This window comes from Tessaracoccus sp. MC1627, from assembly GCF_014164725.1.
Taxonomy (GTDB): Bacteria; Actinomycetota; Actinomycetes; order Propionibacteriales; family Propionibacteriaceae; genus Arachnia.
Genome location: NZ_JACJGA010000004.1, coordinates 1 through 230686 on the forward strand (window position 1 = coordinate 1; position 230686 = coordinate 230686).

Below are 230686 nucleotides of genomic sequence, written 5' to 3' on the forward strand. Positions count from 1 at the left end.
TGTGTTTTCCTCGGCGGCGATCAACCACCGACAGGTCGGCGTCGTCCAACCAGCAGAAGCGTTCCAAGTCCTCCGCCGATACCTCTTCGGGGAATCTGCCGAACCCTGCGGCCTGTTCATCACTTAGCCTCGATCTTTCATGACGGGCCTGTGTGGGGCTGGTCGGCGCCGGTGGCGTCGAGGTTGTGGTGATTCTTGCAGGTGGGTGTGACAAGGCCCCGCGTGACGTCTGCGGTGCGGGTTTCCAGGCCGAGAGCTTCTGATATTCGGTGGGACGTGTGGAGGCCTGGGGGTCAGGTCGCGGGTGCCGGGAGGCCTCGTAGTCGTTGGAGACCGTTGATGATCAGCCCACTCCAGGGGGACTGTTCGGTGAGGTGGACGACGACGCGGCGGGCTCTTCGGGCCAGCGTCGCGGGGATGGTGTAGAGCCGGTAGCGGAGCCGTTTCGGTTCCCAACGGCGGGCTTCATGACCGGCCAGCGCGAGCATCCCGCTCCAGGCCTGCAACTCGGAGGCGAGTGCGACGATCTGGCACCAGATCCGATTCTGGTCGAACCCCTGCAACGGGAGGTTGGCCAGGCCGGTGTCTTTCGCGATCCGGATGCGGTCTTCGCAGCGGGCGCGGCGACGATGCCGCAGTTCCAGCTGTTGGAGGGTGCCGAGGGTGGTGTTGGTGGCGAAGGCGGTGAGGCGGTAGCCGTCGACGTCATCGAAGCGCAGCTGAGCGCCGGGGTGGGGCCGTTCGCGGCGGACGATGACCCGCATCCCGGTAGGCCAGCCGTCGAGGTTGAGCAGTCCGGTGAAGTCGGCCAGGTCGGCCCCTTCCCGCGGCTGGTTGTCGGCGTTGAGGGCGGGGACCCAGACCCAGTCGGGGACCTGCTGGTAGAGGGCGGGGGTGTCGAGTGGGAGCGTGAATCCCACCGAATAGGCGACGCGGTGCTGGGCGAGCCAGGCGGTGAAGTCCTTCGTGCCGCCGGCGCCGTCCGCGCGGACCAGGACCCTGCGCCCCGGGCGAGGGTCGCGGCCGGGAAGCTGCGCCAACGCCTGCTTGGTGACGGTGATGTGATCGGCGGCGGTGTTCGAGCCGGCGTTCCCGGGCCGTAGGTGGACCACCAACGCTTCACCGGTGCCCTCGGGGCCGTGGTCGGCGAACGCCATCAACGGGTGGAACCCGAACCCTCGCTTGAACGTCGGCGCCGCCTGCTGCTTCTCCGAATGTGCGGTGATCAGCGACGCGTCGAGATCGATCACCACAGGATCCCCGGCAGTGGCTGCGTGGTCGGGGGCATGCTCACCGGCCAGCGACCAGGCCCTGGCGCGGGCCTGCTGCCTGGCTCCGGCGATCGCCTTGATGGCCTTGTCCGCGTCCTCGGCCAGGGCGGCGATCAGGCGGGACACGGTCGGGTCCGATGCCACCGGGCCGTAGACCCCTGGTTCGGCGCGGAGGGTGGCGAGGTCGCTCAACGCTTCACCGCCGAGGACCAGCGACAGGGCCAGATCACAGATGATCTTGCCCGGGTCGTGGATCGCCAACGGTTTCCGCCACCGGGAGAGCGCCTCCGACAGGGCCCGGTCGAGGCCGGCCGCCCGGATGGTCTCGGTCAGCAGGATCCCGCCGGCCTGGCCGACCGCGGTGACCTTGGCGGTATCGACATGAACCCTGGGATAAGAGCCGGTACTCTTCACCTCGAAGGTGCTCCTCGCTTGTTGAATGATTGTGCTTCGCAAAACACATCATCCCAAGTCAGGGGCACTTTCACCATCTCAGGCCGCTACAGTCCACCCACCGTCATGAAAGCACGAGGTTAGAAAATCGACCGCCATGCCATCCATCCAACAGGCAGCTGACTCCCTAGCGTGAATTTCCGTACCGATCTTCCTCGGACCCCAATGTCCTGCATCGTGCGCAGCAACTCACGGGCCAGGACGCCTCGCCCGTTCCGTGCCACCCGGAGCATCGCAGCGTCGAAGCCAAGGCCTGCCTGCACAGCGATGCTCATTTGATCCAGAGTGTCGGCCAACTCAAGGTCGACCTGCTCACGGCGCTTTTGATAGGAGTTCGTGAGGAGAAGATCCGGCAGGAAGAAGACTCCGACAGTGACTGCGACACCCAGCAGGAGTATCAGCGGTGACCTGTTACTCAGCCACAACAGCAGCCAGAGCGTTCCCACGAGAACAGTCCCGAGAACCTTGATGGACAGTAGTTGATCCACTGTCCAGCCTCCCGGGAATCCGGCCCTTGCCAAGGCGCGCTCCAACCTGGATCTGCGTTCGGGGGAATCGCTCGTCACCAAGGAGGGCGAGGTGGTGGACGAGTTCCTCGTCACCGGCCCCTCTTCCAGCACCCAGCGCGGCGGGCTCACCGTCAAGGCCAAGCCCGGCAAGGACACCTCCATCCGCATCAAGGGTCGTCAGGGCAAGGAAGCCTTCACTGCGATACTCGCGGACGGTGAACACCTCAAGCTCCCTGACGGCACAACCCTGCGGTACACCACGGAGCGCTCGCGGATGCTGGAGATGATCAACGCCACCGGTCCCGAGGCGCCACAAGGCTGACGGGGCCGTGTCCGAGTCCCTGCACAGGGTCCAGGGAGTTTCGACGCAGCTGCGGGCGCTTCGCGCCGCGGCTGGCTCAACCAGCGGTGGGAGGCGGCTCAACCAGCGGGGAAGGGGCTCAACCAGCGGGCAAGGGGGTGGAGCCGGCCGACACCGCGACGCTGCTGGGTCCTAAGATGGGGCGAGCCGCCGCCGCGGCACCCGTCGACCTGAAGGAGCACCGTGGGTATCACCGCCGACGACGTGGCCCGGCTGGGCGCGCTGGCCCGCATCCAGCTCACCCCCCAGGAGTGCCAGGACCTGGCGCCCGAGCTCAACGTCATCCTCGAGTCCGTCCGCAGCGTCTCCGAAGTCGCCGGCCCGGACGTGCCCATGGCCACCCACGCCATGCCGCTCACCAACGTGTTCCGCGACGACGTGACCACCCCGTCGCTCACCCAGGCCCAGGCGCTCTCCGGCGCCCCCGACAGCGAGGACGGCCGCTTCCGCGTCCCACAGATCCTGGGGGAGGAGTGAGCATGAACCCGATCCTCGCCAAGCCCGCCCACGAGCTCGCCGCGCTCCTCGCCGACGGCGCCCTCACCTCCGAGGCCCTCACCCAGGCCTGCCTGGAGCGCATCGACGAGCTCAACGGCACCCTCAACGTCTTCCTCTCCGTCGACGCTGACTCCGCCCTGGAGCAGGCCAAAGCCATCGACGCCCGCCGCGCCGCCGGCGAGAAGCTCGGCCCGCTCGCTGGCATCCCCATCGGCGTCAAGGACAACTTCTGCACCACCGACCACCCCACCACCTGCGGCTCCCACATGCTGGAGGGCTGGGTCCCGCCCTACGACGCCACCGTCGTCACGCGCCTCCGCGAGGCCGGGCTGGTCATCGTCGGCAAGACCAACATGGACGAGTTCGCCATGGGCTCCTCGACGGAGACCTCCTACTTCGGCCCCACCCGCAACCCGTGGGACACCGAGCGCATCCCCGGCGGCTCCGGCGGCGGCTCGGCCGCGGCCGTGGCGTCGTTCATGGTGCCGCTCGCGGTGGGCTCGGACACCGGCGGCTCCATCCGCCAGCCCGGCTCCGTCACCGGCACCGTCGGCGTGAAGCCCACCTACGGGGGAGTGTCGCGCTACGGCCTGGTGGCGATGGCCTCCAGCCTGGACCAGCCCGGCCCCTGCGCCCGCACCGCCCTCGACGCGGCGATGCTGCAGCAAGTCATCGGCGGCTACGACCCGCACGACTCGGCCTCCATCGATCAGCCCGTCGGCGACCTCGCCGGCGCCGCCGTCGCCCCTGACCTCACGGGCGTCCGCGTCGGCGTGGTGAAGGAACTCGGCGGCGAGGGCTACGAGCAGGGCGTCCTGGACCGGTTCACCGAGGCCGTCGACCTCCTGCGCGAGGCCGGCGCCGAGGTGGTCGAGGTGTCCTGCCCCGCGTTCAGCTACGCGCTGCCCGCCTACTACCTCATCCAGCCCGCCGAGCTCTCCAGCAACCTCGCCCGGTTCGACGGCATGCGCTACGGCCTCCGCGTCGGCGACGACGGCACCCGCGGCGCCGAGGAGGTCATGAACATCTCCCGCGACGCTGGCTTCGGCAAGGAGGCCAAGCGCCGCATCATCATCGGCACCTACGCCCTCTCGGCCGGCTACTACGACGCCTACTACGGCTCCGCGCAGCGCGTCCGCACCCTCATCCAACAGGACTTCGACAAGGCCTTCGAGGCCTGCGACGTCCTCGTCTCGCCCACCACGCCCACCGTCGCGTTCAAGATCGGCGAGCGCATGGCGGACCCCATGAGCATGTACATGGCGGACCTGTGCACCATCCCGTCAAACATGGCCGGCAACGCGTCGGCGTCATTCCCGATCGGGCTCAGCGACGACGGGCTCCCGGTGGGCCTGCAGGTGATGGCCCCGCCCATGGAGGACCCCCGGCTGTACCGGGTGGGCGGCGTCGTCGAACGGGCACTCGAGGCCCAATGGGGCGCGCCCCTGCTCAGCACAATGTCCGACGGCGAGAAGGCGGTGTCCGCATGAGCGAGACGGTGGACTACGACGACCTCCTCACCCGCTATGAGCCCGTCCTCGGGCTCGAGGTGCACGTGGAGCTCAACACCAACTCCAAGATGTTCTGCGGCTGCACCGTGGAGTTCGGAGGCGAGCCCAACACCCAGGTGTGCCCGGTGTGCCTCGGCCTGCCCGGCTCCCTGCCCGTGATCAACGGCAAGGCGGTGGAATCCGCCATCCGGATCGGGCTGGCGCTCAACTGCGAGATCGCCCAGTGGTGCCGGATGGCCCGGAAGAACTACTTCTACCCCGACATGACCAAGAACTTCCAGACCTCCCAGTACGACGAGCCCATCGCGTTCGACGGCTACGTGGACCTGGAGCTGGACGGCACAACCTACCGGGTGGAGATCGAGCGCGCCCACATGGAGGAGGACGCCGGCAAGGCCCTCCACATGGGCGGGGCCACCGGCCGCATCCACGGCGCCAGCCACTCGCTCATCGACTACAACCGCGCCGGCGTGCCGCTGATCGAGATCGTCACCCGTCCCGTCCGCGGGGCGGGGGAGAAGGCGCCGGAGGTGGCGAAGGCCTACGTGGCCCACCTGCGCGAACTGCTGCGCTCCCTGGGCGTCTCCGACGTGCGGATGGAGCAGGGGTCGCTGCGCTGCGACGCCAACATCTCGCTCATGCCCATCGGCGCCGAGGTGCTCGGCACCCGAACCGAGACCAAGAACGTCAACTCTCTGCGCTCGGTCGAGCGCGCCATCCGCTACGAGATGACGCGCCAGGCCGCCATCCTCGACGGCGGGGGCCGCGTCAAGCAGGAGACCCGCCACTTCCACGAGGCCACCGGCACCACCTCGCCGGGGCGCTCGAAGGAGGAGGCGGAGGACTACCGCTACTTCGCCGAACCGGACCTGATGCCCATCGCCCCCTCCCGCGAGTGGGTCGAGGAGCTGCGCGCCACGCTGCCCGAGCCGCCCGCCGAACACCGGGCGCGCCTGCAGCAACAGTGGGGGTTCAGCGACGTGGACTTCGGCAACATCGAGGCCGCCGGAGCGCTCGCCCTCGTGGAGGCGACGGTGGAGGCGGGCGCCTCCCCGGGCGCGGCCAGGAAGTGGTGGGTCACCGAGCTGGCGCGTCGGGCCAATGAGGCCGGCGTCGAGCTGGAGGAGCTGGCCATCACGCCCGCCCAGGTGGCGGCGGTGCAGGGGCTCGTCGACGCGGGCAAGGTCAACGACAAGCTGGCCCGCCAGGTCATCGAGGGCGTGCTCGCCGGTGAGGGCGAACCCGACGAGGTCGTCGCTGCCCGCGGGCTCGCGGTGGTCTCCGACGAGGGCGCCCTGAGCGCCGCCGTCGACGAGGTGATCGCGGCGAACCCGGATGTCGCGGCGAAGATCCGCGACGGGAAGGTGGCTGCTGCGGGCGCCCTCATCGGCCAGGTGATGAAGGCGATGCGCGGCCAGGCCGACGCCGGGATGGTCCGCGAACTGATCCTGTCGAAGCTGTCCTGAGGAGGACTGATGTACCTGTTTCATGCTTACGTGACTGTCGCGGCGGGGTCTGAGGACGAGTTCGCCGAGGCGTGCGTCGTCAACAGCCGCGCGTCGCTGCAGGAACCGGGTTGCCTCACCTTCGACGTGCTCCAGCAGGCCGACGACCCCACCCGCTTCGTGCTGGTGGAGGCGTATCGGTCGGAGGACGACCTGGCGGCGCACAAGACGACCGACCACTACAAGGCGTGGGCCGAGGTGGCGAATCGGTTGCAGGTGGAGCCGAGGTCGAAGACGGTCTACGTCCCGCTGATCACCGGCTGACGTTACCGGCCCCTGAGGAGGTCGACGTCGCGGAGCGACCGTCGGCCGTCTCGAAGGGTTGTGACGCAACCTCGGAGCGAGACTGCTTGTCAGGTTACGATTCGACCCTTCGAGACGCCCACGCGCCTTCGGCGGTGGGGCTCCTCAGGGATCGAAGATCAGCCCAGGGCGGCCCACGTCTGCGGGCCCACGACGCCGTCGGCCGACAGCCCGTTGCTGCGCTGGAAACTTCGCACCTGGGACTCGGTTCCCGGGCCGAACTGGCCGTCCGCGGTGAGCCAATAGCCGTGGTCGGACAGCCGCTGCTGCAGGTACTTCACGTGCTCACCAGTGGACCCGCGACGCAGCGTCGGCCGGGTCTGGGTCTGAGTACCGCCGCCCTGGTTGCCTGAGCCGCCGGACGGATCGCTCCACCCACCGTTCCAGCCGCCCGAGTTGCCGCTGCCCGAGTTGCCGCTGCCGCCGCCGGAGTTGCCGCCACTGGGCTCCTCCCAACCGCCCGAGCCTCCTGATCCGCCGCCCGAGCCGCCCTCAAGGGCCGCCCACGTGGCCGGGCCGACCACCCCGTCGACCGTCAAGCCGTGCGAGCTCTGGAAGCCGCGCACCGCATTGGCCGTGGCCGGGCCGAACTGGCCGTCCACGCTCAGCCAGGCGCCCCCGTCGACCAGCTTCTGCTGCAGGTAGCGCACGTCCTCCCCGCTGTCGCCCTGGCGCAGCGTCCGCCGCGACGTCCCCGTCTCGGGCTCGCCCCAGCCGCCCGGATCCACCGGCACCGAGGCCGCCGGGGCGGTGAGGGTGAACGGCCGCTGCGCCTGGAACGCCGCCGACACCGTGCCCACGGTGTAGAAGTTGGGCGTCTGATCCATCGGCATCCTGCGCACGATCGCCGAGTGGAACGAGCGGTAATCGCCCGAGAACGACGCATTGGCCCACACCCGCAGCACTGTCTCGGTGAAGAGGCCGTTGACGTCCCCGTCGCTGGACAGCTGGTTGTCCTGGCAGCCGGAGATGAGGATCAGCTCCGCGGCGATGTCCGTGCTCCGCGTGCTCCCCGCGACAGTCTTGGCCACGGCGTACAGCCCCCGGCGGCGTGCCGAGTCGGCCGCCGCGACACTCGGTGCCATCATGCGCGGCTGCAGCTTCGGCACGTGCACATCCGTGGGCCAGTACTCCTCGCCCAGCGGGTTGCGCAGCAGCGCTTCGCGGGTGGCGATGGCCAGGATGCTGCGCGCCACGGTGCCCGAGTGGCAGGAGTCGGACAGCACCACGATCCGCACCCCGGAGCGGAACTGGGACCACTTGAGGTACAGCTCGTCGTCGAGGACCTGCCTGTCGTACAGGCACCAGGTTTCGTCGAGCCCGTCGTCCTCGTCGCCGGTGTTGTCGCGGATCTGGCCGCCGTGGCCCGAGAAGCTGACGAACGCGATGTCCCCGTCGACGGCGGTGTTGGCCAAGCTGTCCAGGGCGCTGAGCAGCGCTGTGGAGGTGGCCTGCGCATCGAGCAGCTTCCGGGTGCGGAACCCCTCCCCGGAGGCAAGGGCCTCCATGTCGTTGGCGTCGTTGACGCACCCCGCGAGCACGGTGGGCGCCGGGATGTAGCTGGAGGTGTCTACCACGTTGAGTCCGACGTGGAGCGAGTAACCGGTCATGGAAGTGTCCTTTCGGATGGTGCGTGGTTCACTGCGGAACGGGGGTGGAGAGGGGGATGAGCACGCCACGGGTGCGCACCGGCCAGTCGACAGGCGGCGCCGCGGTGCGGGTGCCGTCGGTGCCCACCGCGGTGACGGTGAACCTCACGGCGGGATCGGTGGCATAGGTGGTCAGCGGGAGGACGAACTGACGCTCTGCCTGGCGCTGGGTGTGGGTGAGGGTCACCGGGTCCGCGGCGGCGCCCAGCAACGTGGCCGCCACCTCCAACCCCGCGACACCCGTTAGGTCCCCGGTGGCCACGAACGTGACGCCCAGGTGGAGGTCCTCGATGTAGCTGCGGGTCTCGTCGAGGCTCTCGGTGCCGGGCTCGACGGTGTGGTCCAGCGCAAGCAGACCCACCGTTCCCGGCGGCAGGGGCACTGTGGTCTGCTGCCCGGCGGTGAGGAGCAGCGACGGCGTGGCCACGACGGCGCCGTCGGCCACCACCCGGTTGACCGCCACGCGCCGGTCCAGCCGGTTGGTCAGCCGCACCGCGTCCCCGGTCCGCTCCGCGGTGACCGGCCCCCCGGCCGGTCCGACGACGCGGCTCAGGTCCAGCCGCAGGGTGCTCACCGCGCTGTCGCCGCCGGGAATGGCGTAGCGGGCGGAGCCCACGAGCCCGCCGCGCTGCAGCAGGGTCTTCAGCGTGAGCAGGCCGGGAATGTCGGTGGTCAGCATGAAGGTGAAGCCGGTGTCGATGGGCACGCAGTCCGCGCGGTCCGAGCCCGGCACCGCCCAACTCACCTCGGGTGCCACCCCCGCCTGCCACGGGCCGACGAGCTCGACCGGTCGGCCGAGCCGCTGGCGGAGCTCACCGGCGAGGAGAGCGAAGTCTGCCGCGTCCGGCTCGGGCTCCAGCGCTGCCGCCAGCACGCAGCGGATGTTGGCCGGGTTGTCCACGTCGATGGTGGAGGTGAGCAGCAGCGTGGGCTCATAGGCCCGGTCAGGGTCCTCGGCCGGGTAGCGACCCACGGCGTAGTTCTCGGGGATGACCAGGAACCTGCCCGGCTGGGTCAACGAACGGAAGACCCTGACACCGGCGACCGTGACGGATTCCGACTGCCACGGCCGGTACTGCGTCTCGCCCAGGCGGAGAGCAGGCCGGCAGCCGACGGCCTCCCATCCGTCGCCGGCGCGCTGCCGGTACAGCTGCGGGTGGTCGGCGCACGGCAGAAGGGCAGGGAGCCTGGTGGTGGCGGTGGCGCTCACCTTCACGTGCCTGACTACGCCCAGCTGTGCCAGGTCGAACTTCTCGAGGGCGATCGCCGGCGTCAGGCGGATCTCCGCCTTGGCCATGGCAAGCAGCTGCGAGGCCGCGATCGGGCGGGTGGCGTCGTCGCGGCGCCGCAGCGCCATCAGCTTCGGCGCGGTGAGACGGTCCACGGTGAGCCTCGACGGCGTCCGCTCCGCCCGCCAGCCGCTGTGCGCCAGGCCCACCTCGACGACGGCGGGCTCCGCCTGGAACCCCGGCGTCGACAGCGCACCGTAGGCGAGGCGGGCCCAGTTGTTCTGCAGCACGAAGGTGGCGGTGATTCTCGAGCCGACCTCGCCGAGCACCCCGCTCACCACCGCCGAGTTCGCGGTGACCAGCTCGGTGCGGGCGGCGCCGTCGTCGTCCCGGAAGGGCAGGTGCAGCCCCACCTGCGGCACGCACGGCACAGGCTTCAGCGGAGGCCGTCCCGCGCTCTCCCAGGGTGCGAGTGTCGCGGCGGAGGGGCGGGCGAGCAGGGTCACCACCACGGTGGCCTCCAGCGCGGGGGAGCCGTCGGCCTGATGCCCGACCTGCGCCAGATCGAACCGGAAGGGAGAGGAGTCCGGGTCCTGTCCCGGGGCGGGGACGTCGAGCACGATCTCGGGCAGGTACCAGCGGTCCTCACCCCGCCGGTCCGCCAACAAAGGCCTGCCGTCCAGCACCGGCCCGGTCTCCTGGGGCGCCAGGGGCGTGGACAACACCAGATTCTCGGCTAGGAGCGGCCGGATCACGGCGGGTTGCGGGCGGATGACCTGCATCAGGGGGACCGCCTCGTTCCGGCGCAGCATCAGCAGCTCACGGCCGGGGCCTCTGGTCCTGGTGCTGCGTGCGGGAAAGACGTCCCCCACGACGCCGCCCTCGGCGGTGACCAGGTGCACGACCTGCTCGGGGGCGGCCCCGAGCAGGGGAACGATGAGGTCGGCCACCGGCCGCCGCCACTGCCCGGACATGCCGTCGGTGCGCCGGACCCGGATCACCAGGTCCGGGCCCCCGCCGCCGCCTGCCAGCGCCGCGAGGAGCCCGCGGGCATCGTCGCCGGCGAAGGTGGCGGCCAGCGCCGCCGCCCCGAACGGACCCCGCGACTCGGTGCGCACCGGCTCGGCCACCTGCAGCGTGAACTCCACCCAGGCGAGGTCATCCAGCGTGCAGCGGAGGTCCAGGGCAAGCGTCGCCGTCATCACCAGGCCCGCTATGGGCTCGTGGGGCGCCGGTCTCCGGCTGAGGAGGAACGTGACCGAGCACGCCGGCGCGCCGGAGGGGTCGCGCCGGATCTCGGCGATGCTGGCCATGGCCAGACCTCACAACGGGTAGGACAGGAACGAGGTGGGCGTGCCTCCGGCCGACCGCCTCACCGGCTCGGCCTCCGTCTCGTGGGCCTCCGGGGAGTAGCCCTCCGCGGCGTACTCCTCGGCGTCGTACCCGACGGCGGTGGTAGCTGCGGCAGCGACCACCTCGCGGGTCGACGGGGCGGCAAGCTCGCGCAGGCGGCGGACCCGGTCGTCGGACAGGGAACGCGTCACCACGCCGTCGGCGTCCGGGGCAGGCACCTCGACGATCAGCGGGCCGTTGCCGTTGGCCGTGACCCATGGCCCGGTCCACGTCTGCCCCTTGCGGAACAGGGTGCCCTTGACGGTGGCCGTGACCTGGTAGCGGTAGTAGGGAAGCAACTGCGGGTCGCCGGAGAAGATCGTCCAGCTGCGGTCCTCGTCCACGTCCTCGAAGCCCCACCGGAAGCGCACGGGCGCCAGCCCGATCGGCTTGTAGTCCGCGTCCGTGGCCTCCATCACCACCTCGACGGTCTGCGAGCGGTCCTCCAGCATCACGCCCAGGCCGATGGGGCCCACCGCCACCCGGCCCGCGTTGTCGGCGCGGACCTCGAGCGTGGTGTCGTTGAGCAGGGTGCCGTTGGGCTCCGGGTCCAGGTCGATCACGTTGCGCTCGATCTGCACCCGGTGGTACGGATCCAGTGCCTCGCTGGGCGGCTCGGCCAGGTGGACCTTGCGCTTGACGTAGGTGAGGTCCGGCGTCCAGCCCGAGGGCGGGTTGTTGACGTCGCCGGCCACCTTCTTGGCGGTCTGGAACTTCCAGGTGGGGTCGTTGCCGTCCGCGCCGGAGAAGCTGTGTCCCTGCCAGTTGAGCTCGCCCCCGGTGTTGGGATAGCCGATCTGCACCGACATGAACTGCACCGTCTTGTCCTCCCAGCTCGCCACGGGGCGAACCACGCGCGCCAGCCGCTGCGGCCAGTCGTCCAGGTAGACGGTGAGGAAGTACTTGCGCTCGGCCTCGGGATCGCCCTTGATCTCGTCGCCCATGCCTGCCAGCGAGCTGGAGATCGTGTGGTCCTGCAGGTAGGCGAACTGCCGGGTCTCCTCGTAGTGGAGGTCCAGGTGGCTCTCGTCGCGGCGGTACTTCAGCGACAGCCCAACCCCCCACGGCGACCAGAACGAGCCGCCCGAGGACGCCTGCGCGGCGTCAACCTTGGGCTGCGGCTGCTCGAAGATGGTCTTCTGCGCCATCTCCATGAACTTGTTGAACACCAGATCCGAGCGCTCGTCCATCTTCCGCGCGATCTCGTCGGCGCCCGGCAGCGTCGTGTCCACCTTCACGTCGACCTTGATGGCCCCGGACTTGCGCATGTTGTTGAACTCGGCCTGCGCGTCCACCTTGGCCCACAGATAGCGGCCCGACGCCGCGGCCGAGAAGTGAGTGAACACCGAGTCCCAGTTGCCGTCGATCTTGATGGTGCACACCGGAGACCAGACCTTCAGCTTGTAGTTCTGGATCACGATCAGCGGGCTGGCCGTGCCGTGGAACGCCGCCCACGCGATGTTGGCCGGGTAGACCCCCAGCAGGCCCGAGAAGGCGTGCGTGCCGGTGGGGTCGATGGAGCCGCTGCCCTGGCCCTGCATCATGCAGTACCACGGGTCAAGGTTGTTGTCCCTGGACGGGGTGGCGCCGGGCTCCGGGTCCCGGGTCAGCGCCCGGTTGCCGGGCATGCCGACGGTGCGGAACCCCCGGGTGCGGCCGCCGCGGGTGGGCTGGTCCGCCGTCGGGAACCCGGTGGGGGTGGGCGACATGTTGGACACCGACGTGATGGTCTGCGCGATCACCGCGGGCCGGAACATCGGAGGCTTGCGGGCGTTCTTGATGCCCCAGAACGCGTCAGTGCTGGTGCTCATCTTGGCCGTGATGTCCGCCTCGGCCTGCCGCCTGGTCTGCTCGGGGAGCGCGCCCGTCACCGAGAACGTCATGATGCCGCCGGCCACGTCCCCGCCGCCGCCGATCACGCCCTCGCCGCCGGTGCCGGAGAAGCGCACCAGGTTGAACAGGTAGTCGCCCTTGTCCGGGCCGTCCTTGCGGGCCATCCGGATCCGGTTGGGCACGTAGTAGAAGACCGGGGCCTCGCCCTGGGCGATCAGCTCGTGGTTGTTGACGTCGGGCAGGTAGAGCACGTCGTACCCGTCCTTGGTGATGGGTTGGGTGCCGCCGGCGTAGGTGGGACCCATTGCCTGGACCATGGTTGCGCCTTCCTCGTCGAGTCTCCGATGCGCACTGCACCGTCACAGACACAGGAGCCCGCGGGCGGCCCGGTGATACGTCAGACGGTGGCGCGCCACGGAGCGCCGAAGCACACGAAGGCGCCGGCGCTCGCGTCGCCGACGGTGGCGCGGGCCAGCGCAGTGGCGGCGTCGACGCCGCCGCAGAGCTCGGCGTGGTAGGAAGCCATCACGGCGGCGGCCAGCTGGTCCCCGATCGGCGCGACGGGGGCCACCACGCAGGAGGCTCCGGCCGACAGCAGTGTCGCGGTGAGACCGAGCGGCTGATCGCCGGGCCGATGGGTGGCGCGCCCCACCTCGCAGGCGGACAGCACCACATGGCTGGCCCGCACCTCCAGGCCCTCCAGCTCGTGCGCGAACACAGGACCACCGGCCAGCAGGAGGCTGGAGAACTGAGGGTTGTCGCCGCGATGCTCGCCGTGCGCGGCCACGTGGACCAGGTCGTCGCCCGCCAGCGCGTCGCTGAGGTTGGTCGTCTGCACCAACGGCCAGCACCCCGCGACGGACTGCCGCTCCTCCGCCGCGAACGGCAATCCGGGGCCGGTCAGCACGCTGACCCGCGGCCGGTGCGCCACCCGGCCCGAGCTCGCCCAACTCGACGCGGTGGGTGCCACCGTGACGGCGCGGCCGCGCAACTGGGGCAGGGCCAGCCACGGCACCCCTGACAGGACGCGGGTGGGCACCACCACGAGCTGCCCGGGAAGGCCAGCCAGCGGCGCCGCCACCAGGTCCCCCAGCGCGGCCAGGCGCGCCGCCAGCGACGCCGCGACAGCCCCGGCCAGCGGGTGCGCGGGATGCATGTTGGCGCGCGCCGTGAGGTCCGCCCTGGCGGCCTCCACCAGCTCGGCGGCCAGCTCCGCCGACCCCAGGCTGATCGTGCGGTCCGGTCCTTCGCCCAACACGATGGCCCTCAACTCGTCGCCCCGGCGCAGCGTCACCACCACGCTGCATCCCTGCTGCTCGGCGGCGCTGCGCAGCGTGGCCGCACGGAGGACGACGGCGGTGGGCGGCAGCTGCGTCGCGGCCCCCCAGGTGAGCGCCCGGAGCTCCCGCTCAGCGACGACGATGGCGCGCCCAACGTCCTCGGCGTCGACGGCTCCGGGGTCGAATGCGGCCCGCAGGCGGCGCAGCTCGGAGGCGGCCTCCTGCACCCGCGGGTCCGGGCCCGCCCTCAGCCGCGGCGTGGGCCGGGCGGCCGCGCGCCACCGCTCGGCCGCCTCGACCACGGCCGAGGGGCCCTTCGAGGCGGCCAGGTCAAGGTCCAGCGCCGCGGCCGCCTCGCCGTGCAGGGCGGTCGCGGTGCGCAGGTCCAGGCTGGCCAGGCCGAGCTGGGCGTGTACCAGGGTGGAGTTGGCCCGTCTCAGCACCCGCCTCGCCTCTTCGTCGTCGCCCCGCCGGGAGGCGGCGGTGGCCAGCGCCACCAACCCGGCCAGCCGCAGCGAGACCACCGGCGACCGCGACAGCCACACCGCGTCCGGCATCAGGTCCGCGACCTCCGCAGGCCGCCCGGAGGCAGCGCGGAGGCCGGCTGCCGCGGCCTGGGCTGCCACGAAGCGGTCGCCGTCGGCGCTCGCGGTCTCCCACAGCGCCCGGGCCGCGGACAGGCGCGGCCGCGACATCAGCTGGCACAGCACGGCGCGGCGGTGCCAGCCCGGCTCGCCCCGCCGTCGGAACACCTGGGCCGCTGAACGGCTGCGGGTCAGCGCCTCGTCTGGGTGGCCGAGCAGCAGGGCGCACCGGGCCAGGTCCAGGTCCACCTCGGCCGCCTGCTGCGCCCCGGGCTGGCCTGCGCGGGCCACCAGTAGGAGGTCGTAGGCCTCGGACACCAGTCCCGCCTCCATCAGCGCGCGTGCGCGGTCCTGGCGGGCGACGGAGCGGTCGAGGGTGACGCTCAGGGCGTCCGCGTCGTGCATGTGGCGGAGCGCGGCGGGCAGGTCCCCGCGCAGGAACTGGATCCAGCCCAGGTTGTGCCGGGCCATGAACGACACCGGCGCCACGTCAAGCTCGTCCGCCAGCGCCGCCGCGGCCGTCAGGTCTGCGGCGGCATCCTCGAAGCGCCGCAGCTCTGAGGCGATGGTGCCGCGGTTGAGGAGCAGCCGCATCCGATCCGGCGGCGGGAGGCAGTCCTCGTCCAGGGCTGCGAGGGTGCGCCAGGCCGCCGGGCGATCTCCGGCCCGGGCCAGGAGGGTTCCGGCCTGGACGTCCGCGGCGCAGGCGATCTGGGGGAGTCCACCGGCGCGGGCCTCGTCGGCCGCGGTGCGCAGCTCCTCCAGCGCCGGCGAGGTGCCCCGCTCCTCGAACGTCACCCAGGCTGACGAGATCCGGATCCGCAGCGCCAACTCGACCTCCGAGACATCGCAGGCGGCCGCCGCCCGCGCCAGCAGCGCAGCCCCCTCGGCCGTGCGGTGCTCTGCAAGCGTCGCACGGGCCGAGTCGTAGAGCTGCTGCGCGGACCGGGTCACCTACACCTCGATGGTGGGGGTGACGACGGGCCGCTGGTCGGGTCGGCCGGGACGGATGAGGAAGCGCAGCGGGCCGTGCGGCACCCGCGCCCAGGTGAGCCGCCCCGTGGCGTCCGAGACCTGCAGGTCGATCGAGTCGGCCGTCCTGGCCTCCACGCTCACCCCGCCGCCGGTGACCCAGCCGTCCACCCGGACGCCGCCGTCGGTCTCGCTCATCACCACCATCAGGCTCAGGCTGGAGGCGGTGAACGTGAGCGTGTCCGTCACCGTGGGGTCCAGCCCCCTGGTGCCCGCCCGCTCCTGCTGGCTCAGTGAGGCGAGCTCGGCGTCCATCAGCTCCAGCGACACCGCGAACGAGATCCGCTCCACCAGGCCGATCGGCGGCGGATCGAACCGGGCCTGGGCGGCGGCGACGGCGGCGAGCAGGTGATCGTCGTCGGCGTCGAGCGGCCGGAGGGCGTCGTCGTGAGGGGTCATGCAGGGCTCCAGGCGGGATCGGAGGCCAGCGAGCGGCGCAGCGTGGCCAGGCATCGCCCCCGGGTGGGGCCGATGGAGCCGACGGGCATGCCGAGCGCGGCGGAAATGGTGGCGTAGTCGGGTCTGGTGGAGTAGGCGATGACGCGCAGCAGGGCCTGGCAGCGCGGGCTCAGCGCGTGGATGTGGGTCCACAGCCGCCGGTTGAGGTCGTCGGACTCGGCGATGACCTCGGGTGTGGGTTCGGGGGCGACGGTGGACTCGGGCAGCTCCACCTCCGGCGGGATGCGGGCCAGGCGCCACGCCTCCCTGCGGGTGGTGGTGAGCAGCCACGCGAACACCGCCTGCGGCTCGGCGATGGATCCGGCGCTTCGCACCAGCGCGAGCCAGGAGGACTGGACCACGTCCTCTGCCTGGGAGTGGCTGAGCCCTGACGAGCGCGCCACGGCCCACAGCGGTGGGGTGAGCAGCTCCACCAGGTCCGCAAGGCGCGAGGAGTCGCCCTCGCGGTAGCCGCGGAAGGCCTCGGCAGCCCGGCTGGACAGCGACTCCGCCGAGGTCATGGCGCCCGACCGGCCGAAGGGGCCGTCGTCACCATCAGCCGAGGGGCCCCCGTCCGCGCCGAGCCGTGGAACGGCATCGGCACGTAGTAGGGCATCGGGACGTAGTAGGGCAGCGGCACGTAGTACGGCTGGGGCGCGTAGGACGCGCGCTGGCGGGGGGATGGCGGGGCGTCGAGGATGCAGGGCTGTGACGGTGACACTGGTACTCCTCCGGGGACGGTTGAAACGGACGTCACCGGACAAGAGCCGACGGCCGCCCTCCTGATACCTCAGTGTCTCCGCTGAGGGCCCACAGTGGAAGGACGGGCTTCCTCAGAGGCCGGAGAGCGCCTCCCGCCAGGCCTCCAGCGCGGCGGGTTCGCCGCCGACAGTGACGTCCGCCTCACGCCCGCTGAGCAGCAGAACCAGCTCCGACGGAAGCCCGGAGACATGGATCGGGCGATTGCCCGTGCCCATGGCGATTTGTTGCGCGGTGTCGGTCCGGGTGAGAAGAACGCGCCCCCGGTAGCCCGCCTGCGCCTTGTGGGCCAGCATCCGCGCCACCGGCCACAGCTCCTGCTGCTCCGCCGGGGTGAGCACCTGCGAGCCGCCGTTGGCGCGCAGCACGTCCTCGTGGTGGATGAACAGCTCGGAGGTGTTGACGAGCTTGTCGATCGGCCGCATGAACCAGGCCGGCTGTTCCAGTGCATCCAGCAGGGCCGGATAGCCGAGGCTGTGCAGCGATTCCCGCTGGATGCGTTCGGTCAGCGGCGCGAAGCGCGGAATGCCGATGCCCGGCAGTGCGGCCGGCCGGTGTTCACGGACGTAGAGGTGGGCGGCGAGGTCCTGCGTCTGCCAGCCGCCGCACTTGGTGGGGGCGAACGGGCCGAGGCCGCGGAGGAGGGAGACGAGGGCGGAGCGCTGCCGCTGGGCGAAGGTCATAGGCTCAAGCTTAGGCAGGGCACAATGTGCTGCATGACTGGCACCATCGTGTACAACCAGGACGGACTGATCCCCGCCGTCGCCCAGGACGCCGACACCGGCGAGGTCCTCATGCTGGCCTGGATGAACGAGGAGTCGCTGCGCCTCACGCTGGCCACGGGCCGTGCCACGTACTGGTCCCGCTCGCGGCAGGAACTGTGGGAGAAGGGCCTCACCTCAGGGCACACCCAGCAGGTGGTGTCCGTCGCGCTGGACTGCGACGGCGACGCACTCCTGCTGCGCGTCCACCAGAGTGGCGCCGCCTGTCACACCGGCAACCGGACCTGCTTCTTCACCCCCCTGACGGCGGAGGACCTGTGATGCGGATCGCGCCCACCATCTCGGAGTTCACCAGGCTCGCCGAGGACCGGCGGGTGATCAGCGTCCACGCCAAGCTCCTGGCCGACGACCTGACCCCCGTGGCCGTCTACCAGGCCCTGTGCGGGGCGCGCGAGGGCACCTTCCTGTTCGAGTCCGCGGAGGCCGGCGTCTGGTCGCGCTACTCGTTCGTCGGTGTCAGGACGGCCGCCACCCTCACCGAGCTGGACGGCAAGGCGCACTGGGTGGGGCACCCGCTGGCCGGCATCGGCGACGGCGACCCCCTGACCGCGCTGCGCACCACCCTGCAGCAGCTGGCCACCCCCGTCGTCGAGGGTCTGCCCCCATTCCACGCCGGCATGGTGGGCTACCTCGGCTACGACGTGGTGCGCCGGCTGGAGCGCCTGCCCGACACCACCGTCGACGACCTCGAGCTGCCCGAGCTGGTGATGATGCTCACCAGCGAGCTGGCCGTGTTCGACCACCACCGCGGTGAGCTGTGGCTGATCGCCAACGCCATCAACTTCGACGGCACAGACGAAGGGGTGGAGCGGGCCTACTACGGGGCCGTCGCAGCGGTGGAGGCCATGGCCGAAGCGGTGCGCGCGCCCCGCCCGTCGTTCGCGGCGCAGGAGGGGGAGCCGGCCACGCTGGCGATCACGCGCCAGCGCACCTCCGAGGAGTACATGGCCATGGTAGAGGAGGCCAAGGAGGAGATCCGCGCCGGCGAGGCGTTCCAGATCGTGGTGTCCCAGCGCTTCGACATCCCCATCAGCGCCGACGCGTTGGAGGTCTACCGGGCGCTGCGGCTCACCAACCCCAGCCCCTACCTCTACCTGCTGCGCCTGCCCGGCTTCGACGTCGTGGGCTCCAGCCCCGAGGCGCTGGTCACCGTCCAGGACTCCGTGGTCACCACCCGTCCCATCGCCGGCTCCAGGCCGCGCGGCGCCACCCCGGAGGAGGATCGCAGGCTGGGCGAGGAGCTCCTCGCGGACCCCAAGGAGAGGGCCGAGCACCTCATGCTGGTGGACCTGGGCCGCAACGACCTCGGCCGCATCTGCAAGCCCGGCAGCGTCACCGTGCACGAGTTCATGAACATCCATCGCTACAGCCACATCATGCATCTGGAGGCCGCGGTCTCCGGGCGCCTGGCCTACGGGCGCAGCGCCCTCGACGCGGTCCTGGCCTGCTTCCCCGCCGGCACCCTGTCCGGGGCGCCGAAGGTGCGCGCCATGGAGATCATCGACAGGCTGGAGGTGTCGCGGCGGGGGCTCTACGGCGGCGTGGTGGGCTACTTCGACTTCGCCGGCAACTCGGACGTGGCCATCGCCATCCGCACCGCTGTCCTGTCCGACGGCGTGGCCCACGTGCAGGCGGGGGCGGGCATCGTCGCCGATTCGGTCCCGGAGACCGAGGACGCCGAGTGCCGCCACAAGGCGCAGGCCGTCATCACGGCGCTCGCGCGGGCAGAGGCGATGGGCACGGCGTGACCGGACGGTGGGCCGTCACGCTGCTGGCGCTGGCCGGCGCGCTGACCGCGGGGTTCTCGGCGCAGGCCGCTGGCAGCGGGGTTGCCTCCCTCGGATGGGCGCTGGCGGCGGGCCTCGGACTCTCGCTGATGCTGCGCGGGCTCCAGCTGCGGTTCCTGGGCGTGGCCCTCACCGCCCTGGCGGTCGCGGCCGCCGGGTGGGCGGGTCAGGCCGGGCAGTGGGTGTCGCTGGCCGGATTCGCGGCCTCCGCCATCGCCCTGCTCGGCATGGTGTGGTGGGGGCCGGGCTGGGTGACCCGCCGCCGCGCCGACGGCGCGCACCCCGTCGACCTGTGGGCCGCGATGGATTCCGGGGCCGATCCCACCGACGAGTAGGACGTGCACCGCGCTGGGGACGCACGGTAGTCTCGGCGCATACCTGAAGCGACGAAAGGCTCACGGCAATGGCGCGCACTCCGCAGTACTACCACCACGGCAAGAGCCCCATGGCCTGGGCCGCCTCGGGCATCGCCGCCCTCGGCTTCATCATCGCGGCCGCGGGATCCCTCATGGGCCCGCACTGGGCGCTCGTGATTACGGGCGGGGTCATCGTGGCCATCGCCGCCGTGCTCGCCCTGGTCATGAAGGCCATGGGCTACGGGCAGCCGTGACCGTCCTGGACGACATCATCGCCGGAGTCCGGCTAGACCTCGAGCAGCGCAGGGCGCGAACCCCCCTGGTTGACGTTATGCGCGCGGCCGAGCAGGCCGCGCCCGCTCTGGACCCCATGCCCCGGTTCCGTGCGCCCGGGCTGGCCGTGATCGCTGAGGTCAAGCGAAAGTCTCCGTCGAAGGGTGACCTCGCGGATATCGCGGACCCGGCAGCGCTGGCCGCCTCGTACGAGGCGGGCGGCGCCGCGGCCATCTCGGTCCTCACCGAGCAGCGGCGGTTCGGCGGCAGCCTGGCAGACCTCGACGCGGTCCGAGCCGCCGTCGGCATCCCCGTGCTCCGCAAGGACTTCATGGTGGAGGAGTACCAGTTCCACGAGGCCCGCGCCCACGGGGCGGACCTGGTGCTGCTGATCGTCGCGGCGCTCACCGATGAGGAGCTCGCCAGATTCGGCGCCCTCACCCACGAGCTCGGCATGACGGCGCTCGTCGAGACCCACACCGTCGACGAGGTGGACCGGGCGCTCACGCTCGGCTTTCAGCTGATCGGCGTCAACAACCGCAACCTCAAGACCCTGGAGGTGGACCTGTCCACCTTCGGCGCGTTGGCGGAGCGGATCGGCGGCACGGCTGTCAGGGTCGCGGAATCCGGCATCCTCACCACCGACGACGTGGCCGCCGTCGCGGCGGCCGGCGCAGACGTGATCCTCGTGGGGGAGGCGCTCGTCAAGCACGGCGACCCCTCCCGGGCCATCGCGGACTTCAGGTCCGCAGCAGAAAGGCAGGACGCATGAGCGTGCCAGATGACAGGGGCCACTTCGGACGCTTCGGCGGCCGATTCGTGCCCGAGGCGCTGCAGGCGGCGCTGACCGAGCTCACCGTCGCGTTCGACGCGGCGCAGGCGGATCCCGCCTACCACGCCGAACTCGCCCGGCTCCAGCGCGACTACTCGGGGCGCCCCACCCCCATCTCGGAGGCGGAGAACTTCTCGAAGCTGTGCGGCAACGCCCGCATCCTGCTCAAGCGCGAGGACCTCAACCACACCGGCGCGCACAAGATCAACAACGTGCTCGGTCAGGCGCTGCTCACCAAGCGGATGGGCAAGACCCGCGTGATCGCCGAGACCGGCGCCGGCCAGCACGGCGTGGCCACCGCCACCGCGGCCGCGCTGCTGGGGCTGGAGTGTCGCGTCTACATGGGCGAGGTGGACACCAAGCGCCAGGCCCTCAACGTGGCGCGCATGCAGCTGCTCGGCGCCGAGGTGTACGCCGTGGCGTCAGGCTCGCGGACGCTGAAGGACGCCATGAACGAGGCGATGCGGGACTGGGTCACCACCGTCGAGTCCACGCACTACCTGATCGGCACCGTCGGCGGACCGCACCCGTTCCCGTACATGGTGCGCGAGCTGCAGCGGATCATCTCCACCGAGGCGCGCCAGCAGATGTTGGACGACCACGGCGCCCTGCCCGACTATGTCGCGGCGTGTGTGGGCGGGGGCTCCAACGCCATCGGCATGTTCTTCGACTTCATCCCCGACGAGAGCGTCAAGCTCTACGGCTTCGAGGCCGAGGGGGAGGGGATCGCGACGGGCAGGCACGCGGCCACCATCGTCGCGGGCACCCCGGGCGTGCTGCACGGCGCCCGCACCTACGTCCTGCAGGACGAGGACGGGCAGACCATCGAGTCGCACTCCATCTCCGCCGGGCTGGACTACCCAGGAGTCGGGCCGGAGCACGCCTGGCTAGCCGACACCGGGCGCGCGGTCTACGAGGGCATCACCGACGACGAGGCCATGGACGCCTTCCGGCTGCTGAGCCGCACCGAGGGCATCATCCCGGCCATCGAGTCCGCCCACGCCCTGGCGGGAGCCCGACGGCTGGGCCTGAGGATCGCGGAGGAGGACCCGTCGGCCCGCCCCACCATCCTGGTGAACCTGTCGGGTCGCGGGGACAAGGACGTGGCCACGGCGTTCGAGTACTTCGGGTTGTCGGGCCAGCCGGACCAGACCGTCGGGGGCATGGAATGAGCCAGTTCACCGACGCTGACCGGCTTGGGATCTCCGGCCAGGTCGTCGCCCGCGCACTGGACGCGGGACGCCCGGCGCTGGTGGGGTACCTGCCGGTGGGGTACCCGAGTGTCGCGGATTCGATCACCGCGGTGAAGGCCATCACCGAGGGCGTCGAGGGTCGCGGGGTGGACATCGTCGAGATCGGCATGCCCTACTCAGACCCGCTGATGGACGGTCTGGTCATCCAGCACGCCACCGCCAAGGCCCGCGCCAGGGGCGTGCGCACCCGCGACGCGTTCCTCGCCGTCGAAGCCGTGGCGCAGACCACCGCCACGCCCATGGTGATGACGTACTGGAACCTCATCGAGGCCTACGGCCCTGACGCGTTCGCCCGCGACCTCGCCGCCGCCGGCGGGGCAGGTGTGATCACCCCGGACCTGCCGCCCGACGACTGCCCGGAATGGCATGAGGCCACGGACAACTACGGCCTGGACCGGGTGTTCCTGATCGCGCCGTCGTCGACGGAGGAGCGGATCGCGCTCACCATGGCGTCGTGTCGCGGCTGGGTCTACGCCTCCAGCGTGATGGGCGTCACCGGCACCCGCACCGCCACCTCGGACGCGGCCCCCATCATCACGGCCCGGGCCCGGGCCGTGGACCAGGGGCTCCCCATCGGCATCGGCCTGGGCGTCTCGAACGGCGACCAGGCTGCCGAGGTGGGCCGCTACGCGGACCTGGTCATCGTGGGATCGGCCCTCCTCAAGTGCCTGGACTCCGACGGGCTGGACCTGCAGACAGACCTCGGCCGCCTCCGCAGGCTCGCAGACGAGCTCGCCGGTGGCGTCGAGAGGGCCCGCCGGTGATCTCTCGGCGCGGACTCCTCTGCGTCGGCGCGGTGGGGCTCCTGGCCGGCTGCACCCCCGACGAGGGGCCCGTGGCCAGCGTCAACATGGGCCAGAGTGAGTGGCACGGAACCATGCTGGCCGACGGCGGCAACCCGCTTCCTGACGTGACGCTGACCGACCAGTTCGGGCAGCCTTACAACCTGGCCACGGGGCCCACCACCAGCGCGGTGGCGCTGTTCTTCGGCTACACCAACTGCCCCGACGTGTGCCCGGGGATCATGGCGGACATGGCCACCGCCAAGCGTCGCCTCCCCGAGGACCTCATCGACGACATCACCCTCATCGTGGTCACCACGGACCCCGCCCGCGACACCCCCGAGGTGCTCCGGGAGTACCTGGCGCGCGTGGATGACTCGTTTGTTGGCCTCAGCGGCCCGCTGGAGGACATCATGCCCGCCGCGATGAGCCTCGGCATCGACATCGCCGAGGGCAAGCAGCTGCCCTCCGGCGGCTACGAGGTGGACCACGGCACCTACGTGCTGGGCTTCGGCGAGGACCGCCTGATGCGAGTGGTGTGGAACGGGCTGTCGGCCGGCGAGATGAAGGACGACTTCGAGCGCCTGATCGCCGCCTGACGGGCGCCGGGAGTAGCCTGGGGCAGAGCCGACGAGGAGGACCCCGCATGGGCCTGATGGAGCACGCGATCTGGTGGCAGGTCTATCCCCTGGGAGCGACGGGGGCGCCGATCCGAAACGAGCATGGCGATCCCGCGCACCGGCTGACCCGGCTGGAGGGATGGCTGGACTACCTCGTCGAGCTCGGCTGCAACGGGCTCCTGCTCGGTCCTGTGTTCGCGTCGGTCTCCCACGGTTACGACACGCTGGACCACTTCCGCATCGATTCCCGGCTGGGCGACGACGCAGACTTCGACCGCTTGATCGCCGGAACCCGCGCCCGCGGGATCAACGTCATGCTCGACGGGGTGTTCAACCATGTTGCCCGTGAACACCCGCTGGTGGCCGAGCGCCCGGAGCTGATCCGTCAGGAGAACGGCCACCCCAAGGGCTGGGAGGGGCACGACTCCCTCGTGGAGCTCAATCACGACAATCCGGCGGTCCTGGACCTGGTCGCCGACGCCATGCTCCACTGGCTCCGACGCGGCATCGCCGGATGGCGCCTGGACGTGGCCTACGCCGTCCCCACCCGATTCTGGCGCGACGTCGCCGAGCGCGTCCGGGCCGAGTTCCCTGACGCCGTCCTCCTCGGCGAGGTCATCCACGGCGACTACTCCGCCTTCGTCCGCGAATCGACGCTGGACTCACTGACCCAGTACGAGCTGTGGAAGGCAATCTGGAGCTCGCTCAAGGACGAGAACCTCTGGGAGCTGGCTCACGCGTTTGAGCGTCACGCCGCGTTCTGCGCCGAGTTCCTGCCCCAGACCTTCGTCGGCAACCACGACGTCACCCGCATCGCCACCACCGTGGGCGCCCAACGGGCCGGCCTCGCGGCGACCATCCTGATGACGCTGCCCGGCATGCCCAGCGTCTACTACGGCGACGAGCAGGGATTCACCGGCACGAAGACCGAGGCCTGGCACGGCGACGACGAGGTCCGCCCGCCGCTGCCCGCTACGCCAGACGAGCTGTCCGCGCTGGGTGAGCCCCTCCACCGCCGCTATCAGGCCGCGATCGCGTTCCGCCGTCGTCACCCCTGGCTGGCCACGGCCTCACTGGAGGTTCTCCACCGAAGCAACACCGAGCTGGTCTACCGCTGCTCCTCCGCCGAGGGCGCGGCCGAGTTCCGCGTGGACCTCGGGGCGGGGATCGTCGCCGTGCGCTCAGGCCACGACTCGCTCATTCTGGACTGATGTTTCGGCCAGGTAACAATTGCCTTACGCTCTGCCACCGGGCATGGATTCAGTTGCTCGGCGCAGGCCGCCCGCATACTGTTTCCTCGCTGTGGCCCGGCCGCAGCATGTCCTGAATGACTTCGAGGAGGACCAGTAGATGGCTCAGAGCGTGTTCCCGCACCGCGAAAAGGTGGGTCTCTACGACCCGTCCTACGAGCACGACGCCTGCGGTGTCGCCTTCGTGGCCCAACTCGACGGCGTGCCCCGGCACCGGATCGTGGCCCAGGGACTCGAGGCTCTGCGCAATCTGGACCACCGCGGCGCCACCGGCGCCGACGAGGCAGCCGGTGACGGCGCCGGCATCCTGATCCAGGTCCCGGACCGGTTCCTGCGTGCCGTGGCGGGGGTCCACCTGCCGGAGGCCGGCGAGTACGCCGTCGGCCTGGCCTTCCTGCCCACCGACGACGCGCGACGCGCCGAGGTCAAGGCCGCCGTCGAGGCGATCGCCGGGGAGCTGGAGCTCGACGTGCTCGCCTGGCGTGAGGTGCCCGTGGAGACCTCGACGCTCTCGCCCATCTCGATCGGCGCGATGCCACGCTTCGAGCACCTGATCGTGGCAGGCCGCGAGGGGCAGACGGGGATCGACCTGGACCGGGTGGCCTACGTCCTTCGCCGCCGCGCCCAGCACGAGACAGGCCTCTACTTCGCCTCGCTGTCGGCGCGGACACTGGTCTACAAGGGCATGCTCACCACCGCGCAGCTGGAGGAGGTGTTCCCGGAGCTTCACGACGAGCGGATCGAGTCAGCGCTTGCCCTGGTCCACTCACGCTTCTCCACCAACACGTTCCCGGCCTGGGAGCTGGCGCACCCTTACCGCATGATCGCCCACAACGGCGAGATCAATACCGTGCGCGGCAACCGCAACTGGATGCGCGCCAGGGAGGCGCTGCTCACGTCGGACAAGTTCCCCGGAACCCTGGAGAAGCTGTTCCCGATCTGCACCCCCGACGGCTCGGATTCGGCCTCGTTCGACGAGGTGCTCGAGCTGCTGCACCTCGGCGGGCGCTCCCTGCCGCACGCCGTCCTCATGATGATCCCCGAGGCGTGGGAGGGCCACGCCGAGATGGACCCGCAGCGCCGCGCGTTCTACGAGTACCACTCGATGATCATGGAGCCCTGGGACGGGCCCGCCTGCATGACGTTCACCGACGGCACCATCATCGGTGGCTGCCTGGACCGCAACGGCCTGCGCCCGGGACGCTTCTGGGAGACCGCCGACGGACTCGTGGTGTTCGCCTCGGAGGCCGGCGTGCTGCCCATCGAGGCCGGAGACGTGGTCCGCAAGGGGCGCCTCCAGCCGGGCCGCATGCTCCTGGTGGACCTGGAGAAGCATTCCATTCTCTCCGACGACGAGGTGAAGGGTTCGCTCGCAGCTGAGCACCCCTACGAGAAGTGGGTGGCGGAGAACAAGATCGAGCTCGACGCCCTTCCGGGCCGTGCGCACATCGTGCACTCCCACGCCTCCGTGATCCGCCGCCAGCAGGTGTTCGGCTACACCGAAGAGGAACTCCGCCTCATCATCGCCCCCATGGCCAACACCGGCACCGAGCCGATCGGCTCCATGGGCACGGACTCGCCGATCGCGGTGCTGAGCAGCCGGCCGCGACTGATCTTCGACTACTTCAAGCAGCTGTTCGCGCAGGTGACCAACCCGCCGCTCGACGCGATCCGCGAGGAGCTCGTCACCTCGCTGACCACCAAGATCGGACCCGAGCGCAACCTGCTGGAGCCCACCCCGGAGGCGGCCCGGCAGCTCACCATGAACCGGCCGGTCCTGGATTCCGAGCAGCTCGCCAAGATCGTGCGCCTCAACAAGGACGGCGAACTGCCCGGGTACGGCACCCACGTGGTGCACGGCCTGTACAAGGTGGCCGGCGGCGGCAGGGCGCTGGAGAAGAAGATCGAGGAGATCTGCCACGAGGTGTCCGCGGCCATCCGCGGCGGAGCCCGCGCGATCGTCCTGTCGGACCGGCACGCCACCGCCCAGCTGGCGCCCATCCCGTCGCTGCTGCTCACCGCGGCCGTGCACCATCACCTGGTGCGGGAGAAGACCCGCACCCAGGTGGGCCTCGTGGTGGAGGCCGGCGACGTGCGCGAGGTTCACCACATGGCGCTCCTGATCGGCTTCGGAGCCGCCGCCATCAACCCGTACCTGGTGTTCGAGTCCGCGGAGGACCTGGCCCGCCGGGAGATGTACGTCGAGGTGAGCGCCGAGAAGGCCATCGCCAACGTCGCCAAGGCGCTGTCCAAGGGCGTGCTGAAGGTGATGAGCAAGATGGGCGTCTCCACCATCGCCTCGTACACCGGCGCGCAGATCTTCGAGTGCGTCGGCCTCAGCCAGGACGTGGTGGACCGCTATTTCACCGGCACCACGAGCCGGCTCGGAGGCCTCGGCCTGGGCCAGCTGGCAGACGAGATCCAGGCCCGGCACACGACCGCCTACCCCACGGATGGCATCCCGCTCGCGCACCGCAACCTCCTGGTGGGCGGCGAGTACCAGTGGCGCCGCGAGGGTGAGCCGCACCTGTTCGACCCGGAGACGGTCTTCCGCCTCCAGCACGCCACCTCCACCGGCGACTACACGATGTTCCAGCGCTACACCTCGCTGGTCAACGACAACTCCTCGCGGATCATGACGCTGCGCTCTCTGATGGACTTCAAGCCCACAGAGCCGATCAGCATCGACGAGGTGGAGCCCGTCGAGAGCATCGTCAAGCGGTTCTCCACCGGCGCCATGAGCTACGGCTCCATCTCCATGGAGGCCCACCAGACCCTCGCCGTCGCGATGAACCGCATCGGCGGCAAGTCCAATACCGGCGAAGGCGGCGAGGACCCGGAGCGGCTCCACGACCCGGCCCGCCGCTCCGCCATCAAGCAGGTGGCCTCCGGCCGCTTCGGCGTGACCTCGGAGTACCTCACCTACGCCGACGACATCCAGATCAAGATGGCCCAAGGCGCCAAGCCCGGCGAGGGCGGCCAGCTGCCCGGCCCGAAGGTCTACCCGTGGGTGGCCAAGACGCGTCACTCGACGCCCGGCGTGGGCCTCATCTCCCCGCCGCCGCACCACGACATCTACTCCATCGAGGACCTCAAGCAGCTGATCCACGACCTCAAGTGCGCCAACCCCTCGGCGCGGGTGCACGTCAAGCTCGTCTCCGAGATCGGCGTCGGCACGGTCGCGGCGGGCGTCAGCAAGGCCAAGGCGGACGTGGTGCTGATCTCCGGCCACGACGGCGGCACCGGCGCGGCGCCCCTGACCTCGCTCAAGCACGCCGGCGCCCCGTGGGAGCTCGGCCTGGCCGAGACGCAGCAGACGCTGCTGCTCAACGGGCTGCGTGACCGCATCGTCGTCCAGTGCGACGGCCAGCTCAAGACCGGCCGGGACGTGCTCATCGCAGCGCTGCTCGGCGCCGAGGAGTTCGGGTTCGCGACGGCGCCCCTCGTGGTGGCCGGCTGCATCATGATGCGCGTCTGCCACAAAGACACCTGCCCGGTGGGTGTGGCCACGCAGAACCCGTTCCTCCGGGGCAAGTTCCACGGGGACCCGGACCACGTGGTCAACTTCTTCATGTTCATGGCGCGCGAGGTGCGCGAGCTGCTCGCCTCCCTCGGGCTGCGCTCCCTCGAAGAGGCCGTCGGACGGGCGGACCTGCTGGACGTCGGCAAGGCGGTTGGCCACTGGAAGACCCACGGCCTCAACCTCTCGCCCATCCTCACGCAGATCGACGTCCCCGAGGGCACGCAGCGCCACTGCACCACGGTCCAGGACCACGGCCTGGACTCGAAGCTGGATGTCGAGCTGATCCGGCTGTCGGAGCCCGCGCTCGCCCGCGGCGAGCAGGTGCGCCAATCGTTGCCGGTGCGCAACGTGGACCGCACCGTCGGCACCATGCTGGGCCACGAGGTGACCAAGGCCACCGAGGGCAAGGGCCTGGAGCCAGGCACCATCGAGTTCACGCTCACCGGCACCGGCGGCCAGAGCTTCGGCGCCTTCCTGCCCCGCGGCATCACGCTGCGGCTCATCGGTGACTCCAACGACTACTTCGGCAAGGGACTCTCGGGCGGACGCCTCGTCGTCACCCCGCCGCAGGGGGTGCGCTTCGACCCCGCCGAGCAGATCGTCGCAGGCAACGTCATCGGCTACGGCGCCACCTCAGGGGCTATGTTCCTGCGCGGCCTGGTGGGCGAGCGCTTCTGCGTGCGCAACTCCGGGGCCACCGCCGTCGTCGAGGGCGTGGGGGACCACGGCTGCGAGTACATGACCGGCGGCGAGGTCCTCGTCATCGGGCCCACCGGCCGCAACTTCGCCGCCGGCATGTCCGGTGGCGTGGCCTGGGTGCTGGATCTGAACCCGCTGCGCCTCAACACCGAGTTGGCGGACCCCGTCGACCCGGAGCCTGAGGACGTGGCACGGATCCGGGAGCTGATGGACGAGCACCGCGCCGAGACAGGCTCCCTGGTCGCCGACGAGCTGCTCCAGCTCAGCGACGAGGACCTGCGCCTCCGCTTCACGAAGGTGCAACCGCGCGACTTCGCCCGCATCATGGCCGTCAAGGCCCAGTCCGTCTCCGACGGGCTGTCCGACGAGGACACCACCACACTGATGATGGAGGCCGCTCATGGCTGATCCCAAGGGTTTCATGACCACGCCACGGCAGGTGGCCGAGCGTCGCCCCGTGGAGGAGCGCGTACACGACTGGAAGGAGGTCTACCCGGGCACCCCGGGCAAGGCCCTCCTGCCGATCATCTCCCAGCAGGCCGGCCGCTGCATGGACTGTGGCATCCCGTTCTGCCACAACGGCTGCCCGCTGGGCAACCTCATTCCTGAGTGGAACGACCTGGTCTGGCGCGACGAGTGGCAGGCCGCGCTGGACCGGCTGCACGCCACCAACAACTTCCCGGAGTTCACCGGCCGCCTCTGCCCGGCGCCCTGCGAGACGGCCTGCGTGGTGGCGATCAACATGGACGCGGTGACCATCAAGAACGTCGAGGTGGCCATCATCGACAAGGCGTGGGAGGACTCCCGCGTCTTCCCGCAACAGCCTGAGTGGCACACCGCCAAGACGGTGGCCGTCGTCGGCTCCGGGCCGGCCGGCCTCGCCGCGGCGCAGCAGCTGACCCGCGCCGGGCACACCGTCGTTGTCTACGAGCGTGCCGACGCCATCGGCGGCCTGCTGCGGTACGGCATCCCCGAGTTCAAGATGGAGAAGGCCGTCCTCAACCGCCGCCTCAAGCAGATGGTGCTGGAAGGGACCCAGTTCAAGACCGGCGTCAACGTGGGCGTCGACATCACGGGCAAGGAACTCCTGGACCGCTACGAGGCCGTGGTGCTCGCCATCGGCTCCACCGTTCCCCGCGACCTGCCCGTCCCCGGGCGCGAGCTCGCAGGCATCCATCAGGCCATGGAGTTCCTGCCCCAGGCCAACCGCGCCGCGCTCGGCGAAGAGGTGGCGGACCAGATCACCGCCGAGGGCAAGGACGTGGTGATCATCGGCGGCGGCGACACCGGCGCCGACTGCCTCGGCACCTCCACCCGGCAGGGCGCACGATCCATCACCCAGCTTGAGATCCTGCCCATGCCCCCGGGGGACCGCCCCGCGGGCCAGCCGTGGCCCACCTACCCGATGACGTTCAAGATCACCTCGGCGCACGAGGAGGCCGGGGACCGGGTGTACTCCGTGTCCACCAACCGGTTCGTCGGCGACGACCAGGGCCGGGTCGCCGGCCTGGACATCGTCGAGGTCCGCTTCGACGCCGGCCGCTTCGTGCCGGTCGAGGGCACCGAGCGGCACATCCCGGCCCAGTTGGTGCTGCTGGCGATGGGATTCACCGGACCCCAGCAGACCGGCCTGGTCGAGGAGCTCGGGGTGGAGCTCGATCCCCGCGGCAACATCGTGCGCGATGACAAGTACCGCACCAGCGTGGAGCACGTGTTCGTGTGCGGCGACGCGGGCCGCGGGCAGTCGCTGATCGTCTGGGCGATCGCGGAGGGTCGGTCCTGCGCGCAGGGCGTCGACGAGCACCTCAGCGGCTCGTCGAAGCTCCCACGGCCGATCGGGCCTCAGGAGCGCCAGCTGCTGGTCTAGGGGTCAACTTCGCTCATCCGTCGCTCCCTGAGGAGGGCCGCCCGCGGAGCGGCGTGGCCTGTCCCCATCGCTCCCTGAGGAGGCGCGCCGCCGAAGGCGCGGGTGCCGTCTCGAAGGGTCGTGACTACCACCTTCACGCGCTCCCCGCACTTGGTCCTCCTGTGGCGTTGTCTGCTCCGGGTGTGGGCCGGCAGGGCGGCGTTGGGGTTGGGTCTGCTTGGGCGGGATGCCGGTTGGGTGATCGTTGGGTTGGGCACCGCTGCGCAGTGCCGCCCTGCCGTCCCCCACCCTTGCGCTCGGGAGCGGGACCCTTTGGACCTGAACCCCCGACAAGCCAGCGGAGACGACCATTGGTGTCCTGCGTCAGGCCGATGGGGCTGTCTCGCACCGGGAGGGTCCCACAGGGATAGGCTCGGCAGATGAAGACACTGTTCGCCGAGTTCACCGCGCTGCCCGGACACGAGGATCGGGTCGCCGAGTTGATGGCCGGCCTCACCGCGAAGGTCCGCCAGGAGCCCGGCAACGTGGTGTTCCTCCCGTTCACCCGGGAGGACCACCCGCGACGATGGTTCGTCTTCGAGCAGTACCGCGACGACGACGCCTTCCTGGCGCACATCACGGCCGAGTACGGCGCTGAGTTCAACGCGGAGCTGGTCCACCACATCGTGGAGGACGGCTCGCACCTCACCTGGTTGAACGAGCCCTGAGCCGCCCGCGTTTCGTGAAGCGCTAGCCTGCTGACTGCCCGGACGAGTGAACGGGCGGGGGAGGAGTCACCGTGCTGGGCCTGCTCGCGTCGTCGCCCCTGCTGACCATCATGCTGGTCGTGGCGTTGGGCGCCGCGTTCGGCATGATTCCCTTCGGGCCCCTCAAGCTCGGCGCCGCGGGGGCCTTGTTCGTCGGCCTCGCCGTGGGCGCGCTGGACCCCGCGCTCGGCGACGGACTGGCCCTGATCTCCACACTCGGGCTCGCCCTGTTTGTCTACACCGTGGGCATCGCGGCGGGGGAGACCTTCTTCTCAGACCTCCGGCGCCAACTCCCGCTGATGATCCTCGCGGTGGCGGCCATTGCCGCCGTGACGGCCCTGGCCTCTCTGATCGGCTCCTGGCTGGGCCTCGGCACCGGCATGGTGGCCGGGCTCATCGCGGGCGCGCTCACCTCGACTCCGGCACTCGCCGCCGCCACCGCCGCCACCGGCAGCCCCGACGCCGCCGTCGGCTACGCCCTCGGCTACCCGGTGGGCGTGATCCTGGCCATCGTCGTGGTGGCGCTCGTGGTGGGACGGAAGTGGCCCGGCCGGAACGACCCGGCGCCCGCCTCGGCCGACGCCATCGTGGCCGAGTCCGTGCACGTCAAGAGGCCCACCTCCCAGCGGGGCGTGCCCGGCTGGGCGGACGAGAGCATCAAGATGAGCTACCTCGTCCGCGACGCCCGCACCCGGGTCCTGGCCCCCGGTGAGGACCTGCAGGCCGGGGACGAGGTGCTCGTGGTGGGCGCACCGGCCGCCGTTGAGGAGGCGATAGCCTACCTCGGGCACCGGCTGTCCCGGGAGCTGACCGACGACCGCGCCTTCGTGGACTTCACGCGGTTCGTGGTGTCCTCGCCGTCGGTGGCGGGGCGTACCGTGGCGCAGCTCAACCTCCCGGGGCGCTTCGGGGCGGTGATCACCCGGGTGCGCCGCGGCGACTCGGATCTCCTCGCCCGTGACGACCTCGTCCTGCAGCTCGGCGACCGGGTCCTGGCGGTGGCACCCCAGGAGGAGTTGGACGACCTGTCGACGTTCCTGGGGGACTCCGAGCGACGAGTCGCAGAGGTGGATGCCCTCGCGCTCGGCCTGGGGCTGGTGGCCGGCCTGCTGATCGGCACGATCGCGGTCCCCATGCCCGGAGAGGCCGTGTTCTCCCTCGGCTCCGCAGCCGGACCTCTCCTGGTGGGCATGGTGCTGGGCGCCACCCACCGCACCGGCCCGCTGATCTGGGCCATGCCGCTCACCGTCAACCTCACCATCCGGCAACTGGGCCTGCTGCTGTTCCTCGCCAGCGTCGGCCTGGCCTCGGGGCCGCTGTTCGCCGACCAGGCGCTCACCGCCACCGGGCTCCGGGCCGGGCTCCTGGCGGCCATCATCGTCGCGTTCTCCGCCGTCGTCTTCCTCGCGGGCGCCAGGTTCCTGGGGCTCAGCGCCCCCCGCGCCGCCGGGGGCTTCGCGGGTTACATCGGCCAGCCGGCCATCCTGTCGTTCGCCACCTCACGGGTCAGCGACGGGCGTGTCGACGCGGGCTACGCCGCCCTGTTCGCGTTGGGGATCATCGCCAAGATCGTCGCCGTGCAGGTGCTGGGGGCGGTGGCGTGACCCACCGGCCGCGCCACAGGGCCGGCGCGGCCAGGGGCGAGTATGGTGGGGTCCCGTCGCCCGCTGACGGATGGAGGAGATGACAGATGGCCGATACCTTCGTTCACCTCCACAACCACTCCGAGTTCTCCATGCTCGACGGCGCTGCCCGCGTCAAGGACATGTTCAAGCAGGCCGAGAAGCTCGGCATGACGGCGCTGGCCATCACGGACCACGGCAATCTGTTCGGCGCCTACGAGTTCTACAAGGCTTCGAAGGAATTCGCCGTCAAGCCCATCATCGGGCTCGAGGCCTACCTCACTCCCCGCACCCACCGCTCCGAGCGCAAGCGGGTCCAGTTCGGGGACGGCACCGGCGACGACGTGGCCTCCAAGGGCGCCTACACCCATATGACGATGTGGGCCTCCAACCAGGAGGGCATGCACAACCTCTTCCGGCTCAGCACACGCAGCTCGCTGGAGGGGTTCTTCTACAAGCCGCGCGCGGACCGGGAACTGCTCAACCTGTACGGGAGGGGCCTCATCGGCACCACCGGCTGCCCCTCAGGGGAGGTGCAGACGTTCCTGCGGCTCGGCCAGTACGACAACGCGCTCGCCACCGCCGCCGAGTTCCGCGACATCTTCGGCGAGGGCAACTTCTTCGTCGAGCTGATGGATCACGGGCTGGAGATCGAGACCCGGGTCCGGCACGACCTGCTCAGGCTCGCCAAGGACCTGCGGCTGCCGCTGGTGGCCACCAACGACTCGCACTACGTCCACGCCGACGACGCCGACGCCCACGACACGCTGCTGTGCGTCTCCGCGGGCTCCCGCAAGGCGCAGACGGACAGGTTCAAGTTCGACGGCAACGGCTACTACATGAAGTCGCCCGCGGAGATGCGCGCCCTCTTCCACGAACTGCCCGAGGCTTGCGACAACACGCTGGCCATCGCCGAACGCATCGAGACCACCTTCGACGAGGGCTCCGGCACCTACATGCCGAAGTTCCCCTGCCCCGAGGGGGAGACCGAGGACACCTGGTTCCTCAAGGAGGTCCAGCGCGGGCTCGCCGCGCGCTATCCCGGGGGAGTGTCCGCCGAGGTCGCGGACCGGGCGCACTTCGAGATGGGCATCATCACGCAGATGGGCTTCACCGGCTACTTCCTGGTGGTGGCGGACTTCATCAACTGGGCGAAGAAGAACGGGGTCCGTGTCGGCCCCGGCCGAGGCTCGGGCGCAGGCTCCATGGTGGCCTACGCGATGCGCATCACAGACCTGGACCCCATCGAGCACGGTCTTCTGTTCGAGCGCTTCCTCAACCCCGAGCGCGTCTCCATGCCGGACTTTGACATCGACTTCGACGACCGCCGCCGCGGCGAGGTGATCGCCTACGTCACCGAGAAGTACGGCTCGGACAAGGTGGCGCAGATCGTCACCTACGGCTCCATCAAGGCCAAGGCCGCCGTCAAGGACGCCGCGCGCGTGCTGGACATGCCCTTCGCCATCGGCGAGCAGATCACCAAGGCCATGCCAGCCGACGTGATGGGCAAGGGGGTCCCGCTGGCGGACCTGTTCAACGAGAACCACAAGCGCTACAACGAGGGCAGCGAGTTCCGCGAGCTGTACCAGGGCTCCCCGGACGTGCGCACCGTCGTGGACACAGCCATGGGGCTGGAGGGGCTGAAACGCCAGTGGGGCGTGCACGCCGCCGGTGTCATCATGTCCGCCTCCCCGCTGATCGACATCATCCCGCTCATGAAGCGGGAGGCCGACGGGGCCATCATCACCCAGTTCGACTACCCCGGCTGCGAGTCCCTCGGGCTGATCAAGATGGACTTCCTGGGCCTGCGCAACCTCACGGTGCTCGACGACGCGGTGCGCAACGTCAAGCTCAACAAGGGCATCGACGTGGACCTCGACACCCTCACCCTCGACGACCCGGCCACCTACGCGCTGCTCCAGGCCGGAGACACGCTGGGGGTGTTCCAGCTCGACGGCGGACCCATGCGGGCCCTGCTGCGCCAGATGCAGCCGGACTGCTTCGAGGACATCTCCGCCGTGGGCGCCCTGTACCGACCCGGCCCCATGGGCGCCGACTCGCACAACAAGTACGCGCGCCGCAAGACCGGCCGCGAGCCGGTGGAGCCCATCCATCCGGAGCTCGCCGAGGCGCTGGAGCCCATCCTGGGGGAGACCTACGGCCTGATCGTGTATCAGGAGCAGGTGATGGCCATCGCCCAGCAGCTGGCCGGATACTCGCTCGGCAGCGCGGACATGCTGCGCCGCGCCATGGGCAAGAAGAAGAAGTCCGAACTGGACGCCCAGTACGAGATCTTCTCCGGCGGGATGCAGGAGCGGGGCTACTCGCAGGACGCAGTGCGCACCGTGTGGGACATTCTGCTGCCGTTCTCGGACTACGCGTTCAACAAGGCACACTCCGCCGCCTACGGCCTGGTCTCCTACTGGACGGCGTGGCTGAAGGCCAACCACCCCGTCGAGTACATGGCCGCCCTGCTGCAGTCCGTCCGCGACGACAAGGACAAGTCCGGCCTCTACCTCGCCGAGTGCCGCCGGATGGGCATCCAGGTCCTGCCGCCGGACGTCAACTCCTCCGAGTCCGCGTTCACCCCCGTGGGTGACCACATCCGCTTCGGCCTCGGCGCGGTCCGCAACGTGGGCGACAAGGTTGTCAGCGCCTGGATCGTCGAGCGCCAGCGGAAGGGCCCGGCCACGGACTTCCACGACTTCCTGGACAAGTCCCCGCTGCTGATGTGCAACAAGCGCACCATCGAGTCGCTGATCAAGGCGGGGGCCTTTGACGAGCTCGGCCACGCTCGGCGCGCGCTGATGGGCATCTTCGAGACCGCCGTCGACTCCATCATCGACGTCAAGCGCAACGCCGAGAACGGCCAGGACGGCTTCGACTTCGGACTGAGCCTCCCCGACGATTCGTCCGGCCCCGCCCTGCACGCCCAGGTGCCGCAGGTCGATGAATGGGACCGTCGCACCAGGCTCGCCTTCGAGCGGGAGATGCTGGGCCTCTACGTCTCGGACCACCCCCTCAACGGCCTCGAACACGTGCTGCAGGCCAACAGTGACCGCCCCATCGCGTCAGCGGCCGCAGGCGAGGGCTTCCGCGGGCAGACCAAGCTGTGCGGCCTCATCACCTCGGTGAACCGTCGGGTGAACAAGGCCGGCAACATCTGGGCGCAGGTGGTGCTGGAGGATCTGACCAGCTCCATCGAGGTGACGGTCTTCCCCCGCGTCTACGACCAGGTGGCCGCCCACCTCGCGCCGGACACGATTGTCGCGGTGGAGGGCACGGTGGAATCCGGCGAGGACCGCGGCCGGATGCGCGCCCAGCACCTCGTCTCGCCCCACGTCAGCGCGGAGGGCAACGTCGGGCCGCTGGCCCTGACGCTCCCGGCCGTGCGCTGCACCCCCGGCGTGGTGGCCCGGATCAAGGAGATCCTCGCCCAGTACCCGGGGGCCGCGGAGGTGCACCTGCAGCTGCGCACCGGAGACCAGGTCAAAACCTTCAGGTTGGGCGACGGTTTCCGGGTGGAGCTCACCTCGGCGCTGTTCGCGGACCTGAAGGCGGTCCTCGGGCCCAGCTGCGTCGGCGTCGGAAGGCAGGACTGATGGCCGAGGATGTGCTGGTCATCTCCCGCCGGGGCAGGTTGTCGGAGCTGTGGGACAGCACCGCCTGGCGCGTCGCGGCCTACCTCGCCGCGGCGGTGGCGCTGGGCGTGATCGCAGGCCTGCTGTGGTCCTCGCTGTCCCCGCTGCCCGCCTTCACCATCAACAACGACATGACGGCCTCGATCAACGAGCGCAGCCAGACGGCGATGGTGGCTGCGGACGTCACGTTCACGGTGCTCACCGGCGTTGTCGGGCTTGTCCTGGGGGCCGTCGGCTGGGTGATTCTGCACCCCAAGGGCTGGGTGGTGATCGCTGTCCCGCTGATCGCGGCGCTGGCGGCAGCCCTCACGGCGTGGCAGACAGGGCTGCTCGTGGGCGAATCCGGTTTCGTTGACCGGCTCGCCGCCGCCCAGGCCGGCGACGTGGTACGCGTGGACCTGGCGTTGCGGTCGATGTCGGCGCTGCTGGTGGCGCCCTTCGCGGCTATCACGCCCATCATGCTGATGGCCGCCTTCTGGCCGGAGCCCCGCGTGGACCGGCCCACGGAGGAGCCCGTCGGCACGGTCTAGACTTGGGCAGCGTGCTGCGAGTTCTTGACCTGACCGGCGTCAACGACGCCTACCGTGACCACCTTCCGCGTGGCCAATTCGACGTGGAGGCCGCGGTCTCCGTCGTGGCTCCCATCGTCGAGGCCGTGGCCCATCGCGGTGAGGACGCGCTGCGCGAGTTCTCCCAGCGCTTCGACGGGGTGGACCCCACCCACCTCAGGGTGCCGGCGGAGGCGCTGGCCAGGGCGGCCGAGGAGCTGGACCCGGAGCTGGCCGCCGCGTTCGCCGAGGCCATCCGGCGCCGCCGCCACGTGGCCGAGGCGCTGGAACTCGACGGCAACCCGGCCCCTGCGCTGCTGGCCGCGGGCGCCCGGGTGGGGTTGCGCAACATCCCCGTCGATCGGGTGGGGCTCTACGTGCCCGGAGGTCTCGCGCCCCTGTCCTCCAGCGTCATCATGAACGTGGTGCCGGCCCAGGTGGCGGGCGTCGCGTCGATCGCGGTTGCCTCCCCGCCGCAGAAGGACTTCGGCGGCCTCCCGCACCCCAACATCCTCGCCCTGTGTCACATCCTCGGCGTGGAGGAGGTCTACGCCGTGGGCGGGGCGCAGGCCATCGCCATGTTCGCGCACGGCGTCCCCGGGCTCTGCGAGCCCGTCTCCCTCATCACCGGCCCCGGCAACATCTACGTGGTGGCCGCCAAGCGCCTGGTGCGCGGGCTCGTGGGCATCGACTCCGAGGCCGGCCCCACCGAGATCGCCATCATCGCCGACCACACCGCCACCCCGGCGTTCGTGGCCGCGGACCTCATCTCGCAGGCCGAGCACGACCCCATCGCGGCGTCGGTCCTCATCACGGACTCGGCGGAGCTTGCGCAGCGGGTGCAGGAGGAGCTGGCGGTGCAGGTGGCCGCCACCAGGCACGTGGAGCGGGTCCGCACCGCTCTCGGCGGCCAGCAGTCGGCGGTCGTGATGGTCCGCGACATCGATCAGGCCGTCGCCGTGGCGGACGCCTACGCCGCCGAGCACCTCGAGATCCAGACCGAGAACGCGGAGGCCGTGGCCAACAGGATCCGCAACGCGGGCGCGATCTTCGTCGGCGACTACGCGCCGGTGTCGCTGGGCGACTACTCGGCCGGCTCCACCCACGTGCTGCCGACTGCGGGCTGCGCCTGCCACTCGTCGGGGCTGACCGTGCGGTCGTTCATCAAGACGGTCCACGTCATCGGCTACACGGCCGAGGCGCTGCTGGCGATCGCCGACGGGGTGGAGCGCTTCGCGCTGGCCGAGGACCTGCCCGGGCACGCCAACGCCATCACCGTGCGGAGGCCGCAGTGATCACGCTGGAGGATCTGCCATTGCGGGCGGACCTGGTGGGCCAGGAGCCTTACGGTGCCCCGCAGCTGGACGTCCCCGTGGTGCTCAACGTCAACGAGAACCCGTACCCGCCCTCCCCGCTGATCCGCCACGAGATGGCCGCGGCCATCGTCACCGCGGCCGGCACCCTCAACCGGTACCCGGACCGTGAGGCGCTCGCGCTGCGCGAGGATCTCGCGGCCTACCTCGGGCACGGGCTGACGGCGGAGCGGATCTGGGCCGCCAACGGGTCCAACGAGATCATGGCGCACCTGCTCACCGCCTTCGGCGGACCGGGGCGCCGCGTGCTGGCGTTCACCCCCACCTACTCGATGTACCCCGAGTACGCCCGCAACACCTGCACCGAGTACGTCACCGTGCCCCGGCACCCGGACTTCACGCTCACCGCGGACCTCGTCCTCGACGCTGTCCGCGAGACGGAGCCCACCGTCGTGATCATCGCCACCCCCAACAACCCCACCGGCACCGTGGTGCCGGTGGAGGTGATCGACGAGATCTGCTCGGGCACCGAGGCCATCGTGGTGATCGACGAGGCCTACCAGGAGTTCTCGGCCAAGCCGTCGGCGCTGGAGCTGCTGGACAGGCATCCCCGGATGGTGGTGTCGCGGACCATGTCGAAGGCCTTCGCCCTGGCCGGCGGGCGCGTGGGGTACCTGGCTGCGGCGTCGGCCATCGTCGACGCGTGCCGGATCGTCCGGCTGCCCTACCACCTGAGCGCGCAGACGCAGGCGGTGGCCAGGGTGGCGCTGGCCCACGCAGACGAGCTACTGGCCCAGGTGCGTCAGCTGGCCGCGGAGGCCCGCGGCTTCGAGGCCTGGGCGAGGGGCCGCGGCTACGCGGTGATCGACTCCGAGGCCAACTTCACCCTCGTCGGGCGGTTCGCGGACCGGCACCGGGTCTGGCAGGACCTGCTGGACCGTGGCATCCTGATCCGCGAGACCGGACCCGCCGGCTTCCTACGCGTCTCGGCGGGCACGCCGACCGAGATGGCCATCCTCCGCGACGCGCTGGAGGACCTGAATCCACCCATCGAAGGGACCACGCTGTGACCCGCACCGCCACCGTCGAACGCTCCACCAGCGAATCGAGGATCACGGTCACCGTGGACCTGGACGGCACAGGAGCCTCCAGCATCAGCACCGGCGTGGGGTTCTACGACCACATGCTGACCGCCCTGTCCAAGCACTCCCTCATCGACCTCACCGTCGAGGCCACGGGAGACCTGCACATCGACGGGCACCACACCATCGAGGACACCGCCATCTGCCTCGGCCAGGCGCTGAAGCAGGCGCTGGGGGACAAGTCCGGCATCCGTCGCTTCGGGCACGCCGTGGTGCCCCTCGACGAGGCGGTGGCGGACTGCGTCGTCGACGTGGCCGGCCGCCCGTACGTGGTGTGCTCCGGAGAGCCGGACGGACAGGTGTACGCACAGATCGGCGGCTCGGGAGTGCCCTACGCCGGCTCCATGACCTACCACGTGGTGGAGGCGCTGGCCCTCAACGCAGGCCTCTGCGTCCACCTGCGGCTGCTGTCCGGCCGTGACCCCCACCACATCGTCGAGGCCCAGTTCAAGGCCCTGGCCCGCGCCCTGCGCGACGCCGTGGAGCTGGACCCTCGGGTCCAGGGCATTCCCAGCACCAAGGGCGCGCTCTGAGCCGCCGGGTGGGTCTGCTCGACTACGGCTCGGGCAACCTGCATTCGGCCGCCCGCGCGTTCGCCAACGCGGGCGCGGACCTCGTCGTGACCTCGGACCTGTCAGAGCTGCGCCGCCAGGACGCGCTCGTCGTGCCCGGTGTGGGCGCCTTCGCGGCCTGCATGGCGGGGCTGCGGGCCGCCGGGGGCGTCGAGCTCATCTCCGGGTGGGTGGAGGCCGGACGGCCACTGTTCGGCATCTGCGTGGGTCACCAGGTCCTGTTCGACGGCGGCACCGAGCACGGGGTCGACACGCCAGGGCTTGGGCTGTTCCACGGACGGGTCGTGGAACTGGACGCCCACCGGCTGCCGCACATGGGCTGGAACACCGTGACCCCGCCGGAGGGCAGCGTGCTCTTCGACGGGTTGGCGGCGGAGCGCTTCTACTTCGTGCACAGCTACGCGGCGATCGCACCGCCCCCGGACGCGCTGGTGACGCTCTCCCGCCACGAGGACGCCACGTTCGTGGCCGCCGTCGAGCAGGGGCCGGTGAGCTCCACCCAGTTCCATCCTGAGAAGTCCGGGGCCGCCGGTGCGCGGCTCATCGCGAACTGGCTCGGGTCCTGGTAGCCCCGTTTCAGCTAGGGTTGGGCGTCGTGGAGAAGTTGCAGCTGTTGCCAGCCGTCGACGTGCAGGACGGCCAGGCCGTCCAGCTCGTGCAGGGGATCGCGGGGTCACAGAAGGAGTTCGGCGACCCGCTCGCCGCTGCCCTCAGATGGCAGCACGGGGGAGCCGAATGGCTGCACCTCGTGGACCTGGACGCCGCCTTCGGCCGCGGCAGCAACGCTGAGCTGCTGCGCTCCATCGTCGGCAGCCTCGAGATGAACGTCGAGCTGTCCGGCGGGATCCGCGACGACGAGTCCCTTGAGCGGGCGCTGTCCACCGGCGCCAGGCGGGTCAACATCGGCACCGCTGCCCTGGAGAACCCCCAATGGTGCGAGCGGATCATCGGCCAGTACGGGGACCGGGTCGCCATCGGCCTCGACGTGCGCGGCGAGAACCTCGCCGCCCGCGGCTGGACCACAGAGGGGGGCCCCTGGCCCGAGACTCTGGACCGGCTCGTCGCCGCCGGATGTGAGCGGTTCGTCGTCACCGACGTCAACTCCGACGGCATGCTCACCGGCCCCAACATCGAACTGCTCACCGCCGTCGCGCAGCGCAGCGGCCAGAAGGTGATCGCCTCCGGCGGGATCGCCACGCTGGAGAACCTCCGGGCTCTGCGCGGCCTCGTGGACCGCGGGATCGAGGGCGCCATCATCGGCACGGCCCTCTACCTCGGCCGGTTCACCATCGAGGAGGCACTCGCCGTGGCCGAAGGAGACCTCTGATGCCCAAGCCACCCGCGAGTACGTTCGGCGAGGTCAACTCGGCCCGCGTGCACGTCCCGCCGCTGCTGAACGGCCGGATCGCGGACCTGCTCGCCGGCAAGAAGATCGTGATGACCGGCGTCACCGGGTTCATCGGCGAGCAGCTCCTGTGGAAGGTGCTCACCGAATGCCCGGACACCACCACCGCCGTCCTGGTGCGCCGGAAAGGCTCGGTCACGGCCGAGCAGCGCGTCGTCGGCCTCCTGGGCAAGAAGATCTTCAAGCCCATCGTCGAGGCTGCCGGCGGCGTCGAGAAGCTGATGGCAGAGCGGGTCTCCGTCATCGAGGGTGACCTGCCCAACGTGCCGGACCTCCCGCGCGACCTCGACGTGCTCCTGCACTGCGCGGGCGACGTGTCCTTCGATCCGCCCATCGACCAGGCCTTCATGACCAACGTCATCGGCACCAAGGCCCTCCTGACGAAGCTGCGCGAGGCCTGCTCGGACGAAGACGGCACGCTGGTCAAGGTGCCCCACTACGTGCACGTCTCCACCGCCTACACCGCGGGTCGTCGGCGCGGCGCCATCCCCGAGGCAGCGCACGTCCACGACGTGGACTACGAGGCTGAGACTGTCGCGGCGATGGCGATGAAGGAGCACATCGAGGCCCGCTCCCGCGAGGCGGGGCAGCTGACGAAACTCCGCAGGGAGGCCGAGGCGCTCCACGCGAAGGCCGGCTACCTGACCACCTCCCGCGACACCGAGCGGCGCCGCCAGGAGTGGGTCAAGACCGAGCTGGTCCAGGCCGGCACCGAGCGAGCCCGTTCCCTGGGCTGGACCGACGTCTACACCTTCGCCAAGGCGCTGGGGGAGCGGGTGGTGGCGGACCTGGGGCAGGATTTCCGGATCTCCATCTACCGTCCCGCCATCGTTGAGTCCTCCCTGAAGCACCCCTATCCGGGCTGGATCGAGGGGTTCAAGATGGCGGAGCCGTTGATCCTGGCCTACGGCCGGGGTCAGCTGCCTGAGTTCCCGGCCTCCCCGGATGCGGTCATCGACATCATCCCCTGCGATTTCATCGTCAACGGCATCGTCGCGGTTTGCGCCACCACCCCAGAGGTGGGCCGGCCGGAGTACTACCACGGCAGCTCCGGGGCCAGGAACCCGCTCACCTTCCGCGGGGTCTACGAGCACGTCCGCAGCTACTTCGAGGCTCACCCCTACACGTTCGGCCAGGGCTCGACGCCGCTGGCCACCTGGACCTTCCCCGGCGCCGAACCCATCGAGAAGTTCATGTGGGTCGCGGGCAAGGGCGTGACGGCGGCCAACAAGCTGCTCAGCTTCGCGCCGCGCGGAAAGTCAACCCGGGCCTGGGCCACCCAGCTGGACAAGTCCGCCAAGCAGCTGGACTTCCTCAGCAAGTACCTCACCCTGTACGGCGAGTACCTGCAGTCCGAGCTGCACTTCGTCGACGACGCCGCCCTTGCGCTGCACAACTCCCTGCACCCTCAGGACTTGGACATCTTCGGGTTCGACTCGGCCTCCTACACCTGGACGCACTACATGGAGGAGGTGCACATCCCGGCCATCACGGACCCTGTGCGCCGACTCGAGGCGGCCCGGAAGCGCCGGCAGGCCCGATCGGCCACCTTCAGGGAGCTGAAGCCGGCGGAGCCGGGCACCGTGGTGGCGGCCTTCGACCTGGACGGCACCGTCATGGCCACCAACGTCGTCGAGACCTATCTGTGGGCGCGCCTGCCCGAGCTCTCCCCGATGAGACGGGCGCTGGAGGTGGCCCGGGTCACCGCCCAGCTGCCCGTCTACCTGGGCGCTGAGCGACGTGACCGGGGCGTCTTCCTGCGTTCCATCTACCGCCGCTACGCCGGGGCGGACCTGGCGGCGCTGGAGCAGTTCGTCGACGAGAAGCTGGCGCCCCTCATCCTCGACCGGATGTCCCCGGACGCCATCCGGCGCATCCGCGAGCACCGCGACGCCGGCCACACCACCATCCTGATGACCGGCGTGATCCGGCCCCTCACCCGCCCGTTCGAGGGCCTGTTCGACACCATCGTGGCGGCCGAACTGGCCACTGACGAGAACGGCCGCTGCACCGGGTTCCTCAGCGGACCGCCCATGGTGGGCGAGTCCCGCTCGGCCTGGCTCACGCACTACGCGTCGCTGCACGACATCGATCTCACGCAGTGCTACGGATACGCAGACAGCCACGTGGACCTCCCCATGCTCACCACCGTGGGCAACCCGGTGGCGGTCAGCCCCGATATCGGCCTCATGCGAGCGGCAAAGGCCAAGGGCTGGTCCATCGTCGAGTGGCCTGCCATGTCTCCGCTGCCCCGCTGGAGGATGTCGTGAACGGAAAGGAAGACTGATGTCTCGACCAGGATTTGTCCTCGAGGTGGACGACCAGACCCCGCCGCTGCTCACCATGGCCGGCGCTGATCTGCGCCTGGAGCGCCTGGGGCTGGGCACCAGGGTGATCTACCCCGCCGACGCCGCGCCCTCCACGGACCCGGTGGCGCTGGTGGATTCGGCCCTGGCCGCTCCGCTCGGCGCCGACCCGCTGGCCTCGCAGCTCAAGCCTGACACCCGCCTGACCATCGTCGTGGTGGACTCCGACAGCCCGCTGCCCCGCCCCGAGTTCGAGGTCCGCCGCACCCTCGTCGAGCGCGTCCTCGAGACGGCCGCCCGGGTGGGGGTCGACGACGTGGAGCTGGTGATCGCCACCGGCCTCAAGCAGAAGTGGAATGCGGCCGCCGTCACCGAGGTGCTGGGCGACCGCGTGGCCACCTCCTTCCTGCCGGACGGGCTGGTCAGCAGCCACGACGTCACCTCGCCGGACCTGGTGCACCTCGGCGACGTGGACGGGGTCCCGGTGAAGTTCAATCGCCGGGTCGCCTCCTCGGACCTCGTGGTGCTGGTCTCAGCCCGGGCGGACTCGGGGGAGCGGTGCCCGTTCGTCTCTGGTCTGGTGGACGTGGAGACCGTCAACCGGCTCGCAGGGGCGCAGAGCGAGGATCGGTACTGCGCCGGCGTCGAGTCGCTGGTGCACGGGAAGATCCGCACCTTCGCCGTGGTCGCGGTGCTCGGGCAGCCCCTGCTGGGCCGGTCACTGCGCTTCGCCTCCCGCCGCGAATGGGAATGGAACCTGGCCGACAAGCTGTCGCTGGCCAGCGCCCGCCAGATCGTCGCGGCCCTGCCGCGACAGGGCGCCCAACTGCTACACGGCAACCCGCGAGCCGATTACGCCATCGTCGACGTCCTCAGCGGTGACTACCAGCGCGTGATGGCGGACTCACGCCTGGTGTGGAAGGCGGCCAACGCTGTCGAGGTGAAGGGGCAGGCGGATGTCCTGGTCACATCGGTCTGGGGCGCCTCCTTCGATGAGGGCGACCCGGTGGGTTCCCCGCTCGGCGCGGCGCACCACGCCCTGGTGACCCGGGCGGGAACCCACCTGGGCACCCCCTACGCCCGCGAGGGAGGGGCGCTGATCGCGTTCCATCCGCTGCGGAGGCGGTTCTCGAACCGCCGTCAGTCCGCGGCCGCCGACTTCTTCGCGACGGTGCTGCCGCAGACCACGGACCCGGCCGAGATCGCCGCCACCTACGAGGCGCGCGCCATCGACGACGAGTGGTACCTGGACCTGTACCGCAAGCAGTTCGCCGAGCACCCGCTGCACGTGTTCCACCGCTGGTACGCCACCGCCCGGGCGGCTGAGCGGTTCTCCGACGTGATCTGGGTGGGCGGGGACCGGCGCAGCGCCGCGATCCTCGGGCACCGCAGCGCGACCACCTACGCTGACGCCCTCGAGATCGCGTCGAACACCGTGGGACGCGCCCCTTCCATCACGGTGCTGCGCAGTCCCGGGCTCGCGCTGGGCGATGTGCGATGAGCCGCCTGCTCCCGTCCTGGGCGCAGAGCGGGCGCGGACGCCAGCGGCCCAAGCTGACCTGGCCCCGTGACCTGAGGCAGATCGCGTCCGGGATGCTGCACACCGGCACACCCGCGGGCGCGCCCCCGCGGCCCCCCGTGGCCCGCGACAGACTCAGCCTCCGCGCCGCCCTGTCTGGGCGACACCTGATGCTGAGGCTGCTGAACCTTCGCCTCGACATCGAGCTGGTCTCAGCCGACAGCGTCGCCGGCCTTCAGCCGCCAGTCGTGTTCGCCGCCAACGAGCAGGGTGCGATGGACTACCACCTGCTCCGCTTCGCCCTCCCGTCAAGGGTGCGGCCGACGATGATCGCCCCGTCTCGGGCGATCGCGGGCGGGCGCAACGTGGTGGTGTTCGCCGACGAGCCCGTCAAGCGCCGCCTTGTCGGCGAGTTCTCAACCGTCCCCGCGGCACTGGCCAACCAGCACAACGTGCCCATCGTGCCGGTCGGCATCGTCGGCACGTTCAAGCTTCAGGACATCCTGAAGCTGGCGCTCCGCAGCCGGCCGAAGGTCTCCATCCGCTTCGGCGCCCCCCTCTACACCCGGGGACGCTCCCTCGCCGAGGCCACGGCCGAGGTGCAGGCCCGCGTCGAGGAGCTCGTCCACGAGGGCGATCTGTCGTGGTGGACGGTGCAGCGCCGCCGCGGCGGAGCCAGCTCGGGCACCACCCTGTCCGCGCCGCGTTGGCGCAGGCTCTGGGACCAGGCCGCACCCAAGCCCGCCCCCGAGCACAGGATCTGGCGGTAGCGCGGGGAATGGACGTCTATGTGGAGCCGCACCTCGCGTGGCGACTCCTCGGCCCGGACGACGCTGCCGATCTCGATCACTTCCGCAGCCAGCTCGACGCCTTGGAAGATTCGGTGCTGTCCGGCGTGGCGGCATCGATCACGCAGCGCAACCTGCAGGTGGCGCACGCCGTCGGCGGCTACGACGCCTACCAGTCCCTCTCGGCCTACGCGGTGGCCTACATCGCCGAGACGGACCCGCTGCGCATGTACCTCATGGGTGGAGTTCACCCCACCCACCGGCACCTGCACATCGGCACCGCGCTGCTGCACTGGCAGGTCACCCACGCCGCCGCGTGGCGGGACGAGTTCCGGCCCGGTCAGCCGCTGTGGCTGGGCTGCTACGCGGAGCTCGGGCGCCCCGGCCTCGAGCGCGTGGCCCACAGCCTCGGCTTCACGATCGAGCGCTACTACTACGATCTCCACCGCGACCTCACCCGGCCCGTTGCGTCACCGGCAGTCGAGGACGTGCAGCTGGAGGCGTTCACCCCCATGCACTCCGAGGGGGTACGGCAGTTGCACAACCTGTGCTTCAACGGCATGGGCCATGAGGTCACCACGGACGTGTGGGCGGCGCGTCTCCACGATCCGGACTTCCGCCCGGACTGGTCGTTCCTGGCCAGCGTCGACGGCCAGGTGGTGGGGTACGCCATGAGCGGCGTGGCGGACACGGACGACGATGGGGCGCCTGTGGGCTGGATCGAGCGTTTCGGGGTCCACCCGGAGCACCGCGGCCACAAGATCTCCCTGGCCCTGATGGGTCGCTGCCTGCAGGCGATGCGGGAAGCCGGCTGCCACGAGGCCGGCATCGGCATCGACACCCCGGACGGGGTGGGCGTGCAGCGGCTCTCCGCGGAGCTCAGCTGGACGACACGCGACGCGGTGGCACTCCTCACGAAGGTGGTTCCCTGAGCCCGCGATAAGCTGTCGGCCAGTACAGACGACGGAGCGCAAGAAGGTGGGACAAGGATGAGCGGCCATTCCAAGTGGGCGACGACCAAGCACAAGAAGGCGGTCATTGACGCCAAGCGGGGCAAGCTGTTCGCCAAGCTGATCAAGAACATCGAGGTCGCGGCCCGGCTGGGCGGCGGTGACCTCGCCGGTAACCCCACCCTCTACGACGCGGTCCAGAAGGCCAAGAAGTCGTCGGTGCCCAACGACAACATCGACCGCGCCGTCAAGCGCGGCTCCGGCGCCGAGTCCGGCGGTGCGGACTACGAGACCATCATGTACGAGGCCTACGGCCCGGCAGGCGTGGCGATCCTCATCGAATGCCTCACCGACAACCGCAACCGCTCGGCCTCGGACGTCCGCGTGGCGGTCACCCGCAACGGCGGCACCATGGCAGACGTCGGCTCGGTCCAGCGCCTGTTCGCCCGGAAGGGCGTGGTGACCGTTCCCAAGCAGCAGGGCGGAAGGGACATCTCGGAGGACGACCTGCTCGAGGCGGCACTGGAGGCCGGAGTCGAGGAGGTCGACGACGACGGCGACGTGTGGGAGGCGGTCTGCGACCCCAACGACACCGTCGAGGTCCGCAAGGCCATCGAGGCGGCGGGGCTGGACTACGACTCCTCCGAGGTGCAGTTCGTGCCGTCCTTCGACCAGGAGGTCGACTCCCTCGACGTGGCGCAGAAGGTGTTCCGCATCATGGACGCCCTCGACGACTCCGACGACGTGCAGAACGTCTTCACCAACCTCGACGTGACCCCCGAGGTCGCCGAGGCCCTCGAGGCCGAGGACTGATCCGCCGGGCATGCGCATCATCGGCATCGACCCCGGCCTCACCCGCTGCGGCATAGGGATCGTCGACGGCACAGTCGGGAAACCGCCGCGGCTGGTGGCCGTGGGGGTGGTGCGCACTCCTGTCGGGCTGGACATCGCGCAGCGCCTGCTGGCGCTCGAGGCAGGCCTGGCGGGCTGGTTCGACGACTACGCGCCGGAGGCGGTGGCCATCGAGCGCGTCTTCTCCCAGCACAACGTCAACTCCGCCATGGATACGGCGCAGGCCGCCGGTGTCGCGGCGCTCAACGGCGCCCGGCGCGGCCTCCCCGTAACCTTCCACACGCCCTCGGAGGTGAAGGCCGCCGTCACCGGCTCCGGCTCCGCCGACAAGGCGCAGGTGGCCCTCATGATCACCCGCATCCTGAGGCTCACCGAGCCGCCCAGGCCGGCCGACGCAGCGGATGCCCTGGCGGTGGCGGTGTGCCACGCCTGGCGCGGGGGCGCCACCAACCGTTACGCCGCGGCAGTCGCGGCAGCCAAGGGGACCCGATGATCGCCCTCCTCACCGGCACCGTCCTGTCGGCCGGCGCCACCTTCGGCGTCCTCGACGTCGGCGGCGTCGGCTACCGGGTGCTCACCACCCCTCAGACCGCCGCCGGGCTCCGCGTGGGGGAGCGCGCCACCCTGCACACCACGCTCGTGGTGCGGGAAGACTCCATGACGCTCTTCGCCTTCGGAGAGGAGGGGGAGCGCGAAGCCTTCGAGCTGGCCCAGACGGCCACCGGCGTCGGCCCGAAGCTGGCCCTGGCAATCGTGTCGGTGCTCACGCCGGGCGAGCTGCGGCGCGCCGTGCTGACGGAGGACGTCAAGCGCCTGTGCGCGGTGCCCGGCATCGGGCTCAAGGGCGCGCAGAAACTGGTCATCGAGCTGAAGGACAGGGTGATGGTCCTGGCGGACACGCCCGCCGGCGACGCCTCCGGCCCGGCGGACACAGACGCGTGGCGCGCGCAGGTCAGCGAGGGCCTCCAGGGCCTCGGATGGTCGTCGCGGGACGCCGAGGCGGCTTGTGACAACGTCGCCCACCTCGTCGAGTCAGATCCCGGGATCGGGGTGGCGAAGCTGTTGCGCGCCGCCCTCAACTCGCTGGCGAGGCGGTGATGGACCACACGGAGGTGGACCCGACGGCAGACTTCGAGGACCGCGACTACGAGGCGGCCCTGCGCCCCAAGCGGCTGGCGGAGTTCGAAGGCCAACCGCGGGTGCGGGAGCAGCTGGCGCTGGTCCTGGACGCCGCGCGCCACCGCGGCAGCGCCCCGGACCACGTCCTGCTGTCCGGCCCCCCCGGCCTGGGGAAGACCACCCTGGCCATGATCATCGCGGCCGAGCTCGGTACCGGGCTGCGGATCTCCTCAGGCCCAGCCATCCAGCACGCGGGCGACCTCGCCGCGATCCTGTCCGGTCTGGACGAGGGTGAGGTGCTCTTCCTCGACGAGATCCACCGGCTGTCCCGCCCCGCCGAGGAACTGCTGTACCTGGCCATGGAGGACTTCCGCGTGGACGTGATCGTCGGCAAAGGGCCCGGCGCCACGGCCATCCCCATCGAGCTGCCGCCGTTCACCCTCGTGGGCGCCACCACCCGGGCTGGGCTTCTTCCCGGGCCTCTCCGGGATCGGTTCGGGTTCACCGCGCAGCTGGACTTCTACGCCTCAGAAGACCTGGAGGGAATCGTCGCGGGCTCGGCAGGGAAGCTCGGGGTGCGGATCGACGACGCCGCGCGCCGGGAGATCGCGACCCGCTCCCGCGGCACGCCGCGGATCTCCAACCGTCTGCTGAGGCGGGTGCGGGACTTCGCGCAGGTCAAGGGTCACCCGGACGTGGACCGCTCCGTCGCGCGGGCTGCGCTGGAACTCTATGAGGTGGACGAGCGCGGCCTGGACCGGCTGGACCGCTCGGTCCTCGTGGCGTTGTGCCGCCTGTTCGACGGCGGCCCCGTCGGGCTCTCCACGCTGGCGCTCAGCGTGGGGGAGGAGATCGAGACCATCGCGGAGGTGGCCGAGCCGTTCCTCATCCGGGAAGGACTCATGGTGCGCACCCCCCGCGGCCGCGTCGCCACCCGGGCTGCCTACGCCCACCTCGGCATGTCGGTGCCCTCGGCCAACCCCGCCCTGTTCGACTAGCGGTCCTCTCCGTTGGTGCAGCACGGGGCGAGGGACGTTGGGCGGGCTGGGCCTTCGGGGCCATCCCGGCGACCTGCTCACCAGCGCAGGGCAGCCGTCTCGATGGGCCAGGAGTGCTTGTCAGCTGACGTTACAACCCTTCGAGACGGTCCACGCCGCTACGCGGGCGGCCCTCCTCAGGGAGCGGTGGGGGACGGTCCACGCCGCTCCGCGGACGGCGCTCCTCAGAGGGCGAAAGTTCGGTCCCTGAGGGTCCCGCGTCGCGAAGCGACCGTGGGACGTCTCGAAGGGTCGAGAGCCCGCACCTCAGCACAGGGGTGGGGGACGGCAGGGCGGCACTGCGTAGCGGTGCCCAACCCGACGATCACCCAACCGGCATCCCGCCCAAGCGGACCCGACCCCGACGCCGCCCTGCCGGCCCGCACCGGGACAAGTCAACGCCACAGGGGGAACGAGTGCGGGGAGACGGGAGACGATGCCCGGGCGGCCTCCACAACGCGACCACCGACCGGACCAGCACCCGGCAGCAAGACGTTTGACAACGGCCGCCCGGGCATCGACTCACGGCTCCCCGCACCCGACAACGAGATTGGCGTGAAGGTGGTAGTCACGACCCTTCGAGACGGGCCACGCCGCTTCGCGGGCGGCCCTCCTCAGGGAGCGGTGGGGACGGGCCACGCCGCTTCGCGGGCGGCCCTCCTCAGGGAGCGGTGGGGACGGGCCACGCCGCTTCGCGGGCGGCCCTCCTCAGGGAGCGGTGGGGACGGTCCACGCCGCTTCGCGGGCGGCCCTCCTCAGGGAGCGGTGGGGATGGTCCACGCCGCTTCGCGGGCGGCCCTCCTCAGGGAGCGGGAGGGACGGGCCACGCCGTGCCGCGGCCACGGACCGGTAGCCTGTCAGCCATGCGGACGCGTGCGGACATCAAGGCCTGGCTCACGGACATGGATGGCGTGCTGGTGCACGACAACCGGGCGCTGCCGGGCGCGCAGGAACTCATCGACCACTGGGTGTCATCGGGGACCCCGTTCCTGGTACTCACCAACAACGCCACCTACACGCCGCGGGACCTCTCCGCGCGCCTCAGGGATTCGGGCCTCAACGTGCCGGAGGAGAGGATCTGGACCTCGGCCATGGCCACCGCCAAGTTCCTCGCCGAGCAGAAGCCCGGCGGGACCTGCTTCATGGTGGGGGAGGCAGGCCTGTCGACCGCCCTCCACGACGCCGGCATGGTCCTCTCCGACCGGGCCCCGGACTTCGTCGTCATCGGCGACACCCGCACCTACTCGTTCGAGGCCATCACCACCGCCATCCGGCTCATCGACGGCGGGGCGCGGTTCATCGCCACCAACCCCGACGCGACGGGGCCGACGCCCTCGGGGGTGGTCCCGGCCACCGGCGCGGTGGCGGCGCTGATCACCAAGGCCACCGGCCGCGAGCCCTACGTGGTGGGCAAGCCCAATCCGATGATGTTCCGCTCCGCGTTGAACAAGATCGGTGCCCACTCCGAGGAGACGGGCATGATCGGGGACCGGATGGACACTGATATCGTCGCGGGCATGGAGGCGGGCCTGCACACGGTGCTGGTGCTCACCGGCATCTCCACCACCTCCTCGATGACACAGTTCCCCTATCGCCCGGTGGAGATCCTCGACGGCGTCCACCAGATGCTGGCTGGGGCCACGCCGACCGACGATGGGGCCTGACGCGCCTCGGCGCGGTTATCCTTGCAGGCACCGCTATCCTGATCGATGGCTTACCCACGTACGGAGTGAAACGAACTATGGACCCCCTTATCCCCATGATGATCGCGCTGTTCGCGGTCATGTACTTCCTCATGATCCGCCCGCAGCAGAAGCGCGCCAAGCAGCACCAGGAGATGCAGTCAGGGCTCAGCGTCGGTGACCGCGTCCTCCTCACCTCGGGCATGTTCGGCACCGTCTCATATATCGGCGAGCGGCAGCTGATCGTCGAGCTCGCCCCCGGGGTCGAGGTCACGGTGCTGAAGGGCAACGTGGCGCGCAAGGTCCTGCCCGAGGACGAGGAGTTCGAATTCACCGATGAGGCCGCCGAGGGCGACGACGTCATCGGCGACGACGCGGACCTCACCCCGGCCCTGGCCGAGACACCCTCCGACGACGCGGCCACCCCCGTCGACAACGGTGCTTCAGCCGATGACACGTTCTTCCAGGATCGCACCGCGGAGCCGCGTGCGGAGGACACCAAGTAACGGTGGCCACCTCAGCGAAGAGGGGGCGCCCCGGCGTCGTCCTCACTGTCTTCCTGCTCATCATCGCGGGTCTCTACACCATCATGGCGGCCACCAACACGTGGACCCCGAAGCTCGGCCTTGACCTCAAGGGCGGGCAGACGATCACCCTGACGGCCACGAACGACGCAGTGCCCATGGAGTCGCTCGAGTTGGCCCGCGACATCATGCAGCAGCGCGTCGACGGCCTCGGTGTCGGTGAGGCCTCAGTGGTCATCCAGGGCGAGCGCAACATCGTTGTCTCGGCGCCCAACGTCGAGCGCGACGATCTGGTCCAGCTCGTGGGAGCCACCGCCCAGCTCGAGTTCCGCCCCGTGCTCCAGGTGGCCGCGGGTACCGGCACGGACCCGTCGGCCTCTCCGGACCCGTCCGAGTCGCCGCTGCCAGGTCTCCCCGAACCCGCCCCCAGCCCCACGCCCTCCCCGTCGCCCGGCCCGGACGGCGAGCCGGTGGATCAGCTGCCCATCGCCGAGGTGCTCGCTTTTGAGCCTACGGAGGCCGAGTACCAGGCGTTCCTGGAATTCACGTGCGGCGACGAGGTGGCCGACGATCCGTTGACCTCGCAGGTCGCCTGTGACACCGACGGCCTCCGAAAGTTCCTCCTCGCCCCCGTCGCGGTGCGTGGTCAGGACCTGTCCACCGCCTCGTTCGGGATTCCGCAAGGCGAGTTGCAGTACGCGGTGACGCTCAGCTTCGACGCCGAGGGCACCGCCAGCATGTCTGAGCTGACGGGCGCCCTGGTGGGTGCAGCCGAACCGCGCAACATGTTCGCGATCGTCCTCGACGGCAAGGTCGAGTCGGCGGCCACGGCCGAGAGCCGGATCACCAACGGTGACGCGATCATCCGCGGCGGGTTCACCGCAGAGTCGGCTGCCGGCCTGGCCAACGTGCTGAAGTACGGCTCCCTCCCGCTGTCCTTCGAGCCGTCCCAGGTGGAGACCGTCTCGGCCACGCTGGGCGGCGAGCAGCTCCGGGTCGGCATCATCGCCGGCATGATCGGGCTCCTCGTGGTCATGCTCTACAGCTTCCTCTACTACCGGGGCATGGGCATCGTCGTCGTGCTCTCCCTCGCGGTGGCCGCGTCGGCCACCTACGCGATGATGGTGCTGCTGGGGTCGGTGATGGGCTTCGCGCTCAATCTCCCGGGCATCGCGGGTGCCATCGTCGGCATCGCCGTCACCGCAGACTCGTTCATCATCTACTTCGAGCGCATCCGCGACGAGATCCGGGAGGGGCGCAGCCTCAAGTCCGCCCTCTCGGCCGGCTGGGCGAAGGCGCGCGGCACCATCGTCATTTCCGACGCGGTCTCGCTCCTCTCCGCAGTGGTGCTGTTCGTCCTGGCCGTCGGCGCGGTGAAGGGCTTCGCGTTCACGCTCGCTCTCACCACGCTCATCGACCTGGCCGTGGTGTTCTTCTTCACCAAGCCAGTGGTCGAGCTGCTCAGCCGCACGAAGTTCTTCGGTGAGGGTCACAGGTGGTCCGGGCTCGACGCCCACCGCATGGGCGTCACCCGGGACTCCCTGCTCGGCCGCCGCAGCAAGCGCGCCACGGCCGCCAGCTCAACCGTCCCGCAGGAGGCCTGATGTCCACCAGGAAGCTCGGGATCGCCGAGCGGCTCTACACGGGCCAGACCAGTTACGACTTCATCAAGCACCGCCGCCTGTGGTTCATCGTGTCGGCGGTTGTCATCGGCGTCTCGCTGCTGCTGCTGGTGTGGCGCGGTCTCACCCTGGGCATCGAGTTCAGCGGGGGCACGGACTTCCAGGCCCCGATGCGCGTTCAACAGGGCACCGTCGACGAGGTCCGTGCGCAGATGGCCGACGTGGCCGTCGAGGACCTGGCCCCGCAGGTCTTCGCCCTCGGCGAGGACGCGATCCGCGTGCAGACCCGGGCACTCAGCCCAGACGAGACCAACACCGTTCGCGCAGAGGTTGCCCGCATCGCCGGCTCGACGGTCGACGACGTCACCTACAACGCCATCAGCGGCTCCTGGGGAGAGCAGATCACCCGCCAGGGCACCATCGCTCTGGTGGTGTTCATCGTGCTGGTGATGGCGCTGATCGCCGCCTACTTCCGGGACTGGAAGATGTCCGTGGCCGCGGTCGTAGCCGTCTTCCACGACCTGCTCGTCACCGTGGGCGTCTACGCGGCGGTGGGCTTCACCGTCACCCCGTCGACCGTGATCGGCGTACTGACCATCCTCGCGTACTCGCTGTACGACACCGTCGTGGTGTTCGACAAGATCCGCGAGAACGTCAAGGGCATCGAGCACACGAGCCACACGTACTCGGAGCAGGCGAACCTGGCCGTGAACCAGGTCCTGGTGCGCTCGCTCAACACCACCGTCATCGGCGTGCTGCCCGTCCTGGCCCTGTTCATCGCCGGCGCCACGCTGCAGAGCGGGCCCCTGGCTGATCTCGGCCTGGCGCTGCTCATCGGCATGATCGCCGGCGCCTACTCGTCGCTGTTCATCGCCATGCCCGTGCTGGCGTGGCTGCGGGAGCGCGAGCCGGCCATGGTCGAGCACCGTGAGCAGCTGGCCCGTCGCAAGGCCCGCGCCGCACAGCGCGCCGGCGCACACAAGCAGCCGCTGGACGCCGCGGCCGAACCGATGGCCCTCGTCGACGGCGAGGCATTCCTGGCCTCCGGCGTGCGTCAGCAGAGGCGCACCGGCGGGTCCCGTGCGGAGAGGAAGGGCAAGCGATGATCGTCAACGAGTCCGCCAAACGCCGCGAGCTGGTGGGCGGACTGATCTCCGACGTGCCGGACTTCCCGCGCCCCGGTGTGGTGTTCAAGGACATCACCCCGCTGCTCGCGTCCCCGCAGGGGTTCCAGGCGGCGGTGACCGAGCTCGTCACGACGGCCCCGCGCGGCATCGACGTGGTGGTGGGCATGGAAGCGCGAGGTTTCATCTTCGCCGCACCCGTCGCGCTGGCGCTGGGCGCCGGCTTCGTGCCCGTGCGGAAGCCCGGGAAGCTGCCCGGTGAGACGATCTCGGAGTCCTTCGAGCTGGAATACGGGTTCGAGACCCTCTCGATGCACCGCGACGCCATCCGGCAGGGGGCGCGGGTGCTGGTGGTCGACGACGTCCTCGCCACCGGCGGCACCGTGGGGGCCACGGCCGCCCTGGTGAAGCAGATGGGGGCCGACCTGGTGCACGTCAGCGTCCTGATGGAGCTGAGCTTCCTGGGGGGTCGCCAACGGCTCGCGGAGCTGGGGATCGACAATCTCACCGCAGTCCTGACAGTCTGAGCCATGGCCAAGTTGGAGCCCGGCGGACGGGGCGGGGTGCTGTCGCTGGTCAGCCTGCCGCGGATCACCTCCTCGCCGTTCAAGGAGCTCGCACGGCGGGCACTGCTGGCGCTGCTGCTCCTGATGGTCAGCACGATGATCGTGTGGCTGGACCGCGACAGCTACGCCGACAACACCGCTGCCGACGGCGTGTCCCTGCTGGACGCGCTGTACTACTCCACTGTCACGCTGACAACCACGGGCTACGGTGACATCACGCCGTTCGCTGCGCATGCCCGCCTGATCAACGTGCTCGTGGTCACCCCGCTGCGCATCGGCTTCCTCGTCCTCCTCGTCGGCACCACCATCGAGGTGCTGACGAAGGAGGGGAGCCGGAGCATCAAAGACACGTTCTGGAGGAGGAAGATGCGCAACCACGTCGTCGTGATCGGTTACGGCACCAAGGGCCGCAGCGCCGTCAACACGCTGCGCCGCCACGGTGAGGCCGCGGACAAGATTCTGGTCATCGACGCGCACGCCAGCGCTGTGGCTGACGCCAACTTCGACGGGCTCGCCGCGTTCCAGGGCGACGCCACCCGCCGTGAGCTGCTGCGCCGTGCCGAGATCAGCAAGGCCAAGCAGGTCATCATATCCCTGGACCGCGACGACACAGCCATCCTGGCCACGCTCACCGTCCGGCAACTCAACCCCACCGCAGGCGTGGTCGTCGCGGTGCGCGAGCACGAGAACGTCCCGCTGGTGCGGCAGTCAGGTGCGTCGTCGGTGGTGACCAGCTCCGAGACCGTCGGCCGGCTCCTCGGGCTCTCGGCCATCGGACCAGAGCTGGGCACCATCATGCAGGACATGCTCACCGGGGCCGAGGGTCTCGAAGTTCACCAGAGGCTGGCCGAGCCGCAGGAGGCCGGGCAGCCGCCGTCGGCCGTGCAGGGTGAACGCGTCATCGGCATCATCCGCAACGGAACCCTGCGCCGCTTCTACGATCAGACGGCCACCAAGATCGAGATCGGGGACGAGCTGATCGTCGTGCGTCGCGCGCAGCCGCCGGCCAAGGATTCACACGGGCTGCTGTCGCGCCCCTACGACGAGTAGGCGGCTACGATTGGGCTTTAGCGGCGCGAAGGGAGGCGACCATGTCAGAGGATTCGCTGACCGGCGTGTCGCGGCTGGTGACCGGCCCCGAGCAGCCGCGGTTGCGGATGCGGCACAGGCTGGCCCGTCTCGGCGCGGTGCGTTCCAAGTCCGCCGTGCTGGACCCGCTGTTCAGGATCGTGAAGTCCAACCATCCCAAGGCGGATCTCGACGTGATCGAGCGCGCCTACCGGGTGGCCGATCAGTGCCACGAGGGGCAGAAGCGGAAGTCGGGGGATCCCTACATCACGCACCCGCTGGCCGTCGCCACCATCCTGGCCGAGCTCGGGATGACCGAACCGGTGCTGGTGGCCGCGCTCCTGCACGACACCGTCGAGGACACGCCCTATTCGCTGGAGCAGCTGCGGCTGGACTTCTCAGACGAGGTCGCGCGAATGGTCGACGGTGTCACGAAGCTGGACAAGCTGACCTACGGGGAGACGGCCAAGGCGGAGACGATCCGCAAGATGATCATGGCCACCTCCGAGGAGGTGCGGGTCCTGGTGATCAAGCTGGCGGACCGGCTGCACAACATGCGCACCATCGGTTTCCTGAGGCCGGACAAGCAGGTCCGGATCGCCACCGAGACCCTCAACATCTTCGCCCCGCTGGCCCACCGGCTGGGCATGAACACCATCAAGTGGGAGCTGGAGGACCTCTCGTTCTCCGTCATCGAGCCCAAGGTCTATTCGGAGATCGTGGACATGGTGGCCCAGCAGGCCCCCTACCGGGAGCGGTACCTGAGGGAACTGATCGCCGAGTTCCAGAACCTGCTCAGCGAGGCGAAGATCACCGCCACCGTCTACGGCCGCCCCAAGCACTACTACTCCATCTATCAGAAGATGATGGTCCGCGGCCGTGACTTCAAGGAGATCTACGATCTCATCGGGCTGCGCGTCCTCGTCCAGGACACCGCCACCTGCTACGCGGTGCTGGGGGTGGCGCATGCCGCGTGGAAGCCCATCCCCGGCCGGTTCAAGGACTACATCGCCGGGCCGAAGTTCAACCTCTACCAGTCGCTCCACACCACCGTGCTGGGCGCCAACAACGAGCCCGTCGAGCTGCAGATCCGCACCCACGAGATGCACCGTCGCGCCGAGTACGGCGTCGCGGCGCACTGGAAGTACAAGGCGGACCTCCGCGAGGGCGTCACGCCCGAGGATGCCGGCCTGCGCGCCATGCACCAGCTTGGCGTGATGTCGAAGGAGACGGAGGACCCCAGCGAGTTCCTGGACTCGGTGATGTTCGAGATCAACTCCGACGAGATCTACGTCTTCACGCCCAAGGGCGAGGTGATCGCGCTGCCGCTGGGTGCCACGCCCGTGGACTTCGCGTTCGCCGTCCACACCGAAGTGGGCTACCGCTGCATCGGCGCCCGCGTCAACGGCCGGCTGGTCGCGCTCAGCACCCGGCTGGCCCAGGGCGACAAGGTGGAGATCCTCACCTCGAAGGCCGAGGGGGCGGGTCCCAGCCGTGACTGGCTGGGCTTCGTCGTCTCCAGCCGCGCCCGGCAGAAGATCAAGGCGCACTTCTCGCGCGAGCGCCGCGACGTCGCCATCGAGCAGGGCAAGGATGCGCTGGCCAAGGACCTGCGCCGCACCGGAATCCCGATGCAGCGCCTCCTGACGCTGGAGAACCTGACGGCCGTGGCCAACGAGCTGGGCCTGAAGGACGTTCCCAACCTGTACGCCGCCATCGGGGAGGGGCACCTCGGCTCCCAGGGCGTGGTGGAGAAGCTCATCGTGCTGCACGGTGGCGAGGAGGAGACCGTAGACACGGTCACCGAGGACGTCGTGGTGAGGCAGCGCAGGCGCCCGGTGCGCGACGGCGCCCACATCCTCGTCGACGGCGACAGCTCGGTGGCCGCGAAGTTCGCGAAGTGCTGCTATCCGTTGCCGGGGGACGAGATCATCGGATTCGTCACCCGCAGCGAGGGGGTGTCCGTGCATCGCGCGGACTGCTCCAACGTGCCGGCGCTGATGAAGGAGCCGGAGCGCATCGTCGACGTGGCGTGGTCCGGCCACGAGCAGGGCGCGAGCTTCCTGGTCACGATCCAGATCGAGGGAATCGACAGGGCACGTCTGCTGTCGGACGTCTCATCGGTGCTGTCCGAGCAGCACGTCGACATCCTCTCGGTCAACATCACCACCAATAAGCAGCGCCAGTTCAGCGGCCGGATGACGTTCGAATCGGCAGATCCGACGCACCTGCAGCATGTGATCCGTCAGGTGCGCCGGATCCCTGGGGTCTACGACGTGTATCGGGTGGCGGGTTAGCCCGTGAAGTCCGCGAGGGTCTCGCGGGCCTGCTCCAGCCAGCTCTGATACGTCTCGATGGACTGCTTGGCGTCCTTGGCCCGCTTCGCGTCACCCTTGGCCTCGGCCGCTGCCAGGTCCTTCTCGAGCTTGGCGATCTGGGCCTCGAACATGGCGACGGTGTCCTGGGCTCGCTTGCGCGCCTCCGGATCCGTCCGGCGCCACTCGTCGGCCTCCATCGTGGCCATCTTGTCCCCGAGCGCGCGCACGCGGGCGTCCAGGTCCCGCATCGCGGTCCGCGGCACGTGACCGAGCTGGTTGAGCTTGCCCAGGAAGTCGCGGTGGATGGTCTTGGCGGCCTCCACATCCGTGACGCCTTCCAGGTCCTTCTCCGCCTGCTCGACCAACGCCAACCGGGCAGCGAGATTCTCCGCCTGCTCGCCGTCGACGGCGCTCTGTGCCGCGGTGCGTGCGTCGAAGAAGGCGTCCTGGATGGCGCGGAACTTCGCCCAGAGGGCGTCATCCTCGGCGCGGCGCGCGCTCCCGGCCGCCTTCCAGCGCTGCATCAGGTCACGGAACGCGGCCGACGTGGCGCCCCAGTCCGTTGAGGTGGCCAGCGGCTCGGCCTCGGCGATGATGGCCTCCTTGGCTTCCTTCGCCCCGTCCCGGCGCTGGTTCAGCTCACCGAAGTGGGTCTTGCGTCGGCGCGTGTACTGCGTGCGGGCCGAGGAGAAGCGGTGCCACAGCTCGTTGTCCGTGGCGCGGTCCACCCGGGGGAGCGCCTTCCACTCCTCGAGAAGCACGCGGAACCTGTCCACGCCGCCGCGCCAGTCGTCACCCTCAGCGAGCTTCTCGGCCTCCTCGACCATGGCCTCCTTGGCGGCGACAGTGACGGAGTTCTGTTCCGCCCGCTGCGCCTTCCTGGCCTCGATCTGGGCCGGGAGCACCTCAAGCAGGGCGTCCAGTCGGCGGGTCAGGGCCTCCAGGTTCCCGACGGCGTTGGCCCCGGTCACGTTCGTGCGTGCGGTGCCGATCGCGGAGCGTGCCTCCTCCGGCGACATGGCCTGGGCGGCCACCCGTGACTCGAGGAGGCCCACCTCCGCAGCCAGATTCTGGAAGCGCCGAACGTAGAACGCCATGGCTTCATCAGGGGTGGAGTCGGGGATCTGCCCGACACTTCGTTCGGTGTCACCCACGCGGACATAGACCGTGCCGTCGGCATCGACGCGGCCAAAATCAGAGGGCGCTTGCGATTCGCTCATGGGCCCAATCTAGCCGTATAGGGTGTCGTCGTGCTCATCCAGCCAATCCAGGTATCGCCCTGGCAGTCCAACTGCTATCTCGTCTCACCGCACGAGGACACCGCCGAGTGCATCATCGTCGATCCGGGCATCACGGCGGCCGAGGCGGTGCTGGCCGCAGTGGCCGAGCGTGGGCTGCATCCGGTGGCGCTGATCGCCACCCACGGCCACCTGGACCACGTGGGAGACGCGCATCTCCTGGCGGCCCACTGGAACATCCCCCTGTACCTGGCGAAGGCCGATCAGCACCTGTTGGTCCGGCCCGGCGACGGGCTCGGCCCCCAGGGAGGTCAGCTGATGCGTCAGCTCACCGGCTCGGACACGCTGCCGCCCGTGGCGGACGTGCGTGACCTCGAGGATCCGATCACGCTGGCGAGGATCCAGGTGACTCCGTTCCCGGCCCCCGGCCACACCTCGGGATCCACCCTCCTGGAGTTCACCTCCGCGCGCACCTCCGTGGTATTCACCGGCGACGTGCTGTTCGCAGGCACGATCGGGCGCACCGACCTGCCCGGCGGTAGCATGGCCGAGATGCGCGAGTCGCTGCGGCGCATCGCCACGCACTTCCCGGCCGAGACGCCGCTGCTGCCCGGCCACGGCCAGCCCACCAGCATCGGCCAGGAGCTCGACTCGAACCCCTTCCTGCAGCCGAACCCCTTGTGAGGAACCCTGTGTCCCGCCCCAAGCCGCTCAGCGGTTACCCCGAGTTCCTTCCGTCCGGACGGATCATCGAGAACCGCGTCCTCGACGTCGTCACCGGCACTTTCGAGGTGCACGGCTTCGCACCCATCGAGACCCGTGCCGTCGAACCGCTGGCGCAGCTGGCCCGCAAGGGAGAGATCGAGAAGGAGATCTACGTGGTGCGCCGGCTGCACGCCGAGGCCGGCGATGTCGACGAGTTGGGCCTTCACTTCGACCTCACCGTCCCCTTCGCGCGCTACGTGCTGGAGAACGCCGGCCACCTGGCGTTCCCGTTCCGCCGCTACCAGGTGCAGAAGGTGTGGCGCGGCGAGCGCCCGCAGGAGGGCCGGTACCGCGAGTTCACGCAGGCGGACATCGACATCGTGGGGCAGGACTCGCTCGCCGCTCACCACGACGTGGAGATTCCGCTGGTGGCCGTCGACGTGTTCGAGAAGCTGCACCGCGACCTCGGCCTCCCGCCGGTTTCACTCCACGTCAACAACCGGAAGCTCTCCGAGGGCTTCTACCTTGGCCTGGGGATCGAGGACACCGCTGCGGTGCTGCAGCGGGTCGACAAGTACGACAAGATCGGGCCCGGGGCCGTGGCGGAGCTGCTGACGGCCGAGGTGGGGCTCTCCGAAGCACAGGCCCGCGCCTGCGTCGCCCTGGCGGGTATCTCCGCAAGCGATGAGTCCTTCGTCGACGAGGTGCGCGCCCTCGGTGTCACGCACGAGCTTCTGGACACCGGCCTGGAGGAACTCGCCGCACTGGTCAGGGTGGCGCGTCGCTCCGTGCCCGACCGCGTCGTCGCGGACCTCAAAATCGCCCGCGGTCTGGATTATTACACCGGCACCGTCTACGAGACGTTCCTCGTGGGCTCCGAGAAGCTCGGCTCCGTCGCCTCCGGCGGCCGCTACGACTCGCTGGCCAGCGACGGCAAGGTGACCTTCCCCGGAGTCGGCTACTCCTTCGGCATCACCCGCATCCTCGTCCCCCTGATCGGCAAGGGACGTCTCGTCTCCTCGCGCAGCGTCCCGAGCGCGGTACTGGTGGCCGTCGACGACGAGGAGTCGCGTGAGCGGGCCATCGAGGTCGCGGCACAGCTGAGGTCGCGGGGGATCGCGGTGGAGGTTGCCCCGAAGGCCGACAAGTTCGGCAAGCAGATCCGCTTCGCGGAGCGCAGGGGCATCCCGTTCGTGTGGTTCGGCGCCGGCTACGAGGACTCCGTCAAGGACATCCGCACCGGCGAGCAGGTGGCCGCCTCGCCGGCCACGTGGCAGCCACCACTGGCGGACCTGCGGCCCACCGTCGGCGCACCGGAGGCCTGAGCCGCACCTCACGAGGTACCGCGCCCGGGCGGCAAGCCGTTACGATGTCGGGGCCAGCTGCACTGTCTATGCAGCGCAACGAGAGGAATACCGTGATCCGCACCCACGACGCCGGGGCGCTCCGCGCCGGGCACGCAGGAAACCAGGTCGTACTCGCCGGATGGGTGGCCAAGCGCCGCGACCACGGCGGTCTGGCCTTCATCGACCTGCGCGACGCCTCCGGGCGCGTCCAGGTGGTCATCCGCGACGAACTCCTCGAGGCCACCGGCGCCCATGACCTGCGCAACGAGTACTGCATCAAGGTCACCGGCGTCGTCGAGATCCGCCCCGAGGGCAACAACAACCCGGACCTCCCCACCGGCGAGATCGAGGTGGCCATCACCGAGCTCGAGGTCCTCAACACGTCGGCTCCGCTGCCGTTCCAGATCGACGAGCGGGTCACCGTCGGCGAGGAGGCCAGGCTGAAGTACCGCTACCTGGACCTCCGCCGTCCGGCCCCGGGTGCGGCCATCCGGCTGCGCTCCGAGGTCAACAAGGCCGCGCGGCGCGTTCTGGGGGATCGCGACTTCGTCGAGATCGAAACCCCCACCCTCACCCGCTCCACCCCCGAGGGCGCCCGCGACTTCATCGTCCCCGCCCGCCTGGCGCCCGGATCCTGGTACGCGCTCCCGCAGTCCCCCCAGCTCTTCAAGCAGTTGCTCATGGTGGCGGGCATGGAGCGCTACTACCAGATCGCGCGCTGCTACCGCGACGAGGACTTCCGCGCCGACCGCCAGCCGGAGTTCACCCAGCTCGACGTCGAGATGAGCTTCGTGGACCAGGACGACGTGATCGAGCTGGGCGAGGCCCTCATCAAGGAGATCTGGGCGCTGATCGGGACGGAGCTGGAGACTCCGTTCCCGCGGATCACCTACCTGGACTCCATGGACCGGTACGGCTCCGACAAGCCGGACCTCCGCTTCGACCTCGAGCTCACGGAGCTCACCCAGTACTTCGCCGACACCACCTTCCGCGTGTTCCAGGCCCCCTACGTGGGCGCCATCGTGATGCCCGGCGGCGGCTCGCAGCCCCGCCGCACCTTCGACGCCTGGCAGGAATGGGCCAAGCAGCGCGGCGCCAAGGGCCTGGCCTACGTCACCCTCGACGAGAACGGCGAGCTGGGCGGCCCCGTCGCGAAGAACCTCTCCGACGCGGAGCGCGCCGGGCTCGCGGAGAAGACCGGCGCCAAGCCGGGGGACTGCATCTTCTTCGCCGCCGGCGCCCGGGCCGCATCCCAGGCGCTGCTCGGTGCAGCCCGCAACGAGATCGGTGAGCGCTGCGGACTCATCGACGCGGATGCCTGGAGCTTCCTGTGGGTGGTTGACGCGCCGCTGTTCAAGCCAACCTCCGATGCGAAGGCAGAGGGTGATGTCGCGGTGGGTGAGGGCGCCTGGACGGCGGTCCACCACGCCTTCACCTCCCCCAAGCCGGAGCACCTGGACACGTTCGACACGGCCCCCGGCGAGGCGTTGGCCTACGCCTACGACATCGTGTGCAACGGCAACGAGATCGGCGGAGGGTCGATCCGTATCCATCGCCGGGACGTGCAGGAGCGCGTGTTCAAGGTGATGGGCATCGGGGCCGAGGAGGCCCAGGAGAAGTTCGGCTTCCTCCTCGACGCCTTCCAGTTCGGTGCGCCGCCGCACGGTGGAATCGCGTTCGGCTGGGACCGGATCGTCGCCCTGCTGAGCAGGTCCGACTCGATCCGTGACGTCATCGCCTTCCCCAAGAGCGGCGGCGGCTTCGACCCGCTGACCCAGGCACCGGCCCCGATCTCCGCGCAGCAGCGCAAGGAAGCGGGAGTCGACGCGAAGCCCGAGGTGAAGGGCGTCACTGCCTGACAGCGACGCTCCGGTGCGCGGACCGCGAGTCGATGCCCGGGCGGCCGCGGTCGACGCAGCGCCCCTGGGGTCTTTGACCACCCAAACCGTCTCGGGCTCGGTCTTTCGATGCGCGGAGTCGAAAGCCGATGCCCGGGCGGCCGCGATCGACGGATCTTGCTGCTGCTCTGGCCTCGCGGGGCTCGGGTGGTTGAGGCCGCCCGGGCATCGGCTTGCGCCTCCCCGCACTGGTTCGGCGGTGGCGCGGCCCGGTCCGGGTGCGCCTCGTCAGGGCGGCCCTGGCGCAAGTTCGTCCAAGCGGGACGCCAGTTGGGCGATCGTCGGGCTGGGCATCACTGCGCCGAGCCGCCCCCACGAGTCGCGCCCTCATCTGCGGCTCTCCCGCGGGTTGAGCCGGGCCGAGCCGCGAAGCGGCGCAGCCCGCGTCGACTTGGGTTGAGCCGGGCCGAGCCGCGAAGCGGCGCAGCCCGCGTCGACGCGAGGGTGTAGCAGGACCCAGTTGAGTTTCAGGACCGGCGTGACCCGACAGGAATTCGGTCAGCCGCCGAGGATGTTGGGGACGCTGCGCGGGCGAAGGACGAGCCACAGCGCGGAGGTGGCCAGCAGCGCGCAGATCAGGATCCCCATGCCCATCGGCACGGCGCTGGTCATCGCGAACAGCCCGATCAGCGGGCCCACCGTCGACCCGACCACCTGAGTGACGGCACCCATCAGGGAGGCCGCAGTCCCGGAGTGCTGGCGATGGTGGTGCAGCAGGAGGATCTGCCCACAGGGCGCGGACAGGCCGAACCCGAACGTCAGGATCCACAGCGCGGGCACCAGGGGCACGAAGCCGACGTTCGCGGCGTCAACCACCAGCACCGCGACACCCGACGTCACCATCAACGACGTGGCCAGGACCAACACCCACTGCGGGCCCCAGCGCTGGGCGAGCCGGCTGCCGAGCTGGACGCCGACGAAGACGCCGAACGAGCAGATCGCGAAGACCGTGCCGAAGCCCCTGGGGGAGAGGCCATAGACCTCCTGCAGAAGCACCGACGAGCTGGCCACGTAGGAGAACAGCGCGCCGAATGCGAAGGCCGCCACGAGGATGGCCCCCAGCGCCATCCGGTCCGCGAGCACCGCCCGGAAGGCCATGCCGACCGGCTTCAGGCCTCCGCGGGTCCGCTCCGACGGCGGCCGAGTCTCCACCGTCATCACGACGATCAGCACGATCACGACGGAGCCGTAGGCCGCCAGGCCCCAGAACACGCCCCGCCAGTCGGTGAAGCTGACCATCCAGGAGCCGACGATGGGCGCCACGATCGGCGCAAGACCCGAGATCAGGGCAAGCCTGGACAGCATCACCACGAGCGGGCGCCCGCTGAACAGGTCGCGCGCCATCGCCATCGCCACCACCGCACCGCCCGCCGAACCAACGCCCTGAAACAGGCGCATGGCGGTGAGGAACTCGATGCTGGGGGCCACCGCCACCAGGACGGAGGACACCACGTGCAGGATCGAGCAGAGGATGAGCGGAAGCCGCCGGCCCAGTCGGTCACTGAGGGGGCCGACCAGCAGCTGCCCCGTGGCGAACCCCAGGGTGGTGGCCGACAGGGTCAGCTGAACCTGCGCGTCGGAGATCCCGAGGTCGGTCTTGAGCGCCGGGAAGGCGGGGAGATAGAGGTCGATGGTGAACGGGCCGAGGCCCGTCAGCATGCCGAGGGTGACGATGATCGCTATGCGACGACGTCGCGAGAATGTGTTGCCGAGGTGGGAAGCCACGAGGGACCATCCTAGGATGGTTTGGGATTCAAACAAACTCGGCCGGGCTAGAGTGGCGGGCGATGAGCTTCGACCTTTTCGGCAACCCGGACCCTACCCCGCCCGCCCGTGGCGGCTCGCTGAGCGACGCCACCAACCCGCAGGCGCCGCTCGCCGTGCGGCTGCGGCCGCGGACCCTGGACGAGATCGTCGGGCAGCAGCAGCTCCTCGCGGCGGGCTCACCCCTGAGGCGGTTGGCCGACGGTCAACCGATGTCGGTGTTCCTCTGGGGACCCCCCGGGGTGGGGAAGACGACCATCGCCTCCGTGGTCTCGCAGGCCACGAACCGCCGCTTCGTCGAGCTGTCCGCCGTCACCGCCGGCGTCAAGGAGGTCCGCGCCGAGCTGGAGACCGCCCGCCGGGAACTGGCCCGTGGGCACGCCACGGTGCTGTTCGTCGACGAGGTGCACCGCTTCTCCAAGGCGCAACAGGACGTGCTGCTGCCGGCGGTGGAGAACCGGCTGGTCACCCTGATCGCCGCCACCACTGAGAACCCCTCGTTCTCGGTCATCTCGCCGCTGCTGTCGCGTTCGCTGCTGCTGCGGCTCCAGCCACTCACCGCCGCAGACCTGGGCGCGTTGCTCGATCGGGCGTTGACCGACGAGCGCGGGCTCCGTCGCGCCTCGGGGGAGCCGTTCGTGTTGACCGGCGAGGGCAGGGACCTCATCCTCCGGCTCTCCGGCGGTGACGCGCGGCGCGCGTTGACCTACCTGGAGGAGTCCGCCGCGGCCGCTGTCGCCCTGGGACGAGAGGAGATCGACGAGGCCGCCGTCGAGTCCTCCGCGGACAGGGCGGCCGTGCGCTACGACCGCGACGGGGACCAGCACTACGACATCATCTCGGCGTTCATCAAGTCCATCAGGGGCTCGGACGTCGACGCGGCGCTGCACTACCTGGCCCGCATGCTGGAGGCCGGCGAGGACCCCCGCTTCATCGCGAGGCGGCTGATGATCTCCGCCTCGGAGGACATCGGCATGGCCGCCTCGGGGGTGCTGCAGACGTGTGTGGCGGCCGCCCAGTCCGTGCAGCTGCTGGGGATGCCGGAGGCTCGGATCACCCTGGCGCACGCCACGGTCGCGGCGGCCACCGCGCCGAAGTCCAACGCGGCCTATCTCGCTCTCGACGAGGCCATCGCAGACGTCAGGCGCGGCAAGGGCGGGCTCGTCCCCGCCCACCTCCGCGACGCCCACTACGCCGGTGCGGAGAAGCTGGGCCACGGCCAGGGCTACCGCTACCCGCACGACTTCCCGCACGGCGTCGTCGCCCAGGCCTACCTGCCCGAGGACCTTGAGGGCACCGAGTACTACTGGCCCACGGCCCACGGCCAGGAGGCCGCCATCGCTGAGCGCGTCTCGCTGCTGCGCGGGCTGCTGGCGGGAGAGCCGTCGGCTAGAGTTACGCCGTCCGTAGATCCAAGGAGGACAGGACCATGACCGTTGGAGACATCGCCGCTCTGATCGCCGCGATCGCGCTGTGCGTGCTGGTGGCACTGTTGGCCGTGCCGCTGCTCAAGCTGAGCCGCGTGCTGGACGAGGCGCGCCTGACGGTGCGCGACGTCGGCCACAACTCGGTGCCCATCCTGCAGGAGCTCAAGGGCACCGTCGTGGCCACCAACGAGGAGCTCGCCAAGCTCAGCCTGGTGACCGACGACGTGAGCAAGGCCTCCGGTCACGCCACGGTGGTCACCGAGAACGCCGCCCAGATGTCCACCCTGTTCGCGGCCACCCTCGGCGGCCCGCTCGTCAAGACAGCTGCCTTCAGCTACGGCATCCGCAAGGCCTTCCAGGGACGGAAGAAGAAATGAGCCGCCTGTTCTGGATCATCGTCGGCGCCGGGCTGGCCGTCTTCCTGATGCTCCGCGGCAAAGAACTGCTCCATCGGCTGACCCCCAAGGGCGTCCAGGAGCAGGTCGTCGAAAAGGGTCACGAAGCCGCAGCAAGCTTCGGTGACTTCATGGGGACATTCCGCACCGCCATGTCCCAGCGCGAGGCCGAGCTCCGCCACGAGCTCAACATCCCCGCCACCACCCACTGACCACTCAAGGGACCCCTCAATGAAGACCTCCGAGATCCGGAGCCGTTTCGTCGACTTCTTCGCCGCGAACGGCCACACGGTGGTGCCCAGCGCGTCGCTGCTCTACAACGACCCCACGCTGCTGTTCGTCAACGCAGGCATGGTTCCCTTCAAGCCGTACTTCCTCGGGGACGAGCCTGCACCGTTCAAGCGGGCCGTGTCGTCGCAGAAGTGCGTCCGGACGCTGGACATCGACGAGGTGGGCAAGACCACCCGACACGGCACGTTCTTCCAGATGCTGGGCAACTTCGCGTTCGGCGACTACTTCAAGGAAGGCGCCATCAACTACGCCTGGCAGCTGGTCACCGGTTCCGAGGCCGACGGCTGCTGGGGCTTCGACCCGGACAAGGTGTGGGTGACCGCGCTCTACGGCGATCAGGAGACCATCGACCTCTGGCAGCAGGTGGGCGTGCCCCGCGAGCACATCCAGGAGCGTGGCCTGAAGGACAACTACTGGCACATGGGCGTCCCCGGCCCCGGTGGGCCCTGCTCCGAGATCTACATCGATCGCGGACCGGCCTTCGGCGCCGACGGCGGGCCCGAGGCGGACGAGGACCGCTTCCTCGAGATCTGGAATCTCGTCTTCCAGCAGGAGGAGCTCTCCGCGGTGCGCAAGAAGGACGACTTCGACGTCCTCCGGCCCCTGCCCAGCCAGAACATCGACACCGGCTCCGGCCTTGAGCGCGTCGCCCTCCTCAAGCAGGGGGTGGCCAACATGTACGAGATCGACGAGGTGTTCCCGGTCATCGCCAAGGCCGCCGAGCTCTCCGGGCGCGCTTACGGCGCGGACCCGGCAGACGACGTGCGCTTCCGCGTGGTGGCGGACCACGTGCGGTCCTCCCTCATGTTGATGACCGACGGCGTCACCCCCGGCAACGAGGCGCGCGGCTACGTGCTTCGCCGCCTGCTGCGCCGGGTGATCCGCTCCATGCGCCTCCTCGGCGTCGGCGATCCAGTGTTGGGTGAGCTGCTGCCGGTGTCGCGGGATCTCATGCGCGTCTCCTACCCCGAAATCGACGAGAACTGGACCCGCGTGTCCCAGGCCGCGGCAGCGGAGGAGGAGTCCTTCCGCCGCACCCTCCAAGCCGGCACGGTCATGTTCGACACGGCGGTCGCCGAGGCCAAGGGACGCGCGGCGTCGTCGCTGGCCGGGCCCCAGGCGTTCCAGCTGCACGACACCTACGGCTTCCCGATCGATCTGACCATGGAGATGGCCTCCGAACAGGGCCTGAGCGTGGACCGGGCGAAGTTCGACGAGCTCATGAAGGAGCAGAAGGAGCGCGCTCGGGCCGACGCGAAGGCCAAGAAGGGCGCGGCCACCTCCATGGACGCGTACCGGGCGCAGCGCGACCGCGGCGAGGTACCGTTCCTCGGCTACACAGACCTCGACGTCTCCACCCGCATCCGCGGCATCATCGCGGGCGGGACCGCAGCTGACAGAGCCCTCGACGGCACCACCGTCGAGATCGTGCTAGAGGAGACCCCCTTCTACGCTGAGGCCGGAGGCCAGGACGCGGACCGCGGCACCATCGTCGGGGAGGGCTTCACACTGGAGGTCCTCGACGTCCAGAAGCCCGTGCCCGGGTTGACGGTGCACCGCGTGGAGGTCTTCGGGGAACTCACCCTCGGCTCCGCCGCGGACGCGCGGGTCGACGCCGCAGCCAGGCACGGCGCCAGCCAGGCCCACACGGCCACCCACATCGTGCACGCGGCGCTGCGGGAGCTGGTCGGCCCCACCGCCACCCAGGCCGGGTCCTACAACAAGCCCGGCTACATGCGCTTCGACTTCTCCTCGGCCAAGGGGCTCTCCGAGCAGCTGAAGTCCGAGGTGGAGGCCCGCGCCAACCAGGCCATCGCGGACAACTTCGCCGTCACAGCGCAGCAGATGCCGCTGGAGCAGGCCAAGGCGCTGGGCGCCATGGCCATGTTCGGCGAGAAGTACCCCCCGATGGTGCGCATGGTGGAGCTCTCCGGCCCATGGTCGCGTGAGCTGTGCGGCGGCACCCACGTGGCCACCACAGCCGAGATCGGCGTGCTCAACCTCCTCACCGAGTCCTCGATCGGCTCGGGTGTCCGGCGGGTGGAGGCCCTGGTGGCCCACGACGCGTTCGCGAAGTTCGCGGCCGAGCGGGCGCTGGTCTCGCAGCTGACCGACACCCTGCGGGTTCAGCCTGACCAGCTCGTCGGGAGGGTGGAGCGCCTCGTCGCCCAGCTGAAGGAGGCGGAGAAGCACATCGCCGCTCTCAACTCGGAGCGCCTGCTTGCCACCGCGTCGTCGCTGGCCGAGCGCGTGCAGGACGTCGCCGGCGTGCGGTTCCTCGGACTCGAGGTGCCCGGTGTCGCGGGCGCGGACCTGCGCACCCTGACGCTGGACCTGCGCGAACGCCTGGGTTCGGCCGCCGCGGTGGTGGCGCTCGTGGGCGGGACTGACAAGCCGAGCGCCATCGTCGCCACCAACGACGCGGCGCGCGGACTCGGGCTGCGGGCCGGCCAGCTGATCGGAGTCGCGTGCGCGGCGCTGGGCGGTAAGGGCGGCGGCAAGGACGACCTCGCCCAGGGCGGCGGCACGAACCCGTCGGCGGCCCCCGAGGCGATCGCCGCTGTGCGGCGAGCCCTGGAGACGCGTGCCTGAGGGCGCCAGGCTGGGCATCGACTGGGGCAAGGCACGGATCGGTGTGGCGGCCAGCAACCGGCGCACCTCCTTCGCCTATCCCGTCGAGACGGTCGTCGCCGGTCCCGACGAGTTGCGCAGGCTCGCGGCCCTGATCGCTGAGCACGACGCCGACGTTGTCTACATCGGGCTTCCGCTGACGCTCGCCGGGACTCACGCCCTGGCCGCCGAGTACGTCTCGGCGAAGGCAGCAGCCTTGGCCGCGGCTGTCTCTCCCATCCCGGTGCTGCTCGTCGACGAGCGGATGAGCACGGTGTCGGCATCACGTAGTCTGGGGAGCGCGGGCCGCCGGGCCAAGCACCAGCGCAGCGTGATCGATCAGGCCGCGGCCGTCGAGATCCTCCAGAGGGCCATCGACGCCGAGGAGCGCCAGGGGGCACCGGTCGGGGAGCCCGCGCTGAAGGAGGAATCGTGAGCCCACGTTTGGTCGACAACGACAGCGCGCTGAACTGGCGCAAGATCGGTTACTACGGCCGCAGCGCGTTCGCCGTGCTGCTGTCGCTCGCGGTCCTGGTGGGCGGCGGCTGGTTCGTCTACGACAAGGTCAACGACGCCTACATCGCCTGGCGCACCGAGGACGACTACCTCGGCGAGGGCCTGGAGCCGGTGCAGGTCGTCATCCCCAGCGGTGCCACCATCACCCAGATCGGCGACCTCCTGGTGGAGGCGGACGTGGTGAAGTCCACCCGCACCTTCCGGCAGGTGGCCCAGCGCAGCGGCGAGTCGAACCAGCTGCAGGCAGGCCGCTTCAACCTGAAGACGCAGCTGCCTGCCCAGACCGCGTTCGACATGCTGCTGGATCCAGCCAACCAGCAGCGCCTGATGGTGACGCTGCCGGAGGGAACCACGACCCTCGAACAGATCTCCTACATCACCGAGAAGACGGGGCTCACCGCGGAAGAGCTCACCGCGGCGGCCACGGACACCAGCGCCTTCCCGCTCCCTGCCTATGCCGCTGGAAGGCTGGAGGGTTTCCTCTTCCCCTCGACCTACGCGGTGCAGGAGCCACCTCAGGCGGCGGCCATCCTCGCCAGTCAGGTGAAGCAGTTCAACGTCATCGCCGAGGCGATCAGCCTGGAGGGACGCGCTGCCGAGATGGCGGTGGAACCCCTCAGCGTGGTGACCATCGCCTCGATCATCGCCAGCGAGGTCAACCAGGCTGAGGATCAGCCGAAGGTGGCGGCCGTCATCTACAACCGCCTGGAGCAGGGAATGCCGCTTCAGATGGACTCCACCGTCCATTACGCGGTGGGGAAGTCCGGCCGGGTCACCACCACGGCCGAGGACCGGGCCACCGAGTCGCCCTACAACACCTACCTCAACACCGGCCTCCCGCCGGGACCGATCAGCAACCCTGGCCAGACGGCTTTGGAGGCGGCGCTGGCCCCGGCAGACATCGCCTCCCTGTTCTTCGTGACGGTGGACCTGGACACGGGCGAGACCCGCTTCGCGGACACGCTCGAGGAGCACAACGCCAACGTCGCGCTCTTCCAGGCGTGGTGTCAGGCCAACACGGGCCGATGCTGAGGAGACGCTGCGGGGTGATCGGGGATCCGGCCGGGCACTCGCTCTCGCCGGCCATCCACCGCGCCGGCTATGAAGCGAACTCACTGGTGTGGGCCTACGAGGCCTACAGCGTTCCCCCCGCGGAGCTTGACGGCTTCGTCCGGGCGCGGATCCAGGATCCGGTCTGGGCGGGCCTGAGCGTGACCGCCCCGCACAAGGAGGCCATCCTCGCCTTCGGGGAGGCCGACGAGCCCACCCGGCTGCTGGGCGCGGGCAACACGATCGTTTTCGGCGGCGAGGGTGCGCGGGTGTTCAACACCGACGTGCCCGGCTTCGTCCGCGCGTGGCGTGCGCATGGGCTGGACTCGCCCACCACGGCAGCCATCCTCGGCAACGGCGCCACCGCCCGCTCGATCCTCCTGGCGCTGGCCGGGCTCGGCATCCGGGAGGTGCGGATCCTGGCCAGACGCCCGGAGCGCGCCGCCGGGATCCTGGAACTGGCTGCCACCCTGGGGGTCTTCGCCGAGGTACACGGCCTGGACGAGGCCCCCGTCGATGTGGATCTGCTCGCCAACACCATCCCCGCCGCCGCCACGAGGCCGCACGCCCCCGCCCTGGCCGGGGCGGCGAAGGTGATTTTCGACGCTGTCTACGACCCATGGCCGACGCCCCTGGGTGAGGCGGCCGCCACGGCAGGACGCGTCGCGTTGAACGGTCTGGACCTGTTGGCGGGTCAGGCGGTGGACCAGTTCTTCCTCCTGACCGGCGCCCGCGTGAGCTTCGAGGCGTGCCGGTCCGCCGCCGAGCAGGAACTGAGGCGCCGCGCCGGTCTCTGACACAATGGCGCGCATGCTTCGTTACCTCACCGCCGGCGAGTCCCACGGCCAAGCGCTCATCGCGACCATGGAGGGCATCCCCGCCCACGTGCGCGTGGGCGTCGACGAGATCTCCACGAACCTGGCCCGCCGCCGGCTCGGAGTGGGCCGGGGTGCCCGGATGAAGTTCGAGGCGGACGAGGTGACCCTCCTGGGAGGCTTCCGCCACGGGGAGACGATGGGCTCACCGATCGCCATCATGGTCGGCAACACCGAGTGGCCCAAGTGGCAGCAGGTGATGGCCCCCGGTGAGGTGGACGCCGACGAACTCGCGGCCCTGGCCCGCAACGCCCCGCTCACCCGGCCCCGCCCCGGGCACGCGGACCTCGCGGGCATGCAGAAGTACGACTTCGACGAGGCCCGGCCCATCCTCGAACGCGCCTCCGCCCGGGAGACTGCGGCGCGGGTGGCGCTCGGCACCGTCGCCCAGGCCTTCCTGCGCCAGGCGCTGGGCATCGAGGTGCTGAGCCACGTCGTCGAACTCGGCCCCGTCCGGGCCACCCGTGCCGACCTGCCCACCGCATCGGATCTGGCCGCGATCGACGCGGACCCCACGCGCTGCTTCGACCCGGAGGCCGCCCAGGCGATGCTGGCGGAGGTGGAGGCGTGCCACCGCGACGGCGACACCCTCGGCGGCGTGGTGGAGGTGGTGGCCTGGGGGCTGCCCCCAGGCCTGGGCTCGCACTCCCAGGGAGACCGCCGCCTCGACGCGCGCCTCGCCGGCGCGCTGATGGGCATCCAGGCCATCAAGGGAGTCGAGCTGGGAGACGGCTTCGGCCTGGCGCGCCGCCGGGGCTCGGCCGCCCACGACGAGATCCTGCCGCGCGCGGACGGAATCCAGCGAGCCACCCACCACTCCGGCGGCACGGAGGGCGGCATGTCCACCGGCGAGGTGCTGCGGGTGCGGGCCGCCATGAAGCCCATCGCCACCGTGCCCAGGGCCCTGCGCACCATCGACACCTCCACCGGCGAGGCCGCCGCCGCGCACCACCAGCGCTCCGACGTCTGCGCCGTCCCCGCGGCGGGGGTGGTCGCCGAGGCGATGGTGGCACTGGTCCTCGCCGAGGCGGTGCTGGAGAAGTTCGGCGGAGACTCGGTGGGTGAGACCCGCCGCAACGCCGACGGCTACCTGGCCGATGTCGCGGCGCGCGGGCTCAGGATCGACCGATGACCATCGTGCTCATCGGCGCACCCGGCGCCGGCAAGTCCACGGTTGGTCGACGCCTGGCCAAGAAGCTCGGGAAGACCTTCGTCGACGTGGACCAGCGCATCGAGGAGGTCGTGGGCAAGCCCGTGGCGGAGATCTTCGCCGACGAGGGCGAGGCGCACTTCCGTGCGCTCGAGCAGGACGCCACCCTTGAGCTGCTCCAGACCTACGACGTGATCGCGCTGGGCGGGGGAGCGGTGATGAACCCGGCCATCCGCCAGGCACTCGACGGGCACGACGTGATCTGGCTCAAGGTCTCCATCGGCCAGGCCACCAGGCGCGTGGGCATGAACACGGTCCGGCCGCTCCTTCTCGGCAACGTGCGCGGCAGGTTGATCGAGCTGCTGCGCGAGCGCACCCCCGTCTACGAGGCGCTCGCCACCCAGATCCTCGACACCGACGGCCGCGGAAGCTCCGAGCTGGCAGACACCCTGGCCGCGGAGCGGGGTGCCCCGTGAGCGTCCGCGTCGATTCCGCGCTGGGCCCCTACGACGTGCACATCGAACGCGGCGCCGTCGACCGGCTGCCAGGCCTGCTACGCGACGCGGACCGCGTGGCTCTGATCCACGCACCGTCCGTCTCCGCCACCGCCCGGGACATCGCGCTCCGCCTCGAGGTTCCGGTCACCCTGATCGAGGTCCCGGACGCGGAGCGGGCCAAGACACCCGAAGTACTGGCCAGATGCTGGGACGCGGTGGCTGCGGCCGGACTCACCCGCAACGACCTCATCGTCGGAGTGGGCGGCGGCACCACCACGGACCTGGCGGGATTCGTCGCCGCCACCTGGCTGCGCGGCGTGGCCTACGTGAGCGTGCCGACGACCGTGCTGGCGATGGTGGACGCCGCCGTCGGCGGGAAGACCGGGATCAACCTCGGTGCGGGTAAGAACCTTGTGGGGTCCTTCTACGAGCCGCGCGCCGTTCTGTGCGACCTGGCCCTGCTGGACACCCTCCCCTCCCGCGACGTCCGGGCCGGCCTCGCCGAAGTGGTCAAGTGTGGCTTCATCGCCGATGCCCGCATCCTGGAGCTCGCCTCCGAGGACCTGGCCGACAGCGCCGACGTCGCCGGCGCGCGCTTCGCCGAGCTGGTGGAGCGCGCGGTCGCGGTGAAGGCCACCGTCGTGGCCGTCGACTTCCGCGAGGCCACCTCGACGGGGGCCCGCGTCGGCCGGGAGGCGCTCAACTACGGCCACACCCTCGGGCACGCCATCGAGGCGCACGCGCACTTCTCCTGGCGGCACGGCGACGCGATCAGCGTGGGCATGGCGTGGGTGGGGCGGGTGTCGCGGGAGATCCTCGGCCTGCCCGCGGAGGCCGTGGGCCTGCACGACGAGCTGCTCGGCGGCCTCGGCCTCCCGCTGCGCTACCAGCCCGACGCCTACCCGAGGCTGCGCGAGCTGATGAGCCTCGACAAGAAGGCCCGGGGCTCGCGGCTCCGCCTGGTGGGCCTGGAGGCGCTGGGCAGTCCCAGGATCATCGACGACCCGCCCGAGGACGTGCTCAGCGCCGCCTACCGCGAGCTCGGCTGAACCCATGGTCGACGTCCTGGATGCCCTGACCGCGGCGCTCACGCTGAGCCCGGCCGGCCTCGCCGGGGCCGGCGCATGGGCCGCGATCGGAGTCGCGGCATTGGCGGGCCTGTCGACGATGCTGGGCTACAGCGCGGTCCTGACGCTCAACCGCATCGGCGGCCTCCGGCTGCTGTCCACCCTCCTGCTCAACGCCACCGTGCTGGCGACGCTGCGGCTCCTGCAGGTCTCCATCACCTGGGTCGTCGCCAGCCTGGTCCTGGGCCGCCCGCTGCCGTTCGTGCCCCTGGTCATCGTCGGGCTGCTGTCCCTGGCCCCACAGGTGTTCGCCGTGGTCACGGCGCTCCCGCACGTCGGGCTGTTCATCGGCCGCGCGCTGGAGGCGTGGGGCTACCTGGTGCTGGTCGTCGGGGTGAGCGCCGCCTTCGACATCAGGCTGCCGCTGGCGCTGGGAGTGAGCCTGGCGGGGTGGATCATCATGCAGATGGCGTCTCGGTTGCTCAAGGCGCCGGTGAGCTGGCTGGGGTCGAAGCTCTGGACGCTCGCCACCGGGCGACCCACCATGGTGACCTCCCGCGACATCCTGGCCGGCACCCCGCTGATGCCGATCGAAGCCGACGGGGGCAGGCCGTGATCGAGTGGGTGGTCGGGATCCTGCTGATCGCACTCGTGGTGCTCGCCCTGCTGTCGCCGCTCGAGTCCGCGCGGTGGTGGGCCGACAGGGGCGAGGCGGAGCTGAGGCGCACGTTCGAGGAGTTGCCCCGCGAGATCGTGCCCGCCGAGGACGGGGCGCGTGCGCATCTTGTCTACCTGTCGGGGATCGGCGATGTGGGCGGCAACCGGCTCCTGGATCGCGAAAGCTCCTGGCTGGTCACCCTGGACGAGGCGCTCCCCGAAGTCACCGTGGTCTCGGACGTCTTCCCCTATTCCGTGGACAACCGGGGCCTGCTGCAGCGCACCACGGTGCGGCTTTGGTCTTGGCTGGACCACGGGCGCCGCGCGCGTCGGATCAGGATCCTCCACTTCCTGATCAACCTGCGCAACGTGCTGTACGTGCTGATCTCCGCGGACCCGCGCTACGGCCCAGCACACAACATCGGGCTTGCGCAGGAGATCTGGCGGTCGTTGCAACGCCACGGCTACCGGCCAGGCAGCGGTCGGCCGGTGGTCCTTGTCGGCTACTCCGGCGGCGCCCAGATGTCGCTCGGGGCGGCCTGGTTCCTCAGCCGAGCCGGGGTCCCCGTGTCGGTGATCTCGATCGGAGGTGTCTTCGGCGACGAACCCGGCCTGGACCGGATCGAGCACCTGTGGCACCTCATCGGCGCCCAGGACCGCGTGCAGTTGATCGGTTCGGTCGCCTTCTCCGGGCGGTGGCCCACTGCCCCGTTGTCCTCGTGGGGACGGGCGAAGCGCGAGGGACGGGTGACGTTGCGCACCATCGGCGACATGCGCCACGACGGCGGGGAGGCCTACTTCGGGCGGCGGGCGATGGGGGCCGACGGCCGGACCCACGCCGAGACCACCCGCGACGAGGTGGTGGCCATCCTCTCGACCCTCGGGCACGATGGGGAACATCCCAGCGGCGTCGGGTAGACTTCCGCGTTGGCCTGACAGCCCCCGAAGAACCCGCGAAGGAGACCCCTGCATGGCGTCAACCAACGACCTGAAGAACGGAACGGTGCTCGACCTCGACGGTCAGCTGTGGCAGGTGCTGTGGTTCCAGCACCACAAGCCGGGCAAGGGCAACACGGTGGTGCGTTCGAAGCTCAAGCACGTGATGACCGGCAAGATCATCGACCGGACGTTCAACTCCGACACCAAGGTCGACACCGCCACCGTGGACCGCCGCGAGATGCAGTACCTGTATCTGGACGGTGATGACTACGTCTTCATGGACAACACCTCATTCGAGCAGTTCCACGTCTCCGTGGAGACGCTGGGCGAGGCCAAGGACTACCTGCTGGAGAACCAGACGGCCGTCGTCGCCACCCACGAGGGCACCCCCCTGTTCGTGGAGCTGCCGGCCGCCGTCGAGCTCGAGGTCACCTACACCGAGCCCGGCCTGCAGGGGGACCGCTCCACCGGTGGCACCAAGCCCGCCACGCTGGAGACCGGCAAGGTCATCCAGGTGCCGCTGTTCATCACCACCGGCGAGCGCATCAAGGTTGACACCCGAGACGGCTCCTACCAGGGCCGCGTCAGCTCCTAGTGGTCACGGCGCCCCACTACACGGCCCAGACGAAGGCCCGCAAGGCTGCCCTGGACATCCTGTTCCAGGCGGAGCTGCGCGGGGACTCGCTGGCCGAAACGTTCACCGAACAGCGGTCACTCTCCGGCGGGGTGACGCGCGAGCTCACCACCCGGATCGTCCTGGGCGTCGCCGAACACCTGCGTGACATCGACCGGAGGATCTCGCAGTGCACCTCCGACGGATGGCCTCTTGAACGGATGCCGGCCGTGGACCGTAACCTGGCCCGGATCGCCATCTACGAACTCGACTACTCGGACGTCCCGCCGGCGGCGGTCATCTCGGAGGCCGTCCGCCTCGCGGGGGACCTGTCCACCGACGAATCACCGGCCTTCCTCAACGGCCTGCTCTCCACGGCCCTGGCGGCCAAGCCGACCACGAACTGACTAACAAGCGAGGTGCGCATGAGTTCCCTTCCTGCGATTCTGGTATTGGAGGATGGGCGCGTGTTTCGTGGCCGGTCCTTCGGCGCCACTGGTGAGACCTTCGGCGAGCTGGTCTTCTCGACCGGCATGTCCGGCTACCAGGAGACCCTGACCGATCCCAGCTACCGGGGACAGGTGGTGCTCGCCACCGCCCCCCACATCGGCAACACCGGGTGGAACGACGAGGACGACGAGTCGGGCCGCATCTGGGTGGCCGGATACATCGTGCGCGACCCGTCGCCGCGTCCCTCCAACTGGCGGTCGCGGCGCAGCCTCGACGCTGAGCTCGACGCCCAGCGGGTCGTCGGCATCAGTGACATCGACACCCGTGCGCTGACCCGCCACATCCGCGACCGCGGCGCCATGCGCGTGGGCATCTCCACCCTGACGGCCGACGCCGGCGAGCTGCTCGCCCGGGTGGTGCAGCAGCCGCAGATGGCGGGCCGCGACCTCACCGCGGACGTCACCACGGCTGAGCCCTACCTGGTCCCCGCGGTGGGGCAGCGCCGGTTCACCGTCGTGGCGGTTGACCTGGGCATCAAGTCCATGACGCCGGTGCAGCTCGCGGCCCGGGGTCTGGACGTCCACGTCGTGCCGGCACACACCACCTTCGAGCAGATCCGCGCCCTCAACCCCGATGGCGTCTTCTTCTCCAACGGCCCAGGCGATCCCGCCACCGCTGACGGGCCGGTCTCCGTGCTGCGGCAGGTTCTCGACGCCGGCATCCCGTACTTCGGCATCTGCTTCGGTAATCAGCTGTTCGGGCGCGCCCTCGGGCTGGGCACCTACAAGCTGAAGTTCGGCCACCGCGGCATCAACCAGCCCGTGATGGACCGCACCACGGGGAAGGTCGAGGTCACGGCGCACAACCACGGCTTCGCCGTCGACGCGCCCCTGGAGGGGGCTGCGGAAACGCCCTACGGCCAGGCCACGGTCAGCCACGTGTGCCTCAACGACGATGTGGTGGAGGGCCTTGAGCTGCACCGCGACGGCCGCCTGACGGCCTTCTCCGTGCAGTACCACCCCGAGGCCGCCGCCGGCCCGCACGACGCCAACTACCTCTTCGACCGTTTCGTCGACGTCATGAAAGCAAAGGACGCCTGATGCCCCGTCGCACCGACATCTCCTCGATCCTCGTCATCGGCTCCGGCCCGATCGTCATCGGGCAGGCCTGTGAGTTCGACTATTCCGGCACGCAGGCCTGCCGGGTACTGCGCGAGGAGGGGTTCCGCGTCATCCTGGTCAACTCCAACCCGGCCACCATCATGACTGACCCGGACTTCGCCGACGCCACCTACGTCGAGCCCATCACGCCGGAGTTCGTCGAGAGGGTCATCGCCAAGGAGCGCCCGGACGCGGTGCTGGCCACTCTAGGCGGCCAGACCGCGCTCAACACCGCCGTGTCGCTGCACGACAACGGGGTGCTGGCCAGGTACGGCGTGGAGCTGATCGGCGCCTCGATCGACGCCATCCAGAAGGGCGAGGACAGGGAGCGGTTCAAGGAGATCGTCGTCTCGATGACCGACATCCCCGGCGGTGTGCCGGAGGTGGCCAAGTCGCAGATCTGCCACTCGATGGACGAGGTGCTGGCCGCCGCCGAGGTGCTCGGCTACCCGGTCGTGGTGCGGCCCAGCTTCACCATGGGCGGCGTCGGCTCGGGCTTCGCCCACGACGAGTCGGAGCTGCGCCAGATCGCCGGCGCAGGCCTGTCCGCCTCGCCGGTGACGGAGGTCCTCATCGAGGAATCCATCCTCGGGTGGAAGGAGTACGAGCTGGAGGTGATGCGCGACAAGGCCGACAACGTCGTCATCATCTGCTCCATCGAGAACTTCGACCCGATGGGCGTCCACACCGGCGACTCCATCACCGTGGCGCCGGCGATGACGCTGACGGACCGCGAGTACCAGCGCATGCGCGACGTGGCCATCGGCGTGATCCGCGCCGTCGGGGTGGACACGGGCGGCTGCAACATCCAGTTCGCCGTCAACCCCGACGACGGACGCATGATCGTGATCGAGATGAACCCTCGGGTGTCGCGCTCCTCGGCCTTGGCGTCGAAGGCCACCGGCTTCCCGATCGCCAAGATCGCGGCCAAGGTCGCGGTGGGTTACACCCTCGACGAGATCCCCAACGACATCACCCTCGAAACGCCCGCCAGCTTCGAGCCCAGCCTGGACTACGTCATCGTCAAGATGCCCCGGTTCGCGTTCGAGAAGTTCCCGGCGGCAGACCCCATCCTCACTACCCACATGAAGTCCGTGGGCGAGGCGATGGGCATCGGCCGCAACTTCACCGAGGCGCTGGGCAAGGCCCTGCGGTCCCTGGAGGACCCCACGGCGCCGTTCGACTTCACCGCCCCCCTGCGGGACGTCGACGAGCTGCTCGCGCTCGCATCGAAGCCCACCGACGGCCGCATCCAGCTCGTCATGCAGGCGCTCCGCGCCGGTGCCAGCGTGGAGCAGGTGTTCACGGCCACGAAGATCGACCCATGGTTCCTGGACCAGATGGCCCTCATCCTGGACGTGGCCCGCGAGGTGCAGGCGGCGCCCGAGCTCACCCCGGAGGTGCTGCGCTACGCCAAGCGCCACGGCCTCTCCGATCCCCAAGTGGCCTCGCTGCGCAACCTCAGCACCGAGGTGGTGCGCGGTGTGCGCTGGGCGTTGGGTATCCGGCCCGTCTACAAATCGGTGGACACCTGCGCGGCCGAGTTCGCGGCCTCGACCCCCTACATGTACTCCTCCTACGACGAGGAGACGGAGGTGCCGCCCCGCACCAAGGAGGCGGTGCTCATCCTGGGCTCCGGCCCCAACCGCATCGGCCAGGGCATCGAGTTCGACTACTCGTGCGTGCACGCCACCATGGCGCTCCGCGAGGCCGGCTACGAGACGGTGATGGTCAACTGCAACCCGGAGACGGTCTCGACCGACTACGACACCTCGGACCGCCTCTACTTCGAGCCGCTGACCGCCGAGGACGTGCTGGAGATCTACCACGCGGAGCTGAAGGCCGGCCCGGTGGCGGGCGTCATCTGCCAGCTCGGCGGGCAGACGCCGCTCAAGCTGGCCCAGACCCTCAAGGACGCCGGGGTGCCGATCGTGGGCACCTCCCCGGAGGCCATCCACCTGGCTGAGGAGCGGGGCGCGTTCGGGCGGGTGCTGGCGCGGGCCGGGCTCGCCGCCCCGAAGCACGGCATGGCCACCACTGCTGAGGAGGCCAAGGCCATCGCCGGCGAGATCGGCTACCCGGTTCTGGTGCGGCCCAGCTACGTGCTGGGCGGCCGTGGCATGCAGATCGTCTACTCCGACGACGCGCTTGAGAGCTACATCGACAAGGCCACCGACGTCAACGAGAACCAGCCGGTCCTGGTGGACCGCTTCCTGGACGACGCCGTGGAGATCGACGTCGACGCACTCTACGACGGCACCGAGCTGTACATCGGCGGCATCATGGAGCACATCGAGGAGGCGGGCATCCACTCGGGCGACTCCGCCTGCGCGCTGCCCCCGATCACGCTGGGCGACGCGATCATCGACCAGATCCGGCACCACACCCTCGCCATCGCCGACGGCGTAGGGGTGCGCGGCCTGCTCAACATCCAGTTCGCTCTGCACGCCGACACCCTCTACGTGTTGGAGGCCAATCCCCGCGCGTCGCGCACGGTGCCGTTCGTGTCCAAGGCCACCAACACGGCGCTGGCGAAGGCGGCGGCCCTCATCATGCTCGGCCGCACCATCGCCGAGCTGAGGGCCGACGGGAAGCTCAGGGCAGAGGGGGACGGGTCCACGCCCCTGCCAGGCGCCCCCATCGCGGTCAAGGAGGCCGTGATGCCGTTCAACCGCTTCCGCACCGCCACGGGCGCTTTCGTCGACACGCTGCTCGGCCCCGAGATGCGCTCCACCGGTGAGGTGATGGGCCTGTCGGACAACTTCGGCACCGCCTACGCGAAGTCGCAGGACGCGGGTGGCGGTCCGCTGCCCACCTCCGGAAAGCTGTTCGTCTCCATCGCGGACCGCGACAAGCGTCACGCGATCTGGCCCATCAAGCGGCTGGTGGACCTGGGCTTCCAGGTGCTCGCCACCAAAGGCACCGCCTCGGTGCTGCGCCGCAACGGCGTGGCCGCCGAAGAGGTGCTCAAGCTCTCCGAGATGATCGAGGGCGACGACAGGCCGAGCATCGTCGACCTGATCACCTCCGGCGGGATCGACCTCATCTTCAACACCCCGGAGGGCTCCTCCTCGGGCGCCAGCACACGTGAGGACGGTTACCTCATCCGCACAGCCGCGGTGCTCGCGGACGTTCCTGTCGTCACCACCGTCCCGGGCCTGGCCGCCGCCACCCAGGGCATTGAGGCGCTCCAGCGCGGCGAGGTGGACGTCCGCTCGCTGCAGGACTGGGCCCGCAGGTGACCTCGCCGGGCACGCGGGCGCTTCGTGTCGGCTACCACGCCCTACGGGCGGGGCTGTTCCGCTACGCGGGAGGGGACCCGGAGCGGGTCCACGAGGACATGATCGCCCTGCTCGCCCGGGTGCCCGCCGGCCGGCGCGCCACCGTCGCGGATCCCGTGACGGTGTCCGGCGTCAGGTTCCCCAACCGGGTCGGCGTGGCGGCCGGCCTGGACAAGGACGGTGCGGCCGCCCAGGCATGGTCCTGGTTGGGGTTCGGATTCGCCGAGCTCGGCACCGTCACAGCGCTGCCCCAGCCGGGCAACCCGAAGCCCCGGGTCTTCCGGGCGGTGGCGTCGCGCGGGATCGTCAACCGGATGGGCTTCAACAACCACGGGGCCGCGGCGCTGGCGGACACCCTCCGCGCCAAAGGCGTGGCGCGCGGCAACGGGGCGCTGGGGATCCCGTTGGGGATCTCGATCGGCAAGTCAAAGGTGGTCGAGCTGGACCACGCCGTCGACGACTACCTCTCCTCGTTGCGGCTCCTGGCCCCGCTCGCCGATTACGTGGCCGTCAACGTCTCCAGCCCCAACACGCCGGGGCTGCGCAGCCTGCAGGCCGCCACCGAGCTGTCGGCACTCCTGCGGGCATTGACCGACGAGGCGGCCGTGCTGGATCCCGCGCGCCCGGTTCCGATCTTCGTCAAGCTGGCACCGGACCTCACCGGCCCGGACCTCACCGAGACCCTGGCCGTGCTCAACGACTCAGCTGCCGCCGGAGTCATCGCCACCAACACCACGCTGGCCCGCGACAGCCTCGCCCCGGAGGACGCCCACCTGGCTCGCGAGGCGGGAGGCCTCAGCGGCGCACCACTGACCGCCAAGGCGCTCGGCTTCGTCCAGCGGCTGGCCTCGTCGACGGCGCTCCCGGTGATGGGAGTCGGCGGGGTGATGAGCCCGCGCGACGGGGCCCGCATGTTTGACGCCGGGGCCACCCTCCTGCAGCTGTACACCGGGTTCATCTACGAGGGCGTGGCGCTCGTGCGCGCCCTGCAGCAACTGGAGAGGACCACACAGTGACCTATGCCGCCAGCCTCGCCGCCGCCACCGCCGAGCGCGGCCGGCTGTGCGTCGGGATCGACCCGATGCCCAGCGTCCTGGATGCCTGGGGCCTGCCGCACGACCTGTCCGGCCTGGAGCGCTGCGCGCGCGGGATCGTGGCGGTCCTCGGCGGACGGGTGGCGGTGTTCAAGCCGCAGTCGGCGTTCTTCGAGGCGTTCGGATCGCGCGGGGTCGCGGTCCTGGAGCGGGTGCTCAGCGACATCCGCGACGCCGGGGCGCTCAGCATCCTTGATGTCAAGCGTGGCGATATCGGATCATCCATGGCCGGCTACGCCGCCGCGTTCCTCGGTGACGACGCCCCCACCCGCGCCGACGCGATCACGCTGAACCCCTATCTGGGGGTGGGCGCGCTTCGGCCGGCCATCGACGCCGCCGTCGCGGGCGGTCAGGGGCTCTACGTGCTGGCCCGCACCTCCAACCCCGACGGGGCCCCCATCCAGCTGGCGCGCAGCGGGGATGTCAGCGTCGCCCAGCACGTGGTGGACACGGTCGCGGGGCTGAACCCCACGGCAGACCACGCGGTTGGGCTGGTGGTCGGGGGCACCCATGCAGAGCTCGGCTGCCGCCTGGACCACTTCAACGCCTCCATCCTGGTGCCCGGCATCGGCGCACAGGGGGGCACCATCGAGGGGCTGCGGTCCACGTTCGGGCGGGCGCTCGGCCACGTGCTGCCGACGGCGAGCCGCGAGGTCATCGGAGCGGGGGAGGCGGCCCTGTCCGGGCGCCTTGAGCGGCTGCTCGAATCGACCGCCGCGCTGACCTGATTCGTCGGCAATTTCGCGTCGCGGCGAGCCGCTGCGCGGTACATTTCACGGAGGGCCCCAAACTGGGGTTGTCAAGGTCATTGACGTGAAGGGGACTTCCGATGGCGATTCCTCAATTGAGCAGTGCTCAGCTCGAAGCTGCCCGAGAGGCGGCCACCCAGGCCAGGCGTGCACGCGCCGAGCTGAAGGAGCAGGTGAAGACCGGCACGGTCTCCTTCACAGAGGCCCTGAACAAGGCGGTGGGTGACGACACGCTCTCCCGCATCAAGGTGGTGGACCTGCTCCGCGCCATGCCCCGAGTGGGAATCACCCGCGCCTCGGAAATCATGGAGAACCTCCAGATCGCTCCCAACCGCCGCATCCGCGGCCTCGGCCGGCACCAGGTGGACCGCCTCAACGAGTTGTTCAAGTAACGCTCGGCTGCCCTAAGCTCGGGCGGGTGAGTGGCGCTGCGAATGTCTGGGTGATCTCCGGCCCGAGCGCGGTCGGCAAGGGCACGGTGTGCGCCCGGCTGCGGGCCCTGCACCCGGACCTGTTCTACTCGGTGTCCCTGACCACGCGCCCACCCAGAGCAGGCGAGACCGACGGCGTCAGCTACCACTTCGTCGACGAGGACGAGTTCCGGCGGCTGATCGAGGCGGGCGAGCTTCTGGAGTGGGCCGTGGTTCACGGCACGCACTACTACGGGACTCCCCGCCGACCGGTGGTCGAGGCCGTCGCGGCCGGCCGCCCCGTCGTCCTGGAGATCGACCTCCAAGGCGCCCGCCAGGTCAAACGAAACCTCCCGTCGGCCCGGCTTGTGTTCCTCACCCCGCCCACCTGGGACGAGCTGGTATCCCGGCTGCGCGGGCGCGGCACCGAGGACGAGGCGGCGCAGGAGCGTAGGCTGAACACAGCCAAACTGGAGCTGGAGGCCCAGGCGGAGGCCGATGTCGTGATCGAAAACACCGAGATCGAGGAAACCGTGGCGGCTTTGGTAAGCTTGATGGGCCTGTGATCGGGCCGCACTCTTTCAGAAGGAACACCTTGAACAGTCAGCCAGAAGGCATCACCTATCCGCCGATCGATTCGCTGCTGGAGAATATCGACTCCAAGTACCGGCTCGTCCTGTTCGCGGCCAAGCGCGCCCGGCAGATCAACGCCTACTACTCGCAGCTCGGCGAGGGCCTGCTCGAGAATGTCGGCCCCATGGTCGCCGCCGCGCCGGAGGAGAAGCCGCTGTCCATCGCCCTGCGTGAGATGAACGAGGGCATGCTGCAGTTCACCCAGATCGACCCCGAGGCCGAGGCTGAGGCCGCCCGCACCGCAGAGGCGGATCCGGCGTTCTCGTTCGTGGATCCCTTCGCCGACACCGCGCCGGAGCCCGACTCCGCGTCCTGACCGAACGTCCCACCTCCAGGGGGCGGCTTGTTGCCGCCGTTGACAACCCCACGATGCGGCTTGTCGCCGCGCTAGGAGTGCTCTTTCATGAGCCGTCTGTTCACCTCCGAATCGGTGACCGAGGGTCATCCCGACAAGATCGCGGACTCCATCTCCGACGCCGTCCTCGACGCGTTGCTCGAGCAGGATCCCGTCGCCCGCGTCGCTGTGGAGACCCTCGTCACCACCGGACTCGTCGTGCTGGCCGGCGAGGTCTCCACCACCGGCTACGTGGACGTGGCGGGCCTGGCCCGGCAACGGATCCTGGACATCGGCTACGACTCTTCGCGCAAGGGGTTCGACGGCGCCTCCTGCGGGGTGAGCGTGGCCATCGGGGCGCAGTCGCCAGATATCGCCCAGGGCGTCGACGACGCCTTCGAGCACCGCACCGGAGCCGAGCAGGACCTGATCAGCCTCCAGGGAGCCGGCGACCAGGGGCTGATGTTCGGCTTCGCCTGCACAGAGACCCCCACCCTGATGCCGCTGCCCATCGATCTGGCCCATCGCCTCGCCGAGCGGCTCACCGAGGTCCGCAAGACTGGCGTGCTGGACTACCTGCGCCCGGACGGCAAGACGCAGGTCACCGTCGAGTACGGCGACGACGGCCGCCCGGTGGGCATCGACACAGTGGTGGTCTCCTCCCAGCACAGCGCGGACGTCAGCCTCGAGCGCATCCAGCCGGACATCACCCGCGAGGTGATCGAGCCGGTGCTGCAGCGCTACGGCTTCCACGCCCCGCGGCGGGTTCTGGTCAACCCCACCGGCAAGTTCGTCATCGGTGGCCCCATGGGCGACGCTGGCCTGACAGGGCGCAAGATCATCGTCGACACCTACGGCGGCATGGCCCGTCACGGCGGCGGCGCCTTCTCCGGCAAGGACCCCTCCAAGGTGGACCGATCGGCCTCCTACGCCATGCGCTGGGTGGCCAAGAACGTGGTGGCCGCGGGGCTGGCCGGGCGTTGTGAGGTGCAGGTCGCCTACGCGATCGGCACCGCTCACCCCGTCGGCTTCTACCTGGACACCTTCGGCACCTCCGTAGTGCCCGAGGAGCAGATCCGCGACGCGGTGCTGGCCACCTTCGACCTTCGCCCCGGCGCGATCGTGCGGGACCTGGACCTGTTGCGCCCCATCTACAGCAACGTCACCGTCTACGGCCACTTCGGGCGCGAACTCCCCACCGCCACGTGGGAGCGCACGGACCGCGCAGCGGCCCTGGCCGCAGCCGTCAAGGGCTGACCATGCCCCCGCGGGTGGCGCGGGTCGCCGTCGACGTGCCGCTGGCCCACCTGGACCGGCTCTTCGACTACGAGGTGCCCGAGGCGCTCGCGGAGGCGGCCGTGCCCGGGTCGCGGGTGAAGGTGCCCTTCGCGGGCACCACCCGGGACGGATGGCTCATCGAGTTGGCCGACAAGTCCGAGGTGTCCGCGCTGGCGAAGCTGGGCAAAGTGGTGTCCTCCGAGCCCATCGTGACGCCCGAGGTCTACGGGCTGATCCGCGCCGTCGCGGACCACTACGCGGGCACCTGGCCTGACGCGGCACGGCTGGCCATCCCCCCGCGCCACGCCGCCACCGAGAAGGCCCCCCAGCGCGCCTGGTCCGAGCCCAAGCCATTGGAGCAGGCCACGGTGCTGCCCGGGTACCCCGACGGACAGGCCCTGCTGGAGGCGCTCGCGGAGGGCCGCTCGCCGAGGGTGCTGTGGCAGGTGGCGGCCGTCTTCGGCGGGGTGGGAGACCTGGTCGGTGGGGTGACGGAGGCCGTCGACGCCACCCTGCGCTCCGGCCGTTCGGCACTGGTGGTGGTCCCCACCATGCGCGAACTCGCGGTGGCGGCAGCCCGCCTGCGCACGGTGTTCGGGCACGGCTCCGTCGGCACGCTCGCCGCGGAGAGTGGGCGATCCGCCCGGTATCGCGCCTTCCTGGCAGCCTCCAGGGGGGAGGCGCGCATCATGGTAGGCACCCGCAGCGCCGTCTACGCGCCCATGCGTGACCTCGGCCTGCTGGTGGTGGTCGACGACGGCAACGACGCCCACGCCGAGCCTCGGGCCCCCCATCCGCACACCCGGGCCGTCGCCGTCGTCCGCTCCGCCCGTCAGGGGCCCGCCCTGCTGATCGCCGGTCACGGCCGCTCCACCGACGCGCAGGCACTTGTGGAACGGGGCTGGCTGCGGGAGCTCTCGTTGCCCCCGGCGCAGGCGCGGCGCGTCTCCACGCCTGTGCGGGTGGTGGCCGAGGAGGACCGGGAGCGCGACCCGTCGGCGGCCCGGCTGAGGATCCCGTCCGTGGCCTTCCGCTTCCTCCGCGACCATCTCGCGCAGGGGCCCGTGCTCGTGCAGGTGCCGATGAGCGGCTACGCCGGGGCGCTGAGCTGTGCCCGCTGCTTCAACCGCGCCGTCTGCGACAAGTGCGGGGGGCCGATGCGGGAGCGGCGGCGAGGCGTGCCGGAGTGTGCGCTGTGCGGGCATACGCCCGTCCGCTGGTCCTGTCCCCACTGCCACACGTCGGCTCTCCGCACCCCGCTGCCCGGGGCCGCGAGGACTGCCGAGGAACTGGCCCGGGCCTTTCCCGGCGTGTTGGCGCTCAACAGCTCGGCCGATCGGATCCGCGACGAGGCCCCGGACGAGCCCGCCATCGTGGTGTCGACGCCGGGGGCCGAGCCGATCGCTCCCACCGGCTACGCGGGTGTGCTGATCCTGGACGCCGAGGTTGCGCTCAACCGGGCGGAGCTTCGCGCCTCGGAGGAGTCGGTGCGGCGATGGGCGAACGCGGCCGCCCTTGTCCGGGGCCCTCGCGAGGGCGGATCGGTCCTCATCGTCGGCCCCTCGCCGCACCCCGCTGTGCAGGCGATGGTGCGGGCAGATCTGGCGGGTTTCGCGTCCCGTGAGCTCGAGGACCGTGCCGAGGCGGGGCTGAGCCCGGCGGTCAAGCTGGCCCGGATCGTCGGGGAGCCTGAAGGCGTGCGTGAGTTCCTGGACAACGACGACTGGGAGGGAGTCGATATCCTCGGTCCCACAGAGGTGGGGCCTGAGAGGTGGGCGGCGCTCCTGAGGGTCCCCGTCGAGCGGGCGAGGGACCTCACCGTCCGGGTGAAGAGCGCGGCGGCGATCCGCTCGGCGCGCAAGGAGCGTGGCCTGCTCGGCATACATGTCGACCCTGAGACGTTGGAGGACAGATGAGGCTCGTGTTCGCGGGGACCCCCGAGGTGGCGGTCGCGTCGTTGGACGCACTGGTGGCGTCGGATCACGACGTGGTGGCGGTGGTGACGCGCCCGGATGCGCCGTCGGGTCGCGGGCGCCGGATGAGCGCCTCACCGGTGGCCTCTCGGGCCGCAGAGCTGGGCATCGAGGTGTTGAAGCCCACCCATCCGCGCGACGAGGACTTCCAGGCCCGCCTCCGGGCGATCGCGCCGGACGCCTGCGCGGTGGTGGCCTACGGTGCGCTGCTGCCGCAGTCGGCGCTCGAGATCCCCCTCCACGGCTGGGTCAACCTGCACTTCTCGCTGCTTCCGCGCTGGCGCGGCGCCGCCCCGGTGCAGCGGGCCATCATGGCCGGCGACGATGAGATCGGGACCACCTGCTTCCGGATCGTCAAGGAGCTCGATGCGGGGGACGTGTACCTCATGGAGTCGCTGCCGATGCCCGAGGGAACCGCCGGAGAGGTCCTGGCGCTCCTCGCAGAGACCGGCGCCCGCCAGCTGGTCACCGCCATGGACCTCGTCCAGGCGGGGCTCGCCCCCACGCCGCAGCTCACCGACGGGGTCACCATCGCGCGCAAGATCAGCGTCGAGGAGGCGCGGATCGACTGGAGCCGCCCGGCCAGGGAGATCCACCGCCTCATCCTGGGCTGTTCGCCGGACCCCGGAGCGTGGTGCGAGCTGGACGGTCAGCGGTTCAAGGTGTACCGGTCCGCGCCCGCGCCGGACGCCCCCTCCCTGGGCCCGGGAGAGCTCTCCGCCACGAAACGACGGGTCCTCGTCGGCACCGGCTCGGTGGCGCTGGAACTCCTGGAGGTCCAGGCCCCCGGGAAGCGCCGGATCCCGGCGGCGGACTGGGCGCGCGGCGGCGTCGAGTCCACGGTGCTCGCGTGAGCGCCCGTCGCGTCGCGTTCGATGTCCTGCGCCAGGTCACCGGCGAGGACGCCTACGCCAACCTCGCCCTGGCCAAGCGGCTCGCTGTGGCCGGCCTTGACTCACGCGATGCCGCCCTTGTCACGGAACTCGTGGCCGGCACCTGCCGGCTGATGGGCACCTACGACGCCATCATCGAGGCCGCCGCAGGGCGGCCGCTGTCCTCGCTTCAACCGGCCGTGGTGGACCTGCTCAGGCTGGGCGCCCACCAGGTGCTGTCGATGGGCATCAAGCGCTACGCCGCCGTCGGGGCCACCGTTGACCTGGCCCGCTCCACCGTGGGGCAGCGCGTGACGGGAGTGGTCAACGCGGTGCTGCGCAAAATCTCCGCAAGGAGCCTGGACGAATGGACCGCGCAGCTGTCCGCCGATGCCGACGAGATCGGGACACTGGCCATCACGGGCCACCATCCGCGGTGGATCGTCGAGGCTTATGCCGACCTCCTGCCCCCCGAGGATTTGCCGGAGGCCCTCGCGGCCAACAACGTGAACCCCAGGCCCACGCTGGTGGTGCGGCCGGGGCTCGCCAGCCCCGCGGAGCTGGACGGCGCCACGCCCACCAGATATTCGCCGTTCGGTGCCGTGGCCCAGGGAGCGCCGGCGGACCAGGCCGCGGTCCGCGAGGGTCGCGCCGGGGTGCAGGACGAGGGCTCCCAGCTGGTGGCGTGGGCTCTGGCCCTCACCGACGCCCCCGTCGGGCCGTGGCTGGACACCTGCGCCGGCCCGGGCGGCAAGGCCGCACTGCTGGCTGGGCTGGCCGTGGAGGCGGGGGAGTGGCTGCTGGCGAGCGAGGCGCAGGAGCACCGGGCCCGCCTGGTGCGCCAGGCGCTGTCTGCCTATCCGACCGGGCACGTCACCATCGCCGCGGACGGCACCGCCCCCGCGTGGGGCAGATCGTTTGCCCGCGTGATGGTGGACGTGCCGTGCAGCGGACTGGGAGCGCTGCGGCGCCGCCCGGAATCGCGCTGGCGCCGTCGCCCCGAGGACGTCACTGCCCTGGGCGAGCTTCAGCGCTCGCTGCTGCGGCACGCGCTGGACTCCGTCGTGCCCGGTGGGGTGGTGGCCTACGTCACGTGTTCCCCCCACCGCGCGGAGACGGTCGAGGTGGTCGACGACGTGCTGCGGGAACGCCCCCACGTGCGCCGCCTCAGGGCGGCTGACTCACTGCCGGGCGTGCCGGATTGCGAGCTGGGCGAGGACGTGCAGCTGTGGCCGCACCGGCACGGCACCGACGCGATGTACCTCGCGCTCCTGCGCGGCTGACCGGAAGATAGGCTGTCGGGCATGCGTATCACGCCCAGCATCCTCAACGCGGACTTCGCGAACCTGGCCGTCGAAATCGGCCGGATCCCCGGCGCGGACATGATCCACGTCGACGTCATGGACAACCACTTCGTGCCCAACCTCACCATCGGCCTGCCGGTGGTGGAGGCGCTGCGCAAGGTCACTGGACAGATGCTGGACATCCACCTCATGATCCAGGATCCGGACCGGTGGGCGCCGGCTTACGCCGAGGCGGGCGCGGAGTCCGTGACGTTCCACATCGAGGCCGCAGGGGCGCCCATCCGCTTGGCCCGGGAGCTGCGCCGGCTCGGAGCCCGCGCCTCGATGGCGCTCAAGCCCGCGACCGCCATCGAGGGCTACGCCGACATCCTCGGCGAGGTGGACATGGTCCTGCTCATGACGGTGGAGCCTGGCTTCGGGGGACAGAAGTTCCTGGACGTGGTGCTGCCCAAGATCCGCCGGACCCGGGCGCTCATCGGGGATCGACCCATCTGGCTGCAGGTCGACGGGGGCGTCAGCGCCGAGACTATCGGGCGCTGCGCGGAGGCCGGGGCGGACACGTTCGTCGCCGGGTCCGCGGTCTACAGCGCGCCGGATCCCGACGTCATGGTGCGCGAGCTGCGCGAGGCCGCTGTGGCGGCCTGCGCACACTAAGGAAGCACTGATCAATGCTGTTCTCGGCGAGGACGTGCCGGGCGGGATGATATGGCGCCCCGACATCTGGTGCGTGTACTTGACGTCCATATCCAGATGGAGGGGTGTCAGATCGCCCGATCCGGTGCGCCGCAGCCAGGACATGATTGATCAGTGGTTCCCTAGCCTCCGTCGGACTCCTCGTCCTCGATCTGGCGTCGGAGGAACTTCTCCAGCTCGGCCGCGATCGTGTCGCCGGTGGCCTCCTTGACCTCCTCCTGGTCCCGGGCCTCCTCGAGCTGCTCGATGTACTCGGCGATGTCCGGGTCCTGCTGGCTCAGCTGATCCACGGCAGAGGACCAGCGCACCGCCTCCTCGGGGATGCTCTTGTGGTCCACGGAGATCTTGAGGACGCCCTCCAACTCGGTCAGCAGTGCGTCCTGGGCCTTGGGGTTGGGTGGTGTGGACACGTAGTGCGGCACCGAGACCCACAGGGACGCCGCGGGAATCCGCTCGTGGATCATCAGCTGGCTCGCCACTCCGATCATCCCGGTTGGTCCCGTGTAGTCGTTGTTCTGCATGTGGAAGGTGCGCTCCACCATCGGATCCGAGGTGTAGAGCCCCACCGGGAGCGGGCGCGAGTGGGGGGTGTCGCTCAGCATCGCGCCGAGGAACAGGACGATCTCCGGCTCGATCTGCTTGATCCGCCCGATCAGCTCGGCGGCGAACGTGCGCCACAGCAGGTTGGGCTCGGGACCCAGCATGACCACGATGTCGCGCTCGGGGTGATGGACTACCCGGATCCGCACCGCGGGCCACTCCACCCATGGTCCGTCCACCGCGCGTTGCAGGAGTGGACGGGTGTGTTGGAAGTCGTAGTACCGCTCGTCGTCGATGATGCCCGCGTCCGTGCCGGGGTAGGCGTCGATGAGGTGGCGCATCAGGTCGCTGGCGGCATTGCCCGCGTCGTTCCAGCCCGAGAAGGCGATGACGACGGCTGGCTCCCGAAGACGCTCCAGCGGCGTGAACTGCATTGTTCCACCCTACAGTGGGGCAGGTAGCCTGTGCGGGTGTCGAAAACCCTCTCTGACCTGTTGAACCGTCGCGTCCTCGTCTCCGATGGGGCGATGGGGACCATGCTGCAGTCCTTCGGCGAGCTGTCCGTCGATGAGGACTTCCTGGGGCTTGAGGGCTGCAACGAGATCCTGTCCGTGACCCGCCCGGATGTGGTGGCCTCCGTGCACCGCGCCTACTTCGAGGCCGGCGCGGACGCGGTGGAGACCAACTCGTTCGGCACCAACCTGGCGGCGCTGGCCGAGTACGACATCGTGGACCGCCTCGAGGAGTTGGCTGAGGCTGCGGCCAGGATCGCGCGCGGTGTCGCGGACGAGTTCAGCACCGACGAGTGGCCCCGCTTCGTGCTCGGCTCCATGGGCCCGGGCACCAAGCTGCCTACGCTGGGCCACATCGCGTTTGCCGACATCCGGGACGCCTACCAGCGGCAGGTGGAGGCGATGATCCGCGGCGGCATCGACGCGGTGCAGATTGAGACCTGCCAGGACCTGCTTCAGGCCAAGGCGGCCGTCATCGCCGCCAAGCGCGCGCGCGAGCGGATGGGGGTGGAGCTGCCGATCCTGATCAACGTCACCGTCGAGACCACCGGCACCATGCTGCTCGGCTCGGAGATCGGCGCTGCGCTGACCACTCTCGAGGCGTTGGGCGTGGACTGCATCGGCCTCAACTGTGCCACCGGCCCGGCGGAGATGAGCGAGCACCTCAGGCATCTGTCGCGGCGCGCCGGCATCGCCATCGGAGCCATGCCCAACGCCGGGCTCCCGGAGTTGACCGCCGACGGCGCCCGTTACCCCCTCGGCCCCGACGGGTTGGCCGACGCACTCGGGGCCTACGTCGAGGAGTTCGGCCTTGCCATGATCGGGGGCTGCTGCGGCACCACGCCCGAGCACATCCGGCTGCTGGCTGAGCGTTACGCCGGCCGCGAGGTGGTGCCCAGGCACCCGGAGACCGAGCGGGCGGCGTCGTCGCTGTACATCGAGGTGCCGTTCGCGCAGGACGCGAGCTACCTCAGCATCGGGGAGCGCACCAACGCCAACGGCTCCAAGGCGTTCCGCGACGCCATGCTGGCGGAGAACTGGGACGAGTGTGTGGACATCGCGAAGGCGCAGGCCCGTGACGGGGCCCACGTGCTGGACCTGTGCGTGGACTACGTGGGGCGCGACGGTGCCGCCGACATGGCGGTGCTCGCCGCCCGGCTCTCCACCTCGGTGACCCTTCCGGTCGTCCTCGACTCCACCGAGCCGCCCGTCCTCCAGGCCGGGTTGGAGCGGCTGGCGGGCCGCAGCATCATCAACTCGGTCAACTACGAGGACGGGGACGGGCCGGAATCGCGATTCGGGCGCATCATGCCGATGGTGCGCGAACACGGTGCCGCCGTGGTGGCGCTCACCATCGACGAGGAGGGCCAGGCGCGCACGGCCGAGTGGAAGGTGCGGGTGGCGTCCCGCCTCATCGACGACCTGGTGGGCAACTGGGGGATGGACGTCGGCGACATCCTCGTCGACTGCCTCACGTTCCCCATCGCCACGGGCCAGGAGGAGACCAGGCGCGACGGCATTGAGACCATCGAGGCCATCTCCGAGCTCAAACGCCGCTATCCCGGGGTACGCACCACCTTGGGCGTGTCCAACGTGTCCTTCGGCCTCAACCCAGCGGCGCGCATGGTGCTCAACTCGGTGTTCCTGCACGAGTGCGTCGTCGCCGGCCTGGACTCGGCCATCGTTCACAGCGCCAAGATCATCCCCATGGACCGCATCCCTGAGGAGCAGCGCCTGGTCGCGCTGGACCTCGTTTACGACCGCCGGGACGGTGACTACGATCCTCTGACGAAGTTTCTGGACCTGTTCGAGGGCGTGACAGCGGCCTCGGTGCGGGCTTCGCGTGCCGCCGAGCTGGCCGCGCTCCCGCTGGCCGAGCGGCTGCAGCGCCGCATCATCGATGGTGAGGGCAAGGGCCTCGCCGCGGACCTGGATGAGGCCCTCCAGGGCAAGGCCGCGCTGGACATCATCAACGAGGACCTCCTGGCGGGCATGAAGGTGGTGGGGGAGCTGTTCGGGTCCGGCCAGATGCAGCTCCCGTTCGTGCTGCAGTCCGCCGAGGTGATGAAGCAGTCGGTGGCCTATCTCGAGCCCCACATGGAGAAGGCCGACGACGATGCCGGGAAGGGCACCCTGGTGCTGGCGACGGTCCGCGGCGACGTGCACGACATCGGCAAGAATCTCGTCGACATCATCGTCAGCAACAACGGCTACACGGTGATCAACATCGGCATCAAGCAGCCCATCCAGGCCATCGTCGAGGCCGCCCAGCAGCACGGGGCGGACGCGATCGGCATGTCCGGGCTCCTGGTGAAGTCCACGCTGGTGATGAAGGACAACCTCGCCGAGCTCAACCGCCTCGGTCTGGCGGAGAAGTACCCGGTGCTCCTCGGCGGCGCGGCGCTGACCAGGACCTTCGTCGAGCACGACCTCGGCGACATGTTCGACGGCGAGGTGCGCTACGCCAAGGACGCCTTCGAGGGCCTGGCGCTGATGGACGCCGTGATGGCCGTCAAACAGGGCATTCCGGGTGCGGCGCTGCCCGCGCCGCGGAAGCGCCGCTACGCCAAGACCTCCCTGGTGGAGGTCGTGGAGCCGGAGCTGGGGGTCCGCTCGGAGGTCGCCCGTGGCGTCGACGTGCCCACGCCCCCGTTCTGGGGCACCCGCGTGGTGAAGGGCATCGCCCTGGCCGAGGTGGCAGCCTGGCTGGACCACCGGGCCACGTTCCTGGGGCAATGGGGGCTCAAGCCGCTGCGCGACGGCGCCTCCTACGAGGAGCTCGTCGAGACCGAGGCCATGCCGCAGCTGCGGATGTGGCTGGACCGGATCAAGACCGACAACCTCGCCAACTTCGGAGTGGTCTACGGCTACTTCCCGGTGCACTCGGCTGGGGAGACGCTGATCGTCGGGTCGCCGGAGGATCCGGCACGCGAGGTGGCACGGTTCACGTTCCCGCGGCAGCGCCGCGACAAGCGGCTGTGCCTGGCGGACTTCTTCCGCGACGAGGAGGAGGCCGCCGCCCACGGCCCGGACGTCCTGGCGATGCAGCTGGTCACCATGGGGGCGGAGGTCGCCAAGGCAACGCAACGAATCTTCGAGGCCAACGCCTACCGTGACTACCTGGAACTGCACGGACTCTCCGTGCAACTCACCGAGGCGCTGGCAGAGCTGTGGCACAGCCGCATCCGCGAGGACCTCGGCTTCGCCGCCAGCCCCGACATCACCGCCGCCATCCGGGACCAGGCGTACCGCGGGTCGCGCTACTCATTCGGCTACCCCGCCTGCCCGGATCTCGAGGACCGCGCGAAGTTGGTGGCGCTGCTCGATCCGTCGCGCATCGGCGTGGAGCTGAGCGAGGAGCTTCAGCTGCACCCCGAGCAGTCCACCGACGCCATCGTCGTGCACCACCCCGAGGCGAAGTACTTCAATGCAGGCTGAGCCGAAGGCGGTCCTCTGGGACTTCGACGGCACCCTGGTGGACACCGAGCCGCTGTGGGCCGCCACAGAGCGCGAGATGCTGGCCGGGTACGGCGTCGAGTGGGGTGAGGACATGATGCTGGCCTGCCACGGGCAGCACGCCATGATCACCGCGCAGATGATGGCCGACGACATGGGAATCCCGGAGGAGGCGGCCTCGGTGTGGCAGGAGCTCCATGAGCGCATCGCCGCCCACATCCGCGCCCACGACCTGCCGTGGATGGCCGGGGCGCGGGAGCTGATGGCCGAGCTGGCCGACGCGGGCGTGCCGTGCGCCATCGTCACCGCCAGCGACCGCATCATCCTGGAGGCGGCCCGCGAGCGGCTGCCCGGCAACGTGGAGGTCATCGTGACCGTCGACGAGGTGTCGCGGGCGAAACCGCACCCCGAGGGCTACCTGACGGCGGCCTCCAGGTTGGGCGTGGCCGCCGAGGATGCTGTGGCCCTGGAGGACTCCGTCCCCGGGACCACCGCCGCGCTGGCCGCGGGTGCGGTGGTCTACGCTGTCCCGTCGATGGTGGACCTGCCGCCGCATCCCCGCATGCATGTCTCCTCCCGCGGGCTGACCACCACCACGTGGCCGGAGCTGGCCAGCGTGTGGCGTGAGTTGAAGGAAGTCAGATGAACCTTTCCGGCGTGAACACAGGCCCGCTCAAGGCGGGGGACCGGGTCACTCTCACCGACGGCAAGGGCCGCCGCAAGTCGATCCTCCTGAAGGACGGCGGGGTCTGGCACACCACCAAGGGTGCCGTCAGCCACGACGAGCTGATCGGCGGACCTGAGGGCGTCACGGTGACCTCCGCCGGGGGGCAGCAGTATCTGGCGTTCCGGCCGCTGATGAGTGAGTTCATGGTCTCGATGCCGCGGGACGCCGCCGTCATCTATCCCAAGGACGCCGCGCAGATCCTCATGTGGACCGACATCTACCCGGGCGCCCGCGTCCTGGAGGCAGGCGTCGGGTCGGGCGCGTTGTCGATCGCGCTGCTGCGCGCCATCGGGCCTGAGGGTTCGCTGCACTCCTACGAGCGCCGCCAGCAGTTCGCCGACGTGGCCCGCGGCAACGTCGAGGCCTTCCTCGGGGGGCCGCACCCCGCCTGGCGGCTGACCGTCGGGGACCTCGTGGAGGCCATCGACGACGAGCCCATCGACCGTGCGGTGCTGGACATGCTGGCGCCGTGGGAGTGCATCGACGCCGTGGGGGAGCGCCTCGTCGCCGGCGGGGTGCTCACCTGCTACGTGGCGACAGCCACCCAGCTCGGCAAGGTGGCCGACACGTTCCGGGCCCACGGGGGATTCACCGAGCCGCACGCCACCGAGACCACGGTGCGGGACTGGCACGCCGAGGGCCTCGCCATCAGGCCGGGCCACGGCACCTCGGGGCATACCGGCTTCCTCATCACCTCCCGACGGTTGGCGCCCGGGGTCGCGGCGCCGATGCGCAAGCGGCGCCCCGCCCCCGGTGCCTACGGACCCGACTATCAGGGCCCCCGGCCGGCGAACATCCCCGCCGAGCTCGGCGGCAGGGCATGACGCGGCGGGTGCTGATCCTGGGCGCCGGCCTGGTGGGGTCGTCGCTGGGCCTGGCGCTGACCCGTGCCGGCTACGACGTGATGCTGTGGGACATCGTCTCCTCGCATTCCCTGGTGGCCGCCGGGCTCGGCGCCGGTCGCATCAGCGACGAGTCCACGGACAACCCGGACATCGTGGTGGTGGCCACCCCGCCCGCCGTGATCCCCGCCCTGGTGGCTGAGGTCCTCGGCAAGTTCCCTGACGCCGTGGTGACCGACGTCGGGTCCGTGAAGGCGCCCATCCTCGCCGCCGTCGCCACGCTGGTGCCCGAACACCGCCGTTACGTCGGTTCGCATCCGATGGCCGGCTCGCAGTTCACCGGTCCGCTCACGGCGTCGGGGGACCTGTTCCGCGACCGCACCTGGGTGGTGACCCCCGTCGAGGGGAACGCCCCGGAGGATGTGGTTGCTGTCGAGCAGTTGGCCCGGGATGTGGGCGCGCTGGTGGTGACGATGCCCCCGGCGGAGCACGATGAGGCGGTGGCGCAGGTCAGCCACGTTCCGCACCTGATGAGCATCCTGACGGCCAGCCATCTGAGGGAGGTGCCGGCGGGCAATCTGAGGCTGGCGGGGCAGGGGATCCGTGACGTCACGCGCATCGCCGGCTCGGACCCGGCTCTCTGGCGCCAGATCCTGACCGCGAACGCGGGGGCGGTGAGGCACGAGCTGAGCGAGGTGGCACAGGATCTCAGCCACCTCATCGGCGTCCTGGACCAGCCGGAGGAGCTCGAGCGGTTCCTGGCGATGGGCCAGGCGGGCGCCCACTCGCTGGTGGGCAAGCACGGCCACGACCCGCTGGACACGGTGTCGGTCACGGTCGAGATCCCGGACGAGCCCCGAGCGCTGGGTCGGCTGTTCACCGATATCGGCGAGGCCGGGTTCAACGTGGAAGACTTCGAGCTCACGCACGACCCGGTCCGCGAGGTGGGCTACCTGTCGATCTCGGTGGAGCGCGAGATGGCGGAGCAGTTGCGGGCAGACATCGTGGCCCGCGGGTGGACCGGCTGGGCCGGAAGGGGAGGCGTTCAATGAGCTTGCTGATCGCGATCGACGGGCCCAGCGGGTCGGGGAAGTCCACCACCGCGAAGCTCCTGGCCGGCCGTCTGGGGCTCGGCTACCTGGACACCGGCGCCATGTACCGCGCGGCCACCACCGAGTATCTGCGCCGCTACCCTGACGGCGCCTCGGACGAGGCGGCGGCGGCACTGGTGGCGGGCTGCGACCTTGTGGTGCGGACCTCTCCCGATGCGCCAGCGTTCGTCATCGACGGGACGGATGTGACTCTTGAGATCCGGGAGCCCCGGATCTCGGCGGCCGTGTCCCGGATCGCCACGAACCTCGAGGTCCGGCGTCTGCTGACCTCCATGATGCGCCGCATCATCGATGAGCACGGCGGTCGGATGGTGGTCGAGGGCCGCGACATCACCACCGTCGTCGCACCGGACGCCGATGTGAGGGTGCTCCTCGTTGCGGACCCGGCGGCACGGGTGGCGCGCCGCGCGGCCGAGGTGGCGGACCTCGCCACCGCGGACGAGGTGACGGACCAAGTGTTGCGTCGGGATCGCGACGACTCGACGGTGGCAAACTTCACCGAGGCCGCCGAGGGGGTCACGGTGATCGACTCCACGTGGCTCAGCCCCGACGAGGTGGTTGAGCGAATCGTCGCGCTTGTCCGCTCCCAGTAGGATGGAGAGTCCGCACCAAGACCAAGGAGCCACTGTGAGCGAGCTGCGCAAGCCGATCGTTGCCGTCGTCGGGCGGCCCAACGTCGGCAAGTCGATGCTGGTCAACCGCATCCTTGGCCGCCGCGAGGCGGTGGTGCAGGATCAACCCGGCGTCACGCGAGACCGCGTGTCCTACGACGCCAACTGGAACGGCCGCGAGTTCGTGCTCGTGGACACGGGTGGTTGGCTCTCCGACGCCCAGGGCATGGCAGCGCAGATCGCGGAGCAGGCAGAACTGGCCATCTCACTGGCGGACGCCGTGCTGTTCGTCGTGGACGCCCACGTCGGCACCCTCGACGAGGACGAGGCCGTGGTCCGCGTCCTGCGCCGATCAAACAAGCCCGTCGTCCTGGCCGCCAACAAGGTCGACGATCAACGCCACGAGGTGATGGCCGCCACGATGTGGAACCTGGGGCTGGGGGAGCCGTACCCCGTCTCCGCCATGCACGGTCGCGGCTCCGGTGATCTCCTCGATGCGCTCCTCGCCGCGCTGCCTGAGGCGCCACGGGAGGCAGAGGTCGAGGAGGCTGGGCCGCGTCGCGTGGCCATCGTCGGGAAGCCCAACGTGGGCAAGTCGTCGCTGCTGAACAAGCTGGCCGACCAGCAGCGGGTCGTGGTCTCGGACATCTCCGGCACCACCGTGGACCCCGTCGACGAGATCGTCGAGGTGGGTGGACAGGTGTATCGGCTGATCGACACCGCCGGCATCCGCCGCCGCGTCAAGGAGGCCAGCGGGCACGAGTACTACGCCAGCCTCCGCACACAGGCGGCGATCGAGCGCGCCGAGGTCTGCATCATGGTGATCGACGCCTCCGAGCCGCTCACGGACCAGGACCTGCGCATCCTCAACTCCATCGAGGATGCGGGGCGCGCGATGGTCATTGCGTTCAATAAGTGGGATCTCACCGACGAGGAGCGGCGCAAGTATCTGGAGCGTGAGATCGACCGCGACCTGACGGGTTGGCGCTGGGCGCCCACCGTGAACATCTCGGCGCTGACCGGCCGCAACGTCGACAAGCTCAGTAAGGCCATCGAGGCCGCTGCGGCAGGGTGGGAGACCAGAATCTCCACCGGCAAGCTGAACGCCTTCCTCGGCCGACTCGCCGCGGCACACCCGCACCCGGTGCGGGGCGGCAAGCAGCCGCGCATTCTCTTCGGCACGCAGGCGCACAACTGCCCGCCCATGTTCGTGCTGTTCACGAGCGGGCTCATGGACGAGCAGTACAAGCGCTTCGTCGAGCGCCGGCTGCGCGAGGACTTCGGCTTCGTCGGGTCACCCGTGCAGGTTGAGGTCCGGGCGCGGGAGAAGCGCAAGGACCGCGTCTGATCGTCTTTGGTGGCTCTTCCCGAGGAGGCCGACGGTGTGGTTGGGTGGAGGTCAGAGCAACTGACCCCTCGGGGCCGACAGTAGGAGATCCATCATGGCAACCACCAGCACCGCACAGACACATTGGGAAGGCAGCCTCTTCGAAGGCTCGGGACAGGTCGAATTGGTGACCTCCGGCCTCGCGACGTTCGACGTGGCATGGGGCGCTCGCGCGGAGTCCGGGCAAGGGGCTACCAATCCGGAGGAGCTCATTGCGGCCGCGCACGCCACGTGCTTCTCGATGGCGCTGTCGAACATCCTGGCCAAGAATGACACGCCCCCGGCCTCCCTGGATACGAAGGCCGACGTCACGTTCGTTCCGGGGACGGGCATCACCGGGAGCCACCTCACGGTCGTCGGCCGGGTGCCCGGGTTGACCGCGGACGAGTTCCTCGCCTTCGCGGGGACGGCCAAGGCCGAATGCCCCGTATCCCAGGCGCTGGCCGGTGTCGAGATCACGATGGACGCCAGTTTCGAGGAGTGAGCTGGGCTCCTGGACGCGATCGGGCAGTCGTCATCCTTGACGCCTGCCCGTCGCGTCGGAACTGACAGGATGGGTCGATGTGCCAAGTCCGGGCTAAGTCGCTAAGCTGTGCGAGTTGCCAGAGATGGCGACGGCGGGCTGTAGCGCAGCTTGGTAGCGCACTTGACTGGGGGTCAAGGGGTCGCAGGTTCAAATCCTGTCAGCCCGACGAGGTTTCTGGCCTTGTCAGGACCGCATTCAGAGGCCACAAATCGGGTCACGTGCCAGATACGTGCCAGATGCGACTCCGGCGTCAAATTGAAGCGGCCGTGAGTGGTCATAGCTAGACGCCACCGCCTCGAGTCGCGCAGGGCCGACAAGAACTCGTTCGGAGTGCGACTCAACATGGGCAACGAGCTGCCCGAGCCGGCGTTGGGAATGGCTGTGTCGCCCCCAGCTCCAACCTCACTTCTTCCACAGCTGACCTTGTTCACATCGTCCGAGCTGAGGAGTCCCAGCTCGGCGATCGTCGCCTCGAGCGAATGCTGCAGGCTTCTGCCAGCAGGATCCGTTACCTCGCCTGCCCAGGAAGCGACTTGTGCGAAACGGTGAGAAGGCGGCGTCCGCGTGTAGTTCGAGTCCAGTCCGGGGAGCCAGCGCGAAAGCCGCTTTGACTAGGTAAAACACCAGTCGGGGCGGCTTCTTCGTTTCAACTTGGGCAACTATCGGGCAACTATGAAATGCCCTCTACGGTTGAGCGGGTATGCCGAGAGCGTCCCCGCTGCGTCCGGATGAACCTCGAAGGTCCGCTGTCAGTTGCAGCGCCAACGCCCACCGACCACGGCTGGGCAACTCCCCACTCGAGTGGCTTTCGGCGGTTGGGACCGGGCTAGGTGGTTTCCAGCGCGAGGTCCGAGACTGACTTCCGACTGTCGTCCACACCCACAGACCGTCGACATCGAGGTCCTTCTGTCGGCTGCACTGCAGCACCGGCGAACGATCTCGGGGCACCCCAGCGGGCTTGGATATCAACTGGCCCACGCACTGGGCCCGAGGTCGGCTCTGATATATCTCTCGCCGTCGAGAGTCGATCAACGGTCCCGGCCTCGACTCCGGCCATGGGGGTGGGAAGTACCGGTCCGCTGTGCGGTCGTCCGCAGGTGCCCAAAGTCGTGCGCCCGGCTGATGAGGCATCTGCGACCTTCAGCAGATGGGCAGATCCAGTGAGGTGGCTGACGTCCTGGCCGTCGTGCGCGGCTCGTCACCGGCGGCGATCACCGACCGACCCGGGGGCCCTGTTGCGCTTCGGCAACAGCCTCCCACGGCAGGATCTAGCAGGATTGTGCGGTATGAACGGAGACGGGCACGTGCTCTATGGCTGCCCGGGTCGAAGCGATTCTCGCTGATGCCGATGTCGATCTCGACGATTCCGAGGAACCTTCGAGGTGTGAGACGAACGAGTCGTTCTACCGCGAGCGCGGCTGGGAAGCCGTCCGCGACTACCTGATGTCACTTCTCGAAGACCCGGCTCGTTGCCTCGACCACCGGCTGACCATCGCCGCCGTCTTTTGGGGTGCGGCTCTCGACGGTTTGCCGCGCCTTGGGGCCCGCAGACGCAATCTGAGGCCCTTTGGCGCGATTCCAAACGATTGAGCGCACATCTTCGCCGGCGCCCATACAGCCCTGAAGTCTGCCACGGTAGGTTGTTGAACGCGCGTCAGTCGCGCATCAATTACTGAGGTGGTGGCAGGACAGCCTCAAGCTGGCGCTGAAGTGCGCGCACCTTCTCGGGCCAGTCTTCTGCGCTTCTCCTCGTGACCGCATATTGAGCCAGCGCCTGTCTGATCACTTCCCCCATCGTTACACCGTCTACGCGTGCGACTGAGGCCAGCGTCTCGAATGCATCATCCGGAAGGCGGACGGATACGTTGCGAACCTTGAGTGGATCACTGTTGGGCATGGGATATCCTCATCGGAAATGACGAGAGGACGAATCGGGCAAGCCAGACCCCGCGCCGTCCTCATGACAGCCCCTACTGTAGCACATACGGCAGGTGCTACAACCCGCAAGGAGATCTCGTGTCAGACCTGGACCTCACGCGCACCTGGTCCCACCGCTTGGCGCCACTGTTCGGGGACCTTTGGTTCGAAGCACGGCGTGAGATCCTGATGGCGAGCCGAATGGAGATGGACGACACCGTCTGGATGACGAGCCCACCCGATCACATGGGAGACCCAGCCAAGAAGGTGGATCAGGCCGTTCATCAGCTAGCCGACTCGGGACTCAGGCGACTGGTAAAGGGCATCCAGGTCTTGGGCGAGGAGGCGACACTAACCAATCTCCTGCTACGAACCAAGGACTACCGCTACCTCGCTTATCTCGATGCAGTGGATGGATCTGCGCAAGCTTGGAGTCTCCCCGGGGCTTGGGGCCATGTCACCGTGATCCAGGAGTTCACAGGCAGTTCGGGCCAAGAGCCGCAGTGTGCCGCCCGTTTCGTCGGAGTCATGGACGCCGAGGGTGGAACAACCATGGCTGAGGAGGGACTGGACTACGTTGCGGTCGACATGGTAGATCGGATGGAGCAAGATACCTACGACGACGACTGGATTAGCTACTCGGGCGAGATTTTTGAGGTCACGCATAGGCCCGTCGTTCTGGTCGGTGGATACAAGCCACAATGGTGGGAGCGCTTTGCTGCCCTGCGCCTCCGGATTCGCGAGCGCTGGCCAGCCACGCCGGAAATGCCCGGTCCCGCGGTGTTCAATACCGCTGGAGCACCCGTCACTAGGAAGGTGATTCAGAATGCCGACAACGTCGTCGTCCAACTGACTCCATCGAGCCTATGGGATGGCGCTGGTGCGGCTCTCATTTCCCGCGCAGGCGGGCACGTCGTTCGCGTCGGTGAGACCGCACCGCAGGACAAGGAGGCCGTTTGGGCCTGGTGGTCTCAGTTTGGCTATCAAAGAGACCCAAAGCGCGAGGGCCACTGGGTACCTGCCATGCATGTGCCGCCCTTCGTTGCGGGTATGGACTACGACCGGGTTGTGGCTGTGGCTGAGCTGTGCCTCGACCTGCCTGTGTAGTGCCACATACATTCAGTTCAGGGCGTCCGGCGTCGTCATGAACGGACCCGGCGAGGGCCGGCCGCTACCAAGGCCTCTCGCCCTCACTCGAGCGAGACGGTCCCCATCGCTAGAGATACATCCGGTCATGCCGCGCTGAGGGCGGATACGCTCGCACGGATCTGGCTCCCGTCTTGTCAAGGGCGGCTGTGGGTCCGGTCTCGTCTCGGTCTTCCGGGCCTGTGAGGCGTAGCGTGGGTGTCGCGGGTCCGGAATGTGCGTCACGCCGGGACCGGGGGGGACAGCATGGTCGGCAGAGTCCGCAGGATCGACTTTGGCGTGAACTGCTATCTCATTGATGTTGAGGGCGGCTTCGTTCTCGTCGACACGAGCTTCCCGAACAAGCGGGGCAAGCTTGACGCCGAACTTGCTGCAGCAGGTTGCGGGCCTGACAATCTGCGCCTCATCGTCCTGACCCACGGCGATGTCGATCATGCGGGCAACTGTGCACATCTTCGCGGTACTCACCATGCCCCCATTGCGATTCATCGCCAAGATGCCGAGATGGTCCGGAGCGGAGACATGACTGCCGGCCGGACGGACAAGCCCGACAGGCACACTCTCGCGTTTCGGTTCCTGACATGCCTGTGAGGAGAAGCACCAACCTTGGCCGGGCCGCGCTGCCCACACCCGCCACACCCAGGTCGAGGCTGCGGAACGCCGGCTTCGCGTCTTCCGTCAGGATGTCGATCCAACCCCCGACGCCGAGGAGACGTGCACACTTCGGGCCCTCTAGATGGGAGCAGTACGAGTAGGGACCAGGGCGAGGGTGCGTGCCGTTTACGCTTCGGTGGTGGAGATCCTGTCTCCGCTGACCCAGCCCACCAGGAGTTGCCCGTCCTCGACCCGCACCACCAGCCCTTCCCACAGGCCGAGGGTCTTGCGTCGGTCAACCACCAGAGCGGGGACCGTGCTGTCGAGCCAGACGTGGCGCACCCTCTGATCGTCGAGCATTCTCGGCGTCCGTCCGACACGGTCGCCGAGAGACCCGAAATCGGATCGCTTCATGGTCATGCGAGGGACGGTACGCGGCATCGCTGACAACTCACGGCCTATCTGGAGGGCACCAGACCGGTGAATCCCAAGCAGCTGGCGTCGGATCGACCTCGGGGGCACACTGACACCCCGCGTGATCACGTCTGGAAAAGGGATCCGCGGCCAACTCGGCGCACCCCCTGATTAGGCCTGCCCTCAGGGCCCGGACGCTCCTCGCTGTGGTCGACGCGCCCCGAGTGACCAATTTCCATGTGGACATTGCTCTTCTTTGCGCTCGCGGCAATGAGCGGCGCATGGGCACTCAGTAAGTTTCCGTTGGCGGTTGCCAGTCAATATGCGAGCATCGCTCAGGCGGTCCTAGCCGTGTTCGGGCTTTCCGCTATTGCCTTCGCGGTCCTCGGCCTCAAATCATCTCTTCAGCACAACGTCTCTACCACTGCCATGACCGCCGCTGCCTCCGGGACTCTGACCGATCACCGAGATCGGCCACCGTGGCACTGGAGATTACATCCATGGCGATACCCCGATGTTAAGGCCATCCCGTGCCTCTACTGCGGTCGTTTCACAGTGGTTTCTATTCAACAGGGACACGTGGGCATCGGGGCTTGTCGGAGGTGTGGCCATGATATCTACGTGAGTTGCACAGACGAAGGACCGAAGTCCCAGTTTTCCTTCAAGGTTGCCCGTGCGGGCGTGCCGTTCTCCATTGTATACGTGGGAATGATTCGTCTGGGCGGATTCTCCCATATACTGGAAGCGCGGATTGCCGACTATAACCTACCCTCTAGGGCCCGTGCCAACGCCAAGGTGCGCAAAGCCTCAAAAGGAAGAAGCAAGATCTCCAACACCTGGGATCAGACTGTTGAATCTATTCTCTTAGAGGGATTTCGTCTAGACATGCCGGAGCGTTCAAGCCCGGTGCTTCGAGACAAACTGCTCGCGGCCTTTGGCATGTCCATGTTGGCTCTAACCATGCTGTACCTGAAGGGCATTGTCGGCGCCGCCTTGATCTTTGGTGCTGGGCTTCTGCTGGTTTTCTGGTTCAATGCCTGGAATCTCAAGCGGCGTTTCCGGAGTCTTTATGCCAACGAATCGACATTTGTTGCGTACCTCGAGCGTCCCGGAGGTCGTTGGGCCGTCACGAGTCTCCACCGAGCCGGTAGTCGCAGCGATTGGGAGCTGGAGCAGGTACTTGCGGGCGAAAGAACGACGGACCGGAAGGACGACACGTGGAGCGATGCGCTGGGAGACTCGTTGACACTGGAGTCCCTCGGCGATGTTTGCCTGTTTGCAGATCAACATGGTATGCGATTGTCGGTTCGCGCCAACATTGCGCTGATCTCGCCTCTACTCAGTCTCGGCTTCGTACCATCAGATGAGCCAATCGAGAGAGGCCGAGTGGCCATGGTTCGATCACCTTCTCGGACGAAGCCCAGGCGCCTCGACGCCGGTGGGGTGGGGGTGCAACCGAAGAATCCACTGCTGTCATGAGCGGTTCTGCTTCACTGCGCCGGCCAATTTCGGAGGCTCACCCACGGTGTATGGACTGTGCCAGCGAGCCGCGCAAGAGGATGGGTTATCCCGCGCTGTGAGCGGCAGCCTGTTGCGGCATTGAGGTGCTCTGACGTTGTCCGTTGGTCGTGGCCAGAGGCTGCCTGCAGAATCGGGGGGATGGGGCCTCTCAGTCTGCGTGGGATGCCTGGCGCAGCGCGCTGGAGGGCGCAACCTCCATCTACCCCGGTGACGATTGGCGCAATGGTGCCCTGCTGACGCCCGTGGAGGCACCCGAGCTCAGCGCTCTCACGCCCAACGACATTGTCCAGCTCCCGCGCGAGGGTTACCTGAGCGCCGTCGCAGTAGCCGAGGAACAGACCTGACTTCCACAACACCCTCCTTTGATCGCCGCGGGCGCGAGCAGATGCCCTAGTCACGAGAGCTTCTCGTTGAGAATCGGGGCACTAATTCGCGGGGCAGGGTGGGGCAGAGCGTGCACACCAAGGCACGTCGGTGGACCTCTCCGACGCTGTTGGCGCCGCGGCGGAGCCCCATGAGCCAGGTGTGTCTCGCCCCTGTCGGTCGGTACGCCTGGCCTTCAGAGGGCCCTCTCAGCCCCGAAGTGGCCCTGCGGACAACCGTCGGTCCGCCGAGGCACGGAACGGCGCCAGCGGCTGGGCGCGACACCAGCGGCGTGGTGGTCAACGGAAGGCCTCGGCGGCTCGTCCTGATCCAGGTGCGAGCAGCCCTGGCTCATTTGCGACTCCTTGGCGGGGCACTAAATCTGGGCCTAGTTGTGGAAGTCAGGACAGACAACGAGAGACGGCACGATTTCGTTCCTGGACCTGCACGAGTTCGGCGAGGAAGTCGGGCGCACCTTCCGTGCCATCCCGCAAGAGATCGAGCCGATCACCGCGAATCTCTCCATAGCGAACATGGACTTCAGCGACTTCGCCGACTACGCAGACGCTGACGGCATCTTCCGAGGCCTTTAGCGGCACCCTCGAAACATCCGCAACTAGAAGCCGCCAGCCGTGCGGATCACGCTCCGTCAGGGCGAGGTCGCGCACGAGGGAGCAAAGACGGTCAACAGTCTCGGTGGGCCTGGGGGTTCTCGCCGCGCGAAAGGGCACTCGCGCGTAGCCTTGTTGCATGGCGGATCGATGGTCACCGCTCGATCGAGCGATCTATGGGGCAGAAGACGACGAGGAACGGCCTCGAGGGCAATCGGAGCGGCGGGGTGCAGACAACTAGCCTCCTGATTGAGCGCAGCGGTCCCGCCGTCATAGCCCCGACGGGTGATGCCGTCAGTGGCGGCTCATCGGTATACATCCGGACGTCTTTCGATGCCGAGGAGCGTCCCAGCGCCCAAAGCACCCCCGAGCACGTCGCCTCCTCGCTTCGTCTGGCACGTGACCAATCCGATCGATCATCGAGCAGAACCAGTCAACGTTGCCGTCAAAGCCGCCAGTCAGACGAACCACCTCGTGGGTTCGCATACCGCGCAGCACGGAGTGGTATACAGGGGTCATCATCATCCGCAGGGGGGAACGACCATGGCTGACAAGATTGTCTTTATCGCCTTCGCCAAGGAGGACGAGAGGATCCGCGATCTGTTCGTCGGGCAGCGATTGTTAGGAACAACGCCCTATGACTGGACCGACATGAGCGTCAAGAAGCCTTACGATGAAGAGTGGAAGGAGCGCGTTCGCACGCGCATACGGCGCTCCGATGGCGTGATCGCACTAATCAGCAGCAGCACACCGCAGGCAGCCGGAGAGCTGTGGGAAATCTCGTGCGCCCGCGAGGAGGGCAAGCCACTGCTGGGCATCTGGATCGAGAAGGGCTACGCGACGAAGCCTACTGAGATGGGGCCAGCCCCCTGTAGAGACTGGACTTGGAACAACGTCGGCGATTTTATCAACGGACTGTGACGTGCTCCGCCGCGCCCTTGTTGTTGGCATTGATAACTATCCGCAATTTGGACACCTTGGGGGGTGCGTAAATGATGCCCATGCCCTGGCACCGTTGCTAGCGCGCAATGAGGACGACTCGCCGAATTTTGACGTACGAACCCTGACCGCATCCGTTGGCGCGCAGCTCGTTGGGCGGGACGCACTTCTCGATGCGCTCCGCACGTTGTTTGGGCCAGGCGTAGACATGTCGCTTCTGTACTTCGCGGGCCATGGAGCTCCAATCGGTGACAATGGTGATGTGACACTGGCAACTTCTGACGGAACGAACGGCACGCCGGGTGTTCGTTTCATTGAAATCTTGGAGTTGATCAACGGCTGCGATCAGGAAGTAGCTGTGGTGCTCGACTGCTGCTTCGCTGGTGCCGCAGGCAGCGTTCCGGCTGCAATGAGTCCAGCTGCTGTTCTGCGCCAGGGTGTCTCCCTGTTGACAGCCAGCCGGGCCGACCAAAGTTCAGCGGAGACCCTGGATGGACGGGGACAGTTCTCCGCCTACCTCGAGGGAGCCCTCGAGGGAGGGGCGGCCGACGTCTTGGGTCACGTTACTGTTGCCGGCCTCTACGCGTACCTCTCAGAGGCGTTTGGGGCATGGGACCAACGACCCATGTTCAAAGCAAACGTTGACCGACTTCAGGACATACGGCGGTGCGACCCGTCGGTGCCATTAGCGACGCTACGAAGACTGCCAGAGTGGTTTCCTGATCCTGAGCGAGTCTTTCCACTTGACCCGACCTATGAGCCAGACAAAAGCCAGTCCGGACTGCCTCCCCACCCGGACAACGAAACGGTCTTTAAGCAATTGCAGAGGTGTGCCTCGTCGAAGTTGATCGAGCCTGTAGGTGCAGAGCACATGTACTTCGCTGCAATGCAGAGCGAAGGGTGTCGGCTGACGCCGCTGGGTCAGCATTACCGCCATTTAGCCGAAGGAGGTCGCTTTTGACCGTTTACGGGATCACCGGGCATCAAAAGGCCCCCGATGAGACCTGGGCGCTTCTATCCATGCGCCTTGGTGAACTGCTGAGTGGCCCAGCACCCGTCACGGGCGTCTCCAGTCTAGCCGTTGGGGCCGACCAGCGATTTGCCCAGGCGGTGCTCAGCCAGGGTGGCGAGTTGCATGTGGTCTTACCCAGCAAGAACTACCGATCTTCCATGGAAACGGATGTGGATCGAGATCGCTTCCAACAACTTCTCGCCGCAGCGACCACAGTTGAACAACTCAACTATCGGCAGCCGAGCGAGGAGGCCTATCTGGCGGCGGGGAGGCGTGTGGTGGACCTGTGTGACATGCTTGTCGCAGTCTGGGACGGCCTCCCCGCGCAGGGCAAAGGGGGTACAGCCGACGTGGTGGAGTACGCACGTGAGGTGGGCAAGCCGGTAGAGCTCGTTTGGCCTGCAGGATTGAGCCGCTGACGTCACGTACCACTGCCGCCGCTCTGGGGCTGGTGGGGAACCAGGGATGGCAGGCCTGCTACGGCAGGCTCGTTCTCGAGCGACCCTGTAGACCCGCTCCGGAGCATCTATCTAGCTGGGCTGTCCGCACGCACGCACGTACAGCACACAAGACATTCTGACCCGTTGAAACGGAGTAGTCGTGTTACAGCAGCGACTTGAAGAAAAGCCGGCGACACGCCGCTGGACCAGGTTGGAGGTCCTGAGGTATGCCGCAGTCACCATAGCAATCGTGGTCGGCGTTGTGTTAGTCGAGACCGTCACAGCTCGCGGAGTAACTGTGGCGGCCTTTGTTCTCGTCTACCTAACTGCTCCATTCCTGGCCTACCCAAGAGAGGCAAGGCGGTACTACTACATTCGAGCCCGTCTTGCGTCCTACGTCAAGTCGGTGAAGACGGGGTATGGCGTAAATATTGACCTTGGTTCAGAGACGGAGCAGCGGTCACTGGCGCTTGCCGGGCTCGTCAAACCATTTCGCGTGTTCATTTCCTCCACATTCAACGACCTTCTCAAAGAACGTGAAATCCTTGCTCAAGAAGTGTTCCCTCGGCTCGCTGTGGAGTGCGAGCGGCGGGGTGCGCTGTGGGCTCCCATCGACCTCCGCTGGGGCATTACAGAGTTGCAGCAAAATGCTGGCGAGGTGGTCAGCATATGTCTGTCCGCCGTGGAGCGGTGCCACCCCAACACGATTGGCATCCTTGGAAGCCGCTATGGCACGGTACTAGCTCTTGACGGGAAGGACGCGGGGCGGCTTCCTCAGTGGGTAGGTGAAGGTGAGAATCTTTCAATTACTCATCTCGAATTGCGACATGCTAGCAGTTTAGAGTCCCAGGTGATCAAAGTGTTTTGTCTAGTCCGCAACCCAGCCAGTGACTCGGACGCCGCGAGTTTAGCGACTTTGCGGCGTGAGCTCGAGCAATCGGCTGACGTCGTCACCGAGGTCGAATCGCCAGAGAGGCTTGCCGCCTTAGTGCACGAACATTTGCTCGACCGGCTTGATACAGAAGTGCCAGCCGGAAGCGACCACAGGCTCCTGCGTGAGATTTCTGCCCATGTGGTTCAGGAGCAGTTGCTGATTCGTCGTCCCCCACTGAATGAAGAAGTTTTGCTTGAGACGCGACATTGGCACGACCGCAAGAAAGTCGTCGCGCTTATTGGAGCACCCGGAAGCGGTCGCTCTACGCTACTGGCCACGTGGGGAAGCCGTTGGCGGGAAACCTATCCCGATGACATCGTCATCCTGCGGTTCGTAGGCTTGACCGAGGAGTCCCAGACGTGGACCGGCTTGCTTCGGAGCATCATGGCCGAACTCTCGCTGCGAACGGGACAGCCAATCGATCTCCCGCAGTCGGATGAAGAGCTGGCTGTGCTAGCAGCCTTCCGCATGCGGAAGATCCAGCCACAACAGCGGGTTGTCCTTGGGCTAGACGGCATCGAACGAATCTTTGCGCGTAGCGAGCTGGAGCGCCTCATGATTATGGGACTGGGGTGGCTCCCGCAACAGAGCCCTGCGACGACGATTGAGTACATCCCCATGGTTGTAACCGGGGCCGACGAATCGACGACCTACGCCTTCGATACAGCGACCGTTCAGGTGCCCGCGCTCAGCACGGAGGACCGCCGCACCCTTGTGCACTCCAGCCTGGCGAGCGCGGGCCGAACGCTGCTGGCCGAGGATGTCGAGGCCATAGTCGACCACCCGCAGACCGGGGACCCAGCCTTCCTCGGGCTCCTGCTGGACGAGCTGCACAGAGTTGGTTCTCACATGCAACTAGCGGACCGACTCTCCGCCCTGCTGAGGGCAACTTCGACCACGCAACTCGTGGGTGAAGTTCTCGCCCGGGTCACGTCCGATGTCAAGCCTGAACCTGCAGCCGATGTCACTGCTGTCCTGACGCTTCTAAGCGGGTCTGAGATCGGCTACACCGAAGCAGAAGTCCTCGGGATTGTCCGGAAACTCGTTCCTGGCTTTGACCAGGCCTCTCTTGAACTGGTGCGGTGGCGCTTGGCGAGCCTCATTACCGAGATTCAGGGCCAACTCCAACTGAGGACGGCATACCGTCACGACGTGAGCTCAGTGCTTCGTAATGGTGGACTCGAGGCCGAAACTCGCGCTGCCGTTCTCAGATGGTTTAGCCACCCAGACCGGATCCTCACCGGCAGAGCCGTACGAGAGGCCTGGCACTCAGCCGACGAGTCCGATGTTCGCATGCTGCACCGTATCGCTGTGAGGCCTGGCGGGTTGCGGGCGCTGCAGTCCACCCTCGGGTTGGGCTACCGGCAGGCATTGGCCTTGCTTGCCCGCCGTGCCTCGCAGAGCACTGTGGACCTCCTCGACACGACGATCGGCCCACTGCAGACGGAACTCCCGGACTTGGCTGCTTTAGTCAAGGCCTATATCGACATCGGCGAGGTCGAACGAGCAGCCGCTCGGCTCCCAGACTTGAGCTCCATCGGCGCCGACGACAGGGTGGTCCGCGACGAAGTCCTGCACCTGCGTGGTCGCCTTGGTGTGGTGGGCGCGATTTCGCTTCAGCCCAGTGACTGGAACCTGCTGCTTACCGAGGGGCTCAGCGAACGTTCCGATAAAGTGTATCTCGCGCTTACCGGGATGGGGGCGATCAGTATTCGTCGTGGAGCCTTCTTCTGGGGCAACAAATACTTCAAACAGACTGCGGACCTAGCCTTCAGCACAGGGAATGTGCCCTGGGTTGCGTTGGCCGGTCTGAACGCGATGGTTTCCTCTACCGAGGGAGTGGCCGACCCTCTCCGAACGGAGCTCGGATCCCTCATGCATGGATTCTTCGACAGACTCGCTTCGATTGGGTTCAACACGGGAGACCTGACACTGATCCTGGAGGGTCTTTGCCGCCGAGGGATCGCCGAGCTTGCTCTGGGCCGTGCTAACGAGGCCCGAGAGACGTTTCGGGTCGTTACGGAGAGCGCCCAAGAAGTGGGCCACGAGGGGTTTGTTGGACTGGGCGGACTCGGGGAAGCGGCTGCAGCCCAGGAGCTTGGTGACCCACGGATGATGCATGACCTCGAGCGGGAATACGGGGTGCAGGCCGCCGGCCTCCTCGAGGTGTTGCAGCGGCGTGCTCTAAGCTTGCTTGGCTGAGTCAGAGTTGACGCGCGTGATGCGCCTGAATCACCCCGGTGTGCCAGAGTCTCCAAACACACCGGGGGGATTCATTGCTCTAGTCCGAAGATGGACCTGCAGTCACGCCTTGCGCGTCATGTTCAGGCCGCTGGTTGAAGGGTGACCGTGTAGACGAGGGATTCGAGCTGGCGAACGTGCTGCCGTCTGGCTGCTTCGGTGTTTCGGTGCCGGTCGTAGGGGTCGTAGCCGAGGTCGCGATAGGGAATTTCGGGGTTCTGTATGAGCTCTTTAGCCGCGCCCTGGAGTCGGTGATTGCCGAGTGTACTTCTGGCGTTCCATGGTCGGAGGACCGCCGCTTGGCTCGACAGGAGTGACTCTTCGAGGTGGCGGAGTGACACCTGCCGCTCGCCTCGACCGAGGTGGTGGCCTCCTTCAGAGACGCCCGCATCTCCCGCCATCCGCGCGCTTGATCGTGCCGAGAAGCGGATGACCGCAGATTACGGAGTGGCGGGCTTCCACTTCGTTCGCGAAGTACCGGTTCTTCTGAGGTGGCATGACCGCGTACCGCTGACATCATCTCAGCACCGCGGCTTTGCGGCGCGCCGACGGCGCTCAGTTCATACCCTGAAGCATCCGACCATACCCATCGCCAATCCTTTACCGTGGTCACAGAACGACGGAGGGGTGGATGACAATACAGGCCACGTTGAACGGGACGAGGACACCGATCGAGAGGCGCGTGTTCGTTGACCTGTTCGAAAACTCGGTGGCGAGGAGCCGGGTGAAGTATCAGCGGGCGCTGGAGTCGGAGGAGATCGCTTTCGGCGATCTCATCGAGCTCTCCCGCAAGGCGGACATTCCCTACACGCTCTTCTTCGCGCCGCACGCTGTGGTGAGGGCTCAGATACAAGCCAAGACGGCAAAGCTGCTCCAAGGCATCACCAAGAAGACGTTCTCGCTCAACTCCCGGGCCATGGTGTCGCTGAGCGATATCGAGCTAATAGTGAAGGACCTCATCCGTAAGCAGGAACTGCTCAAGCGGTACGACACCACACTCGTGAAGAATCAGGTTGTGGGATGCATCAGGAAGTCGCGGGGGAGTGCTCGCGCAGACGCCGACGCGTTGCTGGATGCTCTCGAACTGAGCCCGAATGCGATCCGGTCCGCCAAGAGCAAGTCAGCAGCGCTCGAACTGCTCATCGGGCACCTGGAGTCACGCCAAGTGCTGGTGTCGAGGAGCGTTAACGGTTTCATGCCGCAGTCGCTCACCGGCGTCCAGTTCAGTGGTATCACCGTCCGGGATGCGAAGGTCCCCTACGTGTTCCTCGCGGGTGGCTCGCACGGGGACTTCGAAGAACCCGCTGGCCGGACGATTTTCACCTTGGCGCTGCTTTCAGTGCTCGTCGCATGCGGGAAGTTTTCGCCGGTGACCTATGACGGTCGGAGCATCCCAGAGGCCGCTCCCGGACGCGAGTATGAAGTCGTCGGGCAGATACTCATGCCTGACGCCGAGATGAAGGCTGCCGACCTGTCGTCGTTGGAGTCCCTGAAGGCGATCTCCGACCAGCTCAAGGTCACGCCCAGCGCGATCGCGGTGAGGGCGATGCTCCTCAGACTGATCGACAAGGAGGCCGCGCTCAGATATCTCGGCGACCTCGAACAGGAGTTTGCGCAGCGGCCGAAGTCGCAGGCGCGAACGCCCAAGGCGGTTAACGGCGTGCGTAAGTACAACGGACGGGAGTTCTCGGTCCGCATGCTCGACGCTCTCGACGCCGGGAGACTCTCGCAACGCACCTTCTGCCGCGAGGCGACCCTGAACCGGCTCCATCCCCACCAGATTGGCGACTTCCGGCTGGCGGTGCGATGAACGGGCGCAGGTACGTGATCGACAGCAACGCGCTGTCCAAGCTGACGCGCCCGCAGCGGGCCAGTGCGTTCTTCCGCGAGCATTGCCGGGTCCCGAGCGAAGTGATCCATGAGGCACGGTTCTTCGCAGACGAGGGCGAGTTCGACCACGTTGAGTACTCGACCACAGGGAGTCTGCTCAGCGTTCTGCGTGAGGTCATGGAGTCGGTCGCCATCGGTGACACGGGCCTCATCGACTTGTACGCCAACAAGGGCGCCGCCGACCCCATTCTCGTCGCGTGCGCGCTCGAGGCGAAGCGCAAGGAGGAGGCGTTCCTCCTGCCAATGACGTGGGCGATCGTCACCGACGATAAGGCCGTCCGCAGCAAGTCCGTGGACTTCGAGATCGAGACGCTGTCGAGTGCGGAGTTCTTGGCGCTGCTTCCACGGGCGGACCGGAGTGCCCCAGCGTAGGGCCGATAATTCCTTCTTCCGAAGCGCATCCGGACCTGGCGAGTCCCAGCGGCACTGCTCAGATCCGAGTGCGGTGCTGCCGCCGACCCGGAGCCCAGCGCCGTCGGCTGGGGCACTGGGGCGGAGTCCCGTTCCTGAGACGGAGGTAGCAAATCCAGGACCCATTTCAAGAACGCAACACCTGCCCGACTCGCAGTGAGCCAGCTGAATGCCGCGCCTTCAGCGGGTCATTCCAAGTAGTTCGCCTGGGACGACTTAACATCTACGGGAACCCTCGCGGTGAAGATCCCGCGGGATCTGTTGCATAGATCCCGGGCGACTATCCGCGCATGAGCAGGAGCCGGCCACGACAGATACCAACGGTGAATTCATTGAGTTACGCCTCTTGCTTTGGAACGGCCTCGGGGAATCTCGATTCCGTTCTGGGCGCGGACTCGATCTGCGAACTCCATCCTCAACTGCATGATCCTCTTCGAGGGCTGAGGAACTTTGTTGAGATTGGCTGGGGGGTCGAGGAGAGCTAGGACTCGCTGCTCAACTTTTCCGAGGTCTTCGTTCTGTGGACTTACCCACCATGACATGCTGAGGTTCTCGTGCATCCATCTGCTTAGTGCCTCTTCCCCTGGGTTCGCGAGACCGAAGTGCGTCGGCTTCACCGTCTGAGCGTCGTTGCGGCGTACAGGTTCGAGTGACAGTTCGTGCTGCAAGATGACAGCCAATGAACGGCGGAGTGTCGACCATCCCGTCTTCCCGGTAGAGAAGTGATCCGTCACGTCGCGGTGATGTAGGCTGCGCTCAGCTTTACCCACGTACAGTGGCCGTCTCTCACACGGAACGTCCCAGTCGAAGAAGTCGAGCGCTTCCGGTGGCTGGAGGTGGATTGCGTAGAGCCCCGGCCGACGGGGAACGCTCTCCAGAAGAGCGTGGTATCTGAGTCCCTGCCAATACAGTCCCTGAACAGCCTGATCCACTACGTCACTGGTCATACCCCCAATGTCGCACACGCCATCGTCCGAGTTGGTCTATTCGTGTGCCCAGCCAGCTACCGAGCAGTGATCAGCGCCCGCGCAGGGCAGGCAGCATGGTGTGCCCACCTCCGGCATGGGAGAGACCCTTGACCCGGTACTCCACCTTCTCCTTGGCGAAGGGCGGGCTCGATCTGACACGGCGTGACCTCCTCCTGTGTACCACGCTCGAGAGGACGCGTCTCCCGGGTCGAAGGTGGGTTTCAAGCGCTGCGGACACCCTTCGCCACAGGCCAACCCAGTCAGGAGACGGTGAGAGAGCCGCCGTTGAGGCACCACTCCGCCCGGACGAATCACAGCAAGCTAGATTGAGCATGAGTACCGGCTTGAGATTCCGCAGCCGAAGGGCTGCGGTCGTGCAGGGAACGAACGGAGGGATTGAGATGCACCGCAGATACCTCGGCCTCATGCTTCTCTGTGTCATTTCCCTTACGAGCTGCACATTGCAGCTCTCCATCCCTCCCTTGGCCGAGAGCCGCCCGGCGGAGACCACTTCGACTAGCCGCGCGGACAGCGCCTCGTCCACCACGATTGCAGACTCCCCCATCCCCAGTGAGCAGTCCGGCGAGATCACGTCCGATAGACCAGGCGAGTGCCCCCTGAATATCGTCCTGCCCGATGGAGTAGACCCCCGCGCCTGTGGCCCGATTCCGGACGACGCCTCTAATGGTTACCGCGGGGAGCGATTTATCACGCCGTCCGGCAACATCGCCTGCAGAATGAATGAGGGGACGGTGATCTGCGAGGCATTGGATACCGTCATGATCTCAGACTTCCACAATCCCGAGGGGGATGGCCAGTGCAATGGCTTCCTACTCGAGCGCTCACCTTCCCTCTTGTGCCACAGCGAGTTAGTGCTGTGGAGTGAACCCGGAACACTGGATTGGCCAGAGCTGCCTTACGGTGAATCGGTCTTTGTCTTCGAACAGGTCTGCGCTGTAGACAACCAGGGGCTTACCTGCTGGAACAGCGAGTCTGGCCACGGTTTCTTCCTCTCGCGCTCCCGCTATAGCCATTGGTGAACTGAGTCGCCTACAGGGTGCAGGGTCCCGTCGTGCCCTTCAGGCCGATGAGGGCGCGAGTGACCCTGCGGAGCCCTTCTAGTTAGCATCTGGTCGTTGCCGCGAGGTGCGGGTCACATCGGTCGGTGGCGATGGCTGTGCGGCCGACGCGAGTATGGCTTGGAAGCAGAAGCCGCAGGGTACGGCCGACGTGCGTCTGCAACACGAGACTGACAGACCGTCGCCGTGGCTCGAGCCGCGGAATCGCCAGGAGGATGGAATGGCAGACGACACCGATGGCCGGGTGGCCGTATACATCGACTTCGACAACATCGTGATGTCCAGGTACAACCGACTTCACGGCCGCGGCGCATTCCAGTCCGACAGGTTTGCCAGATCGATGCCACGGACCGCAAGGCGGAACCGCTGGTTCCCGATCGCATCCGGCAGGCAACTGTCGACATCGGCGGGGGTGGCGTCATCCGAATGCGCTGATTCGCTGCGATGACGGCGCCTCCACCGGGGGCTGCTTGTCTCTTCTAGGCTGCCGCCGAGCGACCTGATCGAGGCTGGGTTGACGCGAACGCACGAACTGACCAAGAGCCCTGATTGCGACACTTCGGTCCGTCCTTGAGCGACGCAGGGGTCGTAGTGGCTAGAGGCAACGGGCCTGAAGTTCGCCAACTGAGGTCAGACTCTGCGCGACCCTTCACGACCTACTCCTCTCCTATGCTGCAGGTGCGCTATCTCGGGGTACTTCGACGTTTCCTGACTGGTCTGGGCGGTGTGGTTTCGCAGGATGTTGCGCAGGGCGGCTGCCACCTTCTCGGGGTCTCGTCCTGTCAGTGTCTGGGCCAGTGTTGTGAGGTCGGTGCCGGTGGCCTGAAGCAGGCTCAGGTTCGTCTGCGTGTGTTGCCATGTTTCGGCGGTGCAGAGTGCGGGGTTGACGGCTTCGGCCCAGGGGCGCCAGTCGATCTCCACCTGGCCACCGGGCTTGTGTTGGGCCAGGGTTGCTGTGACCACGGCGGCGGGGACTCTGGCGAGGCCTTGGGCCAGCAGGTTGGTGTCGGCGCCGGCTTGGTGGAGCTCGTCGAGCCTGGCAGCTATCGATGGCCACTCCTTCGCCCCGGCGAGTCCGGTGGTGTCGGCCCACTGCTGCCAGCGTTCAGTGGCGGGCTGGTCGAGGCGGCGTCGCATCGCCCGGGTCTGTTCCTTGGCTTGGTCGGCGGCTTCGGTGGGTGTGGTGGTCCAGGCGCTGACCCGCGCCACCAGGAGGGGGGTTTGGTCTTCGGGGACGTGGTGCAGTTCGTCGCCCCAGGTGGTGGCGGGGCGGGCGGCGATGATGTCTGCGATCTGGCGGTCGGCCTCGTTGGGGTCGAGGAAGGTGGCGCGGTCGCGGACCATCAGTTGCGCCTGGGGCATGGTGGCAGTGATGAGGGCGTCGTGGAGAGCGTCGGGTCCGTGCTGTTCGAACAGCTGTGCCGGGTCGCTGCCGGTAGGCAGGATCAGGCGGCGGGGGTCGTGGCGGTGCTGCGCGAGAAGCCAGAAGGCGTTCTCGGCTGCGACGTGGCCGGCGTTGTCGGAGTCGGTGGCGATCAGTGGCGTTGGCCCGCCGCGGAGGAGGAGGACTTGTTCGGGGGTGAGGGTGGTGCCGAGTGGTGCGACGCCGATGAAGGTGCCTCGGCCGGCGAGGGTGACGGCGATGGCGTCCATCGGTCCCTCCACGATCACCGGTGTGGCGGTGCCGTGGAGGTGGTGGTGGCCGTAGAGCACGTCTCGCTTGGCGAAGAGGGCGCCGGTGGGGCTGTTGAGGTACTTCGGCCCGTGGTCGTCGCTGGCGTCGGGGTGCCGTCGGCCGACGAAACCGACGATGACGCCTTCGTGGTGGATAGGGAGGGTGGCGCGGTCGCGGAATCGGTCGATCACGTTGCCCTGCCGGGTGGTGCTGGCAACCCCGGCCGCCAGCAGCTCGTCAGTGGTGAACCCTTCCTTGCGCAGATGACTGACCAGACTGGACCAGCCGGCGGGTGCGTGACCGATCCGGAACCGTGGGTCGCCGGTGAGATCCTGCCCGAACCGCTTCGAGAAGTACTGGTGGCTCCAGCTGCCGGCCAGCTGAGTCTCGAAGAACTCGGCCGCCGCTTTGGTGACCTGTGCGAGGCGCTGCGGTGTGTGGGGGGTATCGGCCCAGCGGTCGGCGGCGGCGAAGGTTTGGTGGAGCTCGAGGTCGGTGAAGTCGGGGTCGGTCCGTTCCCGCAGCCGGGCGGCTTCGGCGAGGTCGGCGGTGCGGGTGGACCAGTCGATCTCCTCGATCCCCTCGGGCGGCAACTCATCGGGATGCGGCGGCTCGACCTCGTCCGGTGGTGGGGTGGTGATGAGCTGGTGGGCGCGCCACAGCATCGCCTGGCACGCATCATCGAACCCGGACACCTCCGCCACGGGGGCGATCAGGTCGTCGACGTGGATGCCCTGCTGTGTGCCGTGGGTGATGGTGGCGGCGAGGTGTGTCCACCAGGGACTGGCTTCCAGATCAGCCGCGGCCTGGTAGCCGAGCCGTTCCACTAGAGCGCCTTCCCAGGAGGGGAGGGTGGGTCCGTCGACCGCGGCGAGGTGGCGGCTGAGGCGCCACCACAATGCGGCGGCGGGCTGCTCCGCCGGCAGCGGCCCGTCCGCCACAGCTGCGGCGAGGTGCTCGGTGATCGGCACCCCTGCGTTGTGGAGGGAGGCGAGGCGGTGCGCCAGGGTGGTGGCGTAGGGGTCACGGGGTAGGTCGGGGCGGATGTCGCGCAGGAGGTCGGTCCAGATCGTGACGGGGTGGGCGGGTCGGAGCCGGTTGGTGAGGTGTTGTTGCCAGTGGTGCGCGGCGGCGCCGAGCTGGGCGGGTCCGGTGGGTCGGCGGTCGGATCGTTCGACCTGCCAGGCGGCCCGCCACACCTCCACCTCGGCCACGCTTGACGAGGTCAACGTCTGCCCCGGCAACGCCCACACAGGCCGCCCGATGGTGGCGGCGGCGTCGCGGACTTCGGCGGCGAAACCACGGACCTGGGCGGCTCGTGACTCGAGGTAGGGGCCCCACTGGTCGTGGTGGGCGAGTGTCTCCGGGATGCCGGTGAGCCAGGGGAGTGGCCCTGCAGTGTCGGGGTGGGGGAGTCGCCAGGTCAGCACTGCCGCCGGATCCTGTGCGGTCGACAGCTCTCGCGCATCGACGGCATCTCGCAGCAGCTGAAGCGGTGAGGGCGACGTCTCGCCGCCGGCCGAAAGAAGGAGAAGCTGGGCGCGCAAGGTTGGCCACGCCGCGCACGAGGTCAACTGATCGACCACCTGATCAGCCTGCTCGTCGAGGTCTCGGGCTGCCTCCGAGTGGAGGTGTTCGACCGCAACGCTTAATGCGTCGCTGTAGCGGGCCACCGCATGGCCGAGGCGGGTGTGCGCGTCGACGGCGTGGCGGGTTTCGGTGGTGACGGAGCGGGAGGACCCGTCGCGGGCAAGGATAGATTCGAGGATGTCGCCTGCGGTGACCGGCCGCAGCGTGGTGGGGTGGATGGGGGAGTTCTCCCCGCCGCCATCGACCACCTCCACATAGGCATGGTTCGCCTGCCGGCCCCGGCTCATCGCCACATACAACTGCTGCCGCGACTCGGCCCCGGTGAGGACGGTGTGGGTGGTGTCGACGGTTACACCCTGGGCGCCGTGGACGGTCACCGCATAGCCGAGTTCGACGCTTTCGGTGACGTAGGCGGGGGGCAGTTGAATTCGGGATCCGGTGAGACTGTGTACGGCTTGGATTGCTCCGGTGGGGGTGACGTTTGTGATGGTCCAGCGGTCTCCGTTCTTGACCCAGTCGGTGGCGCTGACGGAGAGTCGACGGTCGTTGAGCCGGGTGACGATCACATCGCCCTCCGAGGCGAGGTTCCCGTCCGCGAGCGCGGCGACGGGACCTTGGAAGGTGCCGCCGGTGTCGGTGAGGCGGTGTTCGCGGGCCCATTGGTTGAGTTGGGCGACTTGGTCGCGGGTGCCGGCGAGCATCACGGTGTCGAGGCCTGTCTCGCGGTCTTGTATCCAGCCGTCGAGGGCGTCGCGTAGGACGGTTTCATCCGAGCCGGCATGGATGCGGTTGTGGTCGAGATAGAAGCCGAGTGCCTCGGGTCGGCCGCCGCGGAGTGCGAGGGAGGCGGCTGCTTCAGCGGGGTCGGCGAATCGCATGATCTCGGTGAGCTGCACGGCGCCGTGGGTGTGGGCGATGTCCCGCAATACCCCGCCGGCGCCGATAGCGGCGAGCTGCTGATCATCCCCGACCAGGCGCACCGACGCCCCCCGCGCCATCGCGAATGCGATGACGGTGGCGAGGGTGGGGGTGTCGGCCATGCCCGCTTCGTCGATGATGATCAGCGTGTCCGACCCGATCATGGCAGTGACGTCTCGGGGTTGGCGGTTGAGGTCGTAGGCGACCTTCGCCAGGGTGGTGGCGTGGCCGACGTGGTCTGCCAATAGGCGTGCTGCGACGGCGGAGGGGGCGAGCCCCACGACGCTGCCTCCGCTGTCCAGCCACGCGCGGGCAAGTGCCGCCAACGCGGTGGTTTTGCCGGATCCGGCTGCTGCGAGGGCGAGCTGAACCCGGCGTCCGCTGGTGGCCATCTCGCGCACCAACGCGACTTGGCCGGCGGTGAGAGTGATGCCGTTGGCGGTCGCCGACAGCAGCGCCAGCGACACGTCCGCCTCGCTCGCTTGCCGGCCATCGAGGAGTGTCGCTGCGTCGGTGATGGTCTGTTCTGCTTCGATCATGGCGGTGGAGGTGAACCGTCGGCTCCCGACAGTGCTGTACACCGACTGACCGTCTGTGCGGCGCAGGACCTGGGGATCGCTGATCGGATCGACCAACCCCTCCAACGCGACGCAGCGAGCGGTCGCCGCAGCCAGCAGTAGGGCCGTGAGGTGGATGGCCTGCTCGGGGTGGGTGGCGCGTTCCCGGGCCCTGCGTGAGGCTTCGGCCTGGAGGTGCCACACCGTCCACGACGCACGCGACAGACCCATCCTTGTCACCATCTCGTCGGCCACCGACGAGACCCACTCCGCGGTCGGCGCCGGCCCGGCCACTCTGGCCGCGGCGTGCACGTCGGCGAGCATCCGCGACACTCCGTCCGGGCCGAGGACCGCTGCGGCTTGCACGGCCCAGGTTGCCCGCTGCTGGGTCAGGGAGCGGGGTTCGTGCTTGGCTTGGCGGGTCTCCAGGGTGGCCTGCTGTGCCAACGCGATCGCTTCGGCCGGTGTCGGCGGACGATGGTGTGAACGCTGGAAGTCGACGGCGAGCTCGGCCTGGCGGGCCACGATCGCTGCCCGACGGCTCGACCACGCCTCACGCAGTTGCGCCGGCACGCCGGCGATCTCCCGCACCGGTCGCTTCGCCGGATCACGCGCAACGTCGGCCGCGAAACGCACACCTAGACGGGCCGCCAGGTGGGCTTCCAGCTGGGTGTTGTAGACCTCTGAGACGCTGACCATCCCCGCGAACAGGGGTCGGCCGTCGATGGCCAACCAGTGCCCGTCGAGGGTTTGGACTTTGTTCGCGATCGCGACATGGGTGTGGAGATTGGGATCCCCGGCCCGCGAATCCCGGTGGGTGAACGCGGCTGCGATCAGGCCGGTGACCTCGACCTGCCGCACCCCACCGGCACCGCGACGCGAGTACAGCACCCGCTCCTCCAAGTACCGCAGGGCGTCGGCGACGGCGGCGTTGTGAGCCTCCTCAATCTCCGCAGCCATCGCCTGCGGTGCGACCGCCCACAGCGCTGAGACGGACTTCACCGGCGTGAACGTCACATCGAATCCCGCGCACGCCGTCGACGGATTCCGCGTCAGGCGCGCGACCTCTGAGGAGAGCTCCAGGCTGCTCGGCGCCCTGCCCATCCGGGCCTCGAATCTTCCTGTGGCGAGCTCGTTGCGGATCTGAGCCCGGACATCGACCGGGACCGTGGCGTTACTGCCGAGACCGTTGGCCGCTGCCCATTGGCTGCACCGGATCGCGACCTCCTGCTGGAACACGGTGGCCGCCTCAAGCACCCTGAACGGCGACCCCAGCCGCGCCGCGTGACGGACCTGATCCACGGTGGCGCCCCTCGGCAGGGCGGCGACTCGGGCCTCCATATCGGGATGATTCCCCGCCCCGAACAAGGCCCGCATCTGCACCTCCGACACCGGACTCCCAGGCTGCATCTCCAGCGCCACGAGGCCGGTGCCGACCCACCGACCGGGCAGCTCGCCCCTCTCGGTGTAGTAGCTCGTCAGCGACGCGTGACCCTTCTCCGTCGAGTCCTGCGCAGCGACCTGCCGGGTCAGGTAGTCATAGCCCGACCCGGCAGTCAGCTTGTGCAGAGACGCCGTCATACCCCCTTTGAACCCGCACTCGACCCCGCCACAGCGCGAACCGTCGTGCAAGAGGTGTGTTCGACATCAAGGGCGGGGGTACATACCGGCACTCGGGCAGGGCGGGTTCTAGGGCGTGACAGGGGTTGTCGGTGTATCGCGGGGGCCGTGATGGACGTTGGATGTGCTCGATCCGGCGAGCGCGATCATCAGGACGGCGAAGACTTCCCGGGTTCACAGGTAGGGACGTGGCCTCTGCAGGCAACCGCCCGTTCGCTGGATGACGGGGACAGCCAGGAAGTGTCGCATGGGCCCGCTAGGGTCGTCGTGGAAGCTATAGCCGATCGGGGTCACCTGATGCAGGCCGGTTATGGGCATGCCGGGTGGAGAGATTCTGACGACGACCCGAGACTGGAGGAGGGATCGATGAACGACGCCGCAGCATCGGTGGTCCCTGTGTGCTATTCGTTGTCCTTCACCACGGGCACCCTTCTCGCCCGCGAGGCCGCACTGCTTGCGCCGTTGTATGCCCAGCACCGTGACTGGGAAGAGGTCCGCTGTTTGGCGTTGGATTGCAACGTGCTGCAGGTGAGGACCCACAGCACTGGTATCCGCCTCGTCCGGGAGACGGTCAAGCGTCTTTCGGCATTGACTGACGACGAGGTGGCTCTCGTGACCGAGGTCACCGCGTCCGAGAGGAGCCACCTGATGTGGGCCGCCGCCTGCCGCCGGTACGAGCTCATTGGGGAGTTCGCCGAGGAAGTGCTGCGCGAGCGGTTCCTGCTCCTGGCGCCGACTCTGGGTCATCAGGACTTCGATAGCTTCGTTCGGAGTAAGGCGTTGTGGCACGAGGAGTTGGTGGAGATCAAGGACTCGACGTTACGGAAGTTGAGGTCGAATGTGTTCCGGATGTTGAAGGAGGCAGGGTTGCTGTCGGTGGCTGGGCGCATCATGCCCGCCTTGTTGTCGGAGCGACTCTCTGTTGCGCTGGGCTCCCACACGCCAAGTGACCTGCGATTCTTCCCGATCCGGCCGATGGCTGGAGAGGTGACGGCGCTGTGATCCCCAAGACACTGCCCGAGCAGGAGGAGCACCTGGTCGCTGTTCTCAGGGGCAATCGCTTCTTGCAGATGGAAGGCCTGGGCAATGAGGTTCCCTTCTTCATCTACCCCTATCCGCCCGAGGCGGTGCTCGCTGTGGCGGGGGCGAAGAAGCGGGTCAAGAACCGGCTAGCCGCTGTTGGGGTGAAGGTTTTCGAGATCAACCTCTACGACTTGTCGGTCGAGCTGCTCAAGGGGCGGAAGGTCTGGGACCGGGTGTTGGCGGTCGAGCCCGACCAGGACAAGGCCGACTTCCGCGAATTGCTCCAGGGCATGCTCGACCCGCAGCTCCACATCGCTCCCGCGATCCGAGACCGGCTTGCGCAGGAGGAGTTCGACATCTTCTTCCTCACCGGTATCGGTGAGGTGTTCCCTTACATCCGCTCCCACAACGTGCTGAACAACCTGCAGTCGGTGGTCAAGGGCAAACCGATGCTGATGTTCTTTCCGGGCCGTTATGAGCAGTCCGACACCTTGGGCTCGTCGCTGGTGTTGTTCGGCCGGCTCAAGGACGACCAGTACTACCGAGCTAAGAACATTTTGGAACAGGAGGCGTGAGCTGATGGAGCTCGACCAGATCTTCGCCAAGGACATCCAGCGCCCGATCGAGGGCGTCATCAAGGCTGATGACGCTGCGCATCTGGCCACTGAGGTCGACGAGTATGTGCTGACCAACGAGGCCGCCAAGGGGTTGGAGATCCTGCTGGAGGAGTACACCTCCTACACCAACGGCAACGGCGTGTGGATCTCCGGCTTCTTCGGCTCTGGCAAGTCGCACATGCTCAAGATGCTCGCCCACCTCTTGGGTGACGTCGAAGGGCAGGACTTCTCGCGCCAGGACGTTTCGGACAACTTCCGATCGAAGGCTCCTGACGCTTTCCTTCCGGGGGTGCTGAACAAGGCTGACCGGATCCCCGCCAAGAGCCTGCTGTTCAACATCGACCAGAAGGCCACCCTGATCAGCAAGGACCAGAACGACGCCCTGCTCAAAGTGTTCGTCAAGGTCTTCGACGAGTCTCAGGGCTACTACGGCAACCAGGGCCACGTCGCTCGCTTCGAGCGCCAGCTCGACAACCGGGGCCAGTATCAGGCCTTCCAGGACGCGTTCGAACGCATCTCCGGCATCCCGTGGGCCCAGGGACGCGAACAGACAGCGCTCGAAGGACCGAGCATCGATCGTGCCTTCACCGAAGTCGACGGCAAGGCCCACAGCGGGGTCATCCAGCAGTACAGCGCCTCGTACTCCGTTTCGATCGAGGACTTCGCCGACCAGGTCAAATCCTGGCTGGACAAGCAGTCAGACCCAAGCTTCCGCCTGAACTTCTTCGTCGACGAGGTGGGGCAGTTCATCGGCTCAGACACCAAGCTGATGCTCAACCTGCAGACCATCGCCGAGTCCCTCAACACCAAGTGCGGCGGCCGGGCATGGGTGTTCGTGACCAGCCAGGAAGACATGGAGAAAGTCCTCGGCGACCGCACCCGCCAACAGGGCAACGACTTCTCCAAGATCCAAGCGCGGTTCAAGACCCGGCTCAAGCTGACCAGCGCGGACGTCGAGGAGGTCATTCGCAAGCGGCTGCTGGAGAAGAACGATGTCGGGGTTGGTGCGTTGTCGGTGATCTACGCCGAGCAGCACGCCAACTTCAAGACACTGTTCAACTTCGTCGACGGGGCCAAGAGCTACCGCAACTACACCGACGAAGCCCACTTCGTCGGCACCTACCCGTTCGTCAGCTACCAGTTCCCGCTGTTCCAGGCTGCCATCGAAGGCATCTCCGATCACAACGTCTTCGAGGGGCGTAACAGCTCGGTCGGTGAGCGTTCGATGCTCGGCGTCGTCCAGCAGGTCGCCAAGGACATTGGCAACGTCGAGGTCGGCCACCTCGCCACGTTCGACAGCATGTTCGCCGGCATCCGTGCCTCCCTGAAATCGGCAGCTCAGCGTTCGATCGACGTCGCCGAGCGCAACCTGGACAACCCCCTTGCGGTCCGGCTGCTCAAGGCGTTGTTCCTGGTCAAGTACGTCGAGAGCTTCCAGGCGACCCCCCGCAACCTGACGGTGCTGGTGTACGACCGGTTCGGCCTCGACCTGCCAGCGCTGTCGGAGCAGGTCAAGGAAGCACTGACCGTGCTGGAGACGCAGACGTACGTTCAGCGCAGCGGCAACACCTACGAGTACCTGACCAACGAAGAGCAGGTCATCGAGGAGGAGATCAAGAACGTCGAGATCGACGGCTCCGAGGTCAGCGGTCGGTTGTTCAGGATCCTGTCCGGCGATGTCATCAAGACCAGCAAGATCCGCTACGCCAAGAACGGGCAGGACTTCCCGTTCGGGTTCAAACTGGACGACCAGGCCCACGGCTCCCAGAAGGAGCTGTCGGTCCACTTCATCTCCCCGGAGTACCCGTACTCGCCTGAAGAGATCCGCATGCACAGCGCGGGCAAGGACGAGCTGCGCGTCATTCTCGAGCCCGATGCGCGGGTGCTGTCGGACCTGCGGGTGCTGATCAAGACCGAGAAGTACATCAAGCGCAAGCAGGGCACTTCGATCTCGGCCATCGAGGGCCAGATCCTGCAGACCAAGGGTGCGCAGAACACGGGGCGGGAGAAGGAGCTGATTGAGCGGGTCAAGGCCTCGGTGGGCAAGTCCACCCTGGTGATCAACGCCGCTGACATCAGCTCCAGCTCGCAGGACGCGCTGGTTCGGGTGACCGAAGGTTTTCAGGAGCTGGTCAGCCGCACCTACACCCAGCTCAAGCTGCTCGACGGGCGAACGTACAGCGAGCAGCAGGTCGCTGGGGCAGCCAACCCCGATGGCGGCCTGTTCGACGCCGCTGAGGCCAGCAAGCTCTTCGCGCCGTCCGAGGAGGTGCTGTCCTTCGTCCTGCGCAAGGAGACACTCGGCGAACAGGTCACGGTCAAGACCATCGTCGACACCTTCACGGCCAAGCCCTACGGCTGGGACCTGGCGTCGATCGAAGTCCTGATCGCCTACCTGATCGGGACCTCCAAGGTCACCCTCACCGTGGACGGCAACCTCCTCAAGCGTTCCGAGGTCGCCACCGCGCTGCGCAACACCCAGAAGCACGCCCACGCAGTGGTGTCCCCGCAGAAGACCTTCGACGAGCGCAAGGTCGCAGCCTTCCGGAAGTTCTGCACCGACTTCTTCGACGAGCCCAACGCCCCCAAGGACCCGCTGGAGTTGGCGCGCCACGGCGCTGACAAGCTGAAGGCCAAGCGCGACGAGCTCAAGGCCACGATCACCAGCTCCAAGTACCCGTTCGTCAGCCAGCTCTCTGGCCCGATCGACCTGCTCGACCAAGTGGTCGGGAAGGCCAACGACTGGTACCTGACCGACTTCAACCTCGGCGATGACCTGCTCGATGCCAAAGAATCGACCATCGACCCGATCCAGGCCTTCATCAGCGGCGGCCAAAGAGCTATCTACGACGACGCCCTCGCCCTGTTGACCGCCCACGCTGGCAACCTCGGCTACCTGCCCTCCGGCAGCGACGCCACAGTGCGAGCCGCCCTGGACGACTCGAATGCCTTCCGGGGAACCAAGATGGCCCAGCTCAAGCAAGCCGCGGACCAGCTGCGCACCCAGATTGACCAGGTCGTCGCTGACAACCGCGCTAGCGTCATCGAAGCGATCGAGGAACGCAAGGCCGAGATCGAGCAGAGCGCCTTCTACGCGAAGGCAACTCCCGACGCCCAGACGAGAGTGCTGCGACACGTCGACCAGACGATCGTCCGTGTCCGCACCCAGAATCAGATCGCCCTCATCCGGGAGACCGGCTCGAGCTTCGAGGAGACCGTCTACCCGAGCCTGCTTGACCAGCTGGCCGCTTCACAGCCGGGAGAGGGCGCCGGCGATGACGAGGCGCCGCCACTCCCGATACAGACGGTATCGGTCAGGACCATCTCCGCCATCGGCATCTCCGGAGTGCTGGAGACGGAGGCGGACGTTGACCGCTACCTCCGCGTCCTCCGCGCCGCGCTCGTCAAGACCCTGAACGACGGAAAGCGAATCTCTCTCTGATGGAAACCGCACCGCTGAAGTCGTTCGCCACCTGGGCACGCAAGGAGCTCATCCGCGAGGTGACAGCCCGGATTGCCGTATTGCTGGGCCCCGCGTCAGCCGAGCGGGTGGAACAGCCACAGTCCGTGGAGGCACTAGAGAAGGCCGTCACGGCGGCGGGTGGGGGCGACAAGGGCAGGGCCGCGGTCGCCGACAAGGTGGCCTACACCTGGTTCAACCGGATCGTCGCCCTGCGCTTCATGGACGCCAACGGCTACACCGGTGTCGGTGTCGTCTCCTCGCAGGCCGGCGTCGGCGGTCAGCCCGAGATCTTGGCCGAGGCCAAGCGAGGCAACTTCGAAGCTTCTGTGGTCGGCGTCAAGACTCGCGATACCGTCACGAGTCTGCTCAACGGCACCCGTCGGAGCGCCGATGCCCAGGGCGAGGCGTACGCCCTGCTGCTCGCGGACTACTGCCGTCACTGGAATCGGGTCATGCCGTTCATGTTCGAGCGGGAGGGCGACTTCACCGAGTCGCTCATCCCGGGCAACCTGCTGGCTGATGACTCGGTCCCGAGCCGTGCGGTCAAGGTGCTGACCAAGGACGTCTGCCAGGACGTCGAGGTCATCGGCTGGCTCTACCAGTTCTACATCTCGGAGCGTAAGGACGAGGTCTTCGCCGGCTTCAAGCAGAACAAGAAGGCCGGCGCCGAAGAGATCCCGGCAGCCACCCAGCTGTTCACGCCGCATTGGATCGTCCGCTACCTCGTCGAGAACGCGCTCGGGCGGCTGTGGATGCTCAACCGCCCGGGCTCCCGCCTGGTCGACCAGATGGAGTACTACATCGCCCCGGTCGACGACGAGACAGACTTCCTCAAGATCGCCCGGCCTGAAGAGCTGAAGGTCGTTGACCCGGCCTGCGGGTCGGGGCACATGCTGACCTACGCCTTCGACCTGCTGTACGCCATCTACGAAGAAGAGGGCTACGCACCTGCAGAGATCCCCGGCCTCATCCTGACCAACAACCTCTTCGGCGTAGAGATCGACCCGCGAGCAGGAGCGCTAGCAGCCTTCGCCCTGACCATGAAGGCCCGCGCCAAGCAGCGCACCTTCTTCAACAAGCAGGTCGAGCCCAACATCTGCGTCCTCGACCCGATCAGCTTCACCCCGGATGAAATCGACTTCCTAGTGACGCCCGATGGGGACAAGCATGCCGAGTCGGCCTTCTGGAACCAGTTCGAGTGTGCCGACATCTTCGGCTCACTTATCCAGCCGGACCCCGAGCTGACCGTCCGCCTCAAACGGCACATCGCCGAGCTGGACGACGGCGGTGACATCCTCGTTGCTGACACGCTCGACTGGGCGGAGCGGGTCATCCACCAGGCGGAGTACCTCGGTGGCGGCTACCACGTCGTCGTTGCGAACCCGCCCTACATGGGTTCGTCAAATATGTCCGGCCAGCTCGAGGCATTCATTCAAGATCACCTGCCGGACGCTAAGGCGGATCTTTTCGCCACCTTCATTGATCGTGGTCAGACACTCACCGCCCGGTTTGGGTTGATTGCGATGGTAGCCAAGCAGAACTGGCTCTTCCGGCCAGCCTTCTCAGCGCTTCGCAGCAAACTCCTCGCGGCTCATCAGCTCGAGCTCGTGGCGCACTTTGGGCCGGGCGCCTTCGACAGCCTCAGTGGCGAGGTAGCTGCCACTGCCGCCTTCGTCCTCAAGGCCAATGACAAGAGTTCGCGGGAGTGCTGGTTCGCGCGGCTCGTAGACGGAGAGAACGAGGCTGGCAAAGCTCTACTGCTTCGAAAGGCCATCGACACTGATCAGAAGGTGCACAGACGGAAGCTGCGTGACTTTCTCGCCATACCCGGCGCCCCGGTGTGCTACTGGATGTCGGACGCTGGACTGTCGGCCCTTGCATCTGGTCCGTACCTCGGTGACGTCCTGATCCCTCGTGAGGGTATGGCAACCGGAAACAACGCACGCTACCTCAGGTTCTGGTGGGAGGTTTCCGCCAGTGGTGTGGTCCGTGACGCCTCATCGCGTGACGAGGCGCACGCGAGTGGAAAGCGTTGGTTTCCATATAACAAGGGTGGGGGGCCGCGGCGATGGTATGGCCATGATGAGTACCTAGTCGACTAGTACGACGACGGAAAGGAACTCCAGACGAAACTCCACCCGGGCGGAGGTCGGATTTGGGCGCACAACTTCAACTTGGAGTATATTTTCAAGGAGGCGGTGTCTTGGTCGTCCATCACGAGTCGCGGGTTGGCATTGCGGTACTACCCGCCAGGATTCTTGTTTGACGCAACTGGCTTGTGCGCATACCCACGGCAGGACCGGAGCTCAATGTTCTACGCGCTTGCACTTGTGAACTCGAAGTTCGGGTCTGATTTCGCCGATCTCCTCAATCCCACCCACCACTTCAAGGCGGGCGATTTTGCGCGACTGCCATTGCCTATTATGGATCGTGTGCAGATTGAGAATCTGGCCGTGCGGGCGATCGAGATTGCGCGCTTGGATTGGCTATCACAGGAGACTGCGCCCGGGTTTTTCTCGCCACTCGTTGAGCCGATTAGGGGGCCGGTCTCGGTGTGGGTCGCGAAGCATCGAGAGACGGGGGAGTCGCTTACGACCGAGCTCCGTGAAATCGAACAGACAATCCAGGACGAGGTTGGCAAGGCACTTGGTGAGGACGGAGGCGAGTCGACGCCCGTTTTAAGGGCCTCAATCACTCTATTTGGAAACGCGGAATACCAGCATGGCTCATCCAACGATCCTGACGGCGACGCTATGCGAGACACCCTCATCGACCTCGTTTCGTACGCCGTCGGATGCATGTTCGGTCGCTACAGCGTGGACGAGTCGGGGCTCATCCTGGGCGACCAAGGCGCGACCGTGCGAGACTATTTGGCCAAGGTGCCGAACCCCTCGTTCGCTCCGGACAAGGACAACGTCATCCCCATCGTGGACAGCGATTGGTTCGAGGACGACATTGTCGCTCGCTTCCGCACATTCCTCCGGGTGGCCTTCGGGGAGCAGCACTTCGAGGAGAACCTGCGCTTCGTCACCGAGTCGCTGGGCGTGCGAGACATCCGCGACTACTTCGTGAAATCGTTCTACAAGGACCACGTCCAGCGGTACAAGAAGCGCCCGATCTACTGGTTGTTTTCCAGCCCGAAGGGGTCATTCAACGCCCTGATCTACCTGCACCGCTACACGCCGTCCACCGTCTCGACGGTGCTCAACGAGTACCTGCGGGAGTTCACGGCGAAGCTCACGTCGAGCCTGCATCAGCAGGAGCGCCTGGCGGTCGGCGGTGGAACGCCGCGTCAGCAGGCGGCCGCGCAGAAGGAGTCCGATCGGCTGCGCAAGGTGCTGCTCGAGCTCGAGGAGTACGAGCACGACGTGCTGTACCCACTGGCCTCTCGTCAGCTCGCCATCGACCTCGACGACGGCGTCAAGGCGAACTACCCCAAGTTCGGTGCCGCCCTGAAGAAGATCCCCGGACTTGAGGCCAGCGATGAGTGACGCCGCTGCCGTCCGTCCTCACCTGCTGCGCTGGTTCGACAGCCGCCGGGTCGTCTTCTGGCATGACCCGGAGGGGCAGTACGCGGCGGCAATCGACAGCCTCGACCTGCCGGGGATCCAGACGATCCGTGTCGCCAACGATGAGTTCGCCGTCAAGAACCGGTTGTTGCACGACGAGCCGGCGACGAAGTTCCTCGTCTATCGCTCGGGTCACGTGCCGAGCGGCATCGGGGATTGGCTGCTCGATCTGGAGTTGGCCTACGGGATTTTCACGGCCGACCGCACCGCGCTCGTTGCCCAGGATCTCGGGCTGGTGGGCAAGGGCATCGACGAGGTGGTGCACGCACACGAGAAGTTCTTCAACGCCGCCAAGCGTGTCCAGAGTCTGAAGGCACTGCTCAGCCCGGACGACGACGCGGCTCGGCTGCGCGCCAAGATCAGCGCCGTGGTGCTCGGCCAGCGGGAGCACAGCCTGCTGGAGATCACGCGCACCCTCCTGACGGAGAACGCCAAGGGCGCGCACGCCAAGTACGACGCCCTCGTCGACCACGTTCTCGACGGCTTCTACTGGCAGGGCGTGGCCCGCATCTACGGCTACGAATCGCCCACGCCGAGCATCGACGACCTGATGCTGTGGATCTTCCAGCGAGCCCTGGAGGGCTTCAAGTCGGATCGCCCGGGCGGGCTGCAGAACATCCAGCTCGATTTCGCGAGCCTGCGAAACGACCGGCGCAGCCAGGAGGCCATGTCCACACTCGCCAAGCGGGCCGCCAGGGACTTGGACTACAAGTCGAAGATCCAGGACATCAGCTTCCGCGACCTGATCAGTGTCGATCTGTTCGAAGAGACCGACCAGAAGATCATCAGTGACCTGGCGCGCGCGGTGGCGGAGCAGACCGTCACGCCACGTGAGGTGGCCGAGGTGGTCCGGGCGCGGCAGAGCAGCGTCTGGATCGACAGCTACCGGCGGCTCTACACGGCCGTGGCAAGCGCTTCGGAGCTGCTGGGCGAGCTGGCCGCGCTAGATCTGGCCATGCAGTCGTTCGACACCGGTCTGGAGCGCTACCGGCGCGAGTGGTTCCGCATCGACCAGCTCTACCGCCAGTTCGTCGTCGCTGCCCGGACAGCTGAGTATCCCAGGCCCCTTGAAGTGCTGCGTGAGCAGGTTGAGAAGCGCTACACCAACAAGTACGTCTACGGGCTCGGCAACGCCTGGCAGCAGCAGGTCGACCAGGTCGAGACGTGGCGCTCGACCGCGTTGCGCTCCCAGACCGACTTCTATGCCCGCTACGTCGAACCGCTCGTGCGCGACGGCGAGAAGAAGGCCGTCGTCATCATCTCCGACGCCATGCGGTACGAGGTGGCTGACGAACTCGGCTCGCTGATCAGGCAGGAGGATCGCTTCGATGCGACCCTGGAGGCCGTCTTGGGGGTGCTGCCCAGCTACACCCAGCTCGGTATGGCCGCCCTGTTGCCGCACGCGACGCTCAAGCACTCGGCCGACGCCAAGACCGTGCTGGCCGACGACCAGCTGACCTACAACACCACGCTCCGGAGCAAGTTTCTGGAGACGGTCGGTGGGTCGGCGATCCAGGCCGAGGACTTCAAGGCCCTCACCGCCGACGAGCGGCGCGAGCTCTACAAGGCCAACCGGGTCCTGTACGTCTACCACAACCGGATCGACGCCACGGGAGACAAGCTCGGCACCGAGCGCCAGGTGTTCGAGGCCGTGGAAGACACACTGCGCGACATCGTCGACCTGGTGAAGAAGCTGGCCAGTGCCAACGCCACCAACATCTTCATCACGGCCGACCACGGCTTCCTGTTCCAGGACGAGGCGCTGGCCGACTCCTTCTTCCTGTCGACCAGGCCACAGGGCGACGACCTCAAGTACGTCAACAAGCGCTTCGTGCTGGGCACAGGCCTCAAGGTCGATCCCGCCTTCGCCACCTTCAAAGCAGCCCAGCTCGGGCTGGACAGCGAGCTGGACGTGCAGATCCCCAAGTCGATCCACCGCCTGCGGATGGCAGGCAGCGGATCGCGGTTTGTTCATGGTGGGGCGACCTTGCAGGAGATCGTCGTGCCGGTGCTGGCGGTCAACAAGAAGCGCCGGAGCGACGTTCGGCCGGTGAATGTGAAGATCCTGCCTGAGTCGGACAAGATCACGACCGGGCAGGTGGTCGTCCGCTTGTTCCAGTCAGAGCCGGTCAGGGACAAGGTGCAGCCGCGCTCCCTCCGAGCGGGGCTCTATGCCGGCGAAACGCTGCTCTCGAACGTCGTCAACCTGACCTTCGACGAGATGTCAGCCGACGCACGTGACCGCTACCAGAGTCCGCGGATGCTGCTGAGTCAAGACGCCAACGATTACAACAACCGGGCTGTCGAGTTCCGCCTTGAGGAGCGGATCCCCAACACGAATCAGTGGCGCGTCTATGAGAAGACCATCTACACACTGAAGCGTTCCTTCACGTCAGACTTCGACTTCTGAGAGGCGAGATGAGCGAAACCCAGAACGAGCCCCACAACGCCGGCGAGCCGCAACAGAGTGACCTCGACTACAAGATCAACCTCCTTTTCGGTGGCGTTGTCGTTCGCAAGGATCTTGTCAAGGCTGTCAAGGGCAACGCCATCGTGCCGTCCTACGTCCTGGAGTACCTGCTGGGCCAGTACGCCGCCTCGGACGACGAAGCCACCATCCAGGCCGGCATCGACACCGTCCGCCAGATCCTCGCTGAGCACTACGTCCACCGCAGCGAGTCCGAGCTGGTCAAGTCCAAGATCAAGGAGCGCGGGCGTCACCGGATCATCGACAAGGTCACGGTAACCCTCAACGAGAAGGCCGACGTCTACGAAGCCGAGTTCGCCAACCTCGGCATCAAGGGCGTCATCGTCGACTCGCCGATCATCAAGGCCCACCCCAAGCTGCTGGTGGGCGGAGTGTGGTGCATCTGCGACATCGAGTACTTCCACACCGACGACCAGCGGGTCGTTCCCTGGATCCTGGGTTCGATCAAGCCCATCCAACTCTCGCGATTCGACGTGGACCAGTACCTGGAGTCTCGACGCGGGTTCACCACCGACGAGTGGATCGACCTGCTCATGCAGTCGATCGGCTTCAACCCCGAGATGTTCAGCCGGCGCGGGAAGTTCTTCCAGCTCGTGCGCCTGATCCCGTTCGTCGAACGGAACTACAACCTGGTCGAGCTCGGCCCCAAGGGCACCGGAAAGTCCCACATCTTCTCGGAGTTCTCACCCCACGGGATGCTGATCTCCGGGGGCGAGGTCACCGTTCCCAAGCTGTTCGTCAACAACGCCAACGGACGCATCGGCCTGGTCGGCTACTGGGATGTGGTGGCGTTCGACGAGTTCGCCGGCAAGAAGAAGCGCACCGACCGGGCTCTCGTCGACATCATGAAGAACTACATGGCGAACAAGTCGTTTTCCCGGGGTATCGAGACCCTGGGTGCCGAGGCGTCCATGGTGTTCGTGGGCAACACCTCACACACCGTGCCGTACATGCTCAAGCGTTCCGACCTGTTCGACGAGCTGCCCGAGGCCTATCACGACCCGGCGTTCCTTGACCGACTCCACCACTACATCCCCGGCTGGGAAGTTGACATCATCCGCGGTGAGATGTTCTCCAACGGCTACGGATTCGTCGTCGACTACATCGCCGAAGTTCTCAAGTCCATGCGCTCGCAGGACTACTCCGACCGCTACCAGCAGCACTTCACCCTGTCGCCTGACATCTCCACCCGGGACCGCGACGGCATCCACAAGACCTTCTCCGGCTTGATGAAAATCCTCTACCCCGACGGCCGCGCCAGCAGCCAGGAGGTCGAGGAGCTCCTTCGGTTCGCCATCGAGGGCCGCAAGCGCGTCAAGGACCAGATCCTTCGAATCGACTCCACGATGCCGGAGGTCAAGTTCGGCTACCTCGACAACGAGGGCTCATGGCACAGCGTCGCCACTCTCGAGGAAGACGAGTATCCGACCTACTACCACCTGGGGCGCAAGGAGGACCCTGAGCCTGCCGAGACTCCCACCGATACCGACCCGCTTGGCGGTGCCCAAACCCCGGCCGGCGTGCCTTCGGCCGACCAGAGTGCCGCGCCCGCGCCGGCACCCGATCTCTTCCAGGGACACCGGGAGTACCACGAAGGCCAGCGGGGCGTTTCGTACGGTGAACTGCTTGTCCCACATCTACGCGGCGCCTCGCAGATCACAATCGTCGACCCTTACGTCAGGCTGTTCCACCAGGCCAGGAACCTGATGGAGCTCGTAGAGGGCATCGCCCGTGGCAAAGATCCGGCAGACGAGGTCAACCTGAAGCTCGTGACGGTCGAGTTCCAGGACGACCCAGTCAAGCGCCAGAAGCAGTACGAGTACCTGCTTCAGATCCAGAAGAGCGCCGGCGTGCTGGGAATCGTCCTCGACGTCGAGTTCGCCGAACCCCAGGCGATCCACGACCGTTCCATCACGACCGACACAGGTTGGAAGATCCTGCTAGGCCGGGGCCTTGACATCTTCCACCGCATGTCCGACAGTCCGTTCGACCTCGCCACCAAGTATCAGAAGTACCGCGAGGTCAAAGCCTTCGGCATCACCTACATCCGAGAATCAGTGGGGGTGTCGCCGGAAGCGAGACAGGGTGCTGCGTCCGGATAGTGGTGGCCGACGGAATGCGAGCCGATCGCTGTGCCCGAGCGTGAATCTGAACCTGTGTGGAGAGCTAGCGCAGTCCGTCGTCAAGTCCGGTCTTGCAATTCGTGCTGAGTAATGCCCCACTAAGAGCAGATCCGATCAACCGAGTCGCGTAGCTCATTGCAGAACACAAGAATCCACTTCTTGGGATTCAGCGGGTCTGTTGAGCTTGATCCCCTGAGCAGTCTCCCTGGTCTGCTCCTGAAGCTCGAGCCTGTCAGATCTAGAGCCGCCGCACGGAATTTGACATCAGCATCGATGGACGCATGGGCGATTCGGTGGCGCACTCGGGCGAGGGACATTAGCCAGGCCTGACGTGACCGCAGTTCTGACTCCACTGGGCTGATGGACAGATGGCGGGCCACCCGATCTGCCGAGCGGACGGGGTGGTGCCACAGTAGGAAGTCCTTTCCAGCGTAGAGCGCAGTTCGCGCGTCACCTAGAGTGCGATGCAGCTTCTGGCCATGGGCTGGAACAGAGACATAAGAACTGGTGCTGGACCGAGCCATGAATCGGACAGTGGCGTCTTCTTGAAACTCCTCCCAGAAAGAGAAGACCCTGAGGAAGGCCGATTCGTACAGGGCTTCGAGTTGGGGGACCTTCAGTGCCAGGCGCACTTCCGTCGCTGGCGGCGCCTTTAACCAGAGAGCCTCGGTAGCGCCCAGCCAATTGAGCGTCGAAGCAACCTCTTTGTTGAAGTTGTTCCGCGCAATATCGAGGGTGCTCACTGTGGCCCGAGGTTGGCCCTACCCCAGAGAGCGAGCAGGCGGTGGCGACGGGGACCTATATTGTCAGTTTGGCGCGACGCGGCTGCGTAGAACTCGCGGTCCCTAGCGCTGAGCGTATCCTCGTTGTCGGGGGGGTCACTAATGATTTGCGAGAGGTCTTGTAGTGCTCCTCTAAGGTCCACCGCCTCCGCCCTCGTGATCTCTCGTCTCGGAGTCGGAACATCCTCAAGTCCGGGGATTCCGAAGAGCCTATGTGCTACCGCACTGAACAGCGAGTAGAACAGGGGGGGGCGACGAAATAGCGTTCCCGTGATTCCTTGGCCTGCAGTCTCAGCGATGGTTGTCATGACGACCTGAAACCGATCGACAGTCTCATCGCGGGATAGGTACTGGCGAGGGTGGGTACTGGACTCGGCGCGGCCACGTTTCCTGGTCCAGTTGATCGGTTCGAGTCCCCACTGCTCGTCCAGGTGTCGATAGAACTCGTCGATGCTGGCCTTCTTGTCTTGGAGTCCGTCAAGAAGTAGGATCATCAGCTCGCTGACGAGCTCCACCTCCTGCATTCGCGCGATGCCGGTTTCTGTGAATATTCTATTCTCGCGCCAAAAGGTCAAGTATTCCCGCGACACGTCGAGTGTGGTCCTCTTGAATACACCAAAATACTTCCCATTTCGCAGTTCTTGTTTAGAAAGTGCTACAGAGTATGTATTGATCCTCGCAAAGATCTCCAGGACGGTGGAGTCGTCGATATTCTCATACTGAAAACCGAAGAATTTGTACATCAGCAAGCGGTCGCGTTGAAGACTGGAGAGTTGGTCGAATGTCTTTCCGGCCCAATCTGCGTCAAGCGACCGACTCAACCGGAAGGATTCTTCGCCGGTGAAGTCGAGCACCGTGCGTAGCCTCTGCTGACCATCGATTACCTCGCGCACAGCTTGATTGCCACGCCCTAGCCTCAGCCTGATGTGGACCGGAGGAACGGGGAAGTCGCGGAGGAGCGTGTCGATGAAGTAGCTTCGGGCGGCAGGACTCCAGACCGGTCGACGCTGGAACTTTGGGCTGAGCTCCAGGGTGCCGGCATTCCTCCAGGCAACGAGGTCCAGGGTCACCATTGAAGTCAGTGAAGGTTCGGTACTCACCACCCCAAGGTAGCAAGTCGCGCGTTCGCCCCGGGAGCGGGAGCACAACCTAGTGGCTTGTCGTTGAGACGTGTTTACGTTTCCGGTCGATTCGGTCAAGAATCTGGTCGGGGGTTTTGGTCCACATGAGTGGGTGTTTGCGTCGGTTCCATCCGTTGATGAAGGGGCGGATCTTGCCCGTCAGATCGGGGACCGAGGTGAAGGTCCCGCGCCGGATGGCTTGTCGTTCGATGATCCCGAACCAGACCTCGACCAGGTTCAGCCATGAGCCGGAGGTCGGGGTGAAGTGCACCGTGATCCGCGGGTTGGCGGCGAGCCAGTCACGGACCTCGGCCTTCGGCGTTCGTCGCGGCGCGGACCTCGGTGGCCTGCCCCCGTGGAGGCGCCGTACTGGGCCACGATTCGCGAGATAGGCCACGGCTTGCACCAGCGTATGGATCGCCTGCGGGGGAGGGAAAAGGAGTTGGCTAAGTTGTCGGAGTTCGCGACGGGCCCGCCTGGCTACCAACGGTGGAAGTGCGGATCCTATGCCGGAAAATCCGCCATGCTGTACGAGCTAGTCACTTACGGGGTGCTGCCCGATGAGGTAGCTGTCATCGCCTACTTCGTTCGGGCCCGCTCGTTTGACGCCGACGAGAGCCGATTCTTGGACGCGGTGGTGCCACAACTAGAGGCCTTGTGCGGCGAACAAGCTGCACTCGACCGCACACTGGGCCGATTCCACCAGTTGTGGCAGCTTGCTTGCGCGGGTGCCAGGCCTGTGCTGCTGGTGGTCGATGCCCTCGATGAGGACCTGCGGCCCGCGGGGAGCGCACCGATCGCGGCACGTCTTCCCAGTCTGGTCGGAGCGCGCGGTCACATTCTGGTGAGCTCTCGGCCCCACCCTGAGATCCATGCGGGGCTGTGAAGAGCCCGCGGCCGAGCCCTGAGTACGCTGGGCGCCGTGTCGATTCCATCAGCGCCCGAGCCCATTCCAGCACCCTCCTCGGCTGTGGTGGGCAGCGGAGTCGACGCAGACGACTTGGCCGTGACATTGCGGGTCTTGCGCATCATCCACGAGCTCGATGAGGCCCACCCCGATTTCGTGGCCGTCCGGCAGGCGACTAGCAGGATGTTCAAGGCGGTCAAGCACCACCGCCGAGGGGTCAGGCGAGCGGCGATCCAGGACAACGACAAGGCGATCGTCGCCGGGACAGCCACTGGGGCACCTGACCGCATCGATGACGAGACGCGGGGGCTGGCGCTCACGTCAGGGGTCGAGGCGCCGACGGCCGGGACGCTCATGAAGGCCCGGCCCTGCTACATCTGCAAGCAGCGGTACACGCTGGTGGACGCGTTCTACCATCAGCTCTGCCCCGCGTGTGCGGCCATGAGTCATATCAAGCGTGGGGCGCGGACGGATCTGGTCGGCAAGCGGGCGCTGCTGACCGGCGGTCGGGCCAAGATCGGCATGCACATCGCGCTCCGGTTGCTGCGCGATGGCGCCCACACCACGATCACCACCCGATTCCCGCGTGACGCGGTGCGACGCTTCGCGGCGATGCCTGACGCCGCCGACTGGCTGCATCGACTGCATGTGGTCGGCATCGACCTGCGTGATCCGTCCCAGGTCATCGCATTGGCCGACGCGGTGGCCGCCAGGGGCCCGCTGGACATCCTGGTCAACAACGCGGCACAGACAGTACGACGCTCGGCCGGTTCGTACGCGCCCCTCGTCGACGCCGAGTCGATCCCGGTCCCGGACGGACTGTGGCCCGAAGGCCAAGGCCCAGAACTCCTGACGTTCGGGCACACACGAGACCTGCATCCTCTGGCGCTGGCCGAGTCGGTCAAGGCGCACCCGCTGCTCGCGGCGGCGGACGCCGCGGTCACCGGCTCTGCCGCCACTCACGCGGATGCCGAGGCCGCGGCCCGCCACGCCCAGCGCCTGACAGAGATGGCTCTGGCTCCGGGCTCGTCGTCGCTGGCGCGTCTGGCCGACGGCTCAGCGATCGACGCGGGAGGGCTCGTTCCCGACCTTCACGACTCGAACAGCTGGGTCCAGGGCGTCGGTGAGGTGGACGCGCTCGAGATGCTCGAGGTGCAGCTCTGCAACGAGACGGCGCCGTTCATCCTCATCAGCCGCCTGCGGCCGCGCCTGGCCGAGGCGGCGAGAAGCGTGGCGAGTGGTCCGGCCCGGGCGTACGTGGTCAACGTGTCAGCGATGGAGGGGGTCTTCGCGCGCGGCTACAAGGGTCCCGGCCATCCGCACACCAACATGGCGAAGGCGGCGGTCAACATGCTGACCCGGACGAGCGCGCGGGAGTTGTTCGAGTCCGACGGCATCCTGATGACCAGCGTCGACACCGGCTGGATCACCGACGAGCGCCCGCACCCCACGAAAGTTCGGCTCGCCGAGGAGGGCTTCCATGCGCCCTTGGATCTGGTCGACGGAGCCGCTCGGGTCTACGACCCGATCGTCCGCGGGCAGGCCGGCGACGACCTTTTCGGCGTCTTCCTGAAGGACTACGCGCCCTCAGGTTGGTAGGCCACGCTCGACAAGAACTCGCCAGATCGGTTCCGGCATTCTGTTCCCGCCGCGGGCACGCCAGGCGGCCCTCCGCCTGGCCGTCATCATTGGCCGGTCCTCCAGTACCGCCCGGGCGTGTTCGGCGGGTGAACGGCCGAGGCGAGTCGAGGACGGCCCGGGCGGCCGGAACCTCGTCGGCGCTGATCGAGCAGAAGCCACGTCCACGGAACTCGCCTCTCCAACCGCCTCATGAAACGCCCCCACCCCGGCCCAGCGCTCCAACCGCGATCCCGCAGTCCGGAATGCGCCTCCAACCCGCCTCATGAAAGGGTGAGGTGGGCACACAGGTTGAGTCGCTCGCTGGGGCGGTCGTGATGGAGGTCGAGGAGCAGGTGACGACGACGGTCACGCCACCGGTGGTGGACTGGGCCACCACAGTGGCGCCGGTCAGTCGGAAGACCACCCACATGTCAGCATGTGCGTGAGGTCACGGCCAGCGGTGTGCCGTCGTTCAGGGCCCGAGGAGTGCGAGGGGAACGATGGCGATGCCGTCGGGGCGGCGGTAGACGTGTCGGCCGGTGTAGATGATCACCTGGTCGACGATGCGGTCGCCGAGTTGTTGGCCGAGCCAGTTGAGGTGCTCGACGTCGGCGGGTCTGATGGTGTCGGTGAGTTTGACCTCGATCGCGACCGTGGAACGGTCTGGCGCCTCGACGATCAGAGCGATTTCGTGGTGGGTGTTCTTGGTGCGCAGGTGCCCGATGCGGGCATCGACTGCTTCGGCGTAGACCCGCACCGACTGGGCAATCAACGACTCGAACAGGGCCCTAGCCAGGTGCCGGTCGTGGCGTGGACGCGGCTGCCCTGTCCACGGAGCAGCCCGGCCTTGCCGACGCCGATGAGGCGGGCGGCCAGGGCGGGGTCGACCAGATGGTGCTTGGGGCGTGGGTGAGCCTTCAAGGGCGCGAACGCGGGCGTCCATGCCTCGATGGGGTCGAGCAGGAAGATCCGTTGGAGGTGTTGGCGGTAGATGTCTGCGGTTTGCCTGGCGGGTTTGTCGCCCTCGCCTGGGGTGGCGGCCGCCAGGATGGTGGCGTAGGGCGGCGTCGGTCGCGGTCGCCGCGGCGTGAGCGTGGGGTTGGGTTCGGATGGCGCCGGCGAAGGTATCAACTGGTGCGAGCTCCGCTCGGCAGTACAAGGTCGTATTACGCGGCGACGCATGCGAGTCGGGGTTCTTCGGGTTGTAGCAGGAGAGCAAGGGAGTCCATCGATGTCACGCACCGTTCGTCAGAAGGCCCGCCTTATCGCTCAGGATCAGCTTGTGAGGCGCCGCGAAGCGCTGGTCGCGAGAGAGGCGAGGATCTGTGACCAGGTCCTCGAGGCGACGGCAGCCACTCTTGAGCGTGATCGGGTCGTCGCCGATTCCGAGCGGCGGATCGCTCTGGCGGTGCATGCGTTGGCTATCGCCGAGGCCGTGCCTGTCAGCGAGGTCGCCGAACTGTGCGGACTCGACGTCCGCGAAGTCAACCGTCTCCTGCGGGCGGGTTCACACGGCAGGGGATCTGCGCGCGCAGAGAAGCTATTGGTAGCGGATGCTGGTGACACGGGGGAGGGGTGAGCAGGATGGCGCGTCCGCAGACGTCGACGAAGCCCCACCCCCGCTGACGTGACGCTTCCTGTCGAGTACTGCAGCTCGCGTCGATCTCTGGAACGCCGGATGGCGGAGGGCAAGCTGACGCGTTACAAGAACGGCTTTTGCGTTCTGGTCGATCTGAACGAGATCGATTCCCTTCTTCGAGGTGATCGTCGATGAGCATGGCGTCATCTGGCCGACGGTGGCCCCATGGAGGAGTGGGGCCAAGAGTAGAGAGGCCCGGAGGTGGCCCGGTTGCGATGGATTCTTCGGGCTCCCCGAGCCTTCCGTCGATACCAGTCGCCGGCTGATGAGGCACCAGCACGGTACGGTCCGTGTCGACGGCGCTCGAAAATTGAGCGGTTTCGGCGCCGGAATTGTGAGCGGTCGTCAGCATGTTAGGCCACCAGGGGCGCTCAGCGGACAGTGTCACTGGGACCACCTCCGGGATCAGCCTAAGCGATCGGCTCGCGCCCCCGGCGGCATGTGAGTGCGCAAATCGCGGCGGTACGACGCGCGCTTTGTCCGCGGGTTCTCCGAAGTGCACGGGACGATCTCCCTTCCGGTCTGTCAGAAGTACCAACGCGCGCTCGACACCAACCGGCATTGGTGGTCTACTCTCGGCGTGAGTAATCAGCAAGTAAGCGGCGCCGCGGGGGGCTCGGTTTCAAGCGGTGCTGCGAAGTTCGCCATCGCTGGCGACCGCGTGATGAAGGGGCGGTTGCTCATGGCTGGCCTGGGCGAGGAGATTCGTGCACTGTGGGACACGTTCTCGCGGGTCGAGGCCTGGCCAGCACCCAACGGCCACCTCGACCTCAACAGCGACAGCATCCTCGATGTCCTGAACGGGCTTCGCCGCGCCCTCACCTCGATCCGCTCTCTAGACCTCGAGGTCTTCCAGAACTCCAACGAGCAGGCCTACCTCGCAGTACGGGCCGCCGACCCGCGCGGCCTGGCGGTGGTCGGCCTAACGGCTCCTAGGAACAACGCTGTGCACCACCCGGAAGTCGTGGACCCAGGGGTCGATCGGGCGATGGGGCCGCTCGCGGATGGGCGGTACTTCATCTTCCCTGCCTGGGTCGACCGCACCAGCCGCCTCGATCCGATGTTCACAACGCAGCGCGGCTTCTCACAGGCATACGCGGACGCGTACGACGGCTACGTCGCGGGACGCTCCCTCCTCGACCCCCTTCTCGACGCGTTCGACTTTTTCGACTCCCTCGCACCTCTTCTGGCGCGACGCGACATCGAGGGACAGCTTGCGCACTTCCCCCTGCCCCCGCCTCCTATCGCCGGAGTCAACCTCTACTTCCGATTGCTGCCATCCTCTCCCAATGAAACGAAGCAGCGAGCGGTGCTCGATCTCCAGCTTCGCTTCATGCTCGAGACGTCTCTCCCCGAAGGACGCGAGCGCGTTATCACGGGGGCGTTCGAGGCCGACGGCGAGGTCGTTCTGACCGGGTACACCGTAGTTAGCGACACATATAGACACCTCTTCCTGGACGTCCCCGTCCAGGTGCAGGCTGACATACGAGGTGGGTTCAGGTACCTCCTCTCAGCGGCTCAACCGTCGTCGGCAAGCGAAGATGGCGCGGTTGAGGTGGCAGCAGATCTAACTCTCCCGGACGGGCGGCGGTTACCGACAGACGCCCTTCTGGCCGCTGCAGCCTCGGACGCGGAAGTCTCCAGGGGCCGTTGGGAACTGTGTCAGCGAGACGCGAGTTACTACCGGCGCTTCCGCCGGCCAGGGGGGTGACTGCGTGGAAACTGCGCAAGGTCTGCACGCGCCAAACCCCGGGCATCTGGTCCTCGGCCAGTTGAGGGCGGTCGTGCTCGGGACACCGACGCCGAAGGCTACCCTCGCACACCGCGGGCAAGTAGTGCGGCAGGTGAGGCTCTCCCAGCGTCGCAGAAGCCCTGCCTAGGGAGGGCTTGTGGGCCCCGGGTCTTTGGCAGCGATGCAAGAGCCGGGTCGTACCTGATGGGCTCTTCGAGCCAGACGCCGGTCCAGAGTGGATCGACGGGCTCTGGCCTCAGAGAATGCGCACCTTCTTTCGAGAGTTCCGCCCTCCGCGAGGCAGGTCGACGAGTTTCTCGCTCTTGAGGCGGTCAAGCACCGATCTGGTTGAGTGCGTCAGTGGAACGTCGAACTCGTAGCCGGGTTCACGGTTGAAGCCCTCGTAGTCGTCTCCGAGCTGGCCTAGAACACGCATGATGTCCTCGCCGCACCTCTCACGCCCCAGGGCAAGTTGCCAGAGGATGTGCTCGGGGTCCGTGGCATGAGGAGCAGCCGCCAGGACGTGTGCAGCGTCCAGACGGATCTGCTTGGTGTGGGCGAAGGCTACGGCCGCGAGAAGAGTCTCGCCGTCGCCGGCGATGACATAGGAGCCAAGATCTTGGACCACTTGGACCTTGAGCGCGTCCGGGACGTATGGATCGACGAGAAGCTCACGCACGTGGCCGGCCACAAGTGATGGAGTGAGGAAGTCTTTCGCTGCTGTCGAGACCTTGAATGCGGCGGAGACGGAGGCCCATCCGCCTGTCAGGAAGTGGGTGAAGGTGTCGGCGGTATCCGGCAGGAGCTCCGACTTGAGGGCGTAAGCCAGGAGATCATCCCCGGATGGCTGGATCTCAGTCGCGGCCAAGGACTCGGGAGGCCGCTGTGGATTGAGCTGCAGAGCGAGTTGCACGCGATCGCCAGCTCCCAGGACGCTGGACGCGTTGAGGATCGTGACTGTCAGACGACGGATCGACTCGGCCGGGGCCTCTTCGACGCCTGAGACTTCGGCTAGCTGACCCGTCTCGCTGACCAGAATCTTCGCCAGGTGTGCGTCCACGCCAAACGCCTGTGAGTAGGCATGAAGGTTGGCCGCGTTGGGGACAAGCCGCTGTGCTTCGGCGATGGCGGACCATGCTGCCTGCGCCACTGCGGTGATGTCGGGCACCGCAGCCTCGGGCCGGCTCAACGTCAGCAAGGACAAGATCTGCGCTCGGGACCAGTCGACCGCCTGCTCCGAAACAACCTGGGATAGGGCTGGGGCCGTGTGTACCGCCCATTTCATCTGGCTGTCACTCGCCACGGCATCAAGGTAGGTATCGATCTCATCTCGGCACCGCAGCCACACGTAGTCATCCAGGCGGATGCGGTCCAGAGTCGGTGTAGTCGTCTCGTCCAGATCGAGCGCCGTGCGCAGGTTCGCCAGGGTGAGCGCGTACGCGCCCTCCTTCACCAGTGCGGTTCGGACGTCGTGGGACAGGGGGGCGAGTAGAGGGACGCTCAGCTCCAAGCGCCGAGCGAACGACAGAACCACGGCCACCCTTGCCGCGGCGTGCTCCTGGGTGAATGCCGCCAGGCTCGCGTGCCGCTCGACGATCAGGGCGCATGCCGCGTCGGTGAGGGCATACTCCTTCGCGTCGTGTGCGGCCAGCAACGCCGCGTCGAGAAGTTTCGTCCTCGCGTCCTCGTCGCTGACCGCTTCGGGGAGCGCCAAGTGGTTGAGAACCCCACGCCAAGGACGCCGTGCCAACGCCTCGATGAGCTTCGGTTTGAGAGCAGTCGTGTCGTTGAGGTAGGCATCGAGGAAAGTACGAGCATCTTCGCCATGGTCGGCCGCGATGAAGGCCGCGACCTCCTCAGCCAGTGCTGGGAGATACTCGAGCAGGTAGTCAACGACCTGAATGTTGAGGACACTGCGAGAACTCGCGAAGCCAGCCGGTGCTTGCTCGAGGATGTTGTGTACCGCGTCCGTGGTTGTGAATCGAGCGTTGACGTCCATCTCATTCGGCCAGACGCTGTTGCGAAAGAAGTTCGCAACGTCGACCCCCAGGAAGTTCCCATAGAAGGCGGCTGAGTACTCCGCGTAGTACCGATCAACGAACCCATGTCGAACGAGGTCGCGTGCCAACTCAGACTTCAGAATGCTCGCTAGATGCTGCCCGAAGGACTTGCCGTCGGCCTCGAAGCTCGGGTCTTGGACCAGATCCTGGAAGCTTGCGCCCCGAAGCCAGGCCACGGCTGTGTCGATGACTGAGCGTTGCTCGGCAACCTCCTCGGCGGTCTGATCACGCCATCGCAATGGCTCCGTGCACTCAGCGCAAAGGACCGACAACTCGGCGAAGGACAGATGCCCCGAGTGCCCGCTGGCAAGGGCTAGCGCGACCGAAACACTCCGGTTCTCGGCCACTGCCCTCCAAAATGAGGCTTGGTTGGTCGCGGCGTCCGTGAATGGGTGATTGCCAACAGTGATCGATCTGATCGAGCTTCGGGTGCTAGTGAGCAGTGTGCGCAGGCGCTCGCCGAGAACCCGCGCGAGGCCTTCCTGCTGCTCCTGATGCTTTTCACCCTGCGCCAGGTCGCGTCGCTCGCGCTGAAGCTGCGTGATCGAGTCGCGGACGAGCCGTTGTCGTGCTTGTTCGAGGGCGTCCAGGTCGCTGGCGCGATGGGGCAGCCGCTCGAAGTCGGCCAGGTGGAAGTTCTTGTAGACGACGATGGCGAACAGGTTGTCCGCTGTCATGCCGGGGGCGCGGTCCTTGGTCGGGATCCACAGGAGTCGCTCCGCGAAGACGGCGAACTCGTTGCAGATGTTGATCATGAGGCGCATGTCGGTGACGTGCCGCGCAACCAGATCGAGCAGGCTGCGGCTGATCTTGGTCTCGGCCGGCACGTTCAACTCGGCCAGAGCGGTACTCAGCAGGTCCCGCGCGTTGTTGTGGGATAGGAACGGTACGACAGGGATGACAACCTCGAAGAACTTTGTGCGATTGGCACGCTCTACCGCGATGTCAGCGGCATCACGTCGGCGCCAGGAGACCGACTGCGCGGCTCCTGCTGGTCCTGCGGTCCCTGCTGGTGCGGCTGCGGTGGGCCCGGCCGGTGTGGCGGCCCCTTGAGATGCAGCAGTCACTGCAGGTGCAACACCATCTGTACTCGTCTCGGAGACCGAATCCTTCACGGGCGCTTCGGGGTGCGGCTTACTACCCAGTTTCTCGAACAGGCTGTCTTTGATGGCGTAGACAAACCGCAGCGGGTGCGTCCTGTCCTTCCATGCGGCGGAGGCGTTGATGAGGGTGTTCAGTTCGCGCAGCGAGTCGAAGATCCGTGGGTCATCGAACCTATCCAGATCCTCGAAGACGACCACGTCGGGTCGAGTGGCTTCGAAGAAGGCCACGAGTTCGTCGAGGTATTCGTCGAAGTACGAATCAGGTTGGTTCGCGAACGAGATCGACGTTCCCCCGGTCGAGACCTGCGATACCAGGCGGGTGCCGACGACCCACCGGGCGGCCCAGGCGGCAGCCACCACGAGCAACACGAAGGCAACCACCGACAACGCCGGGTCCAGACTTCCGAAAGCGTCAGCCTTCGGCCGGACACCGAAGAGCCACAGCAAGCCGCAAAGGATGGTGCTCACCACGACGGCGTCCCGTAGCGATGTGAGCCAGGTCAGTTCCTTGCCGCGGGCAAACCGAGACCGCTTGACCTGACCTGAGTCGGCTCGGTAGACCAGTTGCTTGACCAACTCCTTCTGGATCCGATTGGTCAGCTCTTCGTCGCCATCAGGCCCCAGAGTGTTGATGCTGATCCGGAGCGTCGTCTGCTTCTTCTCATCCTGCCCAGCCAAGAACTTATCGAGGATGCTGGACTTGCCTGACCCGTAGCGGCCGGTGAGTGCGATGTTCCTGTTCTTGGGATCCAGCACTGCAGACTCCAGGTGCCGGACGTACGTTTCATGCTGGCCTTGTTCGTACTTCGGAGCCAGCGACCGAAGCTTCAGATCGGACCTGACCCCGGCGTCGTAGGGGTCCGCGGGTTGGGGGAGTAGGTCAGGATCGGTGGTATTCGCCGCCGGATCTGCCTGGCTGAGGAGAAGCATGGGATCAGTATCTCTAGGAGCACCGACAGAACGCGGCTCGCGAAGTCCGCCAAGCCATGGCCGGCGTCTCAAATGCAACCGATTCTCGGCATCAGTCGGACGACCCCGGGCATGGCTGCGACGTCACGCACATCGGCATAGAAAGACGTTCTGTAGGGCGTGGCTGAGGGCGAAGGGAACGTCCTCCTGCTGCGCTTGTGAGGGCTTGGTGTCCCATCGCAGAACAGGAGGACGTTCATGAACAACGGTAGCGGCGTATCCCGGGGTGACCGCAACAGGAACGCTCGGCTCAGGAGGCTTCGGGAGGCGATCCCGGTGACCAACGCCATCGTCGGCATCGACCTGGCCGATCGCAAGCAGATGGTGGTGGTCTGCGATCACGACTCCAAGGTCCTGGCCAGGCGGACGTTCCGGTGCAAGGCGTGGGACCTCGGCGCAGCCCTCGACTGGGCCCGCGAGCGCGCCTTGAAGGTCGGGTTCTCCGGAGTCACGGTCGCGTGCGAGCCGACCGGGCATCGGTGGCGGGTACTGGGGCAACTCGCGGCCGACCGCGGCATGGCGTACGTGTGTGTGCAGCCGGCGTTGTCATCGTGGGCGCGTAAGACCGAGGACCTCACCAGCGACAAGACCGACGACAAGGACGCCGTCCTGATCGCCCGGCTGACGGCCCAACTGCGCTGCTACCTACCCGAACCCGTCGATGAAACGTGGGGCAGGCTCCGCCACCTCGGCGCCCGCCGCGAAGCGTTGCTCACCGAGCACACCGCGTGTGTTCAGCAGGTCCGCGACCTGCTCGAGTGCGTGTGGCCGGCCGCCACACAAGCAGCGAAGCAACCGTTCAAGTCGACGACCTGGGTCTCCGCACTCACCGTGATCGTCCTCCGCGACGGGGGTGACCTGGCTCGCACTCGCCGGCTTGGCGTCGACCGGTTCGCCGAGCAGGTCCGCAAGGAAGTGATCCGCCGCGGCAAGCTCAAGCCCTGCCTACGCATCGTCAGGAACGTGTTCAACGCCTTGTCAGACACCGCTGGCGTGGTCACGCACCGTCGTGGAGCCTTGGAGCGAATCGGGTGGGGGCTCGCCGACTGGGACGCTGCCCGAGCGAACCGTCTGGTCGTCGAGGACCGCATGGTCGCGGTGTTGGACGAGCTCGGCCTGACCGACCTGGTGTGCACGATCCCGGGCCTGTCCGCGGTCGGCGCGGCGGCGATCCTCGCCGAAACCGGTGACCTGCACCGGTTCACCTCCGCCCGCGCGGTGGTCAAGCACGCCGGCCTCGCCCCCCGCGAACGCATGTCGGGGACGTTCACAGGCAAAGCCCGCCTCACCGGCGCCGGCCGACCCGGACTACGCCTCGCCGCCTGGCGGGCCATCTTCGCGACCCTGCGCAGCAACCCGGTCCACGCCGCCCGCTACCGACACCTGACCACCCGCGAGCAGCATCCCCTCAAGCCCACCCAGGCCCAGACCGCGGTCGCCGCCGCCCTGCTCCGCCAACTGCACGCCATCGTCACCACCGGCCAGGCGTGGAACCCCGACATCGCCACCCACGGCACCCACCGCCCACCCGTCGAGACGCCGATCGCAGCCTGACCCTCGACGACGCGTGAGACGTCAACCAACCCCCAAGAACAGGGTCGGGGCGAGCCCTCAGCGGCATTGAGAACCCCCCGGTATCTCGTCGCAGATCATGGGCAGCCCCGACCCGTCGTCGAACCAACCCGATCACACGCTGCCGGGCCACCCAGCCCCGTTCCGCTATGCAGGGACCGACGACAGGCCAGGACACCCGACCCGCGGCTCTTGACACAAAACGCCTCACGCTGATCTGCGGACGTTCGCCACCCTGGAAGGGCCACTGATTGGCCCCGTCGTTCTTGTGGCGACGTCGATCCCGGCGTCACACGTCGCAGGCGGCACCGGGGCAGGGGAGGAGTACGCAGGGTGTTGGCGATGCGGAAGCGGTGCTGCGGTCTTGACCTCATTTGGTCTCGAGTTGCTGGGCGGTTGGTCACCGTTGGAGCGAGCAGGGCGCTGCCGAGGCGCCCAACAACGGACTCGACAAGCGGCACCGAACACGCTCAGCTGCCTCGCTGTCGCGGTACCTCGATGGTACCTGGCTTCGCTCGGCTAGAGTCATACCTTGTAAAAGCCATGTGGGGGAGATTCCCGCCACCATCACTAGGCTCGGCTGCGGCTAGGAGGTACGCCTTCCGGCTTCGGCCCTTATCATCGCCACGGCGGCCGCGTTCATCGGACGCATCAGTGCCGCTTCAGCGGAGGCCACATCGATACGGATCTGCCGGCCAACGCGGAACGCGGGCAGTGTCCCATCGGCGATGCGCCGTCGAACGGTCTTGATGTCGAGCCGAAACAGTGCAGCGATCTCTGCGGGTGAGGCGAGCTCGCGGTGGATGCGCTTCGTCGTGGTCATGGCGTCTTCCTCTCGGAGTCCTGAATTGAAGCAGGGACTGCGCCGCGTCGGGATCCAACACGGATTGAGTTCATCCGCACTCTCGGCGCCGTCCTGCTTCTTGGGTCAGTACTAGTAACCCGCGCCCAACACGGTGACCACGCGATGTGACGCATGTCATCTGGTGGGTCTTCGGCGTGTGAGCGCGCGTCACTAGGCTCCTTCAGCCATCTTGGAGAGTTTGCGCGCCAGCTCGGCGTCCCTGTCGGCTGTGGCGTGCTGGTAGATCAGTGCTGCGCGGACGTCGGAGTGTCCGAGTCGGTTCATGAGTTCGGCCAGGGTTGCGCCGGCTTGGGCGGCCATCGTTGCGCCGGTGTGCCGGAGGTCGTGCCAACGTAGGTCAGGACGTCCAGCGATGCTCCGGGCTCGTCGGTAGACCTTGTACAGCGCGCCGTGCTTCATGTTGCTCCCTGACTCGACGGCGGGGAAGACGAGACCGTCAGAGTCATCCGCAGACCAGTTCTCGAGGTGGTGGATGAGCGGTGGCAGGACATGCGGGGGAATCGCGACGTCCCTGATGCCAGCAGCACTCTTTGGCTCCTTGACGACCGGCGTGTCGGGGTCGGTCCATACGACGGCACGCCGGATGTGGAGGACGCCGGCCAGCGGTGCTCCTGAATCATCGACAGTGAATGTGACGTCGCGCCGGCGCAGTTCAGTCAACTCGCCGAACCTGAGTTGGCACCAGGCCGCCAGGAGCAGCATGGCGCGGTAGCGCTCGGGCATGGCCGCGGCTATGGCCTCGAGTTCGGCAACGGTGGCCGGCCTGATCCTGGCACCGGCCTTGGTCGGGCTCGTCCTGAGCGTCCTGGCGGAGAGCCGTGCAGGGTTGGTGGCCAGTAGGGGAGCGGCGTCGGTGTCCTCGTCTGGTTTCGTTGCGGAGTCCAGGATGGCGTGAAGCAAGTCGTAGGCACGCCGCCGGGCCGTCGGATACTGCGGGCCCTGGTCCTGCCACCAACTCTTCACGGCGGCCGCAGTGATCTGGTCCAAGGTGTGGTGATCGAAGTGCCGGAGCCTGCCTTCGATGAGGCGCCGGTACTCCGAACGTGTCCGGGGGCCCAGCTCCCTTGCTTCGAGCCATGCGCGGGCATAGTCGGCGAAGACCATGGTGGTGGGGTCCGGTCGGGGAGCGGGCTTCCACCGGTGTTCAGTGATGGCGGCCTGTTGCATGGAGAGCCAGGCGGTGGCGTCGACCTTGGCGGCGAATGTGACGGGCGCGCGGTGCGCGGTTCCGTCGGGGCCGGTGTAGCGTGCCTGATACCGGCCGGATGGCAGCTGGCGGATGCTACCGAAGCCACGCTTCACGCCTCGCTTGTTGCCGCCACCGCGAGCCGTTGAGGCTGCTTGGCCAAGGCTGACAGTGTTGCTCAAAGGGACCCCTAAACCCGTGCCTAATACGTGCCAGATCGAGTGTACTTTGAAGTCCATTCAAGGGGGTGGACGGCGCAGATCACCTCCGCGAGATCTGAGGAAAGCACGTACTCAGGGGCATTATTGGGCACCAAAGCCCGCGTGTGTCCAATCCATATCGGTCATTTTCAAATCCTGTCAGCCCGACAAGTGAAACACCTTGTCACACGTGATTCACCGCGATCACCGGGGTCTTTGCACCCCTCACGAATCCTAGGGTCCGGGCCATCGGTAGCCGGTACAACTCCCCTCTCTGGCGATGGTCCTGCAGGATGCTATCCATGTGGCGGTTTCTGCGTATATGCACAGAAACCGCCACATGGATAGCATCCTGCAGACAGACCAGAGCCTGCCAGATCGTGAATCCTAGATCGTCGTCTGGCCCGAACGGCGTCTTGACCAATTCAAACCAACAAGGCCGGCTGAGCGCGCACTGTGCCACTCCGGGTTGAAGCTCCCAGGTCCTGGAAGCCGGGCCACGCATGCTCGGGCTATGACGGCCAGGCGCAGGCCACTCCGGACATCGGCCCCTCCAGGCCCCGGGTCGACACCACCGACACTGCGTAGCAGCGCTCCGCCGAGGGATCGCTGCCAGAGGGCCACGGCCAGTAGTCGGGAGCGTCCACGATCCCCAGCTTGCCCGGCACCAGGACCCCCACGGCGTCGGCCGTGACTACGGCCAGCAGGTCGAACTGCCCGATGAACTTGCGGCGATAGACCCGATAGTGCGCCACGGAAGCCGGGGCGGCCAGCGGATTCCAGGTGACCTGGACCTCCGCGCTGCCCCCGGCCGGGGTCGCGGTCAGCCCTGATGGGGCTGCCGGCGGACGGCAGCACCACGGGAGCCGGGTGAGCCGGCCGATCTGCCTCATGATTCCGGACATGGGAGACCCTCTCTGTCGAACGGGGCTGCCGATGCCCTGGAACCGGTCGCCGCAGACCCTGATTTCACGCTAGTCGCACCCCAGGCCAGCTGGCGACGAACCGTCAAAGAGAGGCGCCGCGGACTGGATCGCACTTGGTTCGTCGACTACGCTGCCGAGTTCCCAAAGTCCCCGACCGCATCTGCTTCAGCCCGGTCGGTCAGAGGCTGAATGCCAGCTCGTAGGCATCGTTGATTGCGTCACCGACCTTGCGGGGTGTCACGCAGTCACCGACGGGGTGGACCGGCCGGTTGGCCGTCTGCGCAGCGAACGGAGCCCCGGCACCGACCTTGCCGAGTTCCTCAGCCAGTTCCTGTGCCGGCCGCACGCCGAAGGCCGCTACCACTGTGTCGGCTTCCAGTGTCACCTCGCCGTCGGGTCCTTCGACGACGACGCCGGTGTCGGTGATCTCCTTCACCTTGTGGCTTGTCAGGATCTGAACGTTGCACTCAGCCATCGAGCGCAGCAGCGAAATGCGGTTGAGGAACAACATGTCACGGGCGATCTCGTCCAGCATTTCGACCACTGTCACCTCGTGACCGTCCTGAGCGAGTTCGAGGCCGAGGTCGGCGCCGGACAGGCCGCCGCCGCAGATGATGACGCGGTGGGCGGGCTGCCCACCTGTATGAGCGTCGATGACGTCCATGACGATCGGCTTGTCCATGCCGCGAATCGGCGGGTGCAGCGGGTGCGAACCCGTAGCCACGATGATCTCGTCGGCTTCTGCCAGCTCGGCCGAGTCCTGAGTGATCTCGGCATCAAGGTGGACGGTCACGTTCGGCAGTTCGGCGAGCTCACCGGCCCACCAGTCGATCATCTTCCGCAGCTCGCGCTTGAAGTCCGGCGTCGCGGCCGGGAAAAGTACGCCTCCGATGCGGCTCTCCTTGTCGTAGACGTCAACCGTGTGGCCGCGCAGGCCCGCGACCCGCGCCGCCTCGAGGCCGGCCGGACCGGCGCCGACAATCACGATCCTCTTCGGCGTGGCGGTCTTGGTGATGATGCGATCCGCCTCGTGTGCGACCTCGGGGTTCACTGCACAGCCGATCGCCTTGCCGTTGAAGGCATTCCCCGTGCAGAGCTGGTTGCAGCGGATACAGGGACGGATTCGGGCAGCTTGGCCGGCTTCGATCTTGCGGATGATGTGCGGGTCGGCGATGAGTCCGCGCCCGATGCCGATCATGTCGGCGGCGCCGCGGGCCAGCACCTTCTCGCCGCTCTCAGGCGTGATATTGCCGCAGGCTGCGACGGGGATGCTGACGAGTGGCTTCACTGCCTCAGCCGCCGAGACCATGCAGTCGTCGCCGAGGTAGTAGGGCGGGAAGACGTAGTCCATGGCCTCGTAGGAGCCGTCGTCGCAAATGAGCAGGTCGATGCCGGCCTTCTCCGGGTGTTGGACGATCTCTCGGGTCTCCTGCCAGCTCCGGCCGCCCTCGAAGCGGTGATTCACCGAGATGCGGAAGCTGACTGGCAGCCCCGGGGCGTTCTTCCTGATCGCGGAAATGAGTTCAGCGGCGAAGCGGCAGCGGTTCTCGGTGCTGCCCCCGTACTGGTCGGTGCGGCGGTTCCAGCACGAACTCATGAACTGGTCGACCAGGTAGCCGGTGTGGCCGTGGATGTCGATCACATCGACGCCCGCCTCGAAGGCCCGGCGGGCGGCCTCTCCGGTATCGGACACGATGCGCTGGATCTCCTCGACCTCCAGCGGCTTGCACAGCACGCCCGGGTCGAAGAACCACGTGTTGTCCGACGATGACCGCGGCTCCATGTTCAGGGTCTGGCAATACTGGTTGTTGCGCCCAAGCCCCATCGTCAACTGCAGGGCGAGGACGCTGCCCCCCTCGTGGACTGCGTCCGCGATCGCCTTGATGCCGGGGGTGTGTGCGTCGGTGTCGATGCGCGAGAGGCCGGGGGCAATCGGATCGAAGATCCCGGAGACGAAGTTGATGCCGGTCATCACCAAGCCAGTGCCGCCCTTGGCGCGCTCGCCGTAGTAGGCCGCCTCTGCCGGCGTCGAATGCCCGTCGTGGGTGCCGAATTCGGTACCCATGGGGGTCAGGAGCAGCCGGTTCCTGAGTTGGAGGTTGCCGATCGTGATCGGCTGCAGCAGGTGCTCGAATGTGGTCATGTGAACGCTTCCTCGGCTGTCCGAGCGGGTGAAGTCCCGTGACTCCTTCAGGGTAGAACGCGGACGAATCCCCAGATGAAAAAGACCCGAACCCGCCCAGACAACCCAGAGAGCTGCACTGCCCCACACACTTACCTGCGCGCCCGCCAGCTTGGTTGGCGCGGCCATCGCCTCCTCGACGCGGGGTCACTCACAAGGTCTGGGGCATAGCATCCAAGCCTCGCGTGAGAGACCCGACTGTCGCGAGTCAGCTCAAGGGCGGATGAGCCGGGACTGTCATCGACGAGGCCCAGGAGCCGAGGAGGCGCAGGGTTTCGGCGTCGCGGGTGCCGGGTTCGGCGGTGAGGACGGTGAGTTGAGCGCTGGGGTGGCCGACGAGGTCGAGGCCGTCGTAGTGGAGGGTCATCTCTCCGACGGTGTGGTGGCGGTACTGCTTGACGCCGGAGTCGTGTTGCCAGACGTCGTGGTGGCTCCACAGGGTGCGGAAGTGCTCGCTTCTGGTGGACAGTTCGCCGACGAGGTCGTGGAGTTGCTTGTCGTGGGGGTCGCGGCCGGCTTCGGTGCGCAGCATTGCCACGTTCATTGCTGCGGAGGCGTCCCAGTCTGGGTAGAAGTCATGTGATGCGGGGTCGAGGAAGGTGTAGCGGGCGAAGTTGGGTGGCTGCTCTGTGGCGTTGGTGATCATCTGGTCCATGAGGGCTCCGCCGAGGGTGTTCCAGGCTAGCAGGTCGGTGCGGCCGTTGCCGATCATGGCCACGGCGGAGGACATTGAGTCCAGGACCCACTGGATACTTGACGATGGCCGCCAGGTTTTCGGGGTTCGGCCGCGGCGGCGTGGTGTGGGGGTGGTGTTGTCGGCTTGGCGGGCGAGGCGGTGGAGGTGTTCGCGTTCGGCGTCGTCCATCAGCAGTGCTTTCGCGAGGCCGTCGAGGACGGCTGAGGAGGCTCCGGCGATGGCGCCCCGTTCGAGGCGGGCGTAGTACTCGACGCTGACGCCGGCCAGGGTGGCTGCCTCGCTGCGGCGCAGTCCGGAGACGCGGCGGTCGCCCACGCGGGGGAGTCCGACCATTTCGGGTTCCACGCGCGCTCGGCGCGACATCAGGAACTCACGAACCTCGGAGCGGTTGTCCATGGATTCAGGCTACGTCGGAGGGGGATGCTGGCGGGATACCCTGCCAGGGCACGTCACACCCGGGACTCCCCAACCCCTGCCTGCGCGGATTCACTGGTCCTATGACGCTTCGATTCCTGACTGCCTTCGCCCTCACCGCCGTCGCCGCGACCGTGTCCGCCTGCTCCACGGCGGGAGGGTCTGAGATGACCCTCGACCTCTCGCTGAACACGACGCCGGCGATGGTCGCCCAGCTTCCGGACACCTTGTCTTTCAGTGACCGCATGGGTACCGCGCAGGTCGCCCAGCTGCCGGATGCGCTCAACGTCGCGGGCGATCCGATGACCAACTATGAGCCCGGCGACGTCGGTTACTCCCCGGTTGAGCGGTCGCTGGTGGTGTTCCTCACCGCCGGCGCGGGGGAGGCGGCCGCCGACCTGGTGAGAGTCGGCCGCGTGGACAGCGGACTCGGGGACCTGTCGAACTGCGTCCTGGACTGTGAGGTCGCGCTCGTCTCCACAGTGACCCCCACCGTGTCATGAGCTCAGCCCAGGTCGTCGGTGAGGCCAGGGAAGCGCGCTGGAGTCCGGGCGGCCGCCCACTCGACCAACGCGAGGAGGGCCTCTGTGTCTTCAGCGTCGATGCCGTCGCCACGGATCACCTCATGGTTGCGCCTGCCGACCGCGATCCAGAGCCGCATCGTGATCCCGTCGTTGACGGGTGACTCCGGCAGGACGTTGGCGACGTTGAAGAAGTCGGCCTCGGTGATCAGGCGCCGTAGCTCATCCTCCTCTGCGTCCGAGAGTTGGTAGCTGTCGGTTTCGTAGAAGGTGGAACCTCCGGCGATCCCTCCCGAGATCGAGTAGCGCAGCCTGATCTCGGTGTCCGGGTGCGGGACCTGCTCCAGGGCCCGGCGTACGTTGCCCCGTTGGTCGGCGTGGTAGGTGAAGCCGTCGCTCAACTGGATGAGGTATCCCGGCGTGATCACGTCTGCGCATGCGTCGTCGTCTGCAGGGACGCCCAGGCACGAGTCGGGCCACTCCCGTGCCTCCATGCGTTCCAGCGCCACGCCCTCGACGGGGACCCGCAGCAGGTCTGCGGCGTCGTTGAGTGCGGCTGACAGGGCGGAAAGGGCCGGGTGGTCAACGGCGGTCATGGTGCGCTCCTTGGGTGGGGTTGCGATGCTTCCGGGTTGTGTGGTGACTCTAATGATTCCCCTCCAAGGAGGAAAGGGACTTAAGGCCACTGTCACGCCGGGGCACTCCCGGCTACTGTGGGCGGCATCCTCGACCCCACGGAGAAGGAGAAACCATGGACATCCCGACCGCGGACACTGAGCCACTCGAGTTCACGAGCGTGGCCCAGGGCGACAACGGGCCCGAGGAGGCCGTCGCCGCAGTGCTCCGCGACCAACCGTCCTTCGCCGACTTCTTCCAGGGCGAACCGCCGACTGGTCAGCCTGTCGACTGGGACACGGAGGTGGTAACCGTCGTCGCGCTGGGTCAACGGCGCGGGGGAGCCACTGTCACCATCGAGGAGATCCGGCTCTACAACCGCGGAATTCGCGGAGGGACCGCGGATGTCCACTACCTCGAGGTCGAGGATGAGTTCGGCGGCGCGACGGTCACCTTCCCGTTCCACGCTGTCCGGTCGTCGCGCTTCGGTCACGCGTTCTTCTACCGAGTAGGGAACGCGGACGTACCGGCCGCCCTGTTCCAGAGCTGGCGTGGCCCGATTCGCATGGACGACGACGGTGTCGGCGTCTACATCCCGCGGGAGGGAGCTCCGTTGTCGCGGTCGGTGGCAGGGTTCTCGGTCGAGGACGATGGCACATTCGTCGCCGTCCACGACTCCCAGACGGACGGTCCGGTTCCAGTGTCCGGGCGTTGGCAGCCGACGCCGGAGGGGCTAGCGGTCCAGCTTGTGGACGGCCGTGCGTTCACCCTGCAGGTGCTGTCCGTAGACAGCCACGAGTTGCGCGCCCGCACCGTGGAGCATTGAAACCACGCAGGGGGAGGGCAAGAGGATGAAGGTACTCGTGGCCTATGCGACCCGACACGGATCAACGGCTGGGATCGCCGAGCGGATAGCCGAGGTGCTCACGCAGGAGGGCCTCTCAGCGCAGGCGGTGCCGGTCGAGTCCGCCGATCCGCCCGAGAACTACGACGCAGTCGTCCTCGGCGGCGCCGCGTACATGTTCCACTGGCTCAAGCCGGCGCTGCAGTACGCGCACCGGCACCGCGCGGCGCTGTCCACACGGTCCGTGTGGTTGTTCAGTAGCGGACCCCTCGGCACCGAGCCCGTGGACGCCGAAGGCAACGACGCGCTGGCAGTCGCCCGCCCGCGGGAGTTCGACGAACTCACCCAATCGCTGTCGCCACGCGGGGAACGGGTGTTCTTCGGCGCGTTCGACCCCACCCACAAGCCGATCGGCTTCGGGGAACGGGTCACCCGCGCCATGCCTGCCGCACAGGACCTGCTGCCTGCGGGCGACTTCCGCGACTGGGACGACATCGAGTCGTGGGCCAAGGAGATCGCGGAGGAGCTTCGCAGCGGGGACCACCCCCCAACTGCATCGTGAGCGCGCGGCCGCTGGCGCGACCATACTAAAGAACCCTCGCCGGTGTGGCTGGCCCGGAGGGGCGGCCACCGCCCGTTAGCCGCTCAGCCCAACTGATCGCTGATGGCGTGGTCTGTGGAGAGTTGGGCTGTCACCCAGGAAACGTGAACTCGATGGTTGAGTCGTCAAGGTAGGCGTTCCCCGGCCCGATCGCGTCAAGGGTGTCGAACCAGGGTCGCGCGATGGACATCTCCAGCCGGTGGTCGCCATCGGGAAGGGCCCCCAATGGCAGGATCAGCGCCTGCGTGGCGGGCGCTTTCTGGATGACGGCGCACTCCTGGTCCACCCAGCTCACGTGCACCCACATGCACCGGGACATGCCAGCCGATGATGCGTAGCTGAGCGTTGAGGGTCCAGCTGTTTCGGCCAGCAGCTCCCGATCCTCGCGGCTGAGCGCCGGGGCGCGCACCGTGTCTCGGCGTGGCCCGAGAGGTCGAGGACCACGCGGTCGTGAGGTCGCAGCGGCTCAGAGTGGGCGGCCAAGGGAGTCGGTCTTGAAGGACTGGGTCTTGAACTTGTTGAGGAAGGCCCAGAGCTCCCCGGCGCTGGTCTCGACGATGGTGGCGCCGTCCTGCCAGATTCCGTTCTCGAGGTCGTGGCCGCTGCCGATGGGGTCGCCCTGGTTCTGGTGGATGTTGTGGACGCCCAAACCGCTGGTGAACGGTTCGCCAAACACGTAGCAGCGGACGGCCTGGTTGATGATCGTCTCCAGATCGGTGAGCGCCTGGATTCCGGTGCCGCTGTTCCATCGCGGGTTCCAGCGCAGCCAGGAGAGGAGACGGAACAGGAAACCGGCGAAGCGTACGGTGCGGACCAGAAGGGGTGGATGCAGCGACCCCGATCGGAAGTAGTCCAGCGCCCCGGACGTGGGGGTCGACGTGAGGCTGTGCCATCCGTCGGGGAGGCCCTTGATGCCGGCGAAGTCGGTGGTGCGAATCTTGACTTTGCGCCATTGGATGCCGTCAGGCATGTTCTTGGGGTCGACGTCGATCGCGCATTTGTAGTTGCCCAACGGCGTGTGTACGACGAGGTTTCCGTGGTAGTAGCGCCCGAAGTTGTCGGGCGGGTCACGGAAATAGTCGTGCTTGGTCCCGATCACCAATCCGTAGCCGCTGCTCAAGGGCATGTCTGCTCCTCCTCAGAACGTCGACGCACCAGGCCCTGCTGAGTGGGTGCCCTCTCGAGGCCGCCACCTGCTCTGGGCGGTTGCCGAGGCGGTCAATCTCCTGGTCGTGGACTGGGCACCCATGGGTATCTCCCTGGTGAAGTGGCCGGTAGGTCCGGCCGCTGTTACCTTCAGGAGGCGCCATCGACCCCGGTGATACGGGCTGCCGAATGGCCTGCGGCAGCGCGGAGCGAAGGCCCACTCGGCCCGCATGGTGGCGAAGCTGCGCGTCAGGGACAAGTGCAGGCGGTGGTCGTGGCGTATGAGTCCGGCCTCCTGCGACCAGGCTCCGATTGATCGCTCCCGGCGACAACGCAAGGCGCGGCAGGCCCACCGGTTGGTATCGAAGGCCATCCAAGGCGACGGCTCCACGGCGATCCCGAAATGGAGTGGATGGGGTTAGCCTGCTGCGATGGGCGCGGATCCTCTCCTGACGATGTTGGCCGGGTTGCGGGCCAGGTTGCGGGGCGCAGTGAGTGCTGGCGACCTGGTCGCTGCGACGTCGTGGCCCGCGGCGAGCGGGATCGTCACTAATGCGGGGCTCGATCACGTGTGGGTGGGTGCCACCCCCTGGTGTCGCCGATCCCTCGTATCTTCTGGCCCTTGGCGGGGGTGTCGATGCCCGGTCGCTGTGCGAAACCTGGGGCGTTCCACGGCCGGTCGCGGTGTCTGGTGATGTCCATCAGAGGCGGTGGGAGATCCTCGTGGGCGGCGACGAAGTGCCCGACCCGTACCAGCGGCGGATCACGGTCGCACCTCTCCTCGTCGGGTGCTGGGAGGTGCGGCCCCAGCTCACCGGCAGGCCGTCTGGCCCTCTGCCCGTCCTGGTCGCGGGAGCGTCGCCGGCCTATGACGTGTCCGAACGCGGTGGGCGGGTAGCGCAGATCGAGGTGACCCGGGCACGATTCGGGGCGGTTCTGGCGACGGGAGCCGACCCGGCGGTCAGCGAGCTGTTGGGGCGGATGGCCCTGGACTACCCGGCTTGGCGGTCAGGGTGGACGGCAAGGCCTTCGGATGTCGTGGCGATGGTGATCGAGGAGGAGCATCCGGTCTGTGGGGCGGTGATTTCCGTGTCAGGGTCGGTGGCGCAGGCCACGCGGCTGAGTCTGGTGCCCCGCGGTTCGGGAGGGTTGGCCATGGGAGGCCAACTGCTGGACCTGCTCGAGGCTGTGGCGATGGACCGTGGTTGTGAACGGCTCACCCTGGACACCAGCGCCTTCCTGCACCCTGACCTGCCCTACCGGCAGCATGGGTACACCGTTCAGCCGCCTTATGAGGGTGATCCCGACGCACCCATATGGGTTCAGCTGGACCTCCCCGTACCCCCGGGACCCATGGGTGGGCGTCACTGACGGAACTCCAGGGCGGCCGAGATGATGATGACCGCCCAGGGGCGTCGACCAGCGCTTCGTGGCACGGCGCGTCGGCCCAGCCTCAGGCCTCACGTAGCCGACGATGTGGTGGGCGGGCGATTGGACAGCGCCGCCCGGGCAGCCAACGTCACGACCATCCCGACGACGCCGAAGGACACCCAGACGGCCATCGAAGCGGCGAATCCTGGTGTCACAAAGAACCCTGTGCCGACGTTCAGCGAGGCGTGTGCCAGCACCGCGAGAAGGACGCTGCCGCGGGTCTGGATGAACAGCCAGGTCAGGATCAGTGACTGCCCGACCATCCCGACCCCGGTGAAGACGAGGAAGCTGGCTGCTACGCTCACCAGTCCTGGCCCCCGCGGAGTAGTAGCCCGGGACGAAGAACGTACGCACGGGGAAGAGCCGTACCAGGGCACGGACCGCCGTGCCGCGCGGTGGACGGGTCGCAGTCAACGAGGCGGCTGGCACGGGCCTACTCCTCGTGCGATCCACGATGGGGTGCAGCAGCCCGGTCGGTCATGCCTGGACCCTGTCGCCAGGGATCCGAGGGCGCAGGCAGCCTCAACAACGTCCCGGCTAACTTGGATCAGGGCTGCTCGGTGAGCGTGATCGTGGCCTGATGCGGCGACTCGTCGCGCAGGTAGACCACCGGAACCTCATCGCCGACCCGCGCTGTGGCCAGAAGCCAGGCAACCGAGAAGCTTGTGGCAGGACCCCCGTCGATCTCGGTGATCACATCGCCGGGTCTGAGGCCAGCCCTCGCGGCGGGTCCGTCTGGGGCGATCGCCTGAACGAACAGGCCCGCCTGGGTGCCGAAGCGATCCGCGGACTCCTGGGTGATCTCCGCGGTCTGCGCGCCAATCCACGGGTGGGTCGCGCGGCCGTCGGCCACCATCTGGTCGACGATCCGCTGGGCGATACTCGCAGGCACGGCGAACCCGATGCCCACGCTGCCGCCTCCGGCCACCACGTCGACGTTCGGGGCCGTCGCGATCGCGGTGTTCACGCCGACCAGATCCCCCTCACAGGTCACCAACGGACCTCCGGAGTTCCCGGGGTTGATCGACGCGTCGGTCTGGATCGACCCCACCAACACGGTGGAGCCCCCGGCTGCCTTCGGTGCGGGCACATTCCGTCCGATCGCGCTGACGATTCCGCTGGTCACCGTCCCCGAGAGTCCGAGTGGCGCGCCCAGCGCGACGACAGGTTGACCGACGCTGAGGTCCGCGCGTGGCGCGAGGCGGAGCGTCGGCAGGTTGTCGCCTTCGATCTGGAGAACGGCGACGTCCGTCACCGGATCGGTTCCGATCAGCTCCGCAGGGTGACGTGCTCCGCTGTCGAGGAGGACCTCGATGGTGCCGGCGGTAGCAGCCGCGGCGATCACGTGGTCGTTGGTGAGGATGAGTCCGTCGGCGCTGATGATCGCGCCACTACCTGAGCCTGCACCGCCCTGGCCTTCGACGAAGACCGTCACCACAGAGGGCAGCGCGGTGGAAGCCACCCGGACGACGTCGCAAGATCCCGAGGTTGGGGAGATTTGGACGGCCACGCCCGCTCCGACAGCACCCCCAGCCACCGCGACGAGAGCGGCGAGTCCGATGAGTTGCGCCCGGTTAAGCACTGCGCGCTGCAGCCACCAGCCTCGCTGGGCTGTCTCCCGGTCGGGTTCGGCAAGGTTCGACACGCTGGTCTTCTTTCGCGAGTTCGTGGTTCAAACGGCCAGCTCCGGAGGAAGTGCTGGCGGTGACGATATCAGGCCGGATCCTCGGGCCCACATGGTCGACTGGGCGACGCCGATCACCCCAGGACGGCCCTGACCAGGACCGGCTTCCCGGGATCGCGCCTACGCTTGAGCGATGACTCTGGGATACAGCACCACACAGCCCACGCGAGCCGAGATCGACCAGATGGACGGGTTGACCGTGCTCCAGTTCGGCACCAACTGGTGTGGCTACTGTCGAGCGGCTGAGCGGGTGATCGAACTAATCCTCGCAGCGGTACCGCAGGTCCGACGGATCAAGGCGGAGGACGGCAGAGGTCGGCCCCTGGGCCGTTCGTACCATGTCAAGCTGTGGCCCACCCTGATCTTTCTCCGGGACGGCAAGGAGGTGGCGCGCGTGGTCAGGCCAGAGAGTCGCCAAGCCGTTCAGTCAGCCGTCGACGAACTCACTGGAGGGCGCACTTAGCCTCAGGGGGCCAATGAGCGGTGTAATTGGCCGGGCTCAGGCGGGTTGAGGGGCTTCGTGTAGATCGTCGTGCGTCGTCACCCAGAAGAGGCCGGCGATGAGCAGGCCGAGCACCAGCAGCGCCGACGTCAGAACGAAGGGCCAGCTGCGATCCATGCTCGACAGCCACCCGCTAATCCAGCCGAACGGGGCGGTGACCAGCATCACGCAGGTGCGCTGGATGGCCATCACCCGGGACCGCTCAGCCTGGTCCACGTGCAGCGCCACCAACGATTCCGCCAGCATGAACAGGATCCCACCTCCGAACGCATCGAGGATCAGGCAGAGGCCGAGCAGCGCATAGGTTGAGACGCTGGCCGCGCCGTCGGGGGAGGGGATGCCCACCAGGAGCGCCTGGCCGGCGAAGTAGACGCCGAATCCGATCAGCGTCGGCGCCTTCAAGTGCTTGGAGTGGGTGAGCAGTGGGATGAGCGTGAAGAAGAACAGCACGGACAGCAGCGACCGCACCATCGGGAAGAACGGCAGCAGCGCGTCGGGAACGCCCAGACGCTGATTGATCACCACCTGCCAGAACGTGGCATTGACCAGCGTGACGGCGCCCACGATCGCAGCGATGCTGAGCGAGAACATCGTGCCCTTTGATCGAAGGATGAGCCCGAGTACGCCGCGATACTCCGACAGGGACTTCCAGATGCTCACGCCGCGCGTCTGCTCCATCCGCACAACTCCCGTCGCGGTCTCCGTCGTGTAGCGGTACAGGAGCCAGATCTTGATCGACATGATGAAGAAGGCGTTGAGGTACAGGATCCGCACCGCGAGTTCGAGACCCAGGCCCGAGACCAGGACGGCTGCGATGGGCGCGAACAGCGCGGAGAACTCCGCCGCGACCTTGATGAGCGAGTAGACCTTCGGGATCTCGGCGCGGTCGACATCCTCCACCAGCAGGCAGTCCCACGAGTTCTGCGTGACCTGCCACGCGCCGTTGATGACGGATGCGACAAGGAACCACCAGAAGTTCTGCGCGAAAGCCCAGATCAGGCAGGGGATGGCCCAGGCGATGATGTCGAAGACCGCGGTGGTCATCCGTCGGCCGAGCTTGTCGGTGATGACACCGCTGAGCAGCCCGAAGACCACCTGGGACAGCATCGAGATGGTGGCGAGCAGCCCGATCTGCGCGTCGCGCACTCCCAACGCCAGCATGAACACCGACGCATACGGCAACACCAGCATCATCGAGAGCCCCCACAGGGGCTCGGTGTAGACCGACGCGCGGCCGTTGCCGCGGAGCCCAAGGAGGGTGATGATCATGGGGTTGCGTCCGCGTAGCACTGCCCAAGTCAACCTGGGTTTGTGAGCGCTGTCCACCGATGCCGGCAGCAGCCGCGGCCATGGCACCGTGTCAGTCGGGCTGATCGCTCCCGATGATCTCGATTCGCACATGATGGCGCCGGTCCCACGCCAACACGGCGTGAACGGTGAGGCCGTCGTCATGCACACCGGTCAACAGAACGGCCGAACCGCGGATGACCGCCACCGCAGCGAAGCCGAGACCGCCCTTGCCGTCGCCCCTGGCCAGCACCGTTGTACCATCTGCGAATCGGAGCCGGACCACACCGTCGGAGCCGTAGCCCTCCGCTCCGCGCAAGGGGGTGCCACGGTTCTGCACCCGTGAGAGGTCAGCCACCAGATGTCGTGTCAAGGACGCACGATGCTCAGCCGCCGTCGCATCCAGCGCAGCGTGCAGGTCATCGTCGAACAGGTCGTCGAAGGAGTCGTCGTGCGTGCGTTCCCGCATGATCCAGTATCGCCTCAGGGGACCCCGGGATGAAAGGCACTGACCTCGAAAAGTGGAGGTGAGCCCCTGCGGGCCGCCCGGTTCATGCTGCGGGTTGATGGTGGCTGCATGAGCCACCTCGGGAAGCACGTGGCTACGGCCGCGACCTCGGACGCACCTGTCATCAGCGCCATCCGTGCCTCGAACCTCCGCAGGACGTACGGCACCTTCGCCACCGCGGTCAACGCGCTCGAGGACGTGACGTTCGAGATCCCCCGCGGTGAGTTCGTGGTGCTGCTGGGGCCGAGCGGTTCGGGCAAGACAACGATGCTCAACGTCATCGGAGCCTTAGATGCGCCGACCGCCGGTTCGCTGGAGGTGATGGCCACTTCGCTGTCCGACATGAACGAGGACGAGCGCACGCGCTACCGACTCTCCACCATCGGCTTCGTCTTCCAGTTCTTCAACCTGGTCCCCACGCTCACCGCACTCGAGAACGTCTCACTCCTCGCAGAGATCACCGGTGCCCAGGCGGGCGAGCGCGCCCGCCGGGCCCTCGACCAGGTGGGTCTGGGGGACCGCACGGACCACTTCCCCGGCCAACTCTCCGGCGGCGAGCAGCAACGGGTCTCCATCGCGCGCGCCCTGGTGAAGGACGTGCCGCTCCTCCTCTGCGACGAGCCGACGGGCGCCCTCGACATCGACACCGGCACACACATCCTCCGGGTGCTGCGCGACACCACCGATCGGGGCTGCACAGTCCTGCTCGTGACCCACAACTCCGAGATCGCCCGCATGGCGGATCGTGTCCTCCGCCTCAGAGACGGTCGCCTGGTCAGTGATGAGCCGAATGCGACGCCGGTCGCACCCGAGGACCTCCGGTGGTGAAGAGCCTTCGCCTCAAACGCCGCCGGGACATCGCCCGGCAGCGTGGCCAGTTCCTCTCCGTGCTGGCCACGATCGTGCTCGGTGTGATGATGTTCGCCGCAACCTACGACGCCTACCGCAACCTCGAGGCCTCCTACAACGGCACCTACCGCCGCCTCGCCTTCGCCGACCTGACCGTCACCGGCGGCACCTCCGGGCTGAACGACGCGCTCGCGGCCATCGACGGCGTCGCCTCGGTGGAGCGACGTCGCCAGGCCGACGTACCACTCCGGGTGGGGGACACGGTCCTCCTGGGCCGCATCGTCTCCCTCACCAACGACGTCAACCTGCTTGACGTCGTTGCCGGCGAACACCCGGGCGGTGAGAGCGCCGCCGGGATCGTGGAGACCCATCTGGCCGAGCACTTTGGGCTGAGACAGGGCGACACCGTCGAGGTGTTGACGAACTCAGGCTGGAGCGCTGTGGCGGTGTCCGGGGAGGCGGTGTCCGCCGAGTACCTGTGGCCCGCGCGCAGCTCCCAGGAGTTCTTCGAGGCTCCGGGAAGCTTCGGGGTCCTGTTCGTGACTGACGATGTCCTCGACTCCATCGACGAGACCCAGATACTGCCCCAGCTCCTGGTGCTCTACCACCCCGACGCAGACACAGTCACTCTCGATGACGCCGTCCGCAGTACAGCACTCAAGGACGGTGCGGAGGCGGTGGTGACCCGCGCGGACCAGCCGTCGAACAAGGCGCTGAACCTGGACGTCACCGGGTTCGAGCAGATGGCCGTGTTCTTCCCGGCCATGTTCCTCCTCGTCTCCGGACTCGCCGCATACACGCTTCTGACGCGGGTGGTGCACTCGCAGCGCAGCGTCATCGGCACGCTCCGGGCGAACGGATTCTCGCGGGGCACTGTGCTCTGGCACTATCTGTCCTACGGGCTCTGGCTCGGGACACTGGGGGCGGTGCTCGGGATCGCTCTCGGCATTCCCGCCGGGTGGGCGATGACGGCGGCCTATACCGCAGAACTGGGGATTCCGGACACGATCCGGGAGCTGCGGTGGATCACCCCGATCGGCGGCATCACCTTCGGGGTCGCTGTGGGTCTGCTGTCTGCCTGGGTCCCTGCGCGCGCGGCAGTTCGCCTGGAGCCCGCCGAGGCGCTTCGGGGCGACTCGCCCGCGTCATCCACGCGCCGTAGCCTCCTCGACCGTGTCTTCCCTCCATCTTCCGGGCTGCCTGTGCAGTGGCTGATGGTGGTGCGCGGCATCGGTCGCAACCCCCGCCGCAGTTCATCGGTGGTGGTGGCGATCGTTCTGGCCATGACTCTCGTCTACACCACTTGGGCCATGGTCGACACTGTCACGATCCTCCTCGACCGCCACTTCAGCGAGATCAACCGCCACGACGGCGACGTCGTGACGTCCGTGCCCGTGGACGACGCGGTGGTGGCGGCAGTCGCGGGGGTGCCCGGCGTCCGGACCGCCGAGCCGGTGGTGGTGCTCGAAGCCTCACTTCAGGGGCCGGACGACACCTACTCAACCACCCTGTTCGCGCACGTGTCCGGGACCGAGGTCCACGGCTTCGTGACGCCCAGCGGCAGGGGACCGACCACGGGTGTCGTCGTCGGCGAAGCGGTCCTGGGTGAGACCGGTGCGGAGGTGGGCGGCATGCTGCGGGTGTCGCTGCCGACCCTCGGCGTCACTTTCGACGCCACGATCGAAGACACCGTGCGGGAGCCGATGGGCAGCCCGGTGTACCTGACCCGGGAGATGCTGGAGGAAGTGCTCGGCACCGACGGCGGCCGCGGGTGGCGGGAGGCGATGACGCGGCCGGGGACCTCGGTGATCGCCCTGGTGCTGGACGATGATGCCGACCGCGACGCGGCCCTGGATGAGGTGCGCGACCTGCCCGCTGTGGCCGCCGTCACCGACGTCCGGGCGGTGTGGATGATGATCGAGCAGTACCTGGGGCTCTTCTACCTGATTGTGGGCCTGATGTTGGCCTTCGGCGGCGTGCTTGCGGTGGCGCTGATCTACAACGTCGTCTCGGTCAATCTGGCGGAGCGAACAGGGGAACTCGCCACCATGCGCGCCAACGGCGTCTCGCACCGCAGGATCGGCGCCTACGTCATGGCGGAGAACATGATCCTGACTGCGTTCGGCGTGATACCAGGGGGCGTCGTCGCGCACGCAGCAGCATCCTGGCTGATGTCCACCTACTCCACCGACATGCTCTCGTTCGAACTGGAGGCCCGGCCGGCCACCATGGCGCTCACCATCCTGGCCATGCTTCTGGTCACGGCGGTCTCGCTGCGGCCTGGGATACGCGCGGTTCGGCGTCTGGATGTCGCTACCGCGGTGCGCGAGCGCTCGCAATGAACAGCGCCCCCGAACCACGGAGGAGCGCTGTCCACGGCATTCAGAGCCCCCACGTGCGCCCTACGGTAGAACAATGTTGAAGCCCGGGTCAGGCTGATCCAGAGCCGACATCAGGCGGCCCAGCACCCCCGGGTCGCCGGTGACGTCCACGCCCGCGTCGGCGAATCCCTCGGGGGCGAGTTGTCCGGTCAGGAGCCCGTTCAGTGCGGCTCTGCTGAGCCTCAGTGACACGTCAGCTTCGGTCGGCTGGGGTGCGGTGGACTGGGTGAGGACTCCATTGGTCAGGGTGAGCCGATGCCGAACCCCGGCGTCTGTGATGTCGAAGTCAAACGACAACCGATCATCCCAACACAGCGGGGCATTGACCCGGATGGCCAACGAGTCGAACAACTGCGTCGGCGTCAGGGCAGCCAAGATATCGGGTGTCACACTGGAGACCGGTGTCCCGAATGCCCCGTGCCGGAGTTCGTGGGCGCCGGACAGGTAGGCGCAGCGCCATGTACCGCACTCGGACCCGTAGCCGAGCTGCTCCAGTGTGTCGGCCAGCAGTTCCTTCGCGTCCTTGTGGTCTGGTTGGGCGAACACGACGTGGCCCAGCACCTCGGCCACCCACCGGAAGTCGCCGGCGTCGAACGAGTCTCGGGCCTTGGCCACGACCGCGTCCGCCCCGCCCATGAACTCCAGGTACCTCTTGCCCGCCTCGACCGGGGGATGCTTCCACAGGTTGACCGGATTTCCGTCGTACCAGCCCATGTAGCGCTGATAGATCGCCTTGAGGTTGTGGCTGACCGACCCGTAGCAACCCCGGGCGTGCCACGCATTCTCCAGCGCAGGCGGCATCTGGATCACCTCGGCGATCTCGATGCCGATCATGCCCTGGTTCATCATCCGCAGCGTCTGATCGTGGAGATAGGCATAAAGGTCCCGCTGCTGACCCAGGTACTCCATGCACCGCTCATGCCCCAGGTGGGCCAATGGTGGGAGGAGAAGATCACATCGGTATCGGCACCGAACAGGTCGATCGCCTCGGTCAGATACTGCGCCCACGCGTGAGGATCACGCACCAGTGCACCGCGGATGGTGAGAATGTTGTGCAGAGTGTGGCTGGCGTTCTCGGCCAGGCACAGGACCCTCAGATCGGGGAAGAAGAAGTGGAACTCTGAGGGCGCCTCCGTGCCAGGCGCCATCTGAAACACCATCCGGACACCGTCGACCGTGAGCTCCTCGCCCGTGGTGGACACGTCGACCGTGGGCGCGATCAGCGTGAACTCACCCGTCGAGGTGGTCTGCGCCAGGCCCGCCCCCACCTGCCCCTGAGGGCCGCGGTCCAGGGCAGCCCCGTACATGTAGCCAGCACGCCGGTTCATGGCGGTACCGGCGAACACATTCTCAGCAACGGCATGCGCCATGAAACCAGACGGGGCGATGATCTGCACCAGCCCGGCATCGACGTCGGCCTCATCCACCACCCCGCGGACGCCCCCGAAGTGGTCCGCGTGGCTGTGGGTATAGATCACAGCGGTCACGGGGCGCCCACCGCGATGCTCGCGGTAGAGGGCGAGCGCGGCGCGTGCCGGTTCCGCCGTCAGGAGGGGATCGATGACGATGATGCCCGTGTCGCCCTCAACGACCGTCATCACCGAGAGATCGAGCCCTCGCACCTGGTAGATGCCCGGCACCACCTCGAACAAGCCCTGCTCGATCAGGAGGTTGGACTGGCGCCACAGGCTGGGATTCACGGTCAGCGGGGCCTCGGCCTTGAGGAATCCGTACGAATCGATGTCCCACACCACGCGGCCGTCGCACGCACGACGCCCGGTTTCAGGGCCGCGATGAAACCCCGATGGGCGTCGTCGATGTCCTGACTGTCCCCGAACGGCAGAGTCCGGGTCAGAAGTTCGTGATTGGTGGCGATGGTGGCGGTGGCGGGCTTGCTGCTGGTATCCATGAAGAGCTCCTTGAGAGTGGGAAACGTTGCTGAGTCAGTCGGCGCCGTGCAGCGCAGACATTCAGCCCTTCAGTTTCTCGGGTCGCACCCTGCCGATCATCATGAGGCTGAGCCCCTCCAGGAGCGTCTGGATGCCCAGCAGCGTGCCGAGGAGCGTGAGGGTGGCGGCGCCGAGGTTGAAGAGGACGAAGAACCCCAGCCCCAAGGACACCAGGCCGCTGAGGATCAGGAGCAGACGTCCGCTCTCCGCCCCGAACGCCCAGGCCATGCGGGTCAGTCCGCTGACGAAGAAGGTCACGCCCGCCCCGAGGGTGAGAGCGACGGCCCCCACCACCGGGTTGCGGAGGATGAACAGCCCGATCACCGCCAGAATCGCACCACCCAGGACGGCTGACCACAAGCCGCCGGTCTTGATCCGGAAGAACGATGCCGCGAGGAGGATGACACCCGAGAGCATGGTGGTCCACCCGATGACGAACACTGAGATCGCGGTGGCGAACACAGCGTTTCCTAGCAGGAACAGCCCTCCCAGCACCAGCACGATGCCGAGAATGACGTCCCAGGCTGTCCTCTTCGACGAAGCTGTTGTGGTTGACGTCATGGGACTCCCTCTGTTGTTCGTGACACCAGTATCGGGAGGTACAACGGCGGGGAGGTCACCCGTTGCGGGTGAACCGGGATGAGGAGTCAGTGGACCGTGCAGGCTGACGGCGTCGGCGCAGTTGCCCGGACATGCCGCGACCCCCCATCTGTGTCCAGATGGGGGGTCGCGGTGCTCAAGCCCTAGGAGATGCCTACCGGCACCTCACTCAGAGGGGGCGGATGTTCGCAGCTTGGAGGCCCTTCGGGCCGCGCTCGGTCTCGTACTCAACCTTCTGGTTCTCCTCGAGGTTGCGGTGTCCCGCACCAGCGATCGCGCTGAAGTGCGCAAACACATCGGCCGTGCCGTCATCGGGAGCGATGAAGCCGTAGCCCTTGTCGGAGTTGAACCATTTGACGGTGCCAGTGGCCATAACGTCATTCCTTCTTATTTCTGGACCACACTGTGTGGTCGTTCTACGATCTTAGGCCATCGAGCCCAGGATGTCGGCATTCCGGCCCCAGACTGATCTAGGATCGGCCCATGCGGCTCACTCGGTGGCTGGGCCATCCGGCCCGTGTGGTGCCGTCCGTGTACCTCTTGGCCATCGTTCTCGGCACCGGATTGCTCATGCTTCCGGCCGCCACCACCACCGGGGAGTCGGCGCCTCTCCTGCACGCCTCGTTCACCGCCGTGTCGGCGATCTGCATCACCGGGCTGACCACCGTGGACACCGCCACCTTCTGGAGCCCTTTCGGGCAGTTCATCATCATGGCACTCATCCAGGTGGGTGGCTTCGGCATCGTTACGCTGGCGAGTCTGCTCACGCTGCTCGCCACTGGGCGGATCTCCCTGCAGGGGTCACTGTTGGCCGGTCAGGAACTCCGCACGGGGTTCGGAGGGGTTCTGCGCATCCCGAAGATGATTGCCGCCGTGATGCTGGCGGCAGAGGCCGTCACCGCCGCGGTGCTCACCGTCTCGTTCCGTCCCTACACCGAGAGCTGGGCCTCGGCTGCCTGGCAGGGCGTCTTCCACGCCATCTCGGCGTTCAACAACGCCGGCTTCGCGCTCTACAGCGACAACCTGATGAGTTTCGTGGGGGATCCCGCCATCATCGTGCCGATCTGTGTCGCCGTCGTGGTGGGAGGCCTCGGGTTCCCGGTGCTTCTCGAGGTGGGGCGCCGGGTTTTCCGCCGTGGGAACCGGGCCCTCGGGTGGAGCACCCACACGAGGCTCACTGTGGCGGGCACGGTCTCGCTCCTGCTGCTGGGGGCGCTGGTTTTCGGGATCGCCGAGTGGAACAACCCCCGCACTATCGGCTCCATGCCGTGGGACGACCGGGCGCTCGCCGTGCTGGCCGGTGCGGTGTTCCCGCGGACGGCCGGGTTCAACTCCATCGACTACGGCCAGGCGAGCGAGACGACGCTTGGTCTCTACTACCTGCTGATGTTCGTCGGCGGGGGATCGGCCGGCACGGCGGGTGGCATCAAGATCGGCACCATCGGCATCATCCTTGCCACCGTCGTCGCGGAGCTTCGCGGCGAGAACCAGGTGGTGGTCGGTCATCGCGCCATCCCCGCGACCGTGCAGCGCGCGGCCCTCGCCGTCGTCATGCTCGGCGCCGGAGTGGTTGCCCTGGCCACCCTCTTCATCGTCGTCGATGACGAGTTCACGCTGCAGCAGGTCCTCTTCGAGACGATCTCGGCCTTCGGAACAGTCGGCGTGTCCACCGGCATCACCCCGCACCTGCGTCCGGAGTCCCTGATGGTCCTTATGCTGTTGATGTATCTGGGGCGGGTCGGGACGGTGTCGGTTGCGGCCGCACTGGCCCTGCGGACCCGCCACCGCCATTACGTCCTCCCAGAGGAGCAGCCAATTGTTGGGTAGATCGGGTGATCGTCGGATCACGGACGACACTGTGCTCGTCGTCGGACTGGGCTTGTTCGGCACCGCCACCGCGAAGGCACTGGCTGAAATGGGGGTGCCTCTGATCGCGGTCACCGACGATCACACCCAGGCGGTGCGTCACGCAGACGATTTCGCCCATGTCATCGAGATGGACCCCTCCGATCGCGAGGCGCTGCAGCAGATCGGCATTGATCAGATCCGCAAGGCGGTGGTGGGGCTGAGCAAGGTGGAACTGTCCATCATGACGGTCCTTGCGCTCTCCGAGATGGGGGTCCAGGAGATCTGGGCCCGCGCCGCCACCCGCGAGCACGGGGCGATCCTGGAGCGGATCGGCGCCCACCACGTCGTGTACTCCGAGGCATCCACCGGACGGCGCGTCGCCCACGCCGTGTCGGGGTACATGATCGACTACTTCGAGTTCGAGGACGGCTTCGCCATCGCCCGCACGAGGGCACCGAAAATGACCTGGGACAAGACGTTGCGCGAGACGCTGGTCCGCACCAACAACAAGGTCACGGTGGTGGGCGCTAAGCGTCCGGGTCAGGACTTCATCTACGCGGTGCCGGAGATGGTGATCGAGGCCGGTGACGAGCTGATCGTCTCCGGGCGGGTCAACCACGTCGACGCCTTCTGCCGGTTGCGCTGACCGGAACGCATGCTCGTTCGGGTCAGCGGCGTTCCCAGCTCTCGGACTGCCGGGCGATCGCGCTCGCCTGCGCGAGCCGGATCGTCGACGTCGGATCGGCGGTTCCTGTGTCGGCCCCGCCAGCCTTGGGGAGGTGACCCCCGCTGCCCGTCCGCCACGACAACCACCGGGCGAACCAGGAGAGCAGCAGGTTGATCGTGAGGTAGATCACCAGGGTGACGATGAAGAGCGAGAACAGGTAGCGGTTCCCGAAGAAGCTCGCGAGGTTGTTCATGTTGCTGCGAATGATCTCGTTGTAACCGACGATGTAGCCGAGCGACGTGTCCTTGAGGAGCACCACCAGCTGGGCGATGATGATCGGCAGCATCTGCCGGAACGCCTGCGGGAACTCCACGAGGATCTTCGACTGGAACTCGCGCATGCCGAGGCTCAAGGCGGCCTCACGCTGTCCGCGGGGCAGGGCGGCGAGCCCGGCGCGCAGCGCCTCGCCGATCAGGGTGCCGTTGTAGATGATGAGGGCGATGACGACGGCCCAGAAGGCGCCCGTCGAGGCCACCAGGAGGATGAACAGCATCATCAGCAGCACCGGCATGCCGCGGAAGAACTCCAGCATCACAGCGGTCGGGATGCGCACCCACGGCAGGAGGGAACTGCGCATCAGCGAGAACACCACGCCGAGGGCGACGGCACCGACCGCCGCGACGCCCGCGGCCCGGAGAGTGCCGACGACGCCGTTGCCGATGAAGTCCCACACCTGCGGATCGACGAAGATGTCCCATCGCGAGGCGTCGAACATCCCTGGCAGCGTGATGCCGCCCGACTGGCGCGGGGCCGCCAGGATGCCGATGATCCAGGCCGCGCCGGCGACGATGACCACCAGCGACACGATCGACCCGATGAGCGAGGCGCGGCGGGCGCGGGGTCCGGGGGCGTCGAACAGGACGCTGGTGGCACTCATCGCGACACCACCCATCGCTTCTCGAGTTGTACGGCCGCGAAGCCGAGCGGAACCGTGATCACGAGGTAGAGCGCCGCCGCCAGCACGAGGATCGGGATGACGATGTTGCCGTTGTCGTTGACGAGTTGGCGCGTCGTTGCGAACAACTCGACCACGAAGAAGCCGCCGGCAACCGACGTGTTCTTCGTCAAGGCGATGTAGACGTTGATGAGGGGAGGAATCGTCATGCGGAAGGCCTGCGGCAGGACAACCAGCGACACCGTCTGGCCGAAGCCGAGGCCGATGCTGCGGGCCGCTTCCGCCTGTCCGACAGGCACGCCGTTGATCCCCGAGCGCAGGGCCTCTGCCACGAACGGGGAGGTGTAGTAGGTGAGGGCCACGAAGGCCAGGAGGAGGAACGGAATCCGAACGCCGAGCATCGGCAGGACGAACGCGGTGAAGAGAAACACCAGGGTCAGGGGAGTGTTGCGGGCCACCTCGGTCCAGGCGGCCGCGAACCAGCGCAGGACGGGGACCGGCGAGATCCTCATCGCGGTGATGAGGGTGCCGAGGACGAGCGCGAGCCCGCCCGAGACCACCAGCAGCAGGAGTGTGACGCGGAGTCCCTCCCAGAACTCAGGCATGAGTGACCAGAGCTGCGTCATGGGCTCCCCTTCTCTGTAGTACGACGGGCCCGGCCGGCCCGGCCCGGTGGAACCGGGTCGGGCCGCGCGGGATCAGTAGCGGTCTGGCGCGGGGGGCTCGACGAACTGCAGGACCGTGCCCGCCGTCTCGTTCCACGCGGCCTCGTAGGTGCCGTCGGCGTAGCTCTCCTCGAGCACGTCGTTGATCCACATCCGGAAATCGGTGTCCTCCAGCGCGAGACCGATGCCGTAGGGCTCGGACGTGAACGGCTCCCCGACCACCTTGAACTCGCCCTCGTTCTGGGCGGCGAGCCCGGCCAGGATCACGTTGTCGGTCGACACCGCCACCACCGTGCCGTTACGCAGCGGCTCGAGGCAGTTGGAGTAGGTGTCGGTGAGCACGGGTTCTGCCCCGATCTCCGCGAGCTTCGCGGCCGGGGTGGAGCCGGTCACCGAGCAGACCGGCTGGCCGACGAGATCGGCATCACTGGTGATGTCCTCGTTGTCGGCGAGGACCAGGATCGACTGTCCGGCCATGAAGTACGGACCGGCGAAGGACACGACCTCCTTGCGCTTGTCGTTGATGGTGTAGGTCGCCACGACGAAGTCGACCTGCCCGTTCTCGATGAACGGCTCGCGGTTGGCCGAAACGGTCTCGACCCACTCGATGTTCTCCTCGGTGATGCCCAGGTGTGACGCGATGATCTTCGCGATCTCAACGTCGAAGCCTTCCGGGACACCGGAGGGGCCCATGAGTCCGAACAGCGGCTGGTCGAACTTCGTGCCGATCGTGATCTTGCCGGCCTCGTTGAGTTCGGCCATCGTGGTGCCCTCCTCGAAGGTCACCTCCTCGGCAGCCGCTGACGTGCTCGCCCCGGCAGCTGGGGAGGTGGTCTCGCTGGAGCTGCCACCGGCGCAGCCCGCAAGCGCGAACGCGCCTGCAGCCGCGAACGCGATCAGGGAGTTTCTCGTTCTTCTCATGCCTCTTCCTTTCCTGGTGTGCGGTCCGCCTAGGTGGCGGCCGCTCGATCTCCGCCCTGGGGCGGTCTGGTCAGTGATGGAGGATCTTCGACAGGAAGTCCTTCGCCCTTTCGCTCCGGGGGTTCGTGAAGAACTCCTCCGGGGTTGCCTCTTCCACGATGGCGCCGTCGGCCATGAACAGGACCCGATCCGCAGCCTTGCGCGCGAAACCCATCTCGTGCGTGACGACGACCATCGTCATCCCCTCAGCCGCGAGGCCGACCATCACGTCGAGCACCTCGTTGATCATCTCCGGGTCGAGCGCGCTCGTCGGCTCATCCAGAAGGATCAGCTTCGGATCCATGGCCAGTGAGCGCGCGATCGCCACCCGCTGTTGCTGGCCGCCGGAGAGCTGGCTCGGCATCTTCTTGGCCTGATCGGCGACCCCGACCCGTTCGAGGAGGCGCATCGCCTTGTCGTCGGCGTCCTTCTTGTTCATGCCGCGCACCCGGATGGGTCCGAGCGTGACGTTCTCGAGCACCGTCTTGTGCGCGAAGAGGTTGAACGACTGGAAGACCATGCCGACGTCGGCGCGCAACCTGGCCAGGTCCTTGCCCTCTTCCGGCAGTGGGCTCCCGTCGATGGAGATCGTGCCGGAGTCGATGGTCTCGAGCCGGTTGATGGCCCGGCAGAGCGTCGACTTCCCTGAGCCCGAGGGGCCGATGACGACGACTACTTCACCGCGGTGGACCACCGTGTTGATGTCGCGGAGGACGTGTAGCGCACCGAAGTGCTTGTCGACGTGATCGACCACGACGAGAGGGCCGCCCCGCCCCACGTTCACATGAGAGGTGTGAAGCGCGGATGCATCCGGTGAGGCCATACCAGCACCATACGAGGCTCCGGACGTTCCCAACAAGGAATACGGGCCGATTAACGGACCTGTAACAGGAAGGGAACGCCCGGATCGCGTGAGCCGGACGCGCGTTGCGTCAGGCGAGACCCTCTTCTGCCAGCCAGTCAGCGGCGATGTCGGCGGCGGGAAGCTGCTCGGTCACGCTGCGGTTGTTGAGGGCGATGAGTTCGTCGGGGCTCATGGCCGCGCTCACGCCGTCGATGATGGCGGCCGCCTCGGCGGTGACGTCATCGCTGGCCAGCGGCACGAGGTGCGAGGCCAGGAAGAGCCCTTCATTGTCCTCGAGCGAGACGAGATCGTTCTGGGCGATGGACGGGTCCGCTGTGTAGACGATGGCCAGCTGGATGTCGCCGTCCTGCAGGGCCTTGACGGTGAGCGGGCCGCCGCCGTCCTCGATGGGCGTGAAACCGACCTCAAGGCCGTACTTCTCGGCCAGGCCCAGAGGTCCGTTGGGGCGGGTCTCCGCCTCCGAGTTGGCACCCAGGGTCAGGGGGGTGGTCACGTTCGCGAGATCGGCGATGGTGGCCAGGTTCCATTCCTCAGCAAAGGCACGGGTGACGACGTAGGAGTCCTGATCTGTGGCATTGGACTGGGCCAGAACGCGGAGCCCGTCGGGGACAACGTCCTTCAGTTCGGCGAAGACATCCTCGGACAGGCGCGCCGAGGAATCCGGGGACCAGTACTGCAGGAGCGGCCCGGTGTACTCCGGGAAGAGGTCGATGGTTCCTGCCTCGATCTCCGGCAGGTAGGCCTCCCGCTGCCCGATCCGCAGCTGGCGGTCCACCTCGAAGCCGCCCGCTTCGAGAGCCTGGGCGTAAATCTCCGCAACGATCTCGTTGGAGTAGTAGTCCTGGGATCCCACGACGATCGCGGCGGCGGGCTCCGTGGAGGCACCGCTCTCCTCCGGCGATTCGGTCGCGAGCGGATCAGCGCCGCCGCACCCGGCCAGGGCCAGTCCTGCGGCAAGGGGAACGATGAGGGAAAGAGCGAAGCGAGCCATGGTCAGGTCCTTATGCGTAGAGGTGAGGTGACAACGTGGGATCGACGGGCGGAGGCAGACGCGGGATCTGCGATACGCAACGACCAGCGCTGGCAGGCAGCCAGCGCCAGTTCCAGGATGAGGGCCAGCGCGATCACCACGATGGACCCGCCCAGCATCTGGGCATAGTCACGGGTTTTCAGGCCGGCGAAGAGGTACCGCCCCAGGCCGTGGTCCGAGGTGTAGGCGGCGAGGGTGGCCGTGGCCACCACCTGAAGGGTGGCCGCACGGAGGCCACCGAGCATCACGGGTAGCGCCAGCGGAGCCTCGACGCGGAGCACCACCTGTGCCGGGCTGAAGCCGATGGCCGACGCCGCCTGGGGGATCGAGGGGTCGATGGCCTGGAACCCTGAGTAGACGCCCGCCAGGAGCGACGGCACGGCAAGGACCACGAGGGTGAGGATGGGAGCCTCGAGGCCGATGCCCAACCACAGCCCGAACAGGGTGAGGAGGCCCAGCGAGGGGATGGCCCGCGCGGCGCCCGTGACGGCGCCCACGGCGGCCGCGCCGCGCCGCGTGTGACCGACGACGACGCCAGCGGGTACCGCGACCAGCGCGGCCAACGCCACGGCGACCGCAGTGATGGCAAGGTGCTCGCCGACGCGGACCGGGATCCCTCCGGCGCCGCCCCAGTTGGCCGCGTCCCCCAACCAGGCCAGGGCCTCGAGGAAGAGACTCATCGCCGTACCTCCACGGCGACCGCCGGGCTGCTTCCCGAGGCGCGGGTCCACGGCGTGAGGGCGTGGCCGGCCACGACCAGTAGCCCATCCAGCACGAGGGCGAGCAGCACGGTCAGCACGACGCCGGTGCCTACTTCGGCGACGATGCCACGCTGGAACCCGTCGGTGAGAAGCGTCCCGAGGCTGGGGACGCCGATCAGGGCCCCGATAGTCACCAGCCCTACGGTCGACACGGTCATCACCCTGACCCCCGCCAGGATCACCGGCGTCGACAGGGGGAGATCCACCCGCCAGAAGACGCTCGACGGGGAATGGCCCACGGCCACCGCCGCGTCTCGGACCCGCTCATCGACAGAGCCGAACCCGTCGGCGACACTGCGCACCAGCAGCGCCACACCGTAGGCGCTCAGCGCGGCGATCATGGTGGCCGCCGAGCGGAGCGGGGTGCCGAGGATCACAGGAATGACGATGAGCAGCGGAAGCGCAGGCACCGCGTACAGCAAGCTGGCGACGGCGAGCAGTGTTGCCCCGAAGCGGGGCCGGCGGAAGGCCAGCCTCCCCAGGGGCACCGCCACGAGGATGCTGATCAGCACGGCAGGCAGGGTGAGCAGCAGGTGTCCGATGGACAGCTCGACGACCTGCGGCCAGTTGTTCACCAGCCAGGTCACTCGATGATCCCCACTGCCCGGCCCTCGGCGTCCACCGCGACACTGCGGCCCCGCACCACTTCCACCCGGAGGCTGCGGCTCCCGCGATCGGCCCCGATGAAGTCCCGCACGAAGTCGTCAGCCGGGGCCAGCATGATCTCGACGGGGGTACCGCGCTGGGCGATCTGGGCCTCCGGCCGCAGCACCACCACTTCGTCGCCCAACCGGAAGGCCTCGTCGACGTCGTGGGTGACGAACACGATGGTCTTGCCCAGCTCGGCTTGCAGGCGGAGCAGCTCGTCCTGCAGCTCGCGCCGCACGATGGGATCCACCGCCCCGAAGGGCTCGTCCATGAGCATGATGTTGGGGTCCGAGGCGAGCGCCCGGGCCACGCCCACCCGTTGCTGCTGCCCGCCGGAGAGCTGGGACGGATAGCGCCCGGCGAGGGCCGGATCCAACCCCACCCGCTCCAGCAGGCCGATGGCCTGGGCGCGTGCGTCGCGACGCGTGGCGCCCGTGAGCAACGGCACCGTGGCCACGTTGTCCGCGACCGTGCGGTGCGGGAGCAGCCCGCCACTTTGGAGGACGTAGCCGATGGATCGGCGAAGCCGCACCGGGTCCGCGGCGCGCACGTCCTCGTCGTCGATGAGGACACTGCCCGAACTGGGATCCACCATCCGGTTGACCATGCGCATGAGCGTGGTCTTGCCGCTTCCGGAGGAGCCGAGCAGCACGACGCAACGATGCGAGGGCACCGTCAGGGAGAAGTCCCTGACCGCGACCGTCCCATCCGGGTAGAGCTTGGAGACGTCGCGGAACTCGATCACCCCGCCAGCTTATGAGTCGCGCAAGCCCCTCCGGTGTGATCCGGCCACTAGGCTGGATGCCTGATGCGGATTGGTCGCGACGAGGCGGGCACAGCGTTCGAGCGGGAGCGCAAGTTTTCTCTGCCCGATGGGGCAGCGATGCCGGATCTCGGGGTCCTGGGGCCGGTTTCGCCGATGCGCACTCTTCGCCTGCGGGCCGAGTACTTCGACACCCCAGCTGGAGCCCTCGCGCGCGCCGGGCTCACGCTTCGGCGCCGTTCAGGCGGCGAGGACGACGGGTGGCACCTCAAGACGCCGGGCCCGAACGGATCCAGGCTCGAGCACAGCCTCCCGCTCGGGGCACCGTGCAGGGTCCCGGCCTCCCTGCGCGCCACTGTGGCCGACGTTGTGGGCGAGGACCCGCTGCTGCCGGTTCTGCTGCTCCGGACGAGAAGGCGGATCACGCACCTGTTCGGCGAGAGCGGCCGGATCCGAACGGAGATTGCGGTGGACCGGGTGCGGGCGCGCCCCCTGGGCGAACTGTCCGACGGGACCCGGTCGTGGTGCGAGGTGGAGGTGGAACTTGCCACGGGTGAACCAGAGTCCACCTTGGATGAGGTGTCCTCGCTGCTCCTGCGCTCCGGCCTTCGCCCTGCGGTGCATGCATCGAAGGCTCAGTTGGCTCTTGCGTCCTGCGCTGGGCGGGGCACCGCCCGCGACACCGCCGCCCACGCGGTCACAGCCGAGCTCGCACGGCACTTCGGCCAGTTCCAGGCCTTGGACACGGCGCTCGTCACGGACGAGGACGACGCTGTGCACCAGGCAAGGGTCGCGCTGCGCCGACTCCGAAGCATCCTCACGGTGTTCGGCCGAACACTCGCCGCACCAGATCTACCGGGGCTGGTGAGCGAGCTCCGATGGGCCGGCGTCCTCCTGGGTGGTCCCCGGGACACCGAGGTCATCCTCGCCCTCATCGACGACCTGGCCGGCGAGGTCGGGCTCAGCGTGGACGATCACGCCCGGATCCGTGTCCACCTTGCGCGGCGCCACGACGACGCGCGCGGGCTGCTGCTCAACTCCATGGCAACCCCCCGGTGGGACGCGCTGCACGAGCGGATGATAGGCCACCTGCTGCGGGCGAAGGCCTCCAGATCCGGGAGGAGGCATGCCTCCCTCGAGCTGCGGCGCCTTGCCGATCGCGCAGACGACCGGGTCCGACGCCGCCTTCAGCTGGCGCAGTCCCACCCGGGCGACGTGAGCCTGTGGCATGACGTCCGCAAGGCCGCCAAGGCCGCCCGCTACGCGCACGACGTGGTGGCTGGACTCCCTGGTTCCCGTTCCGCGGACGAAGAGTGCGCCTCCGCCTGGAAGGATGTGACCTCGGCGTTCGGGGATGTCCAGGACCTGGTGATCGCCCGGCGGGAGGTGGGCCTTCTCGGCGGCCCCACCGTCGGCACCCTGATGGACCTCGCCGACCGTCGGGCCGACTCCGCACTCGCGGAGGCCAGGGCCGCACTGCTCCTCGCACTCCCCGCGAGGGCGCCGGACCTGACCCCCTGAGCCGGATGACGGCCCTATCGGAGTCGGCGATCAGTTCGCCTCGAGGGCCGCCTCAACCGCCTCCTCGACGGTGCGGTGCCGGAACTCGAACCCTTCGGCCAGGAGTCGCTCGGGGCGCACGTCGGCATCCGAGGTCAACACCGACTCGGCCGTGTCCCGACCGAGCAAAGCGTTCAGCGCGAACTCGGGCGCGGGGATCAGGAATGGACGGTTCAGGCGTCTCGCCAACGCCCGCCCCAGGTCGTTGGCCGTGGCGGGCGTGGGGCCCGCCAGGTTCACCGGCCCGGCGATGTCGTGGTCGATGACGTGCCTGATGGCCCGGACCTCGTCGTCGAGCGAGATCCACGGCCACACCTGCGTACCTCGACCGATGGGCCCGCCCACCCCCAGCCTGGTCAGCAGGATCAGGGGCTTCAACACCCCCTCCGGATGCACTATGGGAGCGGTCCGCAGAGTGGCCACCCGGGCGCCTGGGCCGGCCAGAGCCGCCTCGGCCTCCCACGCGACGCAGAGCCGCGCCAGGAACGTGCTGCCTGGAGGAGAAGCCTCGGTGAGGACCTCGCCCGGAGAGGACCCGTAGTAGCCGACGCCCGAGGCGGAGATGAGGGCAGGACCCCCCGCACCCACCGCCCGCACGGCGGTGGCCGCCACGCGGGTGGGGATCAGCCGCGACTCCCAGAGGGTGCGACGGTAGCTGCGCGTCCACGGCACCCTGCCGATGCTCGCTCCGTTGAGCACCACCAGCGCGCGGGCGCCCTCGAGGACGGCCGGATCGAGCGGCTCCAGGCCCGGGGGCCACAGCACCTCGGTGGGACTGCGCGGCGTGTCCCGCACCAGAGTCGTCACATGGACGCCGTCTGCCCTCAGGGCCTCCACCAGCGCCCTCCCGATCAGCCCTGAGGCCCCCGCGACCACCACTTTCTGCGCATTCATGCCGAACCTCTCATGGGGCAGAGACTGCCACACCTCTCATGGGCGAGAGGCCATTTTTCATTCCGAAATGCTTGCCAAATCTGCGGACCCGTGCGAAGGTGAACTCAGACAGAGCGGTTCAAACCACGTGCCGACTCCGACTCTTCCGTAAAGGTGAGTTGAACCATGGCGACTGTCCACACCCCCGCAACCCCAGCAATCACTGAGCGCGACGAACGCGCCCTGGAACTACTTCAGCGGCTGGGCGCTGAAACCTCCGCCACCGCCCGTCAGAGCCTTCTGGATGAGGTGGTGGTGATGCACCTGGATCTCTGCGAGGCACTCGCGCGGCGCTACGCCAACCGCGGCCTCGATCTCGACGACCTGATCCAGGTGGCCCGCGTCGGGCTGATCTGCGCGGTCCAGCGCTTCCGCCCCGAGGCCGGCACCTTCGTCCCGTTCGCGGTGGCCACGATCACCGGAGAGATCAAGAGACACTTCCGCGCCGGCTGGATGGTGCGTCCACCCCGCCGGTTGCAGGAACTCCGCCCTGACGACGCCCCTGGTGGCGGCAGGGCTGCCGGTGAACGCGAAACGCTGGCGCTGGCCTTCCGGCCGATCTCCCTCGATGCCCCCACAGGCACCGACGACGGCGCCCCCGGGCTCCAGCTACCCGCAACCGACCACGACCTGGAGCTCATCCCGGACCTGATCACGCTGAACTCGGCGATGCGTCGACTCAGCCCTGTGGAGCGCCGAGTGCTGCATCACCGCTTCGTCGACGATCTGCCCCAGGCGGAGATCGGCCGCCTTGTCGGCGTGAGTCAGATGCAGGTCTCCCGGATCCTGGCACGCGTCCTGGGCGAGCTCCGCGATGAAATGGAGCCCGCTGCCGCGTGAGCGGCCCACCCGGCCCGGAAATCGGATGTTTGAAACTCCGGGTATCGGGTACGAAGACAGTGAGACGGCATCCGCACCCGCGTGGAGCCGATTCGGAAAACCGAGGAGGGAATCATGGGAATCGACGACAGCATGCGCAAGGCCGCAGACGAGGTTGCCGGCCGCGCCAAGGAGATGTGGGGCGACGCCACGGACAACGAAAGGCTCGAGGCCGAGGGCAGGGCCCAGCACCGGAGCGACGACGCCGGGCATGCCCACCACGACACCGATGACACCCGCCTGAATTATCCCGATGACGACGTGACCGGCGACCTGCGTACCGCGCCTGGTGACGACGGGACCATGCGGGACCACCTTCGCGACGACATGGGCCAGGCGCACGTCCGCGACGTCCTACCCGACGCACCCAGCGCCACGCCAGGCGACGACGGAACCCTCCGGGACAGCCTCCGCGACGACATGGGCCAGGACCTGCACCACGATCCCGCCACCGCAGACCTGCGGGACACCCCCCGGCGCGATCAGATCTGATCACCACCACCTACAAAGAACAAGGAGTACGACATGGGAACCATCTTGTGGATCATCGCCGCGGTGCTTGTCATCGCCGGCATCCTCGCCATCGTCCGGAGCCAGCTGGTGTGGGGCATCGTCCTGATCATCCTCGGCCTCCTCGTGGGACCGGGCGGCGTGAGCTTCTTCACCTGAGCCTGACCTAGACCGGCCCATTGACGGCGCCCCCCCGCACCTGCGGGGAGGCGCCGTCAACGCGTTCGGTGGCGCCTCAGACGAAGATGACCTGCGCGCCCTCTGACAGTTCGATGAAATCTGCGGCGCTGATCACGTCCTCCACTCCCTCGTAGAGGTCCGACTGGGTGAGGCCGTTCATGTCGAAGCTCAGCTTGCAGCCCCACAGGTGGCCGCCGGAGGCGACGATGATGTCGAGCATCTCGCGCACCCCCGGGATCTCCAGGTCGTCAAGTTGCTTGCGCATCATCTTGGTCGCCATCTTGGTCATGCCGGGGATGGCGCCCATTCCTGCCCACACCGGCATGTTGGGAGCCATCGGCAGGTGCATCGCCGTGTTGCCGAGCATGGTGAACTTCAGATCGTCCATCGTGCGCTCGGTGACCAGATCGAAGCCCCAGAACGTGAAAAAGATATGCGTCTCGACGCCCTCGCCGAGAGCGGCGTTGGCCATGATCAGCGCCGGGTAGGCCATGTCCAGGTTGCCCTTGGATGCGATGAAGCAGATCTTGCGGGGGCGGTCTCCACCCGACGACGGGGCCGCGAAGTCCGATGGTTTTGCCTTGGCTGGGGCCGCGTTCTGGTCGGCCGCGGCGGGAGTCGGGGTGGGGCGGGCGCCACCGAAGTCGGGGATGATGGGGGTGTCAGAAATCTCGGTCATGGGCAGTCCTTCCTAGACGCAGCCCTTGGGCTTGGGCAGCCCGGCGATGTAGGACATCTTCTTGGCGGGTTTGCCGGGAAACAGCCTGAACAGCTGCTTCATGTCGAAACCCCCGACGCTGGCGACGCGGCGCAGGGTCGCGGTCTCCTTGCGGGCCGGGTAGTCGGCTCGCAGGAAATGCAGCACCTTCCAGTGCTCATCGGTCAGCTCGTCTATGCCGGCGTAACCGGCGAGGATGGGGGCGAGGTCCTCGTCCCATTGCTTGTACTCGGTGAGGAAGCCCTCGTCGTTGACGTCGATGGCTCGGTCCCCGATGCGGGTGGTGGGCACAGGTTCTCCTTAGAACTTGGGGATGATCGGATTGGGCAGCACCGACGAGGGGTCGGCGGGGGAGTCGACACCCTTGGCGGGCACGTAGGCGGCCACTGGTACGGCATCCCTGGAAGGGGAGGTTGGGCGCGACGCCGGGCGCGGCGCGGACTTGCGGGGAGTGGCCGCGCGGGAGACGGCCTTAGCCGCCTTGGGCGCCTTCGAGGCGGGAGCGGCGTGCCCGCGCTTCCCAAGCGCCCTCAGGAAGAGGTCCTTGTTGGAGGTGCCTGAGGCGTCGCCCTCCACGTTCTTGCCCAGAAGGTGCATGTCCGTGGTGAAGGGGAGCGGGCGCCCGCGCAACAGGAACTCCCAGTACACGAACCGGAATGCGAGCTTGGCCAGGTGGTTGGAACGGGATTCGCCCAGGAGCGTCATCGGCCCTAGGCGGGGGAGCGGGAACCCGCCTGTGTAGGGCTGGGTGCCGTAGTTGAAGTCCAGCAGCATCCCCTTGCCGTGACCGGTCTCGATGAAGCAGTTGGCGTGCCCGTCGAAGTGATGGGGCAGCTCCTGGCCGGCGATGTAATAGGGCCAGTTCTCCATGAACACGTCCACGGAGAAGTGGGCCACCGAGCCGGCCTTCGACGTCTGCAGGGTGCCGCCGTCACCGAGGACGAAGATGTCCGGATGCGCGAGGGAGCGCATGGTCTGCTGGTCGCACGGCACGAGGTTCATGTCATCGCCCAGCCCTGATCGGGCCACGTACTCGGCGCCGAAGTTCAGCGGGATCGAGACCAGCAGGTCGTAGGGGACGCGCCGATCGTCGAAGGAGACGAGCTCCTTGGCCTCGGTGTCCACCCGCTCGACGGCGAAGTCTGCTTCAAGGCGGATGTCGCGATCCTTGAACATGGTGCCCAGCTCTCGCGAGGCGATCGGTTTGGTGAAGGCGCCGTCCAGGGGGGTGACGTAGACGATCTCCACCTTCTTCCGCGTCTTCCGCTCACGGAAGTAGGCGTCGGCGAGGAACGTGAACTCGAGAGGGGCGACCGGGCACTTGATGGGCATGTCCGTCAGGTGCACCACGAGCCGTCCCCCCCGGAACTGCTTGAACGCCTCCGCCAGGGCGATGGACCGCGGCAGATCGTAGAAGTGGTGGACGTCTTCCGCGTCCGCGCCAGGGGTGAGGTCCGGCCTCGGCTCCACTCCCGTGGCGATGACGAGGGTGTCATAGTCCAGTTCGCGGCCGTCCGCCAGGTGGACGGTCTTGGCGTGAGCGTCGACCCTGTCGATCTCCGCCAGAACCAGTTCCACCCCATCGGGGATGAAGTGGTGCCGGGAGCGCACGATCTTGCCCTCGTCGTAGATGCCGAAGGGCAGGAAGAGGTACCCGGGTTGGTAGTGGTGGTCGTCGTCGCGATCAACGACGGTGATCTCAAGCTCCGCTGGCGGGTACGCCGATCGCAGCTTATTGGCGACCATGGTGCCGGCTGTTCCGCCGCCCAGGATGACCAGTCTCCTCATTGAGGCTCCTCCGAAGAAGTGGTGGTTCCCATAGCCTATACGGGTTGGGGTATACAAAATGCAGGGGGGCCACTTTCTACGACGAGACGTAGGACTTCACGGGACGGTCGCCACATCGTTTCCCTCGACGCGGTGATCGCGACGATGCGCCAGACCGGTCTTGACATGCACAGCAAGAACAGTCAGACCAGTGCGGGCGGGCTGGCCGTGAACGTCGTCGAGTGCTGAGGCACCCCCGATCCGGCCGAAACCGACACGACCCGCACCCGCCGGGCTAGCGTTCTTGGCAGGAGGTGGCCCATGGACATCATTCTCATCCCCGGCCTCTGGCTGGACGGCTCGTCATGGTCCCGGGTGGTGCCTTTCCTTGAGAGGGCGGGCCATCGCGTCGTGGCCCTGACCCCGCCGGGCCACGACGGACAGGATCCCGCCGCGGTGACCTACGGCGATCTGGTGGCGGCGGTGGTCACCGAGATCGACAATTCCGCCGACCACGTCATCCTCGTCGGTCACTCTGCCGGGTGCGCGGCGGCCTGGGCGGCCGCGGACCGACGGCCGGACAGGGTGGGCTGCGTGGTGCTGGTGGGCGGCTTCCCGATCCCGCACGGCTCGCCCATCCTGGACGGCTTCGAGCCCGTCGACGGCGTCCTCCCCTTCGTGGGGTGGGCCGCGTTCGACGGCCCTGACACCGCAGACCTCGACGAGTCCGCCAAGGCCGAGCTCGAGGGCCACATGACCCCGGCGCCAGGGCAGTACGCCCTGGGCATCCAGGAACTGAGCGACGACAGGCGCTACCGGATCCCCGTGGTCAACGTCTGCACCGAGTACTCCGCGGACGAGCTGCGGTCCTGGTCCGAGCAGGGCTTCGCCCCCGTCAGCGAGCTGCGCAAACTCCAGCACGCCGGTTATGTGGACCTGGAGTCCGGCCACTGGCCCCAGGTCAGCCGGGCCGGGGACCTTGCCGAGGTGATCCTCCGCGCCGCGACCGTGCGCTGACGGCGTAACGGACACCCTCCCCGGGAGTTTCGCGCGGCCACTAGTTTGGTGGGACAACACCTGGCACACGAGGAGTCACCGATGACCTACCGCCCCGAAACGCTCGCCGTCCACGCCGGTCAGGAGACCGCTGATTCGGCCACGAACGCCCGCGCCGTGCCCATCTACCAGACCACCAGCTACGTCTTCGACGACGCCCAGCACGCCGCAGACCTCTTCGCCCTCGCCCGCCCCGGCAACATCTACACCCGCCTGATGAACCCCACCCAGAGTGTCCTCGAGGCGCGCGTCAACGCGCTCGAGGGCGGCGTCGGGGCCCTGGCCACCGCGTCCGGTGCCGCGGCGATCACCTACGCCGTGCTCAACCTCACCTACTCGGGCGACAACATCGTCGCGCTGTCGACGCTCTACGGCGGCACCTACGCGCTCTTCGCCCACACGCTCAAGCAGTTCGGCATCGAGGCCCGCTTCGTCGATCCAGGCAAGCCGGAGGAGCTGGCCCAGCACGTCGATGCCCACACCAAGCTGGTCTTCGGTGAGACGGTGGGCAATCCCGCGCTCAACGTCATCGATCTGGATGCCTGGTCCGAGGCGGCGCACGCCCTGGGCCTGCCGTTCATCGTCGACAACACAGTGCCGACCCCCCACCTCACCCGGGTGTTCGACCACGGCGTGGACATCTCGGTGCACTCCGCCACGAAGTACCTGGGCGGCCACGGCACCTCGCTGGGCGGAGTGCTGGTGGACTCCGGGCGCTTCGACTGGGCCGCGCACAGCGACCGTTTCCCCGGCCTGACGCAGCCGGATGCGGCGTACCACGGTGTGGTGTGGACCGACGCGGCCGGCCCCGCCGCCTACGTGATCCGGGCCCGCACCGTACTGCTGCGCAACACCGGCGCGGCGATCGCTCCCATGAACTCGTTCCTCCTGCTGCAGGGCATCGAGACGCTCCATCTGAGGATGGAGCGTCACAGCGAGAACGCGCTCGCGGTGGCCAACTTCCTGACCGCGCACCCCAAGGTGTCCTGGGTCAACTACCCGGGCCTCGAGTCCAGCACCACCCACGAGATCGCCACGCGCATCCTCAAGGGCGGCTTCGGTGGCCTCGTCTCGTTCGGCGTGCAGGGCGGCCGCGAGTCCGGCACCCGGCTGGTGGAGGCTCTGGAGTTGTTCAGCCACCTCGCCAACATCGGCGACGCGAAGTCGCTGGCCATCCACAACGCGTCGACCACCCACTCGCAGCTCTCCGACGAAGAACTTGCCTCCGCAGGCGTGCCGGCCGAGATGGTGCGGTTGTCCGTGGGCATCGAACACATCGAGGACATCCTGGCGGATCTCACCCAGGCGTTGGACCGAATCTGAGTGAGTCGCGGGGAGTGGGGGCGGGTACCGTTCCCTCCCCACCCGCTCCCCGAGGAGGGCCGCCCGCGAAGCGGCGTGGCCCGTCTCGAAGGGTTGTGACTACCACCTTCACGCAGTTCTTGTGGTCGGGTGCGGTGAGGCGTGAGTCGATGCCCGGGCGGCCGTTGACCAGGGTCTCGATGTCTCGGCCGTCTGGGTCGGTGGTCGGGTTGTGGAGGCCGCCCGGGCATCGTCTCGCGTCCCCCCGCACTCGTCTGGCTTGTGGCGTGGTCTTGTCCCGGGCGTGGGCCGGCAGGGCGGCGTTGGGGTCGGGTCTGCTTGGGCGGGATGCCGGTGGGGTGATCCTCGGGTTGGGCACCGCTGCGCAGTGCCGCCCTGCCGTTCCTCACCCTTGTGTCTATGTGCGGTTTATCGACCCTTCGAGACGTCCTGCGGTCGCTTCGCGACGCGGGACCCTCAGGGACCGAGCTCAGGCGGCGGCCTGTATAGCGGCGTGTCCCGTCCACATCCGTCGCCTGAGGAGGGCCATCCGCGGAGCGGCGCGGGCCGTCATTTCGCTCCCTGAGGAGGGCAGCCCGCGAAGCCTCGTGGCCCGTCCCCCTCGCTCCCTGAGTTGGGCCGCCCGCGAAGCGGCGTGGCCCGTCTCGAAGGGTTGTATCTGGACCTGACAACCAATCCCTGACCCACTAAGGCCGCTGCCCGGCACCGGTGGGCCAACTTGAGAGGACCGCTAGGGCTGGGTCGGCGTCGACTGCTGGTGACGCCGATCCGCCTCGATGTCCTCCTCGGCGATCGAATGGTCGGAGGAGTGCAGATGCTCCCCGCCGTCCGGCCCGTCGGTCTGGCGTCGGGTGAGCTCGCTGTCGTCGACGACGGGGGTGTCGTCGGGGTTGGTGACCGGGTCGCTCATTGGTCCTCCTAGGCGTGCGATCGTGCTTGTCAGGGTAGCCTTTCCTGCATGGACTCGCCGCCGAAACGGGTGTCGAATAATGACATGAGTCTGACCGTCGCCCCGAACCCCGTCGAGTCGGCTGAGCTGTCCGGCCGGCTGAACTGGCTGCGCGCCGGTGTCCTCGGCGCCAATGACGGCATCGTGTCCATCTCGGCCACCGTGGTGGGTGTCGCGGCCGCGACCAGCACCGTCACCCCTGTCCTGCTCGCCGGTGTCGCCGCGGTGGTGGCAGGGGCCATCTCGATGGCGTTGGGCGAGTACGTCTCGGTGTCCAGCGCAGCGGATTCGCAGCGCTCGCTGATCGCGTCCCTGCGCATCCTCCTGACCTCCGATCGTCGCGCGGCCGACGAGGAACTCGTGGCCGCGTATCAGCGCCAGGGCCTCACGAAGGCCACTGCTGAGAAGGTGGTGGAGGAGATCGGCGAGGGGCACGCCGTGAAGGCCCACCTCTCCCAGCGCTTCCATCTGGCCGAGGACGAGATCGTCAATCCATGGCACGCGGCTCTGGCGTCGGCGGTCGCGTTCCTCGCCGGCGCTATTCTGCCGCTGCTGACGATCCTCCTCGCCCCCATCCCGCTGCGCATCCCGGTGACGGTGGTCGCGGTGCTGGTGGCGCTGGCCATCACGGGCGGGTTAGGCGCGAAGCTCGGCGGCGCGCCGGCCGGCCGTGCGGTGCTCCGAGTCGTGACGGGCGGGATGCTCGCGCTGGCCACCACCTACTCGATCGGCCTCCTCCTGGGCGTCTCCGGTCTCTGATCTCCTCCGGGTTGCGCAACAATGGGGGCGTGAACGGCCCCCTCGGAACCAGCCTCGGAGTGGTGGAGACGTCGTCGATCCGGGTCTTCGACCCGGATCACCCGCTGATCCTCCGCAGCGGCGCCACGCTGGGCATCGTCGATGTGGCCTACGAGACCTACGGCACCCTCAACGCTGAGCGCAGCAACGCCGTCTACATCTGTCACGCGCTCACCGGCGACGCCCACGCGGCCGGATACCACGAGGGCGAGACCCGGCCGGGCTGGTGGGACACGATGATCGGCCCCGGCAAGCCCATCGACACGAACGTCTGGTTCGTGGTCTGCTCCAATCTCCTGGGTGGCTGCCAGGGCACCACGGGTCCGTCGTCGACGAACCCGGAGACGGGCGATCCCTACGGCCTGGACTTCCCTCTCCTGGACATGGCGGACTTCGTCGAGGTGCACCGCGGCCTCGCCCGGCACCTGGGCATCGAACGGTTCGCCGCCGCCGTGGGCGGCTCGCTGGGCGGCATGCAGGTTCTCCAATGGGCGATGACCCATCCCACGGAGCTGGGCCGAGCACTGATCTTCGCCGCCTCCTCACGGCTCACCGCCCAGAACATCGCGTTCTCCGCCGTGGGGCGGCAGGCGATCATGCGCGACTCGCACTTCCTGGACGGACGCTTCCTCATTGCGGGGACCGCACCCCGCAAGGGGCTCTCCGTGGCCCGGATGATGGCCCACATCACCTACCTCTCGGAGACCGGATTCGAGGAGAAGTTCGGGCGGACCGCCCAACGCGGCGAACTCGCCAAGAACTTCGGCGTGGACTTCGCCGTCGAGAGCTACCTCGAGCATCAGGGGGAGCGGTTCCTCTCACGATTCGATGCCCTCAGCTACCTCTATCTCACCCGGGTGATGGACTACTTCGATCCCTTCGCGGACGAGGACGCCCTGGCGGCGCTCATCGACGATCCGGTCCGCTTCCTCATCGTGAGCTTCGACACTGACTGGCGATTCTCCACCGAGCACTCGCGCAGGATCGTCAGGCATCTGGAGGGCGCCAAGCTGCCCACCTCGTTCCGGGAGATCGCCTCCCGGTGGGGCCACGACTCGTTCCTCCTGGACGTCCCCGATTATCACGCCACGGTGCGGGCCTACCTGGAGCGCGCCGCGGAGGAGTTGGTATGAGCGACACCCTGCGGCCGGACCTGTGGCTGATCACCAAGCTGATCCCCGAAGGCTCCCGCGTCCTGGATCTCGGCTGCGGCGACGGCGAGCTGCTGCGCCTGCTCACGCTCAAGGGATGCTCCGGCACCGGCGTCGACATGGATCCGGGCAACCTGGTGGCCGCGATGCGCAGCGGCGTCGACGTGATCCAGCTCAACCTCGACACGCAGCTGGGGGAGTTCGGCGACGACAGCTACGACTTCGTCGTCCTCTCGCGGACGCTGCAGACCGTGCGCAAGCCCCGCGAGGTCCTGCGGGAGATCGGCCGGATCGCCGTCCATTCGGTGGTCTCGATGCCCAACTTCGCCCACTGGCGCAACCGGCTGCGGCTGCTATCGGGGCGGATGCCGATGTCGCGCGACCTGCCGTTCGAGTGGTACGACACCCCGAATCTGCACCACTCGTCGCTGCCGGACCTGGAGCCGCTCTTCGCCGGGCTGGACATGGTGATCGATTCACGCATCGCGCTGGATGCCTCGGGAAGGGCACGACGGCTTGGTAACCTGGCGGCCAACCTGCTGGCCAGCTCGTCGCTCTACGTGCTGCACGCTAAGCGATGAGCGCCCGGATCCGGGTCGCGGCGCCGCCGAGCGCCAGGTTCTCGGCCAGGGCATCCCACCGCTGATCGTCCACGGGGGAGCGGGTCAGGTCCGGCATCGGGAGCGTGTCGACGCAGGTCACCACCTCGCGTGCCCTCGCCAGGTAGTCGACGTCTGACAACAGCTTGGAGCGCACCGACGGCGACATGCCTGAGCCCGGGTCGACGGCGGCCGCGACCATCGCCTCCAGGGAGGGGTAGGCGGCCACGAGCGTGGTGGCACTCTTCTCGCCGATGCCCTTGACCCCCGGGAGCCCGTCGGAGGGGTCACCGCGCAGGACGGCGAAGTCCACGTACCTCTCCGGAGCCAGGGCGTACTTCGCCGCCATCCACTCCGGCGTGACCAGCTCGTGACTGGCCACCCCGCGCGCCACATAGACAACGCTCGTGTGGTCGTCGACGAGTTGGAAGAGGTCGCGGTCACCGGTCACCACCAGACTCGTGCCCACATGCTGACGGGCCAAAGAGGCCAGCACATCGTCGGCCTCGTGCTGCGCCACACCCACGACGGGGATGCCCAACGACTCGAGGCAGTCGCGGATCAGCGGCACCTGCCGGCTCAGGTCGTCGTCAACGAGCTCCGCCTCGCCGTCGGCCAACTGGACGACCCGGTGTGCCTTGTAGCTCGGGAGCAGGTCCACCCGCCAGTCGGGTCGCCAGTCGTCGTCCCAGGCGCACACAAGGCTGTCAGGGGCGTATTGGTTGGCGAGACGCGCGATGAAGTCCAGCGTGCCCCGCACCGCGTTGACCGGCCTCCCGTCGAGGGCCCGGAAGGTGGAGGGCACCCCGAAGAACGCCCGGAAGTACAGGTAGGACGTGTCGAAGGCCATCAACGTGCTCATCCCGCCATCCTGACACAGTGTCCTCAGACCCGGGCCGGGTACTCTTGGGCCTCGTGATCACCCGCCCGCCGCTGCCGTTCCTGGTGTCCGCGGCGCTGGCCGTCGGGTCCGGGCTGCTCACCGGCGCCGGACAGGCGCCGATGGGGATCTGGCCGGCGACCCTGGTGGGCGTGGCTCTGTTCACCTGGCTGATGGTGGATCGTCGGCCCCGCTCCGCCTTCGGCCTCGGCTACCTCGCCGGCCTTGCGATGAACACGCTGACCGTGTCCTGGGTCTCCGTCCTGGGGGTATGGGTGGGCGTGGCGCTGGTGGCGTTCCTGTCGCTGTGGTGGGGGGTGCTCGCGCTCGCTGTGTCGTGGCTGCTCAAGCTCCGCGCATGGCCGCTCCTGGTACCCGCCGCGTGGGTGGCGGTGGAGTTCGTCTCCGGCAAGGTGCCGTTCGGCGGATTCTCCTGGGCGCGGCTCGGCTACACGACGGTGGACCAACCCATGTCGGGTCTGCTCGCCTGGGTGGGCGTCACTGGGGTCGGCTACCTGGTGGCGTTGGTGGCGCAAGCGCTTCTTCTGGCCTGGTCGTCGCCCAGCCGGCGGACGGTGGCGCTGGCGGGGGTCGCCGGTGTGTTCACGCTGGGGGGACTCGCGCACCTGGTACCGCAGTCCGAGCCGGTCGACGAGGTGAAGGTGGCCATGGTTCAGCCGGCCGTCAACCGGGCCGAGAAGGGCACCGGCACCTACGCCCGCTCCGTCACCAACAATGCGCTCAGCGAGACCATCTTCGCGCTTTCCGAGGCCCGCGCGGGCGGCCACGAGGTTGACTTCGTGTTGTGGCCCGAGAACGCCACCGATGTGGATCCGGAGGCCGACGCCGCCACGCGCGGCCTCGTCGAGCTCTCCGTGCGGCTGGCTGGGGCGCCCGTCTTCGTGGGGGCCGTCACCGACGGGCCGGTCCCCGACTCGCGTCAGACCTCCAGCATCTGGTGGCATCCCGACACCGGTCCGGGTGCCGTCTACCACAAACGAGACCTGGTCCCCTTCGGCGAATGGATCCCCTTCCGCGACGTCCTGCTGCCCCGGCTCCCGATCCTTGAGCAGATCGGCCGGCAATCGATCCCGGGGGAGGGGCCTGGTGTGGTGTCGGCCCCCACGGAACGGTTCCCGGACCTCGTGGTAGGCACCATCATCTGCTTCGAGCTGGCCTACGACGACACCTCCTACGACCTGGTCCGGCACGGGGCGCAGGTGGTCGTGTCGCAGTCCAACACCAACACCTACGCCGGCACGTTCGAGCCGCACCAGCAGCTGGTCATCAACCGCGTCCGGGCGATGGAACTGGGCCGCGAGGTGGCGGTCTCCACACTCAACTCGCTCTCCGCGGTCGTCGACACCCGTGGGCGCGTGCAGGAGGTCACCGCCGAATACCAGGCGGACAGCGTGCTCACCTCCCTCCCGCTGCGCACCAACGTCAACCTCTCGGTGCTGCTCAGCCCCTGGCTGGCGTGGGTTGCCGTGGCAGCAACCGCCGGTGGCATCGGCGCCGCCCTGGGGCCGCGCCGAGGTAGGGCCCGGTAGCATGGCAGAGACACCACAACAGGAAAGAAGTGTTCCATGACCAGTCAGGACGCGCTCGAGCGAGTTCTCGTGATCATCCCGACCTACAACGAGTCACAGAACATCGAGAGCATCGCCACCAGGATCCGCCGGGCCGTCCCGCAGGCCCACATCCTCGTCGCGGACGACAACTCCCCGGACGGCACCGGAGCTATTGCGGACCGGCTGGCGGAGGCCGACGAACAGATCCACGTGATGCACCGCAAGGGGAAGGAAGGCCTGGGCGCCGCCTACCTGGCCGGTTTCCACTGGGGCCTCGACGAGGGCTTCGGCGTGCTGATCTCGCACGACGCCGACGGCTCCCACCAGCCCGAGGAGTTGCCGAGGCTGCTGCGCGCCATCAGCGCGGGCGCGGACATGGTCAAGGGCTCGCGCTGGGTCAAGGGCGGCTCTGTGGTCAACTGGCCGAAGTCGCGCGAGTTCATCTCGAAGGGCGGCTCGCTGTGGACGCGCCTGTGGCTGGGCATCCCGGTCAAGGACGCCACCGGCGGCTTCAACGCCTACCGGGCGTCCACGCTGCGCGGCATCAGCCTCGATGAGGTGGCCTCGGCCGGGTACTGCTTCCAGATCGACCTGGTGTGGCGAGCCCTCAAGGCCGGCTTCACCGTCGTCGAGGTCCCGATCGAGTTCGTGGAGCGGGAGTTCGGGGATTCCAAGATGAGCCGCAGCATCGTGATCGAGGCGTTGATCCGGACCACACTCTGGGGCATCGACCACCGGCTGGGTCAGCTCACCGGGGGCGTCAGGCGTGCGATCACCGGCCGAAAGGCCGCGTGAGCGCCGTGGATCCGCGCAAGGGAGCCCTACGGCTCGCGCTCATGGGACTGACGGTCTTCGGCCTCGTCTTCGCGGAGATCGCCGCCATCCTGTGGGTCGCCGGCGAAATCGGTTGGTGGACGTTGGCTATCCTCTCGGCCACCACCGTGCTGGGCATCTACCTCCTTCAGCGTGAATGGCGGAAGGCCTGGGGCGCCCTGTCAGCGGCGCTGACCTCCGGGCAGCTGCCATCTGGCCAGTTGGCCGACGCATCGCTGGTGTTGATGGGCGGCGTGCTGCTCGTCGTGCCTGGCCTGCTCACGGACGTGGCCGGACTGCTTCTGCTGCTGCCGTTCACGCGCCCCTTCATCCGGTCGGGCATCGCGTGGTGGGCCTCCAAGACGATGCAGCGCTCAGGCGCTGCGCCCACCGTCATCCGAGGCGACGTGGTGACCGAAACGGTGACCTGGATCCCGGTCATCGACCCGTCGAGCAACGAAAACGACACGATCCGCGGGGAGGTCGTCGAGGACGACCGGCCCGCGGACCGTGATCGGGGAAAGGGTCAGTAGATCCTGTCGGACTCGCGCAGCTTGGTCAGCTGCTCGTTGAGGATGTCTTCGAGCTCCGGGATCGAGCGACGCTCCCGCAGCATGTCCCAGTGGGTGCGTGCCGGTTTGGTCTGCTTCTCCTCGCCCACCACACCGTCAGAACGCACCGCGATCGATCCACACTTCTTGCACTCCCACTCGGTGGGGAGTTCCGCTTCCAGGGCGAAGGTCACCGTGAAATGGTGATCCTTCGGGCAGTCGAACGCCAGCTTCCGGCGCTCGGCGAATTCGATGCCCTGCTCGTCTTCGAACGTCTTGGAGCCCAGCCCCATGCCGCGCAGCGCACGATCAGCCATGTTTGCCTCCTTCGTCTGCTTCACCAACGAACCGGGGCGCCGATTCGTTCCTCAGCCGTTATCGAGTAGACCACATCCCCCGAGCCCGGAGAACCTCTTTGAGCAAATCCGGCCGATCCGTGACGATGCCGTCGACGCCCCAGTCGATCAGACGGTGCATCGTAGTCGGCTCGTCGATGGTCCACACGTGGATCTTCCGTCCTGCACGGTGGATTCTGGCGATGTTCCGCGGTGTGACGATGTCCATCATCACCGGCCCGACCGGGTGGTTGAGCGGCACCTGGAACACGGGGCCGCCCAGCATGACGGCCGTCAGTGCCATGGCGGCCACGCCCGTGCGGGACACCGCCGTGGGGACCTGGGGGAGTATCGACCGGAACCGGCGGATGGCCGAACGGGAAAAGGAGCCCACGCAGACACGCCGCTCCGCGCCATGTCTGCGGATGCATTCGGCCAGGGGCACCACGGCCGTCACATGCTTGATGTCGATGTTGAAGCTGCACGAGGGAAACGTCTCGAACAACTCGGCCAACGTGGGGATCGGCTCGCGTCCGCCCACCCTCAGGCTCTGCAGCTCCTTCAACCGCAGGGACCTCAGCGAGCCGGCCTCATCCGTCACGCGGGAGACATCATCGTCGTGGAACGCGACGAGGTGGCCGTCGATGGTGGCGTGCACATCGGTCTCCAGATAACGGAAGCCGAGGGCGACGGCATTGGTGAAGGCGCGCACCGTGTTCTCGATGCCCAGGTTCGCGGTCAGCAGTGCACCGCCGCGGTGGGCCATCGGGATGAACTGGGGGGACAGGTAGTCCTCGTGCACACCGGCCATAGGGTGGCAGTTTAGTGTCCTGACTGTGGGTTTCGCTGCGAGTGCAAAGATGTGCCAATGACCACGGTTGTCTCCATCCAGTCCGCTGTCGCCTACGGCCACGCCGGAAACTCCTCCGCAGTCTTCCCGCTCCAGCGCGCGGGGGTCGACGTCTGGCCTGTCTACACCGTCAACTTCTCCAACCACACCGGCTACGGGGCGTGGCGAGGACCCCTGATCCCAGCCTCCGACGTGTGGGAGGTTGTGCAGGGAATCGACGAGCGTGGCGTCCTCGGTGTCGTCGACGCGCTGCTGTGCGGCTACCAGGGCACACCCGAGGTGGGGCAGGTCATCCTGGACACGGCCGAGCTGATCAAGGCGCAGAGCCCCGGGGCCGTCTTCTGCGCGGATCCGGTGATGGGCGACGTCGACCGGGGTTTCTATGCCCGGCCCGGGATCCCGGAGTTCTGGCGCGACCACGTGGTCCAGCGCGCCGACATCATGACTCCCAACCTGTTCGAGCTGGAGTTCCTCACGGGACATCCCACGCACACCACCGCGGACGTCCTCACAGCGATCGCGGAACTGCGAGCCCGCGGCCCTCAGGTGGTCGTCGTGACCTCGGTGGTGGGCTCCGACGCATCCGCGGACGCCATGCGCATGATCGGTGTCGGCCCCGACGGGGCGTGGCAGGTGGAGACCCCGGTCCTGGACCGCAAGTTCACCGGATCGGGTGACCTCACCACCGCCATGTTCCTGGCCCACTGGTTGCGCACGCGCGATGTGGGCGCCGCGTTGGGTGCCACGGCCTCGATCGTGTACTCGGTCCTCGAGGCCACCACCACCGCCGGGCACCCCGAGCTCCGCCTGGTGGATGCGCAGTCTGACATCGTGGCCCCGCGGCACGTGTTCGAGGCCCGTCGCGTGGGGTGAGCGAAGCCCTCAGTCGTCGGTGTCCGGCGTGCCCCAGAACACATTGATGCTCGCGCCCAGCTTGTTGAGCCTCTGGGGAAGATCCTCGTAACCCCGGTTGATCACATAGACGTCCATCAGGTTCGTGGTCCCGCGGGCCGCCAGGGCGGCCAGCAACAGGCAGACCGCGGGCCGCAGCGCCGGCGGGGACTCGACCTCGCGGGCCCGCCACTTGGTGGGGCCCAGGATCAGCAGCCGATGTGCGTCCATCAGCTGGATGTTGGCGCCCAGATCGGAGAGCTTCTTCAGGTGGATGGCCCGGTTGTCGTAGACCCAGTCGTAGATGACGCTCTGGCCCGTCGCGGTGGCGCAGATGACTGCGAAGAACGGCAGGTTGTCGATGTTGAGCCCCGGGAACGGCATCGGGTGGATCTTGTCCAGGGGGGCGGTGAGGTCCGACGGCTTGACCGTCACGTCGACAAGGCGTGTCTTGCCGTTGCGGCTGCGGTACTCCTCGGAGAGTTCCAGGCGTTGGCCCATCTCGTCCAGGATCGCGAACTCCACCTCGAGGAACTCGATGGGGCAGCGCCGCACCGTGATCTCCGACCTGGTCACGATTCCGGCGGTGAGCAGGCTCATCGCCTCGATCGGGTCCTCCGAGATGTGGTATTCGACGTCGGCCTCGATGTGCTCCTGACCCGTGACGGTCAGGGTGGTGGTGCCGACCCCCTCGATGGTGACGCCCAACTGCTGGAGGTAGAAGCACAGGTCCTGGACCATGTAATTGCCGGAGGCGTTGCGCAACGTGGTGATTCCGGGGGTGCGGGCGGCGGCCATGATGGCGTTCTCGGTGACGGTGTCTCCGCGCTCGATCAGGGTGATGGAGCGCTCGCCGTCCGGGATCTTCTCGACGACGGCGTGGTAGTTGCCCTCGGTCGCTTCAACTGTCAGGCCCATCTTGTGGAGCGCAGACATGTGCGGGTGGACGGTTCGGGCACCCAGGTCGCAGCCGCCCGCGTACGGGAGGAGGAACTGGTCGAAGTCGTGCATCAGCGGTCCCAGCAGCATCAGGATACTGCGGGTGCGCTTGGCGGCCCGGGCGTCGATGTTCTCCGGCCTGAGTTCGGCCGGGCGGATGATCTCCAGGTCGTTGTCGCCGATCCAGGTGAGGTTCACCCCGATGGAGGTCAGCACCTCACTGATGCGGTCCACCTCCTCGATCCTGGCGATGCCCCGCAGGACCGTGCGGCCCTGATTGAGCAGGCTGGCGCACAGGATGGCCATGGCCGCGTTCTTGCTGGTCCGCACGTCGATGTCGCCCGACAGCTTTGTCGGGCCCTGGATCTCGAAGTTCACGTTGCCCTGAGTGGCCGTCTGGATCAACGGCATCTCGAGCGCCTCCGCCAGGCGGGTGATCATGCTGAGCGAGAGGTTCTGCTGCCCGTTCTCGATGCGGTGGACCGCGCTCTGGACGGTGCCCAGCTCGTCTGCCAGCCTCTGCTGCGACCATCCCCGGGCGAGGCGGGCCTCGCGGATCATGCGTCCGATGGACTTGCTCGTTGCGCTCATCGGGTCAGGTTATCTCACGGGTGAGATAGCGTCACAGGTTTGGAGAAGAGGGCAGCGGTGGGGTGCCACCAGGGCACTAGAGTGGGCGCCATGAGCTCTGAATATGACGTCGTCGTCCTCGGTGCCGGCCCCGGCGGTTATGTGGCCGCCATCCGCGCCTCCCAGCTGGGACTCAAGGTAGCCGTGATCGAGAAGCAGTACTGGGGCGGGGTGTGCCTCAACATCGGCTGCATCCCCACCAAGTCGCTCCTGCGCAACGCCGAACTGGCGCACATCTTCACCCACGAGGCGGACACCTTCGGCATCGAGGGGCAGGTGAGCTTCAACTACGGCAAGGCGTTCAAGCGCAGCCGTCAGGTCTCGGAGCGCATGACCAAGGGCATCCACTACCTGATGAAGAAGAACAAGATCACCGAGATCGACGGCTGGGGCACCTTCCTTGACGACCACCGGATCGAGGTGGCCGGCAACGACGGCCAGAAGCAGACACTCACCTTCACAAACGCCATCATCGCGGCCGGCGCCACCACGCGGCTGCTCCCGGGCACGCAGCTCTCCGCCAACGTGGTGACCTACGAGGAGCAGATCCTCGCCGACGACGTGCCGGGGTCGATCATCATCGGCGGCTCGGGCGCCATCGGCACCGAGTTCGCGTTCGTGCTCAGCCAGTTCGGCACGAAGGTGACCATCGTCGAGTACCTGGACCGGATGGTCCCCACCGAGGACGCGGAGATCTCCGCCGAGCTGGCCAAGGCATACAAGAAGCTCGGCGTCACCGTCCTGACCTCCACCAAGGTCGAGGGGATCGAAGACACCGGAACCGGAGTCAAGGTGACGGTCAGCCCCGCCGCCGGCGGAGAGCAGAAGGTCCTGGAGGCTGACCGGTTCCTCTCGGCCATCGGTTTCGCCCCCCGGGTGGACGGCTTCGGCCTCGAGGCCACGGGCGTGACGTTGACGGATCGCAAGGCGATCGCCATCGACGACTACATGCGCACCTCGGTGCCCCACATCTACGCCATCGGGGACTGCACCGGCAAGATGATGCTGGCCCACACCGCCGAGGCGCAGGGCGTTGTGGCCGCCGAAACCATCGCCGGCGCGGAGACCCATCCCATCAACTACGACATGATCCCGCGTGCCACCTACTGCCAGCCGCAGATCGCCTCCTTCGGCTACACCGAGCAGCAGGCCAAGGACAAGGGCTACGACGTCAAGGTGTCCAAGTTCCCCTTCGCCGCCAACGGCAAGGCGTGGGGCCTGGGGGAGGGGGTCGGCTTCGTCAAGATCGTCGCGGACGCCCGTTACAACGAGCTCCTGGGCGCCCACATGATCGGCCCGGATGTCACCGAGTTGCTGCCCGAGCTCACGCTCGCGCAGGCCTACGACCTCACGGCGGAAGACATCAGCCGCAACATCCACGCTCACCCCACGCTGTCGGAGGCCATCAAGGAGGCGGTGGAGGGCATCGCCGGTCACATGATCAACTACTGACATCGTGACCGTCTCGTTCTCCCTGCGTGACCAGGTCGCCCTGGTCACCGGTGCCTCCAAGGGCATCGGCCAGGCGATCGCCGTGGCGCTCGCCGAGGCCGGCGCCCGCGTCGCCTGCAGCGCGCGAGCCGAGGAGAGCCTCACCGAGACCCTCGGCCTCATCTCCGACGTCGGAGGCCTCGGGGTCCCCGTCGCGTGGGATGTCCGTGACCCTGAGGCGGCCGGGCCCGCCGTTTCCTCCGTGGAGGAGCGCCTGGGCCCGCTCCGCCTCGCCGTCAACAACGCCGGCATCGGCGCGGGCACCCCGGCGCTGGAGCTGACACCGGACCAGTGGCGCTCGGTCTACGCCACCAATGTCGACGGCGTGTTCTGGTCATGCCAGGCGCAGGCCCGTGCCATGCAGGCACACGGTGAGGGGGGAGGAATCGTCAACATCGCCTCGATCTCGGGCCACATCGCCAACCGTAACCTCACGCAGGCGCAGTACAACTCCGGCAAGGCAGCGGTCATCCACCTCACGAAATCGCTCGCCGTCGAGTGGGCGGGCCTCGGGATCCGCGTCAACGCGGTCAGCCCCGGCTACACACTGACGCCCATGAACCAGCGCCCGGAGGTGGCCGATCTTGTGCTGGAGTTCGCCGACAGCACACCCCTGGGCCGGTTGGCGACCCCCGAAGAGATCGCCGGTCCGGTGCTGTTCCTCCTGAGTCCCGCAGCCAGCTACATCACAGGTGCGGACCTGCTGGTCGACGGAGGCTACTGCTGCTGGTAGCCGCCGACCAGCGCCTAGGGTGGGGCCATGGAGCAACGCAGCGTCGGCACATCAGGGTTGAAGGTCAGCGTCGTCGGGATGGGGTGCAACAACTTCTCCCGGCCGGGAACCGCCACGGAGTCCCTTGAGCAGAGCGTGCGGGTCATCGGCGCAGCCATCGACCAGGGAGTCACGTTCTTCGACGGCGCCGACATCTACGGTGGTGCCCCGGGACGCAGCGAGGAGTTCCTCGGCGTTGCGCTGCGGGGCAAACGGGATCAGGTGGTGATGGCCACCAAATTCGGGCATCAGGACTTCACGATGCCCGGCTCCGAGGCTTGGGGCCCGAAGGGCGCGAGGCGCTATGTCCGCTCGGCCGTCGAGGCCTCCCTGTCGCGGCTCCAGACGGACTGGATCGACCTCCTGCAGATGCACACCCCGGATCCGGAGACCCCCATTGAGGAGACCCTGGAGGTCCTGACGGACCTGGTTGGCGAGGGCAAGGTTCGCTTCATCGGGCACTCCAACTTCACCGGGGACATGGCGCGCGAGGCCGCAGAGATTGCCGTGGCGGAGGGCCTCGAGTCCTTCGTCTCGGCCCAGAACGAATACTCGCTTCTGGCCCGCGACATCGAAAACGACCTTCTTCCGGCGGCCGTGGACCTGGGGCTCGGCGTCTTCCCCTACTTCCCGCTGGCCAACGGACTCCTCACGGGCAAGTACACCCGCGACGGTGGCGGCGAGGGGCGGATGCGTTCCATCAAGTCCGCCCAGCTGGCGGGCGTGGACTGGGATCTGCTCGAGCGCTACCGGCGGTTGTGCGAACGCGCCGGTCACACGATGCTGGAGGTGACCGTCCAGTGGCTGCTCGGCCAGCCGTCCATCACCTCGGTGATCGCCGGCGCGACGCTGGTGGAGCAGGTGGCGCAGAATGCCGCCGCCGGGTCCGCCGCGGTCCCGGACGGGGTGCTGGACGCCGTCGACGAGATGTTCGCCCCTGACCGGATTCAGTGGGACGTGATGGTCACGGAGTGGGAGACGTGGTCGATGACGAAGGTCACATCGCCCCGCTGGACGACTTCCGTGCCGGGCTCCGGGGCGGCCTCCACGGGCCTGGCAGCCAGGCGCGCAAGGGAGCGCAGGCCCTCGTCGTCGGGGATGGTCGCCACGTAGATGGCCCTCCCCGCGCCCAGCGTGCGCATCGTGACGGCCGGCCTGGCGTCCGCGCGGCCTCCCTCGAAGCTCGCCAGGACCTCGGCGGTGTCCACCGTCAACTCCTCCGCACAGTGCGTGCCCTCGAATCTTCCGAGTGACCCCGCCACTGGTGCGCTCTGCTGGCCAGGCGGAGTCAGCGCCAAGGCACCGAAATCGGTCACGCGCATCCCGAAACTCTCGCCGAGGAGAGTGGTGAAGCCACCGGCACGGAACCTGTCGTGTTCGTCCACGATGTCACTGAAGGGCCCCGTCACCACGGTGCCTCCCCGCTCCAGCACGGACAGTATGCCTTGGGCGGCGTGCTCGGTGAGCAGGTAGAGCAGGGGGGCGAAGACGGTGTCGTAGTGGCCGAGGTCCGCCTCCGCGTCGACGACGTCCACCAGCACGCCCAGATCGAGAAGTGCCGAGTGCCAGCGCTGGATCTGGGCCAGATAGTCCAGCGTCACCGGATGGTCCGGCTGCTCGATCGCCCACCTGTTCTCCCAGTCGTAGACCAGCGCCACCCGTGCCCGAAGCCGGCCGAGAGGCGGCAACTCCTCCAGCGCCGCGCCCAAACCGACGACCTCGCGCCACGTCCGCGTTCCCGTGCCCGCATGGGGAAGCATCGCGGAGTGGAACTTCTCCGAACCCGCGCTCGACTGCCGCCACTGGAAGAACATCACGCCGTCCGCCCCACGTGCCACGGCCTGCATGCTCAGGGCGGACATCTCACCGGGCGCCTTGGGCGCATTGCTGGGCCGCCAGTTCACCGCGTTGCTCGCCTGCTCCATGAGGATCCAGGGCGTGTCCGGCTTGAGTGAGCGGATCAGATCCCTGGTGAATGCCGCCGAGCGCCACGCGTCGGGGTCGTTGGGATCCGGGTAGCTGTCGTCGGAGATCACGTCCAGATGGGGTGCCCAGCGGTGGTAGTCCAGCGGCTCGAACGCCCCCATGAAGTTGGTGGTCACGGGCTGCGTGGCCCCTGCGTCCCGAATGATGCCCTTCTCCATGAGGTACAGGTCCAGAAGGGCGTCGGAGGTGAAGCGCTTGAAGTCCAGCACCCCGGCCGGATTGAGGCTGTAGGGCGCCTTGCGCGGGGGGACGATCTCGTCGAAGGATCCGTAACGCTGGGACCAGAAGGCGGTGCCCCAGGCGCGGTTGAGATCCTCGATGCCCGCGTAGCGCTCGGCCAGCCACACGCGGAAGCCGCGGGCTGCGTTGTCGGAGTAGTCCGCGGGGAGGTGGCAGCCGAACTCGTTGTTGACGTGCCACAACTGCACCGCCGGGTGCGACGCGTAGCGCTCGGCGATGGCGGCGACCAACTCCCCGGCCAGCCGCCGATAGTCCGGTGAGGTGGGGGCGTAGGCCTGGCGGCTGCCATGCCAGAACCGGGACCCGTCACGGTCCTCGGGGAGCGCCGACGGGTACCTGATGCCCAGCCACGGCGGCGGCGAGGCCGTGGCCGTGGCCAGGCACACACCGATCCCGTGCGCGTGGAGAATGTCGAGCACCCTGTCCAGCCAGACGAAGTCGAACACGCCCTCGCTGGGCTGGATCCTGGCCCAGGAGAAGATCCCGACGCTGACCAGATTCACCCGCGCCTCACGCATGAGGCGGGCGTCCTCGAGCCACACCTCCTCGGGCCACTGCTCCGGGTTGTAATCTCCGCCGTAGTACATCGCCATCGTCCTCGATCGGGGGGCCGGCCCTGCCGAGCCGCTCCGGGCAAGGATAGGGGAGTTGCCCCCCGTCGGCGCAGCGTGGCCCCGGCGGCGATAGGGTGCGCAACACATCGACATCCGAAGGAGCATGTGTGATGCAGATTCTCGCCCCCTGCGCCGGCCAGGTCATCGCGATCACCGACGTGGCGGACCCCGTGTTCAGCGCCCAGACCGTAGGCCCGGGCGTCGGGATCGAACCCGACGGAGGGCGCCAGGTCGTCGTCGCCCCCGCTGACGGAACCCTGCTCAAGGTCAGTCCCCACGCCTTCATCCTCCTCGTGGGAGGGGAGATCGGGATCCTCGTCCACATCGGCATCAACACCGTCAAGCTGGCCGGCCAGGGTTTCGAGGTGCTCGCCGACCAGGGCAGCGACGTGACGGTAGGGACACCCATCGTGGCCTGGGATCCGGCCTCCGTGACGGACCCGTCGATGTCGAGGACCGTGGTGGTGGTCGTCATGGACGCGGAGCCCGACTCGGTCTCCGACGTGGCAGGCGGCACCGTAGCGACGGGTAACCCGCTCTTCACCTGCTGAGACGCGCCCCGATAGTGTCGCGGGGTGAGCCGAATCCACCCCGTCGTCCTGGTGTTGATCGCCATCGCGTCGGTGCAGTTCGGGGCCGCCCTCGCGAAGGGCATCTTCGACGCGGCACACCCCGCCACGCTCGCCTTCCTGCGTGCAGCCATCGCCAGCCTCGTGTTCCTGCTCATCGCCCGCCCGCGGGTCTCGGGCCGGTCCCGAGGGGACTGGCTGGTGGCCACCGGCTACGGGTTGTGCCTGTCCGGGATGAACCTCCTCATCTACCTGAGCATCTCGCGGATCCCGATCGGCCTCGCCGTCACGCTCGAGTTCGTCGGCCCGCTCGGGTTGGCGGTGCTGGGCTCGCGGCGGGCGGTGGATCTCATCTGGGTGGCGCTGGCCGCCGGCGGCGTCGTACTGCTGGGCTCAGGCCCGACGGAGCCCGACCTCATCGGCATCGCCCTCGCGCTGGGAGCGGGCGGACTGTGGGCCTGCTACATCGTCCTGGCCGGCCCGCTCGGCCGCCGCTGGGAGGGCACCAGCGGGCTGACGGTCGGATCGCTGATCGGGGCCGCGGCCCTGGCGGGTCCTGGCGTCGCCCTCGCCGGCGGGTCCCTGGGAGACCCGCGGGTGCTCGTCGTGATCTCGCTCGTGGCGCTGCTCAGCACCGTCATCCCCTACGGCCTGGAGCTGCGTGCCCGTCGCAGCATCGCGGCCGGCACGTTCGGCATCCTGATGAGCCTCGAACCGGCAGCGGCGGCACTGTTCGCGTGGGTGGTGCTGGGAGAATTGCTGCACCCGATCGAGTGGTTGGCGATGGCCGCCGTCATCGCCGCGTCGATCGGGGCCATCCGCACCGCCCGGAGGAGGACACATGACCAAGCCACACGGAGCCACACCGGCGTTGAAGGCGCTTGACGCGGCCGGGGTGAGCTACCGGGTGCATGAGTACGTGCACGATCCCCGGGCCACCAGCTTCGGGCTCGAGGCCGCGACCGCCCTCGGGGTGCCGGCCCGTCGGGTGTTCAAGACGCTGCTCGCCTCCGACGGCGCGGCCTTGGTGGTGGGGGTCGTTCCTGTCGACACCACCCTCGACCTCAAGGCCCTCGCCACCGCCGTCGGGGTCAAGCGCCTGGCCATGGCAGCTCCGGCCGTCGCCGAGCGCTCCACCGGCATGATCATCGGCGGCATCAGCCCGCTCGGGCAGAAGCGCAGCCTGCGCACCGTCGTCGACGCCTCCGCCATGGACCACGACACCGTGCTGGTCTCCGGAGGACGGCGAGGGCTGGATGTGGAGCTGTCGCCCCACGAGCTGGTCCGGCTGACCGGGGCCTCGGTCGCCGTCATCGCGGCGGGGTAGTCTCGAGCCATGACGGAGAACCTCACGTTGACCAACAACGCCGCCGCCAACCGCTACGAGCTCCACCACGGGCACGAGCTCATCGGCCTGATCGACTACCGGATCGACGGGGACGTGGTGGACATGCACCACACCGAGGTGGACCCGGGCCACGGGGGCAACGGGCACGGCAACCGGATCGTTGAGTTCGCGCTGAACGACGCCCGCGAGGCGGGGTTCAAGGTCAGGCCCACCTGTCCCTTCGTCGCCAAGTACCTCCACCGGCACGAGGACTTCTGGGATCTCCGAGCCTGACCCGCCCCTGAGGTGACGCCCACGCCGCTGAGGGGCACAATGGGCCCTGATTCACACTGACCGTCACACCCGAGGGAGCCCCGATGAGTGGAGCCATCACCATCCGCCGCAACGACGACGCGCAACAGGTGACGCTGACCACCACTACCACGGGCCTGGACCTGTTCGGTGATGACCGCAGCGTCGTGGCCATGCGGGTGAGCGGGGAACTTCGTGATCTGGCCGCCGAACTGGTGGAGGGGGACGAGGTGGAGCCGGTGCTGATCGACAGCCCTGAGGGCCTCAGCATCCTGCGCCACTCCGCAGGGCACGTCACCGCGCAGGCGCTGCAGGGCCTCTTCGTGGACGCCAAGCTCGGCATCGGCCCTCCCATCACGGACGGCTTCTACTACGACTTCGCCACCGCCCCCCTCACGCCCGAGGACATTAAGTCCATCGAGAAGCAGATGGGCCAGATCGTCAAAGAACGCCAGCGCTTCGTCCGCCGAGTCGTCACCGACGACGAGGCCCGCGCCGAGCTCGCGGCCGAGCCATTCAAGCTGGAACTGGTCGCGGACAAGGGCTCGTCGTCGGACGAGGACGGCTCCAGCGTCGAGGTGGGCGCCGGCGAGCTCACCATTTACGACAACGTCCGACGAGACGGCTCAGTGGCCTGGAAGGACCTGTGCCGCGGACCCCACGTCCCCCACACGGGCTATCTAGGAAACGGTTGGGCGCTGACCCGCACCTCTGCCGCCTACTGGCGCGGTGACCAGCGCAACGCAGGGCTGCAGCGCGTCTACGGCACAGCCTGGCCCTCGAAGGAGGCGCTCCAGGCGTACAAGAACCGCTTGGAGGAGGCAGCCAAGCGTGACCATCGCAAGCTGGGTGTGGAGTTGGACCTGTTCAGCTTCCACGAAATCGTGGGCTCGGGCCTGCCCCTGTTCCACCCCCGCGGCGGCGTCATCAAGCGGGAAATGGAGGACTACGTCCGGGCCCGCCACATCGAGGAGGGGTTCGACTACGTCGGCACCCCGCACATCGCCAAGGAAGAACTGTTCTACACCTCCGGACACCTGCCCTACTACGCCGACGGCATGTTCCCACCGCTGCTGGAGGACGCCGAGCGCGACGAGCAGGGTGTCGTCGTCCGGGGGGGCCAGGCCTACCGCCTCAAGGCGATGAACTGCCCCATGCACAACCTGATCTTCGCCTCCCGCGGACGCTCCTACCGTGACCTGCCGCTGCGTTTCTTCGAGTTCGGCACCGTCTATCGCGATGAGAAGTCCGGCGTCATCCAGGGCCTGACCCGGGTGCGGTCGATCACCCAGGATGATTCGCACAGCTACTGCGCCAAGGAACAGGCGCCGGACGAGGTGCGCCACCTGCTCAAGTTCGTGCTGTCGCTCCTCAACGACTTCGGCCTCACAGACTCGGTGCTGGAGGTCTCCACCCGCGACGAGGACGGCAAGAAGAAGGACAAGTTCATCGGCTCGGACGAGCAGTGGGCCGAGGCGACGGCGGTGCTGGACGAGATCGCGGCCGAGTCCGGTCTCCCCATCGTCGCCGACCCCGGCGGCGCGGCCTACTACGGCCCCAAGATCTCCATCCAGGCCAAGGACGCCATCGGGCGCACCTGGCAGATGTCGACCATCCAGTACGACTTCAACCAACCCGAGCGGTTCGGGCTCGAATACACGGCCCCGGACGGCAGCCGCCAGCAGCCGGTGATGATCCATTCGGCCAAGTTCGGTTCCATCGAGCGGTTCATGGGGGTGCTCATCGAGCACTACGCCGGCGCCTTCCCGGCGTGGCTCTCACCGGTTCAGGTGATTGCCATCCCGGTGGCCGCGGAGTTCGACGAGTACCTGGGCGGCGTTGTCGCCCAGCTCCGCGCCCGAGGCGTGCGGGTGGACTTCGACGACTCCGATGACCGCTTCGGCAAGAAGATCCGAAACGCCTCCAAGGAGAAGGCGCCGTTCGTGCTCATCGCGGGCGGCGACGATCGCGACTCAGGCTCGGTGTCGTTCCGGTTCCGTGACGGCTCTCAGCGCAACGGCGTGCCCGTCGCGGAGGCGGTGGCCACCGTCGTTGACTTCATCGCCTCGCGGTCGAACACGTCCCCGACGGCCGATGCCTGAGTCCGAACCTGAGACCAGCGACACTTTCGCAGGGGTCCCGGATGCCTTCCAGCGGCTGTGGACCCCGCACCGGATGGTCTACATCAAGGGCGACGGCAAGCCACGCAACAAGGGTGAGTGCCCGTTCTGCTCTTCACCGCGCCGCGACGACGTAGAGGGCCTCATCGTGGCGCGCGGCGATCACGCCTATGTGGTGATGAACCTGTTCCCCTACGCCCCCGGCCACCTCCTCGTGTGCCCGTACCGTCACGTCGCCGACTACACCGACCTGACTCCTGAGGAGGCCATGGACGTGGCCGCCCTCACGCAGCGGGCGATGACGGTGGTGCGGCGGGTGTCCCGGCCGGACGGGTTCAACATCGGTATCAACCAGGGGGCTGTGGCCGGCGCCGGCATCGGCATGCACCTTCACCAGCACATCGTGCCGCGCTGGTCCGGCGATATGAATTTCCTGCCGATCGTGGCGCAGACCAGGGCGCTGCCGCAACTCATCGGTGAGGCCCGCTCCCTGCTCGCCGAGGCCTGGCGGGCCTGAGGTGAGGTTCAGCGGCGCGGTCTGGGCGGTCGGTGGCCGGCTTCCGCGCAGATGCGGCGACGTCTTGGCGCGGGTCGTGGCACCGGTGGCCGCGCTGATGCCGCTCCGAGGAGTTGCTTCCTGGGAAGCCACCATCGAGCGGGCCAACGGGAGACAGCCCAATCGCGCCCAGCGTCGCCTGCTCGTGGAGAACTGGCTGCGCAATCTGCTGTGGTCGTTGAGTTTGGCGCGGTGGTCCGACGAGGAGGTCATGGCGGTCATCGATGTCTCCGCCGGTGACGAGGCCAAACTCCACTCCTCGCTCGCCGGTCCGGGTCTCGTGGCGGCTCTGCCGCACATGGGTTCCTGGGACTTCGCCGGCGCCTGGGCCGCCCGCGTCGGCATCCGGGTGGTCAGCGTGGCCGAGCGGCTTCCCGACGGGCTCTTCGAGCGGTTCCGTGACGCCCGACAGGGCATGGGGATGACCATCTACCCCGTGGACCAGCCCGAGCTCATGAACACACTCGCAGACGACATCCGTGCGAGGCGACTGGTGTGTCTGCTGAGCGACCGCGATCTCTCATCGCGCGGCCTCCGTGTCTCATGGCCAGAGGCCGGTGAGGTGGGCGTGCCGGCCGGGCCCGCACTGCTCGCAGCCCGCACCGGCGCAGACCTGCGGGTGGTCACCACCGGCTTCCACGGTGGCCGGCTCCGCCTGGAGGTGTCGGACCCGATCCTCGGCGACAGCCCTGAGGCATTGATGCAGGGCGTCGTGGAGCGGTTCGCGTACGCCGTGCGGCGCAGCCCGGAGAATTGGCTCATGTTGCGCCGGATGTTCAGGTGAGCCTTCGGGTGACGCTCGTCTGCCCCTACTCCCTGGACGAACCAGGGGGTGTGGCCACCCACGTGCTCGGCCTCGCCCGCTGGCTCCAGAACGAGGGCCACCGCCCCGTCGTGGTGGCACCGGGGGAGCGGGCCCAGGAGTGGGGCGTCCCGGTGACGTTGCTCGGCGCGACGCACGGGATCCGGTTCAACGGCTCGGTCGCCCACCTGGCGATCCGTCCCGCGCAGGCTCGGGTGGCGGCTCAGGCGGTGATGGGCTCCGACGTCGTCCACGTCCACGAGCCGTTGACGCCAGGGGCGGCCTTTGCTGCGGCCAGGGCGTCGCGGCGCCTGGTTGTCACGCACCACGCCTCCTTCGATCCGGGCCGGGCGGGCGCGCTGATCCGACTCAGGGCCGCGCTCCTCCCCGAACGGGTCACCGTTGCGGTCTCGGAGGCAGCCGCCAGGACCGCACACGCCGTCACCGGCATCGAGCCCCTGATCATCCCCAACGCCATCACGGCGCCGACGATGCCGCGTGCCGACACCCGCGAACCTGGAGGTCGGCCACTGGTGGTCTTCGTGGGCCGGCTGGACGAGCCACGCAAGGGCTATCCACTGTTCGCGACGCTGGCCGACCAGGTACCCGAGGCCGATTTCGCCGCCATCGGTCCGGGGCTGGGGTCCGGGGGCCGGGTGCGCCAGCTCGGACGCCTCGACGACGCGGCCAAAGCCCTGGTGCTGCAGAAAGCCTCCGTGCTGGTGGCGCCCAACCGGTTCGGGGAGAGCTTCGGCATGATCCTGGTGGAAGCGCTGGCCTATGGCTGCGCCGTCGTGGCCACGGACCTGCCCGCGTTCCGTGACGTGGTGGACCATCCCGGCTTCGTGTCCTGGTTCCCTGTCGACGACGTCGCCTCGGCCCGCGTGGCGCTTCGTCGCCGCCTCGCCGCACCCGTCGACCCGACGGCGGCAGGTGCGCTCGTCCGTCGCTACACCTGGCCTGCCGTCGGTCCCCGGATCCTGGATGCGTACGCACTCGTGGCCGGTGCACCCGGCGCTGACGTAGGCTGAGGACGTGCACAGCTCGCCAGTGGTCAAGGAGTGGGACACCGAAGCCGTCCTCACGGTGCCCAACGTGCTGTCGTTCATCAGGTTGCTGGGAATCCCCGTCTTCTGCTGGCTGATCCTGGCCGGCCACGATCTCGCCGCCGTCATCATGCTGGCGGTCTTCGGCGTCACGGACTGGTTCGACGGCTACCTCGCGCGTCGGCTCAAGCAGCGGAGCCGGCTGGGCACCCGATTGGACCCCATCGCGGATCGGCTCTACATCCTCGCCGCAGTGGCGGTGCTCCTGGTCCGCGGCATCGTGCCCTGGTGGTTCCTCCTCATCCTCTTCGCCAGGGACGTCATGCTGGCCGCGCTGGTACCGGTCCTCCGTAGGCACGGGATGCTGGCACTCCCCGTCAACCTCGCGGGCAAGGCGGGCACCATGCTCCTCCTTCTCGCGCTGCCCCTGATTCTGCTCGGCTCCGCCACCTCCCTGAACCTTGTCTGGGCCCACTACGCGGGTTGGATCCTCGGCGCGCTCGGCGCGGTGGTCTACTGGGCCGCCGGACTCCTCTACGTCCGCGCCACGCTGCAGCTGCACAGGGGCGCTTCGTGAGGCGTCCCGACGCCAGCATGAGCCTCCTCACCGACATCCAGGCAGACGCGCTGGAGCCCGGTTATCGCCAGCAGACGGAGCGGAGGCCCAGCCGCAGCCGGCTCCTCATCGCGGTCGCCCTGGTCAGCGTCCTGGTCACGGTCGCCGCCCTGCAGACCACCCGCGGCGCGGGAGACATCGCCGCCCAACGCACAGAACTCCTGGACCGGGTGGCGGCCGCTCGGGCCCGTCAGGACGAGTTGGCCGTCCTCTCAGCTGAGTTGGGGGCCGAAGTGCGCGAACTCAGCGAGCGTGCGCTGGGAGATCCGGTCGAGCGGCAACGCCTCGCCGACGCCGAGTTGTCGGCAGGCAGCCTCCCGGTGAGCGGTCCCGGCATCGTGGTCACCGTCGATGATGCCCCCGAAGCCACCCAGTCGCAGGGTCTGGTGCTCGACAGCGACCTCAGCCGCCTGGTCAACGGCCTGTGGGAAGCCGGCGCCGAGGCGGTCTCCATCAACGGGCGCCGGATGAGTGCGCTGACCCCCATCCGGGGGGCGGGGGCCGCCATCACCGTGGACTTCGTCTCCCTCAGCCCTCCCTACCGGGTGGAGGCCATTGGCGACTCCCGCACCCTCCCGGCCCGCTTCAACGAGACGGCCGCCGCGGCGTGGTGGCAGTTCCTCACCATGAACTACGGCCTGACCATGGACATCGAAGCCTCCGATGAGGACCTTCAACTGGAAGCCGATCCCGGAATGACCATCCGCTATGCCACCACGGCCGGCACCGACGAGGAGAACTGACGTGTTTGCGATCTTGGGACTGGTGGCAGGGGTGGTCGTGGGACTACTGCTGCAGCCCACGTTGCCTCCCGTGCTGGCCCCGTACCTTCCCATTGCCATCGTCGCGGCCTTCGACGCCATCCTCGGCGCGACCCGGGCCTATCTCGAAGGCATCTTCTCCGATCGGGTGTTCCTGGTCTCCTTCCTCTCCAACGTGGTGATCGCAGGGCTGATCGTCTTTGTCGGGGACCAGATCGGCGTGGGCTCGCAGCTGTCGACAGGAGTGGTCGTCGTCCTGGGAATCCGGATCTTCACCAACGCCGCCGCGATCCGACGGGCGCTGCTGCATGCCTGAGACCAAGGCGCGTCGCGCCACGAGGCAGCAACCGACCGGGCACCTCCGGGCGTTCTTCCGGCCCAGCCGGGGCCAGTTGGTGGCCGGCGTTGCCCTCTTTCTCACCGCCCTCATCGTGGTGCTCACCCTTCGCTCCCAGGCCAACCAGCCCGAGTTCGCGAACGTGCGCCAGGCGGACCTGATCCAGCTGCTGGACAACGTCACCGTCGAGACGCGTCGGCTGGAGGACGAGGTGCGTGAGCTTGAGCAGGCCAGGACGGAGCTCCTCAGCGGCGCTGACAGGGACGAGGCCGCCCGCCTGGAGGCCGCCCGGCGCCTCGAGCAGGCCCAGATCATCGCCGGCACCATCCCCGTGACCGGCCCAGGGATCCGGATCGAGATCAGGGACCCGCAGGGCCGTGTGGGCGCCGAGTTGCTCCTGGACGCCGTGGAGGAACTTCGCGACGCCGGCGCCGAGGTCATCGAGCTCAACGACACCGTCCGGCTCGTGATGCGTTCGTGGTTCAGCACCGACCCCTCGGGACGGGTCACCGCCGACGGTGTCGCGCTGGAGGAGCCCTATGTCATCGAGGCGATCGGCGACCCCGCCACCCTCGAGGCCGGCGCCCGGTTCCGTGGGGGTCTGGTCAGCGAGATCGAGGGCGACCGGGTGGGCGGCCGTGTCCAGATCACACAGTTGGATGCCATCGATATCGACTCCGTGGCCGCACCTGGGGACAACGAGTTCGCCAGACCGCGGTAACGCAGTTGATAGCGGGTGATAAGTTCCTCAGGTAGCGTTGTACGCTCAGCGCCCCACCGATGTCCTAGTGAGGAGTCCCACCCATGAAGTGCCGACAGTGTGGATCTGAAAGCCCGTCGGAGGCGCGGTTCTGCAGTGTCTGCGGCGCCCCACTCACGGACCCCACCGGTGACACCACCACGATGATCCCCGTCACCGCTGACGACAGGCCGGGCGTCGAACTCACCGAGCAGGAGCGCGCCGAGGCCAAGTTGCTGGCCGAGGGGAACGCCCTTCTCGTCGTCAACCGCGGCCCCGGTGACTCCAGCCGATTCCTCATCGACAGCGACATCACCAACGTGGGCCGACACCCGGAGTCGGACATCTTCCTCGACGACATCACGGTCTCGCGCCACCATGCGAAGTTCGTCCGCAGCGGCGGGAAGCTCTACCTGGAAGACCTGGGAAGCCTGAACGGCACCTACGTCAACCGCACGCTGCTCGACGGTCGGACCGTGCTGCGCGAGGGCGACGAGATCCAGATCGGGAAGTACCGTGCCACGATCTCGCTGAGCGAGCCCGGTCTGAGCTGATGCCCGGCGCGGCGCGCACCATCGGCCGCGTACTGGAGATGATCCGGGCCGAATTCCCGGACATCTCCGTATCCAAGCTGAGGTATCTCGAGACGGAAGGCCTGATCTCCCCGGACCGCCAACAGCCTTCGGGCTACCGGAGGTTCAGCCAGCAGGACGTGGACCGGCTGCTCTATGTGCTGCGTGCGCAACGCGACCGCTACCTCCCGCTCAAGGTCATCCGCGAGGAACTTGACGCGCTCGATCGCGGAGAGCAACCCGAGTCACTGGCCTCGGTAAGCGCGGACGAGGAGCCCGCGGCCGAGCGTCGCCAGACGTCGCGCTCCTCCTCGGGCCCCGGCCTCATGACGCGTCGCCAGGTCTTGGGCGAGTCCGGTCTGGGGGAGGCCTCCCTCATCCATCTGGAGCGGCTCAAGATCGTCCAACCCCGCCGCGGGTCCCAGCTGTACGGACGTGAGGCGGTGGCGATCGCCACCGCCGCCAAGAAGCTCGTCGGCTACGGGATCGACCTGCGCCAGCTCAGGGTGATGCAACAGGCCGCCGCGATGGAGGCCGCGGTGGTGGAGCAGGCGCTGGAGCAGTATCAGCGCCGCTCGGGACCGCCGCCGGACGTGGTGACGGACCTCTATCGAGTGGTGATGCAGGCACACGCGGCCCTGCTCCACGGCCAGATCCACTGAGTAGGCTGTGACCATGATCCACCTCGACGTGCTCGGCATCCGCCTGGTCTCCACGGAGGAACCCGCCGTCCTGCTGCTGCAGGAGCGCGGTGGCTCGAGGTGCCTGCCGATCTGGATCGGCACGATCGAGGCCGCGGCCATCGCCAGCGGAATGGAGGGGCCCGAGTCCGCGCGGCCGATGACTCACGACCTCCTCGCGGCACTGCTCCCACTCATCGACCCCGGACAGGGCAGGGTGGAGATCCTCGCCGTCGAGGACGGGGTGTACCGGGCGCAACTTCACCTGGGCGAGCATGTCGTCGACGCCAGGCCGAGCGATTGCGTGGCCATCGCGGTGCGACTGGGATGGGAGATCCAGTGCCCTGCAGCGCTGATGGATGAAGTAGGGGTTGAGGTTGAGGCAGCCCAGACCGACGAGGTCGAGGCCTTCCGCGCGTTCCTCGACAGCGTCAGCGCAGACGACTTCGAAGACGAATAATGCCTAGTCAGATGCCAGATTGCTGCGGCACTGCGAGTCCCGCCAACCAGAGTGCGCTCGTCGGTCCGGCAACTTTCTCAGGGCGGCTCGGGCGTGTCGCGGACCGGTGCCCGCGCGCCCGATTAGCGTCAGCCACGTCGATGATCCATCGCCGCCGTAGGAAGTGAGGGAACGTGACCGAGACGCCAGAGGCCGAGCCGCTGCAAGCCCTGCTCTTCGACGGCGACTTCGCGCCCGTTCCCAGTGACACCGGTTACCGCGGCCCGATCGCCCACCGCGTGGCAGGAATCACCTACCGCCAGCTCGATTACTGGGCTCGGACCGGCTTGGTAGTCCCGTCCATCCGTAACGCCGAAGGCTCCGGTACCCAGCGTCTCTACTCCTTCCGCGACATCCTGCTGCTGCGCGTGGTGAAGCGCTTCCTCGACATTGGGATCTCGCTGCACCAGATCAGGGTGGCCATCGACCACCTTCACACCCGGGGGGTCGACGACCTCACCGAACTCACCCTCGTCAGCGACGGGTTCAGCGTCTACGAGGTGACCTCCGCCAACGAACTGTTCGACCTCACCCGCGGCGGTCAGGGCATGTTCATGATCTCGGTCAGCAGCGTGTGGCGCGAGTTGGAGGGCACCCTTGCGTCCCTGCCGGGGGAGCGCACCGTGGAGTCGACCGTCGTCGAGCCGTCGGATCCCTCCGACGAGCTGGCACAGCGTCGCCGCGCCCGGGTCGTCTGAGCACCCACACGGTCCGAGGCACGGGGGTAAGGTCTGGTCCGTGAAGGACTGGATCGAGAAGGTGACCGCCCACCCCGTCGTTGCCCACGGCATGGCAGCGATGGACCGGTACAACAAGCGGCTCGGCCCCCAGTTCGCCGCAGGAGTCACGTACTTCTCGGTGCTCTCCATGGTCCCCATCCTCATGTTCGCCTTCTCGATGCTGGGCCTGACGCTCACCGTGCTGCGGCCAGACCTGTTGGACCAGATCAAGGAGACCATCGACGCAGAGCTCGGCACCAGCAGCCTCGCCAAGAGCCTCAGGGCCGTGGTCGATGACGCGTTCTCCAACTGGGCCTCGGTCACACTCGTGGCGCTCGCGACCGCCGGCTACTCCGGCTCGAACTGGGTGGGCAACCTGAAACGCGCCGTGCGGGTGATGTGGGCCGACTCGTTCAGCGACGGCGCCTTGAAGGGCAACTTCTTCGTCGAGCTCGCCATCAACCTGGTCATCTTCGTCGGTCTGCTCGCGACGGTGGGGCTGAGCCTGGGCGTCGCCTCGATCGGCGGCGGCTTTTCCAGGCAGGTGATCGAGTGGCTCGGCTGGAGCCATCTCCCAGGGATCGGGTTCGTGTTCCAGGCCGTGGGGCTCGCGCTGAGCCTGGTGGCGAGCTGGATTCTGATCGCCTTCCTCTTTGTGGTGCTCCCCAGGGCCACCGCAGCGCCAAAGGCCTGGCTGACCGGCACCCTGATCGGTGCGGTCTCGGTCACCGCGCTCCAGCAGATCGCGGGCCGGCTGGTGGGAGTGTTCTCACGGAATCCGGCGATCGCCGTCTTCGGCTCCACCATCGTGCTGATGCTTGTGTTCAACATCCTCGCCACCATCATCCTCATGTCGGCTGCATGGGTGGGGACGCACGACGTGTGGGCGGCCGAGCTCGCCCGCAAACGGGCCGACAACACCTCGGACCTCCTTGAGGCGAGCCGCATCGACGTGGACGAGACCCGACCCGCCGGGGCGGCCGGGGCGCCGCGTCGGTGGGCGGCCACGCGAACCCTCGATGACCTGCGCCGCGCCGAGCCCCTGCCGCCCCTGTCGACGGACCCTGAGCGAGGTGTCCGGCAGGACGTAGCAGGCAGGAGCGTCCGGATCGGAGCCACGCTGGGCTACGGGGTGGGTGCGGCCACCGGTCTGGGCCTCGGCGCCGCCCTCGCCACACTGGTGCGTCGACTGGTCGCTCTGAGGCGTCGCTGAACCCAGGACGCTAGTGGGCGGGATCGAAGTCGACGTGGACCCGGCCCTGTGCCGGCACCTCGACGTCCAGTTCCTCTCCGCAGTGGGCAAGGAGGTACCTGCCCGCGTGCTGCGGTGAACGCGCCGCGAGTGTGACCCGGGTCGGCCGGCGGTGCCGCCAGGCCAGGTCCACGTGGATCCCGGGACGCGCAACCAGGCCGGTGACCGCACCATCGTCGAGGCCTGGGGCGAGCGCCGGCAGCACCTCGATCCTGCCTGGGCGGTGGCTCTGCAGCAGGGACTCGACGAAGGCGCCGAGGAAGCCGAGGTTGCCGTCGATCTGGAACGGGGGATGAGCCGCGAACAGATTGGGGTAGAGCCCACCTCGGTGCGCGATCCCCGCCCCATCGTCGGCCGGCCTCAGCACGAGGTTGAGCAGACGACCCACCGCCGCACCGTCGCCCAGGCGCGCGCGCAGCGCGATCTTCCAGGCCAACGACCAGCCCGTTGAGTCGTCACCGCGGGCGTCGAGTGTCGCGGCGGCCGCGGCGTCCACCGGGCCGGGCTCAGCGGCCCCGGGGTACCAGCCGAACAGGTGAGACAGGTGCCGATGCTGCACATCCTCCTGCTCGCGCGGCTCCCCCCACTCCGCGACCGTGCCGTCCGCCGAGACCCGGGGCCCCGGTATCCGGGTGGCCATCTTCCGCGCCTCGTGCGCGATCGGATCCTCCGGGTCACACGTGGCCGCGATCTCCGCGGTGAGCAGGAGGACGTCCCGGACCAGGGCGCGGTCCATCGCCGAGGACCGGGTCAGCGATGCCGGCCGGCCCTGATGGAGGTAGCGGTTCTCCGGGGAGGTCGACGGGCTCGTGAAGGGCACCCCGTCGGCGTCCAGGCGCAGAAAGTCCAGCAGGAACCGCGAGGCTCCGCGGGCAACGGGCCAGAAGCGCCGCAGCGTGTCCTCATCCATCCCGCCGAAGCGTCGCTGTTCGTCGAACTGGCGCACCAGCCACGCTCCACCCATCGCCCACTGCGACCAGGACGCGTCGCCATTGGTGGGGAGCGTGTAGGCCCAAGCGTCCGAGTTGTGATGCGCCACCCAGCCTCGCGCTCCGTAGAGGCGACGTGCGGTGTCCTGCCCGCGCTCCGCCAATGCCTCCAGGAGAGGAAGGAGCGCTCGATGACTACCGGAGGCCCCAGTGCTCTCGGCGCCCCAGTAGTTCATAGGCAGGTTGATATTGAGCGTGTAGGCCGACGACCAGGGGGGCTGCAGCTCAGCGTTCCAGATCCCCTGGAGGTTCGCCGGCAGGCAACCGTCGCGGCTGGAGCTGAGCAGCAGGTAGCGACAGTACTCGAGGAGGAGCGCCACCAGGGCCGGGTCGGTTGCGGGCACGTCGCCGCCCGCAGCCCCGGCGCGGAGGCGCTCAGCGGGATCCCGCCCGGTCGCGGCCGCCCCGTCGAAGGCGCGATCAGGGCCCAGGCGCACCGTGAAGCGTCGGGCGCGCTCTGCATGGGCGAGTACGTGCCGGCGTAGGGCCTCGTCGGGCACGGCGGTGGCGCGCATGACTGCCCTGCCGATGGCGTCCTGGAGCGCCTCGGGTGGTCGAGTGGCGCTGGTGAAGGTGGTCTCCAAGGCGACCGCCACGTGCGTGGACGTGGCGCCTCGGATCAGGAGGGCCTCCCCGTCGGCGGCAGGCTCGCCGTCCGTGGTGACACGCAGCCGCACGACGGCGTGCAGCGGCTCGATGCCTGGCAGGTCCCAGGTCAGGGCCGGCGAGTCGGGCTCGTGACTCGGCGCGACGTCTGCCGGGAGCGCCGCGACCAGCGTGAGGGCGTCGGCCGCCACCTCCGTGGACACGACCTTCAGCGGCGTCGACAGGCTGATCCTCACCTCACCCGGGGTGCTGGAGCGCACGGTGTGGACCAGCACGTCATCCTCCAGGCAGGTGGCGGTGGTCATCTCCCAGGTGCCGCCGTCGACGGTGAGGGCGGCGGTGTGGACGCCGGTGGTCAGATCCAGGGTCCGGGTCACGGCGGCACCGGCGGTGGGGAGCTGCACTTCCACTTCCCCCACCGGCAGGAAGGCCTGCGAGTAGCCGTGCTGCAGGGGGCGCAGCGCCTCCTCGGCGCCCACCGGATCGTCCGCGTCGATCAGGGCGCGGCCGCGGGACAGAGCGGCGGACGCGTCCAGGGGATCGACCAATCCCTGGGCCGCTGAGCCGACCCCACCTGACCAGGCGGTGGCCTCGTTGAGCCCGATGCGCACCCGGGTCGGTTCCACGCCCACCATCGCGCCCAGACGCCCATTGCCCAGGGGCAGTCGGTCCAGCCAGGACTTGGAGGCATGCCGGTAGGTCAGGCTGGTCATGCTGCGCCACCGCCGGGGTTGGATTCGCGCACCACGGCGACGTCGCCCGCTGCGATCGTGTGCCGGCCCTGGATCTCCTCGCCGCTGAGCAGGTTCAGCCCGGACACGTCCACTGCCCGGGGGGTGTCGGTGTGGTTGATGGCGAAGAGGTAGCTGGCGCCGCCCGCGCGTCGGCGCACCAGCTCCAGCCCGTCGTAGGGTGCGGTGGGCAGGCCCGCCTCGGCGAGGACCCGCGCCAGGAACACTGTCAGGGACGCAGCCTCGAGCCGCGTCGACACATAGTGGACGTGCCCACCGCCAGGCCGGACAAGACGGGTGACGGCCGGTGCGCCGGCACCGATGACCGGATGGGCATCGGCGGTGTAGCTCGCCACTGCCTCGGCGCCCCGCAGCTGGAGCACCTCGGTCCAGGAGCCACCCGAAGAGCCGTCGGACAGGGTGACCCGCGACGCATCGGGCAAGGGCACATGCTCCTCGACCCGGATGCCCGCGAGCTCCGCGAACGCACCCGAGTAGCTGCCCTGTCGCACACGGAGGTGCTCGTCGGTGGAGCCCGCGAAGTGCCACACGGCGAGGTGGCCGCCCTGCTCGACGTGACGGGCGAAGGCCGAGGCCTGAGCGTCGCTGACGGCGAGCAGGGAGGGCACCAGGACCACGTCGTAGGCGGACAGATCCCCATCGGGGGACACCACATCGGCCACCACACCCAGCTCCCAGAGCGCGGTGTGCACGCCTCGCACGGCCGGCAGGAACTCCACGTCGGCCGACGGCAGGGCCGGGGTCTGGGCAGCCCACCAGGCGTCGGCGCTCCACACGATGGCCACCCGTGCCTCGACGACGGGACCTTCCCCAGGATCCGCGACCGCCTCGGCCACCGACTCCAGCTCCGCTCCCAACTCGGCGAGCTCCCGGAAGATCCGCGAGTCCGCGCCCACGTGCGGCACCATCGCGGAGTGAAAGAACTCGGCGCCCACCAGGGGGGAGCGCCACTGGAAGAACAGGGAGCCCATGGCGCCACGGGCCAGGTACTGGTAGGTGTTTCTGCGCATCCGGGCCGGCTCCTTGGGGAGCATCCGGCCGCCGGCATAGTCGTAAATGAGGCTGGTCGCCTGTTCCATCAGCAGCCAGGGCCTGCCGCCGGCGAACGACCGGGCAAGGTCCGCGCCGAAGGCCACGTGGGTCTCGCCCGCCGGGCCGGCATCGTCGAGATAGTGATCGATCGAGACCACGTCGATCTCGCGGGCGAAGGCCCACTGGTCGTAGTGGTTCCAGGTGGGGAGCATGAAGTTGGTGGTGGTCGGAACGCCCGGGGTGAGCTCGCGCACCACGGCCACCTGGTCGCGGAGGCAGTCCAGCAGCACGTCGGCGCTGAATCGTCGGAAGTCGAGGACGTGCGAGGGGTTGGGGAGGTACTGGGTGGCCTGCGGGGTGTGGAGGTCCTGCCAGTCGCTGTAGATCTGGGACCAGAACGGCGTGTTCCAGGCTGCGTTCAGGGCGTCGAGATCGGCATAGCGTCTCCGCAGCCACGCCCGGAAGGCCTCGTCGGTGACAGGACCGTGGGAGAGGGTTCCGTACTCGTTGTGCAGGTGCCACATCGCCAGGGCGGGATGCGCGCCGTAGCGCTCCGCCAGCACGCGGGTGATCCGCACCGCCGCCTCCCGGTACGCGGGGGCAGCCGGATTGTAGGTGTCGCGGCTGCCGTGGATGAGGCGCACCCCGTCGGCCGTGACCGGCAGCGCCTCCGGGTGGGCGCACGTGAACCAGGGCGGGGGAGAGGCCGTGGGGGTGGCCAGGATCACCCGCACGCCCGCCGCGTGCAGCCTGTCCATGGCATCGTCCAGCCAGCCGAAGGTGTAGCGACCCTCGGCCGGCTCCAGCGACGACCAGGCGAACACCCCGACGGTCGCGGTGTTGACATGGGCGGCGGCCATCAGGTCCATGTCCTCGTCGAGAACACTCGACGGCCACTGCTCCGGGTTGTAGTCGCCGCCGAACCACACGCCGTTGGCAAACTGTCGAAACGATTCGATCCTGCTCACGCGCTCACAGTACACGCAGCCGCCCAGCAGCGGAACACCTCTCTGGGTTGCGTTCTGCATCCGAGGGGGGAACCGGACCCGCCGCCCGCCCCCGGTGGAAGGGGAAGTGCGGACGGCGGGTTCACGAGCATGCCGGGGCCGGCACGCGGGCGGTCAGTGGGCGGCGGTAACGGTGGGGAAGTCCTGGCCGATGGAGGCCAGCATCTCCTTGAACCAGTCCTGGTTGAGGTCGAACGGCTTTCCGCCCTTGATCCGGTCGAACGCGATGGCGCTCAGCACATCACCGTTCTCCTCGTCGTGGCCGATGACACCGGCCTCGCCCTTCAGGGCGGAGTCGACGGCGAGGTCTGTGCACTCCTTGATGAGGGCGAGATCCGCGTCGTTGGCGGCGGCGGAGCGGGAGAAGTATCCGGACTTCTGGATCATGACCTTCTCCGCGTTCAGCTTGTCAGCGAACTTCGACGCGAACCAGGCACCGGGGTTGATCTTGTCCAGCTTCACGTGCCCGAACGGGTCGCGCGGGACCTCCTCGCCCGCGCCCTCCATCTCGGCGACGATGGCGTCCAGGCCGGCACCCTCGGACAGGAAGATGGTGACGTTGCCCACCTCGTCCATGATCTTTCCAAGGCGTTCGGCCTCCTTGGCGATGTCGATGACGCCTTCGGGCACGTAGACGCCGTGGACGTCCCACGCCTCCCGCGACAGTCCGATCTCCGGCAGCCACTCCTGCGTGTCCAGCCAGGCGCGGTACTCGGCCGCGGTGGCGGCGGTGAGCCACCCGCAGTGACGGCCCATCACCTCGTGGACGATGAGCATGCGTGAGCCGGAGTTGTGTTCACCGACGATGTTCTTGGCGAAGACGGCGCCCTGCTCGGCCGCGGTCCACGCGCCTAGGGACTGCTTGATCGGGATGACGTCGTTGTCGATGGTCTTGGGCAGGCCCACGACGGTCAGGCCGTAGTCGTGTTCGGCGAGGTAGGCGGCGAGGTCTGCTGCGGTGGTGTTGGTGTCGTCGCCGCCGATGGTGTGCAGCACATCTACGCCGTCTGCCACCAGGCGGTCCGCTGCCACCTGGAGCGGGTTGGCCCCCTCCGCGACCAGTCCGCGCTTGACGAGGTCCTTGGCGTTGGTCAGCTTGACGCGGGAGTTGCCCACCGGAGACCCGCCGAACTTGTGCAGAAGTGCCGCGTTGGCGCGCACCGTGTCGTCGACGACGAGGTAGTCGCCCTTGAGCAGGCCTTGGTACCCGTGGCGGTAGGCGATGATCTCGATCTCCGGTGCCACCTGCGTGTAACGCTCGATCAGGCCACCGATGGCGGAGGAAAGGCAGGGGGCGAATCCGCCGGCCGTGAGGATGGCTACCTTCTTGACCATGAGGGTCCTTTCGTGAAGTTCTGTGTGGATTCCACCCTATTGCACGCGCCCCGGAGCGGCGGCTCTGGGGCGACGATGCACCGCAGGACCGGGGTTGTCCACAGGCGTTCGCGGATGACCCCCACACTTGGCACGATGTCCCCATGAGAGTGCGGCGAAACGAGCGCGGATTGAGCGGCTCGGTCCAGGCTGTGGTCCTGCTGCCGGTCAGCATCGGGATCATGTTCAGCCTGCTTCAGTGGTCGCTGCAGTACTGGGCCGAAGCTACGGCGCTGGCCGCCGCACAGCAGGGCGCGGCCGTCGCCTCGGCATACAACGGGACCCGGGCCGACGGGGAGGTAGCGGCCGCTGAGGTGGCGGACAACGGGGCGCTGTCCGGCGTCCGGGTCGAGATCGCCCGCGGCGCCCGGAGCACCACGGCCACGGTCCGCGGGCGCGCGGTCGTCGTCGTGTGGCCCCGCGAGATCAGCAAGGCGGTCACCGTGCAGACCGAGCGGCTGACCGGGTCATGATCGGTGAGGCTCGCAGGGGTGCGCAGCGGGGGTTGGCCCTCTCTGTTGAGGCGGTGGTGATCCTGCCGGTGCTGGTGCTGTTCATCGGCCTCCTCATCACCCTGGCACGGGTGGCCATCGCGGATCAGGCCGTCGGCTCGGCTGCGGCCGCGGCGGCGCGGGCAGCGTCCCTGGAGCGGGTCACGTCGAGCGCCCGGGCGGCGGCGCTGGACTCGGCCCGCGCGTCGCTGGCGCAGCGCAACATCGTCTGCCGCGACACCCGGGTCACCGTCGACGCCGACGGGGTGGGTCGGAGCGTGGGGGAGCGCGCCACGGTCAGCGCCGAGGTCCGCTGCCTCATCGAGATGAGAGACGTCAGCCTCCCGTTCATGCCGGGTGAGGTGGCGGTCTCCGCCACCCGCACCTCCCCGGTGGACCCCCTGCGCGGGAAGTAGAGTGACTGACATGACCACAACGAAGCAGCGCCGTATCGGCCAGTTCTCAGTCTCCCCGGTGGGCCTCGGAGCCATGCCATTCTCCATGAGCGACAAGCCGGAGAAGCCCTCCGAGGAGCAGGCGATTGCCACGGTCCACGCCGCCCTGGACTCCGGTGTCACCCTCATCGATACCGCGGACATCTACGCGCCGAGTTGGGATGCACTGGGCCACAACGAGCGGATCGTCGCCCACGCGCTGCGCAGCTACGACGGCGATGTGAGCAACGTCGTGGTGGCCACGAAGGCCGGCATCACGCGCGGCGTGGGGGAGACCTGGGGCCGTAACTCGGCGCCGGACTATCTTCGCAGCCGGCTGGAGTCCGCTCTGGCGACGCTGGGGGTGGACAAGCTGGACCTGTTCTATCTGCACCGCCCGGACCGCACTCGCGTCTATGGGAGCGTGATGGAGACCCTCGCCGCGTTCAAGGCGGAGGGCTTGATCGCGGAGATCGGCATCTCGAACGCCAACGTCGAGGAGATCCAGATCGCCGTCGACGTCCTGGGCGCAGGCGAGCTCGCCGCCGTCCAGAACGAGTTCTCCCCCCGGTTCAATGACACCAGCAAGTCCGAGCTCGACTTCTGCGCCCGTCACGGCATCGCATTCCTGCCCTGGTCACCCTTGGGCGGCACCGGCGGCGGGGCAGCCGCGGTCGGTTCCCGATTCCCCGTCCTGGCGGAGATCGCGGCTGCCCACGGGGTGTCTCCTCAGCGGGTGACCCTGGCGTGGGAGCTTGCCTTGGGGGACCATGTCATCGTGATCCCGGGCGCCTCGCGGCCGGAATCCATCATCGACTCCGCCGGCGCCATGGACCTGGATCTCACCGGCGATGAGGTGAATGCCATCTCCGCCGCCGTGCTCTGAGGTTTCGGTAGCCTGGGCCCATGGCCCAGTACTTCGACGTCCATCCAGACAACCCGCAACCCAGGGCACTGGCGCAGATCGCCAGGATCCTGGAGGGCGGGGGCCTCATCGCCTACCCGACGGACTCCTGCTTCGCTCTGGGGTGCGCGCTCGGCAACGCGCAGGGGATCGAGCGGATCAGACGGATCAGGCAGCTCGACGACAAGCACCACTTCACCCTGGTGGTCGACGAGTTCGCCAAGCTCGGCGCCTACGTCGAGATGGACAACTGGGCTTTCCGCGCCGTCAAGGCAGCCACGCCCGGGCCTTACACGTTCATCCTCAAGGCGTCCCGCGAGGTGCCGAAGATGATGCAGCACCCGAAGAAGCGCACCGTCGGTGTGCGCATCCCGGATCACCGCACCACCCTGGCCCTGCTCAAGACAGTGGGTGCGCCACTCCTGTCGTCGACGCTGCTGCTGCCTGGCCACGACGAGTCACTCACCGACGGCTGGGGCATCAAGGAACTGCTCGACCATCAGATTGATGCGGTGCTGGACTCCGGTGATTGTGGTGTCGAGCCCACAACCGTGGTGGATCTGAGCGGCGACGAGCCGGTGGTCGACCGCGTGGGTGCCGGGGACCCGTCGCCGTTCGAGTGAGCTGCAGCTTTGTGAGGCGGAGCGCCTCCTGACGATGGGCCCAATGCGGTCAGACGCAGGTGTGCCCCGGGCGGAGGGCCCAGGGCACACGAGGTCTACCCGCGTTTCAGCGACGGCCTCCGCCGAGCAGACCACCCAGGATGTCGCCGAGGATCCCGCCGCCGAGTCCGCCGGGCACCGTCGGCTGCTGTTGAGCCTGGGTCTGCGTGGGCCGTGACTCGGGCTCCGGCATCCGGAGGGTGCCATCGTCCGGTCCTGCTGTAGGCAGCCGGAACTGCGGCTGGGCGCTCGGCTCCGCCCGCGGCGCCTGCGCCTGAGGTGCCGCCGCACCACCACCGAGGATCTGGCCCAGGATGTCGCCCAGCCCACCGCCACCGGTCGGCGATTGCTGCTGCGGTTGGCCCTGGGCCTCGTCACGGCCCATCAGCTTTCCTGCCAGCCACGACATCACGATGGGGGCGAGGATGGGCAGGAGCTTCTGAATCAACGCGTTGCCGCCGCCGAGGCCGCCCAGCTGGTTGACGACCTGCTCCTCGTTGTCGCCGAAGACGTGGTGGGCAATCTTGGCGCCGTCCGCCTCGTCCACATCGTCGAGGTTGATGCCCCCCTGGACGAGCTGAGGGCTGTGCTGCCCGATCGCGGAGGCCAACGACGCCTCGCCGTCAGGATCCCGCGTGTTGGCGCCCATGCCCATCAGAAGTGCGGGGAGTGCGTTACGCGTTGCGGCCTCCACCTCTTGCGGGCTCGCCCCGACACGCTGAGCCAGTTGATCGATCGGGAGGGTGGACAGCAGTTCGTCGAAATCGAACATCAACAACTCCTTGTCAGAGATTCAGCGCGCGAGGTGCGCCTCATCCAAAGCTAGGCGACGGCGGCGGTCGCTGTGACCGATTCGCTTACACCAGTGGTCGCGGCCGGGCGTAGCGACGATCAGGCAGTGTCCCGGGTCAGTCGGTGGGCCCTGAACAGGCAGGCGAAGTCGGTGCCCATCGCCCGGCCCTGGGCGGCCAGCATCTCCGGAATGAAGTCCGCCGGGGCCGGGTGGTCCGGGATGTCGGCCAGGTAGGCGCCGTGGGCTTCGAGGGAACGCACGCCCGCGTCGACATCGGCGCGGGTCAGGACGGCGCCGTGCGTGGGGGAGTTGTCGGCGGAGACGAGCAGCCACGTGGTGGCCCACTTCGCCAACCCTTCATCCGCGGCGAGTTCGGGGTGGACCCACGTGTTGTCGGCGTCACGGACCGCGTCCAGGGTGACAAGGCCCGCCACGCGGTGGTCTGCCTGGTTGAGTCCCCATCCCACCTCCACGTCCCAGGAGCCCGTCACCACAACGTCGGGCTTGAATCTGCGAATCGCGCGGGCCACGTCGCGGCGGAGATCGAGCGAGTAGACAAGCATGCCGTCCGGATGGTCGAGGATCTGGAGGTCGGTGACGCCCACTTCGTCGCAGGCCGCGCGCTGCTCGAGCGCGCGCAGTGGACCCACCTCGGCCGGCGGGCGCTGCATGCCCGCCTCACCGGAGGTGAGGAGAAGGTAGGCCACCTCCGCGCCTTGGGCTACCCAGTGATGCACGCACGCGGACAGTCCGTATTCCACGTCGTCGGGGTGGGCCACGACGCACAGGATGCGCCGGAACCCGGCATCCGGCAGCGGCTCCAGGACGGGGCGGTCGGGCCCGCTCATGAGCGGGCCTTGTTTCCTTCGGGCGCGGGGCCGGCCAGCGAGGCCACTAGGCGCAGGATGAGGTCACGGGGGAGCGGCTCAGTGAGCGGGAACCAGAGGGTCCCTTTCCCGCGTACGTAGGATGCGAGCTCAGAAGCCAGCTCCGGGTCCGCAGGGACCGGATAGACGGCCACGTGATCCTTCCACCCGGATACGAAGACCTGTGCCCGGCCTTTCCCTTGCTTGTAGCCGATGATGCCGTAGCTGAACACCTCGTCGGCATGGGGGAGCGCTCCCTTCACCAACTCCCTCAGCTCGTCGAACATGGGCCGGGCATCTGCCGGGACGGCAGCCACGTACTGGTCCACGGTGGTCACCTTCCCCGCCGGTGATTCGCCCAGGGCGTAGGAGGCCTCAAGCATCTGCCGCAGGACGGCGAGGTCGACGTCGGCGAGTTTGGTGAGATAGAGGCACGATACGCCGGTCTTGTGCTTGCCAAGCTTCGCCAGGTGTTCGCTGTAGTAGCGGTCGAAGCCCTCGTTGAAGTAGACGGTGAGCGTCGCCTTGCGGGGGCTGAAGCCCAGCCTGGGCATGTCGCCCTCCCTGCCCGTGTCATAACGGTAGTGCTGCGACCCGAAGCCGATGATGCTCGGGCCCCACATCGTCG

At 68.0% G+C, this 230686-nt stretch carries 207 protein-coding genes, 1 tRNA gene and 2 pseudogenes (1 of these 210 cut by a window edge); 147 read left to right on the top strand and 63 right to left on the bottom strand.

The window, feature by feature from the left end; genetic code table 11:
- Window positions 1-293 precede the first annotated feature (293 nt).
- Both H5399_RS08575 and H5399_RS08580 read right to left on the bottom strand, forming a co-directional pair.
- Window positions 294-1685: an IS1380 family transposase gene (locus tag H5399_RS08575; protein ID WP_182782640.1), complete on the bottom strand. Its 1392-nt coding sequence runs from the start codon at window positions 1683-1685 to the stop codon at window positions 294-296.
- A 119-nt stretch (window positions 1686-1804) separates the two neighbouring features.
- Window positions 1805-2212 (bottom strand): hypothetical protein, encoded by a 408-nt coding sequence (locus tag H5399_RS08580; protein ID WP_182782641.1) that lies wholly within the window; start codon window positions 2210-2212, stop codon window positions 1805-1807.
- 91 nt (window positions 2213-2303) lie between these two features.
- Between H5399_RS08580 and H5399_RS08585 the strand changes: the two genes are divergently transcribed.
- The 5 genes from H5399_RS08585 (at window position 2304) to H5399_RS08605 (ending at window position 6372) form a co-directional block, all read left to right on the top strand.
- Window positions 2304-2555, top strand: coding sequence for a hypothetical protein (locus tag H5399_RS08585; protein ID WP_182782642.1), 252 nt, complete (start codon window positions 2304-2306; stop codon window positions 2553-2555).
- Window positions 2556-2777: 222 nt separating this feature from the next.
- Window positions 2778-3071 (top strand): Asp-tRNA(Asn)/Glu-tRNA(Gln) amidotransferase subunit GatC, encoded by a 294-nt coding sequence (gene gatC, locus H5399_RS08590; protein WP_182782643.1) that lies wholly within the window; start codon window positions 2778-2780, stop codon window positions 3069-3071.
- A gap of 2 nt (window positions 3072-3073) precedes the next feature.
- Window positions 3074-4582: an Asp-tRNA(Asn)/Glu-tRNA(Gln) amidotransferase subunit GatA gene (gatA, locus tag H5399_RS08595; RefSeq protein ID WP_182782644.1), complete on the top strand. Its 1509-nt coding sequence runs from the start codon at window positions 3074-3076 to the stop codon at window positions 4580-4582.
- Window positions 4579-6069, top strand: coding sequence for an Asp-tRNA(Asn)/Glu-tRNA(Gln) amidotransferase subunit GatB (gene gatB / locus H5399_RS08600; protein WP_182782645.1), 1491 nt, complete (start codon window positions 4579-4581; stop codon window positions 6067-6069). The genes gatA and gatB overlap by 4 nt, the downstream gene beginning before the upstream one ends.
- A gap of 9 nt (window positions 6070-6078) precedes the next feature.
- Entirely contained in the window at window positions 6079-6372 is a 294-nt protein-coding gene (locus H5399_RS08605) for a putative quinol monooxygenase (RefSeq protein ID WP_182782646.1), read from the top strand.
- A gap of 158 nt (window positions 6373-6530) precedes the next feature.
- Here the strand turns inward: H5399_RS08605 and H5399_RS17575 are convergent, their stop codons facing one another.
- The 8 genes from H5399_RS17575 to H5399_RS08645 all read right to left on the bottom strand — a co-directional run bounded on the left by H5399_RS17575 (window position 6531) and on the right by H5399_RS08645 (window position 17290).
- Window positions 6531-8021 (bottom strand): peptidoglycan-binding protein, encoded by a 1491-nt coding sequence (locus tag H5399_RS17575; RefSeq protein WP_220490928.1) that lies wholly within the window; start codon window positions 8019-8021, stop codon window positions 6531-6533.
- Between the two features lie 28 nt (window positions 8022-8049).
- Window positions 8050-10602, bottom strand: coding sequence for a hypothetical protein (locus H5399_RS08615; RefSeq protein ID WP_182782647.1), 2553 nt, complete (start codon window positions 10600-10602; stop codon window positions 8050-8052).
- Window positions 10603-10611: 9 nt separating this feature from the next.
- On the bottom strand, window positions 10612-12831 hold the full coding sequence (locus H5399_RS08620; RefSeq protein WP_182782648.1) for a hypothetical protein: 2220 nt from the start codon (window positions 12829-12831) through the stop codon (window positions 10612-10614).
- Window positions 12832-12911: 80 nt separating this feature from the next.
- Complete coding sequence (locus H5399_RS18525) at window positions 12912-15332, bottom strand: CHAT domain-containing protein (RefSeq protein WP_182782649.1); 2421 nt, start codon at window positions 15330-15332, stop codon at window positions 12912-12914.
- Window positions 15333-15809, bottom strand: coding sequence for a hypothetical protein (locus H5399_RS08630; protein WP_182782650.1), 477 nt, complete (start codon window positions 15807-15809; stop codon window positions 15333-15335).
- Window positions 15806-16369, bottom strand: coding sequence for an RNA polymerase sigma factor (locus tag H5399_RS08635; protein WP_182782651.1), 564 nt, complete (start codon window positions 16367-16369; stop codon window positions 15806-15808). Before H5399_RS08635 ends, H5399_RS08630 begins: the two co-directional genes overlap by 4 nt.
- On the bottom strand, window positions 16366-16569 hold the full coding sequence (locus H5399_RS08640) for a hypothetical protein (protein ID WP_182782652.1): 204 nt from the start codon (window positions 16567-16569) through the stop codon (window positions 16366-16368). The genes H5399_RS08635 and H5399_RS08640 overlap by 4 nt, the downstream gene beginning before the upstream one ends.
- Window positions 16570-16681: 112 nt before the next feature.
- On the bottom strand, window positions 16682-17290 hold the full coding sequence (locus H5399_RS08645; protein WP_182782653.1) for a TIGR03085 family metal-binding protein: 609 nt from the start codon (window positions 17288-17290) through the stop codon (window positions 16682-16684).
- A 33-nt stretch (window positions 17291-17323) separates the two neighbouring features.
- Here H5399_RS08645 and hisI point away from each other — a divergent pair, with 33 nt between their 5' ends.
- The 35 genes from hisI to H5399_RS08820 all read left to right on the top strand — a co-directional run bounded on the left by hisI (window position 17324) and on the right by H5399_RS08820 (window position 59074).
- Window positions 17324-17650, top strand: coding sequence for a phosphoribosyl-AMP cyclohydrolase (gene hisI / locus H5399_RS08650; protein ID WP_255422194.1), 327 nt, complete (start codon window positions 17324-17326; stop codon window positions 17648-17650).
- Entirely contained in the window at window positions 17650-19137 is a 1488-nt protein-coding gene (locus tag H5399_RS08655; protein ID WP_182782655.1) for an anthranilate synthase component I, read from the top strand. The genes hisI and H5399_RS08655 overlap by 1 nt, the downstream gene beginning before the upstream one ends.
- Window positions 19134-19511 (top strand): hypothetical protein, encoded by a 378-nt coding sequence (locus H5399_RS08660; protein ID WP_182782656.1) that lies wholly within the window; start codon window positions 19134-19136, stop codon window positions 19509-19511. The genes H5399_RS08655 and H5399_RS08660 overlap by 4 nt, the downstream gene beginning before the upstream one ends.
- A gap of 68 nt (window positions 19512-19579) precedes the next feature.
- On the top strand, window positions 19580-19786 hold the full coding sequence (locus H5399_RS08665; protein ID WP_182782657.1) for an HGxxPAAW family protein: 207 nt from the start codon (window positions 19580-19582) through the stop codon (window positions 19784-19786).
- Complete coding sequence (gene trpC, locus H5399_RS08670; RefSeq protein WP_182782658.1) at window positions 19783-20577, top strand: indole-3-glycerol phosphate synthase TrpC; 795 nt, start codon at window positions 19783-19785, stop codon at window positions 20575-20577. The genes H5399_RS08665 and trpC overlap by 4 nt, the downstream gene beginning before the upstream one ends.
- Window positions 20574-21809 carry a tryptophan synthase subunit beta gene (trpB, locus tag H5399_RS08675; RefSeq protein ID WP_182782659.1) on the top strand — a complete coding sequence of 412 codons (1236 nt, stop codon included), beginning with the start codon at window positions 20574-20576 and terminating at the stop codon, window positions 21807-21809. Before trpC ends, trpB begins: the two co-directional genes overlap by 4 nt.
- Window positions 21806-22654, top strand: coding sequence for a tryptophan synthase subunit alpha (trpA, locus tag H5399_RS08680; protein WP_182782660.1), 849 nt, complete (start codon window positions 21806-21808; stop codon window positions 22652-22654). The genes trpB and trpA overlap by 4 nt, the downstream gene beginning before the upstream one ends.
- Window positions 22651-23271 carry an SCO family protein gene (locus tag H5399_RS08685; RefSeq protein WP_182782661.1) on the top strand — a complete coding sequence of 207 codons (621 nt, stop codon included), beginning with the start codon at window positions 22651-22653 and terminating at the stop codon, window positions 23269-23271. Before trpA ends, H5399_RS08685 begins: the two co-directional genes overlap by 4 nt.
- A 47-nt stretch (window positions 23272-23318) precedes the next feature.
- Window positions 23319-24503: an alpha-amylase family protein gene (locus H5399_RS08690; protein WP_182782662.1), complete on the top strand. Its 1185-nt coding sequence runs from the start codon at window positions 23319-23321 to the stop codon at window positions 24501-24503.
- Window positions 24504-24642: 139 nt separating this feature from the next.
- A complete protein-coding gene (gene gltB / locus H5399_RS08695; RefSeq protein ID WP_182782663.1) occupies window positions 24643-29172 on the top strand; it encodes a glutamate synthase large subunit in 4530 nt (1509 codons plus the stop codon).
- A complete protein-coding gene (locus H5399_RS08700; protein ID WP_182782664.1) occupies window positions 29165-30631 on the top strand; it encodes a glutamate synthase subunit beta in 1467 nt (488 codons plus the stop codon). The genes gltB and H5399_RS08700 overlap by 8 nt, the downstream gene beginning before the upstream one ends.
- A gap of 419 nt (window positions 30632-31050) precedes the next feature.
- Window positions 31051-31338, top strand: coding sequence for a putative quinol monooxygenase (locus tag H5399_RS08705; protein WP_182782665.1), 288 nt, complete (start codon window positions 31051-31053; stop codon window positions 31336-31338).
- A gap of 110 nt (window positions 31339-31448) precedes the next feature.
- On the top strand, window positions 31449-32981 hold the full coding sequence (locus tag H5399_RS08710) for an aspartate:alanine exchanger family transporter (protein ID WP_182783087.1): 1533 nt from the start codon (window positions 31449-31451) through the stop codon (window positions 32979-32981).
- A gap of 86 nt (window positions 32982-33067) precedes the next feature.
- Complete coding sequence (gene dnaE / locus H5399_RS08715) at window positions 33068-36601, top strand: DNA polymerase III subunit alpha (protein ID WP_182782666.1); 3534 nt, start codon at window positions 33068-33070, stop codon at window positions 36599-36601.
- Window positions 36601-37170 (top strand): hypothetical protein, encoded by a 570-nt coding sequence (locus H5399_RS08720; protein ID WP_182782667.1) that lies wholly within the window; start codon window positions 36601-36603, stop codon window positions 37168-37170. The genes dnaE and H5399_RS08720 overlap by 1 nt, the downstream gene beginning before the upstream one ends.
- Before the next feature lie 11 nt (window positions 37171-37181).
- Window positions 37182-38483: a histidinol dehydrogenase gene (gene hisD / locus H5399_RS08725; RefSeq protein ID WP_182782668.1), complete on the top strand. Its 1302-nt coding sequence runs from the start codon at window positions 37182-37184 to the stop codon at window positions 38481-38483.
- The gene (locus H5399_RS08730) at window positions 38480-39571 is read left to right on the top strand and encodes a histidinol-phosphate transaminase (RefSeq protein ID WP_182782669.1); all 1092 of its coding nucleotides are present in this window, start codon (window positions 38480-38482) and stop codon (window positions 39569-39571) included. Before hisD ends, H5399_RS08730 begins: the two co-directional genes overlap by 4 nt.
- On the top strand, window positions 39568-40176 hold the full coding sequence (gene hisB, locus H5399_RS08735) for an imidazoleglycerol-phosphate dehydratase HisB (protein WP_182782670.1): 609 nt from the start codon (window positions 39568-39570) through the stop codon (window positions 40174-40176). The genes H5399_RS08730 and hisB overlap by 4 nt, the downstream gene beginning before the upstream one ends.
- 8 nt (window positions 40177-40184) lie before the next feature.
- Complete coding sequence (gene hisH, locus H5399_RS08740; protein ID WP_182782671.1) at window positions 40185-40784, top strand: imidazole glycerol phosphate synthase subunit HisH; 600 nt, start codon at window positions 40185-40187, stop codon at window positions 40782-40784.
- A 26-nt stretch (window positions 40785-40810) separates the two neighbouring features.
- Entirely contained in the window at window positions 40811-41542 is a 732-nt protein-coding gene (gene priA / locus H5399_RS08745) for a bifunctional 1-(5-phosphoribosyl)-5-((5-phosphoribosylamino)methylideneamino)imidazole-4-carboxamide isomerase/phosphoribosylanthranilate isomerase PriA (RefSeq protein WP_182782672.1), read from the top strand.
- Entirely contained in the window at window positions 41542-43890 is a 2349-nt protein-coding gene (locus H5399_RS08750) for an HAD-IB family hydrolase (protein ID WP_182782673.1), read from the top strand. The genes priA and H5399_RS08750 overlap by 1 nt, the downstream gene beginning before the upstream one ends.
- A 16-nt stretch (window positions 43891-43906) precedes the next feature.
- Window positions 43907-45427 (top strand): lactate racemase domain-containing protein, encoded by a 1521-nt coding sequence (locus H5399_RS08755; protein ID WP_182782674.1) that lies wholly within the window; start codon window positions 43907-43909, stop codon window positions 45425-45427.
- Entirely contained in the window at window positions 45424-46215 is a 792-nt protein-coding gene (locus H5399_RS08760) for a 1-acyl-sn-glycerol-3-phosphate acyltransferase (RefSeq protein ID WP_182782675.1), read from the top strand. The genes H5399_RS08755 and H5399_RS08760 overlap by 4 nt, the downstream gene beginning before the upstream one ends.
- 8 nt (window positions 46216-46223) lie before the next feature.
- Window positions 46224-47165 carry a GNAT family N-acetyltransferase gene (locus H5399_RS08765; protein WP_182782676.1) on the top strand — a complete coding sequence of 314 codons (942 nt, stop codon included), beginning with the start codon at window positions 46224-46226 and terminating at the stop codon, window positions 47163-47165.
- A gap of 57 nt (window positions 47166-47222) precedes the next feature.
- Window positions 47223-47996: a YebC/PmpR family DNA-binding transcriptional regulator gene (locus tag H5399_RS08770; protein ID WP_182782677.1), complete on the top strand. Its 774-nt coding sequence runs from the start codon at window positions 47223-47225 to the stop codon at window positions 47994-47996.
- 19 nt (window positions 47997-48015) lie between these two features.
- Window positions 48016-48528 (top strand): crossover junction endodeoxyribonuclease RuvC, encoded by a 513-nt coding sequence (gene ruvC, locus H5399_RS08775; protein ID WP_370585752.1) that lies wholly within the window; start codon window positions 48016-48018, stop codon window positions 48526-48528.
- The gene (gene ruvA, locus H5399_RS08780; RefSeq protein WP_182782679.1) at window positions 48525-49133 is read left to right on the top strand and encodes a Holliday junction branch migration protein RuvA; all 609 of its coding nucleotides are present in this window, start codon (window positions 48525-48527) and stop codon (window positions 49131-49133) included. The genes ruvC and ruvA overlap by 4 nt, the downstream gene beginning before the upstream one ends.
- On the top strand, window positions 49133-50152 hold the full coding sequence (gene ruvB, locus H5399_RS08785) for a Holliday junction branch migration DNA helicase RuvB (protein ID WP_182782680.1): 1020 nt from the start codon (window positions 49133-49135) through the stop codon (window positions 50150-50152). The genes ruvA and ruvB overlap by 1 nt, the downstream gene beginning before the upstream one ends.
- A 902-nt stretch (window positions 50153-51054) precedes the next feature.
- On the top strand, window positions 51055-51855 hold the full coding sequence (locus tag H5399_RS08790; RefSeq protein ID WP_182782681.1) for an HAD-IIA family hydrolase: 801 nt from the start codon (window positions 51055-51057) through the stop codon (window positions 51853-51855).
- A 77-nt stretch (window positions 51856-51932) separates the two neighbouring features.
- Window positions 51933-52379 carry a preprotein translocase subunit YajC gene (gene yajC, locus H5399_RS08795; RefSeq protein ID WP_182782682.1) on the top strand — a complete coding sequence of 149 codons (447 nt, stop codon included), beginning with the start codon at window positions 51933-51935 and terminating at the stop codon, window positions 52377-52379.
- 2 nt (window positions 52380-52381) lie between these two features.
- Window positions 52382-54001: a protein translocase subunit SecD gene (gene secD, locus H5399_RS08800; protein WP_370585726.1), complete on the top strand. Its 1620-nt coding sequence runs from the start codon at window positions 52382-52384 to the stop codon at window positions 53999-54001.
- A complete protein-coding gene (gene secF / locus H5399_RS08805; protein ID WP_182782683.1) occupies window positions 54001-55125 on the top strand; it encodes a protein translocase subunit SecF in 1125 nt (374 codons plus the stop codon). The genes secD and secF overlap by 1 nt, the downstream gene beginning before the upstream one ends.
- A complete protein-coding gene (locus tag H5399_RS08810) occupies window positions 55122-55670 on the top strand; it encodes an adenine phosphoribosyltransferase (RefSeq protein ID WP_182782684.1) in 549 nt (182 codons plus the stop codon). Before secF ends, H5399_RS08810 begins: the two co-directional genes overlap by 4 nt.
- A gap of 3 nt (window positions 55671-55673) precedes the next feature.
- Window positions 55674-56759 carry a TrkA family potassium uptake protein gene (locus tag H5399_RS08815; protein ID WP_182782685.1) on the top strand — a complete coding sequence of 362 codons (1086 nt, stop codon included), beginning with the start codon at window positions 55674-55676 and terminating at the stop codon, window positions 56757-56759.
- A 41-nt stretch (window positions 56760-56800) separates the two neighbouring features.
- A complete protein-coding gene (locus tag H5399_RS08820) occupies window positions 56801-59074 on the top strand; it encodes a bifunctional (p)ppGpp synthetase/guanosine-3',5'-bis(diphosphate) 3'-pyrophosphohydrolase (protein WP_182782686.1) in 2274 nt (757 codons plus the stop codon).
- Here the strand turns inward: H5399_RS08820 and H5399_RS08825 are convergent.
- Window positions 59071-60315, bottom strand: a complete 1245-nt coding sequence (locus tag H5399_RS08825) for a DUF349 domain-containing protein (protein ID WP_182782687.1) — start codon at window positions 60313-60315, stop codon at window positions 59071-59073. The genes H5399_RS08820 and H5399_RS08825 overlap by 4 nt on opposite strands.
- A gap of 30 nt (window positions 60316-60345) precedes the next feature.
- Between H5399_RS08825 and H5399_RS08830 the strand changes: the two genes are divergently transcribed.
- The 3 genes from H5399_RS08830 to aspS all read left to right on the top strand — a co-directional run bounded on the left by H5399_RS08830 (window position 60346) and on the right by aspS (window position 64243).
- Window positions 60346-61017 carry an MBL fold metallo-hydrolase gene (locus H5399_RS08830; protein WP_182782688.1) on the top strand — a complete coding sequence of 224 codons (672 nt, stop codon included), beginning with the start codon at window positions 60346-60348 and terminating at the stop codon, window positions 61015-61017.
- Between the two features lie 8 nt (window positions 61018-61025).
- Window positions 61026-62363: a histidine--tRNA ligase gene (gene hisS, locus H5399_RS08835; RefSeq protein ID WP_182782689.1), complete on the top strand. Its 1338-nt coding sequence runs from the start codon at window positions 61026-61028 to the stop codon at window positions 62361-62363.
- Window positions 62364-62455: 92 nt separating this feature from the next.
- Window positions 62456-64243 (top strand): aspartate--tRNA ligase, encoded by a 1788-nt coding sequence (gene aspS, locus H5399_RS08840; RefSeq protein ID WP_182782690.1) that lies wholly within the window; start codon window positions 62456-62458, stop codon window positions 64241-64243.
- Between the two features lie 537 nt (window positions 64244-64780).
- Here aspS and H5399_RS08845 read toward each other — a convergent pair.
- The gene (locus H5399_RS08845) at window positions 64781-66007 is read right to left on the bottom strand and encodes a multidrug effflux MFS transporter (protein ID WP_182782691.1); all 1227 of its coding nucleotides are present in this window, start codon (window positions 66005-66007) and stop codon (window positions 64781-64783) included.
- Between the two features lie 62 nt (window positions 66008-66069).
- Here H5399_RS08845 and H5399_RS08850 point away from each other — a divergent pair, with 62 nt between their 5' ends.
- The 26 genes from H5399_RS08850 to rpe all read left to right on the top strand — a co-directional run bounded on the left by H5399_RS08850 (window position 66070) and on the right by rpe (window position 92325).
- Complete coding sequence (locus H5399_RS08850) at window positions 66070-67479, top strand: replication-associated recombination protein A (protein ID WP_182782692.1); 1410 nt, start codon at window positions 66070-66072, stop codon at window positions 67477-67479.
- Window positions 67476-67850 carry a DUF948 domain-containing protein gene (locus tag H5399_RS08855; RefSeq protein WP_182782693.1) on the top strand — a complete coding sequence of 125 codons (375 nt, stop codon included), beginning with the start codon at window positions 67476-67478 and terminating at the stop codon, window positions 67848-67850. The genes H5399_RS08850 and H5399_RS08855 overlap by 4 nt, the downstream gene beginning before the upstream one ends.
- The gene (locus H5399_RS08860; protein ID WP_182782694.1) at window positions 67847-68080 is read left to right on the top strand and encodes a twin-arginine translocase TatA/TatE family subunit; all 234 of its coding nucleotides are present in this window, start codon (window positions 67847-67849) and stop codon (window positions 68078-68080) included. Before H5399_RS08855 ends, H5399_RS08860 begins: the two co-directional genes overlap by 4 nt.
- Before the next feature lie 19 nt (window positions 68081-68099).
- Entirely contained in the window at window positions 68100-70751 is a 2652-nt protein-coding gene (gene alaS / locus H5399_RS08865; protein ID WP_182782695.1) for an alanine--tRNA ligase, read from the top strand.
- On the top strand, window positions 70744-71205 hold the full coding sequence (gene ruvX / locus H5399_RS08870; RefSeq protein ID WP_182782696.1) for a Holliday junction resolvase RuvX: 462 nt from the start codon (window positions 70744-70746) through the stop codon (window positions 71203-71205). Before alaS ends, ruvX begins: the two co-directional genes overlap by 8 nt.
- On the top strand, window positions 71202-72317 hold the full coding sequence (mltG, locus tag H5399_RS08875; RefSeq protein WP_182782697.1) for an endolytic transglycosylase MltG: 1116 nt from the start codon (window positions 71202-71204) through the stop codon (window positions 72315-72317). Before ruvX ends, mltG begins: the two co-directional genes overlap by 4 nt.
- A complete protein-coding gene (locus tag H5399_RS08880) occupies window positions 72311-73132 on the top strand; it encodes a shikimate dehydrogenase (RefSeq protein ID WP_182782698.1) in 822 nt (273 codons plus the stop codon). The genes mltG and H5399_RS08880 overlap by 7 nt, the downstream gene beginning before the upstream one ends.
- A 13-nt stretch (window positions 73133-73145) precedes the next feature.
- Window positions 73146-74342 carry a chorismate synthase gene (aroC, locus tag H5399_RS08885; protein WP_182782699.1) on the top strand — a complete coding sequence of 399 codons (1197 nt, stop codon included), beginning with the start codon at window positions 73146-73148 and terminating at the stop codon, window positions 74340-74342.
- Complete coding sequence (locus H5399_RS08890) at window positions 74339-74836, top strand: shikimate kinase (protein ID WP_182782700.1); 498 nt, start codon at window positions 74339-74341, stop codon at window positions 74834-74836. The genes aroC and H5399_RS08890 overlap by 4 nt, the downstream gene beginning before the upstream one ends.
- A complete protein-coding gene (gene aroB, locus H5399_RS08895; protein ID WP_182782701.1) occupies window positions 74833-75906 on the top strand; it encodes a 3-dehydroquinate synthase in 1074 nt (357 codons plus the stop codon). The genes H5399_RS08890 and aroB overlap by 4 nt, the downstream gene beginning before the upstream one ends.
- 4 nt (window positions 75907-75910) lie before the next feature.
- The gene (locus tag H5399_RS08900) at window positions 75911-76540 is read left to right on the top strand and encodes a hypothetical protein (RefSeq protein ID WP_182782702.1); all 630 of its coding nucleotides are present in this window, start codon (window positions 75911-75913) and stop codon (window positions 76538-76540) included.
- On the top strand, window positions 76537-77499 hold the full coding sequence (locus tag H5399_RS08905; protein ID WP_182782703.1) for a hypothetical protein: 963 nt from the start codon (window positions 76537-76539) through the stop codon (window positions 77497-77499). The genes H5399_RS08900 and H5399_RS08905 overlap by 4 nt, the downstream gene beginning before the upstream one ends.
- A 52-nt stretch (window positions 77500-77551) precedes the next feature.
- Entirely contained in the window at window positions 77552-78115 is a 564-nt protein-coding gene (gene efp / locus H5399_RS08910) for an elongation factor P (RefSeq protein WP_182782704.1), read from the top strand.
- Window positions 78115-78540 (top strand): transcription antitermination factor NusB, encoded by a 426-nt coding sequence (gene nusB, locus H5399_RS08915; RefSeq protein WP_182782705.1) that lies wholly within the window; start codon window positions 78115-78117, stop codon window positions 78538-78540. Before efp ends, nusB begins: the two co-directional genes overlap by 1 nt.
- An 18-nt stretch (window positions 78541-78558) precedes the next feature.
- Window positions 78559-79683 (top strand): glutamine-hydrolyzing carbamoyl-phosphate synthase small subunit, encoded by a 1125-nt coding sequence (gene carA / locus H5399_RS08920; protein ID WP_182782706.1) that lies wholly within the window; start codon window positions 78559-78561, stop codon window positions 79681-79683.
- Window positions 79683-82985, top strand: coding sequence for a carbamoyl-phosphate synthase large subunit (gene carB / locus H5399_RS08925; RefSeq protein ID WP_182782707.1), 3303 nt, complete (start codon window positions 79683-79685; stop codon window positions 82983-82985). Before carA ends, carB begins: the two co-directional genes overlap by 1 nt.
- A complete protein-coding gene (locus H5399_RS08930) occupies window positions 82982-84040 on the top strand; it encodes a quinone-dependent dihydroorotate dehydrogenase (RefSeq protein ID WP_182782708.1) in 1059 nt (352 codons plus the stop codon). The genes carB and H5399_RS08930 overlap by 4 nt, the downstream gene beginning before the upstream one ends.
- Complete coding sequence (pyrF, locus tag H5399_RS08935) at window positions 84037-84846, top strand: orotidine-5'-phosphate decarboxylase (protein ID WP_182782709.1); 810 nt, start codon at window positions 84037-84039, stop codon at window positions 84844-84846. Before H5399_RS08930 ends, pyrF begins: the two co-directional genes overlap by 4 nt.
- 101 nt (window positions 84847-84947) lie before the next feature.
- Complete coding sequence (gene mihF, locus H5399_RS08940; RefSeq protein WP_182782710.1) at window positions 84948-85259, top strand: integration host factor, actinobacterial type; 312 nt, start codon at window positions 84948-84950, stop codon at window positions 85257-85259.
- Window positions 85260-85285: 26 nt separating this feature from the next.
- On the top strand, window positions 85286-85843 hold the full coding sequence (gene gmk / locus H5399_RS08945) for a guanylate kinase (protein WP_182782711.1): 558 nt from the start codon (window positions 85286-85288) through the stop codon (window positions 85841-85843).
- Window positions 85844-85872: 29 nt separating this feature from the next.
- Entirely contained in the window at window positions 85873-86226 is a 354-nt protein-coding gene (gene rpoZ / locus H5399_RS08950; RefSeq protein WP_220489309.1) for a DNA-directed RNA polymerase subunit omega, read from the top strand.
- A gap of 87 nt (window positions 86227-86313) precedes the next feature.
- Complete coding sequence (gene metK, locus H5399_RS08955; protein ID WP_182782712.1) at window positions 86314-87501, top strand: methionine adenosyltransferase; 1188 nt, start codon at window positions 86314-86316, stop codon at window positions 87499-87501.
- 2 nt (window positions 87502-87503) lie between these two features.
- The gene (locus H5399_RS08960; protein ID WP_182782713.1) at window positions 87504-89438 is read left to right on the top strand and encodes a hypothetical protein; all 1935 of its coding nucleotides are present in this window, start codon (window positions 87504-87506) and stop codon (window positions 89436-89438) included.
- Window positions 89435-90349 carry a methionyl-tRNA formyltransferase gene (gene fmt, locus H5399_RS08965; protein ID WP_182782714.1) on the top strand — a complete coding sequence of 305 codons (915 nt, stop codon included), beginning with the start codon at window positions 89435-89437 and terminating at the stop codon, window positions 90347-90349. Before H5399_RS08960 ends, fmt begins: the two co-directional genes overlap by 4 nt.
- Entirely contained in the window at window positions 90346-91650 is a 1305-nt protein-coding gene (locus tag H5399_RS08970) for an RsmB/NOP family class I SAM-dependent RNA methyltransferase (RefSeq protein ID WP_370585727.1), read from the top strand. Before fmt ends, H5399_RS08970 begins: the two co-directional genes overlap by 4 nt.
- Before the next feature lie 21 nt (window positions 91651-91671).
- Window positions 91672-92325, top strand: coding sequence for a ribulose-phosphate 3-epimerase (gene rpe, locus H5399_RS08975; RefSeq protein WP_182782715.1), 654 nt, complete (start codon window positions 91672-91674; stop codon window positions 92323-92325).
- Window positions 92326-92486: 161 nt separating this feature from the next.
- On the opposite strand, the gene H5399_RS08980 is transcribed toward rpe, so the two are convergent.
- Window positions 92487-93338: a proteasome assembly chaperone family protein gene (locus H5399_RS08980; RefSeq protein ID WP_182782716.1), complete on the bottom strand. Its 852-nt coding sequence runs from the start codon at window positions 93336-93338 to the stop codon at window positions 92487-92489.
- A 36-nt stretch (window positions 93339-93374) separates the two neighbouring features.
- Between H5399_RS08980 and metH the strand changes: the two genes are divergently transcribed.
- The 9 genes from metH to H5399_RS09025 all read left to right on the top strand — a co-directional run bounded on the left by metH (window position 93375) and on the right by H5399_RS09025 (window position 103667).
- Window positions 93375-96854, top strand: coding sequence for a methionine synthase (metH, locus tag H5399_RS08985; RefSeq protein WP_182782717.1), 3480 nt, complete (start codon window positions 93375-93377; stop codon window positions 96852-96854).
- Window positions 96844-97518, top strand: coding sequence for an HAD family phosphatase (locus H5399_RS08990; RefSeq protein WP_182782718.1), 675 nt, complete (start codon window positions 96844-96846; stop codon window positions 97516-97518). Before metH ends, H5399_RS08990 begins: the two co-directional genes overlap by 11 nt.
- Window positions 97515-98423, top strand: coding sequence for a tRNA (adenine-N1)-methyltransferase (locus tag H5399_RS08995; RefSeq protein WP_182782719.1), 909 nt, complete (start codon window positions 97515-97517; stop codon window positions 98421-98423). Before H5399_RS08990 ends, H5399_RS08995 begins: the two co-directional genes overlap by 4 nt.
- Window positions 98420-99493, top strand: a complete 1074-nt coding sequence (locus tag H5399_RS09000; RefSeq protein WP_182782720.1) for a prephenate dehydrogenase — start codon at window positions 98420-98422, stop codon at window positions 99491-99493. The genes H5399_RS08995 and H5399_RS09000 overlap by 4 nt, the downstream gene beginning before the upstream one ends.
- A complete protein-coding gene (gene cmk / locus H5399_RS09005; protein WP_182782721.1) occupies window positions 99490-100146 on the top strand; it encodes a (d)CMP kinase in 657 nt (218 codons plus the stop codon). Before H5399_RS09000 ends, cmk begins: the two co-directional genes overlap by 4 nt.
- A 1-nt stretch (window position 100147) precedes the next feature.
- Window positions 100148-101512, top strand: coding sequence for a ribosome biogenesis GTPase Der (gene der, locus H5399_RS09010; protein ID WP_182782722.1), 1365 nt, complete (start codon window positions 100148-100150; stop codon window positions 101510-101512).
- Between the two features lie 94 nt (window positions 101513-101606).
- Window positions 101607-102035 carry an OsmC family peroxiredoxin gene (locus H5399_RS09015; protein ID WP_182782723.1) on the top strand — a complete coding sequence of 143 codons (429 nt, stop codon included), beginning with the start codon at window positions 101607-101609 and terminating at the stop codon, window positions 102033-102035.
- A 134-nt stretch (window positions 102036-102169) separates the two neighbouring features.
- A tRNA-Pro gene (locus H5399_RS09020) sits at window positions 102170-102243 on the top strand.
- Window positions 102244-103388: 1145 nt separating this feature from the next.
- Entirely contained in the window at window positions 103389-103667 is a 279-nt protein-coding gene (locus H5399_RS09025; protein ID WP_182782724.1) for a hypothetical protein, read from the top strand.
- 79 nt (window positions 103668-103746) lie between these two features.
- Here the strand turns inward: H5399_RS09025 and H5399_RS18530 are convergent, their stop codons facing one another.
- Complete coding sequence (locus H5399_RS18530) at window positions 103747-103974, bottom strand: ribbon-helix-helix domain-containing protein (RefSeq protein ID WP_182782725.1); 228 nt, start codon at window positions 103972-103974, stop codon at window positions 103747-103749.
- A 119-nt stretch (window positions 103975-104093) separates the two neighbouring features.
- Between H5399_RS18530 and H5399_RS09035 the strand changes: the two genes are divergently transcribed.
- Window positions 104094-105101, top strand: a complete 1008-nt coding sequence (locus tag H5399_RS09035; protein WP_182782726.1) for a hypothetical protein — start codon at window positions 104094-104096, stop codon at window positions 105099-105101.
- A gap of 285 nt (window positions 105102-105386) precedes the next feature.
- Window positions 105387-105731: an MBL fold metallo-hydrolase gene (locus H5399_RS09040; RefSeq protein ID WP_182782727.1), complete on the top strand. Its 345-nt coding sequence runs from the start codon at window positions 105387-105389 to the stop codon at window positions 105729-105731.
- 189 nt (window positions 105732-105920) lie between these two features.
- Here H5399_RS09040 and H5399_RS09045 read toward each other — a convergent pair whose 3' ends face one another.
- The gene (locus tag H5399_RS09045) at window positions 105921-106154 is read right to left on the bottom strand and encodes a hypothetical protein (protein WP_182782728.1); all 234 of its coding nucleotides are present in this window, start codon (window positions 106152-106154) and stop codon (window positions 105921-105923) included.
- Window positions 106155-106394: 240 nt separating this feature from the next.
- Between H5399_RS09045 and H5399_RS09050 the strand changes: the two genes are divergently transcribed.
- The 8 genes from H5399_RS09050 (at window position 106395) to H5399_RS09085 (ending at window position 116471) form a co-directional block, all read left to right on the top strand.
- Window positions 106395-107627, top strand: a complete 1233-nt coding sequence (locus tag H5399_RS09050; RefSeq protein WP_182782729.1) for a hypothetical protein — start codon at window positions 106395-106397, stop codon at window positions 107625-107627.
- Window positions 107628-108424: 797 nt separating this feature from the next.
- Window positions 108425-108625 (top strand): hypothetical protein, encoded by a 201-nt coding sequence (locus H5399_RS09055; RefSeq protein WP_182782730.1) that lies wholly within the window; start codon window positions 108425-108427, stop codon window positions 108623-108625.
- Window positions 108626-109186: 561 nt separating this feature from the next.
- Window positions 109187-109564 carry a TIR domain-containing protein gene (locus tag H5399_RS09060; protein ID WP_182782731.1) on the top strand — a complete coding sequence of 126 codons (378 nt, stop codon included), beginning with the start codon at window positions 109187-109189 and terminating at the stop codon, window positions 109562-109564.
- Between the two features lies 1 nt (window position 109565).
- On the top strand, window positions 109566-110543 hold the full coding sequence (locus H5399_RS09065; protein ID WP_182782732.1) for a caspase family protein: 978 nt from the start codon (window positions 109566-109568) through the stop codon (window positions 110541-110543).
- Window positions 110540-111013: a hypothetical protein gene (locus tag H5399_RS09070; RefSeq protein ID WP_182782733.1), complete on the top strand. Its 474-nt coding sequence runs from the start codon at window positions 110540-110542 to the stop codon at window positions 111011-111013. Before H5399_RS09065 ends, H5399_RS09070 begins: the two co-directional genes overlap by 4 nt.
- 181 nt (window positions 111014-111194) lie before the next feature.
- Window positions 111195-114170, top strand: coding sequence for a DUF4062 domain-containing protein (locus H5399_RS09075; protein ID WP_182782734.1), 2976 nt, complete (start codon window positions 111195-111197; stop codon window positions 114168-114170).
- Between the two features lie 670 nt (window positions 114171-114840).
- Complete coding sequence (locus tag H5399_RS09080; protein ID WP_182782735.1) at window positions 114841-116019, top strand: hypothetical protein; 1179 nt, start codon at window positions 114841-114843, stop codon at window positions 116017-116019.
- Window positions 116016-116471 carry a hypothetical protein gene (locus H5399_RS09085; RefSeq protein ID WP_182782736.1) on the top strand — a complete coding sequence of 152 codons (456 nt, stop codon included), beginning with the start codon at window positions 116016-116018 and terminating at the stop codon, window positions 116469-116471. The genes H5399_RS09080 and H5399_RS09085 overlap by 4 nt, the downstream gene beginning before the upstream one ends.
- A 368-nt stretch (window positions 116472-116839) precedes the next feature.
- Here the strand turns inward: H5399_RS09085 and H5399_RS09090 are convergent, their stop codons facing one another.
- Both H5399_RS09090 and mobF read right to left on the bottom strand, forming a co-directional pair.
- Window positions 116840-117457: a GIY-YIG nuclease family protein gene (locus H5399_RS09090; RefSeq protein WP_182782737.1), complete on the bottom strand. Its 618-nt coding sequence runs from the start codon at window positions 117455-117457 to the stop codon at window positions 116840-116842.
- Window positions 117458-119187: 1730 nt separating this feature from the next.
- The gene (gene mobF / locus H5399_RS09095) at window positions 119188-124878 is read right to left on the bottom strand and encodes a MobF family relaxase (protein ID WP_182782738.1); all 5691 of its coding nucleotides are present in this window, start codon (window positions 124876-124878) and stop codon (window positions 119188-119190) included.
- A gap of 150 nt (window positions 124879-125028) precedes the next feature.
- On the opposite strand from mobF, the gene H5399_RS09100 reads away from it, so the two are divergent.
- The 7 genes from H5399_RS09100 to brxL all read left to right on the top strand — a co-directional run bounded on the left by H5399_RS09100 (window position 125029) and on the right by brxL (window position 138179).
- Window positions 125029-125919, top strand: a complete 891-nt coding sequence (locus H5399_RS09100; protein ID WP_255422220.1) for a DUF1819 family protein — start codon at window positions 125029-125031, stop codon at window positions 125917-125919.
- On the top strand, window positions 125916-126515 hold the full coding sequence (locus H5399_RS09105) for a DUF1788 domain-containing protein (protein WP_370585728.1): 600 nt from the start codon (window positions 125916-125918) through the stop codon (window positions 126513-126515). The genes H5399_RS09100 and H5399_RS09105 overlap by 4 nt, the downstream gene beginning before the upstream one ends.
- A gap of 4 nt (window positions 126516-126519) precedes the next feature.
- Window positions 126520-129999, top strand: a complete 3480-nt coding sequence (gene brxC / locus H5399_RS09110) for a BREX system P-loop protein BrxC (RefSeq protein WP_182782739.1) — start codon at window positions 126520-126522, stop codon at window positions 129997-129999.
- Window positions 129999-132122: a BREX-1 system adenine-specific DNA-methyltransferase PglX gene (gene pglX / locus H5399_RS17580; protein WP_220490931.1), complete on the top strand. Its 2124-nt coding sequence runs from the start codon at window positions 129999-130001 to the stop codon at window positions 132120-132122. The genes brxC and pglX overlap by 1 nt, the downstream gene beginning before the upstream one ends.
- Window positions 132123-132329: 207 nt before the next feature.
- A complete protein-coding gene (locus tag H5399_RS17585) occupies window positions 132330-133511 on the top strand; it encodes a class I SAM-dependent DNA methyltransferase (protein WP_220490932.1) in 1182 nt (393 codons plus the stop codon).
- Window positions 133504-135999 carry a BREX-1 system phosphatase PglZ type A gene (pglZ, locus tag H5399_RS09120; RefSeq protein WP_182782740.1) on the top strand — a complete coding sequence of 832 codons (2496 nt, stop codon included), beginning with the start codon at window positions 133504-133506 and terminating at the stop codon, window positions 135997-135999. The genes H5399_RS17585 and pglZ overlap by 8 nt, the downstream gene beginning before the upstream one ends.
- Before the next feature lie 8 nt (window positions 136000-136007).
- Window positions 136008-138179 (top strand): BREX system Lon protease-like protein BrxL, encoded by a 2172-nt coding sequence (gene brxL / locus H5399_RS09125; RefSeq protein ID WP_182782741.1) that lies wholly within the window; start codon window positions 136008-136010, stop codon window positions 138177-138179.
- Between the two features lie 760 nt (window positions 138180-138939).
- On the opposite strand, the gene H5399_RS09130 is transcribed toward brxL, so the two are convergent.
- Complete coding sequence (locus H5399_RS09130; RefSeq protein ID WP_182782742.1) at window positions 138940-140055, bottom strand: DUF262 domain-containing protein; 1116 nt, start codon at window positions 140053-140055, stop codon at window positions 138940-138942.
- Window positions 140056-140131: 76 nt separating this feature from the next.
- Window positions 140132-140416, bottom strand: a pseudogene (locus tag H5399_RS09135) (IS630 family transposase); the annotation flags it as partial.
- A 138-nt stretch (window positions 140417-140554) separates the two neighbouring features.
- On the opposite strand from H5399_RS09135, the gene H5399_RS09140 reads away from it, so the two are divergent.
- From H5399_RS09140 to H5399_RS09150, 3 genes are all read left to right on the top strand, one after another.
- Window positions 140555-140989 carry a hypothetical protein gene (locus H5399_RS09140; RefSeq protein WP_182782743.1) on the top strand — a complete coding sequence of 145 codons (435 nt, stop codon included), beginning with the start codon at window positions 140555-140557 and terminating at the stop codon, window positions 140987-140989.
- Window positions 140990-141025: 36 nt separating this feature from the next.
- Window positions 141026-142609, top strand: a complete 1584-nt coding sequence (locus H5399_RS09145; RefSeq protein ID WP_370585729.1) for an SDR family NAD(P)-dependent oxidoreductase — start codon at window positions 141026-141028, stop codon at window positions 142607-142609.
- Between the two features lie 317 nt (window positions 142610-142926).
- Window positions 142927-143076, top strand: coding sequence for a hypothetical protein (locus tag H5399_RS09150; RefSeq protein WP_182782744.1), 150 nt, complete (start codon window positions 142927-142929; stop codon window positions 143074-143076).
- A gap of 26 nt (window positions 143077-143102) precedes the next feature.
- On the opposite strand, the gene H5399_RS09155 is transcribed toward H5399_RS09150, so the two are convergent.
- Complete coding sequence (locus tag H5399_RS09155) at window positions 143103-143402, bottom strand: hypothetical protein (RefSeq protein ID WP_182782745.1); 300 nt, start codon at window positions 143400-143402, stop codon at window positions 143103-143105.
- Complete coding sequence (locus H5399_RS09160) at window positions 143399-143812, bottom strand: hypothetical protein (protein WP_182782746.1); 414 nt, start codon at window positions 143810-143812, stop codon at window positions 143399-143401. Before H5399_RS09160 ends, H5399_RS09155 begins: the two co-directional genes overlap by 4 nt.
- A gap of 100 nt (window positions 143813-143912) precedes the next feature.
- Here H5399_RS09160 and H5399_RS09165 point away from each other — a divergent pair, with 100 nt between their 5' ends.
- Together H5399_RS09165 and H5399_RS09170 are read left to right on the top strand one after the other, a co-directional pair.
- Window positions 143913-144209 (top strand): hypothetical protein, encoded by a 297-nt coding sequence (locus tag H5399_RS09165; RefSeq protein ID WP_182782747.1) that lies wholly within the window; start codon window positions 143913-143915, stop codon window positions 144207-144209.
- Between the two features lie 640 nt (window positions 144210-144849).
- Window positions 144850-145980: a hypothetical protein gene (locus tag H5399_RS09170; protein WP_182782748.1), complete on the top strand. Its 1131-nt coding sequence runs from the start codon at window positions 144850-144852 to the stop codon at window positions 145978-145980.
- 277 nt (window positions 145981-146257) lie between these two features.
- Here the strand turns inward: H5399_RS09170 and H5399_RS09175 are convergent, their stop codons facing one another.
- Complete coding sequence (locus tag H5399_RS09175; RefSeq protein ID WP_182782749.1) at window positions 146258-150094, bottom strand: P-loop NTPase fold protein; 3837 nt, start codon at window positions 150092-150094, stop codon at window positions 146258-146260.
- Window positions 150095-150409: 315 nt separating this feature from the next.
- Between H5399_RS09175 and H5399_RS09180 the strand changes: the two genes are divergently transcribed.
- Window positions 150410-151687 (top strand): IS110 family transposase, encoded by a 1278-nt coding sequence (locus tag H5399_RS09180; RefSeq protein ID WP_182782750.1) that lies wholly within the window; start codon window positions 150410-150412, stop codon window positions 151685-151687.
- Between the two features lie 604 nt (window positions 151688-152291).
- Here H5399_RS09180 and H5399_RS09185 read toward each other — a convergent pair.
- The 5 genes from H5399_RS09185 to H5399_RS09205 all read right to left on the bottom strand — a co-directional run bounded on the left by H5399_RS09185 (window position 152292) and on the right by H5399_RS09205 (window position 158157).
- The gene (locus H5399_RS09185; protein ID WP_182782751.1) at window positions 152292-152528 is read right to left on the bottom strand and encodes a helix-turn-helix domain-containing protein; all 237 of its coding nucleotides are present in this window, start codon (window positions 152526-152528) and stop codon (window positions 152292-152294) included.
- 192 nt (window positions 152529-152720) lie between these two features.
- Entirely contained in the window at window positions 152721-153872 is a 1152-nt protein-coding gene (locus tag H5399_RS09190; RefSeq protein WP_220490933.1) for a site-specific integrase, read from the bottom strand.
- 596 nt (window positions 153873-154468) lie between these two features.
- Complete coding sequence (locus H5399_RS09195) at window positions 154469-154861, bottom strand: hypothetical protein (protein ID WP_182782753.1); 393 nt, start codon at window positions 154859-154861, stop codon at window positions 154469-154471.
- A gap of 199 nt (window positions 154862-155060) precedes the next feature.
- Window positions 155061-157193, bottom strand: a complete 2133-nt coding sequence (locus H5399_RS09200; RefSeq protein ID WP_220490934.1) for an FAD-dependent oxidoreductase — start codon at window positions 157191-157193, stop codon at window positions 155061-155063.
- Between the two features lie 79 nt (window positions 157194-157272).
- A complete protein-coding gene (locus H5399_RS09205; protein WP_182782754.1) occupies window positions 157273-158157 on the bottom strand; it encodes a helix-turn-helix transcriptional regulator in 885 nt (294 codons plus the stop codon).
- 101 nt (window positions 158158-158258) lie between these two features.
- On the opposite strand from H5399_RS09205, the gene H5399_RS09210 reads away from it, so the two are divergent.
- A complete protein-coding gene (locus tag H5399_RS09210) occupies window positions 158259-158678 on the top strand; it encodes a cyclophilin-like fold protein (RefSeq protein ID WP_182782755.1) in 420 nt (139 codons plus the stop codon).
- 2 nt (window positions 158679-158680) lie between these two features.
- Here the strand turns inward: H5399_RS09210 and H5399_RS09215 are convergent, their stop codons facing one another.
- Window positions 158681-159292 (bottom strand): protealysin inhibitor emfourin, encoded by a 612-nt coding sequence (locus tag H5399_RS09215; protein WP_182782756.1) that lies wholly within the window; start codon window positions 159290-159292, stop codon window positions 158681-158683.
- 155 nt (window positions 159293-159447) lie between these two features.
- Between H5399_RS09215 and H5399_RS09220 the strand changes: the two genes are divergently transcribed.
- Window positions 159448-160137 (top strand): hypothetical protein, encoded by a 690-nt coding sequence (locus tag H5399_RS09220; RefSeq protein ID WP_182782757.1) that lies wholly within the window; start codon window positions 159448-159450, stop codon window positions 160135-160137.
- A gap of 25 nt (window positions 160138-160162) precedes the next feature.
- Window positions 160163-160717, top strand: a complete 555-nt coding sequence (locus H5399_RS09225) for a flavodoxin domain-containing protein (protein WP_182782758.1) — start codon at window positions 160163-160165, stop codon at window positions 160715-160717.
- A 130-nt stretch (window positions 160718-160847) separates the two neighbouring features.
- Here the strand turns inward: H5399_RS09225 and H5399_RS09230 are convergent, their stop codons facing one another.
- Both H5399_RS09230 and H5399_RS09235 read right to left on the bottom strand, forming a co-directional pair.
- Window positions 160848-161075, bottom strand: a complete 228-nt coding sequence (locus tag H5399_RS09230; RefSeq protein WP_182782759.1) for a hypothetical protein — start codon at window positions 161073-161075, stop codon at window positions 160848-160850.
- A 147-nt stretch (window positions 161076-161222) separates the two neighbouring features.
- Window positions 161223-161882, bottom strand: a complete 660-nt coding sequence (locus H5399_RS09235) for a DUF2278 family protein (protein ID WP_182782760.1) — start codon at window positions 161880-161882, stop codon at window positions 161223-161225.
- A gap of 743 nt (window positions 161883-162625) precedes the next feature.
- Between H5399_RS09235 and H5399_RS09240 the strand changes: the two genes are divergently transcribed.
- The gene (locus tag H5399_RS09240) at window positions 162626-163273 is read left to right on the top strand and encodes a hypothetical protein (protein ID WP_182782761.1); all 648 of its coding nucleotides are present in this window, start codon (window positions 162626-162628) and stop codon (window positions 163271-163273) included.
- Between the two features lie 89 nt (window positions 163274-163362).
- Here the strand turns inward: H5399_RS09240 and H5399_RS09245 are convergent, their stop codons facing one another.
- Together H5399_RS09245 and H5399_RS09250 are read right to left on the bottom strand one after the other, a co-directional pair.
- Entirely contained in the window at window positions 163363-163638 is a 276-nt protein-coding gene (locus H5399_RS09245; RefSeq protein WP_182782762.1) for a hypothetical protein, read from the bottom strand.
- 242 nt (window positions 163639-163880) lie between these two features.
- Window positions 163881-164978, bottom strand: a complete 1098-nt coding sequence (locus H5399_RS09250; RefSeq protein ID WP_182782763.1) for a trypsin-like peptidase domain-containing protein — start codon at window positions 164976-164978, stop codon at window positions 163881-163883.
- 172 nt (window positions 164979-165150) lie between these two features.
- Here H5399_RS09250 and H5399_RS18535 point away from each other — a divergent pair, with 172 nt between their 5' ends.
- Window positions 165151-165480, top strand: coding sequence for a thioredoxin family protein (locus H5399_RS18535; protein ID WP_182782764.1), 330 nt, complete (start codon window positions 165151-165153; stop codon window positions 165478-165480).
- 36 nt (window positions 165481-165516) lie between these two features.
- Here H5399_RS18535 and H5399_RS09260 read toward each other — a convergent pair whose 3' ends face one another.
- Window positions 165517-166788, bottom strand: coding sequence for an MFS transporter (locus tag H5399_RS09260; RefSeq protein ID WP_220490935.1), 1272 nt, complete (start codon window positions 166786-166788; stop codon window positions 165517-165519).
- A 91-nt stretch (window positions 166789-166879) separates the two neighbouring features.
- On the bottom strand, window positions 166880-167275 hold the full coding sequence (locus H5399_RS09265) for a hypothetical protein (protein ID WP_182782766.1): 396 nt from the start codon (window positions 167273-167275) through the stop codon (window positions 166880-166882).
- Between the two features lie 108 nt (window positions 167276-167383).
- Between H5399_RS09265 and H5399_RS09270 the strand changes: the two genes are divergently transcribed.
- Entirely contained in the window at window positions 167384-168142 is a 759-nt protein-coding gene (locus H5399_RS09270) for an ABC transporter ATP-binding protein (protein WP_182782767.1), read from the top strand.
- Window positions 168139-170505, top strand: coding sequence for an ABC transporter permease (locus tag H5399_RS09275; RefSeq protein WP_182782768.1), 2367 nt, complete (start codon window positions 168139-168141; stop codon window positions 170503-170505). Before H5399_RS09270 ends, H5399_RS09275 begins: the two co-directional genes overlap by 4 nt.
- 60 nt (window positions 170506-170565) lie before the next feature.
- Here the strand turns inward: H5399_RS09275 and H5399_RS18010 are convergent, their stop codons facing one another.
- The 5 genes from H5399_RS18010 to H5399_RS09290 form a co-directional block, all read right to left on the bottom strand.
- On the bottom strand, window positions 170566-171453 hold the full coding sequence (locus H5399_RS18010) for an alkyl sulfatase dimerization domain-containing protein (RefSeq protein ID WP_255422198.1): 888 nt from the start codon (window positions 171451-171453) through the stop codon (window positions 170566-170568).
- Window positions 171390-172244 carry an MBL fold metallo-hydrolase gene (locus H5399_RS18015; protein ID WP_370585730.1) on the bottom strand — a complete coding sequence of 285 codons (855 nt, stop codon included), beginning with the start codon at window positions 172242-172244 and terminating at the stop codon, window positions 171390-171392. The genes H5399_RS18010 and H5399_RS18015 overlap by 64 nt, the downstream gene beginning before the upstream one ends.
- A gap of 2 nt (window positions 172245-172246) precedes the next feature.
- Window positions 172247-172453, bottom strand: a complete 207-nt coding sequence (locus H5399_RS18020) for a hypothetical protein (RefSeq protein WP_255422199.1) — start codon at window positions 172451-172453, stop codon at window positions 172247-172249.
- 61 nt (window positions 172454-172514) lie between these two features.
- Entirely contained in the window at window positions 172515-173054 is a 540-nt protein-coding gene (locus H5399_RS09285; protein WP_182782769.1) for an HdeD family acid-resistance protein, read from the bottom strand.
- A gap of 208 nt (window positions 173055-173262) precedes the next feature.
- Entirely contained in the window at window positions 173263-173466 is a 204-nt protein-coding gene (locus H5399_RS09290) for a cold-shock protein (protein WP_182782770.1), read from the bottom strand.
- Between the two features lie 110 nt (window positions 173467-173576).
- Between H5399_RS09290 and H5399_RS09295 the strand changes: the two genes are divergently transcribed.
- Window positions 173577-174920 (top strand): TrkH family potassium uptake protein, encoded by a 1344-nt coding sequence (locus tag H5399_RS09295; protein WP_182782771.1) that lies wholly within the window; start codon window positions 173577-173579, stop codon window positions 174918-174920.
- Entirely contained in the window at window positions 174913-175587 is a 675-nt protein-coding gene (locus tag H5399_RS09300) for a TrkA family potassium uptake protein (RefSeq protein ID WP_220489310.1), read from the top strand. Before H5399_RS09295 ends, H5399_RS09300 begins: the two co-directional genes overlap by 8 nt.
- 22 nt (window positions 175588-175609) lie before the next feature.
- On the opposite strand, the gene H5399_RS09305 is transcribed toward H5399_RS09300, so the two are convergent.
- From H5399_RS09305 to H5399_RS09340, 8 genes are all read right to left on the bottom strand, one after another.
- Window positions 175610-176545: an amino acid ABC transporter permease gene (locus H5399_RS09305; protein ID WP_182782772.1), complete on the bottom strand. Its 936-nt coding sequence runs from the start codon at window positions 176543-176545 to the stop codon at window positions 175610-175612.
- Complete coding sequence (locus H5399_RS09310; protein WP_182782773.1) at window positions 176542-177189, bottom strand: amino acid ABC transporter permease; 648 nt, start codon at window positions 177187-177189, stop codon at window positions 176542-176544. Before H5399_RS09310 ends, H5399_RS09305 begins: the two co-directional genes overlap by 4 nt.
- 72 nt (window positions 177190-177261) lie before the next feature.
- A complete protein-coding gene (locus tag H5399_RS09315) occupies window positions 177262-178149 on the bottom strand; it encodes a glutamate ABC transporter substrate-binding protein (protein WP_182782774.1) in 888 nt (295 codons plus the stop codon).
- A 70-nt stretch (window positions 178150-178219) separates the two neighbouring features.
- Window positions 178220-179011: an amino acid ABC transporter ATP-binding protein gene (locus H5399_RS09320; protein WP_182782775.1), complete on the bottom strand. Its 792-nt coding sequence runs from the start codon at window positions 179009-179011 to the stop codon at window positions 178220-178222.
- Between the two features lie 109 nt (window positions 179012-179120).
- Window positions 179121-180044 (bottom strand): ABC transporter substrate-binding protein, encoded by a 924-nt coding sequence (locus H5399_RS09325; protein WP_182782776.1) that lies wholly within the window; start codon window positions 180042-180044, stop codon window positions 179121-179123.
- A gap of 2 nt (window positions 180045-180046) precedes the next feature.
- Window positions 180047-180763, bottom strand: a complete 717-nt coding sequence (locus H5399_RS09330) for an ABC transporter permease (RefSeq protein ID WP_182782777.1) — start codon at window positions 180761-180763, stop codon at window positions 180047-180049.
- Window positions 180760-181431 (bottom strand): ABC transporter permease subunit, encoded by a 672-nt coding sequence (locus H5399_RS09335; RefSeq protein WP_182782778.1) that lies wholly within the window; start codon window positions 181429-181431, stop codon window positions 180760-180762. Before H5399_RS09335 ends, H5399_RS09330 begins: the two co-directional genes overlap by 4 nt.
- Complete coding sequence (locus H5399_RS09340; protein WP_182782779.1) at window positions 181428-182237, bottom strand: ATP-binding cassette domain-containing protein; 810 nt, start codon at window positions 182235-182237, stop codon at window positions 181428-181430. Before H5399_RS09340 ends, H5399_RS09335 begins: the two co-directional genes overlap by 4 nt.
- A gap of 63 nt (window positions 182238-182300) precedes the next feature.
- Here H5399_RS09340 and H5399_RS09345 point away from each other — a divergent pair, with 63 nt between their 5' ends.
- A complete protein-coding gene (locus H5399_RS09345; protein WP_182782780.1) occupies window positions 182301-183776 on the top strand; it encodes a CYTH and CHAD domain-containing protein in 1476 nt (491 codons plus the stop codon).
- A gap of 30 nt (window positions 183777-183806) precedes the next feature.
- Here the strand turns inward: H5399_RS09345 and H5399_RS09350 are convergent, their stop codons facing one another.
- Complete coding sequence (locus tag H5399_RS09350; protein ID WP_182782781.1) at window positions 183807-184709, bottom strand: TIGR01777 family oxidoreductase; 903 nt, start codon at window positions 184707-184709, stop codon at window positions 183807-183809.
- 165 nt (window positions 184710-184874) lie between these two features.
- Between H5399_RS09350 and H5399_RS09355 the strand changes: the two genes are divergently transcribed.
- From H5399_RS09355 to H5399_RS09365, 3 genes are all read left to right on the top strand, one after another.
- Window positions 184875-185588, top strand: coding sequence for a sigma-70 family RNA polymerase sigma factor (locus H5399_RS09355; RefSeq protein ID WP_182782782.1), 714 nt, complete (start codon window positions 184875-184877; stop codon window positions 185586-185588).
- Between the two features lie 114 nt (window positions 185589-185702).
- Window positions 185703-186119 (top strand): CsbD family protein, encoded by a 417-nt coding sequence (locus H5399_RS09360; RefSeq protein ID WP_182782783.1) that lies wholly within the window; start codon window positions 185703-185705, stop codon window positions 186117-186119.
- Window positions 186120-186152: 33 nt separating this feature from the next.
- Entirely contained in the window at window positions 186153-186296 is a 144-nt protein-coding gene (locus tag H5399_RS09365) for a GPGG-motif small membrane protein (protein ID WP_182782784.1), read from the top strand.
- 76 nt (window positions 186297-186372) lie between these two features.
- On the opposite strand, the gene H5399_RS09370 is transcribed toward H5399_RS09365, so the two are convergent.
- From H5399_RS09370 to H5399_RS09380, 3 genes are read right to left on the bottom strand one after another with little or no spacing between them, the layout of a single operon-like run.
- Entirely contained in the window at window positions 186373-186996 is a 624-nt protein-coding gene (locus H5399_RS09370) for a DsrE/DsrF/DrsH-like family protein (protein WP_182782785.1), read from the bottom strand.
- 12 nt (window positions 186997-187008) lie between these two features.
- On the bottom strand, window positions 187009-187326 hold the full coding sequence (locus H5399_RS09375) for a TusE/DsrC/DsvC family sulfur relay protein (protein ID WP_182782786.1): 318 nt from the start codon (window positions 187324-187326) through the stop codon (window positions 187009-187011).
- A gap of 9 nt (window positions 187327-187335) precedes the next feature.
- Complete coding sequence (locus tag H5399_RS09380) at window positions 187336-188823, bottom strand: NAD(P)/FAD-dependent oxidoreductase (protein WP_182782787.1); 1488 nt, start codon at window positions 188821-188823, stop codon at window positions 187336-187338.
- Between the two features lie 300 nt (window positions 188824-189123).
- On the opposite strand from H5399_RS09380, the gene H5399_RS09390 reads away from it, so the two are divergent.
- Together H5399_RS09390 and H5399_RS09395 are read left to right on the top strand one after the other, a co-directional pair.
- On the top strand, window positions 189124-189819 hold the full coding sequence (locus H5399_RS09390) for an alpha/beta hydrolase (protein ID WP_182782788.1): 696 nt from the start codon (window positions 189124-189126) through the stop codon (window positions 189817-189819).
- 81 nt (window positions 189820-189900) lie between these two features.
- Window positions 189901-191181 carry an O-acetylhomoserine aminocarboxypropyltransferase/cysteine synthase family protein gene (locus H5399_RS09395; protein WP_182782789.1) on the top strand — a complete coding sequence of 427 codons (1281 nt, stop codon included), beginning with the start codon at window positions 189901-189903 and terminating at the stop codon, window positions 191179-191181.
- Window positions 191182-191911: 730 nt separating this feature from the next.
- On the opposite strand, the gene H5399_RS09400 is transcribed toward H5399_RS09395, so the two are convergent.
- Window positions 191912-192091, bottom strand: a complete 180-nt coding sequence (locus H5399_RS09400) for a hypothetical protein (RefSeq protein WP_182782790.1) — start codon at window positions 192089-192091, stop codon at window positions 191912-191914.
- Between the two features lie 84 nt (window positions 192092-192175).
- On the opposite strand from H5399_RS09400, the gene H5399_RS09405 reads away from it, so the two are divergent.
- The 3 genes from H5399_RS09405 to metW are packed head-to-tail and all read left to right on the top strand — an operon-like array spanning window position 192176 to window position 194660.
- Window positions 192176-192889 (top strand): VIT1/CCC1 transporter family protein, encoded by a 714-nt coding sequence (locus H5399_RS09405; protein WP_182782791.1) that lies wholly within the window; start codon window positions 192176-192178, stop codon window positions 192887-192889.
- Window positions 192890-192918: 29 nt separating this feature from the next.
- Window positions 192919-194061 carry a homoserine O-acetyltransferase gene (locus H5399_RS09410; RefSeq protein ID WP_182782792.1) on the top strand — a complete coding sequence of 381 codons (1143 nt, stop codon included), beginning with the start codon at window positions 192919-192921 and terminating at the stop codon, window positions 194059-194061.
- On the top strand, window positions 194058-194660 hold the full coding sequence (metW, locus tag H5399_RS09415; protein ID WP_182782793.1) for a methionine biosynthesis protein MetW: 603 nt from the start codon (window positions 194058-194060) through the stop codon (window positions 194658-194660). Before H5399_RS09410 ends, metW begins: the two co-directional genes overlap by 4 nt.
- On the opposite strand, the gene H5399_RS09420 is transcribed toward metW, so the two are convergent.
- Window positions 194650-195540: a 5'-3' exonuclease gene (locus tag H5399_RS09420; protein ID WP_255422201.1), complete on the bottom strand. Its 891-nt coding sequence runs from the start codon at window positions 195538-195540 to the stop codon at window positions 194650-194652. The two genes, metW and H5399_RS09420, sit on opposite strands and share 11 nt — an antisense overlap.
- A gap of 53 nt (window positions 195541-195593) precedes the next feature.
- Here H5399_RS09420 and lnt point away from each other — a divergent pair, with 53 nt between their 5' ends.
- Genes lnt through H5399_RS09435 form a run of 3 tightly spaced genes read left to right on the top strand, consistent with a single transcriptional unit; the run spans window position 195594 to window position 198475 of the window.
- Window positions 195594-197108, top strand: a complete 1515-nt coding sequence (gene lnt / locus H5399_RS09425) for an apolipoprotein N-acyltransferase (RefSeq protein WP_182782794.1) — start codon at window positions 195594-195596, stop codon at window positions 197106-197108.
- Between the two features lie 36 nt (window positions 197109-197144).
- Window positions 197145-197924 (top strand): polyprenol monophosphomannose synthase, encoded by a 780-nt coding sequence (locus H5399_RS09430; protein ID WP_182782795.1) that lies wholly within the window; start codon window positions 197145-197147, stop codon window positions 197922-197924.
- Window positions 197921-198475 (top strand): FxsA family protein, encoded by a 555-nt coding sequence (locus tag H5399_RS09435; protein WP_182782796.1) that lies wholly within the window; start codon window positions 197921-197923, stop codon window positions 198473-198475. Before H5399_RS09430 ends, H5399_RS09435 begins: the two co-directional genes overlap by 4 nt.
- On the opposite strand, the gene H5399_RS09440 is transcribed toward H5399_RS09435, so the two are convergent.
- Both H5399_RS09440 and H5399_RS09445 read right to left on the bottom strand, forming a co-directional pair.
- Window positions 198469-198810, bottom strand: coding sequence for an RNA polymerase-binding protein RbpA (locus H5399_RS09440; RefSeq protein WP_182782797.1), 342 nt, complete (start codon window positions 198808-198810; stop codon window positions 198469-198471). The two genes, H5399_RS09435 and H5399_RS09440, sit on opposite strands and share 7 nt — an antisense overlap.
- A 58-nt stretch (window positions 198811-198868) precedes the next feature.
- The gene (locus tag H5399_RS09445; RefSeq protein ID WP_182782798.1) at window positions 198869-199639 is read right to left on the bottom strand and encodes a glycerophosphodiester phosphodiesterase; all 771 of its coding nucleotides are present in this window, start codon (window positions 199637-199639) and stop codon (window positions 198869-198871) included.
- A 57-nt stretch (window positions 199640-199696) separates the two neighbouring features.
- Here H5399_RS09445 and pdxY point away from each other — a divergent pair, with 57 nt between their 5' ends.
- A complete protein-coding gene (gene pdxY / locus H5399_RS09450; RefSeq protein ID WP_182782799.1) occupies window positions 199697-200551 on the top strand; it encodes a pyridoxal kinase PdxY in 855 nt (284 codons plus the stop codon).
- 9 nt (window positions 200552-200560) lie between these two features.
- Here pdxY and H5399_RS09455 read toward each other — a convergent pair whose 3' ends face one another.
- The gene (locus H5399_RS09455) at window positions 200561-202099 is read right to left on the bottom strand and encodes a UDP-N-acetylglucosamine 1-carboxyvinyltransferase (RefSeq protein WP_182782800.1); all 1539 of its coding nucleotides are present in this window, start codon (window positions 202097-202099) and stop codon (window positions 200561-200563) included.
- 90 nt (window positions 202100-202189) lie between these two features.
- Here H5399_RS09455 and lpdA point away from each other — a divergent pair, with 90 nt between their 5' ends.
- From lpdA to H5399_RS18025, 3 genes are read left to right on the top strand one after another with little or no spacing between them, the layout of a single operon-like run.
- Window positions 202190-203590, top strand: a complete 1401-nt coding sequence (gene lpdA / locus H5399_RS09460) for a dihydrolipoyl dehydrogenase (protein WP_182782801.1) — start codon at window positions 202190-202192, stop codon at window positions 203588-203590.
- A gap of 4 nt (window positions 203591-203594) precedes the next feature.
- Window positions 203595-204362 carry a glucose 1-dehydrogenase gene (locus tag H5399_RS09465; RefSeq protein WP_220489312.1) on the top strand — a complete coding sequence of 256 codons (768 nt, stop codon included), beginning with the start codon at window positions 203595-203597 and terminating at the stop codon, window positions 204360-204362.
- A 27-nt stretch (window positions 204363-204389) separates the two neighbouring features.
- Window positions 204390-205514: an aldo/keto reductase gene (locus H5399_RS18025; protein ID WP_182782802.1), complete on the top strand. Its 1125-nt coding sequence runs from the start codon at window positions 204390-204392 to the stop codon at window positions 205512-205514.
- Here the strand turns inward: H5399_RS18025 and H5399_RS09475 are convergent.
- Window positions 205514-207346: pseudogene (locus H5399_RS09475) on the bottom strand (beta-galactosidase); the annotation flags it as partial. The gene H5399_RS18025 and the pseudogene H5399_RS09475 sit on opposite strands and share 1 nt — an antisense overlap.
- A gap of 5 nt (window positions 207347-207351) precedes the next feature.
- On the opposite strand from H5399_RS09475, the gene H5399_RS09480 reads away from it, so the two are divergent.
- The 17 genes from H5399_RS09480 (at window position 207352) to H5399_RS09560 (ending at window position 220109) form a co-directional block, all read left to right on the top strand.
- Complete coding sequence (locus tag H5399_RS09480; protein WP_220489313.1) at window positions 207352-207792, top strand: PTS glucose transporter subunit IIA; 441 nt, start codon at window positions 207352-207354, stop codon at window positions 207790-207792.
- 24 nt (window positions 207793-207816) lie between these two features.
- Window positions 207817-208695 carry an EamA family transporter gene (locus H5399_RS09485; RefSeq protein ID WP_182782804.1) on the top strand — a complete coding sequence of 293 codons (879 nt, stop codon included), beginning with the start codon at window positions 207817-207819 and terminating at the stop codon, window positions 208693-208695.
- Window positions 208652-209137 carry a Cys-tRNA(Pro) deacylase gene (ybaK, locus tag H5399_RS09490; RefSeq protein WP_182782805.1) on the top strand — a complete coding sequence of 162 codons (486 nt, stop codon included), beginning with the start codon at window positions 208652-208654 and terminating at the stop codon, window positions 209135-209137. Before H5399_RS09485 ends, ybaK begins: the two co-directional genes overlap by 44 nt.
- 9 nt (window positions 209138-209146) lie before the next feature.
- Window positions 209147-209431 carry a GNAT family N-acetyltransferase gene (locus H5399_RS09495; protein WP_182782806.1) on the top strand — a complete coding sequence of 95 codons (285 nt, stop codon included), beginning with the start codon at window positions 209147-209149 and terminating at the stop codon, window positions 209429-209431.
- An 83-nt stretch (window positions 209432-209514) separates the two neighbouring features.
- Window positions 209515-211551: a threonine--tRNA ligase gene (thrS, locus tag H5399_RS09500; protein ID WP_182782807.1), complete on the top strand. Its 2037-nt coding sequence runs from the start codon at window positions 209515-209517 to the stop codon at window positions 211549-211551.
- Window positions 211544-212086, top strand: coding sequence for an HIT domain-containing protein (locus tag H5399_RS09505; RefSeq protein ID WP_182782808.1), 543 nt, complete (start codon window positions 211544-211546; stop codon window positions 212084-212086). The genes thrS and H5399_RS09505 overlap by 8 nt, the downstream gene beginning before the upstream one ends.
- Before the next feature lie 76 nt (window positions 212087-212162).
- Window positions 212163-212909 (top strand): hypothetical protein, encoded by a 747-nt coding sequence (locus H5399_RS09510; RefSeq protein ID WP_182782809.1) that lies wholly within the window; start codon window positions 212163-212165, stop codon window positions 212907-212909.
- Entirely contained in the window at window positions 212906-213958 is a 1053-nt protein-coding gene (locus tag H5399_RS09515) for a glycosyltransferase family 4 protein (protein ID WP_182782810.1), read from the top strand. Before H5399_RS09510 ends, H5399_RS09515 begins: the two co-directional genes overlap by 4 nt.
- A 4-nt stretch (window positions 213959-213962) precedes the next feature.
- Window positions 213963-214550, top strand: coding sequence for a CDP-alcohol phosphatidyltransferase family protein (locus tag H5399_RS09520; RefSeq protein ID WP_370585731.1), 588 nt, complete (start codon window positions 213963-213965; stop codon window positions 214548-214550).
- Window positions 214547-215332, top strand: coding sequence for a DUF881 domain-containing protein (locus tag H5399_RS09525; protein ID WP_182782811.1), 786 nt, complete (start codon window positions 214547-214549; stop codon window positions 215330-215332). The genes H5399_RS09520 and H5399_RS09525 overlap by 4 nt, the downstream gene beginning before the upstream one ends.
- Before the next feature lies 1 nt (window position 215333).
- Window positions 215334-215666 (top strand): small basic family protein, encoded by a 333-nt coding sequence (locus tag H5399_RS09530; RefSeq protein ID WP_182782812.1) that lies wholly within the window; start codon window positions 215334-215336, stop codon window positions 215664-215666.
- Window positions 215659-216408 (top strand): DUF881 domain-containing protein, encoded by a 750-nt coding sequence (locus H5399_RS09535; RefSeq protein WP_182782813.1) that lies wholly within the window; start codon window positions 215659-215661, stop codon window positions 216406-216408. The genes H5399_RS09530 and H5399_RS09535 overlap by 8 nt, the downstream gene beginning before the upstream one ends.
- 83 nt (window positions 216409-216491) lie before the next feature.
- Window positions 216492-216980 (top strand): FHA domain-containing protein, encoded by a 489-nt coding sequence (locus tag H5399_RS18540; RefSeq protein WP_182782814.1) that lies wholly within the window; start codon window positions 216492-216494, stop codon window positions 216978-216980.
- Complete coding sequence (locus H5399_RS09545; protein WP_182782815.1) at window positions 216980-217660, top strand: MerR family transcriptional regulator; 681 nt, start codon at window positions 216980-216982, stop codon at window positions 217658-217660. Before H5399_RS18540 ends, H5399_RS09545 begins: the two co-directional genes overlap by 1 nt.
- Before the next feature lie 13 nt (window positions 217661-217673).
- Window positions 217674-218138 (top strand): bifunctional nuclease family protein, encoded by a 465-nt coding sequence (locus tag H5399_RS09550; protein WP_182782816.1) that lies wholly within the window; start codon window positions 217674-217676, stop codon window positions 218136-218138.
- Window positions 218139-218311: 173 nt separating this feature from the next.
- Window positions 218312-218875 carry a MerR family transcriptional regulator gene (locus tag H5399_RS09555; protein ID WP_182782817.1) on the top strand — a complete coding sequence of 188 codons (564 nt, stop codon included), beginning with the start codon at window positions 218312-218314 and terminating at the stop codon, window positions 218873-218875.
- A gap of 40 nt (window positions 218876-218915) precedes the next feature.
- Window positions 218916-220109, top strand: coding sequence for a YhjD/YihY/BrkB family envelope integrity protein (locus H5399_RS09560; protein WP_182782818.1), 1194 nt, complete (start codon window positions 218916-218918; stop codon window positions 220107-220109).
- A 10-nt stretch (window positions 220110-220119) separates the two neighbouring features.
- Here H5399_RS09560 and H5399_RS09565 read toward each other — a convergent pair whose 3' ends face one another.
- From H5399_RS09565 to H5399_RS09575, 3 genes are all read right to left on the bottom strand, one after another.
- Window positions 220120-222456 (bottom strand): glycoside hydrolase N-terminal domain-containing protein, encoded by a 2337-nt coding sequence (locus H5399_RS09565; RefSeq protein ID WP_182782819.1) that lies wholly within the window; start codon window positions 222454-222456, stop codon window positions 220120-220122.
- A complete protein-coding gene (locus tag H5399_RS09570; protein WP_370585732.1) occupies window positions 222453-224495 on the bottom strand; it encodes a beta-galactosidase in 2043 nt (680 codons plus the stop codon). The genes H5399_RS09565 and H5399_RS09570 overlap by 4 nt, the downstream gene beginning before the upstream one ends.
- Window positions 224496-224648: 153 nt before the next feature.
- Window positions 224649-225869, bottom strand: coding sequence for a pyrophosphate--fructose-6-phosphate 1-phosphotransferase (locus H5399_RS09575; RefSeq protein WP_182782821.1), 1221 nt, complete (start codon window positions 225867-225869; stop codon window positions 224649-224651).
- 143 nt (window positions 225870-226012) lie between these two features.
- Here H5399_RS09575 and H5399_RS09580 point away from each other — a divergent pair, with 143 nt between their 5' ends.
- Genes H5399_RS09580 through H5399_RS09595 form a run of 4 tightly spaced genes read left to right on the top strand, consistent with a single transcriptional unit; the run spans window position 226013 to window position 228360 of the window.
- On the top strand, window positions 226013-226381 hold the full coding sequence (locus H5399_RS09580; protein WP_182782822.1) for a pilus assembly protein: 369 nt from the start codon (window positions 226013-226015) through the stop codon (window positions 226379-226381).
- Window positions 226378-226815, top strand: coding sequence for a TadE/TadG family type IV pilus assembly protein (locus tag H5399_RS09585; protein WP_182782823.1), 438 nt, complete (start codon window positions 226378-226380; stop codon window positions 226813-226815). The genes H5399_RS09580 and H5399_RS09585 overlap by 4 nt, the downstream gene beginning before the upstream one ends.
- A 10-nt stretch (window positions 226816-226825) precedes the next feature.
- Window positions 226826-227719, top strand: a complete 894-nt coding sequence (locus H5399_RS09590) for an aldo/keto reductase (protein ID WP_182782824.1) — start codon at window positions 226826-226828, stop codon at window positions 227717-227719.
- Window positions 227720-227739: 20 nt separating this feature from the next.
- The gene (locus tag H5399_RS09595) at window positions 227740-228360 is read left to right on the top strand and encodes an L-threonylcarbamoyladenylate synthase (protein ID WP_182782825.1); all 621 of its coding nucleotides are present in this window, start codon (window positions 227740-227742) and stop codon (window positions 228358-228360) included.
- Between the two features lie 106 nt (window positions 228361-228466).
- On the opposite strand, the gene H5399_RS09600 is transcribed toward H5399_RS09595, so the two are convergent.
- The 3 genes from H5399_RS09600 to H5399_RS09610 form a co-directional block, all read right to left on the bottom strand.
- Window positions 228467-229171, bottom strand: coding sequence for a DUF937 domain-containing protein (locus tag H5399_RS09600; RefSeq protein ID WP_182782826.1), 705 nt, complete (start codon window positions 229169-229171; stop codon window positions 228467-228469).
- A gap of 119 nt (window positions 229172-229290) precedes the next feature.
- Window positions 229291-230040 carry a PIG-L deacetylase family protein gene (locus H5399_RS09605; RefSeq protein ID WP_182782827.1) on the bottom strand — a complete coding sequence of 250 codons (750 nt, stop codon included), beginning with the start codon at window positions 230038-230040 and terminating at the stop codon, window positions 229291-229293.
- Window positions 230037-230686: the 3' portion of a DUF1801 domain-containing protein gene (locus H5399_RS09610; RefSeq protein ID WP_182782828.1), read on the bottom strand. The gene runs 130 nt beyond the window's last position; the window shows 650 of its 780 coding nt (coding positions 131-780); its start codon lies beyond the right edge, outside the window; its stop codon occupies window positions 230037-230039. The genes H5399_RS09605 and H5399_RS09610 overlap by 4 nt, the downstream gene beginning before the upstream one ends.

Bases quoted from the DNA above. Each gene is read 5' to 3' on its own strand.
- thrS (WP_182782807.1), top strand. From the start codon at position 209,515: ATGAGTGGAGCCATCACCATCCGCCGCAACGACGACGCGCAACAGGTG.
- H5399_RS09600 (WP_182782826.1), bottom strand. From the start codon at position 229,171: ATGTTCGATTTCGACGAACTGCTGTCCACCCTCCCGATCGATCAACTG.
- H5399_RS09210 (WP_182782755.1), top strand. From the start codon at position 158,259: ATGACGCTTCGATTCCTGACTGCCTTCGCCCTCACCGCCGTCGCCGCG.
- yajC (WP_182782682.1), top strand. From the start codon at position 51,933: ATGGACCCCCTTATCCCCATGATGATCGCGCTGTTCGCGGTCATGTAC.
- H5399_RS08990 (WP_182782718.1), top strand. From the start codon at position 96,844: ATGCAGGCTGAGCCGAAGGCGGTCCTCTGGGACTTCGACGGCACCCTG.
- H5399_RS08980 (WP_182782716.1), bottom strand. From the start codon at position 93,338: ATGCAGTTCACGCCGCTGGAGCGTCTTCGGGAGCCAGCCGTCGTCATC.
- ruvB (WP_182782680.1), top strand. From the start codon at position 49,133: ATGGACCACACGGAGGTGGACCCGACGGCAGACTTCGAGGACCGCGAC.
- H5399_RS09550 (WP_182782816.1), top strand. From the start codon at position 217,674: ATGATCCACCTCGACGTGCTCGGCATCCGCCTGGTCTCCACGGAGGAA.
- der (WP_182782722.1), top strand. From the start codon at position 100,148: ATGGAGAGTCCGCACCAAGACCAAGGAGCCACTGTGAGCGAGCTGCGC.
- H5399_RS09040 (WP_182782727.1), top strand. From the start codon at position 105,387: ATGGTCGGCAGAGTCCGCAGGATCGACTTTGGCGTGAACTGCTATCTC.
- H5399_RS09505 (WP_182782808.1), top strand. From the start codon at position 211,544: ATGCCTGAGTCCGAACCTGAGACCAGCGACACTTTCGCAGGGGTCCCG.
- H5399_RS09080 (WP_182782735.1), top strand. From the start codon at position 114,841: ATGACAATACAGGCCACGTTGAACGGGACGAGGACACCGATCGAGAGG.
- H5399_RS09060 (WP_182782731.1), top strand. From the start codon at position 109,187: ATGGCTGACAAGATTGTCTTTATCGCCTTCGCCAAGGAGGACGAGAGG.
- H5399_RS08850 (WP_182782692.1), top strand. From the start codon at position 66,070: ATGAGCTTCGACCTTTTCGGCAACCCGGACCCTACCCCGCCCGCCCGT.
- H5399_RS09390 (WP_182782788.1), top strand. From the start codon at position 189,124: ATGGACATCATTCTCATCCCCGGCCTCTGGCTGGACGGCTCGTCATGG.
- H5399_RS08615 (WP_182782647.1), bottom strand. From the start codon at position 10,602: ATGGCCAGCATCGCCGAGATCCGGCGCGACCCCTCCGGCGCGCCGGCG.
- H5399_RS08890 (WP_182782700.1), top strand. From the start codon at position 74,339: ATGACCATCGTGCTCATCGGCGCACCCGGCGCCGGCAAGTCCACGGTT.
- H5399_RS09360 (WP_182782783.1), top strand. From the start codon at position 185,703: ATGGGAATCGACGACAGCATGCGCAAGGCCGCAGACGAGGTTGCCGGC.
- lpdA (WP_182782801.1), top strand. From the start codon at position 202,190: ATGAGCTCTGAATATGACGTCGTCGTCCTCGGTGCCGGCCCCGGCGGT.
- H5399_RS09130 (WP_182782742.1), bottom strand. From the start codon at position 140,055: ATGGTGACCCTGGACCTCGTTGCCTGGAGGAATGCCGGCACCCTGGAG.
- H5399_RS09595 (WP_182782825.1), top strand. From the start codon at position 227,740: ATGGCCCAGTACTTCGACGTCCATCCAGACAACCCGCAACCCAGGGCA.
- H5399_RS09160 (WP_182782746.1), bottom strand. From the start codon at position 143,812: ATGCGTCGCCGCGTAATACGACCTTGTACTGCCGAGCGGAGCTCGCAC.
- H5399_RS09325 (WP_182782776.1), bottom strand. From the start codon at position 180,044: ATGGCTCGCTTCGCTCTTTCCCTCATCGTTCCCCTTGCCGCAGGACTG.
- H5399_RS09315 (WP_182782774.1), bottom strand. From the start codon at position 178,149: ATGAGAAGAACGAGAAACTCCCTGATCGCGTTCGCGGCTGCAGGCGCG.
- H5399_RS08630 (WP_182782650.1), bottom strand. From the start codon at position 15,809: ATGACCCCTCACGACGACGCCCTCCGGCCGCTCGACGCCGACGACGAT.
- H5399_RS09455 (WP_182782800.1), bottom strand. From the start codon at position 202,099: ATGAGCGCAACGAGCAAGTCCATCGGACGCATGATCCGCGAGGCCCGC.
- H5399_RS09085 (WP_182782736.1), top strand. From the start codon at position 116,016: ATGAACGGGCGCAGGTACGTGATCGACAGCAACGCGCTGTCCAAGCTG.
- H5399_RS09395 (WP_182782789.1), top strand. From the start codon at position 189,901: ATGACCTACCGCCCCGAAACGCTCGCCGTCCACGCCGGTCAGGAGACC.
- H5399_RS08705 (WP_182782665.1), top strand. From the start codon at position 31,051: ATGAAGACACTGTTCGCCGAGTTCACCGCGCTGCCCGGACACGAGGAT.
- gatB (WP_182782645.1), top strand. From the start codon at position 4,579: ATGAGCGAGACGGTGGACTACGACGACCTCCTCACCCGCTATGAGCCC.
- brxC (WP_182782739.1), top strand. From the start codon at position 126,520: ATGGAGCTCGACCAGATCTTCGCCAAGGACATCCAGCGCCCGATCGAG.
- H5399_RS08765 (WP_182782676.1), top strand. From the start codon at position 46,224: ATGGACGTCTATGTGGAGCCGCACCTCGCGTGGCGACTCCTCGGCCCG.
- H5399_RS09345 (WP_182782780.1), top strand. From the start codon at position 182,301: ATGCGGATTGGTCGCGACGAGGCGGGCACAGCGTTCGAGCGGGAGCGC.
- gltB (WP_182782663.1), top strand. From the start codon at position 24,643: ATGGCTCAGAGCGTGTTCCCGCACCGCGAAAAGGTGGGTCTCTACGAC.
- H5399_RS08755 (WP_182782674.1), top strand. From the start codon at position 43,907: ATGTCTCGACCAGGATTTGTCCTCGAGGTGGACGACCAGACCCCGCCG.
- H5399_RS09090 (WP_182782737.1), bottom strand. From the start codon at position 117,457: ATGACCAGTGACGTAGTGGATCAGGCTGTTCAGGGACTGTATTGGCAG.
- H5399_RS09045 (WP_182782728.1), bottom strand. From the start codon at position 106,154: ATGACCATGAAGCGATCCGATTTCGGGTCTCTCGGCGACCGTGTCGGA.
- H5399_RS08860 (WP_182782694.1), top strand. From the start codon at position 67,847: ATGAGCCGCCTGTTCTGGATCATCGTCGGCGCCGGGCTGGCCGTCTTC.
- mobF (WP_182782738.1), bottom strand. From the start codon at position 124,878: ATGACGGCGTCTCTGCACAAGCTGACTGCCGGGTCGGGCTATGACTAC.
- rpe (WP_182782715.1), top strand. From the start codon at position 91,672: ATGCGTATCACGCCCAGCATCCTCAACGCGGACTTCGCGAACCTGGCC.
- H5399_RS18025 (WP_182782802.1), top strand. From the start codon at position 204,390: ATGGAGCAACGCAGCGTCGGCACATCAGGGTTGAAGGTCAGCGTCGTC.
- H5399_RS09565 (WP_182782819.1), bottom strand. From the start codon at position 222,456: ATGACCAGCCTGACCTACCGGCATGCCTCCAAGTCCTGGCTGGACCGA.
- H5399_RS09400 (WP_182782790.1), bottom strand. From the start codon at position 192,091: ATGAGCGACCCGGTCACCAACCCCGACGACACCCCCGTCGTCGACGAC.
- H5399_RS09420 (WP_255422201.1), bottom strand. From the start codon at position 195,540: ATGAGCACGTTGATGGCCTTCGACACGTCCTACCTGTACTTCCGGGCG.
- fmt (WP_182782714.1), top strand. From the start codon at position 89,435: ATGAGGCTCGTGTTCGCGGGGACCCCCGAGGTGGCGGTCGCGTCGTTG.
- H5399_RS09230 (WP_182782759.1), bottom strand. From the start codon at position 161,075: ATGTCCCGGTGCATGTGGGTGCACGTGAGCTGGGTGGACCAGGAGTGC.
- H5399_RS18010 (WP_255422198.1), bottom strand. From the start codon at position 171,453: ATGGAGTACCTGGGTCAGCAGCGGGACCTTTATGCCTATCTCCACGAT.
- secF (WP_182782683.1), top strand. From the start codon at position 54,001: ATGTCCACCAGGAAGCTCGGGATCGCCGAGCGGCTCTACACGGGCCAG.
- H5399_RS09205 (WP_182782754.1), bottom strand. From the start codon at position 158,157: ATGGACAACCGCTCCGAGGTTCGTGAGTTCCTGATGTCGCGCCGAGCG.
- H5399_RS09265 (WP_182782766.1), bottom strand. From the start codon at position 167,275: ATGCGGGAACGCACGCACGACGACTCCTTCGACGACCTGTTCGACGAT.
- H5399_RS08655 (WP_182782655.1), top strand. From the start codon at position 17,650: ATGCGGATCGCGCCCACCATCTCGGAGTTCACCAGGCTCGCCGAGGAC.
- H5399_RS09235 (WP_182782760.1), bottom strand. From the start codon at position 161,882: ATGCCCTTGAGCAGCGGCTACGGATTGGTGATCGGGACCAAGCACGAC.
- H5399_RS09445 (WP_182782798.1), bottom strand. From the start codon at position 199,639: ATGGCCGGTGTGCACGAGGACTACCTGTCCCCCCAGTTCATCCCGATG.
- H5399_RS09605 (WP_182782827.1), bottom strand. From the start codon at position 230,040: ATGAGCGGGCCCGACCGCCCCGTCCTGGAGCCGCTGCCGGATGCCGGG.
- H5399_RS08770 (WP_182782677.1), top strand. From the start codon at position 47,223: ATGAGCGGCCATTCCAAGTGGGCGACGACCAAGCACAAGAAGGCGGTC.
- H5399_RS09000 (WP_182782720.1), top strand. From the start codon at position 98,420: ATGACGCGGCGGGTGCTGATCCTGGGCGCCGGCCTGGTGGGGTCGTCG.
- H5399_RS09545 (WP_182782815.1), top strand. From the start codon at position 216,980: ATGCCCGGCGCGGCGCGCACCATCGGCCGCGTACTGGAGATGATCCGG.
- H5399_RS09590 (WP_182782824.1), top strand. From the start codon at position 226,826: ATGACCACAACGAAGCAGCGCCGTATCGGCCAGTTCTCAGTCTCCCCG.
- H5399_RS09285 (WP_182782769.1), bottom strand. From the start codon at position 173,054: ATGACGTCAACCACAACAGCTTCGTCGAAGAGGACAGCCTGGGACGTC.
- H5399_RS18530 (WP_182782725.1), bottom strand. From the start codon at position 103,974: ATGCCCAACAGTGATCCACTCAAGGTTCGCAACGTATCCGTCCGCCTT.
- H5399_RS09295 (WP_182782771.1), top strand. From the start codon at position 173,577: ATGCGGCTCACTCGGTGGCTGGGCCATCCGGCCCGTGTGGTGCCGTCC.
- H5399_RS09260 (WP_220490935.1), bottom strand. From the start codon at position 166,788: ATGATCATCACCCTCCTTGGGCTCCGCGGCAACGGCCGCGCGTCGGTC.
- H5399_RS08810 (WP_182782684.1), top strand. From the start codon at position 55,122: ATGATCGTCAACGAGTCCGCCAAACGCCGCGAGCTGGTGGGCGGACTG.
- trpA (WP_182782660.1), top strand. From the start codon at position 21,806: ATGAGCCAGTTCACCGACGCTGACCGGCTTGGGATCTCCGGCCAGGTC.
- H5399_RS09025 (WP_182782724.1), top strand. From the start codon at position 103,389: ATGGCTGCCCGGGTCGAAGCGATTCTCGCTGATGCCGATGTCGATCTC.
- pglX (WP_220490931.1), top strand. From the start codon at position 129,999: ATGGAAACCGCACCGCTGAAGTCGTTCGCCACCTGGGCACGCAAGGAG.
- H5399_RS09430 (WP_182782795.1), top strand. From the start codon at position 197,145: ATGACCAGTCAGGACGCGCTCGAGCGAGTTCTCGTGATCATCCCGACC.
- carA (WP_182782706.1), top strand. From the start codon at position 78,559: ATGAGTTCCCTTCCTGCGATTCTGGTATTGGAGGATGGGCGCGTGTTT.
- H5399_RS18540 (WP_182782814.1), top strand. From the start codon at position 216,492: ATGAAGTGCCGACAGTGTGGATCTGAAAGCCCGTCGGAGGCGCGGTTC.
- H5399_RS08720 (WP_182782667.1), top strand. From the start codon at position 36,601: ATGGCCGAGGATGTGCTGGTCATCTCCCGCCGGGGCAGGTTGTCGGAG.
- brxL (WP_182782741.1), top strand. From the start codon at position 136,008: ATGAGCGAAACCCAGAACGAGCCCCACAACGCCGGCGAGCCGCAACAG.
- pdxY (WP_182782799.1), top strand. From the start codon at position 199,697: ATGACCACGGTTGTCTCCATCCAGTCCGCTGTCGCCTACGGCCACGCC.
- gatA (WP_182782644.1), top strand. From the start codon at position 3,074: ATGAACCCGATCCTCGCCAAGCCCGCCCACGAGCTCGCCGCGCTCCTC.
- H5399_RS08710 (WP_182783087.1), top strand. From the start codon at position 31,449: ATGCTGGTCGTGGCGTTGGGCGCCGCGTTCGGCATGATTCCCTTCGGG.
- H5399_RS08995 (WP_182782719.1), top strand. From the start codon at position 97,515: ATGAACCTTTCCGGCGTGAACACAGGCCCGCTCAAGGCGGGGGACCGG.
- H5399_RS08815 (WP_182782685.1), top strand. From the start codon at position 55,674: ATGGCCAAGTTGGAGCCCGGCGGACGGGGCGGGGTGCTGTCGCTGGTC.
- H5399_RS09440 (WP_182782797.1), bottom strand. From the start codon at position 198,810: ATGGCTGATCGTGCGCTGCGCGGCATGGGGCTGGGCTCCAAGACGTTC.
- H5399_RS18020 (WP_255422199.1), bottom strand. From the start codon at position 172,453: ATGGATACCAGCAGCAAGCCCGCCACCGCCACCATCGCCACCAATCAC.
- H5399_RS09380 (WP_182782787.1), bottom strand. From the start codon at position 188,823: ATGAGGAGACTGGTCATCCTGGGCGGCGGAACAGCCGGCACCATGGTC.
- H5399_RS08880 (WP_182782698.1), top strand. From the start codon at position 72,311: ATGCTGAGGAGACGCTGCGGGGTGATCGGGGATCCGGCCGGGCACTCG.
- H5399_RS08960 (WP_182782713.1), top strand. From the start codon at position 87,504: ATGCCCCCGCGGGTGGCGCGGGTCGCCGTCGACGTGCCGCTGGCCCAC.
- H5399_RS08665 (WP_182782657.1), top strand. From the start codon at position 19,580: ATGGCGCGCACTCCGCAGTACTACCACCACGGCAAGAGCCCCATGGCC.
- H5399_RS09370 (WP_182782785.1), bottom strand. From the start codon at position 186,996: ATGACCGAGATTTCTGACACCCCCATCATCCCCGACTTCGGTGGCGCC.
- aroC (WP_182782699.1), top strand. From the start codon at position 73,146: ATGCTTCGTTACCTCACCGCCGGCGAGTCCCACGGCCAAGCGCTCATC.
- hisI (WP_255422194.1), top strand. From the start codon at position 17,324: ATGACTGGCACCATCGTGTACAACCAGGACGGACTGATCCCCGCCGTC.
- H5399_RS18535 (WP_182782764.1), top strand. From the start codon at position 165,151: ATGACTCTGGGATACAGCACCACACAGCCCACGCGAGCCGAGATCGAC.
- alaS (WP_182782695.1), top strand. From the start codon at position 68,100: ATGAAGACCTCCGAGATCCGGAGCCGTTTCGTCGACTTCTTCGCCGCG.
- H5399_RS17585 (WP_220490932.1), top strand. From the start codon at position 132,330: ATGTTCTACGCGCTTGCACTTGTGAACTCGAAGTTCGGGTCTGATTTC.
- dnaE (WP_182782666.1), top strand. From the start codon at position 33,068: ATGGCCGATACCTTCGTTCACCTCCACAACCACTCCGAGTTCTCCATG.
- H5399_RS09365 (WP_182782784.1), top strand. From the start codon at position 186,153: ATGGGAACCATCTTGTGGATCATCGCCGCGGTGCTTGTCATCGCCGGC.
- H5399_RS08750 (WP_182782673.1), top strand. From the start codon at position 41,542: ATGCCCAAGCCACCCGCGAGTACGTTCGGCGAGGTCAACTCGGCCCGC.
- H5399_RS09355 (WP_182782782.1), top strand. From the start codon at position 184,875: ATGGCGACTGTCCACACCCCCGCAACCCCAGCAATCACTGAGCGCGAC.
- H5399_RS09585 (WP_182782823.1), top strand. From the start codon at position 226,378: ATGATCGGTGAGGCTCGCAGGGGTGCGCAGCGGGGGTTGGCCCTCTCT.
- H5399_RS09305 (WP_182782772.1), bottom strand. From the start codon at position 176,545: ATGAGTGCCACCAGCGTCCTGTTCGACGCCCCCGGACCCCGCGCCCGC.
- H5399_RS09195 (WP_182782753.1), bottom strand. From the start codon at position 154,861: ATGTCCGGAATCATGAGGCAGATCGGCCGGCTCACCCGGCTCCCGTGG.
- H5399_RS09215 (WP_182782756.1), bottom strand. From the start codon at position 159,292: ATGACCGCCGTTGACCACCCGGCCCTTTCCGCCCTGTCAGCCGCACTC.
- H5399_RS08790 (WP_182782681.1), top strand. From the start codon at position 51,055: ATGCGGACGCGTGCGGACATCAAGGCCTGGCTCACGGACATGGATGGC.
- H5399_RS09185 (WP_182782751.1), bottom strand. From the start codon at position 152,528: ATGACCACGACGAAGCGCATCCACCGCGAGCTCGCCTCACCCGCAGAG.
- cmk (WP_182782721.1), top strand. From the start codon at position 99,490: ATGAGCTTGCTGATCGCGATCGACGGGCCCAGCGGGTCGGGGAAGTCC.
- H5399_RS08825 (WP_182782687.1), bottom strand. From the start codon at position 60,315: ATGAGCGAATCGCAAGCGCCCTCTGATTTTGGCCGCGTCGATGCCGAC.
- H5399_RS09200 (WP_220490934.1), bottom strand. From the start codon at position 157,193: ATGGCCGCGCCAACCAAGCTGGCGGGCGCGCAGGTAAGTGTGTGGGGC.
- H5399_RS09100 (WP_255422220.1), top strand. From the start codon at position 125,029: ATGGACGTTGGATGTGCTCGATCCGGCGAGCGCGATCATCAGGACGGC.
- H5399_RS09405 (WP_182782791.1), top strand. From the start codon at position 192,176: ATGAGTCTGACCGTCGCCCCGAACCCCGTCGAGTCGGCTGAGCTGTCC.
- H5399_RS09015 (WP_182782723.1), top strand. From the start codon at position 101,607: ATGGCAACCACCAGCACCGCACAGACACATTGGGAAGGCAGCCTCTTC.
- trpB (WP_182782659.1), top strand. From the start codon at position 20,574: ATGAGCGTGCCAGATGACAGGGGCCACTTCGGACGCTTCGGCGGCCGA.
- ruvA (WP_182782679.1), top strand. From the start codon at position 48,525: ATGATCGCCCTCCTCACCGGCACCGTCCTGTCGGCCGGCGCCACCTTC.
- H5399_RS08900 (WP_182782702.1), top strand. From the start codon at position 75,911: ATGGTCGACGTCCTGGATGCCCTGACCGCGGCGCTCACGCTGAGCCCG.
- H5399_RS09575 (WP_182782821.1), bottom strand. From the start codon at position 225,869: ATGGTCAAGAAGGTAGCCATCCTCACGGCCGGCGGATTCGCCCCCTGC.
- H5399_RS09175 (WP_182782749.1), bottom strand. From the start codon at position 150,094: ATGCTTCTCCTCAGCCAGGCAGATCCGGCGGCGAATACCACCGATCCT.
- H5399_RS09330 (WP_182782777.1), bottom strand. From the start codon at position 180,763: ATGAGTCTCTTCCTCGAGGCCCTGGCCTGGTTGGGGGACGCGGCCAAC.
- H5399_RS08855 (WP_182782693.1), top strand. From the start codon at position 67,476: ATGACCGTTGGAGACATCGCCGCTCTGATCGCCGCGATCGCGCTGTGC.
- H5399_RS09225 (WP_182782758.1), top strand. From the start codon at position 160,163: ATGAAGGTACTCGTGGCCTATGCGACCCGACACGGATCAACGGCTGGG.
- H5399_RS08690 (WP_182782662.1), top strand. From the start codon at position 23,319: ATGGGCCTGATGGAGCACGCGATCTGGTGGCAGGTCTATCCCCTGGGA.
- H5399_RS09350 (WP_182782781.1), bottom strand. From the start codon at position 184,709: ATGAATGCGCAGAAAGTGGTGGTCGCGGGGGCCTCAGGGCTGATCGGG.
- ybaK (WP_182782805.1), top strand. From the start codon at position 208,652: ATGACCAAGCCACACGGAGCCACACCGGCGTTGAAGGCGCTTGACGCG.
- H5399_RS08620 (WP_182782648.1), bottom strand. From the start codon at position 12,831: ATGGTCCAGGCAATGGGTCCCACCTACGCCGGCGGCACCCAACCCATC.
- H5399_RS09580 (WP_182782822.1), top strand. From the start codon at position 226,013: ATGAGAGTGCGGCGAAACGAGCGCGGATTGAGCGGCTCGGTCCAGGCT.
- H5399_RS09320 (WP_182782775.1), bottom strand. From the start codon at position 179,011: ATGGCCTCACCGGATGCATCCGCGCTTCACACCTCTCATGTGAACGTG.
- H5399_RS09220 (WP_182782757.1), top strand. From the start codon at position 159,448: ATGGACATCCCGACCGCGGACACTGAGCCACTCGAGTTCACGAGCGTG.
- H5399_RS08760 (WP_182782675.1), top strand. From the start codon at position 45,424: ATGAGCCGCCTGCTCCCGTCCTGGGCGCAGAGCGGGCGCGGACGCCAG.
- metK (WP_182782712.1), top strand. From the start codon at position 86,314: ATGAGCCGTCTGTTCACCTCCGAATCGGTGACCGAGGGTCATCCCGAC.
- H5399_RS17575 (WP_220490928.1), bottom strand. From the start codon at position 8,021: ATGACCGGTTACTCGCTCCACGTCGGACTCAACGTGGTAGACACCTCC.
- pglZ (WP_182782740.1), top strand. From the start codon at position 133,504: ATGAGTGACGCCGCTGCCGTCCGTCCTCACCTGCTGCGCTGGTTCGAC.
- H5399_RS09495 (WP_182782806.1), top strand. From the start codon at position 209,147: ATGACGGAGAACCTCACGTTGACCAACAACGCCGCCGCCAACCGCTAC.
- H5399_RS08635 (WP_182782651.1), bottom strand. From the start codon at position 16,369: ATGACCTCGGCGGAGTCGCTGTCCAGCCGGGCTGCCGAGGCCTTCCGC.
- H5399_RS08700 (WP_182782664.1), top strand. From the start codon at position 29,165: ATGGCTGATCCCAAGGGTTTCATGACCACGCCACGGCAGGTGGCCGAG.
- H5399_RS09270 (WP_182782767.1), top strand. From the start codon at position 167,384: ATGAGCCACCTCGGGAAGCACGTGGCTACGGCCGCGACCTCGGACGCA.
- H5399_RS09535 (WP_182782813.1), top strand. From the start codon at position 215,659: ATGCCTGAGACCAAGGCGCGTCGCGCCACGAGGCAGCAACCGACCGGG.
- H5399_RS09310 (WP_182782773.1), bottom strand. From the start codon at position 177,189: ATGACGCAGCTCTGGTCACTCATGCCTGAGTTCTGGGAGGGACTCCGC.
- carB (WP_182782707.1), top strand. From the start codon at position 79,683: ATGCCCCGTCGCACCGACATCTCCTCGATCCTCGTCATCGGCTCCGGC.
- mihF (WP_182782710.1), top strand. From the start codon at position 84,948: ATGGCGATTCCTCAATTGAGCAGTGCTCAGCTCGAAGCTGCCCGAGAG.
- metW (WP_182782793.1), top strand. From the start codon at position 194,058: ATGAGCGACACCCTGCGGCCGGACCTGTGGCTGATCACCAAGCTGATC.
- efp (WP_182782704.1), top strand. From the start codon at position 77,552: ATGGCGTCAACCAACGACCTGAAGAACGGAACGGTGCTCGACCTCGAC.
- H5399_RS08820 (WP_182782686.1), top strand. From the start codon at position 56,801: ATGTCAGAGGATTCGCTGACCGGCGTGTCGCGGCTGGTGACCGGCCCC.
- H5399_RS09290 (WP_182782770.1), bottom strand. From the start codon at position 173,466: ATGGCCACTGGCACCGTCAAATGGTTCAACTCCGACAAGGGCTACGGC.
- H5399_RS09480 (WP_220489313.1), top strand. From the start codon at position 207,352: ATGCAGATTCTCGCCCCCTGCGCCGGCCAGGTCATCGCGATCACCGAC.
- H5399_RS08645 (WP_182782653.1), bottom strand. From the start codon at position 17,290: ATGACCTTCGCCCAGCGGCAGCGCTCCGCCCTCGTCTCCCTCCTCCGC.
- H5399_RS08605 (WP_182782646.1), top strand. From the start codon at position 6,079: ATGTACCTGTTTCATGCTTACGTGACTGTCGCGGCGGGGTCTGAGGAC.